The sequence below is a fragment of the Bacillus sp. YH3-2-B2 genome (assembly GCF_053663335.1).
In genome coordinates, this window is sequence record NZ_JBSJQE010000001.1 from 450,686 (window position 1) to 681,371 (window position 230,686).

Annotated in this window: 187 protein-coding genes, 2 pseudogenes and 2 riboswitches (2 of these 191 cut by a window edge); of the genes and pseudogenes, 156 read left to right on the plus strand and 33 right to left on the minus strand. The window is 45.5% G+C overall.

The genetic code is table 11. The annotated features are described in order from the left end of the window. The 4 genes from queE to ACWJJX_RS02495 all read left to right on the plus strand — a co-directional run. On the plus strand, positions 1 to 316 hold the 3' portion of the coding sequence (gene queE, locus ACWJJX_RS02480; RefSeq protein WP_003154676.1) for a 7-carboxy-7-deazaguanine synthase QueE. 416 nt of this gene lie to the left of the window's left edge; 316 of the gene's 732 nt are visible here — the last part of the coding sequence; its start codon lies off the left edge, out of view; its stop codon occupies positions 314 to 316. Positions 317 to 333: 17 nt separating this feature from the next. Continuing rightward, on the plus strand, positions 334 to 828 hold the full coding sequence (gene queF / locus ACWJJX_RS02485; protein ID WP_003154673.1) for a preQ(1) synthase: 495 nt from the start codon (positions 334 to 336) through the stop codon (positions 826 to 828). Between the two features lie 1,104 nt (positions 829 to 1,932). Continuing rightward, positions 1,933 to 2,793 (plus strand): competence protein CoiA family protein, encoded by an 861-nt coding sequence (locus tag ACWJJX_RS02490; protein ID WP_353574914.1) that lies wholly within the window; start codon positions 1,933 to 1,935, stop codon positions 2,791 to 2,793. Positions 2,794 to 3,592: 799 nt separating this feature from the next. Continuing rightward, positions 3,593 to 3,868: a DUF3219 family protein gene (locus ACWJJX_RS02495; protein WP_146276654.1), complete on the plus strand. Its 276-nt coding sequence runs from the start codon at positions 3,593 to 3,595 to the stop codon at positions 3,866 to 3,868. A 72-nt stretch (positions 3,869 to 3,940) separates the two neighbouring features. Here the strand turns inward: ACWJJX_RS02495 and ACWJJX_RS02500 are convergent, their stop codons facing one another. Next, the gene (locus tag ACWJJX_RS02500) at positions 3,941 to 4,126 is read right to left on the minus strand and encodes a YkvS family protein (RefSeq protein WP_003154669.1); all 186 of its coding nucleotides are present in this window, start codon (positions 4,124 to 4,126) and stop codon (positions 3,941 to 3,943) included. Positions 4,127 to 4,289: 163 nt separating this feature from the next. On the opposite strand from ACWJJX_RS02500, the gene ACWJJX_RS02505 reads away from it, so the two are divergent. The 6 genes from ACWJJX_RS02505 (at position 4,290) to ACWJJX_RS02530 (ending at position 10,758) form a co-directional block, all read left to right on the plus strand. Continuing rightward, the gene (locus ACWJJX_RS02505) at positions 4,290 to 4,484 is read left to right on the plus strand and encodes a hypothetical protein (RefSeq protein WP_014304905.1); all 195 of its coding nucleotides are present in this window, start codon (positions 4,290 to 4,292) and stop codon (positions 4,482 to 4,484) included. Between the two features lie 273 nt (positions 4,485 to 4,757). Beyond that, positions 4,758 to 5,381 carry a cell wall hydrolase gene (locus tag ACWJJX_RS02510; RefSeq protein WP_070081729.1) on the plus strand — a complete coding sequence of 208 codons (624 nt, stop codon included), beginning with the start codon at positions 4,758 to 4,760 and terminating at the stop codon, positions 5,379 to 5,381. Positions 5,382 to 5,496: 115 nt separating this feature from the next. Beyond that, positions 5,497 to 6,837 carry a polysaccharide biosynthesis protein gene (locus ACWJJX_RS02515; protein WP_070081730.1) on the plus strand — a complete coding sequence of 447 codons (1,341 nt, stop codon included), beginning with the start codon at positions 5,497 to 5,499 and terminating at the stop codon, positions 6,835 to 6,837. Positions 6,838 to 6,899: 62 nt separating this feature from the next. Continuing rightward, on the plus strand, positions 6,900 to 7,394 hold the full coding sequence (gene stoA, locus ACWJJX_RS02520) for an endospore biogenesis thiol-disulfide oxidoreductase StoA (protein ID WP_039251632.1): 495 nt from the start codon (positions 6,900 to 6,902) through the stop codon (positions 7,392 to 7,394). A 243-nt stretch (positions 7,395 to 7,637) separates the two neighbouring features. Further along, the gene (locus ACWJJX_RS02525) at positions 7,638 to 9,551 is read left to right on the plus strand and encodes a heavy metal translocating P-type ATPase (RefSeq protein ID WP_167860093.1); all 1,914 of its coding nucleotides are present in this window, start codon (positions 7,638 to 7,640) and stop codon (positions 9,549 to 9,551) included. A gap of 112 nt (positions 9,552 to 9,663) precedes the next feature. Further along, a complete protein-coding gene (locus ACWJJX_RS02530) occupies positions 9,664 to 10,758 on the plus strand; it encodes a M24 family metallopeptidase (RefSeq protein WP_454022708.1) in 1,095 nt (364 codons plus the stop codon). A gap of 57 nt (positions 10,759 to 10,815) precedes the next feature. Here the strand turns inward: ACWJJX_RS02530 and ACWJJX_RS02535 are convergent, their stop codons facing one another. Beyond that, positions 10,816 to 10,941: a hypothetical protein gene (locus ACWJJX_RS02535; RefSeq protein WP_003154659.1), complete on the minus strand. Its 126-nt coding sequence runs from the start codon at positions 10,939 to 10,941 to the stop codon at positions 10,816 to 10,818. 97 nt (positions 10,942 to 11,038) lie between these two features. Between ACWJJX_RS02535 and ACWJJX_RS02540 the strand changes: the two genes are divergently transcribed. The 9 genes from ACWJJX_RS02540 (at position 11,039) to ACWJJX_RS02580 (ending at position 21,810) form a co-directional block, all read left to right on the plus strand. Continuing rightward, entirely contained in the window at positions 11,039 to 12,004 is a 966-nt protein-coding gene (locus tag ACWJJX_RS02540) for a LacI family DNA-binding transcriptional regulator (protein WP_070081733.1), read from the plus strand. A gap of 50 nt (positions 12,005 to 12,054) precedes the next feature. After that, positions 12,055 to 12,921, plus strand: a complete 867-nt coding sequence (glcT, locus tag ACWJJX_RS02545; RefSeq protein WP_012117426.1) for a glucose PTS transporter transcription antiterminator GlcT — start codon at positions 12,055 to 12,057, stop codon at positions 12,919 to 12,921. 230 nt (positions 12,922 to 13,151) lie between these two features. After that, positions 13,152 to 15,248, plus strand: a complete 2,097-nt coding sequence (ptsG, locus tag ACWJJX_RS02550; RefSeq protein ID WP_070081734.1) for a glucose-specific PTS transporter subunit IIBC — start codon at positions 13,152 to 13,154, stop codon at positions 15,246 to 15,248. Positions 15,249 to 15,344: 96 nt separating this feature from the next. Further along, entirely contained in the window at positions 15,345 to 15,611 is a 267-nt protein-coding gene (locus ACWJJX_RS02555; protein ID WP_003154654.1) for a phosphocarrier protein HPr, read from the plus strand. Beyond that, on the plus strand, positions 15,611 to 17,326 hold the full coding sequence (ptsP, locus tag ACWJJX_RS02560) for a phosphoenolpyruvate--protein phosphotransferase (protein WP_007409600.1): 1,716 nt from the start codon (positions 15,611 to 15,613) through the stop codon (positions 17,324 to 17,326). Before ACWJJX_RS02555 ends, ptsP begins: the two co-directional genes overlap by 1 nt. 87 nt (positions 17,327 to 17,413) lie before the next feature. Continuing rightward, positions 17,414 to 17,653, plus strand: a complete 240-nt coding sequence (locus ACWJJX_RS02565; protein WP_003154646.1) for a transcriptional regulator SplA domain-containing protein — start codon at positions 17,414 to 17,416, stop codon at positions 17,651 to 17,653. Positions 17,654 to 17,739: 86 nt separating this feature from the next. Continuing rightward, the gene (gene splB, locus ACWJJX_RS02570; protein ID WP_094246987.1) at positions 17,740 to 18,768 is read left to right on the plus strand and encodes a spore photoproduct lyase; all 1,029 of its coding nucleotides are present in this window, start codon (positions 17,740 to 17,742) and stop codon (positions 18,766 to 18,768) included. A 127-nt stretch (positions 18,769 to 18,895) separates the two neighbouring features. Beyond that, positions 18,896 to 20,863 carry a methyl-accepting chemotaxis protein gene (locus ACWJJX_RS02575; protein WP_102421855.1) on the plus strand — a complete coding sequence of 656 codons (1,968 nt, stop codon included), beginning with the start codon at positions 18,896 to 18,898 and terminating at the stop codon, positions 20,861 to 20,863. Between the two features lie 80 nt (positions 20,864 to 20,943). Then, complete coding sequence (locus ACWJJX_RS02580; RefSeq protein ID WP_003154640.1) at positions 20,944 to 21,810, plus strand: NAD(P)-dependent oxidoreductase; 867 nt, start codon at positions 20,944 to 20,946, stop codon at positions 21,808 to 21,810. A 33-nt stretch (positions 21,811 to 21,843) separates the two neighbouring features. Here the strand turns inward: ACWJJX_RS02580 and ACWJJX_RS02585 are convergent, their stop codons facing one another. Beyond that, a complete protein-coding gene (locus ACWJJX_RS02585; RefSeq protein WP_454022709.1) occupies positions 21,844 to 22,620 on the minus strand; it encodes a CAP domain-containing protein in 777 nt (258 codons plus the stop codon). Between the two features lie 339 nt (positions 22,621 to 22,959). Here ACWJJX_RS02585 and ACWJJX_RS02590 point away from each other — a divergent pair, with 339 nt between their 5' ends. Both ACWJJX_RS02590 and ACWJJX_RS02595 read left to right on the plus strand, forming a co-directional pair. Continuing rightward, entirely contained in the window at positions 22,960 to 25,092 is a 2,133-nt protein-coding gene (locus ACWJJX_RS02590) for a peptidoglycan D,D-transpeptidase FtsI family protein (protein ID WP_424937893.1), read from the plus strand. A 177-nt stretch (positions 25,093 to 25,269) separates the two neighbouring features. Beyond that, on the plus strand, positions 25,270 to 27,090 hold the full coding sequence (locus ACWJJX_RS02595) for a PAS domain-containing protein (RefSeq protein ID WP_003154628.1): 1,821 nt from the start codon (positions 25,270 to 25,272) through the stop codon (positions 27,088 to 27,090). Here the strand turns inward: ACWJJX_RS02595 and ACWJJX_RS02600 are convergent. After that, positions 27,066 to 28,285, minus strand: a pseudogene (locus tag ACWJJX_RS02600) (aminotransferase A). The gene ACWJJX_RS02595 and the pseudogene ACWJJX_RS02600 sit on opposite strands and share 25 nt — an antisense overlap. A gap of 200 nt (positions 28,286 to 28,485) precedes the next feature. Then, positions 28,486 to 28,647 (minus strand): hypothetical protein, encoded by a 162-nt coding sequence (locus ACWJJX_RS02605; protein ID WP_003154625.1) that lies wholly within the window; start codon positions 28,645 to 28,647, stop codon positions 28,486 to 28,488. Positions 28,648 to 28,835: 188 nt separating this feature from the next. On the opposite strand from ACWJJX_RS02605, the gene cheV reads away from it, so the two are divergent. Continuing rightward, a complete protein-coding gene (cheV, locus tag ACWJJX_RS02610; RefSeq protein ID WP_003154623.1) occupies positions 28,836 to 29,747 on the plus strand; it encodes a chemotaxis protein CheV in 912 nt (303 codons plus the stop codon). A 42-nt stretch (positions 29,748 to 29,789) separates the two neighbouring features. On the opposite strand, the gene ACWJJX_RS02615 is transcribed toward cheV, so the two are convergent. The 4 genes from ACWJJX_RS02615 to ACWJJX_RS02630 all read right to left on the minus strand — a co-directional run bounded on the left by ACWJJX_RS02615 (position 29,790) and on the right by ACWJJX_RS02630 (position 33,177). Next, positions 29,790 to 30,254, minus strand: coding sequence for a YkyB family protein (locus ACWJJX_RS02615; RefSeq protein ID WP_003154622.1), 465 nt, complete (start codon positions 30,252 to 30,254; stop codon positions 29,790 to 29,792). 122 nt (positions 30,255 to 30,376) lie between these two features. Continuing rightward, positions 30,377 to 31,669: an MFS transporter gene (locus ACWJJX_RS02620; RefSeq protein ID WP_156735109.1), complete on the minus strand. Its 1,293-nt coding sequence runs from the start codon at positions 31,667 to 31,669 to the stop codon at positions 30,377 to 30,379. Positions 31,670 to 31,744: 75 nt separating this feature from the next. Continuing rightward, on the minus strand, positions 31,745 to 32,239 hold the full coding sequence (locus ACWJJX_RS02625; RefSeq protein ID WP_088037173.1) for a L,D-transpeptidase family protein: 495 nt from the start codon (positions 32,237 to 32,239) through the stop codon (positions 31,745 to 31,747). Between the two features lie 74 nt (positions 32,240 to 32,313). Then, on the minus strand, positions 32,314 to 33,177 hold the full coding sequence (locus ACWJJX_RS02630; RefSeq protein WP_146283576.1) for a metallophosphoesterase: 864 nt from the start codon (positions 33,175 to 33,177) through the stop codon (positions 32,314 to 32,316). A gap of 144 nt (positions 33,178 to 33,321) precedes the next feature. Between ACWJJX_RS02630 and fadH the strand changes: the two genes are divergently transcribed. From fadH to ACWJJX_RS02700, 14 genes and pseudogenes are all read left to right on the plus strand, one after another. Then, positions 33,322 to 34,086, plus strand: a complete 765-nt coding sequence (gene fadH / locus ACWJJX_RS02635; protein ID WP_003154618.1) for a 2,4-dienoyl-CoA reductase — start codon at positions 33,322 to 33,324, stop codon at positions 34,084 to 34,086. Positions 34,087 to 34,196: 110 nt separating this feature from the next. Next, positions 34,197 to 34,744 (plus strand): annotated as a pseudogene (locus ACWJJX_RS02640) (hypothetical protein). A gap of 143 nt (positions 34,745 to 34,887) precedes the next feature. Further along, a complete protein-coding gene (locus tag ACWJJX_RS02645; protein ID WP_003154615.1) occupies positions 34,888 to 36,108 on the plus strand; it encodes an EAL domain-containing protein in 1,221 nt (406 codons plus the stop codon). A gap of 444 nt (positions 36,109 to 36,552) precedes the next feature. Further along, positions 36,553 to 36,792, plus strand: coding sequence for a YkuJ family protein (locus ACWJJX_RS02650; protein ID WP_003154613.1), 240 nt, complete (start codon positions 36,553 to 36,555; stop codon positions 36,790 to 36,792). A gap of 122 nt (positions 36,793 to 36,914) precedes the next feature. Further along, entirely contained in the window at positions 36,915 to 37,433 is a 519-nt protein-coding gene (locus ACWJJX_RS02655) for a ribonuclease H-like YkuK family protein (RefSeq protein WP_020955744.1), read from the plus strand. A gap of 140 nt (positions 37,434 to 37,573) precedes the next feature. Further along, complete coding sequence (abbA, locus tag ACWJJX_RS02660) at positions 37,574 to 37,765, plus strand: antirepressor AbbA (RefSeq protein ID WP_007409618.1); 192 nt, start codon at positions 37,574 to 37,576, stop codon at positions 37,763 to 37,765. Positions 37,766 to 37,908: 143 nt separating this feature from the next. Further along, positions 37,909 to 38,352 carry a cyclic-di-AMP-binding protein CbpB gene (gene cbpB, locus ACWJJX_RS02665; RefSeq protein ID WP_003154608.1) on the plus strand — a complete coding sequence of 148 codons (444 nt, stop codon included), beginning with the start codon at positions 37,909 to 37,911 and terminating at the stop codon, positions 38,350 to 38,352. A 140-nt stretch (positions 38,353 to 38,492) separates the two neighbouring features. Next, positions 38,493 to 39,374, plus strand: coding sequence for a transcriptional regulator CcpC (gene ccpC, locus ACWJJX_RS02670; protein WP_007611101.1), 882 nt, complete (start codon positions 38,493 to 38,495; stop codon positions 39,372 to 39,374). A 111-nt stretch (positions 39,375 to 39,485) separates the two neighbouring features. After that, the gene (locus ACWJJX_RS02675; protein ID WP_071391905.1) at positions 39,486 to 39,959 is read left to right on the plus strand and encodes a flavodoxin; all 474 of its coding nucleotides are present in this window, start codon (positions 39,486 to 39,488) and stop codon (positions 39,957 to 39,959) included. Further along, positions 39,949 to 40,842, plus strand: a complete 894-nt coding sequence (locus ACWJJX_RS02680) for a WD40/YVTN/BNR-like repeat-containing protein (RefSeq protein WP_071391904.1) — start codon at positions 39,949 to 39,951, stop codon at positions 40,840 to 40,842. Before ACWJJX_RS02675 ends, ACWJJX_RS02680 begins: the two co-directional genes overlap by 11 nt. A 26-nt stretch (positions 40,843 to 40,868) precedes the next feature. After that, complete coding sequence (locus tag ACWJJX_RS02685) at positions 40,869 to 41,324, plus strand: flavodoxin (protein WP_077722141.1); 456 nt, start codon at positions 40,869 to 40,871, stop codon at positions 41,322 to 41,324. A gap of 81 nt (positions 41,325 to 41,405) precedes the next feature. After that, a complete protein-coding gene (gene dapD, locus ACWJJX_RS02690) occupies positions 41,406 to 42,116 on the plus strand; it encodes a 2,3,4,5-tetrahydropyridine-2,6-dicarboxylate N-acetyltransferase (protein WP_007409623.1) in 711 nt (236 codons plus the stop codon). 70 nt (positions 42,117 to 42,186) lie between these two features. Further along, the gene (locus tag ACWJJX_RS02695) at positions 42,187 to 43,311 is read left to right on the plus strand and encodes an N-acetyldiaminopimelate deacetylase (protein ID WP_070081744.1); all 1,125 of its coding nucleotides are present in this window, start codon (positions 42,187 to 42,189) and stop codon (positions 43,309 to 43,311) included. A gap of 60 nt (positions 43,312 to 43,371) precedes the next feature. Further along, positions 43,372 to 43,617: a YkuS family protein gene (locus ACWJJX_RS02700; protein WP_003154596.1), complete on the plus strand. Its 246-nt coding sequence runs from the start codon at positions 43,372 to 43,374 to the stop codon at positions 43,615 to 43,617. 33 nt (positions 43,618 to 43,650) lie between these two features. On the opposite strand, the gene ACWJJX_RS02705 is transcribed toward ACWJJX_RS02700, so the two are convergent. Continuing rightward, the gene (locus ACWJJX_RS02705; protein ID WP_060386912.1) at positions 43,651 to 44,457 is read right to left on the minus strand and encodes a mechanosensitive ion channel family protein; all 807 of its coding nucleotides are present in this window, start codon (positions 44,455 to 44,457) and stop codon (positions 43,651 to 43,653) included. A 286-nt stretch (positions 44,458 to 44,743) separates the two neighbouring features. On the opposite strand from ACWJJX_RS02705, the gene ACWJJX_RS02710 reads away from it, so the two are divergent. Further along, a complete protein-coding gene (locus ACWJJX_RS02710) occupies positions 44,744 to 45,202 on the plus strand; it encodes a redoxin domain-containing protein (protein WP_071391901.1) in 459 nt (152 codons plus the stop codon). Positions 45,203 to 45,652: 450 nt separating this feature from the next. After that, positions 45,653 to 46,249: a transcriptional regulator Rok gene (gene rok, locus ACWJJX_RS02715; protein ID WP_070081746.1), complete on the plus strand. Its 597-nt coding sequence runs from the start codon at positions 45,653 to 45,655 to the stop codon at positions 46,247 to 46,249. Between the two features lie 20 nt (positions 46,250 to 46,269). Here the strand turns inward: rok and ACWJJX_RS02720 are convergent, their stop codons facing one another. Further along, positions 46,270 to 47,262, minus strand: a complete 993-nt coding sequence (locus tag ACWJJX_RS02720) for a coiled-coil domain-containing protein (protein ID WP_069473386.1) — start codon at positions 47,260 to 47,262, stop codon at positions 46,270 to 46,272. A gap of 145 nt (positions 47,263 to 47,407) precedes the next feature. Here ACWJJX_RS02720 and ACWJJX_RS02725 point away from each other — a divergent pair, with 145 nt between their 5' ends. The 14 genes from ACWJJX_RS02725 to sipT all read left to right on the plus strand — a co-directional run bounded on the left by ACWJJX_RS02725 (position 47,408) and on the right by sipT (position 60,191). Further along, positions 47,408 to 48,010 carry a molybdenum cofactor guanylyltransferase gene (locus ACWJJX_RS02725; protein WP_070081747.1) on the plus strand — a complete coding sequence of 201 codons (603 nt, stop codon included), beginning with the start codon at positions 47,408 to 47,410 and terminating at the stop codon, positions 48,008 to 48,010. Between the two features lie 51 nt (positions 48,011 to 48,061). Next, positions 48,062 to 49,081, plus strand: coding sequence for a molybdopterin-synthase adenylyltransferase MoeB (locus tag ACWJJX_RS02730; RefSeq protein ID WP_007611113.1), 1,020 nt, complete (start codon positions 48,062 to 48,064; stop codon positions 49,079 to 49,081). 17 nt (positions 49,082 to 49,098) lie between these two features. Then, positions 49,099 to 50,391 (plus strand): molybdopterin molybdotransferase MoeA, encoded by a 1,293-nt coding sequence (locus ACWJJX_RS02735; RefSeq protein ID WP_102421866.1) that lies wholly within the window; start codon positions 49,099 to 49,101, stop codon positions 50,389 to 50,391. Further along, positions 50,352 to 50,873, plus strand: coding sequence for a molybdopterin-guanine dinucleotide biosynthesis protein B (gene mobB / locus ACWJJX_RS02740; RefSeq protein WP_041482361.1), 522 nt, complete (start codon positions 50,352 to 50,354; stop codon positions 50,871 to 50,873). Before ACWJJX_RS02735 ends, mobB begins: the two co-directional genes overlap by 40 nt. Further along, positions 50,874 to 51,344, plus strand: coding sequence for a molybdenum cofactor biosynthesis protein MoaE (locus ACWJJX_RS02745; RefSeq protein ID WP_003154579.1), 471 nt, complete (start codon positions 50,874 to 50,876; stop codon positions 51,342 to 51,344). Then, positions 51,341 to 51,574 (plus strand): molybdopterin converting factor subunit 1, encoded by a 234-nt coding sequence (gene moaD / locus ACWJJX_RS02750; RefSeq protein ID WP_007611118.1) that lies wholly within the window; start codon positions 51,341 to 51,343, stop codon positions 51,572 to 51,574. Before ACWJJX_RS02745 ends, moaD begins: the two co-directional genes overlap by 4 nt. Positions 51,575 to 51,898: 324 nt before the next feature. Beyond that, a complete protein-coding gene (locus tag ACWJJX_RS02755; protein ID WP_454022710.1) occupies positions 51,899 to 52,597 on the plus strand; it encodes a Yip1 family protein in 699 nt (232 codons plus the stop codon). A 1-nt stretch (position 52,598) separates the two neighbouring features. Next, a complete protein-coding gene (locus tag ACWJJX_RS02760) occupies positions 52,599 to 53,735 on the plus strand; it encodes an efflux RND transporter periplasmic adaptor subunit (RefSeq protein ID WP_043867055.1) in 1,137 nt (378 codons plus the stop codon). Beyond that, positions 53,736 to 54,428: an ABC transporter ATP-binding protein gene (locus tag ACWJJX_RS02765; protein WP_070081750.1), complete on the plus strand. Its 693-nt coding sequence runs from the start codon at positions 53,736 to 53,738 to the stop codon at positions 54,426 to 54,428. Next, complete coding sequence (locus tag ACWJJX_RS02770; protein WP_070081751.1) at positions 54,425 to 55,618, plus strand: ABC transporter permease; 1,194 nt, start codon at positions 54,425 to 54,427, stop codon at positions 55,616 to 55,618. The genes ACWJJX_RS02765 and ACWJJX_RS02770 overlap by 4 nt, the downstream gene beginning before the upstream one ends. Before the next feature lie 281 nt (positions 55,619 to 55,899). After that, the gene (locus ACWJJX_RS02775; protein ID WP_014417627.1) at positions 55,900 to 56,655 is read left to right on the plus strand and encodes a DeoR/GlpR family DNA-binding transcription regulator; all 756 of its coding nucleotides are present in this window, start codon (positions 55,900 to 55,902) and stop codon (positions 56,653 to 56,655) included. Beyond that, positions 56,652 to 57,563 (plus strand): 1-phosphofructokinase, encoded by a 912-nt coding sequence (gene pfkB / locus ACWJJX_RS02780; RefSeq protein WP_003154572.1) that lies wholly within the window; start codon positions 56,652 to 56,654, stop codon positions 57,561 to 57,563. Before ACWJJX_RS02775 ends, pfkB begins: the two co-directional genes overlap by 4 nt. Positions 57,564 to 57,577: 14 nt before the next feature. Further along, positions 57,578 to 59,479 (plus strand): PTS fructose transporter subunit IIABC, encoded by a 1,902-nt coding sequence (locus tag ACWJJX_RS02785; RefSeq protein WP_454022711.1) that lies wholly within the window; start codon positions 57,578 to 57,580, stop codon positions 59,477 to 59,479. Between the two features lie 94 nt (positions 59,480 to 59,573). Beyond that, complete coding sequence (sipT, locus tag ACWJJX_RS02790) at positions 59,574 to 60,191, plus strand: signal peptidase I sipT (protein WP_369719103.1); 618 nt, start codon at positions 59,574 to 59,576, stop codon at positions 60,189 to 60,191. A gap of 38 nt (positions 60,192 to 60,229) precedes the next feature. Here the strand turns inward: sipT and ACWJJX_RS02795 are convergent, their stop codons facing one another. Further along, positions 60,230 to 60,499 carry a hypothetical protein gene (locus ACWJJX_RS02795; protein WP_182068823.1) on the minus strand — a complete coding sequence of 90 codons (270 nt, stop codon included), beginning with the start codon at positions 60,497 to 60,499 and terminating at the stop codon, positions 60,230 to 60,232. A 162-nt stretch (positions 60,500 to 60,661) separates the two neighbouring features. Here ACWJJX_RS02795 and ACWJJX_RS02800 point away from each other — a divergent pair, with 162 nt between their 5' ends. Together ACWJJX_RS02800 and ACWJJX_RS02805 are read left to right on the plus strand one after the other, a co-directional pair. Further along, a complete protein-coding gene (locus ACWJJX_RS02800; protein ID WP_003154562.1) occupies positions 60,662 to 62,281 on the plus strand; it encodes an ABC-F family ATP-binding cassette domain-containing protein in 1,620 nt (539 codons plus the stop codon). 112 nt (positions 62,282 to 62,393) lie between these two features. Beyond that, entirely contained in the window at positions 62,394 to 63,302 is a 909-nt protein-coding gene (locus ACWJJX_RS02805; protein WP_454022712.1) for a ketopantoate reductase family protein, read from the plus strand. A 29-nt stretch (positions 63,303 to 63,331) separates the two neighbouring features. Here the strand turns inward: ACWJJX_RS02805 and ACWJJX_RS02810 are convergent, their stop codons facing one another. The 3 genes from ACWJJX_RS02810 to mreBH form a co-directional block, all read right to left on the minus strand. Next, entirely contained in the window at positions 63,332 to 64,564 is a 1,233-nt protein-coding gene (locus ACWJJX_RS02810; RefSeq protein ID WP_454022713.1) for an aminopeptidase, read from the minus strand. Between the two features lie 99 nt (positions 64,565 to 64,663). Continuing rightward, positions 64,664 to 64,798, minus strand: coding sequence for a protein YkpC (locus ACWJJX_RS02815; RefSeq protein WP_003154559.1), 135 nt, complete (start codon positions 64,796 to 64,798; stop codon positions 64,664 to 64,666). Between the two features lie 71 nt (positions 64,799 to 64,869). Next, on the minus strand, positions 64,870 to 65,877 hold the full coding sequence (gene mreBH, locus ACWJJX_RS02820) for a cell shape-determining protein MreBH (protein ID WP_003154558.1): 1,008 nt from the start codon (positions 65,875 to 65,877) through the stop codon (positions 64,870 to 64,872). A 269-nt stretch (positions 65,878 to 66,146) separates the two neighbouring features. Here mreBH and ACWJJX_RS02825 point away from each other — a divergent pair, with 269 nt between their 5' ends. The 5 genes from ACWJJX_RS02825 (at position 66,147) to ade (ending at position 71,325) form a co-directional block, all read left to right on the plus strand. Then, entirely contained in the window at positions 66,147 to 66,431 is a 285-nt protein-coding gene (locus ACWJJX_RS02825) for an AbrB/MazE/SpoVT family DNA-binding domain-containing protein (protein ID WP_024085249.1), read from the plus strand. A 172-nt stretch (positions 66,432 to 66,603) separates the two neighbouring features. Beyond that, positions 66,604 to 67,908, plus strand: a complete 1,305-nt coding sequence (locus ACWJJX_RS02830) for an ATP-binding protein (RefSeq protein ID WP_014304932.1) — start codon at positions 66,604 to 66,606, stop codon at positions 67,906 to 67,908. A gap of 1 nt (position 67,909) precedes the next feature. Next, entirely contained in the window at positions 67,910 to 68,737 is an 828-nt protein-coding gene (locus ACWJJX_RS02835; protein ID WP_109955182.1) for a gamma-glutamylcyclotransferase, read from the plus strand. A 40-nt stretch (positions 68,738 to 68,777) separates the two neighbouring features. After that, entirely contained in the window at positions 68,778 to 69,443 is a 666-nt protein-coding gene (gene ktrC, locus ACWJJX_RS02840) for a Ktr system potassium transporter KtrC (protein WP_003154554.1), read from the plus strand. A 148-nt stretch (positions 69,444 to 69,591) separates the two neighbouring features. Beyond that, positions 69,592 to 71,325, plus strand: a complete 1,734-nt coding sequence (gene ade, locus ACWJJX_RS02845; RefSeq protein ID WP_454022714.1) for an adenine deaminase — start codon at positions 69,592 to 69,594, stop codon at positions 71,323 to 71,325. Positions 71,326 to 71,357: 32 nt separating this feature from the next. On the opposite strand, the gene rnjA is transcribed toward ade, so the two are convergent. Together rnjA and ACWJJX_RS02855 are read right to left on the minus strand one after the other, a co-directional pair. After that, entirely contained in the window at positions 71,358 to 73,025 is a 1,668-nt protein-coding gene (rnjA, locus tag ACWJJX_RS02850; protein WP_007409649.1) for a ribonuclease J1, read from the minus strand. 5 nt (positions 73,026 to 73,030) lie between these two features. Next, positions 73,031 to 73,240 carry a DNA-dependent RNA polymerase subunit epsilon gene (locus ACWJJX_RS02855; protein ID WP_003154548.1) on the minus strand — a complete coding sequence of 70 codons (210 nt, stop codon included), beginning with the start codon at positions 73,238 to 73,240 and terminating at the stop codon, positions 73,031 to 73,033. 354 nt (positions 73,241 to 73,594) lie between these two features. Between ACWJJX_RS02855 and ACWJJX_RS02860 the strand changes: the two genes are divergently transcribed. Continuing rightward, a complete protein-coding gene (locus ACWJJX_RS02860; protein ID WP_454022715.1) occupies positions 73,595 to 74,368 on the plus strand; it encodes a Cof-type HAD-IIB family hydrolase in 774 nt (257 codons plus the stop codon). Between the two features lie 33 nt (positions 74,369 to 74,401). Here ACWJJX_RS02860 and def read toward each other — a convergent pair whose 3' ends face one another. Next, entirely contained in the window at positions 74,402 to 74,956 is a 555-nt protein-coding gene (gene def, locus ACWJJX_RS02865; protein WP_039063011.1) for a peptide deformylase, read from the minus strand. A 112-nt stretch (positions 74,957 to 75,068) separates the two neighbouring features. Beyond that, positions 75,069 to 75,245: a YjcZ family sporulation protein gene (locus ACWJJX_RS02870; protein WP_032862645.1), complete on the minus strand. Its 177-nt coding sequence runs from the start codon at positions 75,243 to 75,245 to the stop codon at positions 75,069 to 75,071. Positions 75,246 to 75,491: 246 nt separating this feature from the next. Here ACWJJX_RS02870 and ACWJJX_RS02875 point away from each other — a divergent pair, with 246 nt between their 5' ends. The 14 genes from ACWJJX_RS02875 to lpdA all read left to right on the plus strand — a co-directional run bounded on the left by ACWJJX_RS02875 (position 75,492) and on the right by lpdA (position 135,251). Then, positions 75,492 to 76,130 carry a YkyA family protein gene (locus ACWJJX_RS02875; RefSeq protein ID WP_326375068.1) on the plus strand — a complete coding sequence of 213 codons (639 nt, stop codon included), beginning with the start codon at positions 75,492 to 75,494 and terminating at the stop codon, positions 76,128 to 76,130. A 447-nt stretch (positions 76,131 to 76,577) separates the two neighbouring features. Beyond that, the gene (gene fabD, locus ACWJJX_RS02880; RefSeq protein ID WP_454022716.1) at positions 76,578 to 78,884 is read left to right on the plus strand and encodes an ACP S-malonyltransferase; all 2,307 of its coding nucleotides are present in this window, start codon (positions 76,578 to 76,580) and stop codon (positions 78,882 to 78,884) included. Between the two features lie 21 nt (positions 78,885 to 78,905). After that, on the plus strand, positions 78,906 to 91,163 hold the full coding sequence (locus ACWJJX_RS02885; protein ID WP_454022717.1) for an SDR family NAD(P)-dependent oxidoreductase: 12,258 nt from the start codon (positions 78,906 to 78,908) through the stop codon (positions 91,161 to 91,163). After that, the gene (locus ACWJJX_RS02890; RefSeq protein ID WP_454022718.1) at positions 91,163 to 95,932 is read left to right on the plus strand and encodes an SDR family NAD(P)-dependent oxidoreductase; all 4,770 of its coding nucleotides are present in this window, start codon (positions 91,163 to 91,165) and stop codon (positions 95,930 to 95,932) included. Before ACWJJX_RS02885 ends, ACWJJX_RS02890 begins: the two co-directional genes overlap by 1 nt. A 47-nt stretch (positions 95,933 to 95,979) precedes the next feature. Then, complete coding sequence (locus tag ACWJJX_RS02895; protein ID WP_454022719.1) at positions 95,980 to 104,685, plus strand: SDR family NAD(P)-dependent oxidoreductase; 8,706 nt, start codon at positions 95,980 to 95,982, stop codon at positions 104,683 to 104,685. Then, positions 104,678 to 111,676, plus strand: coding sequence for an SDR family NAD(P)-dependent oxidoreductase (locus ACWJJX_RS02900; RefSeq protein WP_454022720.1), 6,999 nt, complete (start codon positions 104,678 to 104,680; stop codon positions 111,674 to 111,676). The genes ACWJJX_RS02895 and ACWJJX_RS02900 overlap by 8 nt, the downstream gene beginning before the upstream one ends. Before the next feature lie 23 nt (positions 111,677 to 111,699). After that, positions 111,700 to 117,402, plus strand: a complete 5,703-nt coding sequence (locus ACWJJX_RS02905; RefSeq protein WP_454022721.1) for a type I polyketide synthase — start codon at positions 111,700 to 111,702, stop codon at positions 117,400 to 117,402. Beyond that, entirely contained in the window at positions 117,402 to 124,784 is a 7,383-nt protein-coding gene (locus ACWJJX_RS02910; RefSeq protein WP_454022722.1) for an SDR family NAD(P)-dependent oxidoreductase, read from the plus strand. The genes ACWJJX_RS02905 and ACWJJX_RS02910 overlap by 1 nt, the downstream gene beginning before the upstream one ends. 50 nt (positions 124,785 to 124,834) lie before the next feature. Continuing rightward, positions 124,835 to 128,689, plus strand: a complete 3,855-nt coding sequence (locus ACWJJX_RS02915) for an alpha/beta fold hydrolase (protein WP_454022723.1) — start codon at positions 124,835 to 124,837, stop codon at positions 128,687 to 128,689. Positions 128,690 to 128,721: 32 nt separating this feature from the next. Further along, positions 128,722 to 129,813, plus strand: coding sequence for a serine hydrolase domain-containing protein (locus tag ACWJJX_RS02920; RefSeq protein ID WP_454022724.1), 1,092 nt, complete (start codon positions 128,722 to 128,724; stop codon positions 129,811 to 129,813). 471 nt (positions 129,814 to 130,284) lie between these two features. Further along, entirely contained in the window at positions 130,285 to 131,400 is a 1,116-nt protein-coding gene (pdhA, locus tag ACWJJX_RS02925; RefSeq protein ID WP_003154530.1) for a pyruvate dehydrogenase (acetyl-transferring) E1 component subunit alpha, read from the plus strand. A gap of 3 nt (positions 131,401 to 131,403) precedes the next feature. Further along, complete coding sequence (gene pdhB / locus ACWJJX_RS02930) at positions 131,404 to 132,381, plus strand: pyruvate dehydrogenase complex E1 component subunit beta (protein WP_454022725.1); 978 nt, start codon at positions 131,404 to 131,406, stop codon at positions 132,379 to 132,381. 124 nt (positions 132,382 to 132,505) lie between these two features. Continuing rightward, positions 132,506 to 133,834 carry a pyruvate dehydrogenase complex dihydrolipoyllysine-residue acetyltransferase gene (pdhC, locus tag ACWJJX_RS02935; protein ID WP_317461439.1) on the plus strand — a complete coding sequence of 443 codons (1,329 nt, stop codon included), beginning with the start codon at positions 132,506 to 132,508 and terminating at the stop codon, positions 133,832 to 133,834. 4 nt (positions 133,835 to 133,838) lie between these two features. Next, on the plus strand, positions 133,839 to 135,251 hold the full coding sequence (lpdA, locus tag ACWJJX_RS02940; protein WP_014304945.1) for a dihydrolipoyl dehydrogenase: 1,413 nt from the start codon (positions 133,839 to 133,841) through the stop codon (positions 135,249 to 135,251). A gap of 47 nt (positions 135,252 to 135,298) precedes the next feature. Here the strand turns inward: lpdA and ACWJJX_RS02945 are convergent, their stop codons facing one another. Next, positions 135,299 to 135,673 carry a hypothetical protein gene (locus tag ACWJJX_RS02945; RefSeq protein WP_014304946.1) on the minus strand — a complete coding sequence of 125 codons (375 nt, stop codon included), beginning with the start codon at positions 135,671 to 135,673 and terminating at the stop codon, positions 135,299 to 135,301. 248 nt (positions 135,674 to 135,921) lie between these two features. Between ACWJJX_RS02945 and ACWJJX_RS02950 the strand changes: the two genes are divergently transcribed. Further along, positions 135,922 to 136,713 carry a polysaccharide deacetylase family protein gene (locus ACWJJX_RS02950; protein WP_454022726.1) on the plus strand — a complete coding sequence of 264 codons (792 nt, stop codon included), beginning with the start codon at positions 135,922 to 135,924 and terminating at the stop codon, positions 136,711 to 136,713. A 113-nt stretch (positions 136,714 to 136,826) separates the two neighbouring features. Next, complete coding sequence (locus ACWJJX_RS02955) at positions 136,827 to 136,946, plus strand: GapA-binding peptide SR1P (protein ID WP_003154518.1); 120 nt, start codon at positions 136,827 to 136,829, stop codon at positions 136,944 to 136,946. Positions 136,947 to 136,993: 47 nt separating this feature from the next. Here ACWJJX_RS02955 and ACWJJX_RS02960 read toward each other — a convergent pair whose 3' ends face one another. After that, entirely contained in the window at positions 136,994 to 138,466 is a 1,473-nt protein-coding gene (locus tag ACWJJX_RS02960) for an aminotransferase class I/II-fold pyridoxal phosphate-dependent enzyme (protein WP_077722165.1), read from the minus strand. 179 nt (positions 138,467 to 138,645) lie between these two features. Between ACWJJX_RS02960 and ACWJJX_RS02965 the strand changes: the two genes are divergently transcribed. Next, positions 138,646 to 138,912: a UPF0223 family protein gene (locus ACWJJX_RS02965; RefSeq protein WP_167860113.1), complete on the plus strand. Its 267-nt coding sequence runs from the start codon at positions 138,646 to 138,648 to the stop codon at positions 138,910 to 138,912. Between the two features lie 35 nt (positions 138,913 to 138,947). Here ACWJJX_RS02965 and ACWJJX_RS02970 read toward each other — a convergent pair whose 3' ends face one another. Beyond that, entirely contained in the window at positions 138,948 to 139,580 is a 633-nt protein-coding gene (locus ACWJJX_RS02970) for a DUF1054 domain-containing protein (RefSeq protein WP_167860114.1), read from the minus strand. Positions 139,581 to 139,816: 236 nt separating this feature from the next. Between ACWJJX_RS02970 and ACWJJX_RS02975 the strand changes: the two genes are divergently transcribed. The 3 genes from ACWJJX_RS02975 to ACWJJX_RS02985 all read left to right on the plus strand — a co-directional run bounded on the left by ACWJJX_RS02975 (position 139,817) and on the right by ACWJJX_RS02985 (position 141,375). Continuing rightward, the gene (locus tag ACWJJX_RS02975) at positions 139,817 to 140,005 is read left to right on the plus strand and encodes a hypothetical protein (RefSeq protein WP_003154513.1); all 189 of its coding nucleotides are present in this window, start codon (positions 139,817 to 139,819) and stop codon (positions 140,003 to 140,005) included. 133 nt (positions 140,006 to 140,138) lie between these two features. Next, entirely contained in the window at positions 140,139 to 140,936 is a 798-nt protein-coding gene (gene suhB / locus ACWJJX_RS02980; RefSeq protein WP_007409670.1) for an inositol-1-monophosphatase, read from the plus strand. Further along, positions 140,923 to 141,375 carry a GNAT family N-acetyltransferase gene (locus ACWJJX_RS02985; RefSeq protein ID WP_454022727.1) on the plus strand — a complete coding sequence of 151 codons (453 nt, stop codon included), beginning with the start codon at positions 140,923 to 140,925 and terminating at the stop codon, positions 141,373 to 141,375. The genes suhB and ACWJJX_RS02985 overlap by 14 nt, the downstream gene beginning before the upstream one ends. Before the next feature lie 51 nt (positions 141,376 to 141,426). Here ACWJJX_RS02985 and ACWJJX_RS02990 read toward each other — a convergent pair whose 3' ends face one another. Continuing rightward, on the minus strand, positions 141,427 to 142,992 hold the full coding sequence (locus ACWJJX_RS02990; protein ID WP_454022728.1) for a M4 family metallopeptidase: 1,566 nt from the start codon (positions 142,990 to 142,992) through the stop codon (positions 141,427 to 141,429). Between the two features lie 322 nt (positions 142,993 to 143,314). On the opposite strand from ACWJJX_RS02990, the gene ACWJJX_RS02995 reads away from it, so the two are divergent. The 4 genes from ACWJJX_RS02995 to ACWJJX_RS03010 are packed head-to-tail and all read left to right on the plus strand — an operon-like array spanning position 143,315 to position 146,323. Then, on the plus strand, positions 143,315 to 145,252 hold the full coding sequence (locus ACWJJX_RS02995; RefSeq protein ID WP_454022729.1) for a hypothetical protein: 1,938 nt from the start codon (positions 143,315 to 143,317) through the stop codon (positions 145,250 to 145,252). After that, positions 145,242 to 145,511: a hypothetical protein gene (locus ACWJJX_RS03000; protein WP_070081772.1), complete on the plus strand. Its 270-nt coding sequence runs from the start codon at positions 145,242 to 145,244 to the stop codon at positions 145,509 to 145,511. Before ACWJJX_RS02995 ends, ACWJJX_RS03000 begins: the two co-directional genes overlap by 11 nt. After that, entirely contained in the window at positions 145,512 to 146,033 is a 522-nt protein-coding gene (locus tag ACWJJX_RS03005; RefSeq protein WP_166706310.1) for a sigma-70 family RNA polymerase sigma factor, read from the plus strand. It abuts the gene before it with no gap. Next, positions 146,030 to 146,323, plus strand: coding sequence for a zf-HC2 domain-containing protein (locus tag ACWJJX_RS03010; protein ID WP_176283309.1), 294 nt, complete (start codon positions 146,030 to 146,032; stop codon positions 146,321 to 146,323). Before ACWJJX_RS03005 ends, ACWJJX_RS03010 begins: the two co-directional genes overlap by 4 nt. Before the next feature lie 37 nt (positions 146,324 to 146,360). On the opposite strand, the gene ACWJJX_RS03015 is transcribed toward ACWJJX_RS03010, so the two are convergent. Beyond that, the gene (locus ACWJJX_RS03015) at positions 146,361 to 146,978 is read right to left on the minus strand and encodes a hypothetical protein (protein ID WP_176283310.1); all 618 of its coding nucleotides are present in this window, start codon (positions 146,976 to 146,978) and stop codon (positions 146,361 to 146,363) included. Positions 146,979 to 147,287: 309 nt separating this feature from the next. Next, positions 147,288 to 147,476, minus strand: coding sequence for a YlaF family protein (locus ACWJJX_RS03020; protein WP_454022730.1), 189 nt, complete (start codon positions 147,474 to 147,476; stop codon positions 147,288 to 147,290). A gap of 111 nt (positions 147,477 to 147,587) precedes the next feature. Between ACWJJX_RS03020 and typA the strand changes: the two genes are divergently transcribed. Together typA and ACWJJX_RS03030 are read left to right on the plus strand one after the other, a co-directional pair. Then, positions 147,588 to 149,426, plus strand: coding sequence for a translational GTPase TypA (gene typA / locus ACWJJX_RS03025; RefSeq protein WP_003154502.1), 1,839 nt, complete (start codon positions 147,588 to 147,590; stop codon positions 149,424 to 149,426). Between the two features lie 56 nt (positions 149,427 to 149,482). Next, positions 149,483 to 149,803: a YlaH-like family protein gene (locus ACWJJX_RS03030; protein WP_014304952.1), complete on the plus strand. Its 321-nt coding sequence runs from the start codon at positions 149,483 to 149,485 to the stop codon at positions 149,801 to 149,803. A gap of 41 nt (positions 149,804 to 149,844) precedes the next feature. Here ACWJJX_RS03030 and ACWJJX_RS03035 read toward each other — a convergent pair whose 3' ends face one another. Continuing rightward, the gene (locus ACWJJX_RS03035) at positions 149,845 to 150,054 is read right to left on the minus strand and encodes a YlaI family protein (RefSeq protein ID WP_003154499.1); all 210 of its coding nucleotides are present in this window, start codon (positions 150,052 to 150,054) and stop codon (positions 149,845 to 149,847) included. A gap of 101 nt (positions 150,055 to 150,155) precedes the next feature. Then, positions 150,156 to 150,779: a YhcN/YlaJ family sporulation lipoprotein gene (locus tag ACWJJX_RS03040; protein ID WP_003154498.1), complete on the minus strand. Its 624-nt coding sequence runs from the start codon at positions 150,777 to 150,779 to the stop codon at positions 150,156 to 150,158. Positions 150,780 to 150,933: 154 nt separating this feature from the next. Here ACWJJX_RS03040 and ACWJJX_RS03045 point away from each other — a divergent pair, with 154 nt between their 5' ends. After that, the gene (locus ACWJJX_RS03045) at positions 150,934 to 152,262 is read left to right on the plus strand and encodes a PhoH family protein (protein WP_454022731.1); all 1,329 of its coding nucleotides are present in this window, start codon (positions 150,934 to 150,936) and stop codon (positions 152,260 to 152,262) included. On the opposite strand, the gene ACWJJX_RS03050 is transcribed toward ACWJJX_RS03045, so the two are convergent. Beyond that, positions 152,257 to 152,733 carry a hypothetical protein gene (locus tag ACWJJX_RS03050; protein ID WP_003154496.1) on the minus strand — a complete coding sequence of 159 codons (477 nt, stop codon included), beginning with the start codon at positions 152,731 to 152,733 and terminating at the stop codon, positions 152,257 to 152,259. The genes ACWJJX_RS03045 and ACWJJX_RS03050 overlap by 6 nt on opposite strands. A gap of 103 nt (positions 152,734 to 152,836) precedes the next feature. Here ACWJJX_RS03050 and glsA point away from each other — a divergent pair, with 103 nt between their 5' ends. The 4 genes from glsA (at position 152,837) to pyc (ending at position 159,094) form a co-directional block, all read left to right on the plus strand. Next, positions 152,837 to 153,766 (plus strand): glutaminase A, encoded by a 930-nt coding sequence (gene glsA / locus ACWJJX_RS03055; RefSeq protein ID WP_003154495.1) that lies wholly within the window; start codon positions 152,837 to 152,839, stop codon positions 153,764 to 153,766. 107 nt (positions 153,767 to 153,873) lie between these two features. Then, complete coding sequence (locus ACWJJX_RS03060; RefSeq protein ID WP_003154494.1) at positions 153,874 to 154,155, plus strand: YlaN family protein; 282 nt, start codon at positions 153,874 to 153,876, stop codon at positions 154,153 to 154,155. Between the two features lie 205 nt (positions 154,156 to 154,360). Beyond that, entirely contained in the window at positions 154,361 to 155,572 is a 1,212-nt protein-coding gene (locus ACWJJX_RS03065; protein ID WP_003154492.1) for an FtsW/RodA/SpoVE family cell cycle protein, read from the plus strand. A gap of 75 nt (positions 155,573 to 155,647) precedes the next feature. Continuing rightward, positions 155,648 to 159,094 (plus strand): pyruvate carboxylase, encoded by a 3,447-nt coding sequence (gene pyc / locus ACWJJX_RS03070; RefSeq protein WP_353574933.1) that lies wholly within the window; start codon positions 155,648 to 155,650, stop codon positions 159,092 to 159,094. Between the two features lie 96 nt (positions 159,095 to 159,190). On the opposite strand, the gene ctaA is transcribed toward pyc, so the two are convergent. Further along, positions 159,191 to 160,117 (minus strand): heme A synthase CtaA, encoded by a 927-nt coding sequence (gene ctaA / locus ACWJJX_RS03075; RefSeq protein ID WP_007611205.1) that lies wholly within the window; start codon positions 160,115 to 160,117, stop codon positions 159,191 to 159,193. A 343-nt stretch (positions 160,118 to 160,460) separates the two neighbouring features. Between ctaA and cyoE the strand changes: the two genes are divergently transcribed. From cyoE to ctaG, 6 genes are all read left to right on the plus strand, one after another. Further along, on the plus strand, positions 160,461 to 161,378 hold the full coding sequence (gene cyoE / locus ACWJJX_RS03080) for a heme o synthase (protein ID WP_003154486.1): 918 nt from the start codon (positions 160,461 to 160,463) through the stop codon (positions 161,376 to 161,378). Positions 161,379 to 161,595: 217 nt separating this feature from the next. After that, positions 161,596 to 162,666, plus strand: a complete 1,071-nt coding sequence (gene coxB, locus ACWJJX_RS03085) for a cytochrome c oxidase subunit II (protein ID WP_070081779.1) — start codon at positions 161,596 to 161,598, stop codon at positions 162,664 to 162,666. A gap of 31 nt (positions 162,667 to 162,697) precedes the next feature. Next, positions 162,698 to 164,566: a cytochrome c oxidase subunit I gene (ctaD, locus tag ACWJJX_RS03090; RefSeq protein ID WP_454022732.1), complete on the plus strand. Its 1,869-nt coding sequence runs from the start codon at positions 162,698 to 162,700 to the stop codon at positions 164,564 to 164,566. After that, positions 164,566 to 165,189 carry a cytochrome c oxidase subunit III gene (gene ctaE, locus ACWJJX_RS03095; protein ID WP_003154482.1) on the plus strand — a complete coding sequence of 208 codons (624 nt, stop codon included), beginning with the start codon at positions 164,566 to 164,568 and terminating at the stop codon, positions 165,187 to 165,189. The genes ctaD and ctaE overlap by 1 nt, the downstream gene beginning before the upstream one ends. A 2-nt stretch (positions 165,190 to 165,191) precedes the next feature. Beyond that, positions 165,192 to 165,524: a cytochrome c oxidase subunit IVB gene (ctaF, locus tag ACWJJX_RS03100; RefSeq protein ID WP_015388278.1), complete on the plus strand. Its 333-nt coding sequence runs from the start codon at positions 165,192 to 165,194 to the stop codon at positions 165,522 to 165,524. A gap of 24 nt (positions 165,525 to 165,548) precedes the next feature. Beyond that, the gene (ctaG, locus tag ACWJJX_RS03105) at positions 165,549 to 166,433 is read left to right on the plus strand and encodes a cytochrome c oxidase assembly factor CtaG (RefSeq protein WP_003154480.1); all 885 of its coding nucleotides are present in this window, start codon (positions 165,549 to 165,551) and stop codon (positions 166,431 to 166,433) included. 33 nt (positions 166,434 to 166,466) lie between these two features. Here ctaG and ACWJJX_RS03110 read toward each other — a convergent pair whose 3' ends face one another. Continuing rightward, on the minus strand, positions 166,467 to 166,826 hold the full coding sequence (locus ACWJJX_RS03110; protein WP_454022733.1) for a YugN family protein: 360 nt from the start codon (positions 166,824 to 166,826) through the stop codon (positions 166,467 to 166,469). A 140-nt stretch (positions 166,827 to 166,966) separates the two neighbouring features. Between ACWJJX_RS03110 and ACWJJX_RS03115 the strand changes: the two genes are divergently transcribed. From ACWJJX_RS03115 to coaD, 9 genes are all read left to right on the plus strand, one after another. Further along, entirely contained in the window at positions 166,967 to 167,410 is a 444-nt protein-coding gene (locus tag ACWJJX_RS03115; RefSeq protein ID WP_003154478.1) for a CBS domain-containing protein, read from the plus strand. 84 nt (positions 167,411 to 167,494) lie between these two features. Further along, complete coding sequence (locus ACWJJX_RS03120) at positions 167,495 to 168,535, plus strand: CAP domain-containing protein (RefSeq protein ID WP_003154477.1); 1,041 nt, start codon at positions 167,495 to 167,497, stop codon at positions 168,533 to 168,535. 163 nt (positions 168,536 to 168,698) lie between these two features. Continuing rightward, positions 168,699 to 169,109 (plus strand): YlbD family protein, encoded by a 411-nt coding sequence (locus tag ACWJJX_RS03125; RefSeq protein ID WP_071391875.1) that lies wholly within the window; start codon positions 168,699 to 168,701, stop codon positions 169,107 to 169,109. Between the two features lie 15 nt (positions 169,110 to 169,124). Next, positions 169,125 to 169,364 (plus strand): YlbE-like family protein, encoded by a 240-nt coding sequence (locus ACWJJX_RS03130; RefSeq protein ID WP_003154475.1) that lies wholly within the window; start codon positions 169,125 to 169,127, stop codon positions 169,362 to 169,364. 70 nt (positions 169,365 to 169,434) lie between these two features. Further along, positions 169,435 to 169,884 carry a YlbF family regulator gene (locus tag ACWJJX_RS03135; protein WP_003154472.1) on the plus strand — a complete coding sequence of 150 codons (450 nt, stop codon included), beginning with the start codon at positions 169,435 to 169,437 and terminating at the stop codon, positions 169,882 to 169,884. Positions 169,885 to 169,942: 58 nt separating this feature from the next. Beyond that, entirely contained in the window at positions 169,943 to 170,215 is a 273-nt protein-coding gene (locus ACWJJX_RS03140) for a YlbG family protein (protein WP_003154470.1), read from the plus strand. A gap of 90 nt (positions 170,216 to 170,305) precedes the next feature. Then, positions 170,306 to 170,515 (plus strand): hypothetical protein, encoded by a 210-nt coding sequence (locus tag ACWJJX_RS03145; protein WP_094246961.1) that lies wholly within the window; start codon positions 170,306 to 170,308, stop codon positions 170,513 to 170,515. Next, a complete protein-coding gene (gene rsmD / locus ACWJJX_RS03150; protein WP_173612727.1) occupies positions 170,515 to 171,069 on the plus strand; it encodes a 16S rRNA (guanine(966)-N(2))-methyltransferase RsmD in 555 nt (184 codons plus the stop codon). The genes ACWJJX_RS03145 and rsmD overlap by 1 nt, the downstream gene beginning before the upstream one ends. A gap of 4 nt (positions 171,070 to 171,073) precedes the next feature. After that, complete coding sequence (gene coaD / locus ACWJJX_RS03155; protein WP_003154467.1) at positions 171,074 to 171,556, plus strand: pantetheine-phosphate adenylyltransferase; 483 nt, start codon at positions 171,074 to 171,076, stop codon at positions 171,554 to 171,556. An 18-nt stretch (positions 171,557 to 171,574) separates the two neighbouring features. Here coaD and ylbJ read toward each other — a convergent pair whose 3' ends face one another. Further along, positions 171,575 to 172,801, minus strand: coding sequence for a sporulation integral membrane protein YlbJ (gene ylbJ, locus ACWJJX_RS03160; protein ID WP_003154466.1), 1,227 nt, complete (start codon positions 172,799 to 172,801; stop codon positions 171,575 to 171,577). Positions 172,802 to 172,980: 179 nt separating this feature from the next. On the opposite strand from ylbJ, the gene ACWJJX_RS03165 reads away from it, so the two are divergent. Together ACWJJX_RS03165 and ACWJJX_RS03170 are read left to right on the plus strand one after the other, a co-directional pair. Beyond that, complete coding sequence (locus ACWJJX_RS03165; protein WP_015388274.1) at positions 172,981 to 173,760, plus strand: patatin family protein; 780 nt, start codon at positions 172,981 to 172,983, stop codon at positions 173,758 to 173,760. A gap of 5 nt (positions 173,761 to 173,765) precedes the next feature. Next, on the plus strand, positions 173,766 to 174,788 hold the full coding sequence (locus ACWJJX_RS03170) for a SepM family pheromone-processing serine protease (RefSeq protein ID WP_071391872.1): 1,023 nt from the start codon (positions 173,766 to 173,768) through the stop codon (positions 174,786 to 174,788). Between the two features lie 18 nt (positions 174,789 to 174,806). Here ACWJJX_RS03170 and ACWJJX_RS03175 read toward each other — a convergent pair whose 3' ends face one another. Beyond that, positions 174,807 to 176,054, minus strand: a complete 1,248-nt coding sequence (locus ACWJJX_RS03175) for a nucleotidyltransferase (RefSeq protein WP_173612729.1) — start codon at positions 176,052 to 176,054, stop codon at positions 174,807 to 174,809. A 208-nt stretch (positions 176,055 to 176,262) separates the two neighbouring features. Between ACWJJX_RS03175 and ACWJJX_RS03180 the strand changes: the two genes are divergently transcribed. From ACWJJX_RS03180 to gerR, 3 genes are all read left to right on the plus strand, one after another. After that, positions 176,263 to 176,781 carry a YceD family protein gene (locus ACWJJX_RS03180; RefSeq protein WP_003154459.1) on the plus strand — a complete coding sequence of 173 codons (519 nt, stop codon included), beginning with the start codon at positions 176,263 to 176,265 and terminating at the stop codon, positions 176,779 to 176,781. Between the two features lie 21 nt (positions 176,782 to 176,802). Next, positions 176,803 to 176,982 (plus strand): 50S ribosomal protein L32, encoded by a 180-nt coding sequence (gene rpmF / locus ACWJJX_RS03185; protein WP_003154457.1) that lies wholly within the window; start codon positions 176,803 to 176,805, stop codon positions 176,980 to 176,982. A 156-nt stretch (positions 176,983 to 177,138) separates the two neighbouring features. Beyond that, positions 177,139 to 177,714 (plus strand): sporulation-specific transcriptional regulator GerR, encoded by a 576-nt coding sequence (gene gerR, locus ACWJJX_RS03190; protein WP_003154450.1) that lies wholly within the window; start codon positions 177,139 to 177,141, stop codon positions 177,712 to 177,714. 40 nt (positions 177,715 to 177,754) lie between these two features. Here gerR and ACWJJX_RS03195 read toward each other — a convergent pair whose 3' ends face one another. Then, positions 177,755 to 178,237: an N-acetyltransferase gene (locus ACWJJX_RS03195; protein WP_015388272.1), complete on the minus strand. Its 483-nt coding sequence runs from the start codon at positions 178,235 to 178,237 to the stop codon at positions 177,755 to 177,757. A 162-nt stretch (positions 178,238 to 178,399) separates the two neighbouring features. Between ACWJJX_RS03195 and ACWJJX_RS03200 the strand changes: the two genes are divergently transcribed. From ACWJJX_RS03200 to ACWJJX_RS03420, 45 genes are all read left to right on the plus strand, one after another. Beyond that, a complete protein-coding gene (locus ACWJJX_RS03200) occupies positions 178,400 to 179,281 on the plus strand; it encodes a 2-dehydropantoate 2-reductase (protein ID WP_353574937.1) in 882 nt (293 codons plus the stop codon). An 86-nt stretch (positions 179,282 to 179,367) separates the two neighbouring features. Further along, complete coding sequence (gene bshC, locus ACWJJX_RS03205) at positions 179,368 to 180,987, plus strand: bacillithiol biosynthesis cysteine-adding enzyme BshC (RefSeq protein ID WP_454022734.1); 1,620 nt, start codon at positions 179,368 to 179,370, stop codon at positions 180,985 to 180,987. A gap of 125 nt (positions 180,988 to 181,112) precedes the next feature. Next, on the plus strand, positions 181,113 to 181,544 hold the full coding sequence (gene mraZ, locus ACWJJX_RS03210; RefSeq protein WP_013352164.1) for a division/cell wall cluster transcriptional repressor MraZ: 432 nt from the start codon (positions 181,113 to 181,115) through the stop codon (positions 181,542 to 181,544). Between the two features lie 69 nt (positions 181,545 to 181,613). After that, positions 181,614 to 182,549 carry a 16S rRNA (cytosine(1402)-N(4))-methyltransferase RsmH gene (gene rsmH, locus ACWJJX_RS03215; RefSeq protein ID WP_007409704.1) on the plus strand — a complete coding sequence of 312 codons (936 nt, stop codon included), beginning with the start codon at positions 181,614 to 181,616 and terminating at the stop codon, positions 182,547 to 182,549. A gap of 39 nt (positions 182,550 to 182,588) precedes the next feature. Then, a complete protein-coding gene (gene ftsL / locus ACWJJX_RS03220) occupies positions 182,589 to 182,942 on the plus strand; it encodes a cell division protein FtsL (RefSeq protein WP_003154442.1) in 354 nt (117 codons plus the stop codon). A 6-nt stretch (positions 182,943 to 182,948) separates the two neighbouring features. Further along, entirely contained in the window at positions 182,949 to 185,093 is a 2,145-nt protein-coding gene (pbpB, locus tag ACWJJX_RS03225) for a penicillin-binding protein 2B (RefSeq protein WP_454022735.1), read from the plus strand. Between the two features lie 113 nt (positions 185,094 to 185,206). After that, the gene (locus ACWJJX_RS03230; RefSeq protein ID WP_003154438.1) at positions 185,207 to 187,126 is read left to right on the plus strand and encodes a stage V sporulation protein D; all 1,920 of its coding nucleotides are present in this window, start codon (positions 185,207 to 185,209) and stop codon (positions 187,124 to 187,126) included. Between the two features lie 195 nt (positions 187,127 to 187,321). After that, positions 187,322 to 188,794: a UDP-N-acetylmuramoyl-L-alanyl-D-glutamate--2,6-diaminopimelate ligase gene (locus tag ACWJJX_RS03235; RefSeq protein WP_454022736.1), complete on the plus strand. Its 1,473-nt coding sequence runs from the start codon at positions 187,322 to 187,324 to the stop codon at positions 188,792 to 188,794. A gap of 107 nt (positions 188,795 to 188,901) precedes the next feature. Then, positions 188,902 to 189,876: a phospho-N-acetylmuramoyl-pentapeptide-transferase gene (gene mraY / locus ACWJJX_RS03240; RefSeq protein WP_007409707.1), complete on the plus strand. Its 975-nt coding sequence runs from the start codon at positions 188,902 to 188,904 to the stop codon at positions 189,874 to 189,876. Beyond that, positions 189,877 to 191,232 carry a UDP-N-acetylmuramoyl-L-alanine--D-glutamate ligase gene (gene murD / locus ACWJJX_RS03245; protein ID WP_015388268.1) on the plus strand — a complete coding sequence of 452 codons (1,356 nt, stop codon included), beginning with the start codon at positions 189,877 to 189,879 and terminating at the stop codon, positions 191,230 to 191,232. It abuts the gene before it with no gap. A gap of 58 nt (positions 191,233 to 191,290) precedes the next feature. After that, positions 191,291 to 192,391, plus strand: coding sequence for a stage V sporulation protein E (gene spoVE / locus ACWJJX_RS03250; RefSeq protein WP_003154430.1), 1,101 nt, complete (start codon positions 191,291 to 191,293; stop codon positions 192,389 to 192,391). A 116-nt stretch (positions 192,392 to 192,507) separates the two neighbouring features. Next, on the plus strand, positions 192,508 to 193,599 hold the full coding sequence (gene murG, locus ACWJJX_RS03255) for an undecaprenyldiphospho-muramoylpentapeptide beta-N-acetylglucosaminyltransferase (RefSeq protein ID WP_003154428.1): 1,092 nt from the start codon (positions 192,508 to 192,510) through the stop codon (positions 193,597 to 193,599). Between the two features lie 25 nt (positions 193,600 to 193,624). Then, the gene (murB, locus tag ACWJJX_RS03260; protein ID WP_015388267.1) at positions 193,625 to 194,536 is read left to right on the plus strand and encodes a UDP-N-acetylmuramate dehydrogenase; all 912 of its coding nucleotides are present in this window, start codon (positions 193,625 to 193,627) and stop codon (positions 194,534 to 194,536) included. Positions 194,537 to 194,665: 129 nt separating this feature from the next. Beyond that, a complete protein-coding gene (locus tag ACWJJX_RS03265) occupies positions 194,666 to 195,454 on the plus strand; it encodes a cell division protein FtsQ/DivIB (RefSeq protein WP_024085278.1) in 789 nt (262 codons plus the stop codon). A gap of 548 nt (positions 195,455 to 196,002) precedes the next feature. Continuing rightward, the gene (gene ftsA, locus ACWJJX_RS03270) at positions 196,003 to 197,316 is read left to right on the plus strand and encodes a cell division protein FtsA (protein ID WP_077722176.1); all 1,314 of its coding nucleotides are present in this window, start codon (positions 196,003 to 196,005) and stop codon (positions 197,314 to 197,316) included. A 35-nt stretch (positions 197,317 to 197,351) separates the two neighbouring features. Then, on the plus strand, positions 197,352 to 198,500 hold the full coding sequence (ftsZ, locus tag ACWJJX_RS03275) for a cell division protein FtsZ (protein ID WP_070081790.1): 1,149 nt from the start codon (positions 197,352 to 197,354) through the stop codon (positions 198,498 to 198,500). A gap of 274 nt (positions 198,501 to 198,774) precedes the next feature. Beyond that, positions 198,775 to 203,070 carry a S8 family serine peptidase gene (locus ACWJJX_RS03280; protein WP_454022737.1) on the plus strand — a complete coding sequence of 1,432 codons (4,296 nt, stop codon included), beginning with the start codon at positions 198,775 to 198,777 and terminating at the stop codon, positions 203,068 to 203,070. 215 nt (positions 203,071 to 203,285) lie between these two features. Next, positions 203,286 to 204,215 (plus strand): sigma-E processing peptidase SpoIIGA, encoded by a 930-nt coding sequence (spoIIGA, locus tag ACWJJX_RS03285; protein ID WP_094246956.1) that lies wholly within the window; start codon positions 203,286 to 203,288, stop codon positions 204,213 to 204,215. A gap of 57 nt (positions 204,216 to 204,272) precedes the next feature. Then, the gene (gene sigE, locus ACWJJX_RS03290; RefSeq protein WP_007409714.1) at positions 204,273 to 204,992 is read left to right on the plus strand and encodes an RNA polymerase sporulation sigma factor SigE; all 720 of its coding nucleotides are present in this window, start codon (positions 204,273 to 204,275) and stop codon (positions 204,990 to 204,992) included. Between the two features lie 140 nt (positions 204,993 to 205,132). Further along, on the plus strand, positions 205,133 to 205,915 hold the full coding sequence (sigG, locus tag ACWJJX_RS03295; protein WP_003154420.1) for an RNA polymerase sporulation sigma factor SigG: 783 nt from the start codon (positions 205,133 to 205,135) through the stop codon (positions 205,913 to 205,915). A gap of 128 nt (positions 205,916 to 206,043) precedes the next feature. After that, positions 206,044 to 206,841 carry an ABC transporter ATP-binding protein gene (locus ACWJJX_RS03300; RefSeq protein WP_167860119.1) on the plus strand — a complete coding sequence of 266 codons (798 nt, stop codon included), beginning with the start codon at positions 206,044 to 206,046 and terminating at the stop codon, positions 206,839 to 206,841. A 4-nt stretch (positions 206,842 to 206,845) separates the two neighbouring features. Further along, positions 206,846 to 206,953: riboswitch (TPP riboswitch) on the plus strand. A 73-nt stretch (positions 206,954 to 207,026) separates the two neighbouring features. Next, the gene (locus tag ACWJJX_RS03305) at positions 207,027 to 208,307 is read left to right on the plus strand and encodes an acetylornithine deacetylase (RefSeq protein WP_167860120.1); all 1,281 of its coding nucleotides are present in this window, start codon (positions 207,027 to 207,029) and stop codon (positions 208,305 to 208,307) included. 60 nt (positions 208,308 to 208,367) lie between these two features. Beyond that, entirely contained in the window at positions 208,368 to 208,619 is a 252-nt protein-coding gene (locus tag ACWJJX_RS03310; protein ID WP_003154415.1) for a YlmC/YmxH family sporulation protein, read from the plus strand. A gap of 154 nt (positions 208,620 to 208,773) precedes the next feature. Next, positions 208,774 to 209,610, plus strand: coding sequence for a peptidoglycan editing factor PgeF (gene pgeF / locus ACWJJX_RS03315; protein WP_032868803.1), 837 nt, complete (start codon positions 208,774 to 208,776; stop codon positions 209,608 to 209,610). A gap of 4 nt (positions 209,611 to 209,614) precedes the next feature. Next, positions 209,615 to 210,307, plus strand: a complete 693-nt coding sequence (locus ACWJJX_RS03320; RefSeq protein ID WP_052585879.1) for a YggS family pyridoxal phosphate-dependent enzyme — start codon at positions 209,615 to 209,617, stop codon at positions 210,305 to 210,307. Continuing rightward, on the plus strand, positions 210,304 to 210,762 hold the full coding sequence (gene sepF / locus ACWJJX_RS03325; RefSeq protein WP_003154410.1) for a cell division protein SepF: 459 nt from the start codon (positions 210,304 to 210,306) through the stop codon (positions 210,760 to 210,762). Before ACWJJX_RS03320 ends, sepF begins: the two co-directional genes overlap by 4 nt. Before the next feature lie 6 nt (positions 210,763 to 210,768). Next, positions 210,769 to 211,047 carry a YggT family protein gene (locus ACWJJX_RS03330; RefSeq protein WP_003154408.1) on the plus strand — a complete coding sequence of 93 codons (279 nt, stop codon included), beginning with the start codon at positions 210,769 to 210,771 and terminating at the stop codon, positions 211,045 to 211,047. A gap of 61 nt (positions 211,048 to 211,108) precedes the next feature. Then, the gene (locus ACWJJX_RS03335; RefSeq protein WP_454022738.1) at positions 211,109 to 211,879 is read left to right on the plus strand and encodes a YlmH family RNA-binding protein; all 771 of its coding nucleotides are present in this window, start codon (positions 211,109 to 211,111) and stop codon (positions 211,877 to 211,879) included. A gap of 94 nt (positions 211,880 to 211,973) precedes the next feature. Continuing rightward, complete coding sequence (divIVA, locus tag ACWJJX_RS03340) at positions 211,974 to 212,468, plus strand: septum site-determining protein DivIVA (protein ID WP_003154406.1); 495 nt, start codon at positions 211,974 to 211,976, stop codon at positions 212,466 to 212,468. Between the two features lie 341 nt (positions 212,469 to 212,809). Next, complete coding sequence (gene ileS, locus ACWJJX_RS03345) at positions 212,810 to 215,575, plus strand: isoleucine--tRNA ligase (RefSeq protein WP_024085284.1); 2,766 nt, start codon at positions 212,810 to 212,812, stop codon at positions 215,573 to 215,575. A 149-nt stretch (positions 215,576 to 215,724) separates the two neighbouring features. After that, the gene (locus ACWJJX_RS03350; protein WP_003154399.1) at positions 215,725 to 216,096 is read left to right on the plus strand and encodes a TraR/DksA family transcriptional regulator; all 372 of its coding nucleotides are present in this window, start codon (positions 215,725 to 215,727) and stop codon (positions 216,094 to 216,096) included. A gap of 101 nt (positions 216,097 to 216,197) precedes the next feature. Next, positions 216,198 to 216,659, plus strand: coding sequence for a signal peptidase II (gene lspA, locus ACWJJX_RS03355; RefSeq protein WP_196616593.1), 462 nt, complete (start codon positions 216,198 to 216,200; stop codon positions 216,657 to 216,659). A 1-nt stretch (position 216,660) separates the two neighbouring features. Next, entirely contained in the window at positions 216,661 to 217,575 is a 915-nt protein-coding gene (locus ACWJJX_RS03360; protein WP_003154395.1) for an RluA family pseudouridine synthase, read from the plus strand. Positions 217,576 to 217,763: 188 nt separating this feature from the next. Beyond that, a complete protein-coding gene (gene pyrR / locus ACWJJX_RS03365; RefSeq protein ID WP_003154392.1) occupies positions 217,764 to 218,309 on the plus strand; it encodes a bifunctional pyrimidine operon transcriptional regulator/uracil phosphoribosyltransferase in 546 nt (181 codons plus the stop codon). A gap of 154 nt (positions 218,310 to 218,463) precedes the next feature. Continuing rightward, entirely contained in the window at positions 218,464 to 219,774 is a 1,311-nt protein-coding gene (gene pyrP / locus ACWJJX_RS03370; RefSeq protein WP_007409727.1) for a uracil permease PyrP, read from the plus strand. A gap of 141 nt (positions 219,775 to 219,915) precedes the next feature. Next, the gene (locus ACWJJX_RS03375) at positions 219,916 to 220,830 is read left to right on the plus strand and encodes an aspartate carbamoyltransferase catalytic subunit (RefSeq protein WP_070081798.1); all 915 of its coding nucleotides are present in this window, start codon (positions 219,916 to 219,918) and stop codon (positions 220,828 to 220,830) included. Then, positions 220,814 to 222,100 carry a dihydroorotase gene (locus ACWJJX_RS03380; RefSeq protein ID WP_071391857.1) on the plus strand — a complete coding sequence of 429 codons (1,287 nt, stop codon included), beginning with the start codon at positions 220,814 to 220,816 and terminating at the stop codon, positions 222,098 to 222,100. The genes ACWJJX_RS03375 and ACWJJX_RS03380 overlap by 17 nt, the downstream gene beginning before the upstream one ends. Further along, complete coding sequence (locus tag ACWJJX_RS03385) at positions 222,097 to 223,191, plus strand: carbamoyl phosphate synthase small subunit (RefSeq protein WP_007409730.1); 1,095 nt, start codon at positions 222,097 to 222,099, stop codon at positions 223,189 to 223,191. The genes ACWJJX_RS03380 and ACWJJX_RS03385 overlap by 4 nt, the downstream gene beginning before the upstream one ends. Continuing rightward, positions 223,176 to 226,391 carry a carbamoyl-phosphate synthase (glutamine-hydrolyzing) large subunit gene (gene carB / locus ACWJJX_RS03390; RefSeq protein ID WP_003154382.1) on the plus strand — a complete coding sequence of 1,072 codons (3,216 nt, stop codon included), beginning with the start codon at positions 223,176 to 223,178 and terminating at the stop codon, positions 226,389 to 226,391. Before ACWJJX_RS03385 ends, carB begins: the two co-directional genes overlap by 16 nt. Beyond that, on the plus strand, positions 226,388 to 227,158 hold the full coding sequence (locus ACWJJX_RS03395) for a dihydroorotate dehydrogenase electron transfer subunit (RefSeq protein ID WP_071391855.1): 771 nt from the start codon (positions 226,388 to 226,390) through the stop codon (positions 227,156 to 227,158). The genes carB and ACWJJX_RS03395 overlap by 4 nt, the downstream gene beginning before the upstream one ends. Continuing rightward, complete coding sequence (locus ACWJJX_RS03400) at positions 227,158 to 228,093, plus strand: dihydroorotate dehydrogenase (RefSeq protein ID WP_003154377.1); 936 nt, start codon at positions 227,158 to 227,160, stop codon at positions 228,091 to 228,093. Before ACWJJX_RS03395 ends, ACWJJX_RS03400 begins: the two co-directional genes overlap by 1 nt. After that, positions 228,062 to 228,781 carry an orotidine-5'-phosphate decarboxylase gene (gene pyrF / locus ACWJJX_RS03405; protein WP_166706300.1) on the plus strand — a complete coding sequence of 240 codons (720 nt, stop codon included), beginning with the start codon at positions 228,062 to 228,064 and terminating at the stop codon, positions 228,779 to 228,781. The genes ACWJJX_RS03400 and pyrF overlap by 32 nt, the downstream gene beginning before the upstream one ends. Then, the gene (gene pyrE / locus ACWJJX_RS03410; protein WP_007611309.1) at positions 228,778 to 229,410 is read left to right on the plus strand and encodes an orotate phosphoribosyltransferase; all 633 of its coding nucleotides are present in this window, start codon (positions 228,778 to 228,780) and stop codon (positions 229,408 to 229,410) included. The genes pyrF and pyrE overlap by 4 nt, the downstream gene beginning before the upstream one ends. Before the next feature lie 101 nt (positions 229,411 to 229,511). Then, positions 229,512 to 229,616: riboswitch (SAM riboswitch) on the plus strand. Positions 229,617 to 229,742: 126 nt separating this feature from the next. Further along, positions 229,743 to 230,444, plus strand: a complete 702-nt coding sequence (locus tag ACWJJX_RS03415) for a phosphoadenylyl-sulfate reductase (RefSeq protein WP_003154369.1) — start codon at positions 229,743 to 229,745, stop codon at positions 230,442 to 230,444. Between the two features lie 12 nt (positions 230,445 to 230,456). Continuing rightward, positions 230,457 to 230,686: the 5' end (the start) of an inorganic phosphate transporter gene (locus ACWJJX_RS03420; RefSeq protein ID WP_146283541.1), read on the plus strand. Its footprint extends 835 nt past the window's final position; only the first 230 of its 1,065 coding nucleotides appear in the window; it begins with the start codon at positions 230,457 to 230,459; the stop codon falls past the right edge of the window.

Here is a 230,686-nt window from a genome sequence, read left to right on the forward strand (position 1 = left end):
TGCAAAGCTCGATCACATTGTGTCTTCGCTTGATGCGGCAGAAAGGCTTAACGCGGTCAGCTTAAAGGTCGTCATTTTTAATGATGAAGATCTGCAATTCGCGAAAACCGTGCACAAGCGGTATCCGAATATTCCGTTTTACCTTCAGGTCGGAAACGATAACGTCCATACGACGGACGACCGGGCATTGATCGCACATCTGCTCGGAAAATACGAAACACTCGTTGATAAGGTTTCTGCCGATTCGGATCTGAATCTCGTCAGAGTCCTGCCTCAGCTGCATACATTGCTTTGGGGCAATAAACGGGGAGTTTAATAGAAAGGGAGATTTATATGACAAGAAAAGAATCAGAATTAGAAGGAGTTACGCTCCTGGGTAATCAAGGGACAAACTATTTATTTGAATATGCGCCGGAGGTTTTGGAATCATTTCCGAATAAACACGTGAACCGTGATTATTTCGTTAAATTCAACTGCCCGGAATTTACGTCGCTTTGCCCGAAAACGGGACAGCCGGATTTTGCAACCATCTACATCAGCTATATTCCGGACGAAAAAATGGTGGAAAGCAAATCGCTGAAGCTGTATCTTTTCAGCTTCCGCAACCACGGAGATTTCCACGAGGACTGCATGAACATCATCATGAATGATTTGATCGAATTAATGGACCCCCGCTACATTGAAGTATGGGGCAAATTCACGCCAAGAGGCGGAATCTCCATTGACCCGTATACAAACTACGGCAGACCGGGAACAAAATATGAAAAAATGGCCGAACATCGGATGATGAATCATGATATGTATCCGGAGACGATTGACAACCGTTAAGGGTAGAGAAAGATAGTAAGGTTACGCAAAAACTGGATAAAATATGACCAGAAAAAAAGCTTTTTTCAGAAAATGTATATTAAAGTTGAAAATAGAGCGGTGTTACCACAACGTTATACGAAAAAGAGGTACTTTCATTTGAAAGTACCTCTTTTGTTTAATGAATTAAATATAATTTAAAAGTAGCAACCTAAACTATTAACGGTGTGTTATCACGAATTGCTCTATACTCGTCAAAATGAAAGGTGAATTTTAAACGTGTTAGTTTGATTTTTGGAAGAAAAATAAGTGTTTTAGCTTGATGATTTAGCAACGAGAATGATTGAAAAAGAAGCAACAAAAAACTTTGTTACAATAGAGTTGTAGGGGGTTCGGCGCGAAGTCAACTTTGAAAAGGATGTAATAACTTATTTTGGTGGTAGTAACAGGGAGGTAATATTCTTCTTACCAAGCATGACTATAAAAGTAACATTTCATTAATGAAGGAATATTTAAATGGCACTCGTATGCTTACCTACACAATCATATGTTGAGAAAGAAGCTACTGCTTAAAGAAGAACAGTATTTCGAGCATATTGAGGACAAACGACTTTTAAAATTTACAAAACTATTCGTTTTAGATCAAATCGTATGAGTTCACAAATTATAAGGACTTGAGTTTGATTAAATAGACATAATAACAGGTAATGATTTTAAATATGATAAATCCATATCTAGCTTATATGCTGATTTATATCGAGTATAATGATAAAGTGGGCATAAGAAGGTTTGAAAAATGTGAAGAAAAACTGACTGAATTAGTTAAGTACTTATACTAGACTCTATTACCCAAAGACTTCTTTAAAGAAAGACTTGCCCTACTGACAGCCCTCATTATAGTTAAGTAACTAGATAATTGACTTTTTAAAAGCACCGAAATAGGTGCTTTTATGTTTTAAGTTTTAAAATCCACAATGAAAAATTTATGGACTTATGGGTGTATAGGACATAATATTGATGATTTTATGGGAATTATGTATAATTATAGATGTAGACGAAAAAATATCAAATAAAGTTGTTTCTTAAATAGAGTTTGTGAATTTTTAGAAAGAGGGGTGGGAAAACGTGGTCAGCATCTATGAAGCTATATACAATAACGGAAAGGAAAAAGTATTGATCAATCTAGATGATATAAATATGGAAGACTATTTGAAAAAGTACAGAGGGAAATTGTTTTGTACTACAACTAGTTGTAAGGCGAAATTATCTTATGTAAACAGACCTGGAAAAAGGAGCCATTTCAGAACATGGAGAGAAAGTCCACATTCACAATCTTGTATTCATTTCTTTGAAAAAGAAGATGGAAGGATTGGCGTTAGACAATCGGGTGTTCAAAATGGAAGTGTTTCAACTGATCAAATGAGAAAGTCAGTAAGAGAAGCTTTTGAATTGGCTATATTAAGTGAGGAAGAAAGAGTAAGAAGAAGAGAATCAGATAGACAAAAACGACAAAGCAGAAAGCAACGTCGGAAAGTTACTGCTAACGTAGAGCAGCCAGCCATCAGAATAGTAACTGATCCTGCTAAAAAGACAGAAGATTCAAACAGGGTTAATGGCAGACTGTATAAAAGGAATGCGGATGCATTAAGAGAAACAGATTTAGGTCATACGAGAACAGTAACTGGAATAGTTAAAAGTGTTGAAACAGGAAAGAAAAGTGCTCAAGTAAGGGTTTATAAGAACGGTATATTCGTAAATATTAAGTTTGAAGAAGCTTTCTTTGCTTCGGTTCCTCAATATGAAGGTTTATTTCATTATATAAGTCGGTTTGCAACAGAGAATACTAATGTAATATTTTGTGCTGTTGGTGAAGTTAGACATAGTAAACAAAACGGAGAATTTGAATTAGTAGTCTTTGAGAGCGAAGGTTTGCTAATTCACGGAAGAACATTACCTTCACTGGCTGCTTCTTACTCTATTGAGTAGATATAAATGAATAATAATGAAAAAATAAAATTCACTATAAAAGTGAATTGGAGGTTCTGCAATTGAGAATAAGTGAAATATTTAACTTAGAAAAAGATCAAAGTCAGTTAGACTTTGTAGATATAGATATTGAAGTAGACTACCTTTATTTTTAGATCCATACTTTTTATCTTTAAGAACTGATTCTTGGTCGGTTGATGCTCACAGAACTAAACAAAGTTTTTTTCATTATATTCTTGACTTGTATAGAGTAGGAAGAAAGCAAGAAGCAAGGAATCTATTTGTAAATCTAAGTGAACCAAATGAAACATGTCTTGGTGTGTCTACGTCTAGCCCATGAGGAAGAGGGGTTGGAACCGATGAAGCAGCTGAAATATTCAATAACCTTGCTTCTAGTAAAGTTATAGAACAAGGATTGCTTAGCTATTTAGAAGATATGATTATTTTTATTGAAAACGCTGGTAAAGACAAAATTTCTGACCTTACAACTAATGTAATTAGAGAGGGGGGTATTTTTCGTCTCTGCCACGCAGCCAAAAAGGTGCATGATATTCGCACAGAACTTCTATAAGGAAAAGAGAGATCATTTGGAGAAAAGAAAAAGACGAGTAAACCCGGGGGGAGTGTACTCGCCGCTTCAATACGTGACGGGTGCTGGATGGCAGCTCGTCTGTTTCATTATAAAATAGGGAACGTATGTTTGTAAAGGCCTGAGCTGTTTTTTCTTATTCGGAGCGGATCAATTGTAAAGGAATGGCCAGCATGGTAGCATGTCCTGTAAAAAGAAGGAGTGTTCGTTATGGAGCCGTTAGAGTTAAACGGTGTAAGGCTGAAAATGTATGATTGTAAAGAAAGTGCGGGTAAAAACGGCCGTATGATTTCATTCGTATTGAAGGTGACCTCTGAAACGTATCATGATATTGCCGTCCTTTTGTACGAAAAAACATTTGACATCAAGGCGCCCGAGCGTGGGCTTGAATTCCGCGGTAAAATAACCAACTGCTATACATCCGTCACAAATCTTTACAATAAAGATGAGACCGGTGATTTTTTTGTGGAAATGACTGAGATCTGAATTCATTTGAAAAAGCTGCCGGGCGGCAGCTTTTGTGCGGGATATGTAAATGGTTCGGATTGTTCGGGGGGTTTAATAGGAGTCTCTGATGATTTTATAATTCTTATGGTTGACGACAGTGAGGGAATCTAATTCAAGGTCACGATAATTATCCATGATGGTTACATCAACGATGACGGAGTTTTCATTTACTTTTTCAACAATACCGGTTAATCCGTTTTTAAATTCAATGACGTTTCCAACCTTAGCAATTTTCACGAGCTTCCTCTCCTTTATCATAAATCCTGTTTGAAAATATTTTGCAGTATTTTCTTTAAGAAGTAAAGCGATATGGGTATCAGCCCGCTCAATCATTGTCCCGGCGGGGGAAAGATGGTATATTGTTTTTCGGGAAAAAGCCGAGAAAAGGAGGCTGTATTCGTTGCTGCCTGAGGAAATTTCAGAACGTATCAACCAAATGCGCACCGGTGAAATCAAAGAATTCAGGGTGCAGAAAGAACATTTTCTTGCATTTCGAGCGGTTTTGTCGAAGCAGGAAGATTTTAAGCATTTCCGCGGTATTGCCCAGCAGGGCGGAGATGTTATCTTCCAGTATTTAGAACAGCCAAGAAGCTGACGGCTCCTCGCCCATGAGGAGTCTTTTTTTGGTTTCAGTTTCTCATTTCATCTGGCTGTAACAGATGTAAACAAAATGTAAAATCCCTCCGATGGATACTTTTACTGCTATTTGGTTAATGTTGTGAAAATGACGGCTGTTTTCCTGCCAATAACAAGGATGTTAACAAACTTCTTCCATTATAAAAGCTGATTGGGAGCACTGGAAAATCTTTAAACGTGAATTTGCGCACAGCTCTTGTTAAGGTAGTGAAGTATTTAAGGAGGAAATCGTATGACGACAAAATTTGCTGCCTTGGCTGTCTTTTTTCTATGTTTTATGCCTGCATCAAAAATTGAACATACAGAAGCTCTGTTTACTTTTGCGAAGAAGCCAAAGCAAGAACCCAGCACCCTGGTTGCTGATTTAAATAAAAAAAGCCCGGTTCCGAAGCTTTCAAAAACGGATCATAAGCATTCTATCCAACCGATAAAGCTTTCATCTCACCAAGAGATGAAAGCAAAACCGGAAGAGACGGCTTATCAGCCGCCGAAAAAAACGTATTCCCGCGCTGACAGACAACTCCTGTCACGTCTCGTTCACGCAGAAGCGAAAGGTGAATCTTATAAAGGGAAGGTTGCCGTAGCCAGCGTAGTGCTGAACCGCACTGAAAAAAACGGTTTCCCGGATACTATTCGGGGCGTGATCTATCAAAGGAATGCATTTGAACCGGTAGCAAACGGAAGCATTAATCAAAAGCCGGATAAGGATTCCATCGCCGCTGCAAATGAGGCGCTTGACCATCCGGGCAGAGAAACGAACGCGTTGTTTTTCTACAATCCGAAAACGGCATCTGATCACTGGATCCGTTCCCGAAAAATTATCGAACGGATCGGCAGACACGTATTTGCGATGTAAGCATAGCGGGATCAAAAATATCCCCGCTATGCTTTTTTCAATTTTGAGAAATCGAAAATATTTTCAGAACTTGTCTCATATGATGATGGAAGAACGAGAGACAAGGAGAGACACCATGAATCGATTTGTGAAAGGGATCATTCTTTTATCCATCGCCGCCTTTTTCGCGGAATGTCTGGAATTTGTCGTGAATATGATACTGGCGCGGGAGCTTGGCGAGCATGGGATGGGGCTTTACATGAGCATTCTGCCCACCATCTTTTTAATTATCGTGATCGCCAGTCTGGAGCTTCCGATCTCTATTTCAAAATTCATCGCGGAATCCAATCAGAAGCTGCATGAAAGCATGCTCCGGCATGCCTTCAGAATGACCGCCGTTTTTACCGCGTTTTCAACCGCGGCCGCAAGCATCGCGCTGCCGTTCATTCCTGTATTCGATACGTATCACCCCTTTATTAAAGGGATTGTCATCGGGCTGATTCCAGTCGTCGCTTTTACATCCATCGCCAGAGGTTATTTTATGGGTGTGCAGCAAATGGGAAAAATCGCGGTTGCGAATGTCTTGAAAAAAATCATTCAAGTGCTTTGTCTGTTTATCTTTTTTCAATGGTACTCTTTTGAAATTGATATGGCCGTGCTCATTTCGTTATTTGTGCTGGTCGCAAGCGATGTTGTGGTGTTCGTTTACTTGTATACGCAGTTTATTTTGGCGCGGAGGGCGCTTTCCGGCCATCAGCACATTCATCTTCGCGGGAAAGACGTGCGGAAACGCCTCCTGGCCGTATCCATCCCGACAACGGGACTTCGTATATTTCATGCGGTGACAAACGCAGTTGAACCCTTCTTGGTTAAAGGAGCGCTGCTGGCGTCCGGGGCAGCCGGGACCGCCGCGATTGATCAATACGGCATGCTTGCCGGTGTAGCGATGACAATCGGTTCGTTTCCCGCATTTATCGCCCATTCGCTGATGGTCGTCATGATTCCCAGCATTTCAGAAGCATATGCGCTGTCCCAATATGATATTGTGCTGAAACGGCTGAGACAAGCGATTTTTATTACATTCGGCTACGGCATTCCGGCGGTCTGGGTCATGTTTCAGTTCGCAGGCCCGCTGACCCATTTGTTTTTTCAGTCTCCGGAAGCGCAGTATTATTTGCAGCTTTTGTGGCCGTTTTTTCTTTTTCATCTGTTTGTGATGCCGCTTCAAGCCTGTCTGATCGGCATCGGCCACGTGAAAACGGCGTTTTATCATAACGTATGGAGCAGCATTGTAGGGCTTTCGATGATGTATGTGCTCGGTTCTATGCCGGAATTGCAAATGCTCGGCATTATACTCGGTATGAATACCGGCATGATTCTTCTGACAAGTTTACATTACGCGACGATCTGCAAAGACCTCGGTGTCTCCGTGTTTTTGACGGGCGGCGGAAGAACAGCGCCCCGGATCGAAAGCTGAAAAGGCTGATACATTTCAATAAGGAAGGGCAAGCTATCCGAAACGCGTGAAAGGAAGATCATATGCATAAAACCCGCCTAATTGTATGTGCAGTCCTTTTGATAGCTGCCGCCGTCTGGATGCCTGAAGCAAAAGCCTCATCAGAAAAACAGGCAGTTCCCGCCGTGTTTCTGATGAAGACGATTGAAGGAGACGAAATATCGATTCCGAATAAAGGGCAGAAAACGATTTTACATTTTTGGACATCGTGGTGTCCGCCGTGCAAAAAAGAACTGCCGCAATTCCAAACCTATTTTGAACAGCATCAGTCTGATGATGTAAGCCTTGTAACGGTAAATTTGATGAATGCCGAGCGAAATAAAAATACCGTTCAAAACTTTGTCACTCAGCACCATCTCACATTCCCGATTGTTCTTGACACGAAAGGCGAGCTTATGAAGGAATACGATGTCATGACGATTCCCACGTCATTTCTGCTGAATGAAAAAGGAGAAATCGAAAAAAAGATCGTCGGTCCGATGACCGCCTCACAATTAAAAGAATGGTCAGAGAATTAAAAAGGCGCGGGAGGAATTCCTCCCGCGCCTTTTTTTGCATATAATGAACAGCTGAAGAAACGCTAATGATAATTATTATCAAAAAGAAATTAAAACAATTATAATTGAAATCTTCCGCCGGCATGCTATAATAAAGAAAACACTGCGATAACACTGTGAAAATGCTGCCTGTCAGGCGGCTGTTTTACTTTTATCGGGGAATTGAAGATGATTTGCGTTCTCAATTAGAAAGGAGAATTCATAATGAATGAACAAGTGATGACACAAACCCATTCACAACAGCAGATACAAGAAGAGCGGGCCGGAAAAAAGTGGCTCCAGCATGCAGAACTCATTGCGGCGCTCGTATCCGGCGTCCTTATTCTTGCGGCCTGGTTTTTTACCGAAACAAAAGGCCTGTCCGTCACTTTGTATATCCTTGCCTTCCTGATCGGGGGATTTGCAAAAGCGAAAGAGGGAATTGAGGATACCATTGAGACGAAGGCGTTAAATGTGGAACTGCTGATGATTTTTGCGGCTGTCGGCTCCGCCCTGATCGGTTATTGGGCGGAAGGCGCTGTTCTTATCTTTATTTTTTCGTTAAGCGGCGCGCTCGAAACATATACGATGAATAAAAGCAGCCGTGATTTAACATCTTTGATGAAACTGGAACCGGAGGAAGCGACCCTGCTTGCGGACGGACGGGAAAAGCGGGTGCCGGCTGCTGAACTTAAGATCGGTGACATGATCGTCATTAAGCCGGGCGAACGCGTAGCGGCAGACGGGATCATTGAGTCTGGCGTGACGAGCCTCGATGAATCGGCGCTGACGGGTGAAGCGATGCCGGCGGAAAAAACAGCAGGAGATTCTGTGTTTACAGGAACGGTAAACGGAAACGGCTCCTTAACGGTCCGTGTGACGAAAACAAATGAACAGTCTTTATTCAGAAAAATCATCCGGCTGGTGGAATCAGCCCAAAACAGCGTGTCACCGGCTCAGGCATTTATTGAGCGATTCGAAAGTGTCTATGTCAAAGGCGTGCTGTTAGCCGTGGCTTTGCTTTTATTCGTTCCTCATTTCGCTTTAGGCTGGAGCTGGAGTGAAACCTTTTACCGGGCGATGGTGTTTATGGTGGTCGCCTCCCCGTGCGCGCTTGTCGCTTCTATTATGCCCGCTGCGCTTTCCCTTATCTCAAATGGGGCCCGCAACGGATTATTGGTTAAAGGAAGTGTGTTTTTAGAGCAGCTGGGAAGCGTACGGATGATCGCATTTGACAAAACCGGCACGGTCACAAAGGGACAGCCGGCAGTCGCGGCATTTCAAGCAGCGGAACATGTGAGTGAAGATGAGATCATGCAGGCGGTGTATGCGATAGAAAAGCAATCAAGCCACCCGCTTGCAAAAGCGATAGCTGAATTTGCCGAAAGCCGGGGCGCCGCGCCCGCAGGCCATCTATCGATTGACGAGACGTCGGGATTCGGCGTTCAGGCTGAAATAGAAGGCGTCAAATGGATGGTCGGAAAAGCGGGATTTGCAGGCGAACATGCGGCAGATGCTTTTTTGCAGACATCGGGAAAAGAATTAAAGGATAAAGGCTTTACACTGGTCTTTGTTAAAAAAGATGACCGGATTGCAGGCTGCTTCGCCTTAAAGGATCAAATCCGCCCTGAAGCCAAAGCCGTGATGGCTGAGCTTGAATCACTGGGCATTCAAACAGCCATGCTCACCGGCGATCAGTCTGAAACTGCGGCTGCCATCGCGAAAGAGGCGGGCATGACGACGGTTGTTGCCGATTGTCTGCCGGACCAAAAGGCAAAAGAAGTGAAGAAGCTGAAAGAAACGTACGGCACAATCGCCATGGTCGGAGACGGCATTAATGACGCGCCCGCTCTGAAAACCGCTGACGTCGGTATTGCGATGGGCGGGGGAACGGACGTGGCTCTTGAAACGGCTGACTTAGTCCTTATGAAAAATGATCTTCACAAGCTTGTGAAAATGTGCAGACTCTCAAGGAAAATGAACCGGATTATTAAGCAGAATATTGTTTTCTCGCTCTCGGTCATCTGCCTTTTGATCTGCGCTAACTTTCTGCAGGTGATGGAACTGCCGTTTGGCGTAATCGGGCATGAGGGGAGCACGATTCTGGTCATACTGAACGGACTGAGATTATTAAAATAAACATGACAGCCGCACACGGGCGGCTGTTTTTTTAATGTTCGTTCACAGCATAAACGCCGGAAAACTGATAGAATGAATAAAGAGTCACTTTGGTAAGGAGGAAAAGCAAAAAATGAACAGATTAGAACGTGTTTCATCTTGGCTGAAAAAAGAAGGACATGATGCGGCGTTTATACATACAAAGGAAAACGTATTTTATTTAACTGATTTTTACACGGATCCGCATGAGCGGTTAATGGGATTGTTCCTGTTTCAGGAACAGGAGCCGTTTTTCGTTTGTCCGGGAATGGAAGCCGGACAAGCCCGAAGCGCCGGATGGGAGCATGGTATTATCGGCTACGGCGATCACGAAGATCCGTGGGAGCTGATCAAAGCCGAGCTCACAAAACGAAATGTGCGGCTTGATTCCATCGCGGTTGAAAAGGATTCGATCTCTCTTTCCCGCTCAGAACAGCTCAAACAAGCTTCTGGGGGCGCTGTATTTGTTTCGGCAGAAGAAACGCTCAACCAATTCCGTCTCGTGAAAGATGAGAAGGAAATCAGCATTCTCAGGGAAGCGGCAAAACTCGCGGATTACGGAGTTGAAGTCGGTGTCGCGGCGCTTAAAGAGGGTGTGAGTGAAACCGAAGTACTCGCACAGATTGAGTTTGAGCTGAAGAAAAAAGGTGTGCAGGGCATGTCATTTTCAACGATGGTGCTGTTCGGGGAAAAATCAGGCCAGCCCCATGGGAATCCGGGTGCAGACCGGTTGAAAAAAGGCGATTTTGTTCTGTTTGATCTGGGCGTTATTCTTGACGGCTACTGTTCAGACATTACGAGAACATTCGCATACCAATCAATCAGCCCGAAACAGGAAGAGATTTACGAAACGGTGCTTAAAGCTGAACAGGCGGCGCTTCAATTAAGCAAACCCGGCGTCAGAATCGGCGATCTTGATTTAAAAGCCCGCGGCATTATTGAAAAAGCCGGATACGGAGACTATTTCCCGCACCGCCTCGGCCACGGACTCGGGATTTCGGTTCACGAATATCCATCAATGAGCAGCGCGAACGACACACTCCTCAAAGAAGGCATGGTGTACACGATAGAACCGGGGATTTACGTACCGGATGTCGGCGGCGTGCGCATAGAAGACGATGTGTTTGTCACAAAAGACGGCGCCGAAGCATTAACGCAGTATCCGAAAGAATTAACGATTCTGAAATAGAAAGCTTTGTGATAAAAAAGGACGGTTCTGGAACGCAGCGTCCTTTTTTATCACCTTTTAAATGAAAAAATCATCAAAATGCTGAAATGGTTTGATGTCATGCTTTTCATTCAGGGGCCGCAGGGCAAGGTAACTGCCGCCGAGTATGGCCAGACACAAACCGATTAAGCAAAGAATCCCCATCGCTGTTCTTCTCCTTTCAAACGAATAGGATGTATCTGTTTCTAGCTTACTGTATGAAACGCATTCCAGATCAAGGGAAAAAAAGAAAGGGGACGCCATGGCTACGATCAGAGACATTGCCGGCGCTGCCGGGGTTTCCGTTACAACGGTATCAAGAGTTTTAAATGATCATCCTTATGTAAGTAAGGACAAAAGAAAAAGAGTGAAAAAAGCGATGCAATCGCTCGGATACACGCGCAACATTCATGCTGTGCATTTATCCAAAGGTTTTTCCGATATGATCGGCGTTGTGCTTCCGTCGGTGAATCTTCCGTATTTTGCAGACCTTGTTGCAGGTATTGCCGAGGCTGCCGAAGCGTCAGGCGTGCATCTTTCTTTATACCAGACAGATTATCAGCAGCAAAAAGAACGTTTTGCTTTATCACAATTACAGGAGCGCCAAGTGGACGGCCTGATTATCTGCTCCAAAGCAATTCCTGATGAGCATCTGCTTACCGTGAAAGAACCGCTCATCCTCTGCCAGTACACTGATGCGGCGGGGCTTTCCTCCATCAGTAATCCGCATCGGGAAGCATTTCGGCACGGTCTGGATTATCTGATCGAAAAGGGACACCGGAAAATAGCGATCAGCCTGGCCAGAAAAAAGGGAAAAAACAGTCAAGTCCGCATCGCCGCATACAAAGAGGCGCTGAAGAAGATCGGGCAGCCTTACAGGGAAGAGCTGGTTGTGGAAAAGGTGCTGACGCTGCTTGACGGGAAAGCCCTTTTTCATAGATGGAAGAGCTGGGATGACAAACCGACTGCGCTGTTTGCGGCGAATGATCAAGTATCCGCAGGTCTTTACCTTGAAGCCAAGGCAAACGGGACGCGCATCCCGGAAGAGCTTGCGATTTTGAGCATCGACAATCATGATATCAGCAAGATGTTAGGTATTTCCACAATAGATATACAAACAAAAGAAATGGGAAAGCAGGCTTTTCACATGCTTGAGAACCGGATCAGCGGCGGGCCTCCGGCAAGGAAAGTTCTTGATTACCGCCTTATTGAACGATCAACCGTCTAAAAAAAGAATTGACGCGCTTTCCGTTCGTTTTGTACGATATGAGGTATTGAATGACAAAGGAGCTGAGGATCATGAAGGGGTCCTTTACAGTTGAAAAGGTATTAAATAACAATGTGCTCATCGCAACACATGATAGATACAGTGAGGTCGTCTTAATCGGAAAAGGGATCGGCTTTGGAAAAAAACAAGCGGATGTCATTGAAGATAAAGGGTATGACAAGATGTTCATCTTAAAGGATGAAAAAGAACAAAAACAATTTAAAAAGCTCCTCGGTTATGTGGACGAGACACTTGTCGACATCTCCAATGACGTCATTTATCATATCAAGAAGCGGACAAGCCAACCGTTAAATGAGCATATCCATATTGCGCTGACTGACCATATCGCCTTTGCGGTAAAGCGGCTGCAGCAGGGTTTTGACATTAAAAACCCGTTTCTCATGGAAACCGAAACGCTTTATCCGGAAGAATTCCAAATTGCCCGTGAAGTCGTCGGCATGATTAATGAAAAGACGGGAATCTGCCTTCCGGAAGGAGAGATCGGCTTTATCGCTCTGCATATCCATTCCGCCCTGACGAATCGGCCCCTTTCAGAGGTCAATCAGCATTCACAGCTGATGTCCCGCCTCGTTCAGGTGATTGAGGAATCTTTCCAGATGAAAGTGAATAAAGAAAGCGTCCACTATTTGCGGCTGATCCGGCATATCAGATTTACCATAGACAGGATTAATCGGGAAGAGCAGACAAAAGAACCAGAAAAGTTAATGTTATTATTGAAAAATGAATACCCGCTATGCTACAATACTGCTTGGAAACTGATAAAAATCTTGCAGCAAATACTGAAAAAACCAGTTCATGAGGCGGAAGCGGTTTATCTCACGCTTCATTTGTACCGATTAACCAATAAAATTTCATAATTTCAGTTGAAACCTTAAAAACGTGTCACTGATTCGATCAGGCATGAGTGATTGAGGGTAAAAAACGGGAAGAACGATCCCGTTATTTTGCACACCCTTTTTACTCATGCCTTTTTTGTTGTGTAAAAGGGCAAATGTAAACGGTTAAACTGAAGACTTGCGCCAGTGAATTCGTTGTCATGAATTTTCGCTGTAAGGTCACACTAGCTAACAGAGGAGGTACATCTTTTATGTTTAAAGCATTATTCGGCGTTCTCCAGAAAATCGGCCGTGCTCTTATGCTTCCGGTTGCGATTTTACCGGCTGCGGGGATCTTGCTTGCGTTAGGGAATGCCATGCAGAACAAAGATATGATTCAAGTCATGCATTTCTTAAGCAATGATAACGTTCAGCTTGTGGCGAACGTCATGGAAAGCGCCGGCCAAATCGTATTTGACAACCTGCCGCTTCTTTTTGCAGTAGGGGTTGCGATCGGTCTTGCCAACGGAGACGGTGTTGCCGGAATCGCGGCCATTATCGGATACCTGGTCATGAACGTATCCATGAGCGCCGTGCTTATGGCGAACGGCAGTATTCCGTCTGACAAAATTGAACGGGCAAAGTTTTTTGCGGAAAACCATCCGGCCTATATTAACATGCTGGGGATACCCACTTTGGCGACGGGCGTGTTCGGCGGTATTATCGTCGGGGTTCTGGCCGCGTTATTGTTCAACAAGTTTTATAAAATTGAACTTCCGCAGTACCTCGGATTCTTTGCGGGTAAGCGGTTCGTCCCGATTATCACATCAATTTCCGCATTAATTCTCGGACTTATTATGTTAGTGATCTGGCCTCCGATCCAGCACGGTCTGAATTCCTTCTCCACGGGTCTTGTGGAAGCGAATCCAACCTTGGCGGCCTTTATTTTCGGGATGATTGAGCGGTCATTGATTCCGTTCGGTCTTCATCACATTTTCTACTCGCCGTTCTGGTATGAATTTTTCAGCTATAAAGATGCGGCCGGAGACATCATCCGCGGAGATCAGCGGATTTTCATGGCTCAGATCAAAGACGGCGTACAGCTGACGGCGGGAACATTTATGACGGGGAAATATCCGTTTATGATGTTCGGTCTTCCGGCGGCAGCGCTTGCAATCTATCATGAAGCGAAGCCTGAAAAGAAAAAACTTGTAGCCGGAATCATGGGTTCTGCCGCTCTGACAAGTTTCTTAACGGGAATTACCGAGCCGCTTGAATTCTCATTCTTATTTGTGGCTCCTATCCTGTTTGCGATTCACTGCGTATTCGCGGGACTTTCCTTTATGGTTATGCAGCTGCTGCATGTAAAAATCGGTATGACGTTCTCAGGCGGTCTGATTGACTACTTCCTGTTCGGAATTCTGCCTAACCGGACGGCTTGGTGGCTTGTCATTCCGGTCGGCTTAGGACTAGCACTCATTTACTACTTCGGTTTCCGGTTTGCGATCAGAAAGTTCAATCTGAAAACGCCGGGCCGTGAAGAAGAGGCTGCGGATGAAGGTGCGGGCGCCTCAGGCGAAGCCGGCGACCTTCCTTATGAAATCCTGCAGGCAATGGGTGACCAGGAAAACATTAAGCACCTTGACGCTTGTATCACGAGACTCCGCGTTACGGTCAACGACCAGAAGAAAGTGGATAAGACTCGTTTGAAACAGCTTGGCGCCTCAGGCGTTCTTGAAGTCGGAAACAACATTCAGGCCATTTTCGGCCCGCGTTCTGACGGTTTAAAAACACAGATGCAGGATATTATCGCCGGACGCACGCCGCGACCTGAACCGAAAGTATCCGCGCAAGAAGAAGTCAGCCAGCAGGTTGAAGAGGTTATCGCAGATCCGCTCCGAAACGAGCAGGGTGAAGAAGTGTTCGCTTCTCCGATCACCGGCGAAATCCATCCGATTACCGATGTGCCTGACCAGGTGTTCTCAGGAAAAATGATGGGTGACGGTTTTGCGATTCTTCCTGAAGAAGGAATCGTCGTATCGCCTGTCCGCGGAAAAGTGCTGAATGTTTTCCCGACAAAACATGCGATCGGTCTTCAGTCTGACGGCGGAAGAGAGATCCTGATTCATTTCGGAATCGACACAGTCAGTCTGAAAGGCGAAGGATTCACTTCTTTTGTTTCTGAGGGTGACCGGGTTGAACCGGGGCAAAAGCTGCTTGAAGTTGATCTTGAAGCGGTTAAACCTCATGTTCCTTCATTAATGACACCGATTGTCTTTACAAATCTTGCCGAGGGTGAAGCGATTTCCCTTTCGGCCGAAGGTACCGTAAAACGGGAACAAAAAGATATTGTGAAAATCGGAAAATAAGCATATAAATACGCCGTACTTGTCAGATGACAAGTACGGCTGTATGATATAATATTGTGTAGTAAAATAGCTTTAATTTAAAGGAGAATGATAATCATGGCACAAAAAACATTTAAAGTAACAGCAGATTCCGGAATCCACGCTCGTCCTGCGACAGTTCTTGTACAAACTGCAAGCAAATACGATGCTGACGTAAACTTAGAATATAACGGCAAAACAGTAAACCTTAAGTCAATCATGGGCGTTATGTCTCTAGGTATCGCTAAAGGCGCTGAAATCACAATTTCCGCTTCAGGCGCTGACGAAAACGATGCTCTTAACGCTTTAGAAGAAACAATGAAAAGCGAAGGACTCGGCGAGTAATGCAAGAATTAAAAGGAATAGGCGCTTCAGCCGGAATTGCGATTGCGAAAGCATACCGGCTTGAAGAGCCGGACTTAACGGTTGAAAAGAAAAACATTGCTGATGCTGCGGCTGAAGTAAGCCGTTTTGATGAAGCGATTGTACGTTCTAAAGAAGAGCTTGAAAAAATTAAAGAGCATGCTTTAAAAGAACTGGGACAAGACAAAGCTGACATTTTCTCCGCGCACCTTTTAGTTCTGAGTGATCCTGAGCTGCTGAACCCGGTAAAGGAGAAAATCAGCACAGATTCAGTCAATGCTGAATTCGCTTTGAAAGAAACAGCTTCCATGTTCGTTACTATGTTTGAATCAATGGATAACGAATACATGAAAGAGCGTGCGGCGGATATCCGTGACGTAACAAAACGTGTGACGGGGCACCTGCTGGGCGTGGAAATTCCGAACCCGAGCATGATCTCAGAAGAGGTTGTTATCGTGGCTGAAGATTTGACACCGTCTGATACGGCGCAATTAAACCGCCAGTTTGTAAAAGGTTTTACAACTGATATCGGCGGACGCACTTCACACTCCGCGATCATGGCCCGTTCGCTTGAAATTCCGGCTGTTGTCGGCACAAAAGCGGCTACAGGGACAATTGAAAACGGTGTTACGGTAATCGTAGACGGCATCGATGGTGATGTGATCATCGATCCTTCCAGTGAAACGTTAAAGAAATATGAAGAAAAGCACAGTGCTTACCTGGCGCAAAAAGCTGAGTGGGCGAAGCTCGTCAATGAACCGACTGTTTCAAAAGACGGCCATCATGTAGAGCTTGCCGCAAACATCGGCACACCTGACGATGTAAAAGGCGTTCTTGAAAACGGAGGAGAAGCTGTAGGGCTTTACCGTACGGAATTCCTTTACATGGGACGCGACCAGCTTCCGACAGAAGACGAGCAGTTTGACGCTTATAAAACGGTTCTTGAGCGTATGGAAGGAAAATCAGTTGTCGTGCGGACATTGGATATCGGCGGCGACAAAGAGCTTCCTTACCTGCAGCTCCCTAAAGAAATGAACCCGTTCTTAGGCTACAGAGCCATCCGCCTTTGCCTTGAAGAGCAAGAAATCTTCAGAACTCAGCTTCGTGCGCTGCTTCGTGCAAGTACATACGGAAACTTAAAAATCATGTTCCCGATGATTGCGACAGTAAACGAGTTTAAACAGGCGAAAGCGATTCTTCTCGAAGAAAAAGAAAAACTCGTCGAAGCCGGCGTAGCGGTTTCTGACGATATTGAAGTCGGTATGATGGTAGAGATTCCGTCTACAGCCGTTATCGCAGATCAGTTTGCTACAGAAGTTGACTTCTTCAGTATCGGAACAAATGACTTGATCCAATACACGATGGCTGCTGACCGCATGAACGAGCGCGTAGCTTATCTGTATCAGCCATACAATCCGGCGATTCTCCGTCTGATCACCCTTGTTATTGAAGCCGCTCACAAAGAGGGCAAATGGGTCGGCATGTGCGGAGAAATGGCGGGAGACGAAATTGCGATTCCGATTCTTCTCGGTTTAGGCTTAGATGAGTTCTCAATGAGCGCTACATCCATCCTTCCGGCAAGAACGCAGATCAGCAAGCTTTCTAAAAAAGAAGCTGAATCATTCAAAGAAACAATCTTGTCTATGAGCACGACAGAAGAGGTTGTCGCATTCGTTAAAGAAACATTCAATAAGTAATACAACAGCCAGACGGTATAAGCCGTCTGGTTTTTTTCATATTCGGAAAAAAGGGGGGAACAATAACGTTCAACAGGAGGAATTATCATGACAAAATCATTTGCAGCGGGGGATACGGTCTATGTGATTTACCGCAATCCGCATGCCGCCAATGTTGCCCATATTAAAGAGGCGGAGATCGTCCATCACCCGTACCATGAGGGAGAACTGTCTCTGTTTTTATACGAAACCTATCATCCGCTGGCCGAAGATGACGCGGTCTTTTCGACATATGAGGAAGCGGAAGCGCTTTACAGCGAGCTTTTTGAAGAAGACCGGTACCATTGATCAAAGGAAATGTTTACAACGCATATTCACTCTCTTTTAAACGGAAAGTAACAACATGAGAAAATGTAAAAAGGGAGTGTCAGTTCATGCTGAAGCCGTTTGTGCCCCAGCTTGTTTATATAGAACCGAGAGCGCTCGAATACCCGTTAGGACAAGAGCTGAAGAATAAGTTTGAAAACATGGGGCTTGAGATCAGAGAAACAACATCGCATAATCAAGTCCGGAATATTCCGGGGAAAAATCACTTGCAGCAATACCGGAACGCGAAATCAACATTGGTAATCGGCGTCCGGAAAACACTGAAATTCGATTCTTCAAAGCCGTCCGCCGAATATGCCATTCCATTTGCGACGGGCTGTATGGGGCATTGCCACTATTGCTACCTGCAGACGACGATGGGATCAAAGCCTTACATCCGGACATATGTCAATGTGGAAGAGATTCTGGATCAGGCTGATGAGTATATGAAAGAACGGGCGCCGGAATTTACAAGATTTGAAGCCTCTTGTACGTCTGATATTGTAGGAATCGATCATCTGACACATACATTAAAAAGAGCCATTGAACATTTCGGACAAAGCGAATTGGGGCAGCTCAGATTCGTGACTAAATTTCACCACGTCGATCATTTGCTTGATGCAAAACATAACGGAAAGACTAGGTTCAGATTCAGCATCAATGCGGATTATGTCATTAAGAACTTTGAACCGGGAACTTCTCCGCTCGACAAACGGATCGAAGCCGCCGTCAAAGTCGCTAAAGCGGGCTATCCGCTCGGTTTCATCGTGGCGCCTATTTATATTCACGATGGCTGGGAGGAAGGCTATAAGGAGCTGTTTGAGAAACTGGATGCGGCGCTTGGTGAAGACGTTCGGCATGACATCACATTTGAACTGATCCAGCATCGTTTTACAAAACCGGCCAAACGGGTGATTGAGAAGAACTATCCGAAAACAAAGCTTGAGCTTGATGAAGAAAAGCGCAGGTACAAATGGGGACGCTACGGAATCGGCAAATATATATACCAAAAAGACGAAGAACATGCCTTAAGGGAAACACTCGAATCTTATATCGAAACCTATTTTCCGAAAGCGAAAATCGAATATTTTACGTAAGGCGGAGCTGTCGGCATGACGGCTCTTTTTTTTGCTGCGCCAAATGACGGAAATGTTTGATATTTATTTCAAGATTTATTCATTTTCTTGGCCGAAAGACCGATATAACTCTCAGGAGGGGATGGTTATGTTTAAAAAAATGCATATCAAAATTGCTGTGTTTGTCTCGGCAATGCTTATTGTAACGGTTGTTTTTTTAACGGTTTCTTCATATTTGACATTAAAGCCGATGATGACGGAGGAAGCAAAACGTACGACAGAGAATGTCACCAATTCACTCGGTCAGAACATTGAGCTTCAGCTGAAAAATGATGAGACCGTATTAATGAGATTAGCAGACGGTGAATTGTCCCGGTCTTTTCTATCAGATGGGAAGAAAGAAACCGCGCGGCTTTTTAACGATGAGTTAAAACAGATCGGACAGAATGACAAATATGTCGCGCTTGCGTACGTCGGAACCGCAAACAAACAAATGTTTACATATCCAAAGGCCGATTTTGCCAAAGACTATGATCCGACAAATCGAACGTGGTATAAGATGGCGGCTGAAAAACCCGATAAGGTTGTCTGGACTGACCCTTATAAAGATGCAGTGACGGGAGACATGATCGTGACGGCGTCAAAAGCCATTCAAAACAGCGGAACCGTCGTCGGAGTGGCGAGCTTAGATTTGAAGCTGTCCTCTATTCAGAGCATGGTCAACGAGCAAAAGGTTCCGTATAAAGGATTTGCCTTTTTAGCGGATGAAAACGGCTCTCTTCTGGCCCATCCGGCAAAACAGGGAAAAAATATTTCGGAAGATCAGACGTTAAAAGACATCACTACGGACAAAGAAGGCATCAAAGAGCTGCAGGGGAACATGGTCGTCTACCAAACGGTAAAAGAAACAGGGTGGAAAGTCGGAACGCAGTTTGAAAAAGATCAGCTGATGGGAGTAGCCGACAAAATGAACACGGTGAGCATTTTTATGTCACTGATCGCCCTTGTGATTACGATCGGACTCAGCTATTTCCTCGCAAAAACGATAACCGGGCCGATTCAGCAGCTGATCGCAAAAACAAATTCAGTCTCAGCGGGAGATTTAACCGTCCGCGCTCAGACGAAATCAAAAGATGAAGTAGGCGAGTTAACAAAAGACTTTAACCAAATGGTTGAAAATATGAAAGAGATGGTCGAACAGGTCAAGGCCTCCTCAGAAAATGTGTCTGATACATCTGACCAACTAACTGTCATCTCACAGGAGACAAATGAAACGAGCGGACAAATCGCAAAAGCGATAGAGGAAGTCGCCGCCGGAGCGACAGAGCAAGCGTCAGAGGTTGAGACGATCAACGAAAAATCAGAAAATCTCTCAGTCAAAATAAAAGGAATCGCAGATCGTGCAGGCAGCATAAAACAACTCTCAAAATCTTCAGAGGATGCCAGCTACAAAGGATTGGACGCGCTCGGGCAGCTGCTGATGAAGTCAAACGAAGCCAATTCAGAAACGAAAAAAGTAGAGGCAATGCTGAATGACCTGGAAGAACAAACGAAAAACATAGAAGAAGTCGTGACGGCAATATCCGCTATTTCAGACCAGACGAATCTCTTGGCGCTGAATGCGAGCATAGAAGCCGCAAGAGCGGGAGAAAGCGGACGGGGCTTTGCCGTCGTCGCGGAAGAAGTCCGCAAGCTTGCTGAACAATCAGCTCTTTCTTCCGGCCATATCAGTGAGACGGTCCGTCTGATTCAATCAGAGACAAAAGAAGCGTCACACGCGATGATTGAGGCAAGCAGAATGAATGATGAACAAAACAGCGCCATTCATGAAACGGGTGAGGTTCTCAATCTGATTACGACGGAAATGCAGTCTCTCGTTCAAGGTATAGATCATATTTACAATGACATTCAAAAAATGAGTGAAGAACAAGCCGCGATTCAAGAAGCGATTCAAAGCATCTCCGCCATTTCTCAAGAATCTGCGGCAGCGGCGGAAGAAGTGAATGCTTCTACTGATGAACAGCTCGTTACGCTTGAAAAAGTGAAGCAATCGACTGATATGTTAAAGAGCGCAAGCGAAGATCTGATCAGCGCCATTTCTAAATTCACCTTGTGACGCGGTCTCTATCAGCCTATAATATGGTAATATAGACATGAAAGAGTGATATATGAATCGCATCAGGGGAGGAAAGCGCAGTGAACAAAACGGTCGGATTTATCGGTTTGGGCGTCATGGGAAACAGTATGGCATCGCACATTTTAGAAGCGGGCTATCCTGTTTTAGTCTACACGCGGACGAAACAAAAAGCGGAAGAGATTCTGAATAAGGGAGCGGTCTGGCAGGAGACGGTCAAAGACCTTTCGGAAAAAGCTGACATCATTATTACCATGGTCGGCTATCCGAGTGATGTCGAGGAAATCTATCTCGGCGAAAACGGCATTCTCCGGCACGCAAAAGAAGGGGCGTTTGTCATTGATATGACGACATCAAAACCATCTCTGGCGAAGAAAATAGCGGAGAAAGCCAAAGAAAAGTCCATTCACGCCCTGGATGCACCCGTTTCCGGCGGAGACATCGGCGCGAGGAACGGAACGCTTGCCATTATGGCCGGAGGAGAAAAAGAAGCGTTTGAAGCATGCCTGCCGCTTTTCTCCGTTATGGGGGAAAATATTCAGTATCAAGGGCCGGCTGGCAGCGGCCAGCATACGAAAATGTGCAATCAGATCGCGATTGCAGCGGGGATGGTCGGAGTGGCTGAAGCGATGGCTTACGCGGAAAAATCCGGTCTGAACCCGGAACAAGTGCTGAAAAGCATTACAACCGGAGCGGCTGGCAGCTGGTCATTGTCAAACCTCGCTCCCCGTATGCTGAAAGGCGATTTTGCGCCCGGATTTTACGTGAAACACTTTATTAAAGACATGGGCATTGCCCTTGAAGAAGCGGAGCTCATGGGAGAAGAAATGCCCGGATTGGCGCTGGCCAAATCATTGTACGACAAGCTTTCCGCGCAAGGTGAAGAAAACAGCGGAACTCAAAGTATTTATAAGCTTTGGGTGAAATAAAAAAGATTGCCCGCCGGGGCAATCTTTTTTTATTTATTTTCCGATGAATTGCTGTGTCCAGATGTTTCCTGATTCTACATAACCGACACCGATTTGAGTGAACTCAGGATTCATGATGTTCTTTCTGTGGCCTTCACTGTTCATCCAAGCTTTAACGACAGCTTCAGGAGTCGGCTGTCCTTTGGCGATATTTTCACCGGCAGTTTTATAAGTGATTCCGAAAGACTTCATCATATCAAACGGTGAGCCGTAAGTCGGACTTTGGTGATCGAAATAGTTTTTGTCTTTCATATCTTGTGATTTTGCGTGAGCTGATTTGCTTAATTTTTCATCAATCTGCAGAGGTTTTAAGCCTTGCTTTTGTCTCTCTGCATTTGTCAATTCAACGACTTTCTTTTCGTACGCACTGACAGATGAAGGAGTTTTCTCGCTGCTGTTGTTTGTGTTATCTGTCTGCTTTGCATTGTCAGCCGTCTGGTTTTGATCGGCTTTCGGTTTTTCGGCAGCTGCCGGAGCCGTTTTTGCCGGTGTTTCTTTTTGTACATCCTTAACTGTCATGTCAGAATGCTTGGCGTGTTTTTGCAGCAGCTGAGTCAGTTCTTTCTCATTTTTAACGTTCAGCTGTTTCGCGCTCGTTTTCATATGTAGTTTTTCAACAGCCTCTTGAAGAGTCAGATGCTGTACGGTGTTTCCTTTTTTCACAGTAACGACGTGCTGGCATGACAGCTCTTTTGCAGATGCCTGCTGAATGCCTCCGAATGTAATCAAACTGACTGCCACGGCAGCAGATAAGAGAAATGCTTTTTTCATAGTTAATAGCCTCCCAGAGAAGTTGTTTTTTTCTACATGAAAAATCTTATCACAGCTTTTTTGTCATAATGCAGCCAGCCATTTCCTTTGACAACAAACGTTTGTCATAATTGTAATTGAGCACAGAAAAATGGCTTTATATCAGGAAAAACGATCTGTATTTATTTTTTAAAATCCGTTACATCTCTTCAAATTATTTGAAGTGTTAGATATATTTTAAGATAATTTGATCTTGACAGTTTTTTTTACCCGTTTTCGCTGTAACAACTTTTACAAAAATGTTACAATTAAAATCTGTTTATGTAAATATATTCAATGATTTGAGAGGTGTAACAGAAAGTGGCTGAAGTCGCGCGCGAACCAAAGAAAAAAACGAAACGTTACAGAGCGCTGAGAATGAATCTCTATTTTTTGATTGTTTTTCTTCTCTTTACGGCACTGATTTTTAAACTCGGCATCGTCCAGATTGTCGAAGGGGATAAACACCGCCAGGATGCGGAGAAGGCAAATGCAAAAACCGCCTATTATCCGACACCGCGGGGAAAAATGTATGACAAGCGGAACAGAGTGGCGGTTGATAACCAGGCCGTGCCCGAAATTGTATATGTATCCACCTCAAAAACCTCGGCAAAGGACAAATTGAAAACGGCAAAAAATCTCGCTGCACTGATTCATATTGATACTGAATTTATGAAGGATCGAAATATCATTGATTACTGGCTTGCCGCACATCCGAAGAAGGCGGAAAAGCTTATGAAGGATTCAGAAAACAGCCTGAAATCCCAAGAAGTGTACAAACGCCAGATTGAACGCGTCCCGAAGCAGGAGATTGACGCGATCAAAAAAGATAAAAAAGAGCTGCAAATTGCGGCGATTTATACGCGTTTTTCAAGCGGCAACGCCTATCAGCCGCAAGTCGTCAAATCAATGGACCCGAATAAGCTGAACGGAAACGGAAACAGCGGGTCACTGCTTGACGAACATGAAAACAACAAACAGAAACCGAAAAGCGACCTGACATATGAAGAAGTTTCTGTCGTATCTGAGCACCTGAAAGAGCTCCCCGGCATTGACGTAATTAATGACTGGACGCGGAAATATCCGTACGACAAAACGCTGTACTCTCTGTTCGGCGGTGTGACGACACCGGAACAGGGATTGTTGGGCGAACGGAAAGATTATTATGTTACAAGAGGATACTCACTGAATGACCGGGTGGGAAAAAGCTACATTGAATATCAGTATGAAGACTATTTAAACGCACATAAAGAAAAAGTAGAGTATGTGGAAAACAGCAAAGGTGAAGTCGTCAGCCAAAAGCCCGTCGATGAAGGCAGCAGAGGCTACGATCTGCAGCTCTCGCTCGATATGGAATTGCAGTCGAAAGTTGAAAAAGTCATTGAAAAAGAGCTGAGAAGAAGCCGCGCCGCAGGCAACTATATGGTTGACAGAGGATTTGCCGTCATGATGGACCCGAACAACGGGGATATCCTCTCAATGGCGGGGAAACGCATCGATCTCGAAACAAATAAAATACAGGATTTTGCGATCGGATCATTTACGACCCAATATGAGATGGGCTCTGCTGTTAAAGGAGCGACTGTTCTCGCGGGTTACCAAAGCGGCCTCCCGCATTATAAAACGTTTGTCGATGCACCGCTTGTATTTAAAGGCAAAACGAGAAAACAATCGTGGACACAAATGGGAGCCATTACTGAGCTGACCGCGCTGCAAAGAAGTTCAAACGTATATATGTTTCATGTGGCCATGCATATCGCCGGCATTAACTACAGGCCGTACGGTACACTGCCTGCCGGATTAGACGATATTAAAAAAATGCGGAACTACTATGCCCAATTCGGTTTGGGTGTGAAGACCGGGATTGATCTTCCGCAGGAATCAGCGGGCATGCAGTCAAATCCGCAAATGGTCGGGGGATTGCTGCTTGACTTTGCGATCGGACAGTTTGATACGTATACGCCGCTTCAAATGGCTCAATATATTTCAGCCATCGCAAACGGCGGGTATCGCGTCCAGCCGCGGATCGTCACAAGCATTCATGAACCGGACAGCAAAAACAAGATTGGAAAAGCGATTGAACAGCGAGATAGTAAAATTTTGAACAAAGTAAATAACAGCCCGAGCGATTTTGACCAAGTTCATAAAGGGATGAAATTGGTTACAAGCTCACCTCAGGGAACGGCTTATTCAACATTTCAAGGTTCAGGCGCTGATGTATCCGGTAAAACGGGAACCGCGGAGACGCACTATTACGGCACGAACAAAAACTGGTGGGGGAAAGACACGTATAACCTGACCTTTGTCGGCTATTATCCGTCAGAACATCCACGAGTGGCATTCAGCGTCGTCGTACCGACTGTTCAGGATGATCACGATCATGTCAGCAAAAACATTGCTAAAGGAGCAATTGACGCTTACAAAGAACTTGAAAAGAAATACAATAAAAAATAACAAATGAAAGGGCGGCCGAACATCTCGTGCGCCCTTTCTTTCATTCAGGAAAATTGACGTTCACAATAAGAATAGAAGGAGAATGCTCATTTTTTAGCGAATCAATCTAGTGGAATTTCTTTTTATATCAGTCCGTGTCCAGCCTGCAGTGCGAGTATAATGCAAAGGAGGGATTCTGTGGAACAGGATACTCAGCATGTCAAACAGTTTCAATCGAAAACCGATCTTCATGCCGTTTTGACGTCTAACGGGCGTATTATGTATATTTCTGCAAACTGCAAATCGTATTTCAGTTATTCTCAGGAAGAGATGATCGGGTCATTTCTCAAAACGTTCCTGCATGAAGAAGATCAATTTTTGGTTGAAAGTTACTTCTATAATGAGCATCATTTGATGCCTTGCACCTTTCGTCTTATTAAAAAAGATCATACCATCGTATGGCTTGAAGCGGGTGTGGAAATTGTCACACCGCAAATGGAGGGGACGGATCGGGAAATCATCCTCAAAATCAAGGTGCTTGAGGAGAAGACGCCCCGCCGGCCTTATATGTATGAACAAAAGAAGCAAAAGGCAGAACAACAGTCTGAAGATGCGGCTGGAAACGGCGAATTCGAGCGTCTTGTCGAAATGCTGCCGAATCCTTTATATGTCAGCATCAACGGCACAATCGCCTACGCCAACAACGCGATGCTTGCCATGCTGGGAGCCGAAAGCAAAGACGAGGTAATCGGCAGGCGCTCTTATGAGTTTATTGAAGAAGAGTATCACGACATTGTGAAAAACCGAATTGTGCGGATGCAAAAAGGAATGGAAGTCGGAATGATCGAACAGACGTGGAGAAGGCTCGACGGCACGCCCGTTCATTTAGAAGTGAAGGCGGCACCGACGACATATAAAAATCAGCGGGCGGAATTGCTGCTTCTGATTGATATTTCTTCACGGAAAAAATTCCAAACGATTCTGCAAAAAAGCAGAGAGCGTTATCAGCTCCTCATTCAGAATTCAATTGACACGATCGCCGTGATTCACAATGATAAGTGGGTATTCATGAATGAATCGGGCATTTCGCTGTTTGAGGCTGAAACATATGAAGATTTAATCGGGAAAAACGTCTATGATCAGCTTCATCCCTGTGATCATGACGGCGTGAAACAGCGGATCCAAAATATTATCAACCGAAAGACCGAGTCAGAAATCATTAAGCAATCGTGGTTTACCTTTAAAAACCGGCTGATCTACACGGAAATGGTCTGCATTCCGACGACGTTTTTCGGAGAAACGGCCGTGCAGGTCATTCTGCGTGACATTTCTGAGCGGAAGCAGACGGAGGAATTAATGCTGAAGTCGGAAAAGCTGTCTATCGCAGGGCAGCTGGCGGCGGGGATCGCTCACGAAATCCGCAATCCGCTGACGGCGATCAAAGGATTTTTACAGCTCATGAAGCCGACGATGGAGGAAAACGAACATTACTTTGAAATTGTGTTTTCTGAACTGAGCAGAATCGAATTAATTTTAAGTGAGCTTTTAATGCTTGCCAAACCTCAGCAAAACGCCGTGAAAGAGCGTGTAAACTTAAAGAAAATTATAAGTGAAGTGACCGCTCTTTTAGAGACGCAGGCGAATCTTAAAGGGATTTTTATCAAAACGGATTACGAACATGACAGCATGTATATTAACGGTGATCAAAATCAGCTGAAACAGGTGTTTATCAATCTGATTAAAAATGCCGTTGAGTCGATGCCGGATGGGGGAACGGTTCACATCATCATGACAGAAGATGAGTATTCCGTTAATGTGACGGTGAAAGACGAGGGTGACGGGATACCGGAAAACGTGCTGAAACGAATAGGCGAACCGTTTTTGACAACGAAAGAAAAAGGAACCGGCCTGGGGCTGATGGTCACATTCAACCTTATTAAAAACCATCAGGGAGCCATCCAAGTAGACAGCAAACCGGACAGAGGCACGGCCTTTCACATTACATTCCCGAAACAATAAAAAAACAACGGCGTTATGCCGTTGTTTAAATAGTCTGCATGGATTCTCTCGTTTTTAAAATAAATGCTTCCAGCCGGTCCAAGCCTTCTCTCAATGTATCCAGTGAATATGCGAATGACAGCCTCACATACCCTTCACCCAATTTTGAAAACGAGCTGCCGGGCACAAGAGCCACACCTGCATCCTCTAAAAGAGCCATACTAAAATCAAACGATGACATTCCGAATGACTTAATGGAAGGGAAGATATAAAATGCGCCTGACGGCTTTACGACGTCAAGCCCCATTGAGACAAGACGGTCATATACATAGTCAAGCCGCTTTTTATACTGTTCTCTCATAATAAGCGCATCATCAACACCGTTTGTCACCGCTTCAAGAGCCGCTTTCTGAGAGATTGAAGACGCGCATGTCACACTGTATTGGTGAACTTTTAAGATGTGCTTGGCAATTTCTTTCGGTGCGAAAATGAAACCGATTCTCCAGCCCGTCATGCTGTGTGATTTTGACAGGCCGTTGATGACGATCGTCTGGTCTCTCAAATAAGACGCGATCGAATAATGCGGTCTGTCATAGGTTAATTCGCTGTAAATCTCATCAGACAGGACAAAAACATTTCTGCCCTTCAGGACGGCTGCGATGTTTTGCAGCTCTTCCTCAGACAATGTCACTCCGGTCGGATTTGACGGATAAGGAAGAATGACGCATTTTGTTTTTGGTGTCAGCGATTCTTCAATGAGCCGCGCCGTCAGCTTAAATCCGTGAGTCGTCGTATCTACATGGACCGGAACGGCGCCTGACATGCGGATGATCGGTTCGTAGCCCGGATATATCGGGCCGGGGAGAATAACTTCATCGCCTGGAGATAAAATCGTCCGCAAAGACGCGTCAATCGCTTGGCTTGCCCCGGTTGTGACAATGATTTCAGTTTCAGCCTCATAATTCAAATCAGCTTTTTTCTTCATATAAAGCTGTACGGCCTGTCTCAGCTCATGGCCGCCCGCGTTCGGAGTATATGCCGTTGCGTTCTCGTCGATTGCCTTTTTGGCAGCCGCTTTGACATGGTGCGGCGTGAAGAAATCCGGCTGGCCGATCGTAAGCGAAATGACATTGTCGTGCTGAGCTACAAGATTTGAGAATTTGCGAATTCCTGAAATTTCAATTTCTTTTACATTCGGATTAAGCAAATGTTCCATAATTCATCACCTTATACTATATATTGAGTTTATCCTATTTTACCACTAGCTGAGCATTTGTCATCTTTTTATTAAACTATCCCGAGTATATGTCCGATATGTGAAAACATACCTTCTTTCAGAAAAAAATAAGACAACCAGCTGAAATGATTGTCTTCATTGTATCATGATCTATCTATTGTGATATGTGGCGAATGTCATTAATACCCGTATTCAAAGCTGACGTCTTCCCGCCATAAGATGTATGGAGCAGGCTTGTCGGGACGATCTTTCGCCTCTTTTTTCATTTGCAGGTAAGCCGTTTTGCTGATATCTTCTAACACCATCATTTGATCTTGGTCGAATATGACTACTGTACCCATTTATTACACCCTTCTTCCTGAAAAATCCTTGACTATTTTACCACTCGATGTCAAAAAGTCAATGGGATATCAGAAAAAAGCATCTTTTTATAAAGAGTTCATGGCCAGTTGGCCCGAATACATTCACTTTTTCCGTTTACAGCCGATATATACAGTACAATACTGAATGCGGATAGCGAGGGATTGAATTGTCTTTACAACAATACGATATTTTATTGGATTCAGGCACAAACGAATTAGAAATCGTCAAATTTGAAGTAGGCGTCAATACATTTGGCATAAATGTGATGAAAGTCCGGGAAATCATTCAGCCGGTAGATGTCACATCTGTGCCTCAGTCTCATAAAGACGTAGAAGGGATGATTAAGCTGAGAGGCGAAATTCTTCCCGTCATCAGTCTGTATACCTTTTTCGGCGTTGATGCCGAAGGAGCAAAAGACGATAAATATATCGTAACGGAATTCAACAAGCGGAAAATCGTCTTTCACGTCGGTTCCGTTTCACAAATCCATAGGGTGTCCTGGGAGGCGATTGAAAAGCCGACTTCCCTGAACCAGGGCATGGAGCGGCACTTAACGGGAATCATCAAACTGGAAGACACGATGATCTTTCTGCCTGATTATGAAAAGATCATTTACGATATTGAATCAGCATCCGGTGTTGAGACTTATCATGTCCATCAGGAAGGATTTGATGAAAGACGGGCGGGTAAAAAACTGATTATCGTTGAAGACTCGCCGCTTCTGATGCGTCTTTTGACGGATGAGCTGACTGAGGCGGGGTACAGTGAAATCGTTGCGTTTGAAAACGGAAAAGAAGCGTATGATTACGTCGTGGAACTGACGGATAACGGAGCAAACCTGTCAGATCATATTGACATGATTATCAGTGACATTGAGATGCCGAAAATGGACGGGCATCGTTTGACGAAGCTCCTTAAGGATAACCCACAAAGCTCTGATGTGCCGATTATGATTTTCTCGTCCCTCATTACGGACGACCTGCGCCACCGGGGCGAAGTAGTCGGAGCGGATGAACAGATCAGCAAGCCTGAAATCAGCGAGCTCATTAAAAAAGTGGATACGTACGTGATTGAATAGAAAAAAGCCGATGCATGACGCATCGGCTTTTTTGCGGCGGAATTAAAAATAACTCTCACCAAGTTTTTTAAATACGGGTTTATGATAAGCGGGCTGCTGCCTGTTGGCGGCAAGCGGTTTTTCCTTTAAGCCCACATATTTTTGCAATACGTTTTTCGCTTTTGTCAATGACATTTGTGCTTTAGGATTGCGGTACGATTGATTTAACGTACCTAAATGCGGAAGATGCTGGAAGTCTTCTTTTGTTGGAGGCATGTGAAAATAGTAGTCTCCGATAGAGATAAGTACGTCTGACTGCTGTTGGCTAAACCTGGGATTATTTGAAAAATGAAGCCCTATTTTTTTCCCTTTGCCTTCTTTCACAAGCTTTTGTAATGCCCGTTTTTTCAGCAGATAAAGGTATTTAGGGTTGGGGGCGGTTTTTGCATGGCGGTTCACAGTATAAACAGCTTTTGAAAGATTCTCGATGGTTGGCTGCAGCTCTTTCGAATAAGCGTGGTCGTCCATTATTTCTCTCCTTTGCATTGATCAAGTTCATATATAGATTATACTTTTTTAGCGTTGAAATGCAAATATTGATTATAAAAATACGCCTTTTTCTGATGAAAAGGGCGCATTTTTTTCCTTTATTAGACAGGTTTCGCATGTTTTTCGGAATCAGCCTTTAATGATTGCTGTACATCGACCTCTGCTGCCTCGGCGCTGTATTTCGGAAGAGCGATAAAATAGAACACAAATACCGCTAAAATCACGATTCCCATGCCGTAATAAAGGTAATCAATATTGGCAACGAATTTCGGAAATAACAGGGCAACCAGTCCGAGTGTAATCGATTGGGCAAACATCATAAAAGGGTCCTGCCAGCCGCTGACCCGGCCCATTATTTTCGGATGAACGATTTTCGGCATCCAGCCGCCGATGGCGATATTGACGGGGCCGATGCACATGCCGAGGATGAAAGCCGCCGCATAATAAATCCACAGCTTATCCGTATAGCCGAGGACAAAAATGAGCAGTCCGGCTGCCAAAATAGGAATCGACATCAAATGATGCGGTTTGACTTTTTTTGCGATCATCGTTCCGATCACACTTCCTGCAAGCAGGCCGAAGCCGAGTGCGACGGTGAAGATGGAAGTATGTGATTCATAATGGTCCGGCGCAAGTCCGTATTTCATCGTAAACATCGGCAGTACGGCAAAGCCGCCGTTGACAAAACCAAAGATAAAAAAGCCGAAAATAAGGGAAGCAAGCAATTTGTTTTTAACAATATATACGATCCCTTCCTTAAAATCAGCGACCGAGTCTTTCAGAAACGAATCTCCCCATTTAAAAGGGCCGTTCGGCTGACGGGCTTCTTTCGGAATGCGGCAGGCGCGGATCAGAAAGCCTGATACAATAAAGCTGACAAAATCAAGGATAATGGCTCCGTGCATACCGATCGTTTTATACATAAACGCGCCCATACCGACGCCGAATACCATAAAGATGCTGAACAGGATCTGGTTAAGTCCCGCCGCTTTCGCATAATGCTCCTTAGGCAGAATAGCTTGTACAAGGCTGGCTTCCGCCGGGAAAAAGAACTTGGTCACGGCGCTTCTGATGAACAAAATACAGAACACGAGAGGGATGCTCCCGGTGTATAATGCGGCAAATAATACGATCGTCAGTCCGGCTCTGATCCAGTCACAATTCTCTGCGACCTTTTTCCTGTCAAGCCGGTCAGCTGCGACACCGACAATCAGAAATACGAAAACTGTCGGCAGTGAATACATCAGCTCAGCCAAAGTTGTATATGCCGGCTGGTTTGAAAAATGGTCCAGCAAGTAAAAAGCGAAAGCCATATTACCTACAGTCGTTCCCATTTGAGAAGCGAGTGCTGCGAAAAAGAGACGGACAAAATTGCGATTTTTAAATATATCCATAAACACGCTCCTTACCCTAAAGGTCCCACTGTAATATATTATCATCAGCTCGTTCCATTAACAAATAAGATCTTTCTATCTTATAATGGTCACCCTTGTTCCATTAGGAACGGTAGCGGCAAGTTCAGTGACGTCCTGATTATACATCCGGATGCATCCTTTTGATACCGCTTTGCCGATGGAGGAAGGGTTATTTGTTCCGTGAATGCCGTAATGAATTTTAGAGAGGCTGAGCCAATAAGCGCCGAACGGGCCGCCGGGCTTGGGCTGGCGGTTCACAATGTAAAATTCTCCGGTCGGCGTGGTCGTCAATATTTTTCCGACTGCGATGGGGTACGTACGGATGAGCCTGCCAAGGCGGTATAACTCCAGTTTCTTCGCTCCGATATACACGACAATGGAATAGGGGATGGTGGATGGGTCGGGAAGATTCGGTATGATAATATGCTGTCCCGCGTATATGACCGATTGGATTGAGGGATTTGCCTGAAGGAGAGCAGCAGTGCTTATTCTGAAGTCTTGTGCAATGCTTGAGATGGTTTCTCCTTGTTTCACTTGATATGTCAGCAGTTTCATCACCCTCCTTTTTGCTCTTTTCCATATACATATTACGGAGGGGGTGTCTGTGCATCGGGATAAAAGTCTTATTTTTGTACGGTTTTCAATGTGAACAGCGTGATTTCCGGTCTGGCTAAAAATCGATACGGCAGTCTTGTCGTACCGAGCCCGCGATTAACGTAGACGGTTGTGTCATGCAGCGTATACATGCCGTCGGTATACGTTTTTCCGTATGGAGGCGTAATGAGAGGGCCGAAAAATGGGAGCTGGACCTGGCCGCCGTGAGTGTGTCCCGACAGCTGGAGGTTTACGGGATATCCGCCGATCTTGAGAGCGGCATCAGGCTCGTGGACGATTAAAATGGAAAACGCATCTTCGGAAAGGCGGGACAGGGTGCCTTCATAATCGGGTTTTCCGAGCATTACATCATCCAAAAACGCGAGTTCAATCCGGCTTCCGTCTGTCAGCTGCACCTGACGGCAGCCATTTCGAAGCACTTGAAAATCAGCCGCTTCCATCAGAGCCTTGTACGTGTTCGTACCGTAGCCTCCGTGGTCATGATTTCCGTAAACACAAAGTTTGCCGAAGGGAGCTTCCAGATTTTGCAGCACGGCGAGTGCTTGCTGGTGATCATTAAATAAATGCGGCTTATCAATTAAATCTCCCGTAAAGATAAGCAGATCGGGTTTCAGCTGATTGATCTTTTCCGCTGCTTTATTCAAGTCACCGGATGTAAACACATCACTGAGATGCGTATCGCTGAATTGAACGATTTTAAAATTGTCAAAGCCGCGGGGGATCAGGCGGTTGGTGATTGTATGACGGGTGATCTCAATCATGCGCGGTTCAATATACCGGGCATAGCCGTAACCTCCGCAAGCCGTTGCGAGAGTTGCACCCAAAATGCCGAATCCTCTTTTTAAAAATGTTCTTCTCGTCATTTTCTCCATATGTAAAACCCAACCTTTGTCAGAGTTGTTCTATTATATCATCAGCTTGGCTGAAAAATCCCTTCTCAGCATGTAATGACGCGGAAAGACATCTATGATAAAATTATGAATGATTATTCATTCAATAAAAGGGGTGGGTTTGTTATGGATAAGAAAGCGGTAATCATTACAGGCGGTTCAAGCGGAATGGGAAAAGCAATGGCGAAAAAACAGGCTGAATTAGGATGGCATGTCATGGTGACAGGGAGGAACCATGAAGCACTTGAGGAAACAAAAAAAGAAATTGAGACCTTTGAGGGGCAGGTCGCCTGTTTTCAAATGGATGTCCGTTCTGATTCCGCCGCTTCAGACATGATTACAGAAGCGAAAAAAGTCTTTGGCCGGCTCGATGCGCTGATTAACAATGCGGCCGGCAATTTTATTTGCCCGGCAGAGAAGCTGACGCCCAATGGATGGAAAGCTGTTATTGAGATTGTTTTAAACGGCACATTTTTCTGCAGCCAAGCCGCGGCAAGGCATTGGATCGAGCAGGAGCAGAAGGGCGTCATCTTAAATATGGCCGCTACATACGCATGGGGAGCGGGAGCGGGTGTCGTTCATTCCGCTGCAGCCAAAGCGGGGGTATTGTCACTGACAAGAACGCTGGCCGTTGAATGGGGGAGCAAATACGGCATCCGGACAAACGCGATAGCCCCCGGCCCGATTGAACGGACAGGCGGTGCGGAAAAGCTGTTTGAATCGGAAAAAGCGGTGTCCCGCACTATGAACAGTGTGCCGCTCGGCCGTCTGGGGACACCGGAGGAAATCGCCGCTTTGGCAGCGTTTTTGCTATCCGATGAAGCATCCTATATAAACGGGGATTGTATCACAATGGACGGGGGGCAATGGCTGAATCCTTACCCGTTTTAATTTACATGACATATTTTGCGAAGCAAGCGAACGTTAAAGGTGAACGTTCGCTTGTTTTATTTTTCTATTCAAAATTATGATATAATTTTTAAAGATTAAGAGGTGAATAAGTGAAGAAATTATTAAAATGGTTCATTGTACTATTTGTAAGCAATTGCGTTATAATCTTTAATATTTGGTACTTTATCATTTGCGCTTTTACTCCGGAGTATTATCAAAATACCAATCTTACATCTGATGAAATAATCAGATTTGAAAAGCTATATCACATAGATTTTCCTGATGAAACGAAATTTATTAAAGCCAGGGAGTATTTGAGTGGGCTCGGAGGCGATACATCGGCTGTATTATATCTGTCTCTGCAACCAAGCTGGCGGAAACAATTTTATCTGATTATACGTATATGCCAATAAATCATACTGATCATGCCGGTTCAATGTATGGAGTTGACGTTTCCAAGAGTGCTGGCGGGTTAACAACTCTTACATTTGGCACTTTAGATAAAAAAGGAACTTTCTTTCAGTTGAAACATGATGATGATTGGATATTTAACAGTACTGATTGGAGCCATTATTTTTGGACAGCCGCCGGTTATCATGCTCTTATATTTATCCTTTTATTTGTGATGGTGAAACAAATGAATAACGTCCTTAATTAACCGGTCTGAAGAGTGATCTTAAAAAGTTTTCCCCTTTTATTTTAAACTGCTGCCATACTGCCTCCTTTTTCCTCTAATCTAAACATTTGTGGTGCTGATATAATTGTGTATAATCAGACAAAGATAGAGAAGCAGGTGATAACATGTTGGACCCACTTGATATACTGACGAATATTGATGATGTCATTCCGTATTACCAAGCGATTTTTAACGCTGAGGAACAAAGAGTCGTAGGCTACGAAGTGCTTGGGCGGATTTTGGCAGATGCGGAGATTGAGAGCCTCGGGCCGTTTTTCTTAGATTCCGGCATTCCGGAAGAATATAAGCTTGAGGTCGATGACAGAGTCATCAGGCAGGCGCTGGAGCGGTTTAAAGAAGCTGATCGCGATCTGTTGATTTTTATCAATCAGGATGCGAATGTATTGATGCTTGACCACGGAGAAAGCTTTCTTGAGCTTTTGAAAGAATACGAAGAGCAGGGCATTGAATTGAACCGTATTGTGCTTGAGATCACCGAGCACAATTTCGAAGGCGACATTGAACAGCTGTACCATATGCTTGCCTACTATCGTACATACGGCATTAAAATCGCGGTGGACAATATAGGTAAGGAGAGCAGCAACCTGGACAGAATCGCGCTCCTTTCACCGGACCTTCTGAAAATAGATTTGCAGGCGCTGAAGGTATCTCAGCCGTCACCATCATATGAGCATGTGCTGTACAGCATTTCATTGCTGGCGAGAAAAATCGGCGCCGCGCTGCTGTATGAAGATATAGAAGCTGATTTTCAGCTCCAGTACGCATGGAGAAACGGAGGCCGATTTTTTCAAGGCTATTATCTGCAGGCGCCGAGCGGCGATTTTATAGACCGGAGCCTGTTAAAAGCACGCTTGAAAACGGAGTTTCAGCAATTTATCACGAGAGAAAAAAAGAAGCTGGAGACAGTATACGAACACTCTGAGAATTTTTATAAGCGGGTCAATCAGGCAGTTTCCGAGCTGAAGAAAACCCATCAGGCGGACGATGAGTTTATTAAAAAACTGGCGGAAAACCTGACCGACTGCTGTTTCAGAATTTATATGTGTGATGAAGAAGGCTATCAGCTGACGGGAAATGTGTTCAAGCAGTCCGGCGAATGGCTTTATCAGCCTGAATACGTGGAGAAAAACTGGAGCTGGCGTCCGTACTTTTTAGAAAACATTATGAAGATGCGGAATTCAAGAAAAGGCTTTTTCAGTGACCTGTACAGTGATATTGAGACGGGTGAGATGATCAGAACCTTTTCATACCCGATGGATGACAATATGTATTTATTTATCGATCTGCCTTACTCTTATTTATATGAACAGGACGGGTTACTTTAAAGCGGCTGCTGTATGCCGCTTTTTTTTATAAATGTGAAAAAGTTTTAAAAAACGATTGACAATGATAGTGATAATCATTATCATTTAGTTATAGAGAGAAGTTACTCTCTGTTCCCCAACCCCTCTATCAGATCAAGATCCGAAAAAGCTTGGCGCTACCCCCGCCAAGTTTTTTTATGCTGTCTCCTCATAAAAAGGCTTCTCCTCACATACATCTGACAATGGCGGCTCAAAAAGCGAAAAATTATTTTTGAAAGGTGTATGACATTCCGAAAAAAGCTTCAAACTATTCGAAAACACAGTTTTCCCGTTTATTTTCTTATTGAAAATCCAGCGGGAAAATGCCATCCCGGTCTACTTTATGGTATGATGCTCTGTAGGACTTGTATTATAATAAATACTTGTTGATTTGAAGTTGTTTTTTGAAAGGAGTCTTTTTTTAGAATGTCACAATTAATGGGTATCATCACGCGGCTGCAAAGTCTGCAAGAAACAGCGGAAGCGGCTAACGAGCCGATGCAGCGTTATTTTGAAGTTAACGGCGAAAAAATTTGCAGTGTTAAATATTTCGAAAAAAATCAAACGTTTGAACTGACGGTTTTCCAAAAAGGTGAAAAACCTAACACATATCCGTTTGATAACATTGACATGATTTCTATTGAAATTTTTGAGCTCCTTCAGTAATGTGATTTGATTTTTCAGGCTGACCAAGCTTCCGGTCTTCCGCAAGCGGAGCTTTATTAAATCATGCAAAGGAACGTGCTTGTTCGTTTGGTTGTAGACTCTGGAAAGAGGAGTGTCCGTACATGGCTGATTCTTTTCTGTTTTATAATCTTTCTGAGGCACAGATGACCTTTCAAGACGTGACGGAGCGGCTGAAACGCTTTGTCAATAAAGACCCCCGTTCAGCATACGTGCTGTCTGTAGGGACTGATTCACAAGTTTACCGCGACTTCACAAAGTTTATTACGGCTATACACTTGCACCGTACAGGCAAGGGAGCTTGGGGCTGTTTGAAAAATCACGATCTTGCAAGACCGATACATAGCCTTCGCGAAAAAATTTCGCTGGAAACCGCGTTCAGTCAGGAGATGGCTGCGCATATCCTCGACGGCCGTCTTATGGAACTGACAGATTTGCTCTTGCCTTTTGCGGATGAAGGGGCTGATCTTTCATTTGAAGTGCATCTGGATATCGGTCAAAAAGGGCTGACAAAAGAATTGATACAAGAAATGACCGGCCGCATTACCTCGATGGGCATTGAAGCGAAAATCAAGCCCGATTCCTGCACAGCATTCAGTTATGCCAATCGTTACACAAAATAATATTTCATACAGAATCCGCAAAATGTCGAATTATGCGGTTGACGATTTTTTTCTGTTTACTTATTCTAGCGGTAGAGCTGAAAGCAAATTTCACCTTGCTTTCGGAGGTATTCAGTTAAAAATAGGGGGCCTGATTACGTATGAGTCTTATCGGTGAACGATTTACGGAAGAAGAACAGAAACTTCTGCTGAATATCCTGATCAATCAAGAATATGCCATTGAGCTTTTGACCAGCGAAATCAACGATATAGAAGCAGGGTCAAAAAGCGTTGATGGAACCACTTATAAAAAACTCGTAACGCTCTATGACCGTTTTCGGAACGAAAATTAATCAGCGGCCTATAAATTGATACTCGATTGCAAAGAGTATCTTTTTTATTGACGGAAACTTTTCGACAAAAAATGATAATGTTTATATTATTGCAATATAGGGAATACATGCTTTGATGAAAAATGTAAAGGGGTCGAAGTGACATGATTAGCTTACAATCAGATCAGCTTCTTGATGCAACAGTCGGACAATTTATGATCGAGGCGGATAAAGTGGCGCACGTTCAAGTCGGAAACAACCTTGAGCATGCTCTATTAGTGCTGACGAAAACCGGCTATACCGCCATTCCCGTCCTTGACGCTTCGTACCGTCTGCACGGTTTGATCGGGACAAATATGATTATGAACAGCATTTTCGGACTTGAACGGATCGAGTTTGAGAAGCTGGATCAAATTACGGTTGAGGAAGTCATGCTGAAAGACATTCCCCGTCTCCACATCAATGATCCGATTATCAAAGGGTTCAGCATGGTCATTAACAACGGCTTTGTCTGCGTTGAAAATGATGAAGGCGTCTTTGAAGGCATTTTCACGAGAAGAGTCGTATTAAAGCAGTTGAGCAGTCATATCAGATCATTGAATAAGTAGGCTCGCACGATCAGCCTATTTGTTCTTTCGCATGCCAGAAAAAGAAAACGCATACATATGAGTGGCGCTTGCCTCGGCAGCCTTTATTTGATTAGAATGGTAGATAAGAAATATGAAAAGGCATTGAAAAGGAGGACGACATGCAGCTTCAAGAGCTTCATATGCTCGTAGTTTTAGCTGAGGAATTAAACATGAGGAAGGCTGCCGAACGGTTATTCGTGTCACAGCCGGCTCTGTCCCAGCGATTGCAGACCATTGAAAAAGCCTGGGGAACAAAGATCTTTCTTAGGTCTCAAAAAGGACTTACGGTAACGCCGGCAGGAGAAAAAATCATACAATTTGCAAATGACGTCACGGATCGGCAAGAAAGAATCAGAGAAAACATTGATGAACTTGAGGGTGAGATTCACGGCACATTAAAGCTTGCCGTCGCCTCGATTATCGGGCAGCACTGGCTTCCGAAAGTGTTAAAAACATATGTGGAACGATATCCGAATGCAAAGGTCTCTCTCATTACAGGGTGGAGCAGCGAAATGCTGAAAAGTCTGTATGAAGATCAGGTACATATCGGCATTATCCGGGGAAATCCGGAATGGAAAGGCCGGAAAGATTATTTAATGACCGATCATTTATATTTGGTCGATACGGAAATTTCCTGTATTGATGATATTGCCCATACCGATCGGCCGTTTATTCAATTCAAAAGTGACAGTACATATTTTCAGGAAATTCAGCATTGGTGGCATCAAAAATTCAAAACTTCGCCGAAACAGACCATCCTTGTCGATCAGATTGAAACGTGCAAGCAGATGGCGCTGCACGGGATCGGTTATGCCATTCTGCCGTCAGTCACCTTAGAAGAGGAAGACAAAGTAAATAAAATGCCCCTGCTTGATACAAAGGATCATCCCATCGGCCGTGACACATGGCTGCTCGGTTATGAGCCGGCATTTGAATTAAAACAGGTGCAGGCTTTTGTTTCTGTCATTAAAGATATGCTGAAACAGGAACGCCCATTTTAGAAAGACAGCAATCATGCTGTCTTTTTTTATTTTTTATTGACAATGAAAATCATTATCATTTAAAGTGTTATATATGTTAATGAAAATCATTATCAATTACGAGGTGATCATATGCAGAAAGCATTAATGATATACGCAAGCATGTCGGGGAATACAGAGGATATTGCCGGCATTATTAAAGAAACACTGAGCGGGCATCAGATAGCGGTTGACAGTCTTGACATGGACGAAGCAGATGCGGATTCACTCAAAGCATATGATTATGTTTTTGTCGGCACATACACATGGGGGGATGGTGATCTTCCTTACGAAGCGGAAGATTTTTACGAAGATATTCTGCACAGCCAGCTCAACGGACTGAAAACGGCCTGTTTCGGTTCAGGCGATCACGCCTACCCGAAGTTTTGTGAAGCGGTCACGCTGTTTTGCGATGCGTTTGAACAGGCCGGAGCCAATTTATATCCGGAAACGCTGAAAATTGAGCTGGCGCCCGAGACGGCTGAAGATCAAGAATGCTGCAAAGAATTTGTCCGCGGTTTTCTTGCATGGGCCGCTCACCACGGAGACCGGTGCCATGTTTCATAAAGGCGCGACGGCTGTCATGGCATCAGTATCTTCGGGATTTTTTGTCGCTGTGAAAGACGAAGGTATTTTTCATTTTTCGGCGGAAGAAGGCTGGAAAAGACTATTCCGAGTGAAAAGCAGGATTCATGTGCTGACTTATATAGGGCCCTACATATTCGCAGCTGGAGAAAAAGGCGCCGTCCTCAGATCGGCCGATCAAGGAAAGACTTGGACGGCCTCCCGATTTCCGACCAGCGCCTCCGTATGGGCCGTTGCCGGACGGAATGACGGATTTGTCTGTGCGCACGGCACATACTGCCTCTACTTATCTGATGATTTCGGCGTCACTTGGCATGTGGCTAAGCCCTTTTCACAATTAAAGGAGCCGCCTGTCATCCGTTCGCTTTGTTTACACGGTCAGACGATTTATATCGGCACCCGGATTCATATGAATCATGGCGGCATTTGGGCGTATGATCTGACGGAAGGCCGCATCCGGCGTATAAGCCGTGAAAGGCAGCGCATGACGGCTTCAATGATGATGTATCAGAATGACTGGCTCATTGCAGCAAAGGGCGCGGCAAAGGGAGAACGGGGGGAGGTTGCCGTTCGAAACGTGCGGACGCAAGAGGAGTTTGCCATTACAGCCGGGGACGCTGTAAGGGAAAAGTCATTTCTCGACGTTTCTGAGGATAACGGGACTATTTATGTCACATCGTCACAGGGCGAAAGCGGATTTTCGCGTATTTATCAAGCTGATCTCGCCGCCGGTGAATTAAAGTGGTTTGATACGATCCGCGGTCACGGATGGCGGGTGGCCAACCGGGAAGAAAACTTTTTTTGCGCGGGCCTTTACGAAAGTAAGTTTGTCAGACCGTATGAGGCGGTTCGGCTCGCACATTAGTTTTTATGCATAAAGGAGAGACGAAGATGGGGAATGTATTGCTTGTTTACGCTACAATGTCAGGAAACACCGAGGCGATGGCGGATTTAATTGAAAAAGGGCTGATCGAAGCACAAGCATCCGTAGACAGATATGAAGCGATGGATATTCATGCCGAACTTTTTAATGATTACGAGTATATTTTATTAGGCACATATACGTGGGGAGACGGGGATCTTCCTGATGAAATGCTCGATATTGTAGAAGATATGGAAAACCTGGAGTTTACGGGAAAAACATTTGCTTTGTTCGGTTCCGGAGATACGTCCTATGAGTTTTTTTGCGGAGCGGTTGACGAATTGGAAAAAGTAATCACGGCCCGTGGCGGACGGGTGGTGCTGCCGTCGGTCAAAATTGAAAACAACCCTGAGGGCAGTGAGGAAGAAGAGCTCCGGGAATTCGGAAGACAGTTTGCCGCGCTGTGCAGCCAGCCGGCAGAATAAAGGCTTGTTCCTTTTTTTCTTGTCTTTGTATCCTTCCTTTGTTACAGTAATGAGGTAGAAAATCAGAGGAGGACAATACATATGAAAATGATGGATGCAAATGAAATTATTTCATTTATTCAAAATAGTACAAAATCAACGCCTGTAAAAGTGTATGTAAAAGGCGATCTTGAAGGAATCAGCTTTGGCGATTCCGCTAAAACATTCCTGAACGGCCAATCCGGCGTCGTTTTTGGCGAGTGGGCTGAAATTAAAAGCGCAATCGAAGAAAACAAAGACAAAATTGAGGATTACGTCATTGAGAATGACCGCCGCAACTCTGCGATCCCGATGCTTGATTTAAAAGATGTTAAAGCGAGAATCGAGCCCGGCGCTATTATCCGCGACCAAGTCGAAATCGGCGACAATGCCGTTATCATGATGGGTGCATCTATTAATATCGGTTCAGTCATCGGCGAAGGTACGATGATTGATATGAACGTTGTTCTCGGAGGACGCGCGACTGTAGGCAAAAACTGCCACATCGGAGCGGGTTCTGTATTAGCGGGCGTTATTGAGCCGCCTAGCGCTAAGCCTGTTGTCGTAGAAGACGACGTTGTGATCGGCGCAAATGCGGTTGTGCTTGAAGGTGTAACAATCGGTAAAGGCGCGGTTGTCGCCGCCGGAGCCATCGTTGTAAATGACGTCGAGCCGTATACCGTTGTAGCGGGAACACCAGCGAAAAAAATCAAAGATATCGATGAAAAAACAAAAGGAAAAACAGAAATCAAACAGGAATTACGCCAGCTGTAAGGAATGGTTTGATAGAATGGGCGTGGATGATAAAATCCACGCCTTATTCTTATCTCAAGGAGGAATACATATGGAAAAAGAGCGGCTCATTGCCATCCGAAGAGATCTGCACCGCATTCCGGAGATCGGCTTTCAGGAATATAAAACCCAGCAGTACCTGCTGAATCTATTAAACCAATATCCGGAAGAAAGAATTGAAATCGAAACTTGGAGAACCGGCATCTTTGTCAAAGTCAACGGCACGGCTCCGGAAAAAATGCTCGCCTACAGAGCGGATATAGACGCTCTGTCGATTGAAGAGCAGACGGGGCTTCCGTTTGCATCTGAGCACCCCGGTTTTATGCACGCATGCGGCCACGATATGCACATGACCATCGCGCTCGGCATTATTGATCATTTTGTTCATCATCCCGTCAAACATGATCTGCTCTTTTTATTCCAGCCGGCTGAAGAAGGACCGGGCGGGGCGGCACCGATGCTTGAAAGCGATGTGCTGAAAAAATGGACGCCGGATTTGATCACGGCTCTCCATATAGCACCTGAGCTGCCGGTCGGCACCATTTCCACCAAAAGCGGATTGCTGTTTGCCAATACGAGCGAGCTTGTCATCGATCTTGAGGGGAAAGGCGGACATGCGGCATATCCGCATACAGCAGATGACATGGTCGTTGCCGCGAGCACGCTTGTCACGCAGCTGCAAACGGTCATATCCAGAAATACGGATCCGCTTGACAGCGCTGTGATAACTGTCGGAACGATTACCGGGGGCACGGCGCAAAATATCATCGCAGAGCATGCTCATCTGGAGGGAACCATCCGGACGCTTTCCGAGGAATCAATGCGTATGGTGAAAAAGCGGATTGAAGAGCTTGTCAAAGGAATTGAAATCGGCTTCCGATGCAAAGGAAAAGTCACGTATCCGTCCGTTTATCATCAAGTTTATAATACAAGCGGCCTGACCGAAGAATTTATGCAATTTGTCAGCGATCATCAGCTTGCTGACGTGAAAACGGCGAAAGAAGCGATGACCGGAGAAGATTTCGGATATATGCTGAAAAAATATCCCGGCTTTATGTTCTGGCTGGGGGCCGATTCATCCCACGGGCTTCATCACGCAAAGCTGAACCCGGATGAAGATGCGATGGAAACCGCGGTAAATGTCATGGTCGGATATTTTTCGAAGTATGCCAATTAAATCCGAAAAGAAGAATAATCTAACAAAAATTGAGCATTCTACATAACGGAGGTGTTCAATATGACGAAAAAAATTGGAATTGAACAATCTTTATCGGATGTAGAACAGGCGTTAAAACAAAAAGGATATGACGTAGTGATGATGAAGACTCCTGAGGATGCGAAGAATTGTGACTGCTGTGTCGTAACCGGACTTGACAGCAATGTTCAAGGAATTGCTGATACGTCAACTCAGGCTCCCGTCATTACGGCTTCCGGAATGACCGCCGACGAAATCTGCAGCGAAGTGGAAAAAAAATTTCATTAAAAAGAAAAAACCGAAGCTTACGCTTCGGTTTTTCTATTCGGCGGAAGCGGCGTTTTTAAAACGGTCGAGCGCGATTTTTATTTCTCTCCGCAGTACGCGTTCAACCCGCCATTGCTCCATATTTTCTGTTTTGGCAATGATTCTGATCACCATTTCTGACGTGCTTAAATCTTGAACCCCGATGACGTCCGGCCCTTCCTTAATCTGCGGGAGCTCAGCGGCTGCTTTGTCACACGCGGTTTGAAGGATTTGAATGGTTTCATCAAGATTTTTTTCAAGCGGCACTTTAATATCGACAAGCGCCTGCATCGTTCCGCGGGAATGGTTGCTCACATTCGTGATGCCCCGGTTGGGAAGATAGTGAAGCGTGCCGTCAAAGCTCCGGATTTGCGTCGTACGGAGACCGACCTGCTCGACAATGCCGCTGTAGCCGGCAACCGTAATATAATCACCGACGTCAATCTGTTTTTCCAAAAGGATAAAAAATCCGGTGACGATGTCACTGACAAGCCCCTGAGCCCCGAAGCCGACTGCGAGACCGACCACGCCGGCACCGGCAATGAGAGCGCTCGGATTGTAGTGAAATAAATCCAAAATCATCACGATAAAAACGAATATCAGGATGTATCCATACACATTGAGCGCGAGGCTTCGCAAAGTATAAGCGCGACCCGTGGAGAGATTGTTTTGTTGCTCAAATTTCTGGAACAGATGCTTGATCAGCTTTTTTCCTGCCGTCCGGAAAATAAAGTACGCTAAAATAATGAGAGCCAGCTTTATGATGAAAATCCCGGCAGATGTGAGAAGCCCGGCCCAATCAAAGTGTTTTAAATCAATCATAGTGATGTCTTCCTTTCAAGTCTATTGCAGAAAAAGCTAAAAGTGATATACCCGTTTTTTAAATAAGATAAACCTTTTCATAGAAACCAGTTATCACATTTATGATTTGTTCATATTGCCCGGTTTCAATATCTTCATTTTTGTGAAGATATGTACTAAAGAATCTCCACACTCATTTTAACACGGTGATTCAGCCAAATCATATCCTTTGGAGAGAAAACAGGAGGACGTTGCCCGGCGGACTGAAAGCCCCGGCAAAAAACTTTTTCATAAGGAGGGAAATGAGATGAAATTACATCAGCAAATGCCTGAATTGCCCGGCGCTAAAGCATGGATTAACAGAGAAGTCACGAAGGAACAGCTGGTCGGCGGAAAGCCGGCACTGATTCACTTCTGGTCCGCCAGCTGCCGCATGTGTAAAGAAGCGATGCCTGAGGTGAACGGGTTTCGTGATAAATATAAAGATCAGCTGAATGTGTTGGCCGTCCACACGCCCCGTTCCGAAGACGATCTTGATCTTGAGAAAATCAAGAAAACAGCGGCTGAGCACGATATCTCTCAGCCGATTTGCGTCGACAGCGATCATACGCTGACTGACGTATTTGAAAATGAATATGTGCCGGCTTATTACGTTTTTGATAAAAACGGACAGCTCCGCCATTTTCAAGCGGGAGAGAGCGGGATGAAAATGCTTGAAAAACGCATCAGCCGGGTACTTTCAGAAACGGAGCAGGCTTCTGAGTAATCGGGACAATCTCCGTCGGACTATTGTCTCGGTTCTGCAAACCCTTTGCCGTTAGGTAACAGGGTTTTTTTGTGCCTATTGGATAAAAAATTCCAATATGGCATGTTTGGCTTAAAAATAAGAGAAACAGCCGTAAACACGCTGTACCGCTTGTTTTATCCATATCATTATCTTTTACATATTATAGTCGAAAATTGTAGATATCACGCTAATTTTCATTAAACAAGTAATTTCAAGTTATATTTTGAAATGGTTGAATAAATTGGAACTTTGTCCAGAATCCCCTATATGATAAGGGATTTTTGTATATAAAGTACCATTTTCAGAAAATAAGCAATTTTTCATAGAGTAAATGAAATAGTAAAATGATAAAATAATAGTTGATAAAATTACTTTTGTAATCTAATATCTTAATAAAAGCGTTTAAATTTTTGACAGGGGGTTTTACACATGTTTAATGAAAGAGAAGCGCTGCGCTTACGTTTAGAACAATTGAACGAAGCAGAGGTAAAAGTCATTCGTGAATATCAAATAGAACGTGATAAAATATATGCAAAACTGAGAGAATTAGACAATACGGGCAGCCTGTCCGATACAAAAAAAGAGTTTCGTCCGGAGAAAAAAAATGACTCCCTCCCGGTACTTGCAGAGCTTGCAGCACAGGAAATGAGAAGCTATCAAAAGCCGCAGACACAGCCTCAATCCTCCCAGCAGCAGATGCAGTCTATTACGTCTCTTCCCGCAGGCATTCCAGACGGTTCTACAAGAAGAAGAAGAGGGACGGCGAGACCGGGATCGAAAGCGGCAAAACTGCGCGAAGCAGCGATTAAAACATTGAAACGCCACAATGCAGCGATCAAAAGTTCCGAACTGCAAAAGGAAATTGAAAAGGAAAGCGGCCTTGAAATTCCTAATATGACAACATTTATGCAAAGCTTAATTAAAATGTATCCGGAAGTGAAAAAACCATACCGCGGCCAATATATTCTTGAGGGAGAAATTTCTCAGGAAACAGCAGAAACGGCAAATGATACGGCTGCTGAATAAAACAGTAAAAACTGCTTGCGTTACTCAAGCAGTTTTTTTGCGCTTTCCCGCTTATTCTGCGGAAGTGACGCATCTTTTCCAGGCTTTTTTTCAAGCTTGACAACATATTTTTGGAAAGGCTTTTCGCCGTCAGCGCGTTCTTTCAACGCATCCAGTTTTTCATCAAACGACTGATCGCGGGACTCTGATTGTACAAATTGTTTTTGCAGGGAGATGACTTGTTCGGTAACGGCTGTAAGCAAGTCTTCTGCCTGAACAGTCTCTTTGGAAACGGAAGGGATTTCCAGAGTTTGTTCCGCCGGTTCCGCCGTGCGGCTGTCAATATCAGCAAAATGGCCGGCAATCCAAGCATCACTTTCGTCCAGCTGCCGTTTATACGAAAGAATGGTTTCTTGAAATAACTTTTCTTTCGTTTTTTCTATTTCTACAAGCCGTTCTTTTGTTTCTAGTATTCGATCTCTCATATGATTAATTTCTATTTTAATATGTTTGAGCTGGTATTCTTTTTCTATCATTTGTGTTTGGAGCCGGGTATTTTCGTCTGCAGCGGCATGATAACGCTGTTTCATATCTTCGTGAGAAGTCCGTTCGGTTTGAATGGCGGTCTCAAGTGAGCGGATGCGGGTATGTAAGTTTTTATTTTCTTCTTCAAATTTTATATTTGTAAGATGCAGACGATGCTTTTCTTCCATCTCATTTTTCCGCCGAAACGTTTCCTGCTGAAGCAGTTCTTGCAGAATGACGATTTTATCGAGCAGCCCGGCTCTGATTTCATGCAAAGAACGCTCCGTGTCACTTGTCTGTTTGTGTTTTTGAGCCATGGCTTCCAATTCGTCAGAAAGCTTGTGAAGCCGCTCTTTAATATTGGCGTTTTCCTCCTGAAGCTTATTATTTTTTTGATGGAAGTAGCTTGCTTCAAATTCTGAAATTATTTTTCTGCATCTGGAAAGTTCGGATTTCAAGTAAAGGTTCTCTTGAGAAGTGTCGTGGAAAAACGGACCTGATATTTTCATAAGAACCATCTCCCTCATGATGTTAACACTACAATATGGGAAAGGAACAACGGCTATTCCTCTTAATTAAACAGACAAGCAACGTAATATTGTATTTCGGCTGAGGCGTTTGCTATGCTTTTATATAGAATGGGAGAGAGATGACATGAAACGGGTGAATGTAATATTAGCGGGGGGAGCTTCCCGAAGATTCGGAGAACCGAAAGCTTTTGCAAAGTGGAAGGGCGGCATGTTTTATGAACAGGTGAAAAAAGCCTTCGGCGGCGGAGAAACGGTAATTATCAGCCGCCCTGAGCATATAAAAAAGTTCTTATCAAACACGGAGCGGCATGTTTTTGCCGATGAGCCGCGGTTTCGGGGAATGGGCCCGCTTGCCGGCATATATACGGCAATGGAACAAACGGAAGGCGAAACATATACGGTCATATCCTGTGACACGCCGCTCGTGACAAGAAAAACGATGGCTGCGCTTGAAATGAAGCTGACCGGAAACCTGGACGCTGTCATACCGGTTTGTGAAAACAGAGAGCAGCCCCTCTTGGCGGTTTACCATAAACGGGTGCAGGATGTGCTTTTTGATCAGCTGACACAAAACAAACTGAAAATGACAGACACGCTGAAACGGCTGTCTGTCTGTTATGTGCAGGCTGAAGACATCGGCGCCGGGCCGGAGGAGTTCGCTAATGTCAACACACGGGATGATTACACCAGACTTTTGGCGCATGTCGAGTCTTCAAATCAGGACTGATCGGGAAGAAACATGGTATGATGGAAATAAAAATGCAAGGGGACAACACAGATGGAAGAGCGCTATTCGCGGCAGACAAGATTTAAGCCGATAGGGGAAAAAGGGCAGCAGGCGCTGGCTGACAGCAGTGTCCTGATTGTCGGAGCCGGAGCCCTCGGAACAGCCGCGGCAGAGGGCCTGGCAAGAGCCGGAGCGGGCCGTATGGCGATTATTGACCGAGATTATGTGGAATGGAGCAATCTACAAAGACAGCAGCTGTATACAGAAGAAGACGCGAGACAGCGCCTGCCGAAAGCAATGGCGGCCAAGGCGCGTCTTTTAGCGGTAAACAGTGATATACATATCGATGCTTACGCGGCGGAAGGTACGGCGGAAACGCTCGAACCGCTGATCGAACAAGCGGATTGCATCGTGGATGCGACAGATAATTTTGAAACGAGAATGGTCATCAATGATCTGGCACTGAAAACGAAAACACCTTGGATTTACGGTGCCTGTGTCAGCAGTCAGGGAATGTGCATGACGATTATTCCGGGGGTTACGCCGTGTTTATCCTGCCTGTTTGAGCAAATGCCCGTGGGCGGAGCGACATGTGATACAGCAGGCATCATACCTCCGGCGGTTCATATCGTCTCCGCTTATCAGCAGGCAGAGGCGCTGAAATTGCTGACAGGAAATCATGCGGCGGTAAATCGGCGCTTTTTCACGTTTGACGTGTGGAATAACACCAATATGAGCATAAATGTGGATCAGATCAAACGGGATCATTGCCCTTCCTGCGGCGCGGAGCCCGTATATCCGTATCTGCAGCCTGAAAACAGGCCAAAAGCAAGCGTGCTGTGCGGAAGAGACACCGTTCAAATCAGATCGGAAGCCTTAAAGAGGCTGGATAAAGAAGAGCTTGTCAAACGTCTGAAGCAGATCGGTAAAGTGGAAGCAAATGAGTTTTTGCTGCACATGGCGTACGAGCGCTTCAGAATCGTTATTTTTCAGGACGGACGGGCTCTGATTCACGGTACAAACGATATAAAAGAAGCAAATTCAGTTCTGGCCAGAGTGATCGGACTGTAGGAAGGGGATGTATTGCTATGCTTGAAAAAAGAACGCCGATTCAGGTGGACGAAGCAGTCCGCCGGGTGAGCCGGTATAAAAAACAGGGGGATACCGAATGGGTGGCGCTTGAGGACAGTCTCCACCGCTATTTGGCGGAGGATGTTAAGGCGGATCATGATGTGCCGGCCTTTAACCGTTCCCCGTATGACGGGTTTGCCATCAGGGCGAGCGATTCAAAAACGGCTTCCCGTGACAATGCCGTCACCTTTGAAGTCATTGACCATATCGGAGCCGGCGCCGTGTCAGAAAAAGAACTCGGGCCTTATGAAGCGGTCCGCATTATGACGGGGGCGCAGATTCCCAAAGGCGCGGATGCCGTAGTGATGCTTGAGCTGACAAAAACGTTTTCTGAAAACGGCACGAATTACATGTCAGTGAAACGCCCTTTTGATGCGGGCGATAATATTTCATATCAAGGAGAAGATGCGAAAAAAGGCAGCTCGCTATTAAAAAAAGGGACGAAAATCACGCCGGGCGTAACCGCTCTTTTAGCAACCTTCGGCTATGCTTCCGTTCCCGTGGTCAGAAAGCCGGTTGTCGGCATTATCGCAACGGGAACCGAGCTTCTTCATGTCAGCGATCCGCTTGAGCCGGGGAAAATCCGCAACAGCAACGCTGCCATGGTGTATGCCCAGGTCATTGAAGCGGGTGCGGTACCGCTGAACTTAGGGAAAATTTCCGATGATTTTGATGACAGCTATGCTGCGGTGAAGGAAGCTATGAAAAAAGTTGATTTTCTGATCACGACCGGCGGCGTGTCAGTCGGCGATTTTGATTTTCTTCCAGACATTTATAATAAGCTCGGAGCGGAAGTTCTTTTTAACAAAGTGGCAATGCGCCCGGGGAGCGTGACAACTGTCGCCCGGGCCGATGACATGCTGCTGTTCGGCCTTTCAGGCAATCCGTCCGCATGTTATGTCGGATTCACCCTGTTTGTCAAACCGATGATTCAGACGTGGCTTCTGAATGAAAAACCTCATTCCGGATGGGCGGAAGCCGTGTTAACAAACGACTTTCCGAAGCCGAATCCGTTTACGAGATTTGTGAGGGCATTTGTTTATCATAAGGACGGAAAAATGATGGCGTCACCGGTCGGTCTCGACAAATCAAGCTCAGTCACATCTCTTGCCGAAGCAAACGCGTTTATCCTTCTGCCGGGAGGAACGAGGGGGTATGAAGCGGGCCGGACGGTTCACGCGCTCCTTATTCGTGATGAGAATGGAAGTGAATGGCCGTGGTCAATTCTTTCCCGATCGTCCAGATCGTAGGTTTTCAAAACAGCGGTAAAACAACGTTTATTGAACGTGTGCTGAAAGCGGCGCCGAAAGAGTGCGATATTGGATGTTTAAAACATCACGGACATGGCGGAGAACCGGAACCTTTTTCTGACGGAAAAGACTCGGAGCGTTTTTCAAAAGCCGGAGCCGCGGTTACGGCAGTAGAAGGGGACGGCGTCCTGCAGCTTACGGCGCGAAAAAAATGGGATCTGGCGGGTTTGATCAGTCTGTATGAATGTCTGGGAATTGACGGTCTTCTCATAGAGGGGTTTAAACATGCACCGCATCCGAAAATCATTATGATCAAAAACAGCGAAGATTGGCAAAAGCTGAAGCATTTGGAGCGCGTGATCGCGGTTGTCAGCAGAAATACGGAGCATATGCCGACAGATGCAGGCAAGCCCGTATTCCATGCGGACGATCCGGCTGCCATTATGTTTGTGCTTTCGCAGCTGAAAGGGGAATCTGCTTAAATGGAACGTTTTCAAATTACAAGGGAACCTATCATTGCGGAAAATATCGTAAAAAAAGTTGAAAAGCGTGAAGCCGGCGCCATCACAACGTTTATCGGCACGGTCAGAGAGTGGACTGCAGGACGGCGGACAGTGCGTCTAGAATATGAAGCGTATGAACCGATGGCTGTTCAAATGCTTTCTCAAATCGGCAGTGAAATCAGCGCGAAATGGGAAGGAGCCGAAGCTGCAATCACTCACCGTGTCGGCGTCCTTGATATCGGTGAAGCAGCGGTCGTAATCGCCGTGTCTTCTCCGCACAGAAAGGCGGCATATGAGGCGAATGAATATGCAATTGAACGGATAAAACAGATTGTGCCGATATGGAAAAAGGAAATCTGGGAAGACGGGGAAGAATGGATAGGCGATCAGCTGGAAACAACGCCCTATCCGAACGGAAAACCGGATTTGGATAAAGGGGAATCGCGATGATTAAAGTATTATTATTTGCCGGGCTTGCGGAGCAGGCGGGAACACCGGTCATTGAACTTGACGAAAAAGAGACGGCGGCGTCTGCTGTAAAAACGCTGTTAAAGGAACGGTACGGCCTTCAGACGATTGACAATGCCATGATCGCAATCAATGAAACATATGTAAAAGACAACAGCACCGTAACAGAAGGTGATACCATTGCCTTTATCCCTCCTGTAAGCGGAGGGTGAAAAAAGAGCCGGATGTGCATCATTGCCATCCGGCTTTTTTGTTTATAGGCGCTGAATTTCAGAGAATATTTAAATGGGATTTAAAGGGTTTTTCAATTGAGGCGGTTTTCACTGCATGAATAGGCTGATAACAGTGCCTTTACAAGGTTTTGAGCCACCCGTCATACCGGTCTGACGATGCTTTTTTTTTACATAATTATGGAACGTAAAGCTGAGAATTTGTGTTACAATTTAGCATAAATACGCAAACGGCAAAAAAATTGAAACTTCTCTCAGCCTAAAGCGTACGTATAAACAGAATAATACATAGGAGGCATCAGCCATATGGAACCAAACCTGGAAAAAAGCAATACGGCAGTCACGGAAAAGCCGTCAATTTTCGGCGTCATTACAAGTCCTGTTGTGCAGTTTAAAAGATTAAAAGAAAAGCCGGTCATCGGCATTCCTCTCCTGATTGTCATCATTCTCATCGCGGCCGGCAGTATTTTGCGCGGGCTGGGGATGAATTATGAAGAAGTGCTGAACAGCTCATCTCTTGACGGTTTGACGGAAGATCAGATTGAAATGACCAAAACCTTCGCTAAATTCGGCACGATGTTCGGAGGAATCTTCGGGGGCATTATCGCTCTGTTTATCGTTCCGCTCATTTATTGGCTGTGCGTCAAAATGTCAGGCGGCGTGACAACTTATAAAAAAATGCTCTCACTCGGCCTCTTTACTGCATTTATTACTAACATCGGCTTAGTCATTAACGGACTTGTCATTTATTTTACCGGTGCGGGCTCACTGTACCCTGTCACATCTTTGGCGAGTGTCATACCGGCCGGAGACGGCGTATCGGTCTTTTTAAGCGCGATCGATATTTTCAGCATCTGGAGCTATATTCTGCTCGCTTTGGGACTTCGCTATACAGGCGGTATTTCGAAAAAAGCGGCCTGGACTTCCGCGATTGTCCTGTTTGTTATTATGCTTTTGGTTTCGGCAGTCGGAGGACTGTTAAGTTCAGTGACAGCAGGTGTATAACATGAAAAAAATTTGGATCGGAATCGGCATCGCCGTAATTGTTGCAGTATTCATCGGTATCAATATTTATAAGTCTGCCGCTCCCGCGGGCGGCAGCGCCGGAAAAAAAATCGAAACCGGAACCATGGAAAACAGAGAAATCTCATCTACGGTTATGGTTCCGGGAACACTTAAATTCTCTAAAGAACAGTATGTTTTTTATGAAGCAGATAAAGGAACTCTTGATAAAGTGAAAGTAAAAGAAGGCGACAAAGTAAAAAAAGGGTCGTCGTTAGTCACTTATACAAATGAGCAGCTCAACCTTGATAAAGAACAAAATGAGTTGACAGAACAATCAAAACGGATGCAAATCGAACAAGTTGAAGAAAAACTCAGAGCATTAAACAGCAAGGAACAAGATCTGGCAAAACAAGTGGGAGAAGCTGAAGCCAAAAAACAAATTGAATCCGAACGGACTGATCTGCAGCTTCAGCAAAAAACGGCGGAAATCGAATTAAAGCAATCTGATTTGCAAAAGCAGTCTCTTGAAAATCAAGTGTCGAATCTCAATGTTAAGAGTGAGATGGACGGGACGGTTATCTCGGTAAATCAAGAAGCGGCTTCTAAAAAATCGGATATTCAAGAACCGGTTATACATATAGGAGACCCGGAACACCTGGTCGTTGCCGGCAATTTGTCCGAATACGACACGCTGAAAGTGAAAAAGGGCCAAAGCGTTACAATCACCTCAGACGCCATCCCCGGCAAAACGTGGAAAGGGAGAGTGGCGGCTGTCGGCCTCGTTCCGGATCAAAAGTCAAGCGCTGCTTCGGGGGAAAGCACGGAACAAGCCGTCCAGTATCCGTTTCAGGTTAAGCTGATCGGAAACCTTCCGGAAGGCAAGCCGGGATTTAAATTAATTATGAACATTGAAACCGACAAACGGAAAGCCGATACGCTGCCGTCCTCCGCAGTCAAAAAAGACGGAGATGAGCACTGGGTCTTTACGGTAAAAGACGGGAAGGCCAAACGCGTGAAAGTTAAAGTCGGCGATACCGCAAATCAGCTTACGGAGATAAAAGAGGGGCTTTCAAAGGATGATAAAGTCATTCTGAATCCGGCTGACGGTTTGACTGACGGAACGGATGTGAAAGCATAGATGATTCAGCTTTCAAAGGTGAAAAAAAGCTATCAGATCGGCAAGGAGACGTTTGATGTTCTCCGTTCAATCGACCTGACGATTGAAGAAGGAGAATATGTGTCAATTATGGGACCGTCGGGATCGGGAAAATCTACGATTATGAATATCATCGGCTGTCTGGACAGACCGACGTCCGGCAGTTACAGGCTTGCGGGCGAAGATGTTTCTTCATGCACCGAAAAAGAGCTTGCGGCGGTCCGGAACAAATCAATCGGATTTGTCTTTCAGCAGTTTCAGCTGCTGCCGCGATTGAATGCAAGAAAAAATGTCGAACTCCCCATGATTTATGCCGGTATCGGCAAAAAAGAGCGTGAGGAACGGGCTGAGCACGCGCTGGAAAAAGTCGGTTTGGCGGATCGGATGCGTCACATGCCGAATGAGCTGTCCGGCGGCCAGAAGCAGCGTGTCGCGATTGCAAGAGCCATCGTGAACGAACCGAAGCTCATTTTAGCTGATGAACCGACCGGCGCGCTGGATACGAAAACAAGCATTTCCATTATGGAGCAGTTCACAGAGCTTAATGCAGAGGGCGTGACCGTGGTGCTTGTCACTCATGAGCCTGAAGTGGCGGACTGTACAAACAGAGTGATTTTCGTCCGTGACGGAATGATCGTTTCCCGCGATTCTGAGCAGAGGAGAGTGGGGGAATGAGCCTGTCAGAAAATCTCCGGATGGCCCTCAGTTCCGTAAGAGCTCACAAGCTGAGATCGATTCTGACAATGCTCGGAATCATTATCGGCGTCGGTTCAGTAATCGTTGTTGTGGCTGTCGGCCAGGGCGGAGAGCAAATGCTGAAGCAATCCATCAGCGGGCCGGGCAATACGATTGAATTGTTTTACCTGCCGAGTGATGAAGAATTAACAGCCAATCCGAACGCCTTACAGCAAGCGAGTTTTACAGAAGAAGATATTAATGGATTAAAAGGAGTGGACGGCGTAAAGCAGGTTGTCGCTTCCGCGGTAAAATCCATGACGGCCCGTTACCATGAAGAAGACACGGATATTACGCTGAACGGCATTAACAGCGGCTACTTGGACGTAAAAAAGCTGGACGTTCAAGATGGACGGACATTTACGGACAATGATTTTCTTTCCGGGAAAAGAGCGGGAATCATCTCGAAAAAAATGGCTGAAAAGCTGTTCGGGAAAACGTCTCCGCTCGGAAAAATCGTCTGGGCCGGCGGACAGCCCGTAGAAGTAATCGGCGTACTGAAAGAAGAGAGCGGCTTTTTATCGTTAGGACTCAGTGAAATGTATGTGCCGTTCAACATGCTGAAAACGTCTTTCGGTATTAACGACTACAGCAACGTTTCCGTTCAGACGGAGTCCGCTGATCAAATCAAAACAACAGGAAAAGAAGCGGCCCGTCTCTTAAATGACAATCACGGTACAAAAGAGGCCTATCAAGTCATGAATATGGAAGAAATCGCGGCGGGAATCGGTCAGGTCACAACCGTTATGACGACGATCATCGGTTCGATCGCCGGTATTTCTCTCGTTGTCGGCGGGATCGGGGTCATGAATATTATGCTCGTATCAGTGACGGAACGGACAAGAGAAATCGGCATCCGCAAATCGCTCGGTGCCACGAGAGGACAGATTCTGACACAATTCTTAATTGAATCTGTTGTGCTTACATTAATCGGCGGCTTAATCGGAATCGGTCTCGGCTACGGGGGAGCAACACTCGTTTCCCTTATCGCAGGCTGGCCGTCGCTCGTTTCCTGGCAGGTGGTTTGTATCGGCGTGCTGTTCAGTATGCTGATCGGTGTCATTTTCGGCATGCTGCCCGCCAACAAAGCATCACGCTTAGATCCGATTGAAGCGTTACGGTATGAATAACCGGCGCCCCATGCAGTCTGCATGGGGTTTTTTGTGTTTTAATGATTGAATGAATATAATAGACTTTTTTCATTTATGATAAAAAGAAAATGTCATACAATTGTCCCCCTTTTTGTCGAATTTACAGTTTACAAACCCTATGTACATACGTTAATATGAACAAATGTGAAAGATTTTGATAGTTATTGAATGAATTTGAGTGATTTTAGTTGCTTGAAGTAAAAAAAGCGTTTACAATTATCTTGCAGCCGAAATGAATACGTTTTCAAAGGAGGCGGAATATGCTCACTCCTGAAAGGTATCAGCTGATTATGGATCAGATTGAAAAGCGAGATGTGGTGAAGATTCAAGAGCTGATAAGCATGACAAACGCTTCTGAATCAACGATCAGAAGAGATTTATCAACACTTGAAGAGCGCGGGTTTTTAAAGCGCGTTCACGGCGGGGCGTCTAAACTTTCCAACAGCAGGCAAGAACCCGATATGCTTGAAAAATCCTCCAAAAACCTTCAGGATAAACTGAAGATCGCTGAAGAAGCGGCATCTTTATTAGAAGAAGGTGACTGTATTTACCTTGATGCGGGAACAACTACATTGCACATGATTGATTTTATAGATCATACAAAGGACATTGTGGTTGTCACAAACGGGGTTATGCATATCGACGCTTTAATAAGGAAAGGGATTCCTTTTTATCTTCTCGGAGGATATGTGAAGCATAGAACAGGTGCGATGATCGGCGGCGCCTCATTAACGGCGGTCAGCCAGTACCGTTTTGACAAAAGCTTTCTCGGGGTGAACGGCGTGCACATTGAAGCCGGCTTTACAACACCCGATCCGGATGAGGCTCTTCTGAAGACAAAGGCTGTGAGACAGGCGAAAAATGCGTATGTTTTAGCCGATCCTTCTAAATTCGGCGAGATTTCTTTCGCAGCGTTCGCCGCCTTGGGCGATGCAGCTATCATTACCACTGAAGCTGAAGAACTTGCATTCGATAATTACCAAGAAAAAACTGTCGTAAAGGTAGTGAAACCATGATTTACACTGTAACCCTCAATCCGTCTGTTGACTATATCGTTCACGTTGAAGATTTTGCCGTAGGCGGTTTAAACCGTTCCAGCTATGACACGAAGTATCCCGGCGGAAAAGGCATCAACGTTTCGAGATTACTGAAAAGACACCATGTGCCGTCAAAAGCATTGGGGTTTGTCGGCGGATTTACCGGAAATTATATCACGTCATTTTTGCAGCAGGAAGGTCTGGAAACGGCTTTTTCTGAGGTGGATGAAGACACGCGTATAAATGTAAAACTGAAAACGGGCGATGAAACGGAAATTAACGGACAGGGCCCGACGATTTCAGACGAAGTGTTCAATGCCTTTTTAGAACAGTTCTCCGCTCTGGAAGAGGGAGACATCGTCGTTTTAGCGGGAAGCATCCCTTCTTCCCTGCCGCATAACACGTATGAAAAAATTGCTGAGGCATGCAGAAAGCAGAATGCCCGGGTAGTGGTGGACATCTCCGGTGAAGCGCTGATGAAAGCGACAGAAATGAAACCGTTTTTGATGAAGCCGAATCATCATGAGCTTGGGGAAATGTTCAATACGGTCATTGATTCAGCCGAAGCTGCCGTTCCTTACGGTAAAAAATTAATTGAACAAGGCGCTGAACACGCGATTGTTTCGATGGCTGGCGACGGTGCGCTTTTATTTACGAAAGAGGCGGTTTTCCTCGCCAATGTTCCTAAAGGAAAGCTTGTCAATTCGGTAGGCGCGGGTGATTCCGTCGTCGCGGGATTCCTTGCGGGAATTTCAAAACAGCTGCCTTTGGAAGATGCGTTCCGTTTAGGAGTTGCTTCCGGAAGCGCGACGGCATTTTCTGAAGAACTCGGAACTGAAGAGTTTGTACAGCAGCTTCTTCCTGAAGTTAAAGTCACACGTCTATAGAGGAGGAAAGAAAAGTGAAGATAACTGAGCTGTTAACAAGAGATACAATTCATCTCAATATAGAAAGCAAAGAGAAAGAAAACGTTATCGATGAAATGGTGACAGTGCTTGACAAAGCCGGCAGATTAAATGACAGAGAGGCTTACAAAGCAGCCATTTTAAATCGTGAAAGCCAAAGCTCGACGGGAATCGGCGAAGGCATTGCCATTCCTCATGCGAAGACGGCGAGCGTCATTAACCCGGCCATCGCATTCGGCCGTTCAAAAGATGGTGTGGATTATGAATCATTAGACGGTCAGCCGGCACACCTGGTCTTTATGATTGCGGCAACCGAAGGAGCAAATAATACGCATCTTGAAGCATTATCAAGACTTTCAACGCTTCTTATGCGTGAGGAAATCCGCAAACAGCTTCTTGAAGCTGAATCAGAAGATGCAATCATTGACATCATCAATCAGCATGACAAAGATGACGATGAGGAAGAAGAGCAGGAAGAACAGGCAGCGCCGTCAGGAAAAGGAAAAATCCTTGCCGTTACGGCATGCCCGACAGGTATCGCTCATACGTTCATGGCAGCTGACGCACTGAAAGAAAAAGCGAAAGAGCTCGGCGTTGACATTAAAGTCGAGACAAACGGTTCGAGCGGTATTAAACATAAGCTGACGGCTCAAGAAATTGAAGACGCGCCTGCGATTATCGTGGCGGCTGATAAACAGGTTGAAATGGAGCGCTTTAAAGGCAAACATGTTCTTCAAGTGCCTGTAACGGCCGGTATCAGACGTCCTCAGGAACTGATTGAAAAAGCAGTTAACCAAGATGCGCCGATTTACGAGGGCAGCGGCGGAGCATCTTCCGCTTCAAATGAAGACGGCCCGAAACAGAAATCAGGCACAAGCATCGGAAGTACTTTCTATAAACACTTAATGAGCGGTGTCAGCAACATGCTTCCATTTGTCGTCGGCGGCGGAATTCTCGTTGCGATTTCATTCTTCTGGGGAATTCATTCAGCTGATCCGAAAGATTCGACATACAACACGTTTGCTGCCGCGCTGAACTTTATCGGTGACGGTAATGCGTTAAAGCTGATTGTTGCAGTTCTTGCCGGATTCATCGCAATGAGTATTGCGGACCGTCCGGGATTTGCGCCGGGTATGGTCGGCGGATTTATGGCTACGCAGGCGAATGCCGGATTCTTGGGCGGACTGATTGCCGGATTCTTAGCCGGTTATGTCGTAGTCCTTTTGAAAAAGCTGTTTGTCTTTATTCCTCAGACTCTTGACGGATTAAAACCTGTATTGATTTATCCGCTGCTCGGTATTTTTATCACCGGTGTCCTGATGCAGTTTGTCATTAACACACCTGTAGCAGCGTTTATGAATTTCTTAACAAATTGGCTTGAAAGCCTTGGAACTGGAAACCTTGTCTTAATGGGGATTATTTTAGGCGGTATGATGGCTATCGACATGGGCGGCCCGCTCAATAAAGCGGCGTTCACTTTCGGTATCGCGATGATCGATGCCGGAAACTATGCGCCGCATGCGGCCATCATGGCGGGCGGAATGGCTCCGCCGCTTGGAATCGCGCTGGCGACAACATTCTTTAAACACAAATTCTCTAAACGTGACCGTGAAGCCGGTATTACGTGCTACTTCATGGGAGCAGCTTTCGTTACAGAAGGCGCCATCCCGTTTGCAGCGGCTGATCCGCTTCGCGTCATCCCTGCAGCAGTTGTCGGTTCTGCGGTAGCGGGCGGACTGACAGAGTTTTTCCGGGTAACGCTTCCTGCACCGCACGGAGGAATATTCGTTGCATTCATTACGAACCATCCGCTGCTTTACTTAATGAGCATCGTGATCGGAGCGATTGTAACTGCGGTTATCTTGGGAATCATCAAAAAACCGGTAGTAGAGAAATAAGCGAAAAGCGTCCTTTACGGGCGCTTTTTTCAATCATATGCGCATAGAAGCGTTATGTATTTTGTGATGAGTTGTGATAAAGTAAAGATGGTACATGAACCGAAACAGTGATCGTCTAGGAGGAACCACGTTGACTGAAGAACAAAAACCTACTTCTGAAAAATCGGTAAAAAGAAAATCCAACACATATTGGGAATGGGGAAAGGCCATCATTATAGCGGTTGCACTTGCGCTGTTAATCCGCCATTTCCTGTTTGAACCGTACTTAGTGGAAGGATCATCAATGTACCCGACATTACATGACGGTGAAAGACTGTTTGTCAACAAAAGCGTCAATTATATCGGAGAAATCGAGCGGGGGGACATCGTCATTATTAACGGCGATACGTCGAAAGTCCATTATGTAAAGCGGCTCATCGGAAAACCTGGAGAAACGGTGGAAATGAAAAATGACACGCTTTATATAAACGGCAAAAAAATCGCAGAACCGTACCTCGCGAGCAATAAAAAAGAAGCGAAAAAACTGGGAGTCAACCTGACGGGAGATTTCGGCCCCGTAAAGGTTCCGAAAGGCAAATACTTCGTCATGGGCGACAATCGGCTGAATTCAATGGACAGCCGGAATGGCCTCGGCTTAATAGCCGAAAACCGGATCGTCGGCACCTCGAAGTTTGTGTTCTTCCCGTTTCATGATATGCGTCAGACAAAATAAAAAACGCCGCGCTGCCCGATTCGGACAGCAGGCGTTTTTTATTTGGCAAACGAGGCCGCGACGGCGATGAACAATACCGTGGCCAACACTGATCCGACAATGGCCAGAACGCTGAAAAAAAGATTCACCTGCTTCTTCTCTTTGCCGCGTTTTTCAAGCATCCGTTTTGAAAAGAGATGCGAAAACGTATAAATGAGGGCGATTCCGACGTACAAGCCGAGGTCACGTGCCGTAAAGCCTGTGACGGCCAGAAAAACCCCGGTGAAGAAAATCATAAGACAGTATTCTGTGAGTGTTAAAAGCTTCAACTTGTTCCTCCGTGATGAATATGTATATATATCTATTGTATCACAGCGCTCCGGGTTTGACGCCTGCATCTTTTCAAACCCGTATATTCGCAGGGAAACATTTCTCTTCCCCTTTATTCATGGTATACTTTTAATGATGATAGACACGATGGAGGATTCTAAATGATTGCTGTAAATAATGTGAGCTTGCGTTTTGCGGATCGCAAGTTATTTGAAGATGTCAATATTAAATTTACGCCGGGCAACTGCTACGGATTAATAGGCGCAAACGGTGCCGGAAAATCAACATTTTTGAAAATTTTATCCGGTGAGCTGGAGCCGCAGACCGGCGATGTCCATATGAGTCCGGGCGAACGTCTTGCCATTCTGAAGCAGAACCACTTTGAATATGAAGACTGTGAAGTGCTGAAAGTCGTCATTATGGGACATAAACGTTTATACGAAGTCATGCAGGAAAAAGACGCGATTTATATGAAGCCTGATTTTTCAGATGAAGACGGCATCCGCGCCGCTGAGCTTGAAGGAGAGTTTGCGGAATTAAACGGATGGGAAGCTGAAAGTGAAGCCGCTATTTTGTTAAAGGGGCTGGGCATCTCTGAAGACCTGCATACGAAGAAAATGGCCGACTTAGGCGGTTCAGAAAAGGTGAAAGTGCTTTTGGCACAGGCGCTGTTCGGCAAGCCGGACGTTCTGCTGCTTGATGAACCGACCAACCACTTGGATCTGAAAGCGATTCAGTGGCTGGAAGAGTTTTTAATCAACTTTGAGAACACAGTCATCGTCGTATCCCATGACCGTCACTTTTTAAATAAAGTGTGCACGCACATCGCCGATCTTGATTTTAATAAAATTCAAGTGTACGTCGGCAACTATGATTTCTGGTATGAATCAAGCCAGCTTGCTTTAAAGCTTTCTCAGGAAGCCAACAAGAAAAAAGAAGAGCAGATTAAACAGCTTCAGGAGTTCGTGGCCAGATTCAGCGCCAACGCCTCTAAATCAAAGCAGGCGACATCAAGAAAGAAACTCCTTGATAAAATCACGCTTGATGATATCAAACCGTCATCACGCCGTTATCCTTATGTCAATTTCACGCCGGAACGCGAGATCGGAAATGACGTGCTGCGGGTTGAAGGCTTAACAAAAACGATTGACGGGGTTAAGGTGCTTGATAACGTCAGCTTTATTATGAACAGAGAAGACAAAATTGCATTTACGGGCCGCAACGAACTTGCCGTTACGACATTGTTTAAAATCATTTCCGGGGAAATGGAAGCAGACAGCGGCACATTTAAATGGGGCGTGACCACTTCTCAGGCGTACTTCCCTAAAGACAACAGCGAATATTTTGACGGCAGCGATGCGAACCTTGTCGACTGGCTCCGCCAATACTCGCCGCATGACCAAAGCGAAAGCTTTCTGCGCGGTTTCTTAGGACGCATGCTGTTCTCAGGAGAAGAAGTCAACAAAAAATCAAACGTCCTTTCCGGAGGAGAAAAAGTACGCTGCATGCTTTCAAAAGCGATGCTTTCCGGCGCGAATATCTTAATTCTGGATGAACCGACAAACCACTTAGATTTGGAATCCATTACGGCGCTTAACAACGGCTTAATCAGCTTTAAAGGCGCTATGCTGTTTTCATCTCATGACCATCAGTTTGTACAGACAATTGCCAACCGCATCATTGAATTAACGCCTAAAGGCATTGTTGACAAACAAATGTCTTATGACGAATTTCTTGAAAACGCGGATGTGCAGAAAAAGCTTGAAGAGCTATACGCGTAATAAAGAAGCAGGGGAGACTCTGCTTTTTTATTTATGAAAAAAGTTTTCAATCTTCTGACTTCCCATTACAATAAAGGAATACATAAATTGAAAAGAGACGGAGGAATGCATCATGAAGTTTTTAGTTGTCGGAGCTGGGGGAGTGGGCGGATATATCGGCGCGCGACTTGCAGAAAAGGGAAATGACGTTACGTTTCTCGTCCGTCAGAAGCGGGCGGAACAATTAAAAGAGACGGGATTGACCGTCAAAAGTGCAAATGGTGATGTTTCAATCAAGCCGAAAATAATCATGGCGGGCGAAGATGGAGAGTTTGACGCCGTTATCATCGCATCAAAAGCGTATTCTTTGCAGGACGTCATTGGGGATGTCAAACCGTTTGTCAAACCTTCGTCGGTCATTCTTCCTTTTTTAAACGGATACAGGCACTATAACCAGCTGTTTGAAGCTTTTTCAAAACGGCAGGTGCTGGGCGGCCTCTGCTTTATTGAGAGCGCCCATAACGACAAAGGGGAAATTCTTCATACGAGCGCTGCCCACCGGTTTGTTTTCGGTGAATGGAACGGGGAGCGCACAGAACGTATGAACGAGCTGGAAAACGCATTTGCAGGCGTGAAAGCGGATGTCATCATCAGCGGGGATATTGAAAAGGACATTTGGAAAAAATATATGTTTATTGCCGCGCAGGCGGGAGTGACCACTCTGTTTCAACAGCCGGTCGGACCGATTTTAGAAACAGAAGGCGGCCGCAGCACGGCAAAGCGCCTCTTTGCCGAAATCGGAGCCATTTTCAAGGCTGCCGGCATCCCGAAAGATCCTGGTCTGGAAGAAGAGAGTTATCGCACATTGACAAGCATGTCTTACCATATGAAATCGTCGATGCTGAGAGATATGGAAAAGGGCAGGGTGACGGAAGGTGATCATTTACACGGCTTTTTGCTTGAGAAAGCGAAAGGCTTGTCAATTGATACACCTGTTTTGGAAACCGTCTGCGCCAACTTGCAAATGTATGAAGCGAAATAAAAAGGAGGCCTGATCGCCTCCTTTTTTTATTAAAATGCCCAGTTTCCGTTTCTGAAGATCGGTTCTCTTTTCCCGTCCGCGGTAATACCGTCGATATTCATGTCTTTGGAACCGACCATAAAATCTACGTGTGTAATGCTTTCATTTAAGCCCTCTTTAACAAGCTCTTCCCGTGTCATTTGTTTGCCGCCCTCAATATTAAAGGCATACGCACTGCCGATCGCCAAGTGGTTAGAGGCGTTTTCATCGTACAGTGTGTTGTAAAATAAAATATTTGATTGTGAAATCGGTGAATCGTAAGGCACTAAGGCCACTTCACCGAGATAGTGTGAGCCTTCATCGGTTTCGACGATGCCTTTTAAAATCTCCTCGCCTTTTTCAGCTTTCACATCGACAATGCGGCCGTTTTCAAAGGTAAGAGTGAAGTTATCAATAATGTTGCCGCCGTAGCTCAGCGGTTTCGTGCTGGAAACCGTGCCGTTCACCCCGTCACGCTGCGGAAGGGTGAAAACCTCTTCTGTCGGCATGTTGGCCATGAATTCGTGACCGCTTTCATTCACGCTTCCCGCGCCTGCCCATACATGTTTTTTCGGCAGTTCAATGGTTAAGTCTGTTCCTTCAGCCTGATAATGCAGGGCGCTGTAATGTTTTTTGTTCAGGTGTTCCACTTTTTCATGAAGATTTTGATCGTGTTTTTTCCATGCTTCCACAGGGTTTTCTTCATTTACACGGGTCGTTTTGAAAATTTCTTCCCATAAAAGCTGAACGGCTGTTTCTTCCGGCTGATCCGGGAACACTTTTTTCGCCCAGCCTGTTGAAGCAGCTCCGATCACCGTCCAGCTGACCTTATCTGATTGAATATATTGTCTGTATGTATGCAATGCTTTTCCGGCGGCTTTTTGGAACGCTGCAATCCGTTTGCCGTCAGTGCCTTTTAACAGGTCGGGGTCGGATGAGACGACAGAAATAAACGCAGCCCCTTTTTTCGCGAGCTCTTCTTTTCCTTTTGCTTCCCATTCAGGATACTCTTCAAACGCTTCAAAAGGTGCCATCTCGTATTTTAATCTGGACAGTTCATCGTCCTGCCAATTTACGGTGACGTTTTTTGCGCCTTTTTCATAAGAATGTTTGGCAAGCAGTCTGACAAGTTCCCGGACATCAGTTGAGGCATTGATTACAACATGCTGTCCTTTTTGGACATTGACGCCGACTTCTACCGCCAGCTGAGCATATGTATTTAACTTTTCAGTAAACGAACTCATCGTTCATTCCTCCTCATCGGTTTTTCTCATCATATCAAATATCGCCTCATAAAGGAAAGAAAGGAGCACAAACGAAAAAGACACAGCTTTTGCTGCGTCTTACGGGTGATTCAGTTTTACGGCGCCGCCGGCCGGAGAATGGGGCATATTGGCCAGTGAAATGCTCATACCCCCCAAAATAATTCCGCTTAAAATGACGGCTACTGCTACGCGTCTTCCCACATCTCTAAGCATATGCTTCCTCCTTAATGTTTCTCCAGTTCTCACAATATGAGCCGGCCGGAGAAAAAAGAAGCACAATCTTATTATTTAATCGCTTTTTGCAGCTTGTCGATGACGTCTAATGAACGCCCAGTGCCGATAGCCACTGATTCAAGCGGATTTGCCGCCAAATGAACGGGAACGACGATTTCATCTGTCAGCCATTCTTTCATCCCGTTTAAAAGGGAGCCTCCGCCGGTTAACACGACGCCGCGGTCAACGATATCACCGCTGAGCTCCGGCGGACAATCTTCAAGTGTCGCTCTGATCGCTTCAAGAATATGCAGGAGCGACTCACGCATCGCGTGCTGAATTTCATTAGACTGCAGTCTGATTGTCTTCGGCAGACCGGTTACGAGGTCACGCCCGCGGATTTCCATCGTTTCCGGCACATGTTCGATCAATGCAAATCCGATTTCCATTTTCACTTGTTCTGCCGTACGTTCCCCGATCAGCAGGTTGTATTTTTTTCTGACGAACGAGGCGATATCTTCATCAAGCTGGTCGCCGCCGATTCTGATCGAATGGCAGGATACGACGCCACCGAATGAGATGATGGCGACTTCAGTCGTACCGCCGCCGATATCTACGACGACGTTTGCGACCGGCTCGTCAACAGGGAGGTCGGCCCCGATTGCAGCGGCTACGGGTTCTTCAATCAAGTGAACGTTTTTCGCTCCGCAGTTTTTGACAGCGTCACTGATGGCGCGGCGTTCAACGGCTGTTGAGCCTGAAGGCGTGCAGACGACGACATTCGGTTTGCGGAAGGTCATTCCGATTTTTTTTCCGGCTTTTTTCATAATGTGTTTTAATAAGTCAGTTGTCATATCATAATCAGCAATGACACCGTCTTTCATCGGCCGTACGGCGACGATTTTCCCCGGCGTCTTTCCGATCATGCTTTTGGCATCCGTTCCGATGGCAAGCACCGCTTTCGTTGTTGTATCTACAGCGACAACGGAAGGCTCGTTTAAAATAATACCTTTATTTTTACTGTAAACAAGTATATTAGCGGTTCCTAAGTCGATTCCGATCTCAGTTGATTGAAACATGTTTTCACCCAATCCCTATCCTGATTTAATTGATTCTACATTTAAAGTTTCTGAGAAAAACCACGATTTTTGGGGGTTTCCGCCGGGAATGAAATGTTTTTGTAAAAAAGGAGGGAAAGTCTGTATCCCGTATTTCAAAAGGCTTTTTTTCTGTAAAAAACATTCATTTCCGGATGCTGAGAAACTTTTGCTCCGTTCCTTTCGTCTACGTTTATGAAGGATTTTCCTTGGACATAAAGAAGAGACATTAAAGGAAGTAGGGGATTTCTATGAAATCAATTGGTGTAGTAAGAAAAGTAGACGAACTCGGGCGTATTGTCATGCCGATTGAATTGAGAAGAGCATTGGATATCGCTATTAAAGATAGTATTGAATTTTTCGTTGACGGAGACAAAATTGTCTTAAAAAAATACAAGCCGCACGGCATTTGCTTAATGACCGGGGAAATTACCTCCGAAAATCAGGAGTACGGCAACGGCAAAATTATTTTAAGTCCTGAAGGAGCGAAAATGCTGCTTGAGGAAATCGAAGAAGCGTTAAAAGATAGATCATAATCAGCAAAAAGGGCGGGGCATCATTCCGTCCTTTTATTATGAACTTGTGCAAAAACTCACGGGAAAAGTAAGCGAACCTGCTCAATTAATTGGGAATAGTTATCATTTTTTAGTCAATAATGCAGTCAACAATGTTACAATATATGTAGAAATGCTAGCGGCAGGTGGGACTATGGGAAAATATCAAGCGCGTATCATTTCCTTAATCTTGGCAATGATTTTTATTATGTTTTGGGATTATTTATTTTATATGATTGAACGGAATCCGATTAACTGGCCCGTTGACATCACCTTTACCGCCGTCACATTAATCAGCGTCTGGCTGCTGGCTTATTATGTGGACAATAAAAAGCAGCTGCTGGCGGAGCTGAAGGACAGCGAGCAGAAAGCAAAGGCGCTTTCAGATGAGAAAAACCGGATCATGGACAATTTGCAGGAAATCGTTTTTCAGACGGATTCACAAGGGAATATTACATATTTGAATCAGGCCTGGACGACGATTACGGGCCACTCCATCAGCGAATGTATGGGCACGATGTATAATGATTATTTTATAAAAGAAAAACATATCATTGATTATATTATCTCCCAAATCAAGCAGCAGTCCCCGTCAGGAATGTTTACGGCCAAATATATTAAAAGAGACGGCACGATTTTTTGGGGGGAAGTCCATTATAAGCTGTATTATGACCGCAGACAGAAATTTGTCGGGAGCCTGGGGACGATGTCTGATATCAGTGAACGGAAAAAAGCGGTCGACGAGCTTCTGGAAACGAACGAACGCCTTGCCATGCAATCTCAAAAGCTGGCCATTGCCGGAGAGCTTGCGGCAGGAATCGCCCATGAAGTAAGAAATCCTTTAACGTCAGTCAGCGGCTTTCTCCAGCTGATGAAAGCCCAGTATCCGGAAAGAACGGATTATTTCGATATTATTTTTTCGGAGATTAAAAGGATTGATCTCGTGCTGGGGGAGCTGCTTCTGCTCGCCAAGCCGCAGACCGTGACGTTTACCGCTCATCATCTCAACCATATTTTAAGGCAGGTGGCGACGCTTCTTGACACGAACGCGGTGCTGTCAAACACTGTGATTGAGAAGGATTTCAGGCAGACTGAGTCCTGTATGGTCAACGGTGACGAAAACCAGCTGAAACAGGTATTTATCAATATTATTAAAAATGCGATTGAAGCGATGCCTGACGGCGGGAATATTCATATTTATACAGAACGGGATGAAGAATACGCGGTGATCAGCATACAGGATGAAGGAAACGGCATGTCGAAAGAAAAGCTTGAAAACATCGGCAAACCGTTTTTCTCAACAAAAGATCAGGGAACGGGTCTCGGGCTTCCGATTTGTTTACGAATTCTGAAGGAGCATAATGGTAAACTTAACATTAAGAGCAAAAATGGAGAAGGCAGTACGTTTCAGGTGATTCTGCCGTTAGAAGCGGCTGCTGTCCAAAAGGAGGAAAAATAACTTGCTTCTTTTTGTATACGGTTTGTTACGGAAGCGTGAAGAAAACCATGAACTGCTGAAAGGCGCTCCGTGTGTGTGCGAGCAGGCCGCGATAAACGGTGTGCTGTACGAAACGGATAAAGGTCAGCCTGCGGCGTCTTTAGCAGAAACAGCTTTTGTGTACGGGGAATTGTATGAAACAGATCATCAGATGATCCGTAAGCTGGATATGTATTATGCTGATTTTGACCGGAAAGAGGTTGCCGTGACGACGGATGCCGGGAATAAAACCGCCTTCGCATATGTCGTAAAGCCCGACCAGTGTGCCTCATTCAGCCGTATCAAAAGCGGAGACTGGAAAGAATACCGTTTTATGAAACGGGAGGATGACAGTCCGGTTTATTATTTTGCTTACGGCTCCTGTATGGACAATGCCCGGTTTAAACAGGCGGGGGTCGCCCACTTCTTTGCCGAGCCGGTCGGAGGGGCGGTTGTTGAAGGGTATTCGACGAGATTCACGTTAAGGCGTCCTGACGGTTCCAGAGCCGATCTTGTTGAAGACGGGGGACGAACTGAAGGCGTGCTGTACAAGCTCCCGTTTGAAGCGGCAACCTATCTGTACAAAAGAGAAGGTGTTGATAACCACACATACCGTCCCGCGTTCATAGAAGTGTGTGCCGGCGGCCGTGTATACAGAGGCGTCCTGACGTTTCTGGTTCTTGATAAAGCTGAGGAAATTGCGCCTCCGGGTCACTATCAGGAAGAAATCGAACGCGGAGCGGACCTGTATTTATCACCCGCCTTTTCAGAAAAGCTTAAACGCTATATGAACTCATTGCCGAAAATGTGATACTATTCCTATTAGAGATATTGTTTAAAGGAGTACTGTTATGAGAAAAGAGTTTGCCGTTATCGGTCTCGGACGCTTCGGCGGAAGTATTTGCAAAGCATTAAGTGAAGAAGGCCTTGAGGTCATGGCGATGGATATTGATGAAGATAAAGTAAATGAATACGCCAAAATCGCATCACACGCGGTCATCGGCGATTCAACCGATGAATCGGTGCTGAAAAACTTAGGGCTGCGCAACTTTGACCACGTCATTGTGGCAATCGGCGAAAATATACAGGCGAGCATTTTAACGACGCTGATCTTAAAGGAACTCGGCGTGAACACGATCACGGTTAAAGCGCAGAACGATTATCATGAGAAAGTGCTTGCGAAAATCGGGGCCGATCACATCGTCCACCCTGAACGTGACATGGCAAAACGCATCGCCCACAACATCGTATCAAATAATGTGCTTGATTATTTGGAGCTGTCCGACGAACACAGCATTGTGGAGATCGTGGCCAACAGCAGGCTTGCGGGCAACACACTGCTTGATCTGGACATCCGGGCGAAGTACGGCATTAATATCGTGGCCATCAAGAGAGAAAAAGAAGTGATCGTATCTCCGCTGGCGACTGAAATGATTCAAAAAGAAGATATTCTCATCGTTATCGGCTCTCTTACGGACATTTCCCGATTTGAAAAAAGAGTGCTTCATACAAAGTGAAAAGCCGTCCGTAAAAGGACGGTCTTTTATTATGTCAGAATAGAAAGACATTTATCGTGTAAGCGGTATATTCTGCAATTTTTATTGACTATGATCAGGCGATCCGATAGCATATTGTACCATATAAAGAAAAAGAGGAGGCCTCATTTTGAACAAAGAAACACTGGCTGAACGGCTGAATGCATCAGCCGGCAGACAAAAAGCCGATACCGTCATTAAAAACGGAAAAATCATGGATGTATTTAACCAGGAATGGATTTCTGCAGATATCGCCATTACGGGCGGAGTGATCGTCGGGCTGGGCGAATATGAAGGGGAAGAAGTCATTGATGCAGAAGGTCAAATGATCGTTCCTGGCTTTATTGACGGACATGTTCATATCGAGTCCTCTATGGTTACTCCGATTGAATTTGCTAAAGCCGTCCTCCCTCACGGAGTGACTACTGTCATTACTGATCCTCACGAAATTGCGAATGTTTCCGGAGCAAAAGGCATTTCATTTATGATAGAGCAGGCGAAAAAGGCGCCGCTGAACATCCGTTTCATGCTTCCTTCCTGTGTTCCCGCCGCTAGCTTTGAACGCTCAGGAGCTGTATTAAAAGCCGAGGATTTAAAGCCTTTTTATCAGGAGAAAGAGGTGCTCGGGCTTGCGGAAGTAATGGATTATGTGTCTGTTGCGGAAGGTGAAGAGGATATGCTTCAGAAACTGCTTGATGCCAAGCGTCACGGAAAACGGATCGACGGGCATTTAGCCGGACTGTCTTCAGATATCATCAATATATACAGAACCGCAATGGTGTCAAATGATCATGAAGTGACGACAAAAGAAGAAGCGCTGGACAGAATCAGACGGGGAATGTACGTCATGCTGCGCGAAGGATCGGTGGCAAAAAATACGCTCAATGTGCTGCCGGCGGTGAATGAAAAAAACGCGCGCCGCTTTTTCTTTTGTACGGATGATAAGCATGTAGATGATCTGCTTTCAGAAGGAAGTGTGAACCACCAAGTCAAAATGGCGATAAAGGCCGGACTTGATCCATTCCTTGCGTATCAGCTCGCCAGCTTAAATGCGGCTGAGTGCTACGGCCTTGAAACAAAAGGGGCGGTAGCGCCGGGTTTTGACGCAGATCTGCTGTTTATTTCAGATGTACGGGAGGCTGCCGTCACGAAGACCATGGTCGCCGGCCGGACCGTTGCCGAGAACGGGCGAACGGTTGATGAACAGTCTGCCGGTTCCTATTCGCCGGACCAGGCGCTGTTGGATACAGTGCGGCTGAAAGCGCCGCTGACTGAATCTGATTTTTATATGCCGATTCATGAGGGCAGGAAAATGAAAGTAATCGAAATGATACCGAATCATTTGGAGACGAGAAAAAAAGAAGTGCCTGCACCGTCTGCTGACGCGTTTCGTTCTGATACAGATAATGATTTATTAAAAATCGCCGTAGCAGAGCGGCACAGCGGCGAAAAAATGATAGGACTCGGGATTGTACAAGGGTTCGGGTTAAAAGAAGGCGCCATCGCCACAACCATTTCTCACGATTCCCATAATATCATCGCCGTCGGTACAAACGATGCCGATTTGGCAAAAGCAATCAACAGGCTCCGTGACACCGGGGGCGGATTAACAGCCGTGAAAAACGGAGAATTGCTTCACTCCGTTCCGCTTCCGATCGCCGGGCTTTTGTCTGATAAGTCGGCGGAATGGGTCAATGACAGCTTGGGCGTGCTTCATGAAAAGCTTCCTCTGCTCGGATTCACCGGTGATTTCAATCCGTTTCTCACCTTATCGTTTTTAGCCCTTCCGGTGATTCCGGATATTAAAATGACGGCGGCCGGTCTGTTTGATGTCAAAGCCTTTCAGCATATTCCGCTGCAATAAAAAAAACTGCACTCGTAATGAGTGCAGTTTTTTTAGACCTCCATAATGATCGGAAGGATCATCGGGCGGCGTTTTGTTTTTTCGTATAGGAACGGAGCAAGCGTATCGGTAATTTCGTTTTTAATTTCGGACCACTGCGTTGTTTTCCGATCCATTACTTTCTCCAGATGGTTCGAAATGAGCTGCTGCGCGTCATTGATCAAATCACCGGATTCTCTCATGTATACAAAACCTCTTGAGATTAAATCAGGTCCCGCTGAAACCTTAAAGTCGTCCATATTGATGCTGACAACAACGATAACAAGGCCTTCTTCTGAAAGAATGCGGCGGTCGCGGAGCACGATATTGCCGATATCACCGATTCCGCTTCCGTCAATGTAAACGGAGCCGGACGGAATTTTGCCTGCCACAGCGGCTTCTTCGCCTTTGAGGGCCAGCACTTCGCCATTATCCATGATAAAGCAGTTTTCTTCAGGTATGCCGCAATCAGTCGCGAGTTTGACGTGCATTTTCTGCATTCTGTACTCACCGTGAATCGGCATAAAGAACTTCGGTTTGATCAGGCGGAGCATTAATTTCTGCTCTTCCTGTCCGCCGTGTCCGGATGTATGAATGTCATTCAATGAACCGTGAATGACTTCTGCGCCCGCACGGTACAGCTGGTTGATGGTGCGGCTTACGCTGATTGTGTTTCCGGGTATCGGAGAGGAAGAAAAGACGACCGTATCTCCGGGATTAATGGAAATCTGCCGGTGTGTCCCGTTAGCGATGCGTGATAACGCCGCCATCGGTTCACCTTGGCTCCCCGTACATAAAATCGTTACCTTATTGGCAGGCAAACGATTGATTTCGTTATGCTCAATAAACGTATTTTTAGGACAGGTAATGTAACCGAGATTTTGTCCGATTTCAATAGCCGATTCCATACTGCGTCCGAATACGGCAACTTTTCTGCCGTTTAAAACGGCTGCTTCAATCACCTGCTGAAGACGGTGTATATTCGAAGCGAATGTCGCAAATATAATTCTGCCGTCCACTTTTCGGAAAATATCGTGAATGCTTTCGCCTACGCGGCGTTCTGACATGGTGAAATCAGGCACCTCACTGTTTGTACTGTCAGAAAGCAGGCACAAAACGCCTTCTTTCCCGATTTCAGCCATCTTTGTCAAGTTGGCCGGTTCGCCTACCGGTGTGAAATCGAACTTAAAGTCCCCGGTATGTACGATATTGCCCGGCGGTGTTTTGACGACGATTCCGTATGAATCCGGAATGCTGTGTGTCGTTCTGAAGAAGGATACAGACGTCTTGCGGAACTTCACGATGTCGTCTTCACCGATGATGTTTAATTTGGTCTGTCTTAACAGCCCGTGCTCTTCAAGTTTATTCCGAAGTAAGCCGATCGCGAGTTTACCGCCGTAAACGGGAATATTTACTTGTCTGAGCAGGTACGGAATACCGCCGATATGGTCTTCATGACCGTGGGTGATAAACAGACCTTTAATTTTATCTTCATTTTTTACTAAATACGTGTAATCGGGGATTACGTAATCAATGCCGAGAAGTTCATCTTCCGGGAACTTGATTCCCGCATCAATCAGTACAATTTCATCCTGAAACTGCACCCCGTACGTATTTTTCCCGATCTCGCCCAATCCGCCGAGGGCGAAAACGGCAGTCTGGTCATTTTTTACAAATTTCATTCCGCTCATAACTCCAATACTTTAAAATTTTCGCTCTGCTTCTCATATTCTAAAAAAGCACCGTCCACAGGCTGAACAAATTCAATGTTGTATTTCTGATCTTTCAGTTTCGTTCTGACGTCCCGTTCTGAAACGCCCTCAATGTAAAGTGAATCTGTTTTTTCCCGAACAGGTACTTCGTCAGCCTTCTCTTGATAAAATACCTTATAAATCATCCAAATCTCTCCTTAAATGCCGTATGTTAGACTCGCTCATTCTATTATATTCGAAAACGGATTATAAGGAAAGTCTCGAGCAAAAAAGGGACTTTCAAAAACCGAAAGATCCCTTCTACGCGATGACTTTTTTCCGGAGCATTCCGCCCCACTGTCTTCTGAGTTTCTTCCGTAATCGGCGCAGCATCGTATACCTCCTTTAAAGCCCTTTATAGCAGTAGTATGCGGAAAAAATGAATTTGTTTTCGTGGGTAAAACTGGAATTTGATCAAGGCGGTTTTCCGGAAGAAAAACTTTCTGTATGATGATATTGAAAAAGACACGACTGATAAACGGGAAAAAGGAGAAATTGACATGAATCCAAAACTGATCTTTTTTGATATTGACGGCACGATCTATGACCATGATAAACATATTCCCGATAGCGCAAGAAACGCCGTGACGGCGCTTAAAGAGGCTGGGCATCACGTTTTTATCGCCAGCGGAAGGTCCCCGTTTATGGTAAAACCGATTCTGGAAGAGCTTGAGATTGAATCATTTATTTCATACAACGGCCAGTATGTCGTATTTGAAGGTGAGGTCATTTATAAAAATTCTCTTCCTGAAGATGCGGTTGCGCGTTTATTAAAGCAGGCGGCAGAAGGGGAGCATCCCGTCGTATTTATGGCGGAAGACACGATGAAAACGACCGTCCCCGGACATCCGCACGTCTCGGAAGGTATCGGCAGTCTGAAAGCGCCTTATCCCGAAGTTGATGAAACATTTTATAAAGGAAAAGAAATTTATCAGCTGCTTTTATTCTGCCGCGGTCATGAAGAAAAAGCATATGCCGCTTTTCCGGAGTTTGATTACGTCCGCTGGCATGAATTGTCAACGGATGTGCTTCCGAAAGGCGGTTCAAAAGCGGAAGGCATTAAAAGAGTGCTTGAGCGGCTTCCGTACGGCGTAAGTGACACTTATGCATTCGGCGACGGACTAAATGACCTTGAGATGATCCGTTTTGCCGGCACCGGGGTGGCGATGGGAAATGCGGTTCCGGAATTAAAAGCTGCCGCCGATTTCGTCACAAAGCCGGTGGATGAAGAGGGAATCAGCTGGGCCGTCAAAGAACTGGGCCTTTTGAAATAAAGAAAACCGGCACTTTGGGAAGTGCCGGTTTTTTTAACGGTCAATGGCAATGGCGTTTTCAGGTTCTTTGAACGGATCTTCTTTATCGATATGGTCGTAAAACATCACGCCGTTCAGATGATCGATTTCGTGCTGAAACACGATGGCCGGAAAACCTTTGAGGCGGATGTCAATCTGTTCTCCTTCAAGCGTCACCGCCTTCACGCGGATGCGGGCGTAGCGCGGCACATAGCCGGGAATGGGTTCGTCTACCGACAGGCAGCCTTCTCCGCTCGTCAAGTAGCTTTTTTCCACTGAGTGGCTGACGATTTTAGGGTTAAAAAGAGCATAGCTGTATAAAGTGCCTTTCGCATCTTCTGCATGGACGGCGATCATCCGTTTTTTTACGTCTGTTTGCGGAGCGGCAAGACCGACGCCCGGACGAAGCTTGTATTTCTCGGCTAATTCAGGATTTTGGCTGTTTTTCACAAACTCAATCATATCAGCAAGATGCTGTTTTTCTTCGTCAGAAGCGGGAAGCTGAACCTCTTCAGCGATCTCTCTGAGCGCGGGATGTCCGTCGCGTACAATATTTTCCATAGTAATCAAGAAACTTCACTCCTAAAGCTTAATATGTAAATTATAGCGAATTTCTTTATCGCGGCGCAACGAAACAATTGGCCGGCCATAGCAGGCCGGCCGATTTTCATGGTGTATAAGGTCAGCAGCCGCAGCCTAAATAAGCGGCACCGACGATGATTAATAAGATAAACAATACGACGATTAATGCGAATGTGCGGCCATATCCGCCGCCGCAGCCATAACCGTAACCGCCATAACCGTATCCGCCGCCGCAGCAACCGCCGCCAAATCCGCCGCCAAATCCATATCCGTACATAAAAAAACCTCCTCTTTTAATTACGCTGACCCTTTGTCAGCAGGGCCGGCGTCTACTATAAACTATGTAAAAGCCAAAAAGATGTATGGTCATCCGCCCTGTTTTCTCAATTTTTTACGCCAGTATTCTTTGACAGCACCGTAAGCGTCTTTTTACCCGGTCATGCCAATTACAGCTCAGCTATTGTCAAAAAGCGTTCGGGCTTCTATAGTGGAAATTGTCAAGATTGGGGGATTTTAAGTGAATATGATTCAAAAAAAGGTATTAGCAGGAATCGGAGCGCTCGGCGCCGCAAGTATGCTGCTTGCGGGCTGCGGGGGAAAAGATCCGGTTGAATCGCTTCATGACTCGATGGAAAAAGCCGTTCAAGCGGAAAAACCGTTTCAAAAAGAGCAGAAAAAATTGGAAAAATTGGAGAAAAAAGAGCACAAGCTTTACGACAGCGCGGTTAAACTGAATATGGATGATTATCAGAAAATCGTCACACTGTCTGATCAGGCTCTGAGCAATGCAAATCAGCGAAAAAAACATCTGAAAGCAGAAAAAGACAGTATTGATGATTCAAAAAAAGCATTTGAATCCGCAAAAAAAACTTCTCAAGAAATAAAGGATAAGAAAGTAAAAGAAAAAGCCGGGCATGCTGTCGCTTTAATGGAGAAAAGATATGCATCTTATGATCTTTTGTACAAAAAGTACGAAAAAGCCATTTCACTTGATAAGGACCTTTATAAACTGATTAAAGATAAAAAGCTCACATTAGCGCAGCTGGAAGAGCAGATCAGCAAAGTAAACTCAGTTTACGAAAAGGTGCATAAACAAGCAGAGGAGTTCAATCAATTTACTAAAGACTACAACAAAGAGAAAGAACTATTATTCCGCGAATAGTATAGTGAAGGCATATCGGCATGGGCTGATGAACTGATAACAACCGAGTTCAGCCGCCTGTAAAATGGCGGCTGAAGAATTGGTATATACGTGTGTTTCCCATTGACAACATGTAAATCATGGTATAGTATTTATTTAGGGAAATATTCACATAAAACCAATCGTTGTTTCGGCACGTTGGAATGTTTTTATTATATTGATATATAAAAAACGGAATGAAAATGTGGTTTTAATTATCAGAAAATTCTATCTATTTATATTTGCGGCAATATGATATTTGCACATGCTTTTTGCTTTTAAACCTTTATCCGGCATAAAGGTTTTTTTATTTTGCTTCGTATTGCTTATTAAGTAAATGACAATTTTAAAATTGAAGTGAAAAATGTTAATCAAATCACAATCGGAACGAAAAGAAACGGCAGAAATACGGAACAAGGAGGAAAACAAATGCTTGCTTACGTCTTTCCCGGACAGGGAGCGCAGTTTAAAGGAATGGGCAGAGGCTTATTCGATGAATTCAGTGAGCTCATTAAAAAGGCAGATCATATTTTAGGATACTCCATAAAGGATTTATGCCTTTCAGATGAAAAAGAGAGGCTCACTGATACGAAGTATACACAACCTGCAATTTATACAGTGAGCGCACTGCAATATTTAAAGGGTTTAAAAGAAGGTCATACACGCCCTGATGCTGTTGCAGGACATAGTCTGGGTGAATATACTGCGCTTTTTGCGGCCGGCGTTTTTAATTTTGAAACAGGTCTCCGGCTGGTTGCTAAAAGAGGCGAGTTAATGAGTGAGGCTTCCGAGGGCGGAATGGCTGCCGTGATCGGACTGGATGAGCATCACATAAAAAAAATACTTCAAAAGTATGAATTCGGCCAAATAGATATCGCCAATTACAATACATCTTCACAAATTGTGATAGCAGGGGCTGCAGAAGAGATAAAGCGGGCAGCCTCTTTTTTTGAAAAAGAAGGGGCGAAAGCTTATATCGTATTGCAAGTCGGCGGAGCTTTTCATTCTCGTTTCATGGAAAGTGCACAGCGTGAATTTGCGGAATTTATCGAGGAGTTTCATTTTTCTGAATTGAATTTCCCGGTCATCTCTAACTATACGGCAAGACCTTATAAACAAGAAGATATCAAACGGAATTTAATTGAACAAATAACAAACTCGGTCAAATGGACTGAAAGCATCAGGTACTTAATGGGACAAGGCGTCACTGTGTTTGAAGAGATCGGTCCCGGAAACATTCTGACTAAATTAATTCAAACCATACAAAGAGATGAGGAACCGCTTAATATTAGTGCGGCGGAAGACAGTCTCTTGTTTTCTGAAGGGAACAAGGACAATTCGGAAAGCGGGAAAGAGAAGGGCCTCTTGGCCGAAAATATAGAAAGCAGTGCGGCTTCACCGGTGTCCCGATTGGGTGATCAATCTTTCAAAGAAGATTACGGTTTGACATACGCGTATTTGGCAGGTGCGATGCATAGAGGGATCTCTTCCGCTGAAATGCTGATCCGCCTCGGGAAGAAAGGAATGCTGGGGTTCTTTGGCACAGCGGGTTTAACTATAAGGGAAATTGAACAGGCCCTTATTTCTATTAAGAAGACACTCAAAAATGGCCAGCCCTACGGAATGAATCTGCGATTTGAGCCGGATCATCAAGATAGAGAAAAGGAATTGATAGATTTATATATCAAGCATGACGTACGGGTAATAGAAGCGTCTTCGTATCTTTCCGTCAGCGCGCCATTAATTTATTACAAAGCGCATCAGTTGAAGATGGACAAAAGCGGCAGGGTCATACCTCATAATCGGATCATTGCCAAAGTTTCACGGCCGGAAGTTGCGGCCGCATTTCTGAGTCCGCCTCCTCAAAGTATCGTAAAGAGAATGTGTCAGCAGGGTATGCTGACGGAAGAGCAGGCGGAGTGGCTCAGCCGTGTTCCGGCAGCAGACGATATCATTATTGAAGCAGATTGCGGCAGTAATACCGAACAGGGCTCATTGACGGCGATGCTGCCGTTTTTTGTTAACCTGCGGGATGAAATGATGGAAACACACAAATACGCAAGGAAGATCAGAGTCGGGGCCGCGGGAGGAATCGGGACTCCCGAGTCTGCGGCGTCTGCTTTTTTAATGGGCGCTGATTTTATTATGACGGGATCCATTAATCAATGTACAGTTGAAGCCGAAACAAGCGGTTTTGTTAAAGAAATGCTGAGTGAGACAGGAATATGCGACACTGCTTATGCGCCTTCGGAGACTCTGTTTGAGTTCGGAACAAAGGTGCAGGTGCTGAAAAAGGGCACGCTGTTTCCGGTCAGGGCAAATAAATTATTTCAAATCTACCAACAATATGAGTCTTTGAGTGAGATAGATGAAAAGACAAAAATTCAGCTCGAAAATGTTTATTTTAACAAGACTTTTGATGAAATCTACGAAAGCATAATAGATAAACAGCCGAACCTGGCCCAAAAAGCTGAGCGCAATCAAAAATATAAGATGCTGTTACTATTTAAGTGGTATTTGCAGAGAGGATGTCTGCTTGCTTTGGAAGGGCAGGAAGAACAAAAGGTGAATTTCCAAGTTCATTGCGGCCCGTCTTTAGGCGCTTTTAATCATTGGGTAAAGGGCACGGATTTGGAATCATGGAGAAACAGACATGTCGATGACATTGGTGAAAAAATGATGAATGAGACCGAAAGTCTGCTAAGGCGCAGATTGGATACGTTATTTCTACACTAAAGAAGGGGCGGGTGGAGGCCAATGGTTCATTTGAATAAACAGAGTGCGGATATCGCGATAATCGGGGTTGCTTGCAGATTCCCCGATGCAGATCATTATCATGAATTCTGGGAAAACATAAATAGCGGCAAAGATTCCATCCGGGAAGTGCCGATTGAACGGTGGGATCCCGATCTTTATTATTCAGCTGATATCAGTATACCGAACAAAACAATCAGCAAGTGGGGAGGTTTTATTCATAAAGCTGACCATTTCGACCATAAGTTTTTTAATATCTCTCCCCGGGAAGCGAAAAACATGGATCCTGAGCAAAGAATCCTTTTAGAAGAAACTTGGCGGTGCATCGAAGATTCCGGGGTCTCTTTGCGGGATCTCCAGCGTAAAACCACTTCTGTTTTTGCGGGTATTATGAATTCTGACTACCGGCAGACAGGTCATGCTGAATCGGAAATCGACAGTTACGCCTGTTTAGGAAGTTTCGAAGCTATGCTCTCCAACCGGCTTTCATACACATTCGGTTTGACCGGAAAAAGCATGTCTGTAAATGCCGCTTGTGCATCGTCGCTTGTAGCTTTACATGAAGCGGTTAAGTCATTGCGGACAAAAGAAAGCGATTATGCGATCGCATCGGGAGTAAACTTGAATTTCCAACCCGGAAAATATATTTCTTTTTCTAAAGCCAGAATGCTGAGTCCTGACGGCAAATGTAAAACCTTTGACGCAGCGGCGAACGGTTACGTTCCCGGAGAAGGGGCAGGCGTTGTATTGCTGCAGCGCCTTGGTGATGCAGTAAAAGCCGGTCACCATATATACGGGATCATAAAAGGGACAGCTGTTAATCATGGCGGTAAATCCCGTTCCATAACCGCTCCCAGAGCAGAAGCGCAGTGCCGGGTCATCTCAGAAGCTTTACACAACGCTGCTGTTGATGCTGCGACGGTTTCTTATGTAGAAGCACATGGCACGGGTACATCTCTGGGCGATCCGATAGAAATAGAAGCATTGACAAAAGCGTATCGGCAATATACTGAGGATACTCAATATTGCAGGATCGGAAGTGTGAAAACAAATATCGGTCATACAGAAGCAGCGGCGGGAATGGCCGGATTGATAAAAGTTCTAATGATGATGAAACATCGGAGGGTGCCGAAAAGCCTGAATGTACATACGGTAAATCCAATTATACAGTTTGAAAAAACACCGTTTAGGCCGGCGCTTGATTCAAGTGATTGGAAGGCGGCAGACGGGACTCCGCTCAGGGCGGGAATCAGCTCCTTCGGTTTTGGAGGTGTTAACTCTCACGTCATCATCGAAGAATTTATACATACAAAAGACGAATCTGACAGAAAGGGAAGGGTTCCCTTCCTTTTTTCCGCTAAAAGTGAAGAAAGCATGAAACAAATGATACATCATTGGAGAACCTTTTCTGACGATTCTGAGGAATTTTGCAAAATATCAAATGAAGCGATCAGCAGCACCCTTTTAACAAGGACATCGTTTGATTACAGGGCGGGTTTATTGGCAGGCAGCAAGGAGGAATTTAAAAATCAGCTTAAAGAGGGATTAAGTTTTCGGAGGAAACAAGATTCTGAATGGGCGCTTGCCATCGGTGACTTCAAATGGGAAAGTTATAAACAATTTGCCGTTTTGAAACGCGTGTTCCCTGATTTAGAAAAGAACGTAAGGTCGGTGCTGAAGGGTATACCAACATTGCACAGTTCATTTAAAAGAAAATGGACGCCTGAGAAAATCCGCTTGTATTCTTTAGTTATTAATACGGAAATCATAAAAAGTATCCTGGCATCCGGTTTTAAGCCAAGCCTCATTACAGGCGCCGGAGACGGATATTACGTCGCTCTTGCAGCAGCGGATATCATCAAAATTGAAAAGGCCATTTCTGTCATCACAGGCGCTGAAAAACCTTCGCACTTATCCTGTGAGCCGCCGACCATTCCATTTGTCAATCCGTACACTGCAAAAACGTACCCGCCGGTTCGATTAAATGAAGAATATGTAAGGATGCTGCTGAACGGTCTGAGCTTCCCGGCTGATTTTACAGACCGCCTGTACGGGAAAACACGGCTGCTTCTTGAGCACCAATATACGTTTAAAGGGTTTTTAGAAGAGTGGGATAAAGCGGGAAAGACTCAGGAAATCGAGATTTTATCTTATATTGTGAATCGCACGGCGGATAAAAGAAACGCATTGCCGGCTGATGAGGAAGCGGCGATCATGGCTATCCTTGCCTCTATGAGAAGACTGTATAAGAGATGGGATTTAACAGATTATGATGGATTCTTTGATAATGATTATGTTCTGGAAATATTAAATTTACTGGATGAGGGAATCTTGTCTAAAGAACTTTTTCTGAGCATGTTATTGAAAAAGCAAGACGGAATTAAACAGGCTGTTGCTTGTATGAATGAGCAGCCGGCAGGTTTTTATGATAAGACTCGTTTTCCGCTGATGACAGAATACAATCAAATGGATGCCGTGTCTCAGGAGATAGCTGACCATATGCCGCTTCACACGGAAGAAAAGGGAACGGAGCCGGATGTGAATATCTCTGATTTTTCAGTTTTTCAATTCGGATCGCTCCCTCCATCAGCAAAACTAAACAAAGCGGCTGCTTTTGAAGCGGACAAACCAGCCGATGAGGCTCTTTATCATTCATTTATGCAAATGTGGCTTTCAGGAGAAGAGATTGAATGGGCGAAACTAGGTGATTATCATAAAAGAAAAGCCCCGCTTCCGCCTTATCCGTTTGAGCGCTCTCAATTTTCTTTAAACCCTCAGCCGGTAAAATCAGACGCGGCTTTTTCAGAAAAGAAGAATCAGGCACTTTATACGCCGGTATGGAAAGAAACCGAACTTGAGAATGAAGCGGGCAGCGGACAAGCCTGTACTATTTTGTTGTTCTCCGGGAATAAAGACTATTTTGAAGAGCTGAAAAAAAGAGAGAATACGTCCGCATACCTTATTATGCCCGGTGAGCGTTTAGAGCAGATAAGCGACAGTGTTTTCACCATCAACAGGCAGCGTCCCGAAGATTATCAAGGTGTCATTCGTCTGTTAAAGGAAAAAGGCGCAGCGCCTGATGCAATTTTGCATACTTGGTCTGAAAAACAGCCTGAACTGGAAGAAACACTCGAATCAGGAATTTATTCTGTGTTTTATCTGACTAAGGCTTTAATCAGCGAGAACCTTATAAACAAAGTAACGTTCATTTATACATTCAGCGCAGATCAAAAAGAAAAATTGCCGTATTTTGAAGGTGTGAACGGTTTTTTAAAATCGATAAAACAAGAGTACCCGCAGTTGCATTGTAAGACGGTTTGCTTTGAACATGATTCTGCATCCGTTTCATTTTCAGAGAAGGCTGACATTCTTTATAAAGAAATAAACACAGCGCCTGATCGGCATATTCATATCACTTACAGAGGCTGCGTAAGATATGCACGGATGTTAGAGAAGCAGAGAGAAACAAACAGAAAGACCATTCAATACCCTGAAAAAGATAAAGTATATTTAATTACAGGGGGATTCGGGGGGATTGGCAGTAAAATCGCTGAATATTGCGCGAAAACTGAAAGATCCACTATTATCCTATCGGGGCGATCTGTTTTAAACGGAGATAAGCAGAAACATTTAGAATACCTGAACAGCTTTAAAGCAAAGGTTTATTATATACAGGCGAATATATCCGATAAAGAAGCGGTAAAAAAAATGATTGACGATATTACCGATCAGCATGCAGGTCTTCATGGCGTCATTCATTGTGCAGGAGTTATCAGAGACTCGCTGCTTTTTCGAAAAACAAAGCATGAACTTTCAGAGGTGATTGCTCCGAAAGTTCATGGCGCATTGAATCTTGATCATGCAACGAAGTCGCTCGAATTGGATTTTTTCGCCGTTTTTTCTTCAGTCGTCTCTATTGCAGGGAACGAAGGACAGTGTGATTATGCATATGCAAACGGCTTTTTAGATCATTTTGCCGAATATCGGGATCAGAAACGGCAAAAGTCTCTGCGCAGCGGCCGCACCCTGACAATCAATTGGCCTTTATGGCAAGACATCGGAATGGGGGCGAACCTGTCAGGTCAAGGGCGGACGTCTCTTTTTCATGGTTCAGGGCTCGAAGAACTTCCTGCTGAAGACGGAACGCAATGGTTTTCGCGGATTGTAACTTCGGGTCAGCTGCATAATATTGCAGTCTGCGGTGATCACGAACGCTTTGAACAATTTATGCAGCAGAGATTTTTGACGGACGAAACAGAGACAGGCAGTGCCGTTCCTTTGGCTCAAGGCGATATTTTGGATCAGACAGTTTTGTTTTTAACCAAAATCATCTCCTCTGAGGTCGGTGCAGAACGGGAAGAGATCGATCAAGATGTGCATCTGGCTGAATATGGAATGGATTCGGTTATGATTCATCAATGCAACACAAAGCTGGAGCAGTCACTGGGAGCAATTTCGAAAACGCTTTTATTTGAATTTCATACAATCAGAGATTTAGCAGATCATCTTGTAAAGGAATACCCGGATCGGCTGGGACGTTTATTTTCACGGGAGGAAAAAGGAAAACAGATTCAGAGCATTACCCCCGCCAGGCCGGAACAAAACATCACTGCACCTGCGGCGGAGGAAAAAGAACATCTTGACGGGATAGCGGTAATCGGTATCAGCGGCCGTTATCCCGGGGCTGAAAATATCGAAGAATTGTGGGATCTTCTATCAAAAGAGAGAACCGCAATCACAGAAATTCCGAAAGAACGATGGAATTATGAGACCTACTATGATCCAGACCCCGCTAAAGCGCATGAGGGGAAAATTTATTGCAAATGGGGCGGATTTTTAAAGAATGCTGAATCATTTGATTCTTTGTTTTTCCAAATATCGCCGAGAGAAGCAGAAGCGATGGATCCTCAGGAACGAATATTTCTCGAAACCGTATGGAAAGCATTTGAAGATTCGGGATATACCATTGACGGGTTGAGAAAGCAGACCGAAAAACATGTCGGTGTATTTGCGGGAGTTACAACCAATTCTTACAAGCTGCTCGGCGAAAGAATACCGACGGACAAAAACGATGTACTTCCAAATTCGTTCCCATGGTCTCTCGCGAACAGAGTGTCTTACACATTTGATTTTACGGGTCCCAGTATCCCTGTAGATACGGCTTGCTCTTCATCCTTAACGGCAATTCACATGGCTTGCCAAAGTTTAAAAAAAGGTGAGTGCTCTGTTGCGGTTGCGGGAGGAGTAAATTTGTATCTTCATCCTTCTGACTATTTATACCGGTGTCAGATGGGAATGCTTTCAAAATCGGGAAAATGCAGAAGTTTTGGAGAAGGCGGCGACGGTTTCGTGCCCGGGGAAGGTGTCGGGGCCGTTATTCTTAAACCGCTTAAAGATGCCATACGTGATAATGATACTGTGTACGCCGTCATAAAAGGAACGGCAATTAATCATGGCGGAAAGACGAATGGCTATACGGTGCCTAATCCTGCCGCACAGGCGGATTTAATCCAAGGAGCTCTTAAAGCGGCCGGTTGGAGCGCCAGAAGTGTCAGCTTTATTGAAGCCCACGGCACGGGAACGCCGCTGGGTGACCCGATTGAAGTCCGAGGCCTGACCAAGGCGTTCAGAGCTTATACCGAAGATGTTTCATATTGCTCTCTCGGATCGATTAAATCTAACATCGGTCATCTCGAAGCGGCCGCGGGTATTGCCGGCCTGACAAAGATTATTTTACAAATGAAGTATAAAAAAATAGCCGCAACACTGCATGCTGAACGGGTGCATCCGGATCTTTATCTGGAAGAGACACCTTTTTGTCTCCAGCAGGAAACCGCCGACTGGATAAAACCCGTGAATGAAAAACATTCTGACAGCAAATATCCGCGCCGTGCGGGATTAAGTTCTTTCGGAGCGGGCGGGGCAAATGCTCACATCCTTGTGGAAGAGTATGAGTCTGCTGCTGACTGTCAAACGGGGCGTGAGGAAAGTGAAGAACTTATCGTACTCTCAGCCAAGCATTCACTGAGTTTACGGGAATCAGCTAAACAGCTGGAGGAATATCTTCAAAAGGCTCGTCATAAGCAGGGCGAGTGTTTACAGCCGGCGGGAACAAATAAGCCGCTTCACCTTTCTGATATTGCGTATACCCTTCTTGAAGGGCGTGAAGCCATGCCGGAAAGGCTTGCTGTCATTTCAAATAATATCGATGATCTGATGTTGAAATTAAATCACTTTTATAATGGAATTGACGATCACGAAATATTCAGAGGGAAAAAACCGAATCATAAACGCGGACAGCGGCAATCAGATCTTCCGCTCAAATCCGGCAGAACCACATTAGCCGAAATGGCTGAATTCTGGGTATCGGGAGGGAATTTAAGCTGGGAAGATTTCCGCACCGGCAGAAAACCGGCAAAAATTGCGCTGCCGACTTACCCTTTCTTAAAAAACAGACTGTGGGTATCAAATAAGGCGCAAACAACATCAGCAGCCGGTACAGCTCCTTTATTTGATTTTTCTGCAGGTGAGTGCCGATTTTATAAAACGCTTTCAGATTCTGAATATTATTTAAAAGACCATGTTGTGCATGGGAAAACGGTTCTGCCCGGAGCGGCAATCATCGAAGCGGCCAGAGAAGCGGGAGAGAGGCTGTACGGAAAATCAGTCATAAAACTGAGTCAGGTTGTATGGGCGGTTCCGATAACCGTTGAAAAAGAAAAGACGATAATGATAAATCTGCTGCCGAATCAAAAAGACGGCAGATTTGTGGTGAAAACCGATATGCAGCCTGAAGCGGCAGTTCATTGCCAAGGAAACATTATCACATGCGGAGATAAAGACGCCTCTCATACAGAGCATTTTAAATTGGACAGCTGGTTAACCGGACAGAAAAGATTAATCAGCGGCGCTGAGTGTTATAGGAACTTCCGGCAGAGCGGTTTGGACTATGGAGCCGGCTTTCAGGTAATAAAACAGCTGTTTATCCATGAAAACGCTGTTCTTGCACGAATATCACTTCCTGAGAGCATTCATAAAAAATCCGGCGCGCTGCTGGAACCGTGTTTATTGGATGGCATTTTTCAATCCACAATCGGGTTTACGTCCGCTCAGGAAGACGATCACACCGCATATTTGCCTTTTGAATTAGGTGAGCTGGAAATTCTTCAACCACCTTCGGCAAACGGCTATGCTTACATTACTGCTGCAGATGAAAGACAACATGATGATGTCAAAAGGTTTCATATACTATTTATGGATGAAAACGGATCTGTAAGTCTTAAAATAAAAAACTTAGCGTTGAAGGCATTAAGGGTTACACCGCAGACTCAAAATGAGCGGCATTCAGCTAAGTATTACACTGATATGTGGAAGCGGGCCCCTATGCTTCATCAGCCTGAAGCCAGCGGTTTAAACAGCTGCCTTGTGATTTCACTCCGTCGGGATATATCAGAACCGCTGATCCGCAAGGCATATAAAGATATCGGCCTGAACATGATCTTTGTCCGCCATGGCGGCAGTTTTCAAGAAAAAGAAGCTGATTCCTTTGAATTGAACAGCGTCAAACTTGAAGGCTATAAGAAATTGCTGGCGATTCTTAAAGAAAGACAAGTGACAATTGACCGCGTCATTTTAATCGGGATGAGCCCTGAAACGGGAATTGAGCATAACATTCATGAAAAGCTGGAAAAGGCTGTTTTGCCGGTTTTCAATGTAACGAAAGCTCTGTTAGCAACAATCCCAAGGCATAAAATCCTGATATCACATGTATTTTTCACAAGGAACAATCAAATCTTACCTTATCAAATGGCAATGAGCGGCTTTTTTAGGTCGCTTCATTTAGAGCATCCTATGTTGTCCGGTAAAAATATTGAAATACACAGCGACGATATTCAGTTACAGCTGAAGACCGGTCTGCCTGAATTAAAAAACCTTGTGAATGAAACAGTCATCAGCGATGATACTTCTTCAGAAATCAGATACAGAGATGGAATCAGGCAGGTGAAACACTCTGCAGAAATTGAAAGTGCAGAGCCCCTCAAAAAGATGGAAGTAAAAGAAGGGGGAGTTTACCTTATTACAGGAGGAACAGGCGGCCTGGGCCTGATTTTTGCCAGACATCTTGTGCGAAAAGGGAGAATAAAACTTGTGCTTATCGGCAGGTCAGAGCTTTCTGAGGAAGCCGTAAGCAATGTAAAAGAGCTCGAAAAAAACGGATCAGAGGTTTTTTATGTAAGAACCGATATTTCTGATAAGGAAAATGTCAACAACCTGATAAAGCTCGTCAAAAACAAATTAGGTCCTGTTAAAGGAGTTATTCACAGCGCCGGAGTGATAAAAGATTCATTACTCATCAATAAGCGTGAAGAGGATCTCGATTCAGTCTTGGCCAGCAAGGTTTACGGAACGATATGGCTTGACCGGTATACAGACAGAGAACCTCTGGACTTTTTTGTTATGTTTTCATCTATCAGCGCAATAATCGGGAATGCCGGACAAACTGATTATGCTTATGCAAACCGGTTTATGGATTATTTTGCGGAAATGAGAGCGGCGGAAAATAAACCTGGAAAAACAGTCTCGATTAATTGGCCTTTATGGAAAGAAGGCGGTATGCAAATTGACATTCATTCAGAGAAGTTCCTTTATGACCGTTTCGGAATGCTGCCTCTGGAAAAACGGGAAGGCCTTGCAGCATTTGATCAAGCAATGACAGGGTGTGAACATCAAATAATGGTATTTAGCGGTAATGAATTAAAGCTGGAACGAATGATAACGATTGACAGCGGAAAAAGTGACCCGGCAATCGCCGACGAAAATCACGAACCGAAAGAGCTGTCAATTACTGAATCTTTAAAAAGCACTTTGACGCGCATCATCACCGGCGTATTAAAAATTGAAGAACGGGAATTTGATTTTGAACTGCCGATAAGTGAATACGGATTTGATTCAATTATGTTTACAATGCTGGGCAACGAATTAAACGAAACATTAGGAATATCAATGATGCCGTCAGATTTTTTCGGTCTTACTGATTTTAATGAACTTCTTGAGTTTTTAAAGAGTGAGTATTCCGAAGAGCTTCATCTCTGCGGATCTTTTTCTTCAGATGAATCTGCGGCGAAAGACAGAAGAGAAAATCTGATTGAGGGCATCGCAAAGATGATGTCAAGTATTTTAAAGATTGACAGAAAGGAAATAGAAGAAGAGACTTCGTTCGGCGAGTACGGATTTGATTCTATTACGTTTACCAGACTCGGAAATGAAATCAATCAACAATATGGTACGGAATTATTGCCGTCCATTTTCTTTGAATGCAATTCACTGGCTGAACTGACTGATTATGTAATCGAGCAATACGGAGAAATCCTTTTTGCTGAGACAGAACCTTTTTCTGCAGCAGACGAAAAAACATTGTACAGCACGCCTCCGCCCGAATCCTATGAACATTCCCCTGAGCCTGAAAACAAAACCAGGCAAGAGGAAAGACATATGAATGAGCCGGTTGCAATAGTGGGAATAAGCGGCCGTTTCCCCCAAACAGATACGCTGGAAGACTTTTGGGAAGGAATTGAAAAAGGGCGGGATATGATTACAGACATTCCTGAAGACCGTTGGGACTGGAAAGAGTTTGACGGCGATCCGATCAGGGACGTTAATAGAACAAAAATAAAAAAAGGCGGATTTATCAAAGGCGCGGACAGTTTTGATCCGTTGTTTTTCGGGATTTCTCCCGCCGAAGCAGAATTAATGGATCCCCAGCAAAGAATTTTTATGGAGACTGTATGGAAAACAATAGAAGATGCGGGCTATAAGCCGTCTGATTTGGCAGGGACGAAAACTGCGGTGTTTGCAGGGGTCGCCACAACGGACTATGCGGAACGTCTCAATGAAAATGGCGTCTCTGTTCAGGCGCAGACCGCAACCGGTTTAAATCATTGTATATTGGCTAATCGTATTTCTTACCAGCTGAACCTGACGGGTCCGAGTGAACCGATTGATACTGCCTGTTCAAGTTCGTTAGTTGCACTCCATCGTGCGGCTGAGGGGATTCAAAGAGGCGATTTTGAAATGGCGATTGCAGGCGGAGTGCATATTATGACAAGCCCTACTCTGTTTATAGCTTTTGATAAAGCAGGTATGCTTTCCAAAGACGGAAAGTGCAAAACATTTGATAAAAGCGCTGACGGCTATGTAAGGAGTGAAGGGGCGGCTGCAGTATTGCTTAAGCCGCTCAGCAAAGCACAGGCAGACGGTGATCATATTTATGGTTTGATTAAAGGGTCAGCTGTAAATCACGGCGGCCGCGCCAATTCTTTGACAGCTCCGAATCCGAACGCACAGGCGGACTTATTAACCGAAGCTTGGCGGAAGGCGGGGGTCAGTCCCGCCACTGCGGGATATATAGAAGCGCATGGCACAGGGACAAGTCTTGGCGATCCGATTGAAGTAAACAGCATCATAAAGGCATTTAAAACGTTATATCAAGAATGGGACATTCCTTTTGAGAAACAGAAAAGCTGCGGAATCGGGTCTGTGAAAACAAACATCGGCCATCTCGAAACCGCTGCCGGAATAGCCGGAGTGCTGAAAGTATTACTGGCTTTTAAATATCGCAAACTTCCGGGACTCGCCCATTTTTCAGAACTCAATCCATACATCAAACTGGAAAATACGCCATTTTATATCACAGAAACCGCTCAAAAGTGGAATCCGATAAAAGATGAAGAGAACAACGATCTGCCGAGGAGAGCAGGTATCAGCTCATTCGGATTCGGCGGTGTGAACGCGCATATTGTTTTAGAGGAATATAGGAAACCTCAAAAAGAAGTGCCGGAAAACAACGGTAAAACACACATTTTTGTTTTATCTGCGAAAACCAAAGATCAATTACTTGAGTATATCCGGCTTATGGTTCAGTACTTGGATCGCGTGATTGCCGGTGACATGACCGTTAATGCCAGTGACATGGAATTTACATTGCAAAACGGCCGGGAAGCAATGAACGAGAGAATTGCCGTATGTGCAGTGAGTCTGACTGAGCTGAGAGATAAATACGTCAGCTTTCTTGATAAAAGCAAGGTGCAAAATGGCGTATTTATAAGCGAAAACACTGTAGAGCGCGCAGCTGTCTCTGAATATATGATTCAGGAGGCTCTTCAAAGCGGAAAAGAGGAGCTTCTCGCGCAATGTTGGGCCAATGGAGCCGAGTTTGAATGGAAGACAATCGGCAATAAGAAATTGAATAGAGTGCCGCTGCCGTCTTATCCGTTTGCAAAAGAGAGTTATTGGTTTACTCCGAAAAAGAACAAAAGCGAGGTTAATAGCAAAAGTCTTCACCCATTAATCAGCGAGAATGTCTCAACATTAAAGAAACAAGCATTTAAAACTGTTATTTCCGGAACTGAATTTTTCGTCACTGATCACCTTGTTTCAGGAGACTGTGTGTTGCCGGGAGCCGCTTCGCTTGAAATGGCTCTTGTTTGTGCGGAAATAAGCGGAGAAAGTAAAGTATATAAAATAAAAGACGTGATGTGGAACAGACCTATATTATATAAAGGAAAAACGCTGCACATTTATACCGGCTTGGAAATGAAACAAGATAAGTTGAACGTAACGATATGTAAAGAGGGCCCGGATGGCGTGCAGCAAATCTGCACACAATGTGAAACAGTATTCGGAGACATAAACAGCAATCCTGAGTATGTCGATATTGATAAGTTCATACGCAGCAGTAAAACGGTCATAAGCCGGAAAGAGTGTTATCACCGCTTCAGTCGTATGGGCCTGACATATCAGAGCGGTTTTCAAACGTTGAAAGCCGTATATCGCGGTGATGTGGAGTTAATGGCAGAATTGGAGCTTCCGGATCATTTAGCGAACGGGTTTTCACATTTTACACTCCATCCTTCATTAATTGACGGCGGTTTTCAAGCGGCGGCATTTTTGTTAAGAGAAAATGAGAAAGACGGCTTATTTGTTCCTTATTCACTTAGAGAGCTTCACATTAAGAGGGCGCTTACTGCCCGATGCCATGTTTCGGTGAGAGAAACCGGTTTTTATACGTATAACATTGATTTTATTAACGAGAGCGGCGAAATAGCCGTGAGCATGAAAGACTTCTCTGTCAGAAAAGTGACCGGGGGAGAATTAACCGCAGGTCATAAAAATGAAGATCAGGAAATTCTCTTCTTATTGGAACAATTGAAAAACGGTGAACTTTCTGCTGACCAAGTTTATCAGCTGCTGGAGGGAAAATAGTGCAGATCAAACAAATACTTTCCTTAATTGAAGAACAGCAAATGTCTCCTGATGCAGGACTGGAGCTAATTCGTACTTACAGAAAACAACAAATGAAAAAAAAGGCGGAGCCGGGATCACAAGCTCCGTCCCCAACCATTTTTTTTAAGACCGATTGGGTAAGGACAAATCACATTGATATGCCGAATCAGCAGGCACCGGGGAATATGCTGATTTTTGATCAGGATAACCGTCTCTTTCAGCATGCCGAGATGATGAATGGAGAACATAACCGTGTCATTCTCGTAACGCCCGATTCTGATTACAGAATTGAACGGAATAGATGCACAATCAATCCTTCTGATGAAAATCATGTCGAAATGCTGCTGTCTGATTTGGCTGAAAACGGATTTACACCTGATGTCGTGCTTTATTTATGGAACGGAGAAATCAGAGAAATCACTGAAGAATCCGTTAATGAAACTCTTCGCAGAGGGATAAACTCGCTCTTTTTATTATCAAAAGCTTTAATGCGAAGAAACGAACCTGTTACGTTATTGCATATTTATTGGACAAGGGGTCTGAATCAGCCGTTTCATGAAGCTGTCGGAGGTTTCATGAAAACGGTAAACATGGAAAGCTCCAAGCTTAAAGCGAAAACCATACAGATTCGCCATGAGCATTCTGACATAAATCCTCCGGTTTCCGAGATGTGGGATGCTGCAATCAGTGAAATGCAGCGCTTTCAAACGGATGAATGTGAGGTTTTAATAGACTCATATACCCGTTATGTGAAAGGGCTGCAGCCTATTGATATTCCGGAACACGATCACGGATCTGTAACGTATCAAAAAGGCGGCATATATATCATTACCGGAGGAGCCGGAAAACTCGGGCTGCTGTTTGCGGAACACATCGCTAATGAAAACCAAGCCGTGATTATACTTACAGGCCGTTCTTTTTTAACAGCTGATCAAAAAGAACGGATCAGTAAGCTTAATGAGAGCGGCTCTATTGTTGAATATCAGCGGACGGACATAACAGATCGAACAGAGGCAGAGCGATTCATTTTCGGCGTTAAACAGCGGTACGGCAGCATAAACGGGATCATCCATGCTGCCGGCATCCTTCGTGACTCATTTCTTGTAAATAAAAGTCTCAGTGATTTTACGGACGTACTGAAACCGAAAGTTTACGGGACAATCTGGCTGGATGAGCTGACAAAAGACGAAGATCTTGATTTTTTTGTTCTCTTTTCTTCTTTTGCCGCTTACGGAAATGCCGGCCAAAGTGACTATGCGTACGCAAATCATTTTATGGACAGTTTTGCAATGCTTCGATCCCAGCTCTCTCGAAACGGAAAAACACTATCAATCAATTGGCCGTTATTGAAAGATGGCGGAATGAGTCTCGACAGCAATGGAATCATTCAAATAAAAGAAAAATACGGAATGACTCCGATGCGAACTTCCTCTGTTCTGGAAGCGTTTCTGAAAATGCTGGGGTCTTCATTTACCAGCTTAATGCCTGCAGAAGGTGAGCGGAATAAAATGATAAAAGCGCTTTCGATTCAAAGAAATACAGCTGCAGCAGATCAAGATACACTCACGGCGGAATACGATGAAGAAGAGGAATATGCTGCGAAAGAAAAAGTCAATGACTATTTAATCAAGATCATCAGCGGTGTCTTGAAAATCCAAGCTCATAAAATAAATGCGAAAGACTCTTTTGAGAAGTTCGGAATCAACTCACTTATGATCATGTCACTTATTTCAAAGCTTGAAGATACTTTCGGGGATCTTCCGAAAACAATCTTTTTTGAATATCAGAACATTGAAGAGCTTTCAAACTTCTTCCTAACATCTTTTAAAGAAAAAGTCCTTAAGGCCGCAGGGGCAGCTCCGGTAACAAGAGTGCAGAAGAAAAGAGAAAATCCGAGTAAAAAACAGCACCGGCAGCAGAAGGATACACCTGCACCGAGCATGGTTCAGCCGGGTGAGGATATTGCCATTATCGGTGTGAGCGGAAGATATCCGAATTCCGATACTCTTGAGGAGTTCTGGGAAAACATTGCCGGAGGGAAAAACTGTATTATTGAAATCCCCGAGGAACGTTGGGATTTCAGATCAATTTACAGTCCCGACAGAATGGAGAAGGGGAAAATCAACAGTAAGTGGGGCGGTTTTATCAGCGGTGTTGATCAATTCGATCCGCTGTTTTTCCATATTTCTCATAAAGAAGCTGAGCTGATGGACCCTCAGGAGCGAATTTTTCTCGAAACCTCCTGGCATACGTTTGAAGATTCAGGATATACAAAAGAGAAGCTTAACGGTATGAAAGCCGGTGTGTTTGTCGGAGCCATGTACGGACAATATCAATTATTCGGCGCAGAAGAAACTGCGCGGGGCAATCCGATTGCGCTCAGTTCCTTCTTTTCATCTATTGCGAACAGGGTTTCATACTTTTTTAATCTCTCCGGCCCGAGCATTGCACTGGATACGATGTGTTCATCATCGCTGACGGCCATTCACTTGGCATGTGAGAGCATTAAAAGAGGGGAAAGTGAAATTGCGCTTGCGGGCGGCGTTAATGTGTCCATACACCCCAGCAAATACCTTTGGCTGAGTCAAGGTAATTTTGTTTCCACCGAAGGATTGTGCAGAAGTTTCGGAGAGGGCGGAGACGGCTATGTCCCGGGAGAAGGTTCGGGAGCCGTCCTGTTGAAACCTCTGGAAAAAGCAATTGCTGATCAGGATCATATATACGGAGTGATTAAAGGAACATCTGTAAATCATGGCGGAAAAACCAATGGGTTTACGGTTCCGAATCCGAATGCACAAGCTGAGCTGATTGCTGAAAATTTCAAGAAATCGGGCATCAGTCCGCGATCCGTCAGCTACTTGGAAGCACACGGAACGGGTACCTCGCTCGGAGATCCGATTGAGATCGCAGGATTGACAAAAGCTTTTGAGAAATTTACGGATGATAAACAATTTTGTGCCATAGGTTCAGTGAAGTCTAATATCGGACATTTGGAGTCTGCCGCAGGTATAGCAGCCCTTACAAAAGTTCTTTTGCAATTTAAGCACCAGAAATTGGCGCCATCCATTCACTCGGAACAGCTGAACCAAAATATCCGATTTGAAAAGACGCCTTTTTACGTTCAGCAGAAAGAAGAAGAGTGGCGGAAAGAATCAGGCGCCTCTAACAGGAGAGCAGCAATCAGTTCGTTCGGAGCGGGAGGAGCAAATGCCCATGTCATTGTGGAGGAATATCAAAACCATGCGGACACACAAACAATAAGCGGTCCGTTTGCCGCAGTTCTCTCTGCCAAAAATGAAGACAGACTGAAAGAATACGCCCGGCGCCTTCTGCAATTCACAGAGCGGGAGACAACAGCCTCGGCAGCTGATATCGCTTTTACATTGCAGACATGCAGGGAGCCGATGGAAGACAGACTTGCTGTTGTAGCTTCCGATTTGCCGGAACTTAAGGAGAAGCTGAGAACTTTCTGTACTGAAGGAACAATTGGAGAGGGCGTATACAAAGGCAATGTTACGAAAGACTTTGATAAAGTCTTTATCTTTCATGATCAAAAGATGAAAGATAAATTCCTCGAAGTGATGATGGAGACAAAGGACTTGAATCTTCTAGCAAAATTATGGTCTTTCGGGGCTGATATTCAATGGAGAGAGTTATATGAAGAGTATACTCCGCAAAAGGTCAAGCTTCCTTTATATCCATTTGCTGAGGAGTCTTACTGGGTGCCTCGAAATCAAAGTGCAATAGTTCAGGAAATATTGCCGCGGCAGTCTTCACTGCACCCGCTTCTGGATTCGAATGAATCTACTCTGGAACAGCAGTTTTTTAAAACGACATTAAGAGAAAAAGAGATTTGGTTAAAAGACCACATCGTAAAAAACAAGAGCATTCTCCCGGCAGCTGCTTTTCTTGAAATGGCATGCGCAGCGGGAACGCGGTCATATCGAAAGAAAGAGGTCACTCGTTTAAAAAACGTGATATTTGCAAGACCGGCCATGCTTTTGCAAGAAAGCCTGACCATTTACACTCACATTTCCGTAAAAGACGGCAAAATATTATTTAATATGTCATCTGACGAGGATGCTGCTGTAAGGAATGGATTTGTGACGGGGGAATTAGATTATGATCATCATTACGATGATGATATAGAGAATATCGACAGACAAGAGATGATAAACAGAAGTGCTTTTGTCCGTGAACAAGATGAATGTTACAAGTATTTTCGGGAAAACGGGTTCCTGTATGGGCGCGCTTTTCAGCCGATTCAACGTTTATGGGGCGGAAAAACAGAAGCGGTTGCACACTTATTGCTGCCAAAAGAAGCCGCATATGCTCTTGAAAATTATACATTGCATCCGTCTTTAATTGATGGGGCTCTGCAATCTTTGTTCGGAATTACGGACGGAAGAGAAGAGGCATCTGTTTATGTTCCTTTTTCAATAGGAGAGATTACGATTCGGAAAAAAGTTTCAGCAGAATGCTGGGCTTATGCGCGTAAAACAGGCCAAAAAGGTCAATCCGAGCTTATTTACGATATTCAGCTGCTTAATGAACAGGGAGAAAGACTTGCAGGTTTGAAGGATGTAACCATTCGTAAAAAAGAAACGTTTTCCGCGGAGGCACAGACTCGTGCAACAGCGGATTCCAATGGAAAGAACGAGAGAGTAAAAGAGCTTCTCAGACAATTAAAAGCGGGCGAACTGACTGCGGAGGAAGCTGATTATGTGCTGGAGCGCATGCAGGATTAGTTTATCATTTTGCGGAAGTGCCATTTGTAAAGGGGATGAAGATTTTTATGAAAGAAGCCCGTCATATTAGAAAAAAAGTACTTTCTGACATAGAAAGCGGCAACATTTCTTTGGAAGAAGGAGTAAAGCGGATACAGCAGCTTGGTTTTCATTCCGCAGGGGTTAACGGACAGGCGATATATTATCAGACGGTCTGGCAGCGGACAGATCTCAGCATTCATGTAAAAGGCGGCCGGCGTGAGGGCAGCCTTTTATTATTTGATAAAAATGAAGATGTGAGTAAAGAACTTGCTGCATTGCATGATACAAGGGTTATTTTGGTTAAGCCGGGGAAAGAGTTTCGAAAAACCGGGGACGGTGTATTTGAAATCGACCCCCGCTCTGAAAAAGATTACATAGATCTGTTAGGATGGCTTATAGAAGAAGAAAAGTCAGATATACGGGAAGCGGTGCATTTATGGTCAGACATGCCGTTTGAAAAAACAGAGAGAGCGATTCGTGAACAATGCGACAGCGGAGTCTATTCTTTGTTTTTATTACAACAGGCGCTCTTCAAAAATAACTGCCGCAAACCGATCAAGCTGTTATATGGATATTTTTCGCATCTTTCCGGAGAACAGCCTCTTTACGCGGCGGCAAGCGGATTTTTGCGGACATTGCAGCTGGAAAATCCGTTAATCTCAGCAAAAAGCATTGAAATGGAGCAGTCAATAGCAGCCGTTCACGCAGCTGATATCATACGCAATGAGCTGAGTGATTTCCAGCCTTCAGATGTAGAGATCCGTTATAAAGACATGCAGCGTTACGTCAAACAGCTTAAAACGTATGAACCCGAAAAAAATTCCGGAAGCGGAGATGTGCCGCTGAGAGAAAATGGAGTATATATTATCGCGGGAGGCGCGGGCGGATTAGGATTTACCTTTGCAGAATATTTGGCTTTTCAAACAAAATGCTGCCTTGTTTTAACAGGAAGATCTCCGCTTTCAGACCATATAAGAAAACAGCTGAGGCGATTGGAGGATGCCGGTTCTTCAGCTGTTTATGTTCAGGCTGATATTACCAATAAGGAAGAAGCCGAATATGTAGTCAAAAAAGCCAAAACTTCTTATGGAAAAGTAAACGGGGTCATTCAGGGCGCGGGAATCATCCGGGACTCTTTCCTTCTTAACAAGTCACGAGAGGAATTCGATCAGGTAATCAGACCGAAAGTATTGGGTACGATGTGGCTGAATGATGCTGTTGAGAAAGAAAATCCTGACTTTTTCATTTGCTTCTCCTCTACTTCCGCAGTGTTGGGAAATGTCGGGCAATCTGATTACGCGTTTGGAAACAGCTATATGGATCATTTTATGAATATGCGTTCTGCCCAGCATTCTGATACGATTTCTCTCTCTCTGAACTGGCCGCTGTGGAAAGAAGTCGGCATGCAAGTGGATGAGCGAACGGTAGAGACAATGAAAAAGGCGGGTTTTTATCCTTTAGAAAAAGAAGAAGGTAAAAAAGCGTTTGCCGTCGCATTGTCCTCCGGTTTTTCGCAATTTACTGTATTTTACGGAGATGAGCAAATTGACAATCATGTTCATCAATTATATGAACGAAAAGACAATATTCAGGCAGATGAAGGAACAGGGAGAAATATCGAATCATTTGATTCAGAGAAACTGACAGCTGAAACATCTGATTTTATCATAAAAATAATTGCTGCAGAATTCAGGATGCCTGCGGACAAAATAGATGCAGAAGAGGCATTGGAAAAATACGGACTTGATTCCGTTATGATTATCAATATGACGAATGAGCTTGAAAAATATTTCGGCGCGCTCTCAAAAACGCTGTTATTCGAATATCAGACTGCGGCAGAATTGTCACAGTATTTCGTTGAGGAGCACAGGGATACTCTTCTTCATAAACTCCGGTTAGGAGAAAACGGGAGCGGCACCCCATCTCAGAAGAAAAAAGATAATAAACAGACAGCCGATGTTAACGGGAAACAGAAAATCCAGATGAAAAATCAGGTGCAGCAGGAGAAGTATCATGACAATGATATTGCTATTATCGGTATCAGCGGACGTTACCCGATGGCAAATGATCTTGATACTCTGTGGGAAAACTTATTGAACGGTAAAGACTGTATAACTGAGATACCTGAGGATCGGTGGGATTCGAGGCTGCACTATCAGCCTGCGGCGGGCGACGAAGTAAAAAACCAAAGCAAATGGGGGGGATTTATTGACGATGTGTATCATTTTGATCCGTTGTTCTTTAATATTTCTCCTGCCGAAGCTGAATTAATTGATCCGCAGGAGAGACTGTTTTTAGAGACGGTTTGGCACACCATAGAAGATGCCGGGTACGCAAAGAAAACGCTTGAAAGAAAAAACGTCGGCGTTTTTGCAGGGGTTATGTACGGCCAATATCAGCTGTACAGCGTTGGTCACGAAGCGGCCGTTTCTTCCTCATATGCATCAATCGCAAACCGGGTATCCTACTTCTTTAATTTCAGCGGGCCAAGTATTGCTTTGGACACGATGTGTTCCTCATCATTAACGGCTGTTCATTTTGCCTGTGAAAGTTTAATCAGGAATGAATGTGAAATTGCAATTGCAGGAGGCGTCAATTTATCCATTCATCCTCATAAATACGAACTCTTGACTCAAGGAGGATTTTTATCCAGTGATGGCCGGTGCAGAAGCTTTGGTTCAGGAGGAGACGGCTATGTGCCGGGAGAAGGGACAGGTGCCGTGCTGCTGAAACCGGTAAAAAAGGCTATTGCCGACGGTGATCAGATTTATTCAGTTATTAAGGCAACAGCGATCAACCACGGTGCTAAGACGAATGGATATACCGTGCCGAATCCAAAAGCTCAAAGTGAGGTCATTGCGAGAGCCTTAAAAAAAGGATTTATTGATCCAAAAAGCATCAGCTATATAGAAGCTCACGGAACAGGCACCGCGTTAGGAGATCCGATTGAAATCACCGGTCTGACCAAAGCATTTTCAGGTGCCGAACGCGATAAGAAGACATGCGCGATCGGGTCGGTTAAATCAAATATCGGACATCTTGAGGCTGCTGCAGGCATAGCGGGCATTACGAAAGTTATTCTTCAAATGAAACATAAAACGATTGTTCCGTCACTGACTCATTCTGCTGAATTGAATGAAAATATACCGTTTCAAAAAACACCTTTTTATGTACCGGACAGAGCCGAAAAATGGGAGTCATCCGTTCCCAGGCGTGCCGGAATCAGTTCTTTCGGGGCAGGAGGAGCTAATGCCCATGTTATTTTAGAAGAATTTGCGGATGAAGCTATCTCTCCTCTCGCGGCTGAAGAACCTGAACAGCTTTTATTTGTTTTTTCTGCAAAAAATGCCGACAGGCTGGCAGAATATGCAAAACGCGCAAAAGAACAAATAGCAGCCAGAGATTATTCATTAGAAACACTTAGAAATACAGCATTTACTTTACAAACCGGGAGAGAAGAAATGCCGCACAGATTGGCTGTTATCGCCTCCACAAGAGATGAATTGCTTAAAGGACTGACAGACTACATTCTCGGAAACGCGAGGGATCATATTTTTACAAGCGGCAAAGACACAACAGAAGCTCAAAGGATGAACATAGCTGAAATTGAAGAAGCAGCCGCAAACAGGGATCTTGTGAAGATAGCTGAATACTGGGTTGGCGGTAACGGAGTAGATTGGCCGTCACTTTATAAAGATGTCACTTTGAGACGGGTATCAGCACCCGGATATCCATTTGCCAAAGAGCTATGCAGAATAGATGCGCAAAATACGGGAAGCCGCCGGATGAACATTAATAACGATCTGCATCCTTACATTTCATGCAATATATCTGATTTTAAAGCACAGAAGTTTCTTATCAATGTAAGCAATACCGATTTGTATATAAAAACAAAGTATCAAGACAAGGAAATGTTTCCGTTTCTCAGCCAGATTGAAATGGCGAGGGCTGCCGGAGCGATGGCTTCAGGAAATCCGGTTATTAAATTAACTGAGCTCTCCTTTAGAGAACCGATATTACAAAGCGAAAGCAATGAGCAGATCCAGATTGTATTAACCCCGGATAATCAGGGTGCATCGTATTCTATAGAAAAACAGAGCGACTCATCCATTTATTCCTCAGGGCGGATCGAATTAGAAGACGGGGCGTACGAGAACGGAAATATTCATCTTGAGCCGTTTCTGTCTCAGCGTGCAGACCGGATACCGTACGAAGCGTTTTATCAGCGGCTTGCCGAATTCGGATACAGCTGCAGTGACAGTCTGAAAGCGGCAGAGCACTGCGTCAGCAGGAACGGACAGGTGCTTTTAAAGATAAAAGCAAAGGCCGGGCCGAAAGGGTGCATAATCAAACCGGAAGTGATTGAGAGCGCATATCAAGCCGTCATATACCTTGCGGGGGAAAATGCCGGAGAGCTCCCGGAAAATATTAAAGAATGTACGATTTTTGATCATGAGACTGAACCCGTTTATGTATATGCAGAACAAACTGAAGAAAGCGATTCGGCTTATGATGTGTATGTACTAGACAATGCCGGCGGGATTTTGATGGAACTGAGCGGGCTGGTTTTTGGCGAAAAGCCTAATAAAAATGTACGTTTTTATGAGCATAAGTGGGATCAAAAAAACCCTCTGATTGAAATGAAAGATAGGGAGCCAAAAACAATTCTGGTTTTTGCAAAAGATGAAGCATTGGCTGGAGCTCTGAAAAATCAATCAGACAGCCGTGTCATTCTCGTCACGCCGGATCAGTGGCAGACCGATCAAAATCTGCTGACATACTGTATAAACCCGGAAGTGACGTCAGATTATATTCGTTTATTCGAAGAATTGGAGAAAAAGGGGTTTTCTCCTGATGTCATCTTGCACACGGGAGAAACATTTTACGCGGGTGACCGCCTTCTCAGCGGCCTGGAATCAATTTTTTATTTATTAAAAGCCCTGAGCGCCCGCAATGATGCCTCTCTTTATCTGCACTCTCTGCTTCTTGTTCACTCTTTTAAAGAAGGCTTGAATGATCCGTATACGGGCGCTCTTGCAGGCTGTTTAAAAACGGCAAATATGTTGGTGCCATCCGCAGAGAATGTGAAGTCAATCGGTTTTTCAGAACGTATATCAATTGAAAAAATGGCTGAATTTTGTCTTAACGAAATGGTTTCAGGCGTGGAACGGCAGGCGGAAGAAGTTAAATATATAAATGACAAGAGGTATGTTAAGACACTAAAGGAGTATGTATTCAATCATACAGAGCACTCTCATCAGCTGAAACAGAAAGGGATTTACCTCATAACGGGCGGTTTGGGCGGTCTGGGCCTGATTTTCGCAAAATATTTAGCCTCTCAGTATCAAGCAAAATTGGTATTGACGGGAAGGTCACCGTTAACAGCTGATAAACGCCATAACATTGACCGGCTGCAGGCGCTTGGAGGGGATGCGGTATATTATCAAGCTGATGCCGCAGATCAAAAGACGATGGGACGGGTCATAGAAGAAACGAAACGGACTTGGGGCTCCCTTCAAGGCGTTATTCATTCAGCTGGTCATGCCGATGATCGGTTATTTACAGAGATGAATCTGACTGATTTTACGGAAGGCATGACTGCTAAAATTGAAGGAACGGTATGCTTAGATGAATTAACGAAAGATGAGCCGCTTGATTTCTTTATCGTATTTTCTTCTATTTCTTCGGTCTTCGGAGATTTTGGACAGGTTAACTATGCGTTGGGCAATTATTTTCAAGATCAATATATAAATTGGAGATCCGAACAGAGCCGCCGGCAAGAGAGACAAGGCAAGAGCATTTCGATTAACTGGCCGTTGTGGCGTAAAGGCGGAATGCATTTAAACAAAGAAGCTGAAGACGCATATCTTTCCGCATCCGGGTTTGATTATTTGGAAACGGAAGAAGGGATAGCGGCTTTTGAGACAATTTTGGCAAGTGACTGTCCGCAAATTTCGGTTGTTACCGGGGATGCCGGAACAACACCAGCAAAAAAAGATCTGCCGCATCAAAAAGTAAATACGCTTCCGGTTCGTCAAGAGGAAAGTTCTTATACAGGACCGGATTCTGCAGACAATGTCCTTGAAGAACTGAAGCAAATGGTGTCGGAATTATTGAAAATTAACATTGAACAGCTGGATACGGCAGAGAATTTCGGCAATCTCGGCTTTGATTCTATCAGTTTGAAAACATTAGCTGTCAGACTGAATAAAAAATACAAGCTTAAGCTGACACCTGCCGTTTTCTTTACTTACAGCCATATAAAGTCTCTTTCAGAATTTCTAAGCAGTGAACTGCGTACTGTTACAAAAGGGAATACAGATGCAGAAAAAAACATTTCTGAAAAAAGGAAAGTGCACGCCGGGAAAACCGCAGGGAAAACCGTGAAGCCGCCGCGAAGTTTTCCGTTTGAAAAAAAGACAGCAAGACAGGCTGACCATCATCCGGAGAAGCAGCCGGTTGCCATTATCGGGATGAGTTGTGTTTTTCCGGGAGCAAAAAATGCAGATGAGTTTTGGATCAATTTAATCAATGAAAAAGATTCAATTCAGGAAATTCCCCCGGATCGCTGGGATTGGAAAAAATACGCCGAAGGCAAAGGAAGCAGCGAAGTACATTCGAAATGGGGCGGCTTTATCACAGATGCCGATAAATTTGATGAGGCGTTCTTCAATATTAATCCGCGGGAAGCAGAACTCATGGATCCTCAGCACAGAATTTATTTGCAGGAAACCTGGAAAGCGATAGAAGATGCGGGTTACAAAGCTTCAAAGCTGTCAGGCAAACATATCGGGGTGTTTACGGGCATTCAATTTAATGATTACCGCCAGCTGCTGATGAGGCATTCGGACGGGGCGCATGCGTTTGCGGGAACCGGAAACAGCCAGGCGCTCATCAGCAATCGTGTATCCCACTATTTTAATTTCAGAGGTCCGAGTGAGTCCATTGATACAGCCTGCTCAAGCAGTCTTGTAGCAATCCACAGAGCTGTGCGCTCGATTCAAAATGGTGAAAGTGAGCTGGCGGTAGCAGGCGGGGTTTCGCTGCTCTTAGATCCAGTCACTCATATGTATACCGATAAACTCGGTATTTTGTCTAGGGACGGCCGATGTAAGACGTTTGATAAACTTGCCGACGGTTATGTCCGCGGTGAAGGTGCAGCTGTTCTGTTATTGAAACCATTGCAAGCGGCAATGAATGACAGAGACAATATTTACGGAGTCCTGAGAGGAACCGGAGAAAATCACGGAGGAAGATCTGCTTCATTGACCGCTCCGAACCCGGAAGCTCAGGCTGAACTAATAACGTCTGTTTACAAAAATGCCGATATTCCTGTTGATACGATATCTTATATTGAAGCACACGGAACCGGAACAGAACTGGGAGATCCGATTGAGATTGAAGGCTTGAAAAAAGCGTTTGGATCTTTTGAGCCGCATCCAGGAAAGAATCATGTCCAATATTGCGGCATCGGTTCAGTAAAAACGAATATCGGTCATTTAGAGCCCGCCTCTGGAATGCCGGGGCTGATTAAAGTATTACTATCCATGAAGTATAAAACATTGCCTGCCACACTACATGTTAAGGAACTGAACCCTTACATTCAATTAAGCGGAACACCGTTTCATATTGTCAATAAAACTATGAAGTGGGCCAGATTAAAAGATCGAAAAGGAAATGAAATTCCGCGCCGTGCCGGAGTCAGTTCTTTTGGATTCGGCGGGGCAAATGCTCATGTCATCGTGGAAGAATTTGAATACGGCCAAGATAAAGCAGTAACTGCCGAGCGGGATCAAATCATTGTTCTATCGGCCAAAACAAAGGAAAGGCTGATGGTTAAAGCCAAAGAGTTAACAACGTTTTTACATGAAGAACTATCAGTTCAATTCAGTCAGCAAGAGGTGCAGGAACGTGATGTGCAAGAGGCGGTTCGGGAAGCGGCAGCGGGTATCCTGCGTTTAGATACCGCAAATATAGATGCAAAGACACCTCTTTCGGAATTCGGATTTGATCCGTTGGCTTATTCCGAATTAATCTCTTATATAAACCAAATGTACGGCACAGAAATATCACTAGACATATTTCAGGAATTAATGACCCTGAGCGAGCTGTGCCGCTATATCAGCAGCGTCCGGGATCGATCAGCTGATAAACCGTATAACGGCAATTTTAGAGAAAAGTCCGGAATCGGTCTTGAAGAAATAGCATATACGCTGCAAACCGGAAGGGAACCATTTGAATGCCGCCTTGCGATCACTTGCTCGAATATCGGAGATCTTCTTGAAAAATTAAACGGTTACATTCAGGGGAGCAGGCTGCAAGGTGTTTATGAAGGAAATGTAACGGATTTTGATAGTCTGTACGCTCCTTTATTCGGCGGCCCCGAAGGTCATGCGTATGTTCAATCACTGATTCAGCAAAACAAGCCGGCCAAACTGGCTCAGTTGTGGACGATCGGTTGTGAAATCAGCTGGGAAGACTTGTATGAGGAGGAACTCAAACCGGTTAAACTGTCTCTTCCTCTTTATCCTTTCAGCAAGAACAGACATTGGATTCATTTAAATAAAGATGAAGCGCAGAAGGCTGAGGCTTTCTCGAACACTGAGCTTCACAACTCAAATAAAGATACAGCAGATGGAGAAATCATGTCGCTTCTTGAAAAAGCACAAACAGGTGAGATGAATACGAAAGAGACGTCAGAGCTGATAGAGGAGTTGCTTTTCCATGAATGAAAAAACGATGCAAATTGAGCAAATCGTGAAAAAGGTGAAAGAAGGCAGCCTGACGCGTGAAGAAGGGCTGGAATTAATTAAGAGCTTGGGGAAAACCCATCTATATGAAATGGTATGGGATAGACATGAATTTAAAGGCAGTGAAAAATTCCCGAATACGAAAGAGCCAATTTTATTTTTTTGCAAAGACGACAGCATGTATACCGTAATGAAGAGACAGCTTGAAGGTTATGAGGCGCCTTTCATTTACGTGACTTCCGGCGAGCGTTTCGAAGATTGCCGGAACGGTCGTTTTAAAATGAACTTTGCAAAAGATGAGGATTATGATGCGTTATGCGGGGTTTTGCGTTCTCAAAATATAAGACCCCGCCATATTATTCATTTTTTAGCTGCCGGGCTCTTCAAAAATACAGAAGATGCAATGAGAAAGCAGCTCAATAAAAGTCTTTTTTCCTTGTTTCAAATGTTTCAGGCCTTCATGGCGAACAAACTTTGTCCGAAAGCAGAAATTTTGTATCTGTATGAAAATACCGAGGGCGAGGTTCAGCCCATTTATAACGCGGTTGAAAGTTTTCTTAAGACCGTACAGGCCGAAAACCCGAATTTCACATGTAAGGCTGCAGAGCTGAAATCAATGTTTGACGAGCCGTTTACAAAGCAGCATATTGCAGATGTCATCTCTTTTGAATGGAACAATCAATGCAAGACGGACCACTTTACCTGTTATGAGCCGAGGCATTATTATAAAAGGCAGCTTAAAAGAGTAAAAAAAGAAGATGGGGAGAAACATAGTTTCAGTGTAAAAAAGAACGGTGTGTATTTAATTACGGGAGGAGCCGGCGGTCTCGGGTATCTGTTTGCGGAATATTTGGCGAAACAGGCAGAAGTCAAGCTGGTATTAACCGGGCGTTCCCCGGCATCCCGTGAAACGGCGCAAAAATTGAGCGCTCTTGAAAATCTCGGCGCTGAAGCCTTATATGTCCCGGCAGATATTTCAAAGGAAAAAGAGGCGGACGCGTTAATTAAGCACATTAAGCAGACATTCGGAGAATTAAACGGAATTTTGCACAGTGCCGGACTTGTTAAGGATGCATTTATCATAAAAAAAGCGAAAGAAAGCATAGAAGAAGTTATAGCGCCTAAAGTATTCGGAACCGTTTGGCTGGATAAAGCAGCTGAAGAAGAGCCTCTTGATTTCTTCGTTATGTTTTCATCCCTTTCGGCCGTTCTGCCTAATGCGGGTCAGAGCGACTACGCCTTCGCTAACGGATGTATGGACGGATTCACCCAGTATCGAAGCATGAAAGGACGTCCCGGGAAAACACTCTCTATTAATTGGCCTTTATGGGATGCGGGGAATATGACAGTTGGTCCGGCAGAGCTGCAGGCTTTAAGACACACGGGGCTGGAACTTTTATCTGCCCAAGCAGGGCTTGCCGCTTTTCAGGACAGTATGAGCCGTTCTGCTTCTCAGCTGGCTGTTATCAGCGGAGACAAAGATAGAATAAGTGAATTACTTTCAACTGACCATAAAAAGATAGAGACTGTGCCTGAAAACAACAGTCTGCCGCAATTAAATGAAAAAGATCTGAAAAAGCAAACGGTCCGTCTATTGACAGAGATTGTCGGTGCGGAAACGGGAAGACCGGCGGACAGCATTTTACCCGAGGATACATTTGACCGTTACGGAATTGATTCTCTAACGATTTTAGGTCTTAACTCCCGTCTGGAAAAGTATTTTGGAAGAGTGTCTAAGACTCTTTTCTTTGAATACAGCAGTGTTGAAGAGCTGTCAGAGTATTTTCTTGAACACTATCAACATGAGTTGAAGAAGGCGTTTTTACCGGCAGCCGAACAGCGAATTGATCATTCGGCGCCGGCGAAACGGGAGAAGCTTTCCGTTTCCCGCATACCATCCGCACCTTCCGAGGAAGATATTGCAATTATCGGTATAGCCGGCCGCTACCCGATGGCGAAGGATGTGGAACAGTTTTGGGAAAATATTTCTTCCGGAAAAGATTGTATAACGGAAATACCGAAAGAGCGCTGGGATTTTCGGAAATATTATCACACAGGTGGCAATGCCCGTCATGACAGCAAATGGGGAGGTTTTATAAAAGACGCTGATAAATTCGATCCGCTGTTCTTCTCAATTTCGCCTCGTGATGCCGAGTTAATTGATCCTCAGGAACGGTTATTTTTAGAGACAGCATGGCACACGTTTGAAGATGCGGGTTACACAAAGAAAAAGTTGAAACGGCATAAGACAGGGGTATTTGTCGGCGTCACCTACAGCCACTATCAGTTATTTGCAGCCGGTGCTTCAGATGATGAGGGGCGTCAGGCGCTCTTGTCTTCTTATTCGTCTATCGCAAACCGGGTGTCATATTTCTTTGACCTGCACGGACCCAGCCTTGCAATTGATACAATGTGTTCTTCTTCACTTTCTGCTGTTCATTTTGCATGTGAAAGTTTAAAAAGGGGAGAATCCACCCTCGCCATAGCCGGAGGAGTGAATTTATCCTTACACCCGGATAAATATACTTTACTTTCTCAAAATCATTTTGTTTCAAGCGATGGGCGCTGCAGAAGCTTTGGAGCGGGAGGAGACGGATATGTGCCGGGAGAAGGAGTCGGGGCCGTTCTTTTGAAATCGCTTTCTGCCGCAAAGGCTGACGGGGACAGGATTTACGGTGTGATTAAGGGAACATCTGTAAATCACGGCGGGAAAACAAACGGATACACTGTGCCAAATCCGGGCGAGCAGGCAAACGTCATCAGTGAAACTCTTGATAAGGCGGGGATTGATGCAGACAGCATAAGTTATATTGAAGCGCATGGCACCGGGACATCTTTGGGAGACCCGATTGAAATTTCAGGTTTAACCAAAGCTTTGCACAGCTCGAAAAGCGATTATCGTTGTGCAATTGGTTCGGTTAAGTCAAATATCGGACACCTAGAGGCCGCGGCTGGAATTGCTTCTATCACAAAAGTGCTGATGCAAATGAAGTATAAACAGCTTGCTCCTTCCCTTCATTCCGATAACTTAAATCCTAATATTGATTTTGAGGAAACACCGTTTTACGTGCAGTCTGAACTGACTGATTGGAAGACGCCGCAAAATCAAGCAAGAAGGTCGGGCATCAGTTCGTTCGGCGCTGGAGGATCTAATGCCCACATTATCATCGAAGAGTATAAGAATGAAGAAAAGATGGAAACGGTACAGAGCAACAAGGCGCAAATTATTCTGCTTTCTGCCAAAAATGAAGAACGGCTCAGACTCTTGATTGATGCATATATAAAAGAACTGGAGCCAAAAACGTCACTAGCTGATGCCGCGTACACCTCGCAGACCGGGAGAAACGCTATGGAAGAGCGGCTCGCTGTTGAGGTTAGCAGCATTGACGATCTTCGCGATAAGCTGACGATGTATTTGCGGTCAGATCATAAGTTAAACGGTTTATATAGGGGAAACGCCCGCCGAGGCGCCGGTCAAAAGAATGCCCTGTCAGCCGCTCACTTTGAAAATGCAAGAGATATGGCCATTCACTGGGTGAACGGAGGAGACGTTGAATGGGAAGAGATGTACACTGCGGAATTACCGAAGCTTATTTCTCTTCCTGCATACCCTTTTGAACGGAACAGATATTGGGTGCCTGCCGCAAAAGCAGCACAGAAACAGAAAACAGGTGTACCGCAGAGTCTGCCCCATGCACCGACTGACTTATCATTTGATGTATTAAAAAAATCGTGGAAAAAACAAAAGGCTGCGCCTTCCGCTTTTACGAAAGGACAGGTGATGATCCTGGCTAATAGTGAAAGTGAGCGGCTTGCATTCGAATTGTTTGATTCAGATCCTCTGATTGAACCCGCTGTCATTTGCGCAGATAACTGGGATCATTCGGATGGGGAAGCCAAAAAAACGGCTCTAGCAGTCATAGAAGAAAATCCGGAAATCATCGGCATGATTGACCTGTCAGATTTGCGGAGTAATCAAAACGGGGCACGCACCGGCACAATCGGGAAGCTGACACTGCTGCAGGAAATCATAAAGACACGTAAACAGCTTTTCGTTTTACATGTGACAAGAGGGCTGCAGACATTTCTGAATGACAAGCCGTCGTTAGCCGGAGCCGAAACAGCCGGACTATATAAAATGCTGAGCGCAGAGTATCAAAAGATAAAATCAAAAACAATAGATGTAGACGGGCATGTCGGGACTGCGGCGGAACTGAGACAGGTAATCACAGATGAAGCTTGCGCTGACGGGCTGTATAGTGAAATCTGCTACCGGAACGGTGAACGTTATATTCCATACGTCGAGAAATTACATGCGGCGGAAATAAACCGGAACCTATCCGGTCTGCCGGTCTGCCGTACGGATCAAACCTTGGTTATTACAGGGGGAACAAGAGGGATCGGAGCAGAACTTGCCAGACATTATGCCGGCAAGGGAGTCAAAAAACTTGTGCTGATGGGAGTAACCGACCTTCCGGAATCTGATAAAATAGCCGGCATGTTAGAAGACACCGATGAAAAGTCACCTCTTTATTCGAAATTACAACTGCTGCATGAGTTGGATCAAAAGGGAGTTCAGGTGGAAGTGTATTCCGGGCCGCTCACGGAAAAAGAAAAATTACATCGCTTCTTTTCAGAGGTGAGAATGAAGTTCGGCAAAATCGGCGGGGTGATTCATTGCGCTGGTGCAGCCAATCATTCGAATCCGGCTTTTATTCATAAATCTGATAAAGAAATAAGAGAAGTATTTGAGCCAAAGGTGCAGGGGATGCAGGTACTTCATGACATTTTTATTGATGACGAACTTGATTTCTTCATTTTGTTTTCATCTGTTGCGAGCGCTTTTCCTTTATTAGGCGCCGGAACAAGTGACTATGCCGCGGCGAACGCTTTTATGGATTACTTTGCAGCGTATCAGCATGCAGCCGGCAGAACATATTATCAATCAATTAACTGGCCGAGCTGGAAGGACATTGGAATGGGCGAGGTGACAAGTCCATCATATCAGGCACTCGGTTTACTTTCACACTCAACAGAAACAGGTATTTCCATGCTGGATGAAATCATGACGATAAACGGATATCCATGCCTTATACCGGCAAAGACACATCAGGAGAAATTCAAGCTGCAGCAGCTGCTTCAGACAAGAATTCAAGCGGCTAAAAATAACCTGGATGCTGAGGAAAAAGTGGTCTCTGGTGATGGAGACAATGAAGCTATGATCAGGAAGTTAATGGAGATTTTTTCCGCGGAGCTGAAAATACCTTACGGGAATTTAGATCAGGATACGTCTTTTGCGGATTACGGAGTTGATTCAATCTTACTGGTTCAGCTTGTCAAAAAAGCGGAAGATGCATTTCAAATAAAAATTGAACCTTCGGCTTTTCTGGAGTATCCGAGTTTTTCACAACTGGGCGTCTATTTAAACGAATTATTTGCAAGTGAGGGGATCAGTCCTCAAATTGATTCAGAAAACATTGAGGGTCGGAAAAAAGAGCAACATATAAATCAAAATGCTCCCGAAGTACGGGACAGCGGATCTCAAATGCAACCAACCAGTCTGAATCAAATCGCTATTATCGGAATGGGCTGTGAGTTTCCGGATGCTCCGGACACAGAAACATTCTGGAGAAATTTGAAGAAAGGACAAAATAGTGTCCGTGAAGTCCCGGCGTCGCGATGGGATATTTCTTCATACTACTCTGACACCTATGAAAAAGGAAAAAGTATCAGTAAGTGGGGCGGATTTCTTCAAGATATTGAGTCTTTCGATCCCGCGTTTTTTAATATGAACAAAAGTGAGGCATCAGAGCTTGATCCGTTAATCAAAAAATGCCTTGAGGTCAGCGTCCAGACATTAAGAGACGGCGGCTATACAAAAGAAGAAGTATCAAACAAAGAAGTCGGCGTCTTCATCGGTTCGCGCACCGGGACGTTTATGTCCAAAATAGGTTCCCCTTCAAAAAATACGATCGTGGGTATAGGACAAAATTTCATAGGCGCGCATATCTCACACTTTTTTAATCTGAAAGGACCGAATCTGGTTGTAGACACGGCATGTTCTTCCTCATTGGTCAGCGTCCATCTCGCTTGTCAAAGCCTGATGTCAAAAGAGTCAGATATGGCGATTGCGGGCGGGGTTGACATTTTGCTGGATCAAAAGCCTTACGTCATGCTGAGTGAGGCTCGGGCGCTTTCACCTGAAGGAAAATGTCATACATTTGATGAGAAGGCAGATGGATTTGTACCGGGAGAAGGATGCGGCGCAGTCCTTTTGAAAAGACTTGATGACGCCCTTGCCGAAGGTGACAGAATTTACGCGGTAATTGACTCATCCGCGGTTAATAATGACGGACAGACAATGGGAATGACAACACCTAATCCGAAAGCGCAAAGCGCAGTGATAAAAAAAGCCCTGAAAAAAGGCGGAATTGATGCAGATACTCTCAGTTATGTCGAGACGCATGGCACCGGTACGATGATAGGAGATCCGATTGAATTAAAAGCGCTGACTGAAGTGTTCCGGGAGGTTACGGAAGAAACGCAATTTTGCGGAGTAGGCAGCGTAAAAACGAATTTCGGACATTTAATGAGCGCAGCGGGGATAGCGAGTATTATAAAGGTTGCCTTATCCATAAAAAATCAGATGCTCCCGCCGACATTACATTGTAAAACGCCAAATCCGCGTTTTAAATTTGATCAGTCGCCATTCTTTCCGAACACGTCTTTAAAAGAATGGCGTCCCAGAAAAGGGGTTTTGAGAGCCGGAATCAGTTCTTTTGGATTCGGGGGCACGAACGCACATATGATATTGAGCGACAGCCATCTCACGTTAGGATATGGAGAGACAAAAAGACACCCGCTTTCTCCGGTTATATTCAATAAGGAACAATGCTGGATCGACAATGGAGAAACTCCAGAAAAGGAAGAGTCAGAATTGCTGATTCCTTTACTTGATTTCAAAGAATTATAAAGAAAAGAAAAGGAATGAGACAGGTGGCCAGTAATCAAAACTATCAGTTCACATTAACAATTAAACATACGGACTATATTGTCAGGGATCACCGGGTGCATGGCACCCGGATTATACCCGGTGTCACATTTTTAGATATGATATACCGTATGGCGCTGAGCAAAGGTTTGCCTATTGAAGAACTCGAGTGTCAGAATATTTTGTATTTGGAACCTGTAGCAACATCGGATACTTTTGACAGAGAAATCCGCATCCGTTTTCAGGGATTGGAACAGGGATGGGAAATTCAGGCGAAGAGCAGAAAGGTAAAAGATGACCGCATTCTGGATGAAAGCTGGGATGAGAATATGAACTGCAGGCTCATGCAGAAATTCCCGGAAAGCATGAGTTCAATTCATATCGATGAAATCAAACATGCCTCCGTCCGTGAAGCCGATATGGAGATATGTTATGACTATTTAAAAAAGGTTGATATAGAGCATTTTGAATTTATGAAGAGTCTGGGGAAGGTTTATGCGTCTGATCATTCTGTACTTGCAGAGTTGTCGCTCAGCCAAATTGCCAAACAATATACCGGCTATTTTCAATTGCATCCCACTTTTCTTGATGCGTCTACCATCATATCGATCCTTTATCAGGCATGTCCCGAATATTTTACACAAGGATCTCCGGCAAGCCGGATGAAAACGTATATTCCCATTCATATTGAATCTTTCCGTATGACGAAGCGCCTGGAAGACAGGTGTTATGTGTACATAGAGAAGCAAGACCAACATCATGATTCAGGGGATGTCATCCAAGTCAGTTACGGTTTGTACGATGCACACGGGGAGATGATCGCTTATTTTACGCGGCTGTCTGTGAAACATATTCGCTCAAAAGATTTAATTGAAAATCTGAAGCAGACTCGTTTGGAAACTGAAGCGGCTTCTCAGCCAAAAGACGGCTTGATCAGAAAAGATTCCATCATAGATCGAAGCGAAAGCATTGAGACACACCTTAAAGAATTAATATCCGGGGTTTCAAATCTAGATCTGCGTGACATAAGGACAGACATTGGTTTTTATGAACAAGGCCTGGATTCCGCTTCTTTGCTTGCCATTGTCAAAGAACTTGAAAACAAAACAGGGGAACAGCTGTATCCTACACTCCTGTTTGAGCAGAAAACGATCCGGGAACTCGCCGCGTATATTAAAGAAAATAAAAAAATGTCCAGTTATTTCTTAACGCAAAATCAACCGGCTGAAAAGCCTGACATGAAAGAAAGTAAGAACGAAAATCTTTCCGCTCTTATAACAGAAGGAGACATTCAGCAGCTGATCGCAGACATCAAAGGGACTGCCCCTGAAACACTCTCTGTGGTAAAAGGTTTTTATGAACAAGGCCTGGATTCCGTCACACTAATGCAAGCCGTAAAAGCATTGGAGGAGAAAACAGGCAGGGAACTGTATCCTACTTTATTGTTTGAGTATCCGACGATTCAAAAACTTGCAAATTATTTTGCGGAGAGCGGCGAAAAGACTTCCGTTGACAAAGACCTCCCTCTTCATCATGGAGAGAATCATACGGCTCTGACCTATTTAACGCCGTATTGGAGACAAAAGGCTGCCGCTTGGGACCCGCATTGCGGAAATAAAAAGAAAAGAACATGTCTGCTGTTTCAATATAACAGAGAGCTTTTTCATTTTATGCGGGAAAATGGATTCGAAAATACACAGATCATTCTCGTTTTATCAGGGAATCGTTTCTCCTATCACGGAGACGGTGTTTATGAGATAGACCACAGGGAGGAAGCTCACTTTGACAGGCTTGCAGCTGATCTGAAAAAAAGGGGGCAAATGCCCGACACTGTGGTGTACGGGTGGCCGGAAGGATCATTTGCCGGCCCGGAAAAAATAAGTGAACAGCTTTCTAAAGGGGCTTACCCGCTATTCTTTTTCAGCCGGGCATTGATGCGCAGCAAGGCGGAAAAAAAGGTTGTATCGCTTTTCCTTTATCCGGCGGATCATAAAAATGATCAGCCGCTTTACGCTTCAGTCCATGGCGCAGGGCAGTCTATTTTGCTTGAGAACCCGAAACTGGCCCTTAAGACAATCGGGATATCAGTTTCAGACAAGTCATCGTTGCCGGCTCTTACAGCTGAAATCATCAGATGCGAATCAACTGAAGCGCATCCGGGAGAAACCGATCTTTATTATGAAGGAAATGTGCGCTGGGTCCGTGCCTTACGGGAAGCAGAACCGGCACAAAACTCAAGTTTCTCCTTTAAAGAAAACGGAGTATACATGATTACAGGAGGGGCCGGCGGCTTAGGCCTTATATTTGCAGAACATATCGCAGCGCAAACGAAAGCCAATATTATTTTAGCGGGCCGTTCTGAACTGACGGAAGACAAAAAGAACAAAATCAGCCGAATGAAAGCAGGCGGTTCTTCGGTTCAATATATAAGAGGAGATTTTTCAGATAGCCGCGATGCAGAGCGAATCATAAAAACCATTAAAAGGCAATTCGGAGAAATCAACGGTGTGATACACAGTGCCGGTGTGACGCACGACGCTTTATTGATTCAAAAATCAAAAGATGAAATTCAGGAAGTGATCGCTCCGAAAATAAATGGGACGGTCTTATTGGACAGCTTGCTGCAAACCGAACCTTTGGACTTCTTTGTGATGTTTTCATCAAGCAGCTCGATGTACGGGAATATCGGACAGACGGATTACGCCCTGGCCAATAGGTTCATCGATCTTTTCGCTGAGTGGCGTGAAGGAATGAGGCAGAAAAAAGAACGCTCCGGCGTCTCAGTAGCCATCGGCTGGCCCCTATGGGAAGACGGCGGCATGAAAGTGGATAAACAAACTGAAAAATGGATGAAACAAAAAATCGGTATGGTTCCTCTTAGTAAAACCAATGGGATCAAAGCTTTTCAAGATTCACTCTCTCTGAACGCATCACAGCTGATCGTGTTTGAAGGTGACAAAGAAAAATTGGAATCTGCACTTCAAGATACCTTAATGGAGGATGAAAGCCGTGAGATCCAAATAAATGAAACGGCTGATATAAGGCATCAAGACATTGCCATTATCGGATTAAGCGGAAAGTATCCGATGGCTGAAGACTTACCTGAATTTTGGGAGAATTTAAAGAGCGGAAAAGATTGTATTACAGAAATCCCGCCTGACCGCTGGAATTTGGATGATTTCTTCAGCGAAGACAGAGATATGAAAGGGAAGTCTTACAGCAAGTGGGGAGGTTTTATCAGCGGTGCCGATCAATTTGATCCGCTTTTCTTTCATATTTCCCCACGGGAAGCAGAACTTATGGATCCCCAGGAAAGGCTCTTTTTAGAAACGGCCAAAAATTGTTTTGAAGACTCAGGGTACCCGAGAAACATGCTGGAAAAGATGAAAGTCGGTGTATTTGTCGGTGCCATGTGGGGCCAATATCAACTATTTGAAGGAGAAGAAAATGGAGTGGCTTTCTCGCCGGCTTCCGTCTATTCTTCAATTGCCAATCGGGTGTCTTATTACTTTCATTTAAAAGGTCCGAGTTTGGCTCTGGATACAATGTGCTCTTCATCACTGACCTCTATTCATTACGCATGCCAAAGCATACATTGCGGAGAGAGCGATATGGCATTAGCCGGCGGAGTGAATTTGTCAATACATCCGAATAAATATAAGTTCCTCAGCATGGGACAGTTTCTATCAAGTGACGGCAGATGCCGGAGTTTTGGAAAAGACGGAAGCGGTTATGTTCCCGGTGAGGGAGTCGGAGCCGTATTGTTAAAACCATTGAAAAAAGCTATAGAAGATCAAGATCAAATATACGGTGTGATTAAGGGAAGCGCCGTTAATCACGGAGGAAAGACGAGCGGGTATTCCATACCGAATCCGGATGCACAGGCGGAGGTCATTTCAGAAGCGCTTCGTAAAGCTGACATTGATCCGAACACCGTCAATTATATTGAAGCGCATGGAACAGGGACGTCATTAGGCGATCCGATTGAAATTCAAGGACTGAAAGATTCCTATCAATTGAACCATCCTTGCGCCATCGGTTCGGTGAAATCAAATATCGGACATTTAGAATCTGCGGCAGGAATCGCTGCGGTAACGAAAGTGCTTCTCCAAATGAAGAATAAGCAGCTTGTTCCCTCTCTGCATTCCGATATTGTTAATCCGTTTATAGATTTTGATCAGGTTCCTTTTCAAGTGCAGCGGAAAGCGGCTGAATGGAATATTCCGCAAAACAGCCATGCTGTTCATCCTTTAAGAGCCGGGGTAAGCGCTTTTGGGGCAGGAGGGACAAACGCGCATCTTATATTGGAAGCGTATGAGCCGCCAAAAGCTTTTGATCATCAAAGCGGCCGAGTGATCTTTGTTTTATCGGCTCAAGACAAACAACGGCTGATAAAATATGCGAAGGTTATGGCTGATTTTCTATCAGAAAATGAATCGAAGGATAACAATCATAAACTGCGTCTTCAGGATATTGCCTATACACTTCAGACGGGACGCGATCATATGGAAGAACGGCTGGCGATAGTGGCAGATTCCGGGCAGGTCATTGCTGAAGAGCTTTCAGCTTATACCAGGGGTGAAAAAAGCAGCTTAAGCTATACCGGTAATACATTCGAATCAGAAGTTCACAATGAAATGCCTCACGTTTGTTCAGATTACGCCGAAGCAGCATCCAAATGGGTAAACGGAAGAAAGATAGATTGGGAGACTTTTGAGGTGAATCGGAATGCCCGCAGGATTTCTATTCCGGGACAACCGCTGATCAAACAGCGGTATTGGATAGCGGAAAAAGGGGAAGCACTTGTTTCAGCGGATGTGAGTAAGACGGGTCACCCTTTCTTGGGGAGTAACACGTCCGATTTTAATCAGTTCAGTTTCACGAAAAAAATCAGCCGTAATCATCCGTTCGCACTAAGTCTGTCTGAAGGAAACGTGTCCTTTTTCCCTTACGCATCCTTGGCTGAAATGGCTATCGTCAATGCAGCGGCGGCATTTGGACAACCAGTTCAAACATTGACCGATTTATTGTGGACCGAAAGCATGAACGGAATGACTGATATACGGGAACTGATGATTACGCTGACGCCTGAGCGTGACTTTGCGCGGTTTGACATATATGCAGACACAAAAAATGAGAATAAAGTACGTCTTGCCAAGGGAAATGCGCATATGGTTAAGTCTGAAAGCGGTATGCTTCCTGAAGCGCTTGATATTGCTGAAGTCAAATCAGAAATGACTGAACATCCGGCTGAATCGCCTTTTGTCATTGAATCAGCGAAAAACAGTTACGGAATGCTGTCGCTTCATTCAATGCCGGATGAGCTTTATGCAAAAAGAGAAAATTTTACGATTTCTCCTGAAGCGCTTGAGTCCGCGATTCAAGCCAGTGCATTTTTTGTCAGCGGAGAAACCTTCCCGGAATTGATCGGAATGGGAGCGGCGGATGTCTATCAGCCTCTCGCTCAAAATTTTTATGTTTATACTCAAAAAGTGAACCGGCAGAACAGCCGTGATGTAACGTGTCATATGACATTTACAGATGGAAACGGAAGCATTCTGGCGGAGTGCAGAGATGTGAGATTCAGATATGGTCATGAAAAAGACACTGTTCAGACGGACGATGAACTCATTCGTCTCCTGCGTCAATTAGAAACCAATGATATTGATCAGAAGGCTGTATTGAAACAATTAATGGGGGAAGAATGATGAACGGAAAACGTGAACAAATCAGCGATATTCTTGATCTGATTCAAACAGGACAAATGTCGGCTGACGAAGGCTATGCCCGTGTGACATCCATTCAGAATCAAAAATCACGGGCATCGAACCATCCGCTTTTATATTACAAGCCGGAATGGACAGAATCGTTCATTCCGAGTAAGAAGAGCGTGTCCTTGACGGGATTGCTCCTGATTTTTGCAGAAAATGAACGGCAAATACAAGAATTGAGCGGTTTGTTTAAGGACTGCACTCTCTTGTTTGTCATCCGCGGAAAAGAATTTGCTGTTTTACATGATGATACGATTTGTATGAACCACGTGAAAAAAGACGATTATCTAAAGCTGTTCCGATACATTCATGATCATTATCAGCCGCCCGAAAAGATTCTTCACTTGTGGTCTGATTCTCAGGCTGACATGAGTAAGGGAGGTATACAGAAACAATTGGAAAACGGATTGTTTTCTCTTCTGTATATTACACAGGCGCTGATTGAACTAAAATGGAAAAAGATACTAAAACTGACGCATGTTTTTCAAACTGAGAATAAAGAACAACTGCCGCTGCATCATGCTCTCGGCGGATTGGTGAAAACCGTTCACCAGGAACACCCCAATTTTCACTACCAGATTATCAATATCACGCAATCAGAGGGTGCGGGAGCCGCTCTTCCAGCAATAGCTGATATATATCAGAGAGAGTGTGACGAAAAACGGGATAGCCATTTTGAAGTGCGCTATGAAAACGGCAGACGTTTTACGAAAAGCTATAATAAAGCCGGCTCATTCGATTTAACCCAGCCGCTGAAACATCATGAAAATTATCTGATTACAGGAGGCCTGGGCGGTCTCGGTTATATACTGGCAAAACATCTGTCGGAAAAATGGAAAGCGAATCTCATATTGACAGGGCGCTCTGATTTAACTGAAGAGCAGAAAAAAAAGATCGAATATTTAAGAAGTTCAGGTTCAACAGTTGAATATATCCGATCTGATGTTTCAAAACAAAGTGATGCTGAACGGATGTTTGCTTTTGCAAAAGAGCAGTTCGGCACCTTACATGGAGTATTTCACAGTGCCGGCGTACTCCGTGACTCTTTTATCTTAAGAAAGACAAAAGAAGAAATCGATCAAGTCACAAGTTCGAAAGTTTATGGCGCGCTCTGGCTGGCGGAAGAAATCAAAAAAATGAAAGTTGAATTACTTGTCTTGTTTTCATCCACATCGGCAGTCTTCGGATCAGCCGGCCAATGTGACTATGCTTTCGCCAATGCCTTTTTGGATCAGTATGCAGCAGTTATGACCGCAAAAGAGTCTGCCGAAAGGGTGGTGTCAGTCAATTGGCCGCTATGGACTTCCGGCGGGATGAATATTGACGATGAAGGAATATCCTACATGAAACAGGAACTCGGCCTTGACCCGCTAGATGACGGTGACGGAATAGAGGCTCTGGAGAACAGCTTGTGTCAATCATCTGAACAGCTGATCGCCCTGAAAGGCCGAAAAGAAAAGATTGAGGATGTGCTGAAGCGTGCCGGCACAATCAGCTTACATTCAGACCAGCAGGAAGATGCCGATTTACAAAGCGATGAATTAAGACAAAATATCATCAGCTATCTAAAAAATATAATGTCAGAGGAATTGAAATTACCGGCCTCACTCATAGATGAAAAACAATACCTGGAGAAATACGGCATTGATTCAGTGATGATCATGCGTCTGACCAAAAAGCTGGAGCAAAGTATCGGCAGATTGTCGAAAACATTATTTTTTGAATATCATTCCATATCGCAGTTAGCCGAATATTTCCTGAGTCATCACAGCGAACGAATGATGAAACTGCTGAACCCGGCCGGCAAATCTGAACTTGTTTCATATCAAAAAAAGCAAAAAAGAAAACCAGTGGAAACAAAAGCGCCGGCACGCTCTGAAGGAGAAGGTTCAAAAGAGCACATTGCGGCCGATCCCCTTTCTGCTGATATAGCCATTATCGGTGTCAGCGGCAGATATCCGGGTGCGGAAAACATCAGAGAGTTCCAGAATGTGCTGATGAATGGACGGGATTGCGTAAGCGAAATTCCTGATGACCGGAAGGAAATGCTCGAGGGAAGCTGCTATAAGTGGGGAGGTTTTCTGAAAAATCCAGACCGGTTTGATCCTTTATTTTTCCGGATATCACCGAAAGAAGCTGCTTTTCTTGATCCTCAGGAACGTCTCTTTTTAGAGACAGTGTACAATACCATAGAGGATGCGGGTTATAAACCTTCAGATCTGACCCGCAAAAAGGTCGGAGTATTTGCAGGCGTCACATATGGAAGCTATCAATTTTTCGGCGTTGAAGAATCACTTAAAGGAAATGAACTGGCCGTCGGGTCTCCATTTTCTGCAATAGCAAACAGAATATCGTATTTCTTTAATTTTAAGGGGCCGAGTATGGCGGTGGATACAATGTGTTCATCCTCTCTTAACGCCATTCACTTAGCCTGTGAAAGTATACGAAGAGGAGAAAGCACACTTGCTGTTGCGGGCGGGGTCAATCTTACGCTTCATCCGAATAAATATACATTATTAAATCAAAGCCGCTTCTTTGCAAGTGATGGCCGATGCCGTACATTCGGCGAGGGCGGTGACGGTTATGTACCGGGAGAAGGAGTGGGCTCCGTACTTTTAAAGCCGGCGGCGGAAGCGGTAAGGGACGGAGATCATATTTATGCGCTGATTAAAGCGACAGCGGTCAATCACGGAGGGAGAACAAACGGTTTTACGGTTCCTAATCCAAATGGTCAGACTGAACTGATACAGGACGCGCTTCAGAAAGCTTGTATTGACCCTCGTACAATTAGTTATATTGAAGCTCACGGAACGGGAACTTCTCTGGGAGACCCGATTGAGATCACCGGATTAACAAAAGCGTTTCGGGAATTTACGGAGCATACTCAATATTGTTCAATCGGTTCTGTCAAATCAAATATCGGTCATCTTGAGGCCGCAGCGGGAATTGCCGGTTTGACAAAGGTTCTTTTGCAAATGAAACTGAAAAAACTGTTTCCTTCCATACATGCAGAGACGTTGAATCCAAATATTGATTTTAAAGCATCTCCCTTTTATGTACAGCGGTCATTGCAAGACTGGAAGAAACCGAAACTGCAGGAAAACGGAAAAACAGTAACTGTTCCGAGAAGAGCGGGAATCAGCTCATTCGGAGCGGGAGGAACGAATGTTCATATCATTATAGAAGAATATGAAGAAACAAACGTCTCAACAGAACATGTTGAGAACGAACCGCATATTGTCCTGTTATCTGCCAAAGACAATGAACGTCTTCTTGAGTATGCCGAAAACATGAAAGATTTTATTCAGCGTTCACTAAGTCCTGAAGTAAAGGATAAACAGCCTGATATGAAAGAAAAGGTGAATGAAGTACTCAAACCGTTTGTTTCGGAATTGCTTCATATTCATCCGGAAGAAATTAATATTTCTGATCACCTGAGTGAATTTGGCGTAGGTCCTTTGGAATTAAGCCGGATGGCGGATTTTATTAACGAAATGTTTCATATTGAACTCACGATGTATGAATTAACGGATTGCCCCTCCATTCAAGCGGTTACTGAATACTTACTGAAGGAATATGCCGGAGCGATAAGAGACATGTTCCCGAATGAAGTGATGGAAGGCGGCCAATCGGAAAGCGTCGTTTTACGGGATCTGGCATACACTACACAATCGGGCAGAGAAGCGATGGAGGCCAGAGCGGCGATTACCGGTACCTCTCTTAAAGAAATGAAAGATAAATTATCTGAGTTTTGCCGCGGTGACAAGCAAGTTCCAGGCGTATATGTTAATCAGCAATCAGATGCATTTGCTGAAAAAATGAAGGCGTTAACAGAAGGCAGAGCAGGTGAATTGTTTGTAAAGACCATTATTGAGAACGGTGAAGCGGAAAAGCTGGCTCAATTATGGGTTTGGGGGGCGGATATCGACTGGAAATCCGTTCATCAACATTTACAGCAGCCGGGTAAACGGATCTCAATTCCGACTTATCCGTTTGCAAAAGAACGTTATTGGGTTCCGTTCAGGACTGAGAGGGCAGAGATCCCTCAGCATTCTTTTCAACATCACTTGCAAAAAAAATGGAGGGAGAATCCGTTTGTAAATCCTTCCGAAACAAAAGAGTACGGACTGACAGTTGTATTTGTGAATCAAGACACAGAATCAATTGCCCGCACCATTTGTTCGGATATAGATCAGGAGAATCTGATTGTCATAAAACATCACTCTTCATTTATAAAACACTCTGATCAAATGTTTGAGTGTTCTTTATTAGATGAAAACCACGCATACGACGTTATCTGTGAGGTCTTTTCGGGCGGTGAGCGGCAGGTCGAAAATATATTTGATTTCTCAGATATCGGAAACCAGAGTGAAAATCAGAACGGCATCCCATATGGTAAATTCTTATTTATACAAGAAATAATTAAGCGGAGTAAAAAGGAAACACCATTATCCATTTTACAACTAACCAATGGCTTGCAGGTATTTAAAGCGGAAAAACCAAAGCTGACGGGTGCAGAATCAGCTGCTTTTCTGAAAGCCCTTTCTGCGGAATACGGCTTTGTTCATGTGAAAACAATAGATATAGACAGCATGAAAGAAACGCATGAGCTGAAACAAATCTTTGAGATTGAAAGGGCGCAATGTACAGGAGAGAATGAAGTATGCTACCGCAGCGGCGTCAGATATGTTCCGTATTTTGAAGAAGAAAGAATCCATACCGGCGGCGGTCCTGTTTCATTTCCTGCGGATAAAGCCATCGTCATTACCGGCGGAACAGGGGGCATTGGCAGAGCAATAGCTGAAGATTTGGTGAAACGGGGAGTGAAAAAACTCGTGCTGACGGGTACGCGTCCATTACCTTTGCGAAGTGAATGGGATCATTTGCTGAAAGAGGGCAGACAGGACGAAAAGACAGTCAGCAATATAAAACTGTTTCAAAGTTTTGAAGAGAAAGGTGTCGACTATCTGTATTACAGCGGTTCTCTCACAAATGAAGAGAAGCTTCGATCATTCTTTCACCAAGTAAGCCTTGAATTTAAAGATATTAGCGGTGTCATACACTGTGCCGGACTGCACAGCGGCGGAAATCCGGCCTTTATTCATAAAAGAATGAGTGAATTTAAGACGGTGTACGGGCCGAAAGTCACTGGACTTCAGAATTTGGAGCGGATTTTTAATAATAGGCCGCTGGATTTCTTTATTCTGTTTTCATCAATTGCAGCACAGTCACCCAAACTGTCGAAAGGAATGACTGATTACGCGTCTGCAAACGCATATATGGACTATTTCGCGGCTTATCATTTTCAAAAGAGGAGAACGTATTTCACGTCCATCAATTGGCCGAGCTGGAAAGAAGTCGGAATGGGGACTGTGACGAGTCCTTTATATGATGAATTGGGATTGGACTCTCTTTCCACGCGGGAAGGACTGGCGATTTTGTATCATGCACTGGAGAAAAAATCGGCCAATATCATTCCTATCGTGAAAAAAGGAACAGTGTTTCATGCAGATAGTCTCCTGAACATCAATAAAACCGGCAAGGCTTCATTTCCGGCCCGAAGACAGGAGACTCCCGGCACTTTTGATCGTTCAGAAGGGCTTGTCAGTGAACTTTCTGCCGTATTTGCCGAGGAATTGAGCATACCCCTTGAAAAGCTTAACCCAAATACGGATTTTCAGGAATACGGTGTGGATTCTATACTTCTTGTCAGCATTATACATCGTATAGAAGCAATGATTCAGAAAAAAATCGACCCTACTGTGCTTCTTGAACACAACACGATTCTTGGTCTTGCGGAATATATCGGTAAGACGGCGCCGCCGTTGAAAAAACAAATCGAACAGACTGATTCTCAAAGCAGCAATCAGCATGATATGCAGTCTGTGACGAGCCGAAATACAGAACTGCAGACGGCTTCCTCTGCAAAGATAGCTGTTATCGGAATCGGATGTAAGTTTCCGGGCGCGGCTGATAAAGAGGAATTTTGGGACAATCTGAGAAAAGGGAAGAACCATATTAAAGAAGTACCTGATTCCCGGTGGAATATAGAAGAAAATTACTCTCCGGTGCAGCAAAAGGGAAAAAGCATCAGCAAATGGGGAGGATTTATCAATGGAATCGGCAGCTTCGATCCGGAGTATTTCCGTATGGAAGAGGAGAAAGCCATCCAAACGGACCCGCTGATAAGACATTTCTTGGAAACGAGTGTACAGACTGTACGGGATGCCGGTTATGAAGAAACAGAATTATCGGGAAAAAAAGTCGGCGTATTTGTCGGTTCCAGAATGGCCGGCTACGGTCACAAACTGCCGAAAGAAAGCAGCAGCCACATCGTCGGGCTTAGTCAAAACTTTATTGCTTCACATGTGTCGCATTTCTTTAATTTTCACGGTCCAAGCATGGTTTCTGATACCGCTTGTTCTTCTTCATTAGTCAGCATTCATTTAGCCTGCCAAAGCATAAAAAACGGTGATTCAGAAATGGCGCTGGCAGGAGGGGCGGATCTGCTTTTGGATGAAATTCCTTACCTGATGTTAACAGAAGGAGGAGCTCTTTCGCCGGACGGTCAGTGTTTTACTTTTGATGAAAGGGCAAACGGCTTTGTACCCGGAGAGGGTTTTGGCGCTGTTCTGTTAAAACCGCTGGAGAAAGCAAAAGCTGACGGAGATCGGATATACGGTATCATTGAAGCATCAGCTATTAATAACGACGGTGCGACAATGGGAATTACGACTCCGAATCCTAAGCTTCAAGAGCAGGTTATTCAAGATGCATTTGAAAAAGCCGATATCACTCCCGGATCAGTCAGCTACGTCGAAACTCACGGCACAGGCACGATGATTGGAGATCCGATTGAGCTTCAGGCTCTGACAAAAGTATTCCGAAGAGACACAAACAAAACGCAATTTTGCGGAGTAGGAAGTGTAAAAACCAATATCGGACACTTATTAAGCGCTGCCGGAGCGGCAAGTTTCATTAAAGTGATTTTATCAATATGGCATAAGGAAATTCCGCCTACATTGAATTGTGAAACGCCAAATCCCCGCTTTGAATTTGAAAAGTCGCCTTTTTATCCGAATACAGAACTGAGAAGCTGGAAGGATGGAAAACGGAGGGCGGGCATCAGCGCTTTCGGTTTTGGCGGAACAAACGCCCACCTTTTGGTAAGCGGCCTGGATGATTCATATCATTCCGTCAGAACTCCGCTGCCGCCTGCCGAGTTTGTCAGAAAAGAGTACTGGCCGGATTCAAATCGGAAAAAACAAATCAAACAGAATAAAAAACGGCTTCTTGAAATTATTGATGAAACAGAGTAGCACCTGCTCTGTTTCTTTACTTTGTAAAAGAAGAAAGGTTGTCGAGTTGCATGAGGTTCAGCGTATTAGTCAAACATGACGATTATATTGTTTCAGACCATGTCCTTCATCAAGTGCGTACGATACCCGGCGTCACGTATCTGGATTTAATAACACGATTTTTAGCTGAGAAAGGGATATCACCCCGAAGTTTTGAAATCAAACATGTTTTATTCCGTGAACCTGTTGCGACGTCAGTCCATTTTGATAAAAAAGTCACCTTCCAGTTTACGGAACAAGAAAACGGCTGGCTTGTTGAAACAACAAGCAGGAAATGGGTCGCTGAAAAGGCGGAAGGTGAAGCGTCAGTCAACTTGCAGGCGGAAATCATAAGAAAAAATGCGATAAACGAAAAGACAATTTCAATCGAAGCATTAAAGAAAGGGGCCGTCCGGACTTCGGAGGCTGAAGCCGCCTATCGTAATTTGCGCAGGGGCGGCCTGATTCATAAAGATTTTATGAAATTGGAAGGTACGGTATATGAAGGTGAAAATTATATTCTGGGAGAGGTCAGTTTAAGCGGACTTTCAAAAGAATATACAGATGACTTTTACATGCATCCCGCATTTTTGGATGGGTCTCTCAGCCTGTTGGGAATCCTTACATCAGACTTGCCGGATGAAGGAACAAATGCGTTTATCCCTATATATATTGAGACATTCCGGGCACTGCATAAAACAACCGGATCTTGTTTTGTGTATATTAATAAAAACAGTATAACGCAGCCGCCTTCTAAAGACATTTTATATGCGGACATAGAAGTATACAGGCCTGATGGAGAGCTTGCTTTTTATTATGAACGATTCGGTGTGAAAAGAGTCAGAAATGAAAAATCAATACAAAGGCTGGAGCATTCCCATAAAGCAAAAGAGGTCGGCAGCGTAACGAACAATAAAGAAATGATCAGAAATAATTTGATCCAAGAGATAGCCGGCATGATTGAAAAGCCTGCTGAAACAGTGAAGAATGATATTTCCTTTTACGAGATGGGCTTGGATTCTAAACAGTTATTAGACTTATCCAAAAAATTAGAACTGATGTTAGGTTCAAAGCTGTACCCGACTTTATTATTTGATTACTCCACAATCGGTGAATTGACGGAATATCTGCAGGAGAAATACGGAGCTCGCGTTACAGACTCTATCTCTGATACAGTTCAGCACCAAGACAGTCAAAAAACATTAACAGATGAGCTGTCATCCATTATTGGAGATGTGACAAACACGCCGCCAAATAAAGCGGACAAACATCAATCTTTTTACGAACTGGGTCTTGACTCAAAACAGCTGCTGCATATATCGAAAATGCTCGAGGAAAGATTGGATACACAATTGTATCCGACATTGCTTTTTGATTATAACAATATTCATGATTTAGCGGCTTATTTAGAAGAAAAATATGCTGTGCGTAATACGCCGGCCGCAGCTTTTAAAGAAAAAACGCAAACGAAAGAGCCGTCTGAAAAGCCGGTGCTTGAATCTTTATATTTACAAAAAGAATGGATAGAATCGCCATTAAAATCCGGAGAAGTGCCTAAGGAAAATACATTGATTTTCGATTTCGACAGTTCATTGAGTGATGAAATCCGAAAGTACATCGGCAGTGAAAATGTTATTTATGCGGAAGCCGCTGCTGAATATGAAATGGTAAATGAAAAGCATTATAAATTTAATCCGGAGCAGTCTGCTCATTACACCAGACTGTTAGATGATATGAAAAAGTCCGGAGCGTTTCCGGCGTCAATCATTCATTACCTGTCAAAAAAAGCTTATACTGAGGCAGCGTTAGATTTGACTCACAGCTTTTATTCAATCCTTTATTTAAGCAAAGCGTTGATCCGTCAAAAAATAAAAGATAACATCAACCTTTTGTACGTACATGACAAGGATCAATATACAAATCCGGTTTACGCCGCGATTGGAGGCTTTTTTAAAACGCTGAATGCGGAGCAGCCGAATATAAAGTGTAAAACGGTTGAGATTTCTTCAAGACAGACCATTGAAAAAGCACCTTTGCTTCTCAATGAATTAAGTGCCGGACATCATGAGACTGTGAAATATGACGGCGATCAAAAAAGGCGGGTGACAGCATACAAAGATGCTTCGCTGCAACCAGGGCAAAAGGCCGCAAAGTTTGTAAAAAACGGAGTGTATCTCATCATCGGAGGGTTAAGCGGCATCGGCTGGATTATTTCAGCGTTTATTTATGCAAATCACGGAGCCAGCGTTATCATTGCCGGGCGATCGAAAATGACAGCAGAAATGGAAGAAAAATTAGACAGCATCCGATATGACGGGGCAAGCATTTCTTACATCCAGGCTGACATGTCAGATAAACAGCAGGTCATCAAGTTAGCGGAAAAAATTCATGCTGATTATTCCGAAATCAACGGGGTCATTTACAGTGCAGGCGTGTTGAAAGACTCTTTCATTATGAATAAAACAGACGCGGAAGCCCAGGCGGTGCTGCAATCAAAGGTCAATGGTGTGATTCATTTGGATGAAGCGCTCAGAAATATGCCTTTAGACTTTTTTGTTTTGTTTTCTTCCATCTCATCAGAAATCGGAAGTCTGGGTCAAGCCGATTACGCCTACGCCAATCGTTTTCTGGAGCATTTTGCCGAGTGGAGGGAATGTATGAAAAAGGAGGGGGGGAGATCAGGAAAAACCATCGCTGTAAATTGGCCTTTCTGGAAGGACGGAGGCATGTCAGTTGATCCCGGCATTCAAGACATTATGAAAACCGAGTACGGACTTCACCCATTAGAAAATACTGCCGGAATCAAAGCTTTTGAACACTCGCTTCTCGGCCAAGGCCACCAGCTGATCGTGTTATACGGAGAAAAAGAAAAAATACAAAATGATTTCAATCCGTTATCCGCCCGTTCAACACCGCCTCTAGTAAGAGATTCAGCGATTGCAGCCGATTTTGATGCTTCGTCAATCGTTACGGAAGAAGAAGCTGAAAGTCCATTCCGAATACTCGGCACAGCTTCCAATCGTCATCTCGACGATTATTTGCATTATTGGAGCAGACTGAAGAAAGGAGCCCTTCAGTACGATCAAAGCGATGCCGCAAAAAAACTCATCGCTTTTTACCAGACAGAAGAAACGGAAACCGTTCATTTTCTGGCAAACACAGAAAATGCCCGGCATATGGAAATATTGATGAGCGGTAAGGGTGAAACAATTTTACTGATTTGCGGTTTTGCTACCACTGCTTACATGTGGAAAGAACAAATGAAGGAGTGGGCAGACCAATTTAATGTAATTGTCATCCACACACCGGGTTACGGGCTGAGTGAGGGGAGCGCCGATTTTACATTGAGCGGGCTGGCTCAGACTTTTATCGAAGTGCTGAACGAGATAGGGGTTGCTTGGCCGATCCACATTGCGGCAGCTTCTTGGGGAGGCATGATAGGGCAGAGGATAGCCTATGAATACCCTGAAAAAGTAAAAACACTCATTCTTTCCGGAAGTTACACCGAATACGAAGAAGACCCTGAAAGCAGTGTCGAGGAAAAACTGAAAAATGATTTTATAGCTATAGGAAAATCGCATGAATATGAAAGTTTATACAGTAATCAATTCTTAAATGCTTCTATTGAACGTTTTATGAAGATACATCAACAAGAAGGCTATTCTACGATCGGCTTTTTAAAAGACATTCATACAAGAACGCTCATCCTTACGGGTGAGAAGGAAAGCGTAGTTGATCAGAAAGAAACAAAAAGGCTGCAGAAACTGCTGAGCAATGCAGAAATAAAGAAAATTAAGGGAGCGGGGCATCTTCCGAACGTCACACATCCGGAAGAATTTAATAAAGCGGTGTCAGAATTCATCAAGAAATCAGTAAGTAAGGGATGAAAACGATACATACAGTACAGGGGGAGAAAACAATGAAACAAACAATAAGCAATCCGGCATTTGATATGAAACAAATTAACGCTCTTAACAGCCATTATCAGACGATGATAGACATTGGAGATCTGCAATGTGCGAGTTATATGATGTCAAGAGGAGGCGAGGTTTTTGCAGCTGAGTCGTTAGGGGAATTTACCGGCGGACAAAAAGAAAAGCAAACATTTCAGCTTGATACAATCAGAGAAATCGGTTCTTTGACAAAAGTGTTTACCGCTGTAGCCGTCATGCAGCTCGTCGAAAAAGGTCTGCTCGATTTGAAAATGCCGGTCAAGCTCATTTTGCCTGCGTTTGATAAACCGGGTTTCGGAGAAATTAAAATTTTACACCTTTTGACTCATACGGCGGGATTAAGTTTTGAGCTGGATATTCAAAAGGCTGAAGGCATTGACTTAACGAATGAGGAAGAATGGATAAACTATCTGATCAGTACGCCTTTAGAGTACGGAGTGGATGAAGCATGGAACTATTCCAGAACCGGCTTTGTTATACTTGGCATCATTATTTCAAAAGTAACAGGCGTGTCCTACGAACAGTATGTAACAAAGCATATTATTGAAGCGCTCGGATTAGAAAGAACGTTTTTTTATGTGCCTGATGCGTTAAAAGAAGAAGTTTGTGTGATCAATGAACACGAGTGCGTACAGCTGGAAAAAAGTCATCACCCGTATTTTCCGAATAAAGCGACAAGCGGTCTGTACTCTTCGCTGGAAGATATTTGGAAGTTGGCTGAAATGTTTAGAAATAAAGGCAGATTGAAAGATAAGAAGCTGCTTGGAAGAAAAACAGTCGAGGCCATGCTGAGAAATCAAATAAAGCCCGGTCTTCCTTTTTACTTCTTCGGAGCGCCCAGAGAGGAAGGCGGCTTTGGTTTAGGCATTAATTTGTGGCCGGCCGGTGACCATTATTTCATGACAGAAGGCACCTTCTCACATCTTGGAATGGGTTGGTGCGGCATGTTTTCTGATCCAGCCGAAGATTTTACGTATGTATTTTTCACTCCGATTTCCGAGTTTCATCCTCATGCCGTGCTGACGCCGCTGAATATCGTGTGGGCGGGTATTGAATAATTAGACAAAAGCATCGTCCCGTCTGTCCGGCAGGCGGGACGATTGCTAACTGCCCGTTTTTATCCCGCGGCATCTTCTCAAAGCCCGCCCTCGAAGTTAAATAACTTAATTTACTCTTTGTAATTTTTTTTAATTATAGTACAGTAGAGCCTTTTTATAATACAGTTTAAAGTCTTTTATAGTACAGTTTGGCGCAGTGTGATCTTAAGTTTTATAAGCGGTTTCAAAATAAGGTTATAAATAATTGACGGCTTTGTTTAATTACTGTAAACTATGGTTGTTGATCATATTGTACTAATAAAAAATCTTTTTTTATTAGTACAGTTTAAACGTCATTATCTTTGCTTAAGCGCTATGTGAATTTCTGAATGATTAATTTTAGAATTGCAGAGCATGATAAGACTGTTTTTAATACGGATGGCTAAACGGTATCCTAACCCTGTTAAATCAAAAGAAGAGGTGGTTTAAAAAATGGCTGCAAAGACAAAAACTTCAATTGTTGATAGCAAAAAACAATTTGATGCTATTAATAAGCAGTTTGAAACGTTCCAAATTTTAAATGCTGAAGGAGAAGTCGTAAATAAAGACGCAATGCCTGATCTTTCAGATGATCAGTTAAAAGAATTAATGAGAAGAATGGTGTATATCCGCATTTTAGACCAGCGTTCAATTTCTCTTTCCCGTCAAGGACGTTTAGGTTTCTATGCACCGACAGCGGGCCAGGAAGCTTCTCAAATTGCATCACACTTCGCGCTTGAACAGGACGACTTTATCCTTCCGGGTTATCGTGACGTTCCTCAGCTGATTTGGCACGGGCTTCCTTTACATCAGGCATTCCTTTTCTCAAGAGGCCATTTTAAAGGTAATCAGATGCCTGAGGGAGTAAACGCTTTATCACCTCAAATTATTATTGGTGCTCAAATTATTCAAACCGCAGGTGTAGCTTTAGGTCTTAAAAAGCGCGGTAAAAAAGCGGTAGCTATTACTTACACTGGTGACGGCGGAGCTTCTCAAGGTGACTTCTATGAAGGAATGAACTTTGCCGGAGCATTTAAAGCACCAGCGATCTTCGTTGTTCAGAATAACCGCTATGCGATTTCAACTCCTGTAGAAAAGCAATCATCCGCACAGACAATTGCCCAAAAAGCAGTTGCCGTCGGTATTACAGGTGTTCAAGTAGACGGAATGGACGCACTAGCCGTTTACGCTGCAACTGCAGAAGCACGCCAGCGCGCAATTAACGGTGAAGGTCCGACTCTGATTGAAACTCTTACATTCCGTTACGGACCTCATACTATGTCCGGTGACGATCCGACTAAATACCGTACGAAAGAAATAGAAAATGAATGGGAGCAAAAAGACCCGCTCGTACGTTTCCGCAAGTTCTTGGAAAACAAAGGACTATGGTCTGAAGAAGAAGAGAACAAAGTGATTGAACAGGCCAAAGAAGAAATCAAACAAGCTATCAAAAAGGCTGACGGCGAATCAAAACCGAAAGTAACAGAGCTGATTGAGAATATGTTTGAAGAGCCGACGTTCAACTTGAAAGAACAACTTGAAATTTACAAAGCGAAGGAGTCGAAGTAAGCCATGGCGCAAATGACAATGATTCAAGCGATCACTGATGCGTTACGCACAGAACTGAAAAACAATGAAAACGTTCTGCTTTTCGGGGAAGATGTAGGCGTTGCCGGAGGCGTATTCCGTGCAACTGAAGGCCTTCAAAAAGAATTCGGTGAGGACCGCGTATTTGACACGCCGCTTGCTGAATCCGGTATCGGCGGTCTCGCTCTCGGTTTAGGCCTGCAAAATTACCGTCCTGTTATGGAAATCCAATTCTTCGGATTCGTATATGAAGTAATGGATTCAATCTCAGGACAAATGGCTCGTCTCCGCTACCGTTCCGGCGGACGCTGGACTTCTCCGGTGACAATCCGTTCTCCATTCGGCGGAGGGGTTCATACACCTGAACTTCACGCTGACAGTTTGGAAGGCCTTATCGCTCAGCAGCCGGGTATTAAAGTTGTTATCCCTTCCACTCCTTACGATGCAAAAGGACTGCTGATTGCCTCTATCAGAGACAATGATCCGGTTGTTTTCTTAGAGCATATGAAACTTTACCGTTCTTTCCGTCAGGAAGTTCCTGAGGAGGAATACACAATCGAGCTTGGCAAAGCTGATGTGAAACGCGAAGGTACTGACCTTTCTATCATCACATACGGCGCGATGGTTCATGAGTCGCTTAAGGCTGCTGAAGAGCTTGAAAAAGAAGGCGTTTCTGCTGAAGTTATCGACCTTCGCACTGTAAGCCCGCTTGATATTGATACGATTATTGCTTCTGTTGAAAAAACAGGCCGCGCAATTGTCGTGCAGGAAGCTCAAAAACAAGCCGGCATCGCTGCCAACGTTGTAGCTGAAATCAATGACCGCGCGATTCTGAGCCTGGAAGCTCCGGTTCTGCGTGTTGCGGCGCCTGATACAGTATTTCCTTTCTCGCTTGCTGAGAGCGTATGGCTTCCAAACCATAAAGACGTTCTTGAAACTGCGAAAAAAGTTCTTGAATTTTAATCAGGCATCATAAAAGACGGTAAAGAGAGTCCTTTTCTCTTATGATGAAGGAGTCTATTTACTAGGTTCAATGCTTGCGTATGCATAACTAAAATTTGCTTAATCAACTAGGAGGTCGAAAACTGTGGCATTTGAATTTAAACTTCCGGATATCGGGGAAGGTATCCACGAAGGCGAAATCGTAAAATGGTTTGTTAAGCCGAACGACGAGGTAGAAGAAGACGATGTTCTGGCTGAAGTGCAAAATGATAAAGCAGTGGTAGAAATTCCTTCACCTGTTAAAGGAAAAGTATTAGAATTAAAAGTTGAAGAGGGAACAGTTGCAACTGTTGGACAAACGATTATTACGTTTGACGCACCTGGTTACGAAGATCTTCAATTTAAAGGAAGCCATGATTCAGGAGAGGCGAAAACTGAGGCTCAAGTTCAGTCGTCTGCTGAAGCAGGGCAGGATATCTCTAAAGAAGAGACTCCTAAAGAGCCTGCAAAAGAAACCGGCGCAGGACAGCAGGACCAAGCGGAAGCTGATCCGAACAAACGCGTGATCGCGATGCCTTCCGTACGCAAATATGCCCGTGAAAAAGGCGTGGATATCCGTAAAGTAACAGGTTCAGGCAATAACGGACGTGTTGTAAAAGAAGATATCGACAGCTTTGCAAATGGAGGAGCGGCTCAAGAAGCGGCACCGCAAGAAACAGCTGCACCTCAGGAAACAGTTAAACCTGCAGCGGCTCAGGCTCCTGAAGGCGAATTCCCTGAAACACGCGAAAAAATGAGCGGTATCCGTAAAGCGATCGCGAAAGCAATGGTGAACTCTAAGCATACTGCACCGCACGTAACTCTTATGGATGAAGTTGACGTAACAAATCTTGTTGCTCACCGCAAACAGTTCAAACAAGTTGCTGCTGATCAAGGCATCAAGCTGACTTATCTGCCTTACGTCGTCAAAGCATTAACATCCGCTTTGAAAAAATTCCCTGTTTTAAACACATCGATTGATGATAAAACAGATGAAGTGATCCAAAAACATTACTTCAACATCGGAATTGCAGCGGATACCGAAAAAGGCCTGCTTGTGCCGGTAGTGAAAAATGCCGACCGTAAAGCCGTTTTCGAAATCTCTGATGAAATCAACAGCCTTGCTACAAAAGCGCGTGAAGGCAAGCTTGCACCTGCGGAAATGAAAGGCGCTTCTTGCACGATCACAAATATCGGTTCTGCCGGAGGCCAATGGTTCACACCGGTTATCAACCACCCAGAGGTTGCGATTCTCGGTATCGGCCGTATTGCTGAAAAAGCGATCGTCCGTGACGGTGAAATTGTAGCTGCTCCTGTCTTAGCTCTTTCTCTCAGCTTTGACCACCGTATGATAGACGGAGCAACTGCACAAAATGCGTTAAACCACATCAAGCGTTTACTGAACGATCCACAACTTATTTTAATGGAGGCGTAATGTTATGGTAGTAGGAGATTTCCCTATTGAAACAGATACTCTTGTGATTGGTGCGGGACCAGGCGGCTATGTAGCTGCCATCCGCGCTGCTCAGCTTGGACAAAAAGTAACAGTCGTTGAAAAAGCAACTCTTGGAGGCGTTTGTCTGAACGTCGGCTGTATTCCTTCAAAAGCGCTCATCAATGCAGGCCATCGTTACGAGAATGCAAAACATTCAGATGACATGGGAATCACTGCTGAGAACGTAACGGTTGACTTTACAAAAGTCCAAGAATGGAAAGCTTCTGTTGTAAATAAGCTTACCGGCGGTGTTGCAGGTCTTTTAAAAGGAAATAAAGTGGACGTTGTAAACGGGGAAGCTTATTTCGTAGACAGCAACTCTGTCCGCGTAATGGATGAGAACTCTGCGCAAACATACACATTTAAAAACGCAATCATTGCTACCGGTTCTCGCCCTATCGAATTGCCAAACTTCAAATATAGCGAACGCGTTCTGAACTCTACAGGCGCACTTGCGCTTAAAGAAATTCCGAAAAAGCTCGTTGTTATCGGCGGCGGATATATCGGTACTGAGCTTGGAACAGCGTATGCGAACTTCGGAACTGAATTGGTTATTTTAGAAGGCGGAGATGAAATTCTTCCTGGCTTCGAAAAACAAATGAGTTCCCTCGTTACCCGCAGACTGAAGAAAAAAGGCAACGTTGAAATCCATACAAGCGCCATGGCTAAAGGCGTTGAGGAAAGACCTGACGGCGTAACAGTTACATTCGAAGTAAAAGGCGAAGAAAAAACGGTTGATGCTGATTACGTATTAATCACTGTCGGACGCCGTCCGAACACTGATGAGCTCGGCCTTGAGCAAGTCGGTATCGAAATGACTGACCGCGGTGTCATTAAAACAGACAAGCAGTGCCGCACAAACGTACCGAACATTTACGCAATCGGTGACATCATTGACGGACCTCCATTGGCTCACAAAGCGTCTTACGAAGGTAAAATCGCCGCGGAAGCTATTTCAGGAGAGCCGGCTGAAATCGATTACCTCGGTATTCCGGCGGTTGTATTCTCTGAGCCTGAACTGGCTTCTGTCGGTTACACTGAAGCACAGGCGAAAGAAGAAGGCATTGAAGTCGTTGCAGCTAAGTTCCCGTTTGCAGCAAACGGACGTGCGCTGTCTCTTAACGAAACTGACGGCTTCATGAAGCTGATCACCCGTAAAGAAGACGGTCTTGTAATCGGTGCGCAAATTGCCGGCGCAAGCGCTTCTGACATGATTTCTGAATTGAGCCTGGCGATCGAAGGCGGAATGACTGCTGAAGATATCGCGATGACAATTCACGCTCACCCGACATTGGGCGAAATCACTATGGAAGCTGCCGAAGTAGCAATCGGAAGCCCGATCCACATCGTAAAATAATGATGTAACAAAGAAACAGCCCCCGTTTGTAAAAGCGGGGGCTGTTTTTATTGTGCAAGCACATGCTGCATAGGTTTGATGATATCCTCTTTTTTCTTTACGGATCCCTCAATCTTCATGACCACATGCCGATGATTGATCACCATCAGCGCAGGGAACGTATTGATTTCCTCTTCCCATCCCTTTCTGTTGTCATAAACCTTCATTTGATCGACATGATGGGGATATTTCTTTTCTAAATCAAGAATCGCATCGTAATAAGGAACTTCTTTATCTATATGATTTTCATCGGAAAAAAACAAGATTTGAGTGTGATGAATGCTGTCGATCCGGTTATTTTTGAATGGAATGACAGTAGAAACCGAACAGCTTGACAGAACGAACAGCATCAAAAAAAAGGGAATCACCGTACGGTAGCGCATCTATCTTACTCCTCTGTTTTATATAATATATTGGTTCATCCATTTATAAGGACTATATTAAGTGTATCACGAGAGGTGAAAAACCTAAGGCTTGTTACTGAATTGTTATATAATTGAAACCGTTTTTAATGAAGAAATAATACGTGTGACAACTTGTACAGCCGATGTGTAAAAAAGGCACATTGTTTTTCGTGAGAGCGCTGGTTTTTCGTTATACTGGGGGCAAAACCATATCAGGAGGGATTGTCATGTATAAAGCCGCTGCAGCCGTCATATGTATGTGCTTACTCGCCGGCTGCCAATCAAATGAAAAGATGCAAACAAACAAACCCCATTCTCAAGCCGCGGCCAATCATGCCAAACGGGAAAACCATCATACAAAAGAGAAAAAACAGAAGGCGGAGCCCCGTTACTATATCAATCCGAAAACCTTTTCTGTGGAAAAAATGGATGAACAGAAAGAGAAAAAACCGATCGCAGTGGTAACGATCGATGACGCGCCTGATCAGCATGCCGCTGAGATTGCGGACAAACTGCATGATCTCAATGCGTCAGCGATCTTTTTTGTAAACGGACATTTTTTGAAAAAAGATGAAAATAAGAAAGCGCTTAAGCATATTCATGAGTTAGGTTTTATGATCGGAAATCATACAATGACTCATCAAAACTTAAAAGATCTTTCCAAACAAAAACAACGGGAAGAAATCATTGGCGTCAATAAAGCGGTTGAAAAGGTAATAGGAGAGAAACCCGCATTTTTCAGGGCGCCTTTCGGAAGCAATACGGACTACAGTGACAGACTTATAAAAAAAGAAGGTATGGTGAAAATGAACTGGACCTTCGGGTATGATTGGGATCAGAAATATCAATCCAAAAAAGCGCTTACCGATATCACCCTGAGCAGTCCTTACCTGCGGGACGGCGCCAACATATTGATGCATGACCGGAAATGGACGGCTGAAGCCATGCCGGACATTGTAAAAGGATTGCGTCATAAAGGATATACCGTGATTGACCCTAGAGCTATAAAAAGACCGTAAAAAATAAATGTGTTATACAATTTATCAGTTGACATATTAAATGTGACATAATAATATAATAACAACAAGTGAAAATTAAGCGTTTTCAAATTCTGAGAAATGGGGAATGACAGATGGGTACAATTGTTTGCCAAGACTGTAACGAAGCGATTCATTACTTTGAGGATGAGAAGGTCACGACGTTATACGGAACATGTTGCGGACAATGCCAGTGTCATCTTGAAGAAGAGTAAAAAGCGTAAAAAGGCCCGAAACGATTTCGTTTCGGGCTTATTTATGTTTATTGGATGGCTTTTTGCTCTTTGATGACTCTGATCATTTCAAGCGTGGCATCTTCGGGACCCTGCACAGGAAGGCCGGCGTCCAAGTTTTTAAAAATGTAGCTGATATTTTCTTCAGTAATGATCTCACCCGGAATAAAGATCGGAATTCCCGGCGGGTACACCATGACAAACTCTGCAATGATCCGTCCCGCGGATTCTGTTAACGGAATGACTTCCGTATTTGCGTAAAAAGCGTCTCTTGGCGTCATCGCTAACAGAGGAATCTCAGGAAGCAGAACTTCCGCTTGCTGATGAGCATAGTCATTTGCAGAAGCCTGCTTTGAAATGTCTGTAAGCGCGCTTACAAGACGGTCGGCATCTCCTGCTCTGTCTCCGGGGGTGAAAATACATAAAATATTATACAAATCGGACAGCTCGACTTCGATATTAAATGATTCGCGGAGCCATTTTTCAACGTCATGACCCGTCAGGCCGAGGTTTTTGACCGAAATGATTAATTTAGTCGGATCATAACTGAAGGCAGCTTTTGACCCAGTGATTTCTTCGCCGACACAGCGGATGCCTTCAATTTGATTGAGGCGTTCCCGTGTCTGATCCGCCAGCAGAATCGTTTCTTCAAGAAGATCGCGGCCTTCTGTAGCGAGGCGTTTTCTTGCGACATCCAGTGAAGCGAGAAGCAGATAGGATGTTGACGTTGTCGTCAGCATGCTTAAAATTGACTGTACTCTTTCTTTGGAAACAAGGCCTTCTCTCACATTTAAAATGGAGCTCTGTGTCAGGGAGCCTCCCAATTTGTGCACGCTTGTGGCTGCCATATCAGCGCCCGCCTGCATGGCGGACAGAGGAAGCTTATCATGAAAATGAATATGCACGCCGTGCGCTTCATCGACAAGAACAGGCACATCGAAAGAATGCGCGAGCTTTACAATGCTGCTCAAGTCAGCTGCCACACCGAAGTACGTCGGATTGATGACAAGCAGGCCTTTTGCGTCAGGGTGCTCCGTCAAAGCCCGCTCGGCGGACTCAAGCGTAATGCCGTGAGAAATTCCGAGCTCATCGTCAATTTCCGGGTGTATAAAAATCGGCACCGCTCCGGAAAATACAATGGCCGACATAATGGATTTATGAACGTTTCTCGGGATGATGATTTTATCTCCGGGTCCGCATACGGCCATGACCATCGTCATAATGGCGCCGCTCGTCCCTTGTACGGAAAAGAAGGTGTGGTCTGCGCCGAATGCTTCCGCGGCCAGATCCTGGGCTTCTTTAATGATGCCCTTTGGCGCATGTAAATCATCCAGAGGTTCGATATTAATTAAATCTATGCTTAACGCGTTTTCTCCGATAAATTGTCTGAATTCCGGGTCCATTCCCGCGCCTTTTTTATGGCCCGGAATGTGGAATTGGACAGGCTGTCTGTCCGCGTGCTTTTTCAGTCCGCTGTACAGGGGTGTTTCATGTTGCGGCAATTGTTTTCCCACCTTTATCATAATACCTACGGATTAGTTTGTATTACATTCAGTTTTATTACCCGTTTTTTAAACGTAAAACAAATGAATTATATTATGAACTTGAAAGAAAGTAAAGAACAATTTATGATCTATGGAAGATGCTTATTTTGAGCATGATGATAAAGGAGTGAAGACATTTGGAATATCAATATCCGATGAATGAGGACTGGACGACAGAGGAGGCCGTGGACGTCATTGCTTTTTTTCAGCAGGTGGAACACGCCTATGAAAAAGGAGCTGACCGAGACAGACTTCTGAATGCGTACCGCCGCTTTAAAGAAATCGTTCCCGGGAAAGCGGAAGAAAAGAAAATCTGCAGCCAATTTGAAGCTGACAGCACCTATTCCCCGTATCGGACTGTGAAACAGGCGAAACAATCAGATCAAGCGATTATCAAAATGTAGACAAAAGCGAGCCGGCAATCGGCCCGCTTTTTATGTTATGAGACTTTCTGAGTCATTGTGTATAAAAAGGAAAGCTTCCTAAAAGCATCTTCAATGGTTTGCAGGAATTCATTGTTGTTCATGTTGATCACGTCTTCTTTTTGCAGCTGAATGCCGCATAAAAGCTCTGCTTTTTTCACTGTCTGCAGGCGTTCAAATAATGTTTTCAGCTGCTCCTGATCCATGTCGGACTGCTTGTACGCACCTGGCTTCGTATGATCCGGCGACCATACAAAATGACCGGGAATCTGTTTTGTGATTTCCTCCTGCTTCGCTTCCAGCAATCTGCCGTATTCCTCTTTTATCGGAGATTCATAAATGATGGCAAACCATACAAACATATGGGTGTCCCATAAACCGATCTGAAAGTGAGGGAGTTTCTTATAGCCGCGTTTGCTGTTGGCAAAGGCAACCCAGCTGTCAGCCGGCGGGTTGACAGATCTTCTCGCGTGCTTGGCGACATGCGGGAACATTTCATCTCCTGTCAATGCTGACAATGTCGGTGCGAAATGCTCTCCTAACAAGGTCAGCTTCGGACGGACTTGTTCTTTTAACACCTCCATGCGCGGGTCTAAACCTTCTATTGTAAATGTATCGAAGTCTTCTTTTGTAAAACGCATCTGAGTCATCTTTTTCCTCCTTATCGTAAGTATTCATATTTTACCACAGCCGCCGCCGGCCGCAAAAACATTGAGAACGTTTGAGACGAGAGGATTGGTGGTAAAAAACGAATAGGTAAACACACAATTTTAAGAATGTTGTTACAGCCGAATATAAGTTTCCATACGATATAAGAAGTATCATTAATAAATTGGAAAAATGGGATGCTTTTTTAACAAATGATCTCTGGAAGGGGCGAAAGACAATGAGGCAAGTGGTGAAGGAAGGATTCAGGGAGGAAAAAAATAACCGTGTAGCTGTCTGGAGACTAGAGGTTGATTATGAATTGGCAACCCTGTATGAGGCCATGCAAAAAGAGAATGAAGATCAAATCGATCTCAGCAAAAGAAAACTGGAACGTCTCAGAAAAGAATGGATTCGGCTTAACGGATAAAGAATAGTAAAAACGAACCGCAGGAAATGGTTCGTTTTTACGTGAGAAGGCATTTTTTTCATTTTCCTTGCTTTTTCATCGCCTTTATCAGTATGCTATAGAATAAGCTATACATAGAAAAGAGGTACACGGTATGACAAATTGGACGGAAATTGATGATATCGCAAAACAATGGGTAAAAGAAGCCGGAACGAGAATCAGACAATCCATGCAGGAAAGCTTGACGATTGAAACAAAATCAAATCCGAATGATTTAGTCACAAATATTGATAAAGAGACGGAGCGCTTTTTCATTGACCGTATACAAGGAACTTTTCCCGGACACCGGATTCTCGGAGAAGAAGGGCAGGGGGATAAACTCCGCTCCCTTGACGGAATCGTCTGGATCATTGATCCGATTGACGGGACGATGAATTTTGTCCATCAAAAGCGGCATTTCGCGATCTCCATCGGCATCTTTGAAGACGGAAAAGGCAAAATCGGCTTAATTTATGATGTGATGCAGGACGAACTGTATCACGCATTCAGCGGAAAAGGGGCTTATCTGAATGATACGCCGCTTGCTCCTTTAAAAGAAGCTTCCATTGAAGAAGCCATTATTGCAATCAATGCCACATGGGTGACGGAAAACAGAAGGATTGACCCGAGTATTTTGGCGCCGCTCGTAAAACGGGTCAGAGGAACGCGTTCCTACGGTTCGGCGGCACTTGAGCTGGCCAGTGTTGCGGCCGGCCGCATTGACGCATATATTACGATGAGGCTCGCGCCGTGGGATTACGCTGCCGGCTGCGTGCTGCTGAACGAAGTCGGGGGCATTTACACGACCACAGACGGCGAACCGTTCACGTTTTTAGACAACCACAGCGTGCTTGCGGGCAATCCGGCTATACATAAAATTATCTTTGACGACTATTTACATGCTGACAGGTAGAGATTTTGAAGAAGAAGATCTCGGGTTTCTGGAGCAGCTGGCGGCATCGCACCCGGTGTGGAAAAAGGAAGAGTTCGGAACAAAAAATGCGGCGGAGTTTATGTTTGCATACTCCATGTACAATGGAACGTGGCTCGTATGGGAGATTGACGGCGCTCCTGCCGCCGTCAGTTTTCATTTGGAATGGGCCCCTTCAAACGGAAAACCGTGGCTCGGAACCGTGGCCGTCGCTCCGGAGGCAAAAGAGAAAGGAATCGGACGCGCGGTCATTGAAGAGATTGCGGGCCGGCTGAGAGGAGAGCATAAAGCGATGTTTTCAGCCGTTCCCCTGGACAGGCAGGAATGGGTTTTGTTTTTAAGCCAATGCGGCTTTGAACAGCTTAAGCTTGAAAAAGACGATCGGGAAAAGACATATATGATCATGGTGAAGCCATTGTGAAATGTTGCAGATATAAAAAAGAGACCGGATTTCTCCGGTCTCTTTTCTTGTTTACAAGCCGACCGCATTCCAGGCCGCTTCTACGCTTGCAGCGTCTTGAGAGCCGTAAAGGTCCCGCGCTGATTGAATCAAAGCTGCTTTTGCATCTTTAAAGCTTGATGACGGAGTGAGATATACCGTCAGTGCGCGATAGTAAATCTGCTCCGCTTTTTTCACGCCGATTTTTGTAATCGTGTTGTAAGCGGCTTTGTTCGGAATTCCGCTGTTTGTATGCACGCCGCCGTAGTCGCCGGCATCAGTGTTCGGAAGGTTTTGATAATTTTTGTAATGGTCGGGCTGTCCGTATTTTGTCGGATTGGATAAGCTGCGGAGAGCCGGCTGGCTGACCGTAATATCCTCACCGATATCCCAGTCCTCAGTATCGGTGAAGTACCCGAATACATCAGAGAAGGATTCGTTTAAAGCGCCCGGCTGATTTTCATAGTTCAGGTTGGCTGTTTCCTGTGTAACGCCGTGTGTCATTTCATGAGCCGTGACGTCCATTGAACCGGAAAGAGGCGAGAAGAACGAACCGTCACCGTCTCCGTAAATCATTTGGTCGCCGATCCAGGCCGCGTTATTGTATTTGCTGCCGTAATGAACAGAAGATACGATTTTGCCGCCTCTATTGTCGTAGCTGTTGCGTTTAAACGTCTGATAGAAATAATCATACACTTTGCCGAGATTGTAATGCGCATCAACCGCAGCGCGCTGAGAAGAAGTTGTGAACTGGTTTGTAGTGCTTGATACGAGCGTGCCCGGCAGGTTATATTGTCGGTTTTGCAGATCGTACGTAATAATTTGTGTTCCGGTAGGCTTCGAAAGATCGCGCATTACATATTTGCCGTTTTCAGAAGAAATATTTAATGAGACCGTTTTTCCTTTAAGAGTCGTACCTGTTCCGGTTGCAGCGGCATGCTCCACTTTGTTTTGCTTTTTCAGGACTTTCCCTGTTTCCGCATCAACGGTTACTTCCCAGTTAGCTGGTTCCGGTTCGATGTAGCGGATGGTTACATCATAGGCGAGGCGGTATTTACCGTCTTTTGTGGCCGCTGCTTTCAGCTCGGCTTTGTTTTTGTTTGCAACGTTGCCGTTAGAGACGGCTTCAGGTGATTTGCCGATTGCTTTAAAAGCATGATCCAGCGCCTGATTTGCAGATAATTTTTTGCTGTTTACCGTTTTGGCAGAAGCATCGTTGTTTAATTCGCCGTTAATCGCATAGACATTGTTGGATTTATCGACGTGAATAATGACTTGCGAGTCTTTCACAGGCACACCGTTAACGACAGGCACATAACGGAAGTGCTTGTAGCCGAGATCATCGGTCGTGTGGTCAATCAGCTTCAGTCTCTCAGAAGGGTTGCCTTTGAAGACTTTGCCGTTTTGTTTCAAGTATTGCTTGATTGCTTTGTCACTGACTGAAGGCAATTCAGATTGCACCAAAGAATGCTTCGGCACAAAGTTCGTCAGGTTTTCTTTAAGCTGAGGATTCTCAGCGGCCTGAACACCCGGAAGACTGATGGTTAAACTCATAAAGGAAGCGGCGACAGCAACAGACAATTTCTTACCTAAACCCACAATAAATCCCCCTTTTTGAAAATAATGAAAACTTATATTGTTATAATAAACCAGCATTCTCTCATTCTGCAATATAAAACTAGACTCCGCTGATGAATTGATAGAATCGTCCCGTAAAGGCTTCCGGCGGGCAGCGTCAGGGGATAAGCCGAGAGGCACGTGTTGAATCAGACATGAGTCGAATGATGCGATTTATTCTGAAAAAAATGACAAATGAAGTCGGGAAAAATGATAGAGGAAAAATGTTCCGATCTGTAAAACTTTTTTTATAGCCGTTTGTCTAAACAGGTGAGGCCTTAATAAACGAAAAGGATTGTTTCAGATGTCAGAGATTTTCAGTCATTTTATTCAGCATTTCGACAGATATTTCATTTTAAGCAGACAAAGCGTGTTGATCATTCAGTGGTCAGCCGTCTGCCTTGCTGTTTTATACGCGCTGACTTTTCATCCGAAAATCAGCCGTGAGAGAGTTTGGTTTTATTCAGGAATTCTGCTCAGGGCCGTATTATTGGCGGGCATAACAGTTGAATTGGTTCATCAGGTGCAGAGTACTCGCTTTAGCGCGAACTATTTGATATCGGAAGAAAGAGAGCTTCTTCCGATCGTTCATCTCTTAATGTATGGGCATGTGCTGCTCACCGCGTTTCACTATATGCTCATGCCGCAGAAGCAGAGGGGAAAGGGCATATTTTATACCTTTGATCTCACTGTGGTGACACTGCCCGTCATTCAGCTGATCTTCAGTTTTTTCACTTTCTGGAATAACAGTCCCGATGCGATGGCGGGGGAGGATATAGTTTCGATGCTATGTTTTATTACGGTTGTTTTACTACTTCTGATTTCTATGAATGTTTTATTCTTTAAAATGTATTGGAAACCGAGACCCGTTTTTATCGGCGTGTTTTATGCCGGGGTCATCGGGCTGTTGGTGTGGGTGCTCGCTGCGCCCTCGGCAGGTGTAACAAAAGATTACGGCAGACTTCTCCCATTTACGGTGTATTTAACGATGGTCGGTTTTCTGATGACCCATCATTTATTTCATCGGTCAGACAGGATCAGACAGCGGACGAAAAGCTTTCTTGCGGCGGCAACGGCCGCTGGTTTTATTGTCTTTTTGAACCCGGTATACAATGCGGGCGATGCAGCTTTTGCGGTTTCAAAGCCGATAGCTGAAGATTCTGTTGATAATGTGGGTGAACATATCACTTCAGACCAAGCGGAACGGATCCTTACGTCATTTTTTCCGGCTGAGAATCCGATTTATTTAACAGAGACCAATCAGGACCTCCATTACTTTTACCGTTTTAAAACGGAAGATTATGAAGCGGAAGTGGACGAGGTTTCCCGATTGATTACAAATTATCAATATCTTAAAAAACCGGAAGGCCGCACTTTTACAGAAGAGGAATACCGGAAAAAGTCGCTGGATTTCTTGTCGGCGCACGGCCGAAAAATAAAAACACAAGGCATTCAGACAACAGTGAAAAAAGAAGACGGACAGTTTATCGTGGAGATTGCGCCGAAAAGACAAGGGACGAAACACGAAGATTCAGGCACAGTATTTTACTGGGAAAAAGACACCATTATGGGTTTTTCAGAAGATCCGTCTATTTATCAGCTTGAGTCCCTGCCGCAGGTGCATATGAAGGAAAAAGACATAGTGAAAGCAACAAAAGCCGCCTTTCGTACGCTGCAAATGCCTGATCAGACATTTGAAATTACAAATACAGCTATAAACAGCCTGATCGGCAGCAGTTTGACCGTAACTGCGACTAACGGAACGGAGCTGATATTTGATGCAGCATCCGGACGTCTTATGAAAATCAGAGTCTCACCTGACAGCACCGTTTTAACAAAAACAGAACTTCAGAAGAAGCTCTTTTCATTGCTGCTGGGCGCGGATACTTCAAAACTTAGACAAATTGACAAATCGGAAGGCACTCTCGTTTTTGAAAACTCTGAAGGCACATTCGTTACGCTCCGGAATGAAGAAGGCATGAAAGAGGTCTCATTCTACGGACAGGTAAGCGCCAAAACATTCCCGCATACATACAGAGACGGGGAAACAGCCTTCAAAAGAGTGGCGGGGGCATATAACGGCATCATTTACAAAAAGCGGGTGAAGCCTGTCATAGCGGTGAAAGCCGGCGTAACATATAACGCATGGCTCGTCATTATTCAGCCGTTCGGTTCAAACCGTCATGACGTATATGTAGTGAACGCGGATACTTACGAGGCGGTGAACCTTTATGAACAATAAAGAAAAAAAGGCTGTCTTCTTCGATTTATACGACCTTTATAAAGAAGGAGAACTTGAAGGCGGCACGCTCCAGTGGATGAAAGAACATGAGCATTTATTCGGAGCAGAGGCGGAAAACAGAAAACGGCAGAATGAACATGGCTTGAGTGCGCCGTCCGGCGATATCCGCCAGATTAAATACATGAAATGCCTGACGTATGGATTGTACGGATTCTTCATTGTGCTCTCAATCTGGATGACAGTGTGGTTTTACTTTTAAATGAAAAACAAGATGTCAATTGAACAGCTGTATCGTGAACATTATCAAGATATTATGTATTACCTTTACAGACGCACACAACATGCTGAAACCGCTAAAGACCTCGCTCAGGATACATTTATGAAAGCATTTAACGGGCTTGATTCATTTAAGGGCCACTCGTCTATCAGAACGTGGCTCTATGCAATTGCCCATCATACCTTCATCAATTGGTACAGACGTGATAGAAAATATCAATTTTCAGATATCACCCTGAATGAAGGGCTTCAGCAAACAACATATGAACTGCCAGAGCATTACGTCGCCCGGACAGACACTCAGAATGCGCTGACCGGGCAGATTCAGCGTCTGAAAAGCGATCAGCAGACCGTTTTAATTTTAAGGGAATTTCAAGAGCTGTCTTACGAAGAGATTGCTGATGTTTTGGACTGGAGTCTTTCGAAGGTGAAGAGCACCCTGTACAGGGCGAGAATGCAGCTGAAACAGCACTTGGCGGAAAAAAGGAAGGACGGACAGATATGATTTGCTGTTTAGTGAGAGATTTACTCCCTTTATATATTGAAGGCGATTGTGAAACAGAAACGGAGCGGTTTATTTCCCGCCACCTTGAATCATGCGGTAAGTGCGAAAGTTTATATCATATGATGAAGGAGCCGCTTGACCTCGGCAGCCCTGAGATGAAGGCGCCAGCCTGTTATGCAGAAGAAGAAAGGCGGTTTAAGGAACGGTATTACGGGAAGCTGCTGATAAAAGCAGCCGGTTTGTTCGGGGCTGTTTTCTTTATCATGCTGATCCTTAAACTGCTGATTTAAAAAAACGCCCGGCTGAATGACCGGGCGTTTTATCCGTTTACTCAGCCGGATGAAAGGCTGTATAAATACCTTCAAGCAATTCTTGGGGCAGTGAATTAAAGAATCCGGCACACAGCTTTGCTTCTTTTTTTCCTGCTCCTGCTTTTTCAGCAAGGTCCTGATCAAACGTATACACACCGTCTTCTTCAATCAGCGCAGATTGAAGGATATGAAGACTTTGGGAAAAAGCGGTGAACAGCTGATCAACGATAAGGGCCTCTTTTTCCGTAAATCCGAGCTCCACCGCTTTTTCTTTATTAAATGTATATTCGCCGTCCGTTTTCTCAATACATTGGGAAAGAACGGTTAAAAATTCGGTTGAACTGTCCCACAGCTTTTGAATGGTCTGTGCGGTTTCTTTATCTAATCCCAATTCAACCGCTTTTTTACTGTCAAAATAATAGATGCCGTCTTTTTTGTAAATCGATTGGCCGATGATGTCAATGAGTTTTGCCGCGTCTTCCGGTGTTTTCTCTGCGGAAGCCTGCAGGGCATGCGGTTCATTTGCCTGGATCGTTTTTGCGCCGGCAGAATCAAGCGGACTGAATGCAAGCAAGGCGGCTGAGGCGGTTGCGGCGGCAGTTACAGCGGTTTTCTTCAAAAAAGATGTTTTCATTTCATTCTCTCCTTGTCATGTGTATTTGCTTACAGTCACAAGTATAAAAAGACAATGATGGAATTGATATAGGAGGTATGGTATTTTCTGCATAACGATGCCGGACTATTTCAGACTGCATTTTCTGAGGGAATCTGCTGATATAACTAGAATGGGGGCCGTCATTTCCGGCTTCCTGACTAGGCGGCGGGGGAGATAAGCCTTACATCTGGAGCCTGTTTTGAGATATAAAAAAGCCTGAATCTTTGATTCAGGCTTCATAAGATATTGTCTTTCCATGTTTACGGAATTTTGCAAAGGGTCATGCTTTTAATCAAGCAGTCCCTGTTCGCGCATTTTTTTCTTTACGGTGAAACCGCTTCCCATCATGGCGATAACGAGAACAATGCTTCCGATGATGCCCCATGCGCTTTTCTCAGCGATTGCTACGCCGATCAGCATCATGCTGAAGACTGCTGCGAATGCAAATAATAATAAGAGCCAATTCAATTTTTTCATATTTCCATCCCCTTTAACGTCATACTTTCAGTTTACAGAAAAACGTAACGCTTTTAAAGAGGATGTGTGGTATAATATGAAAGTTATCTAATTTTTTTAGGAGATGAAAATGTGAAACTTCGAAACGATCTTCGCAACATCGCGATTATTGCCCACGTTGACCATGGGAAAACGACTTTGGTAGACCAATTGCTTCACCAAGCCGGAACATTCCGTGCCAACGAAAATATTGCCGAACGCGCAATGGATTCAAACGATCTTGAACGTGAACGCGGTATTACAATTCTTGCGAAAAATACTGCGATTAACTATAAAGATACACGCATTAATATTTTGGACACTCCGGGACACGCCGACTTCGGCGGAGAGGTAGAACGGATTATGAAAATGGTTGACGGCGTTCTGTTAGTCGTTGACGCTTATGAAGGCTGCATGCCGCAAACCCGTTTCGTACTGAAAAAAGCCCTTGAGCAGAACTTAAATCCGGTTGTCGTCGTAAACAAAATCGACCGTGATTTCGCCCGCCCGGAAGAAGTCATTGATGAAGTGCTTGATTTGTTCATCGAGCTTGACGCAAACGAAGAACAGCTTGAGTTCCCTGTCGTCTACGCTTCTGCGATTAACGGAACGGCAAGTCTGGATCCGAAAAAGCAGGACGAAAACATGGAATCACTGTATGAAACGATTCTTGAACATGTCCCTGCCCCGGTAGATAACGCCGAAGAGCCTCTTCAATTCCAAGTGGCGCTGCTTGATTACAATGATTATGTCGGCCGTATCGGTATCGGACGCGTTTTCCGCGGCACGATGAAAGTGGGTCAGCAGGTTTCATTGATGAAACTTGACGGAACGGTAAAATCATTCCGCGTAACGAAAATCTTCGGTTTCCAAGGATTGAAACGCGTGGAAATTGAAGAAGCGAGAGCGGGAGACCTTGTTGCCGTTTCGGGCATGGAAGACATCAACGTCGGTGAAACGGTTTGTCCGGCTGACCACCATGAGCCGCTGCCGGTTCTGCGCATTGATGAGCCTACGCTTCAAATGACATTTGTCGTAAACAACAGCCCGTTTGCAGGCCGTGAAGGTAAATATGTCACAGCCCGCAAAATTGAAGAGCGTCTGAACGCGCAGCTTCAAACAGACGTCAGTCTTCGTGTCGAACCGACTGCATCACCAGACGCATGGGTTGTTTCAGGACGGGGTGAGCTTCACCTGTCCATTTTAATTGAAAACATGCGCCGTGAAGGCTATGAGCTTCAAGTGTCTAAACCTGAAGTTATCATTAAGGAAATTGACGGCGTCAGCTGCGAGCCTGTTGAGCGCGTGCAGATTGACGTGCCTGAAGAGCATACCGGTTCTGTTATGGAATCAATGGGTGCGAGAAAAGGCGAAATGCTTGATATGATTAATAACGGAAACGGCCAGGTCCGCCTGATCTTTACCGTACCTTCACGCGGACTCATCGGCTATTCTACTGAGTTTCTGTCACTGACACGCGGTTTCGGTATCCTGAACCACACGTTTGACAGCTATCAGCCGATGCAAAAAGGCCAAGTCGGAGGCCGACGTCAAGGTGTGCTCGTTTCCATGGAAAACGGAAAAGCGACATCTTACGGAATTCAAGGTATTGAAGACCGCGGCGTCATCTTCGTTGAGCCCGGAACAGAAGTATATGAAGGCATGATTGTCGGCGAACATAACCGTGACAATGACCTTGTCGTCAATGTCAGCAAAATGAAACAGCAGACAAACGTCCGTTCCGCTACGAAGGATCAAACGACTACGATTAAGAAAGCGCGCATTATGTCGCTTGAAGAATCACTCGAGTACTTAAACGAGGATGAATACTGCGAAGTAACGCCGGAATCCATCCGTTTAAGAAAGAAAATCCTGAATAAAAACGAACGTGAAAAAGCGGCGAAAAAGAAAAAAACAGCAGGAATGTCTTAATCACTTGCAGAATTTGAAAAGGTAGAACCCGAACGGAAAAGGGGAGGGGGATCTTTTTGAATGAAGTAAGTGAACGGCTGTCGTTCTTTGCGGCTCTTTACCAAGTGGATGAGCATCCGCTGGCGGGAATGTGGCTGTTATACGGAACGATCGTCGTGCTTTCGGTGATTGTATTTAAACTCGGCTTTGCCAAACGGCTGCCGGTTTTGAAGGCTGCGGCAGTTTATCTCTTTCTCGTGCTCGGCTGCACCGTGCTGACTTTTTTCGGTGTGTTTCTGCCGGTCGGAGAAGGGCTTGTTGTCGCCGCCTTGATTTTGATCATTTACAAAATCCGTCTGCACCAGTCCAAAAAAAGCCAGTCAGCTAAACCGCAATAAAAAAATGACCTTGCCTTCCGGCGGGTCATTTTTTATTCGGTTTATTTTTTCAGTTTATCTTTTTTCGCTTTTTGTCCAGGATGAAAGGAAAAGTGTCCGGTATTCAGCCGCGCCTCCGTTTTGATTTTGATTCGGTCATGGCATTCCCGGCACATATATGTATGAATCGGACGATTGCGGAGGCGTTTGGCTGTCAGTGTTTCATCATCAATTTGTTCGATTTTGTCGCAAATGGAACATTTTACTCTCATTGATTTTCACCTCTTTCACTATGACAAGCATTATATCATGGATGCCCCTCCTGCCAAAGGGAAAGAAAGCAGCGCCCTTCTTTTGGAGCGGGCGCTGCTTTTTACTGGCGGTTTTTCATATGATGATCCGATTGATCGTTCTGTTCGTTCTGCAGCTTGTTCTGGTCTCTTTGGTTCAGCTGATCATCATTCGATTGAGTCGGTGATTCTTTTTCATTGTCGGTCACATCATTCGGGACTTCCGGCATGACACGACCGACGATGGCGGCAAGTTCATCCAAAATGCCTGAAACGGGGCGGCCGGCTTTAATGTCGCTGCCCATGCCTCTCAGACGGGAAACCGTATCAGGATCAGCCACGACAACGGCATTGGCGCCGTAAGGATCGTTTTTTAACGCCTGGGCGACCGTGTATTTAATGCTCTCCACTTTGCTTCTTTCTAAATTGTCATCCACATCGATTCCGACAACGGAGTATCTTCCGAGTACAACCGCGGTGGCATCTGAAATGCCGGGGATTTTTTCGGTTACCTCGACGAGATGCTTAGCGATGTCTGTCCGGCCGGGATTTTCAGCTGTCTCAGGAGCCGTATTTTTCACATGAATCGGTTTTGCATCACGCTGATCGGTTGATTCGTTCTGGATATTGCGGCCGCGGCCGTCCTGTACAGCAGTGCAGCCGGTCAGGATAAACAAGGCTTGTATGATAATGAAAAGAATTCGCACGTCAGATTCCCTCCTTGAATGCTTTCATTTATTTTATTGTTGAATTAACCTTCTATCTTTATTCACCAAATCATATATTTTAGCAGGCATCCCCGTTTTTCGCGGAAAGAGAAGCACACGATGGGCTTTGATCCTTATTTCAGGAGGCTGAGACTTGAGTAAAATTTATGTGTTAGATACGAATGTACTTTTGCAGGATCCTAACGCCATTTTTTCCTTTGAAGAAAACGAAGTTGTCATCCCCGCCGTCGTGCTGGAAGAGGTCGATTCAAAAAAGCGGTATATGGACGAGGTCGGGAGAAATGCGAGGCACGTATCTAAGCTGATAGACGAGCTCAGGGAGAAAGGAAGGCTGCACGAGAAAGTTCCGCTTGAAAGCGGAGGAACGCTCAGAATTGAACTGAACCACCGGTCATTTCATCAGCTCCAAGAAATTTTTATCGAAAAAACGAATGATAACCGCATTTTGGCGGTGGCAAAAAATTTAAGCCTTGAGGAGGAAACGAAAGAAAACGGCCGCCTCGTCATCCTGGTCAGCAAAGATGTGCTTGTCAGGGTAAAGGCGGATGCCATCGGGCTTTTGGCGGAGGATTTTTTAAACGACAGAGTCGTTGACCATGATGAAATATATAGCGGGTACAAAGATATATTTATGAATAAAGAGCGGTTTGCCTCGTTTTATAAAAACAAACAAATTTCAGTCAAGGAGCTTCAGCAGCATCAGGTTTATCCGAATCAATTTGTGCTGATGAAAGATGAATTAGGAGGATCATCGTCTGCGGTCGGCATGGCGGATAAGAAAGGCGAGACTGTAAAAAGACTCGTTTTCGATGATGAGCACGTATGGGGTATCAGGCCGAAGAACGTCCAGCAGACAATGGCGCTCGAACTTCTGCTGAGGGAAGATATCCCGCTTGTCACCCTGATCGGAAAAGCGGGAACGGGAAAAACCTTGCTTGCTCTCGCGGCAGGGCTTCTGCAGACGGAGGATCTCGGTATTTATAAAAAGCTGATCGTCGCGCGTCCCATCGTCCCGGTGGGAAAGGATATCGGATATTTGCCGGGCGAAAAAGAGGAAAAGCTCAAGCCGTGGATGCAGCCGATCTTTGATAATCTTGAATTTTTATTCAATGCGAAAAAGCCGGGTGAACTTGAAGCGATTTTGGCAGGAATCGGATCGATTCAGGTGGAGGCGCTGACATACATTCGGGGAAGAAGCATTCCGGATCAGTTTATTATTATTGATGAGGCTCAGAATCTGACGAGGCACGAGGTCAAAACGCTTTTGACAAGGGTGGGAGAGGGAAGCAAAATTGTCCTGATGGGCGATCCGGAGCAAATAGATCACCCATACTTAGACAGTTTAAACAACGGACTTGCTTATGTTGTAGAGCGGTTTAAAGGACAAACCGTCTCCGGCAGCGTGAAGCTTGTGAAAGGTGAGAGATCCGGCCTTGCACAGCTTGCCGCCGATTTGTTATAAAACTTCGATTTCTGTGACGCCCGTTATCGGTTTTTCAAAGTCTCCGTCCACGTAAAAATGGACCGGACCGCCGTCTTGAAGCGGTTTCCCCGCATCGCTGAAATGCGCGATTGCGTCCATCGCCTTTTCAAGCGGCACTTCGGTTCTTTCTGATTTTGAAATAAATGCGCACAGGACAGCGCTTTCTTTTGGCTCGGCATTTGCTAAAACAGCGCCGAGCTTCATGGCGAAGCTGCCGTTCATCAGTCTTTCTTTTTCATAACGTTTTTCACTTTTTAAAGTCGGCGGCGAAATGCGCCCTTCTCTGATCACCCGTTCAGGATCAAGCGTATGCTCCTGGGTTTCTGCAGAGCCGTCCGGATGAACAGGCTGATTGTTTTCAAACGGAAATTTGCGGTCATCGAAAATCCAGACACTCGGATCAATTGTAATCGGGTATGTAACATTGCCTTTTACTTGAATAACGCTCATGTTGAAGCCCCCCTTTACTTAAAGTATAAAAGTTTTCGCATGAATTGTCACTTTGCGTTGCAAATTAGATGTATACAACGGCAGCGAAGTGAGGATGATCGACATGGTATGCCGGCATTACCAAGAGCTGGACGCATTAGTTCAGGAAGCGAAAAAAAGAACCGAAGAAGGCAAAGTAGCAGACTATATTCCGGCTCTGGCTGAATCTGAACAAGACAGCCTTTCGGTCACGATTTATCATGCGGAAAATACATGTCTGACGGCAGGAGACGCCGACCGGACATTTACGCTGCAGAGCATTTCGAAAGTGCTTTCTCTGGCGCTCGTACTGATGGATTACGGAAAGGAAAAGGTGTTCAGCTGCGTGGGTCAGGAGCCGACCGGCGACCCGTTTAATTCCATGATTAAGCTTGAAACAGTGAATCCGGGCAAGCCTTTAAATCCGATGATTAATGCGGGAGCTCTCATCGTTACGGGTTTAATTAAAGGGCATTCGCCGAAAGACCGCCTGGATTACCTGCTCGGATTCATCAGAAGACTTGCGAACAATCAGGACATTACATATTGCAGACATGTCGCGGAATCGGAATTCAAATCTTCCATGATTAATCGGGCCATGTGTTATTACATGAAGCAGTATGACATTTTTAAAGGCGATGTTGAAGAGGTCATGGATTTGTATACAAAACAGTGCGCGATTAAGATGAGCAGTCTGGATTTAGCCAAAATCGGCTGTGTATTCGCCCTTGACGGGAAGCATCCGGAAACCGGGGAACAGGTCATTAAAAAAGATGTGGCGAGAATCTGCAAGACGTTTATGGTGACATGCGGCATGTACAATGCGAGCGGGGAATTCGCAATAAAGGTCGGCATTCCCGCTAAAAGCGGCGTTTCGGGAGGAATCATGGGCATTTCGCCGTACAACTTCGGAATCGGTATATTCGGCCCGGCGCTTGATGAAAAAGGCAACAGCATCGCGGGTGTGAAGCTTTTGGAAATCATGTCTGAGAAATACAGGCTGAGTATTTTTTGAAACATTTTTTATCATAACATCTGCTTAAATCCTCTTGCAATTTCATCTGATACCCTTTATGATAAATAGAAGAATTAGGTACTCGCCTGGGGAACGGAGGGATACTTTTGGCTTCAGAGATTATAGTTGACCATCAGCAGAAAGCATTCGAGCTGTTGAAGTTAGATGCTGAGAAGATTTTGAAGCTGATCCGAGTACAAATGGATAACTTAACGATGCCTCAATGTCCTCTGTATGAAGAGGTCTTGGATACTCAGATGTTCGGACTGTCGAGGGAAATCGATTTTGCTGTCCGCCTGGGATTAGTTGACGAAAACGACGGCAAAGAGCTGCTGGACAGACTTGAAAGAGAACTGTCTGCTTTGCATGACGCGTTTACAGGAAAATAAATGATCAAACTCAAACTATTCAACGGTTTGGGTTTTTTTATAACCGTAAACCGTTTTTTTTTCATCTTCTTTTCGTAAGACGGTCTCTTAATCTGCATTTCATCCGAAAAACTATAAAGAAACTGCGTAAATTGTTTATGAATTATAGTAAAATATAATACGCAATAGGTATTAAACGTAAGCTTTAAGCAGGAAAGAGGATGTTATGTTTAAAAGAATGTTAAAATCTTACGATTATTCATTGATATGCGCTATCATTCTGCTGTGCAGTTTCGGGTTGGTAATGGTATACAGCTCAAGCATGATTACCGCCGTTATGCGTTACGGCGTGAGCAGCGACTATTTCTTTAAACGGCAGCTGTTCGCCGTCATCGCGGGGTTTGTGCTGTTTATTATCGCCGCCGTTTTTCCGTACAAAGTGTTCGCCCATCAAAAGATTCAGAAAATCATACTGCTTGCGTCAGTGGCTGCGCTTTGCGCGCTGTTTGTTTTCGGACATGTTGCCGGAAATGCGCAAAGCTGGTTTAAAATCGGCGGAATGGCCATTCAGCCGGGGGAATTTGTCAAGCTGACCCTGATACTGTATCTTGCCGCGGTGTACGCAAAGAAACAAAGCTACATCGATCAGCTTTTGACGGGGGTTGCGCCGCCGGTGATCGTCACCGTAGTCATTTGTGCGCTTATCGCTATTCAGCCCGACTTCGGAACGGCGATGATTATCGGTCTGATCGCGTTTTGCGTCATTATGTGTTCGGGATTCAGCGGAAGGACCCTGCTCAGGCTGGTTCTCATGGCGGGAATCGTATTACTCCTTGTCAGCCCGATCATCTATCTGAAATGGGACGATATTTTGACACCCGGGCGTATGAGCCGGTTTGAAAGCCTTGAAAATCCATTTAAATACGCCAGCACATCAGGCCTGCAGATTATAAATTCGTATTATGCGATCGGCTCAGGCGGTTTTTTCGGTCTCGGTCTTGGAGAAAGCATTCAAAAATACGGTTATCTGCCTGAATCGCATACAGACTTTATTATGGCGGTTATTTCAGAGGAGCTCGGCATTTTCGGCGTCCTGTTTGTCATTGTGCTGCTGGCTTTTGTCGTGTTAAAAGGTTTTTATATTGCGAGAAAATGTGAAGATCCGTTCGGAAGCCTTTTGGCAATCGGGATATCCAGCATGATTGCGATTCAGACCTTTATCAATCTCGGCGGTGTCAGCGGTTTAATTCCGATCACAGGTGTTCCGCTGCCGTTTATCAGCTACGGAGGATCATCAATGTTTTTGTTATTAACGAGCGCCGGTATATTGGTGAATGTCAGCATGCATGTCAAGTACTCAGAAAAGAAGAAAAAGAGGGAGCCCGTTCCGTCTAAGGGGGTAAAAAGACGGCAGACGGAAAAATCTGTGTATCTCTAAAAAACAAGTGTATACACAGGGCGGATATTCCTTTATTATAAACTACATATTTATTAGGCCAAGGGGGAGAAAAGTTTGTCACAACAATCCATCCAAAAAGTGTTAGTAGCAAACAGGGGAGAAATTGCGATCCGGATTTTCCGGGCGTGCACAGAATTGAACATCAGAACGGTAGCCGTTTATTCAAAAGAAGATTCGGGCTCCTATCATCGCTATAAAGCGGATGAAGCTTATCTTGTGGGGGAAGGCAAAAAACCGATTGACGCGTATCTTGATATTGAAGGGATTATTGAGATCGCAAAAAGAAACGGCGTAGATGCCATTCATCCGGGCTACGGATTTCTCTCTGAAAATATCCAATTTGCGAGACGCTGTGAAGAAGAGGGCATCGTATTCATCGGACCGACGTCAGCGCATTTGGATATGTTCGGAGATAAGGTAAAGGCGAGGGAGCAGGCAGAAAAAGCCGGTATCCCCGTTATTCCGGGGAGTGACGGACCGGCTGAAACATTAAAAGATGTCGAACAATTCGCAAAAGTCCACGGATTTCCGTTTATTATTAAAGCATCGCTCGGAGGCGGAGGCCGCGGAATGAGAATCGTCCGAAGCGAAAGCGAATTGAAAGAATCGTTTGAGCGGGCCAAATCAGAAGCGAAAGCTGCATTCGGAAACGATGAAGTGTATGTTGAAAAACTGATCGAAAATCCTAAGCATATTGAAGTTCAGGTGATCGGAGATAAAGAAGGCAATGTCGTCCATCTGTATGAGCGGGACTGTTCCGTTCAGAGACGCCATCAAAAGGTCATTGAGGTGGCGCCGAGTGTATCTTTGCAGCCTGAATTAAGGGACGAAATCTGTGAAGCGGCTGTGGCGCTTGCGAAAAATGTCGGCTATATCAACGCGGGGACCGTGGAATTTCTCGTAGCGGGCGGTGAATTTTACTTTATTGAAGTGAACCCGCGCGTACAAGTGGAGCATACGATTACGGAAATGATAACGGGGGTTGATATCGTTCAGACGCAGATTCTCGTTGCGCAGGGCCACGGACTGCACAGCCGTGCCGTCAATATCCCAGAGCAGAAAGACATTTTTACAAACGGGTATGCGATACAATCACGTGTGACCACTGAAGATCCGCTGAATGACTTTATGCCTGACACGGGTAAAATTATGGCTTACCGCTCAGGCGGCGGCTTCGGCGTCCGCCTTGATACGGGAAACAGCTTCCAGGGCGCCGTCATCACGCCTTACTATGATTCACTGCTCGTCAAGCTGTCGACATGGGCGCTGACGTTTGAACAGGCATCAGCGAAAATGGTCCGCAACTTGCAGGAATTCAGGATCAGGGGCATTAAGACCAATATTCCGTTTCTTGAAAACGTGGCAAAGCATGAAAAATTCCTGACGGGCCAATACGACACATCGTTTATCGACACAACGCCTGAGCTGTTTGTTTTCCCAAAACAGAAGGACCGCGGAACAAAAATGCTTTCCTATATCGGCAATGTCACGGTGAACGGTTTTCCGGGAATCGGGAAAAAAGAAAAACCTGCATTTGATAAGCCTCAGACCGTTACGTTAGGTATCGGGGAAAAGCCGGCAAGCGGTACGAAACAGATCCTTGATAAAAGAGGCGCCGAGGGGCTTGCAGACTGGGTGAAAGAGCAAAAATCCGTGCTACTGACCGATACAACGTTCAGGGATGCCCATCAGTCCCTCCTCGCAACACGGATCAGATCCAATGATTTGAAAAAAATCGCGAATCCTACGGCTGCCCTGTGGCCTGAACTGTTCAGCCTTGAAATGTGGGGAGGCGCGACATTTGATGTAGCGTACCGTTTCTTAAAAGAAGACCCTTGGAAACGCCTTGAAGATCTCCGTAAGGAAGTGCCGAACACATTGTTCCAGATGCTCCTTCGTTCATCAAATGCCGTCGGTTATACAAACTATCCCGACAATGTCATCCAAAAATTTGTCCGGCAGTCAGCGGAGTCCGGTATTGACGTATTCCGGATCTTTGACAGCCTGAACTGGGTAAAAGGGATGACGCTTGCCATCGATGCCGTCCGTGAAACCGGAAAAGTGGCGGAGGCTGCGATTTGTTACACGGGAGATATTCTTGATAAGACCCGGACGAAATATGATTTGCAATATTATCTTTCTATGGCGAAAGAGCTTGAGGCGTCTGGTGCGCACATTCTCGGCATTAAAGACATGGCCGGTCTTTTGAAACCTCAAGCCGCATACGAACTTGTCTCAGCGCTGAAGGAAACGATTGATATTCCTGTTCATCTTCACACGCATGATACGAGCGGCAATGGCGTCTTTCTCTATGCCAAAGCTGTTGAAGCGGGTGTGGACATCGTGGATGTCGCCGTCAGCTCAATGGCGGGTCTGACTTCACAGCCGAGCGCAAGCGGATTTTATCATGCGCTTGAAGGAAACAGCCGCCGTCCTGAAATGGATGTCCGGCAGGTGGAAAGACTGTCACAATATTGGGAATCCGTCCGTCAGTATTACAGTGAATTTGAAAGCGGGATGAAGTCTCCGCATACTGAGATTTATAATCATGAAATGCCGGGCGGCCAGTACAGCAATCTGCAGCAGCAGGCAAAAGGAGTCGGCCTGGGCGATCGCTGGAATGAGGTGAAAGACATGTACAGCGTCGTCAACCGCATGTTCGGCGACGTTGTGAAAGTAACACCTTCTTCCAAAGTCGTCGGAGATATGGCGCTTTACATGGTGCAAAACAATTTAACAGAACAAGATGTTTATGATAAAGGCGAAACGCTTGATTTTCCGGATTCAGTCGTTGAGCTCTTTAAAGGGCAGATCGGCCAGCCGCACGGCGGATTTCCGGAAAAACTGCAAAAGCTCGTTCTGAAAGGACAGACGCCGATCACGGTAAGACCGGGTGAGCTGCTTGAACCGGTATCTTTTGAAGGCATTAAAGAAGAATGGAAAGAAACGCATCAGATGGAATTGAGCGATCAGGACGCAATCGCGTATGCTCTTTATCCGAAGGTGTTTACTGAATATGTTAAAACGGCTGAACGCTTCGGTGATATTTCCGTATTGGACACACCGACTTTCTTCTACGGCATGACACTCGGTGAAGAAATCGAAGTGGAAATCGAGCGCGGAAAAACGCTGATCGTGAAGCTTGTATCTATCGGTGAACCGCAGCCAGATGCGACACGTGTCGTTTATTTCGAATTGAACGGCCAGCCGCGCGAGGTGGTCATTAAAGATGAAAGCATTAAATCGTCCGTGCAGGAAAAATTAAAAGCAGATCGGACAAACCCAAGCCACATTGCGGCATCTATGCCGGGAACGGTCATTAAATTGTTAACGGAAACCGGGGCAAAGGTGAATAAAGGCGATCATCTGATGATTAATGAAGCGATGAAAATGGAGACGACGGTACAGGCGCCGTTCTCCGGGACGATACAGCAGATTCATGTGAAAAACGGTGAACCGATTCAGACAGGCGATTTACTGATCGAAATTGAAAAAGCGTAAAAAATGAACATAAAAAACCTGATCCGCCCCGTGTGCGATCAGGTTTTTTATATGTGAAAAGGCCGAAGCTCTGATGCTTCGGCCTTTTCGTGTGCCTCAGATGTTCCGCTGTTTTGATTCATAGCGGAAGCGGGCGATTAATAATAAGAAATAGCATAAGACGCCGAACAGACCGGCAATAAAGAGCGAATGGGCAAGTGCAAAGCCGGTGGCCATTTCTGAATAAACAACCATGATTCCGGACAGCGCCTGTAATACAACAAAGGCAAGAGCCGCTATCCAGCCCCCGAGAATCTGTTTTTGGTCTTTGTAGGAGCGCACCGCATGCGCAAAAGCGACAAGAATCCATACGAACAGAAGCAGCGCTGCCGTTCTGTGGCCCATCTGCACCCATTCCTGAAAATGGGACGGAAGCCCGTGATTCAGCCTGCTGCAAAGCGGAACGTCAGGGCAGGCAAGGCTTGATTTCGTATGGCGCACATAAGCCCCCGTATAAACGACGATATACGTGTAAATCGAAAGGCCGATCATATGAAACTGCATTTTCCTGCCGATTCTGAGCGGCTTGACGAGCTTTTTGTCTGATTTATCAGCTTCAAATATGAGCAGCGTCAAAATCAGAACAGAAGCGAAAGAAATCAGCGATATGCCGAAATGAAGCGCCATAACGAGCGCATTTGATCCGAAAACAACCGCTAATGCGCCGAGAAGCGCCTGTAAAAATAAAAAGATAATGGACATAATGGCGAGAAAGGTTGTTTCACGGAAAACAGGCGTGACTTTTCTCCATGCCCAAAAAGCCAGACTCAGCACGAGAACGATTGAGACACCGCTTGCGAGTCTGTGGCTCCATTCAATGATAGAAGCGGCGTTAAGCTCCGGGAAAAACCGGCCGTGGCAAAGCGGCCACTGCCTTCCGCATCCGAGACCCGATCCTGTTTTTGTGACAAGAGCGCCGCCGATCAGCACGACGAGCATAACGAACGTCGTCAGCACACCGAGCGCTTTCAAAGCTTTATTCATTTTACATTCACCTTCTTAACAAACTGGACAAAATGATATACGTACCAAGTGTAAGCGAATATGTGTTTTGTGGCAATTCTCAATTCTGTTTGTTCACAAAAATATAATAGAATCAGGACTTCTTAGATAATGGGGTTGATTATTCCAGATGGGTCTGATAGAAATAAAGTAACCGCTTTATTATGAAGCCGGCGGATTTGGTAAAATTCATAAAAAGTTCACAAATAAATTCCTGTTTCTCGTTTAATATTTAAGAGGATGTTTTTTTACAGGTCATTATCTTGTATGATAGAGTTGCAGGTCTTAAAAAACCTGCTTTAGGTTTGTAAGGGAGGTTTACGTTATGGCTAATTCCAGAATTTTAAACGATACAGCTATAGACGGACAGATTGAAGAGACGACGGCATGGAAGGATTTCCTTTCGCTTATCAAAATAGGAATCGTCAATTCGAATTTAATTACGACTTTTACCGGCATGTGGCTTGCGTTACATATATCCGGTCTGAGTTTTTTAGGCAATTTAAACACCGTGCTTCTTACATTAATAGGATCTTCTTTGATCATCGCCGGTTCTTGTGCGGTTAACAACTATTACGACCGTGATATTGATCATTTAATGGAACGCACGAAAGTAAGACCGACGGTAACCGGAAAGATTCAGCCGAATCAAGCGCTGTGGTCAGGAATTTTACTCATTGCTTTAGGACTTATCATGCTTTTGATGACCACCGTGATGGCAGCAGTCATCGGTTTTATCGGTGTGTTTACGTACGTTGTTCTTTATACAATGTGGACGAAACGCCGTTATACGATTAATACGGTTGTCGGAAGTGTATCAGGCGCCGTGCCGCCGTTAATCGGCTGGACAGCGGTTGAAGGGCACATCGGTGTTGTCGCGTGGGTTTTATTCATGATTTTATTCATCTGGCAGATTCCGCACTTTTTAGCGCTTGCGATTAAAAAGACGGAAGATTACAGAGCAGCGAATATTCCGATGCTTCCGGTAGTGCACGGCTTTGAAGTGACGAAAAGACAGATTATCGTCTGGGTCGCATGCCTGCTGCCGCTTCCGTTTTTCCTCGGCAGTCTCGGTCTTCCGATCGTTATTCTCGGCACTTTGCTTAATGTCGGATGGCTTGTTCTCGGACTGATGGGATTCCGCATGAAAAACATCATGAAGTGGGCAACTCTTATGTTTGTCTATTCGCTTAACTACATGACCATTTATTTTGTAGCGATGGTGGTCTTCACGCTGTTTTAATTGAATAATGAGCTTGTTTGATCGCCAAAACAAACAATGACAACTAGTAAACGCCGCCTTGACCTTTTGTTTAATCAGGCGGCTTTGCTTTTATACATAGATGGAATTTTAAGTAAAAAATCTCATATTTTAAGAAATGAGGAAATGAAGTATTTCGGCTGGAAGCAGATTTACTGCTTGTGCATCTCGTACTGATTCAAAAAAGGGGTTGGGTGAAATGTTAAAGCGTTGGCGTCTTTTATCATTATTAGCCTTAGTGCCGCTTTTATTGAGCGGCTGTGGAAAACCGTTTCTGTCCACACTCAAGCCTGCCGGCGAAGTGGCTGATAAACAATATGATCTGACGGTGCTCAGCACACTTATCATGGTTGTAGTCGTTGCGGTCGTAGCAGTTATTTTCTTTTACGTCATTGTGAGATTCAGACGGTCGCGTATAGGGGAAGACACGATACCGAAACAGGTGGAGGGGAACCGTTTTTTAGAAATCACCTGGACCGTTATTCCGATCCTGCTTTTGATTATTCTTGTCATCCCGGTTGTCATCGATACATTGGCGCTGGCGGATACGTCGCCGATGGATAAGAAAAACCGTAAAGCAGAGGATGCGCTCGTGATTAATGTAAGGGCGAATTTATACTGGTGGGAATTCGAGTATCCTGATTACGGGTTTGTGACAAGTCAGGAGCTGATCGTTCCCACAGATGAACGCGTCTATTTCAAGCTGAAGTCCTCAGATGTGAAACACTCTTTCTGGATTCCGTCAGCGGGGGGGAAAATCGATACGAATACGGATAATGACAATACTTTCTTTCTGACCTTCGATTCTAAACGCAGCAAAGAAGCGGGAGAATATTTCTTCGGGAAATGCGCAGAGCTGTGCGGGCCTTCACATGCGCTGATGGATTTCAAAGTGAAACCGCTGCCGTCAAAAGAATTTAAACAATGGACGAAAGCGATGAAAAATTATAAGCATACAACAGATTCCGGTTTAGCCGCGCAAGGAGAAGAGCTGTTTAAGGAAAAAAACTGCCTGAGCTGTCATGCGGTTGAGCCCAATGATAAACGGGCTGAAGCGGCAAGAACGGCTCCGAACCTCGCTACATTCGGTGAACGGGTCAAAGTGGCCGGCATTAAGGATGCGAATAAAGAGAATATAAAAGCCTGGCTGAAAAATCCGGACAGCATTAAACCGGGCAATAAAATGACAGGCACTTATCCGAAGCTCTCGGACACTGAAACGGATGCGCTGTATGAATATTTAAAAGGGCTGAAAGCGGAGAACAAGTGAGGACAGGGAGATATCAGGGGGGAGGTCGCAAATGATGAATACGCTTACAGGACAGCAAAGAAAAAGCTCTTTGCTTTGGGATTATTTGACGACGGTTGACCATAAGAAAATCGCGATTTTATATATGATCGCCGGGGGATTTTTCTTCGTCGTCGGCGGACTTGAGGCCATGCTTATCAGGATTCAGCTCTTGAGGCCGGGGAACGATTTTATGGGTGCTCAGCAGTTTAATGAAATTATGACGATGCACGGCACGACAATGATCTTCCTGGCGGCGATGCCGCTGTTATTCGGGCTGATGAACGCGGTTGTGCCGCTTCAGATCGGGGCGCGTGACGTATCATTCCCATTTCTGAATGCGCTCGGATTTTGGCTGTTTTTCTTCGGAGGCATCTTTTTGAATCTGAGCTGGTTTTTAGGGGGCGCTCCTGATGCAGGCTGGACGTCGTACGCGTCGCTTGCGCTGAATTCGAAAGGGCACGGCATAGACTTTTTCGTGCTCGGTCTGCAAATATCAGGCTTAGGGACGCTCATTGCGGGAATCAATTTTCTCGCCACGATTATAAATATGAGGGCGCCGGGTTTAACGTATATGAGACTGCCGCTGTTTACGTGGACGACATTTGTGGCGTCGGCACTCATTTTATTCGCATTTCCTCCGCTCACCGTCGGTTTGGCGCTGATGATGCTGGATCGTTTGTTCGGAACGAATTTCTTTAATCCTGAATTGGGCGGCAATACGATAATCTGGGAGCATCTGTTTTGGATTTTCGGGCATCCGGAAGTATACATTTTAATTCTTCCCGCCTTTGGGATTTTTTCAGAAATCATTCCCGTATTTGCGAGGAAACGTCTGTTCGGTTATTCGTCTATGGTCTTTGCGATCGTGCTGATCGGCTTTCTCGGGTTCATGGTATGGGTTCACCACATGTTTACGACGGGACTCGGACCGATCGCTAATGCGATATTTGCGGTTGCGACGATGGCGATCGCGGTGCCTACCGGCATTAAAATTTTCAACTGGCTTTTGACCATCTGGGGAGGAAACGTCAAATTCACGACGCCTATGCTGTATGCCGTCGCCTTTATTCCTTCTTTCGTACTCGGAGGAGTCACAGGTGTCATGCTGGCGGCCGCAGCGGCAGATTATCAGTTCCACGATACGTATTTTGTCGTAGCGCATTTCCACTACGTCATTATCGGCGGCGTTGTGTTCGGCATCCTGGCGGGCGTGCATTTCTGGTGGCCGAAAATGTTCGGGAAGGTGCTTCATGAAACGATGGGGAAAATTTCGTTCGTCTTATTTTTTATCGGGTTTCATCTTACCTTCTTCATTCAGCATTTTCTCGGCTTGATGGGAATGCCGCGCCGCGTTTACACATATCTGCCCGGCCAGGGGCTTGATACCGGCAACCTGATCAGTTCAATCGGCGCGTTTTTCATGGCGGGCGCGGCTGCTTTACTCGTCGTCAATATTATTTATACCTCAATAAAGGGGAAATACGTCGGGAACGACCCGTGGCTGGACGGTCGTACGCTTGAATGGGCGGTCTCTTCGCCGCCGCCGGAATATAATTTTAAACAGCTTCCGTTTGTCCGGGGACTTGACCCGCTGTGGATTGAAAAGCAGGCCGGAAATGAAGGGATGGCGCCTGCAGAGCCTGTAGAGGACATTCATATGCCGAACGGCTCCATCATGCCGTTTGTCATATCTTTCGGGCTGTTTGTGGCAGCGTTCGGGTTTTTATACCACTCCGATTATTCATGGGGGCTTCCGGTTATCTTCATAGGGCTCGGCATCACATTCTTTACCATGCTGCTTCGCTCTGTGGTCGATGATTACGGCTATCATATTCACAAAGAAGATCTGCCGAATGATGATAAAGGGGTGAAGGTGTAATGCAGCTGCAGGAAAAAATGACGGCTGAAACCTTTCCGGCTTCTCCTGAAAAAGCAACGCTGGAGGGGAAAAATAAGTTTTTGGGATTTTGGCTGTTTCTCGGCGGCGAAACGGTTCTGTTCGCCTCGCTATTTGCGACATTCCTTGCTTTACGGGAATCAAAAGCCGGAGGGCCGTCAACGGCTGAGATGTTTGAGCTGCCGATCGTGTTTATCGCGACGATGCTTCTTTTAACGAGCAGCTTAACGAGTGTGTATGCGATGTATCATATGAAAAATTTCTCCTTTAAAAAAATGCAGGTGTGGCTTCTGGTTACCGTATTATTGGGAGCGGGATTTTTAGGGGTTGAAATCTATGAATTTATGCATTACACTCACGAATTCGGCTTTACCATTACAAGCTCTGCGCTCGGCTCAGCGTTTTACACGCTCGTCGGCACACACGGAGCACACGTGGCGTTCGGGCTGTTGTGGATCAGCGCGCTCATGATCCGGAATGCGAAAAGAGGGCTCAGCCTTTATAATGCGCCGAAATATTATGTGGCCAGCTTATATTGGCATTTTATCGATGTCGTGTGGGTCTTTATCTTTACCGTTGTATATTTGATGGGGATGGTGGGATAACGATGGACGATAACAAAAACAGAGGGACTGTCAGTACGGATCTCGAATATCGGAGAAGGAAAAATGCCGAGGAGATGAAATATCAGGTCATATCCTTCGGCTTGATGATCGGCCTTACGCTTGTCGCGTTTTTGACGGTGGCTGCAGACGGCATTGCCGGATGGTTTACGATGCCGTTTCTGATCCTGCTTGCGGTCATTCAGGTCATCTTTCAGCTGTTTTACTTTATGCATATGAGCCAGAAGGGGCATGAAGCGCCGTCATTATTTCTGTATTCGGGAATATTTGTCGCGTTTATCACCGTGCTTGCATTTGTCACGATTATTTGGTGGTAATCGGGGCGGCGGGGAGTGAGAGATTTGATTAATTTGGAAATGTTCGGGTTTCGCGCAATGTGGAGCCCGTATCTGTTTTGTATAACTGCCGTGATAACAGGTGTTTACTTTTACTGGTGCAGCCGGCATAAAGGACGTGTGGCCGTTAAGGAGAAGGTGCTGTTTGTGCTTTCCGCGCTATTTTTTTACGCGGCTGCGGGAAGTCCGGTTGATTTATTGGGCCATGTGATGTTCAGCGCCCATATGGCGCAGATGGCGGTTCTGTTTTTAGTCGTACCGCCGCTGTTGATTTCCGGAATTCCCGGCTGGGCATGGAAAAAACTGATCTTCCGTCCTGTCGTAAAGCCGCTGTTTTCGTTTTTTTCAATGCCGCTTATCGCTTTAGTGCTGTTTAACGGTATTTTTTCGCTGTATCACATCCCGTTTATATTTGATTTCGTCAAAACAGATTCGCTGTATCACACGCTGATGAACGGACTCATCTTTGTAACGGCGTTTTTTATGTGGTGGCCGCTTGTGCATAAGGTGGACGGTCTGCCCCGTCTCAGCGGTTTAATGAAGCTGGGGTATATTATGGCAGACGGGATTTTGTTAACGCCGGCCTGCGCGCTCATTATGTTCAGCGGGGCGCCCATGTATGCCACGTATACAGATCCGGCGGCTTGGGCCGAAGCAATGAAGCTTTGCGTTCCTTTAGATTTGCTGGAGGAGATCCCTTTATCCGGACCGGAGATGTTTAACACGCTGCCTCCTCTGGAAGATCAGCAGCTTGGGGCAGTACTGATGAAAATCATTCAAGAGGCGGTCTACGGAATATATTTGGCTGTCATCTTTTTTCAATGGGTCAGAACGGAACGGGAAAAAGATACGCTGTCAGAGCCGCCGTATATCGAGCATACCGTCTCATAAAAAAAGTACAGCAGAATATGCTGTACTTTTTTATTACATTTGCACTGTTTTTAATGACTCTTCCAATTCAAGCAGTAAAGCTTTGCTTTCAGCGACGACACGTTCCGGAAATTCTTCAGCGCTGCCGTATTCTACGCCGTGCGGATAATAATGCTTTCCTAAAAGAGGGGCCTTCAGCTGAATCACGGCCCGGCTGCCGCCGACATCGCCCTCTTTTGCCGTTCCTTGAATCCGCAGATAAAATGTCCCCTCAGGTACTGAAAACTTTTTGTCGTAAGTCACTCTTTCATAATCCCATTGTCCAGCCAGAATGAGCCCTTTACCTTCCATCAGATCATTCAAGCGGCTGAGCTCCGCTGTTACCCCTTCAAGACCGCTGTTTTCAAACTTCAAACCTTCCCCCTCCTTTTAAAAATGCCCTTTCCTGACAATCATAGTATGAAAGCGTTACACTTTCAATGATTCATACGGTGAAAGTATGCAAAAAGAAAAATTTGACGACAATAGTAGCAGAAAAAAGGAGGAATTCCGCAATGACAAAGATCAATAAGCTCATGACGTCAGACTTGCAATATTGTACAGTATTAGATAATGTATATGAAGCTGCGGTGAAGATGAAAGACGCGGATGTCGGCGCCATTCCGATAGTGGATGAAGACGGCGCCACACTTGTCGGGATCGTGACAGACAGAGATCTCGTATTACGGGGAATTGCTTCAAAAAAGCCGAACTCTCAAAAAATAACCGACGCAATGACAGAGCGGGTTATCAGTGCAGAAGAAGACGCCTCTGTGGAGGAGGTTCTCCATTTGATGGCTGAACATCAGCTCAGAAGAATTCCCGTCACAAGGGATAAAAAACTGGTCGGCATTGTTACGCTCGGCGATCTTTCGTTGGCCGAGCAATCAAATGAGCAAGCGGGCCGGGCGCTGTCTGACATTTCTGAAGACGGAGGTCCGGAGGGGTTTATCCATTAAACATAAATCACGGACGATGCAAATAGGCTGTACTGTATAAGAGTAAACAATAACAGAACGGTTTGATGATATGGGGGTGAGAGGTTGAAAAATATCGCAAGGGCTCTCGTTATCCTTTTGCTTATTTACGGAGCGTATGTTCTGTTTATACAATATGGATCGGCTCCTCAGAAAAAGACCAATCAGGAGGAGCCTCAGGTTTCCAATGAAGAAGAGAGCGGAAAACGGCTGAAAATGCCGTCATCCGGACTGCTTTCTCTCATGGGGAAATCTGCCGCCGATGTGAAAAAGAAACTTGGGGAACCGTCTCGGAAAGATCCTTCTGCCTACGATTACGAGTGGTGGGTGTACAACCAGGGGAAAGACCAATACGTACAAGTCGGTATTTTGAATGATAAAGCCGTGACTTTATACGCTTCGGGAAGCGGCATCAACGCAAAACCGTTTAAGATCGGCGAATCGACGGGCGAAGTTTTTAAAACGACGCAGGTTTCTCCTTTTGTCAATGTGACTGACAAGGGAAACACGTATCGGTTTGAGTTTTCCGAAGAAGATATCAATACCCGTCCCACCGTCAAGATAGGCGGAATGTATGTACAGCTGTACATGGACAAATTTGACGGGAATCTGTCAAGCATCAGGGCTTTTGATGCGGAAACGCTTGTGAAACAAAGGCCGTATGAGGTCATGTACAGAGGAAAGCTGACAGAACCCGAGCCAGTTTCTGATAAAAAATGGAACGACATTGAACGAGCGAGTGAACAGCAGATTCTCGACATTACAAATGTCATCCGCGTGAAACACGGACTGGCAAGGCTGAAATGGGACGAAGGCGCCGCGAAAGTGGCATTCGGCCACAGCAAGGACATGAAGGATAACAAGTATTTCTCTCACGTCTCAAAGAAATACGGGACTCTGAAGGACCGCTTGGAAAAAGGCGATGTGAAATACCGGGAGGCCGGTGAAAATATTGCCTACAACTATGTGGACGGTCCTGCAGCCGTGGAGGGCTGGCTGAACAGCGAAGGCCACAGGAAGGCGCTGTTAAGCCCGGATTATACGCACCTCGGTGTCGGCGTGGACCGGAAGTATTATACGCAAAACTTCATTAAGCCTTGGCAGTAAAAAACCGCAGAGGGGCGCGTCCCCCGCGGTTTTTTTATGTTTTTTCACGAGCGGCGCTCCTGCTGAAAAAATATACCTGCTTTTTTTCGCAATTTAGGCGAACATTAAGGCGCATGAACCGATACATTATAGCAGGCAAAACTTTTCGGAGGGGGTGAGAATTGTGGCGAATCAGCAATCACGGCAATCAATCGATGATTTTAAACAATTCGTAAAAAAGCATCCCAAACTGATCCAAAATGTTCGCAAGGAACAAAGAAGCTGGCAGGAAGTCTATGAAAACTGGGTGCTCCTAGGCGAGGATGATCCGATGTGGGACCCTTTTAAAGACGAGGCCGTTCAGCCTTCTTCCGACGCGGAAACCAAACAGGAACCAGCTGAAAAGAATGATTTCGTTTCAAAAATGGTCACTGCCGTCAAAAAGATGGATATCAACCAAATGAATGAGCAGATCAATAAAATGAGCCAGTCCATTTCATCATTGCAAAGCCTTTTAAGCCAATTTTCGGGGAGCAGCACGAAGCAGCCCCGGCAAGGCTCCGGACAACATCCTTTTTCATTCAGAAAGGATTAAAGAAGGGGATCGTGTATGCGAAAAGAGGTTCAGGAATTCATATCCGCAGATGAGGAACGGAAACGGTTTATACGGCAGCGTCCCGTCTGGTACCGCAGACTTGCGAGAAAACCGGACGATCTCAATTCCTTTCAGCTTGACATGATGAATTTTTATGAAAAGACGATACCGCATCGGGTAAGTCAATTCTCAAACGGGATTCAAATGGCGCAGATGATGATGCAGATGGTACACGCCATGCGTTCGCAGGATTAAAAAGCGTTTAAACGCCGCATTTTCCAATTGGGTGGTTTCATGGTAAACTAGCAACTGGAGGTGCGTATTTATGTATGCAACAATTGAGTCCGTCAAGCTTCAAAGTGAAGCGGAGCAGCTTGCCGGCATGATTCTGCAGTCTGAGACGGCTGAAAATTACCGCGATTGTTACAAGCGTCTCCGTGAAGATGAAGAGGCAGGGCGGATCATTCGTTCTTTTATGAGCGTTAAAGAGCAGTATGAGGATGTGCAGCGCTTTGGCAAATACCATCCTGATTATAGAGAGATTTCCCGCAAAATGAGAGAAATGAAGCGGGAGCTCGATTTAAACGATAAGGTGGCCGAATTTAAAAAAGCGGAGACTGAGCTTCAGTCGCTGCTTGACGAGATCAGCATTGAACTCGGAACGGCCGTCTCGGAGCATGTAAAAGTGCCGACGGGGAATCCTTATTTTGACGGCCTGTCATCCTGCGGCGGCGGCTGCGGTTCCGGCGGCGGCTGCGGATGCAAAGTTTCCTGACGAGACGGCCGTCTCGTCTTTTACATAAAATGAACAGAAAGTCAGGCGGGTGATCATGATGGAAAATAAGCGCCAAGGCATAATCGTATATCTGCATTCCTTAAAACACAGCAAAATGCTGAGAAAATTCGGCAACGTTCATTATGTTTCCAAGCGGCTGAAATACGTTGTGCTGTATTGCGATATGGACCTGATCGAAAAAACAATGGAAAAGATTTCTTCTTATTCTTATGTGAAGAAGGTAGAGCCTTCTTATAAACCTTTTTTAAAGCTGGAATTTGAATCAAAGCTTGATAAAGCGAAAGAGTACGATTATAAAGTCGGCATATAAAAAAATCCCCGCAGATACCTGCGGGGTCCTTCTATTCCTTAACAAGTTAAGGAGAAGGAAAAGGGAGAGGAGAAACCGGAGGAAGAACTTATGGGGAAACGTAAGTCTTCTCCGCGGTTGGCAACAACATCATTCTTTGATGCTGTTACACGTAGTCTTGACAGGAATGTGAATATGTATACACGTTTTTCACGTTCATTGTTTGAAAGAATGCTTTATGATAAGATAGGGATTGTTTTTATACATAACGGCTCAGCCGATGAGAAACATCAAAGTTTTCAGAAAAAGTGGTGTGAATAATGAGAGTAATTTCCGGTTCAAGAAAAGGACGAGCCTTAAAGGCGGTGCCGGGCACATCAACAAGGCCGACGACGGATAAAGTAAAAGAGTCTATTTTTAATATGATCGGCCCGTATTTTGACGGAGGAACGGGGCTGGATTTGTTTGCGGGGAGCGGCGGTCTCGGGATTGAAGCGCTGTCGCGCGGATTTGACCGCTGTATCTTTGTGGACCGTGATTTCAAAGCCATCCAAACGGTAAAAGCAAATATCAAAGCGCTCGATCTGCTGTCTTCAGCGGAAGTATACCGCAATGATGCAGAGCGGGCCCTCTATGCCGCGGCGAAACGGGAAAAAGGTTTTGAAGGGATTTTCTTAGATCCTCCGTATAAGGAACAAAAGCTGAAAGCGCTTATCGAAATGATTGATGAGCAGAACATGCTGAATGAAGACGGTTTTGTCGTAGCCGAGCATGATAAAGCCGTTGTGCTTCCGGAAGCCGTCGGCGCGCTTTCTGTAACAAGAAGGGAAATTTACGGGCTTACAGGAGTGACGATATACCGAAATAGGGGGTAATGATGTGGCAAGTATAGCTGTATGTCCCGGAAGTTTTGATCCCGTCACCTACGGACATCTGGACATTATCAGACGGGGGGCAAACGTGTTTGAGCATGTGTACGTATGCGTGCTCAATAATTCTTCTAAGCAGCCGCTGTTTACAGTCGAGGAACGCTGTGAGCTGTTAAGAGAAGTGACAAAAGACATTCCGAATATTACGGTCGAGACGTCACAGGGACTGTTAATCGACTATGCGAAAAAAAAGCGGGCGAAAGCGATTATCAGAGGGCTCAGAGCCGTTTCTGACTTCGAATATGAGATGCAGGGGACTTCCGTCAACCGCGTGCTTGACGAATCAATAGAAACTTTTTTTATGATGACGAACAATCAGTACTCTTTTTTAAGTTCAAGCATCGTAAAAGAAGTCGCAAAATATAACGGGCCTGTTTCAGAGTTTGTTCCTCCGGAAGTTGAACAGGCGCTGAAGCAGAAATTTAAAGGATGAGAAGCGCTGATCGGCGTCTCATCCTTTTTTTGTCCGTGCTGACAGCCTGTAACAATAAATCAATGCGTATACGGCGAGAGCTGTCAGCGTGATGGCGGGCCCGGTTTCAACAAGTGTATTCCATCCGCTGACGGCAGCAGATCCCGCGTCCTGATCGCGGAAAGGGAGGAATACGGACTGGTAAGGTTCGTCCAATGCAAGGTAAAGCGGCTTCCACAGTAAGAGAATAAAGAGTGCGGCATAAATGCCCTGAAGGATACGCGCCGCGAAAAACGGTTTAAAGCGGATATCTGTTTCCGATAAAATGCCGGCAACCTGGGCCTGTACGGAAAGGCCGCTGAACCCGAGAATAAAACTCACAATCATGGCTTTCGGCAGCAAGGCGGCATCAGCTTCACTGACCAGCTTGCTCCCAAGTGTAATTTCAAACATTCCGCTGATAAGAGGGATGTCCAGATTTGCCGGAAGATGAAAAAGGGAAAGCAGCGCGTTTGTAAATACAGAAAGCACATCCATGACTTGTACGATTGATAATAACCGGCTGAAAACCGAAAACAATATAATAAAACCGCCCACCATCAGCAAGGTTTGTACAGAAGAGGTGACGGCGTCGCCCAAAATTTTTCCGAGCGGCCGCTTTTCCGAAAGCCGCGCCTTGTGGAGGGCCAGAAATGCTTCCTTCAGAGAAGGGAGAGCGATCGTCTTTTTACCGGTATACGCCGCTTCTTCTTTCCGTCCGTATGAACGCATCGTCAGGCCGACGGCGATGTTTCCGAGATAGTGAGCCGATGCCAGCAGAATGCCGAGAGACGCGTTATGAAAAAAGCCGACCGCCACAGCAGCGAATATAAATAACGGATTGGATGAATTGGTAAAAGAGACGAGGCGTTCAGCCTCTACTCTGGAGATTTGTTTATCCTGGCGCAGCCGTGCAGTCAGCTTCGCGCCGGCCGGATTGCCTGAAGCCATGCCCATAGCCAGTACAAATCCGCCGACCCCCGGCACTCTGAAAATGGGACGCATAAAGGGTTCGAGTAAAAGGCCGACAAATTTGACAATGCCGAATCCGATTAAAAGCTCAGATAGAATAAAAAACGGAAGCAATGAAGGAAAAACGACCTCCCACCACATGGAAAGACCGGTTTTGGAGGCTTCGAATGAGGCCTGAGGGTGTGAAATAACCGTCGCTGTCAAAAAAATGAAAAACAATGAAATCAAAAATGTATGAAACTTAGACAAATTCATTCTTACCTCCCCGATGCTAAAATTGCACACTGACATTTATATCATGATAAAATATAGAACAGACCTTAAAGGCGGCCGGGCAAGTACCTATTTGTCATCCTGTACTAATATACGAGCATAGGGGTTCAATTTAGACCATAGAATTCATGTATAGGATGTCTATTAGGGGGTTCGTCGCGTTGGCCAAACCTACAATCGGGTTAGCGTTAGGTTCGGGAGGGGCAAGAGGCATCGCTCATCTCGGAGTGTTATCCAGTTTACATAAGCATCAGATTCCAATTGATATGATTGCCGGCAGCAGCATGGGAGCATTAGTCGGAAGCTTTTATGCGGCCGGGCATGACGTGGCTACGATGAAAAAAGTCGCCAAAGCATTTAAGCGGCGGGTGTACGCGGATTATACGATGCCGAGGCTCGGATTTTTAAAAGGAGACCGCATCAGGCAGCTTGTTCATGCCTATACGTACGGCAAGCCAATAGAAGAACTGCGGATCCCGCTCGGCATCGTGGCCTGCGACCTTCAGACCGGCGAAAAACTCGTTTTTACGAAAGGTTCAGTGTCCGAAGCCGTCCGCGCGAGCATCAGCATACCGGGCGTTTTCGTCCCGCAAAAAATGAACGGACGTATGTTAGTCGACGGCGCGGTGGTTGACAGAATCCCGGTTTCCGCCGTAAAAGATATGGGTGCTGATATCGTCATCGCCTCTGACGTATCCCGAGTGAAAAAAACGGAAAAAGCGGCACATATTTTTGATGTAATCATGCAAAGTATGGATATACTGCAAAATGAATTGGTCCGTCACCAGACCATTGCCGCAGACGTCATGATCCGCCCTTCTCTTGAATCATTCAGCTCAAGTTCTTTTGCCAACATTGATCATATGATCACAGCGGGCGAAGAAGCCGCAGACCGGATGATCGGCCGGATTAAACAAGAAATAGAGAACTGGGAGGGCTAACTCATATGAAAGCAAAACATTTTCGCTGGGTGTTTATCATCCTGATCTTATTAATTGCTGTTACATTTATTAAGCTTCCGTATTACATTACACAGCCGGGAGAAGCATCAGAGCTGAGACCGCTGATTAAGGTGGACGGAGGCTATCCTGAAAAAGGAAGCCTTTCCTTGATGACTGTCAAAGTAGGCCCCGCCAATCCGTATACATATCTTTGGGCGAAAGTGCATCCTTACGATGAAATCGTCCCTGATGAAAGCATAAAAGAAGAGGGCGAATCGGACTCGGATTATATGAAGCGCCAGCTGCAAATGATGAAAAGCTCCCAAGAAAACGCGGTCATTGCCGCTTATCAAAAAGCCGGGAAACAGGTGAAATACTCATTTAACGGGATTTTCGCCAGCTCAGTCGTCTCTGACATGCCGGCAAAAGGAAAAATAGAGGTCGGTGATAAAATCATCAGCGCGGATGGGAAAACATACGAATCCGCTGAAAAGCTGATTGATTATATCAGCAGCAAAAAAGCGGGGGAGAAAGTAACGTTTCACATTGAACGGGACACGAAAGAAAAGACCGTTGACATTGTGCTGAAATCATTCCCGGAAGACCCGAAAAGAGCGGGAATCGGCGTCGCGTTATATACGGATCGGAACGTGAAAGTAAAGCCGGATCTTCATTTCAGCATTGAAAACATCGGCGGGCCTTCTGCGGGTCTCATGATGTCTTTAGAAATTTACAATCAGCTGACAAAACCTGACGAAACAAAAGGCTATAATATAGCCGGAACGGGAACAATCGACGTGGACGGCAAGGTCGGACCGATCGGCGGAATCGATCAGAAAGTCGTCGCCGCAGACAAAGCGGGAAAAGATATTTTCTTTGCGCCGAATCAAAACGGAGCTGAAAATTCTGATTACAAAAATGCGGTAAAAACGGCGAAAGCAATCAAGTCCGATATGAAGATCGTCCCTGTCGACACCATGCAGGACGCACTTGACTATTTGGATCAGCTGAAAGTAAAAAGCACCTGATACAGGCAGGTGCTTTTTTTACGCATTCAAAAAACGCTTTTCGTCTTCATCATAGCGGATCGGCGCTTGTGAAAATTCCTGTTTCTCAAACAATGTGCGTTCAGGTTCTTTTATCGGCAGGCTGTAAACTCGTCCCGCCAGTATGTCCAGATCCAGAGCGGGATGAGAGAAAGAAGAGAGCTTGCTGACGAGAGGTGCGGTAAGCTCTTTTTTCTTTGCCGACAGGTACGCCTGTCCTTTTTTCGTCATTCCGAGAAGACGGATATAAGGAGCGCTTGAAGGCTGTAAAAGCCGATGCATGTCTTCCTTTTTCGTCCGTGTCAGAATGTGCGTGTTCATCCGCTGCAGCCTCGTCCACGTGTATCGTTTTGTTTTCAATCGTTCCATCATTTCGCGATAGGATCGGGCTTGTCTGATGGTGCGCAAAATTCTGTGCTCAAGGCCTTCTTCCACTTCGTAGATTCGGCTCAATTCTTCAGCGGACAGAGTGCTGAGGCTGTATTTTACATATGAAAAATAGTCTTCCGTGTTGTGCCATATCCCGTATGAATTTCTGTAAGCCTCCAGCTCACGCGCAGACGCTTCCGGGAGAAAGCTCCTTGCGGCCGCCGTTCCTTTTTCTATCAGCGCTTTCCGGATGCTTGTTGCGCTGGCTATCCGGCTGTTATCTCCGGGAAGCTCGTCGTCATGATACTGGGAAGCGATTCTGGCTGTCGTATAAGGCTTCATAGCGGAACCGAAGGCGTGTATCGCTCTAACGTAGTGAAAACCGAGAATATTGTTCGGCTTGGACAAATCGAGCATGTCCCGCCCTTTGAATATGTGTGAAAAAGCTTTTGAGGCGGCGGCCGGATAGCTGAGACCCTTTTTCAGCTCCTCTTTCAGAATCAGGCTGCAGTCGTCTTCTTTTCGGCTGAACGCTTCAGACGCTTCAATAAAGGGTTCGATCCGCCCGTTTTCGCTGCCGAAAAACAAGCTGCTGCATCCTAAATGATGAAGAAGCGAAACGCTGCCGCGCGCGAATAATTCCGCTTTTTGTACGGCATATATATAAGGGAGCTCAATGACGATATCCACGCCGTTTTCCAGCGCCATTTTTGTCCGGGCCCACTTTGAGACGGCGGCCGGTTCTCCGCGCTGCAAAAAAGGGCCGCTCATCACCGCCGCCGCAACGCTGCTGTCCGTTTTGATTTTTGCTTGTTCCGCATGATAGCGGTGTCCGTTATGAAAGGGATTATATTCAACAACCAGGCCGACTGCTTTCATATTTGTCCCGCCTTTCTTGCTATGTTTTGCTTCGTGTGGTACATTTGCAAATGAAGTGCATATTTTAGTCCGCTTCGTTTAGTGTATGCATAGCCTATCCGGCTGTCAACGATTGCATGACGGCGGCATTATGCTGTAAAGAAAAAATATTGACAAAAACATTCTGAAAAGCTATAATCATGTTTGTTGCTTTCCTGAGGTGATACAAATGAAATGGACGATTTATCAGCTTCATCAAATGGCGAAAAAGAGCTTTGAATTTGATGAAACAGTTGAGTTAAATGAGCTGACAAAATTGAATTCTGACATCCGCCGCATTTCTCCCGTCCGGGTGAAGGGCCGCGCGGAGATTGAATCCAAGCAAGTTTCGTTTGACTTTACGATTTCAGGCGAAATGGTTTTGCCGTGCTCAAGAACTTTAGTTGATGTGCCGTATCCATTTACAATCGCGACAAAAGAACTGTTTAGATTTCATAAGTCGGATGATATAGAAGATGAGGACGTTCATATTGCTGAAGACGATATCGTTGACTTAACTCCGATCGTAAAAGAAGAGATTCTTTTAGAAATTCCTATGCAAGTCTTTTGTGAAACTGAACAAAAAGAAGGAGCCGCTCCCCAAGTGGGGAAGGATTGGCAAGTGATTTCTGAGGAAGACAAGAAAAATCAAATCGACCCCAGACTTGCGGATCTGAAAAAGCTCTTAACACAAGATGATGAATCTTAACTCTTTAAGGAGGTGGGAATAATGGCTGTACCTTTTAGAAGAACTTCTAAAATGAAAAAAAGATTGCGCCGTACACATTTCAAACTAAATGTACCTGGTATGACAGAATGCCCGTCATGCGGAGAGATGAAATTGTCTCACCGTGTATGTAAAGCATGCGGATCATACAACGGCAAAGACATAAATGTTAAAAGCAATTAATGTATGAAGAAAAGCGCGGGAATCTCGGTTCCTGCGCTTTTCTTTTTTTGCCCCTCCGGCCTGCTTCCGCCGAAAAAATTGTGAGCGCCAGTAGTCTATCTAATCTATCAGCGGCATATGTATGAGGTAAATGAGCAAATATGGAGGGAGATACGATTGACGATAACGAGACAAGACGCGTGGACGCAAGATGAAGATTTGCTGCTGGCCGAAGTGGTGCTCAGGCATATTCGGGAAGGCGGGACCCAGCTTTCCGCTTTTGAAGAAGTCGGCAGAGCGCTGACGAGAACGGCTGCCGCCTGCGGGTTCAGATGGAATTCTTATGTCAGAAAACAATATCAGTCAGGGATAGAACTGGCGAAAAAACAGCGGAAGGAATTAAGAAAGCAGATCGGGGTGCATTCCGCCAATCTGCCGGGAACCGTCAAACAGCCTCCGATCCGCAGGGCGGAAGGAGAAAAAGAGCTGTCCATTGATGATGTCATTTTGTTTCTTCAGCAATTTAAAGAGTCGCCGGCCGCAGCGGATGTTCGTCATGAAAAAGAAAAACTCACAGAACAGCTGACCGCGCTGCAAAAAGAAGTCGAGGATCTGCGTGAGGAAAATGAAAGCTTGAGAAACAAGCTGGAGATGACGGAAGAAGATTATAAAGCGTTAATTGACATTATGGACAGAGCGAGAAGGATGGTCAATTCAAAAGAAGACGACAGGAAATCGGCGCAGAGCCTGTAAAATGAACCGGCCTGAGGGCGGCGGCCCGGCCGGTTTTTTATTATGCCGTTTCTCCGGATGTCATTTCACCGTCCATATCGGGATGCCAGATGTAAGGATTTTCTCCTTTATCACGCGCCATATCATATTTAACGGGCTCAAAATTCATCTTATCCCAGAATTCTGCTGATTTCATGCGTGAATTTGTCCTGATCGGCATTCTGAAGGATTTTGCAAAATCAACAAGCGCTTTTCCGTATCCGTTGTTTTGATAGCCCGGAAGAACCTCAAGCTTCCAAAGTTCCAAAAAGTCCTGACGCTGATCAAAATACGGATTCGCGCCTCCGTTTACCTGATATAAACTCATTCTCGCCACTAGTTTATCCCCGAAGTAAATCCCGTAAAAAGGCGAGGTGCTGTCATTTTCAATGATATTATCCTGAAGATCTTCAAGCATCGACAGCTCCTGCATCCCGTATTCCTTAAACCTTTTAAATTCTTCGAGTGTCTTAAAGTTGATGAGCAGGCGCTCTATTTTCAACACAAACTCCCCCTTTGTTGTGTTCTACCATTATTGTAAACGCTTTAATTGAAAATTCCAACTATAATATGCTTGCCTGTCTTTTTGCTCAAAACGAAATTGAAGTAATTTGCGGCGGCTTCTGCTATGATAATATGGAAAAATGCAGATATAGGGTGTGACAGTGTGAAAATCGGAATTATCGGCGGCGGAGCGGTAGGCCTTTTATGTGCTTACTACTTATCGTCCCGCCATCAGGTAACGGTCATTACGCGGCGGACGGAGCAAGCTGATGCGATTAACTCAGGCGGTATACGGCTTTTGAAAGACGGAATAGAATGTACGGCGGCATGCAGAGCGCAAACAGGCATCACTTCCGGATTCGACCTCTTAATCTCAGCCGTTAAACAGCACCAGCTCAGTGCTGTGCTGCGGGATCTTGAGACGGTAAAAGGGACGAATGTGCTGTTTTTGCAAAACGGCATGGGACACATACACGACATTAGAGATTGGCATACGGATCATTCGCTTTATGCCGGCACAGTTGAGCACGGAGCAAAAAAGATATCGGATCATGCCGTTGAACATACGGGAGCGGGAGCCGTAAGATGGAGTGTATTCAGCGCATCCCGGCCGGAAACGCTCAAAAGCATCTTTTCCGGCATGCACCGGGATTTTCCCGTATATGATGAAAACGACTGGTATCGGCTTTTAACGGGAAAACTGATCATCAATGTATGCATCAACCCGTTAACTGCATTGCTGCGCGTGAAAAACGGAGAGCTGTTAAGAAATGACGCTTACAAAAAATATATGAGAAACGTGTTTGAAGAAGCGGAGACAATACTTGGCCTCGCCGATAGAGAAAAAGCGTGGAACAAGGTTTGCGAAGTTTGCAGACTGACGGAAAAAAATCATTCTTCCATGCTCGTCGATATCATGGCAGGCAGGCGGACAGAGGCCGATGCGATTATCGGCTATCTTGTAAAAGAAGCGGAAAGCCGCGGATTGCCGGCCGTTCATCTCACGTTTTTACACCGCAGCATAAAAGCGTTAGAAAGAAATTGAAACAAAGTCTTTTGAGGTTTTCCGGTAACATGCTATACTCATTTCGGAAACCTAACTATTTATTGGAGAAAGGAAGTTCCAGACAGATGCAGCTAACTGAACTTTCCATCAAAAGTCAAAATAAGTTTGTGCAGCACTATATAGATGGAGAAAACATGTCTTCATTTTTTGATTATGATATTCATTCAGAGGACGTATGGCAAAAGCGGCTTCATGACCTCTCTTCGCGGCCGTTTGCCAGAGAGGAATTAGCGGATTATTTATCCTCCTATCACGAAAAATTTCATTCCGACGCCATGCAGGCCTCCATCGAAAAACTGAGAGATCCAAAAAGCGCAGCGGTTGTAGGCGGCCAGCAGGCCGGTCTTTTAACAGGGCCTCTTTACACCATACATAAAATTATCTCCATTATCGTACTTGCCAGACAGCAGGAAGAGGCGCTGCAGATTCCTGTCGCTCCGATCTTCTGGGTGGCCGGTGAAGATCACGATCTGGAAGAAATTAATTATGTGCATACGTCAACAGAGAATAAAGGTCCGGTGAAGCGGAAACTGCCGCAGTCGTACTGGAAAAAAACATCGGCGGCTAAAACCGAGCTTGATCAGGAAAAATGCGCGGCTTGGATTGATGAAGTGTTCGCTGCTTTTGAGGAAACGGATCACACAAACACACTCCTTCAAAACGTGAAGCGATGTTTACGCTCATCAGAGACGTTCACGGACTTTTTTGAGCTGTTGATCGCCGACTTGTTTCAAGAAGAAGGCCTTATTCTGATGAATTCGGGAGATCCGGGGATTAAAAAGCTGGAAACGGGTATGTTTCAGCAGATTTTAAAACACAATCACGAGCTTGCCAAAGCCGTGTCAGACCAGCAGCGTCTTATGCGGGAAGCCGGTTATCACCCGATTATTGAATCGGACAAAGATCAGGCCAATCTGTTTTACGAACACGAGGGAGAGCGTTTCTTAATTGAAAAAGAAAACGGCGTTTTTGTCATTAAGGAGCTTGACCTGAAGTGGACGAACGACGAGCTTCATACCCATATGGAAGAAAAACCGGAATGTTTCAGCAATAACGTTGTGACAAGGCCGCTTATGCAGGAGTTTCTCATCCCGACTCTGGCGTTTATCGCGGGACCGGGGGAGATCAATTATTGGGGTGAGCTGAAGCAGGCTTTCTCATTAATGGGCTTTCGCATGACTCCGGTAGTGCCGAGACTGAACATTACGATTCTTGAGCGCCATATTGAAAAGAAGCTTTCAGAACGGAATATCCCGCTTCAGGAAGCGATCGAACACGGCACCGGACACCTGAAAGACACTTATTTTGAAGAGCAGATTCCGGAAGAGTTTTCTTCTGTAATGGAACAGGCGAAGTCGCAGATTGAAGCCGTCCATAAACGTGCAAGGAACGAAGCGCTGAAGGTCGATTCAAGCCTTGAGCCGCTCTTACAGAAGAATGCCGCCTTCATTCAGGATCAGCTCTTGTTTTTAGAACGGACGGTAACGAAAAGAATTGAAGCAAAAGAAGGTTTTGTGCTGCGTGACTATGAAAGAATCCAAAACAGCATCAGACCGCTCGGCGCTCCGCAGGAACGGATTTGGAATGTAATGTATTATTTGAACCGTTACGGTCCAAAATTCTTCACAACCTTCAAACATCTGCCATTTTCTTTTCAAAACCAACATCAGATTGTCAAACTTTGAAATAAAGTTTTAAAGAACCCTGAATAGTTCAGGGTTTTTTTTTATGTGTAAACAGTGTAAAATGAGGTTGTGGAGAGAAGTGGCGGATAGTGGTGAGTTTAGGGGAGAAAGTGGGGGTCCTTATCATGTTTATGGGTGAATACCAGCATACAATTGATGCAAAGGGCCGCATGATCGTACCCGCAAAATTCAGAGAAGGCCTCGGTGAGCAGTTTGTGCTGACAAGAGGACTTGACCAATGCCTTTTCGGCTATCCGATGAATGAATGGAAGCTGATTGAAGAAAAGCTGAAGGCTCTGCCGCTCACCAAAAAAGACGCCCGCGCATTTACCCGATTCTTTTTTTCCGGTGCGACCGAATGCGAACTGGACAAGCAGGGAAGGGTTAATATTGCGTCATCTCTTCTGAATTACGCAAAACTGGAAAAAGAATGTGTTGTCATCGGGGTTTCCAATCGAATTGAATTGTGGAGTAAGGTAATATGGGAACAATACACAGAAGAGCAAGAAGATTCATTCGCTGAAATTGCTGAAAACATGATTGGATTTGATATATAATGGATCTTCGTGCATCACAACAACAACTGACAATTCAATTCATTCCTGATAAAGGTGGGACCGACACAAATGTTTCAGCATAAGACAGTACTTCTTCGTGAAACCGTCGACGGTTTAAATATCAAACCGGACGGAACCTATGTGGACTGCACCCTTGGCGGCGCCGGGCACAGTACATATTTATTGCAGCAATTATCGGAAAAAGGACGCTTGATCGCCTTTGACCAAGATGACACGGCACTTGAAAACGCAAAGAAAACATTGTCCGAATACAAAGGACAGCTCATTCTGGTAAAAAGCAACTTTCGTTATTTAAAAGAGTGTTTACATGAACACGGCATTACGAGTGTCGACGGAATTTTATTTGATTTAGGAGTATCCTCTCCGCAGCTTGATACACCGGAACGGGGATTCAGTTATCATCATGACGCACCGCTGGACATGAGGATGGACCAGTCGGCCGCTCTTACGGCGAAAGAAGTCGTAAATGAATGGCGGTATGAGGACCTTGTGAGGATTTTCTTTAAATACGGAGAAGAAAAATTCAGCAAGCAGATCGCCCGGAAAATTGAAGAGGCAAGAGAAAAATCGCCTATTCAAACAACCGGCCAACTGGTCGATCTAATAAAGGACGCGATACCGGCTCCGGCAAGAAGAAGCGGAGGTCATCCGGCCAAACGTGTATTCCAAGCCATTCGAATCGCCGTAAACGACGAGCTTCAAGTATTTGAAGAGGCCCTCTTGCAAGCGATAGAGGTGCTGAAGCCGGGCGGAAGGGTGTCTGTGATCACTTTTCACTCGCTGGAAGACAGAATGTGCAAGACGACATTCAAGGAAAAATCATCACTTCCCGAACTGCCTCCGGGTCTTCCCGTGATACCGGAAGAATTTGAACCGGAATTAAAACTGATTACGAGAAAGCCCATTACGGCATCAAAAGAGGAGCTTGAAGAAAATAACCGCGCCCGGTCAGCGAAGCTCCGCATTGCGGAGAAACGAAAATAACGGGCAGCAAATGACAACATTAAAGGAGGTCATCAGCCTATGAGCAACTTAGCTTACCAGCAGGAAAAACAACAACGGCCAGTGATAAGTCCCGAAAAAAAGGTGATTGTCAAAAAGAGGGCTTCCATTACACTCGGGGAAAAGGTGCTGCTCGTCCTGTTTGCCATTGCCGTTCTCTCCACATCAATGTTTATCGTATCAAAGGCATACGCAGCGTACCAATCCAATATTGAGGTGCAAAAACTGGAGGAGAAAGTATCTGAGAAGAATAAGCAGATCGGTGATCTCGAAAAGACGGCGGCTGACTTAAGCCAGCCGCAGCGCCTGATGGATATCGCTAAAAAGCACGGTTTGAATCTGAAAGATAAAAAAGTGAAAAACATACAGGAATGATAACCCATGCCGAAAAAAAATAAGTTTATGAACAGAGGAGCAGCGATACTCAGTATTTGTTTCGCTCTCTTTTTCTTTGTCATTCTCGGGAGAATGGCGTACATTCAATTAACCGGTAAAGCAAACGGTGTAGAACTTGCAACAAAAGCGACCGAGCAGCACGAAAAAAAGCGGACGATAGAAGCGAGCCGCGGCTCTATTCTTGACCGGAAGGGCAAAGTGCTTGCAGAGGACACGGCGACATATAAGCTCATTGCCGTGCTTGATAAAAAAATGACGAGTGATCCGAAGCATCCTCAGCATGTCAAAGACAAAGAGAAAACGGCGGGAAAACTGGCGACCGTTATCAATCTTGATAAAAGCGAGATTCTGGACATCTTAAACAGGAATGGCGCGAAGCAGGTGGAATTCGGTTCAGCCGGCCGCGATATCTCTTATGCGAAAAAACAAAAGATCGAAAAAATGGATCTTCCGGGTATTTCTTTCTTAAGAGATACGAAGCGCTACTATCCGAACGGTATATTTTTGTCAAATGTTCTCGGCTATGCCGATGTGAATGAAAAAACAAACGAGATACAAGGCTCTTTAGGGCTTGAAAAAATACTGAATAACTATCTGACGGAACGTGACGGGTCCGTCACTTACGAAAGTGATAAATCCGGCTGGAAACTTCCGAACAGCAAGGAAAAAATCACCGCACCTAAAAACGGTGACAATGTATATTTAACCATTGATCAGAAAATTCAAACCTTTCTAGAAGACAGCATGACGAAAGTAGCGGAAAAATATAAACCGAAAAAAATTATGGCGGCTGTCGTAGAACCGAAAACAGGCAAAGTGCTTGCGATGGGGCAGCGTCCGAGTTTTGACCCGAATATCAGAAACGTCACCAATTATTACAACGACTTAGTGTCGTACGCGTATGAACCGGGTTCAACGATGAAGATCTTTACGCTTGCCGCGGCGATTCAGGAAAATGTGTTTTCCGCAAACGAGAAATATAAATCAGGAACATATAAAGTGGGAGGCAAACCTGTTAAAGATTGGAACGATGGCGCCGGATGGGGTATGACAAGCTTCCATGACGGCCTCATGAGGTCATCGAATGTTGCTTTCGCCAAACTGGCCAACGAAAAACTGGGGTTTGACCGGTTTAATGAGTACCTGCACAAATTCGGGCTCTATCAAAAAACAGGGATTGATCTGCCCGGTGAAGTATCAAGTAAAATTAACTACAAATATGATTTTGACAAAGCGTCTACGGCTTACGGCCAAGCATCGGCGATAACACCGATCCAGCAGCTTCAGGCCGTCACGGCGATTGCTAATAACGGCAAAATGATGAAACCTTACGTCATTGATCATATTGTCGACCCCGATACGAAAAAAGTCGTCAAGCAGACAAAACCAGAGCAAGTAGGCACGCCGATTTCAGCCGATACGGCGAAAAAAGTCCGGAACCTGCTCGGAGAAGTCGTGACATCAGACATCGGAACGGGGAAACCTTATAAAATTGAAGGTTTTGACGTCGCGGGTAAAACGGGAACCGCACAAATCGCCGGGACGGGCGGATATTTAAGGGGAACGAGCAACTATGTGTTTTCATTCATGGGCATGGCGCCGAAAAATGATCCTAAGCTCGTCATCTATGTAGCCGTGCAGCAGCCGCAGTTAAAAGCGGGTCAAAGCAGCTCTGATCCTGTCGCGGAAATCTTTAACCCGACGATGAAAAACAGCCTCCACTACATGAATATCGAACCGACGGAAAAAACAGATTCCGGTCAGGAAGAAACGAAAAGCCAAAAGATGCCTGACCTGACAGATAAAACGGTCACGGGCGCTGAGAAGGAAGCGAAAAATGAACACCTCACACCGATTGTCATCGGCAGCGATGTTGCCGTAAAAGAGCAGTATCCGACAGCCGGAGAAGATGTGATCACCAATCAGAAAATCTTCTTGAAAACAGACGGAAAGATGACGATGCCGGATATGTCCGGATGGTCGAGACGGGAAGTGCTTCAATTCAGCAAAGTATCAGGCATTCACATCGATGTGAGCGGTGAAGGTTACGCTTCAAGCCAAAGTGTGAAAAAAGGCAAAGAACTGAAAGAAAATACCGTGATTAAGGTGAAATTTAAAAATCCTGATTAACGGGACAGAGAAGTCCGCGGATGCCCGCGGGCTTCTTTTTTATGCGCGGCCGTTCTATGTGTCCAAGCTGAGGCATAAATTGAAACAAGCCTAAATAAGGAGTGGACGGTCCCTTGCGCGTTTCAAATGTAACGGTTCGAAAACGTTTATTACTGGTTTTGCTTTTTGGCGTAATCATTTTTTTGATCATTGACAGCAGATTAGGCTATGTCCAATTTGTGATGGGGGAAAAGCTGACTTCTTTGGCTAAGGATTCCTGGAGCCGGAATTTGCCGTTTGAGCCTGAGCGGGGAGAGATCCTTGACCGAAACGGCGTGAAGCTGGCTACGAATAAAAGCGCGCCGACCGTCTTTGTCGTACCGCGCCAGATTCAAAATCCCATAAAAACGGGCAAGCTTCTCGCGTCAGTTTTAAATATGTCGGAAGAGAAGGTCTACAAACACATTACTAAGAAAACCTCCATCGAAAAAATCTCACCCGAGGGGCGGAAAATTTCCAATAAAAAAGCGAAAGAAATCAAAGCGCTTGACTTAAAAGGGGTTTATGTGGCTGAAGACAGCATCCGCCATTATCCGTACGGAAGCTTTTTGTCCCATGTTCTCGGTTTTGCCGGTATTGATAACCAGGGCCTTCTTGGATTGGAGGCTTATTATGATGATGACTTAAAAGGTGTAAAGGGATCAGTGAAATTTTATACGGATGCCAAGGGGAAGAAAATGCCTGATGAAGCGGATGATTACACCCCTCCGAAAGACGGACTTGATATGAAATTGACGATTGACGCCAAGGTTCAGACGATTATAGAAAGAGAGCTCGACAATGCAGCGGCGAAATATAACCCAGACGGAATGATTGCGGTCGCAATGAATCCGAAAAACGGGGAAGTGCTCGGTATGTCAAGCCGTCCTGATTTTGATCCGGCTGACTATCAATCCGTAGATCCGTCCGTTTACAACCGGAACCTGCCGGTATGGAGCACATATGAACCGGGTTCGACCTTTAAGATTATTACGCTTGCGGCGGCTCTCCAAGAGCAAAAAGTAAACTTGCAAAGAGACCACTTTTATGACAAAGGATTTGCCGAGGTTGACGGCGCCCGCCTCCGATGCTGGAAAAAGGGCGGCCACGGTTCGCAATCTTATCTTGAAGTCGTTCAAAATTCCTGCAACCCTGGGTTTGTACAGCTGGGGGAACGGCTCGGAAAACAAAAGCTGTTTCAATATATTAAGGACTTCGGCTTTGGAAAGAAAACAGGCATTGATCTGCAAGGGGAAGGAACGGGGATCTTATTCCCGCTTGACAGAGTCGGCCCGGTCGAACAGGCGACAACCGCTTTCGGACAAGGGGTTTCCGTCACGCCGATTCAGCAGGTGGCAGCCGTTTCCGCAGCAATAAACGGCGGAACGCTTTATACTCCGTTTATCGCCAAAGAGTGGGTTGATCCCGTTACGAAAAAAACCGTTAAGAAACAATCGCCGATTGCGAAAAGACAAGTTATTTCCCAGGAAACGTCAAAGCAGATCAGATATGCTTTAGAAAGCGTCGTCGCTCAGGGAACGGGGCGGAATGCCTTTGTGGAAGGATATCGCGTCGGCGGAAAAACAGGTACCGCACAAAAGGTCAAAGACGGCAAATATCTCGAAAACAACCATATCGTCTCCTTTATCGGTTTTGCGCCGGCTGATGACCCGAGCCTTGTCGTGTATGTCGCGGTTGATAATCCGAAAGGCACGATTCAATTCGGGGGAACCGTCGCCGCGCCGATTGTCGGAAATATGATGAGAGACAGTCTGCCGGAGCTCGGCGTGAAACCGCGAAAAAATCAAATCGAGAAAAAATATCAATGGAACGACACAAAAACAATAGAGGTTCCGAATGTTGTAGGGATGTCTGTCTCTGATCTTGAGTCGCTGCTTGTCAATTTGAATATTGACTCCTCAGGAAAAGGAAGCAAAATTGTGAAACAATCACCTGCAGCCGGAACGAAAGTAAAAGAAGGCTCAAAGATCCGTGTTTACTTGAGTGAAGAATGAGTCTTTTTGAGGCAGCCGATTGTTTTCGGCTGCCTTTTATCATAAAGAGAAAAAAAGAAGATAACTTTTAAGATTAACTGGATGTATCCTTTTATTTACGCTAAAATATGAACTGTATGTTTAAAAGCCATTCTGACTTTTATAAACGGTTATCATGATAAAAGAATGAATAGAATTTCTGAGAGGTTTGATACAATGAAACTTACAAAGCTGCTTACATATTTAATGGCCGAACCTGTTCAAAATGACTTTCATGACCCTGACATAACTTCAATTGAGATGGACTCCAGGGAAGTGAGAAAAGGGAGTCTTTTTGTGTGTATAAAAGGGTATACGGTAGACGGACATGATTTCGCTCAAAAAGCCGCAGAAAACGGCGCAGCGGCCATCGTTGCCGAGAAAGAGCTTGACGTCGATGTCCCTGTCATTATCGTCCGCCGGTCACAGCGGGCGCTCAGCGTTCTTTCTGACGCGTTTTACGGGCAGCCGACAAAGCAGCTTCAGCTTATCGGCATCACCGGCACAAACGGCAAAACATCAACGACGCACATGGTTGATGAGATTTTCAAAAAAGCGGGAAGACAGACCGGTTTAATCGGAACGATGTACATTAAAATCGGGGATGAGACATTCCCGGTCAAAAATACAACGCCCGAAAGCGTCACACTGCAAAAAACGTTCAAGAAAATGAATGATGAGCATGTTGACACAGCTATTATGGAAGTGTCTTCTCACGCTCTGTCACTCGGCAGGGTTCACGGCTGCGATTATGATATTGCCGTATTCACGAACCTGACGCAGGACCATTTAGACTATCACAAGACGATGGAAGACTACAGACAGGCTAAAAGCCTCCTGTTTTCCCAGCTGGGCGGCTCCTTTAACCATGAAAAGCCAAAGCGGGCAGTTTTAAACGCAGATGACAAAGCCAGTGCTTACTTTGAAAAAGTGACGGCGGCGCACATCCTTACATACGGAATCGAGAACGATGCCGATGTCATGGCGAAACAAATCGAGATCTCTGCGCAAGGCACAAGTTTTGAACTCGTTACGCCAAAAGGAACAAAGCAGATCACGGTTTCACTCGTCGGCCGCTTCAACGTGTATAACGTACTGTCTGCAGCGGCGACAGCGATCGCAGCGGGTCTGCCGTTTGATACGATCACAAGCGCTCTTGAAGAGCTGCAAGGTGTCAGAGGCCGGTTTGAACTGGTGAATCATAATCAGCCGTTTCCTGTGATCGTCGATTACGCGCACACGCCTGACAGTCTGGAAAACGTTCTGAATACATGCAAAGACATGACAGAGGGCAAGCTTTTCGTCGTCGTCGGCTGCGGCGGAGACCGGGATAAAACGAAACGCCCGAAAATGGCGGAAATTGCGGTGCGGATTGCCGACGAACCGATTTTCACTTCAGATAACCCGAGAAGCGAAGACCCGCTGGCCATATTAAGAGATATGGAAAGAGGGGTAGAAGGCACCTACTATCACAGTATCGCAAACCGCGAGCAGGCTATCTTTTTTGCCATTGCCAACGCGAAAAAGGGAGATGTGGTTCTGATTGCCGGGAAAGGGCATGAAACCTATCAGCAGATCGGCAATGAAACATTCGACTTTGATGACGCCGAAGTAGCGGGAAGAGCTATTGTTGAGCTGAATAAAAAGTAAAACAGGAAAGAGTGTTAGAATGAGGGAAATGAAAAGAATTACGGGGACACAATGTGAATATGATAAATACGTATGTCGTTTGAACGAAACGGGAGGAGAAAAGAGCAATGCTTGAGCAAGTGATTTTATTTACAATAATAATGGGATTTTTAATCAGTGTTCTGATATCTCCGATTCTTATCCCGTTTTTAAGACGTTTAAAATTCGGCCAAAGTATCAGGGAAGAGGGGCCGAAATCACATATGAAAAAATCAGGGACGCCGACGATGGGCGGGGTCATGATTATCGTATCCATCGCCATTACGGCGATTGTCATGACGCAGAAATTTTCGCATCTGAGCGCGGAAATGTTTCTTCTGCTGTTTGTTACGATCGGATACGGCCTGCTGGGCTTTCTGGATGACTATATTAAAGTAGTAATGAAACGGAATCTCGGATTGACGTCGAAGCAGAAATTGATCGGCCAGATCATTATTGCCATTGTATTTTACGGAGTATATCATTATTGCCATTTTTCAACCGGCATCAGGGTGCCGGGCACACATCTGTCAATCGATCTCGGCTGGGGATACTTTATCCTCGTTCTCTTTATGCTTGTCGGAGGTTCAAATGCCGTCAACCTGACAGACGGTCTGGACGGTCTCTTGTCCGGTACCGCGGCTATCGCATTCGGCGCTTTCGCCATCCTTGCGTGGAACCAGTCACAATATGACGTTGCGATTTTCTCGGTTGCCGTTGTCGGCGCCGTTCTCGGTTTTCTTGTATTCAACGCCCATCCCGCCAAAGTATTTATGGGGGATACCGGTTCGCTTGCGCTCGGAGGAGCGATCGTGACCGTTGCCATTCTGACGAAGCTTGAAATTCTGCTCGTCATTATCGGCGGAGTTTTTGTTATTGAGACCTTATCTGTTATCTTACAAGTCATCAGCTTTAAAACGACAGGAAAACGAATCTTTAAGATGAGTCCGCTTCACCACCATTACGAATTGGTCGGATGGTCTGAATGGAGAGTTGTCGTCACATTCTGGACTGCGGGACTGCTGCTTGCCGTTTTAGGAATTTACATCGAGGTGTGGTTATAAGTGGAAAACGAACTTTTTTTGCAAAAACAAAACTTTCTGGTCCTCGGACTGGCGAAAAGCGGATATGCGGCTGCGTCGATTCTTCATGAAAAAGGCATTAACGTCGTCGTGAATGATCAAAAAGCCTTTGAAGAGAACGAACCTGCCAAAAGGCTTTCAGAAAGAGGAATCGAGGTCATCTGCGGTGAGCATCCGACGTCACTTTTTGATCAGCATCACATTACCATTCTGATCAAAAACCCCGGAATCCCGTATGAAAATATCATGGTGGAGGAAGCGCAAAGAAGAGGCATCCCGGTCTGGACGGAAATCGAGCTTGCGTATTATATCACCAATGCAAAATTCATCGGCATTACAGGTTCAAACGGGAAAACAACAACGACGACCCTGATTTATGAAATGCTGAAAGCTGACTCGATAAAGGCGCTGATCGCAGGGAATATCGGCACTGTCGCCAGTGAAGTGGCTTATCATGCTGACGGTGATGAATGGATCGTCACAGAGCTTTCTTCGTTCCAGCTTATGGGGACTCATGCGTTCAGACCTGAAATCGGCCTGATTTTAAATGTGTTCGACGCTCATTTGGATTACCATCACAGCCGTGAAAACTATGAAAAAGCCAAGCAGAACGTGTATCTTCATCAGCTTGAGAGTGATACGGCCATCGTGAATCAAAGCGATGAAACAGTCGTGCGGCTTGCCGAAAGCGGAAAAGCCGGCACCGTTCCGTTTTCAGTTCATCAGGAACTGTCAAGCGGCGCATTTATTAAAGACGGAATGCTGATGTTCGGCGATGAAGCGATTCTGCCTGTTGATGACATCGTGCTGCCGGGCGCGCACAATTTAGAAAATATATTGGCCGCTGTAGCCGCGGCAAAAACGGCGGGCGCGTCTAATAAAGCGATTCAGAAGGTGCTGACAAGCTTTACCGGTGTCAAACACCGTCTGCAGTATGTAACAGCGATCCGGAATCGTAAATTTTATAATGACAGCAAAGCGACGAATATTTTGGCCACAAGCAAAGCGCTCTCCGCGTTCAAAGCACCGGTTATTCTGCTTGCAGGCGGACTGGACCGCGGCAACGGTTTTGACGATCTGAAACCGTATATGGACAATGTCAAAGCGGTCCTGACGTTCGGACAGACAGCGCCGAAGATAGAAAAACTGGGCAATGAGCTGGGAATACAACATGTCAAACGTGTCGATAATGTTGAACAAGCAGTATCTGCGGCGTTTGCGCTCTCAAATGAAGGAGACGTCATCCTCTTGTCACCCGCGTGTGCAAGCTGGGATCAGTTCAAAACATTTGAAGAACGCGGTGACATGTTTATAGATGCCGTGCATATGCTTAAGTAAGGGCTTGTCTCTGTTCATCGGCAGCCCTAAATGACTTATGCTTGGGGTGTCGATTGCTTTGACTACTAAAAAAACAGCGCCTGATTTGTTATTAGTTATTATTACGTTATTGCTTTTAACAATAGGATTAATTATGGTCTACAGTGCAAGTGCGGTATGGGCGGATTATAAATTTGACGACTCGTTTTTCTTCGCAAAACGGCAGCTGCTGTTTGCGGGGATCGGCGTCATTGCCATGTTTTTCATTATGAATGTGGATTATTGGACATGGCGCACATGGTCGAAGCTGCTTCTGATCATTTGTTTTTTTCTGCTTGTGCTTGTGCTGATTCCGGGAGTCGGAATGGTGCGGAACGGTTCAAGAAGCTGGATCGGAGTGGGAGCGTTCAGCATTCAGCCTTCGGAGTTTATGAAACTCGCGATGATTGCGTTTCTGGCTAAATTTCTTTCTGAAAAACAGAAGAATATTACGTCATTCAGACGCGGATTCGTTCCCGCGCTCGGAATCGTGTTTTCTGCATTTATTATTATTATGTGCCAGCCGGACCTGGGAACGGGGACGGTAATGGTGGGTACGTGCATCGTGATGATTTTTGTATCCGGTGCGCGAATCGCTCATTTCGCGTTTCTCGGACTCATCGGTTTAAGCGGATTTGCGGCGCTTGTTCTGTCCGCTCCTTATCGGATTAAACGGATTACCTCTTACTTAAACCCGTGGGAGGACCCGCTTGGAAGCGGATTTCAGATCATTCAGTCGCTCTATGCCGTAGGTCCGGGGGGACTGTTCGGGATGGGGCTCGGCCAAAGCCGGCAAAAGTTTTTTTACCTGCCGGAGCCGCAAACCGATTTCATTTTTGCTATTTTATCTGAGGAACTCGGCTTTATCGGCGGTTCGCTCATATTGCTGCTGTTCAGTATTTTATTATGGCGGGGCGTCAGGATTGCCCTCGGCGCGCCGGATTTATACGGAAGCTTTGTCGCCATCGGTATTATTTCTATGATAGCTATTCAAGTCATGATTAATATCGGCGTTGTGACGGGGCTGATCCCGGTAACAGGAATTACGCTGCCGTTTTTAAGCTACGGAGGCTCATCACTGACGCTGATGCTCGCAGCGGTCGGCGTGCTTTTAAATGTCAGCCGGTACTCGAGGTATTGATCTGTATCTTGCCTCATCACTCATGATCTATTCGTTATCTATAAAAAAACAGACAACATCAATAACCCTGTCCTAAAAAACAGGGTTATCGCTATGTGATTAAGGGGGACATACGAATGCGTATTGCAGTAAGCGGAGGCGGAACCGGAGGACATATTTATCCGGCTTTGGCCTTTATTAAAGAAGTTCAGCGCCGGCATCCGGATGTGGAATTTTTGTATATCGGAACAGAGAACGGTCTTGAGAAAAAAATTGTTGAACGGGAAAATATCCCGTTCCGCGCCATTGAAATTACAGGTTTCAAACGAAAACTTTCTTTTGAAAATGTAAAAACCGTCATGCGTTTCTTAAAAGGCGTGAAGAAAAGCAAATCATATTTAAAAGAGTTTAAACCGGATGCCGTTATCGGTACAGGCGGCTATGTATGCGGTCCGGTTGTATACGCGGCCGCAAAAATGGGAATTCCGACGATCATTCATGAGCAAAACAGCCTTCCAGGCATCACAAATAAGTTTCTCTCGAAATATGTTAATAAGGTGGCAATTTGCTTTGAAGAGGCAAAATCACATTTTCCTGCTGAAAAAGTTGTGTTTACGGGAAACCCGAGAGCCTCTGAAGTCGTCTCAATTAAGACAGGCCGCTCATTAACTGAGTTCGGGCTGAAAGATAATCAAAAAACGGTGCTCATTTTCGGCGGAAGCAGAGGCGCGGCTCCCATTAATCGTGCCGTTATAGATATGCAGGAAGAATTGAAAACGAGACCTTACCAAGTGCTTTATATTACCGGGGAAGTGCATTACGAGAAGGTAACGGCTGAGCTGAAAGGCGGAAAAGCCGCTGATAATATGGTGACAAAACCGTTTTTGCACCAAATGCCGGAGTACTTACAATCAATTGATGTCATTGTGGCAAGAGCCGGAGCGACGACGATTGCGGAGATCACCGCTCTCGGCATTCCGAGCGTGCTTATTCCGAGCCCGTATGTGACAGCCAATCACCAGGAAGTCAATGCGAAGGCGCTCAGCCAGCATGACGCTGCAATCGTACTGAAGGAAACCGAGCTCAGCGGAGAAAAACTGATCGCTGCGCTGGACAAAATCGTCATGAATGAAGAAACCTTAAAAGACATGAGTGAGCGAACAAAATCACTCGGTGTTCCGGATGCGGCAGCCAGACTGTACAGTATCATGGAAGACATAAAAAAATAGAGCAAATGGAATGCGGAGGTTTATGATGGAGAACGTAATTCAGGAATTAAGAGACCGCGAAGTCGGCAAAGTGCTGGAACAAGAACCGCTCGCGAACCATACAACGATGAAAATCGGCGGTCCGGCGGACATTTTAATCATCCCCAACCGTGTGGAAGCGGTCAAAGATATTATGGATATTGTGAAGAAACATGATCTGCCATGGACGGTTATCGGCCGCGGTTCAAATCTGCTCGTGCTTGATGAAGGCATAAGAGGAGTTGTCATCAAACTGGGCGCAGGTCTGGATCATTTGGAGATTGACGGTGATCAGGTGACGGTCGGAGGCGGCTATTCGGTCGTCCGGCTTGCGACTTCCATGAGTAAAAAAGGAATGTCCGGTCTCGAATTTGCAGCGGGCATCCCCGGATCAATCGGCGGGGCCGTCTATATGAATGCCGGGGCGCACGGATCTGATATGAGTGAGATTCTTGTGAAAGCCCGTATCTTATTTGAAGACGGCACAATCGAATGGCTGACAAACGAAGAGATGGATTTCAGCTACAGAACGTCTGTTTTGCAGAAAAAACGCCCCGGCGTCTGTCTCGAGGCAGTTCTTCAGCTTGAGCAAAAGGAACGGGAAGCCATTACGGCGCAAATGCAGCAGAACAAAGATTACAGAAAAAATACGCAGCCGTATTCAAGCCCATGCGCCGGAAGCATATTCAGAAATCCGCTGCCGAATCATGCCGGAAACCTCGTTGAAAAAGCGGGATTAAAAGGACATCAGATCGGCGGAGCGAAAGTATCCGAAATGCACGGGAATTTTATCGTCAATGCCGGCGGAGCGACTGCCAAGGACGTTCTTGACCTGATTGAGTATGTGAAAAAGACAATCCGTGAGCAGTATGATGTTGACATGCATACAGAAGTTGAAATCATCGGCGGGAATCGTTAAAAGGTTCTCTGATTTACATGAGCTCATGTGATATACTTTTAACAAATGTCAAACGGCATCACAGCATGCCGTTTGTTTTTCAATCAGACGAATGTCAAGCTGTTTCATTCTTAGTGAGGTGGACAGGCAGTGAACCCAAATCATGAAAGAGAAAAAATCGTAAATATTGAAGAGCGGATTCCGAAAATCAAAGAGCAGCGGAAACAAAAAGCAAACCGCCGGCTGATTTCATTCATTGTGCTCTTTTTTATGATGGTGCTGATCATCGTGTACTTGCAGATGCCGATCAGCAAAGTGTCTTCTGTCACCGTTTCCGGAAACGAAAACGTGTCTGTAAAAGAGATCAACGCGCTTTCTGATATACATAACGGACAAACCGAGTTCTGGAGTCTGAACAAGAAAAAAACAGAAGAAAAGATTGAGCAGAATAAACTGGTGAAAAAGGCGGATCTTTCAAAAGTATTTCCTAATAAAGTCAGCATTCACATTGAAGAATACAAGACGATCGCGTATCTGCAGCGGAATGATGTGTATTATGAAGTGCTGGAGAACGGCACCGTGCTGCCGAACGAAGTCACGCCGGATGACGCGGGCCCGATTTTGGTTGACTGGACAAACGCGAAAAAGCGGGTCAAAATGGCGGAGCAGCTTGATAAGCTTTCCGGTTCGCTAAAGCAGTCGATTTCTGAAATCTATTATACACCGGTAAAAATGGATCAGGACCGGATCAAGCTGTATATGAACGACGGGTATGTAGTTACCGCTTCTATTAAAACATTTGCCGACCGGATGAAGACCTATCCTTCTATCGTTTCCCAGCTGGACGGCGGGAAAAAGGGGATTATCCACTTAGAAGTCGCTACGTATTTTGAAGAATTTAACAAAGGTAAATCCGGCAAGAAAAAAGAAAATGATTAATAGTTCTAAAGAACTAATTTAGAGGTGATTCAAAAGAATCTATTATAATCAGCGGGGCAGCCGATATAACCGATAGCGGAATAATTATGACTATGTTTGTTTTTGCCTGGGATAGGCTGCCGGACAAGCGGAAAATTCTCAATGCAATGGGCGTGTCTTCTTTAATGAGCATTGCATTTGGAATTTTCCTCCTGTTTCTTCTTTTTTCGGATGTTTCTGGCAATATCTATAGCTTTTCTGGAGGTTCATCTTAGTGTAGACTAATGGAAAGCGGGTATATTTGCATCTGGTTTGCACATTATGGCACCGTGACAGGAAATCTTACGGTAAGGTGGTCCGTCTCTAAAAAAAATAAAAAAAATGCGATATAAAAGAGGATATACATAGAATATAACGAATAGTTTCATTAAACATAAATTGTGAGAAATCAGATAGAAATTTGTTGATGCTGTTGTTTTTGTTACACACTTGTAAAGCCACATCCATTGTATTGTTGTTCCGCAAATAATAGAATAGAATTTGATCGAAATGTGAGGAGGTGCCATAGAATGAACAACAATGAACTTTACGTCAGTCTTGACATCGGTACGTCCAATACAAAAGTGATCGTCGGAGAAATGACAGATGATTCCCTTAACATTATCGGAGTGGGAAATGTACCGTCTGAAGGGTTGAAAAAAGGCTCAATCGTTGATATAGATGAAACCGTTCATTCTATAAGAAAAGCGTTTGACCAAGCTGAAAGAATGGTAGGTTTTCCGCTGAAAAAAGCCATTGTCGGCGTTAATGGAAATTATATTCATATTCAAGATACGAATGGCGTTGTCGCTGTTTCCAGTGAAAACAAAGAAATTCACGTTGAAGACGTCCGCAGGGTAATGGAAGCGGCACAGGTCGTGTCGGTTCCGCACGAGCAGCTGATCGTTGACGTCATTCCGAAACAGTTTATCGTTGACGGAAGAGACGAAATTACCGATCCGAAAAAAATGCTCGGTGTGCGCCTGGAAGTAGAAGGCACGCTGATTACCGGCTCCAAAACGATCTTACATAATTTACTTCGCTGTGTGGAGAGAGCGGGCGTTGAAATTACTGATATCTGCCTGCAGCCGCTTGCGGCCGGTTCGGCGGCTTTGTCAAAAGACGAAAAAAACCTCGGAGTCGCCATGATTGATATCGGCGGCGGCTCGACGACGGTGGCGGTATTTGAACAGGGGCACCTGAAGGAGACAGCCGTCATTCCGCTCGGAGGCGAAAACATCACGAAAGATGTATCGATCGGATTGCGCACTTCCACCGAAGAGGCTGAAAGAGTAAAAAAACAATTCGGACATGCATTCTACGATGAGGCTTCAGAAGATGAAGTATTTGAAGTCACCGTCATAGGAACGAATCAAAAGCAATCTTTTACACAGCAGGAAATTGCCAATATTATTGAAGCAAGAGTGGAAGAGATTCTTGAGATTGCCGCAGCCGAAATTGAGCATATGGGAATTACAGATCTGCCCGGCGGCTTTGTGCTGACCGGCGGACAGGCCGCAATGCCCGGAGTGCTTTCATTGGCACAGGAAGTGCTGAGGCACAATGTAAGGGTCGCAAGCCCGAATTATATCGGTGTAAGAGACCCTCAGTATATGACGGGTGTCGGCTTGATACAATTTGCCTGCCGAAATGCCAGAATTCAGGGAAGAAAAATAGGCTTTCATATGCCGGAAGAAGCCGTGCAGGAAATCGCGGTCTCTCACGAAGAAGAACATCATCAGCGGCCTGAGGCGCAGCAGCGTCCAAAAGCAAAACAAAAAACACAAGCCGAACACAACAAACCGAGCAAAATGAAAAAACTATTAAGCATGTTTTGGGAATAGATTGATAGTCATTCGGCAGATTAGGAGGATTTAGCATGTTGGATTTCGAAACAAACATAGACGGCTTAGCATCAATTAAAGTAATCGGAGTAGGAGGCGGCGGTAATAACGCGGTCAACCGAATGATTGAAAATGAAGTGCAGGGTGTAGAGTACATTGCGGTAAACACGGACGCGCAAGCTCTTAACCTGTCAAAAGCGGAAGTGAAAATGCAGATCGGGGAAAAGCTGACCCGCGGTCTCGGAGCGGGAGCGAATCCGGAAGTCGGCAAAAAAGCCGCTGAAGAAAGTAAGGAACAAATCGAAGAAGCGCTAAAAGGCGCTGACATGGTGTTCGTTACAGCCGGAATGGGAGGCGGTACCGGAACGGGAGCCGCACCGGTGATCGCGCAAATCGCAAAGGACTTAGGCGCTTTGACTGTCGGTGTCGTAACAAGACCGTTTACATTTGAAGGAAGAAAACGCCAGCTGCAGGCTGCAGGCGGTATCACGGCAATGAAAGAAGCCGTTGACACACTGATCGTTATTCCGAATGACCGCATTCTTGAAATTGTCGATAAAAACACACCGATGCTTGAAGCATTCCGTGAAGCTGATAACGTGCTTCGCCAAGGGGTGCAAGGTATCTCTGACCTCATCGCAACGCCTGGTTTAATCAACTTGGACTTTGCCGATGTCAAAACCATCATGTCCAACAAAGGTTCAGCATTGATGGGTATCGGGATCGCTACGGGCGAAAGCCGTGCTGCTGAAGCCGCCAAAAAGGCGATCTCCAGTCCGTTACTGGAAGCGGCAATCGACGGAGCGCAAGGTGTTTTGATGAACATTACGGGAGGTACAAACCTGAGCCTCTACGAAGTGCAGGAAGCAGCCGACATCGTCGCTTCTGCATCTGACCCTGATGTCAATATGATTTTCGGTTCAGTTATCAATGAAAATCTGAAAGATGAAATCGTCGTCACCGTTATTGCGACCGGTTTTATCGAACAGGAAAAAGATGACTCAAAACCGCAGCGTCCGAATTTAAACCAAGGATTGAAGTCTCAAAGCCAAAACGCTGCGAAACGTGAGCCGAAACGAGAAGAAACACAGCATCAAAACACGGTGAACCGCCATACATCACAGCCGGCGGATGATGCTCTCGACATTCCTACATTTTTAAGAAACCGCAACAAACGCGGCTGATGTAAAAAAGGACAAGACCACATGGTTTTGTCCTTTTTCTTTTTTGTGCACAGTCTTCCTTCCTATCCCTCATGATCTATACAGTGAAAAAAGAAACTTTATACCTATGACGAATTGATTGTTTTTTAGTTTCATACGGCTTTCTACAGAATGTGACAATATCTGAATGGAAGATTGTCTACATTTAACGTACAGCATCGAAATGACAAACGATTCCAATTATGAAGGAGGGATACACATTTTATAGGGCGTTACCAAATAAGGGGGGATACGATTGAAGAAAAAAACAAGAAACAGATGGACAGGCTCCGTTTTAAGCGCGATTGTCGTCAGTTCACTGTTGTTTCCGGGTGCAGCCGGAGCGAACAGCACACCGGGGGCAGTTTCTTTCACCAAAGATCTTTCTTCCTCTAAGAGCATTCAGCATAAGATTTCCGATTCAGTCAAGAAGCGTTTTGAAAAAAATGATAAAGTCACGTTTCTTATCAAATTTAAAGAGAAAGCCAATACGAAAAAAGCGGTCAAAGAAGCAGAAAAAAATGCCGAGTCTCAATCGCTTTCCGCAGCAAAAACCGAATATCAAAAGCGGTCAGCCGTCGTTTCTTCTTTAAAACTGGCGGCTCATGATGCGCAGCAGAATCTGAAAACATATTTGGAAAAACAAAAAAAGAAAGGAAAGGCTGATCACATCCATTCCTATTATATTGTCAACGGAATGGCAGTCACTGCTTCGAAAGAGGTAATGGAAAAAGCCGCCTCATTTCCTGAAGTAGAAAAAGTTCTTCCGAATGAAAAACGTCAGCTTACTCAACGGCAATCAAAAGCTCCTTTTCAAATGAAGAAAAAACAAAAAGAGATTAAAGCAAAGGAAGGCATCGAATGGAATATCAGCCAAATTGATGCGCCGCAGGCCTGGGCCTCAGGATACGACGGAACCGGCACGGTTGTCGCCTCCATTGATACGGGAGTTCAGTGGGATCATCCCGCGCTTAAGGAAAAATACCGGGGTTACGATCCTGAAAATCCCGCAGCGCCGAATCATGAAATGAACTGGTATGATGCCGTGTCCCATAAAGACGCTCCCTACGATGATCTTGAACACGGCACTCATGTAACAGGGACCATGACGGGTTCAGAACCTGACGGCTCAAATCAAATCGGTGTGGCTCCGGGGGCGAAATGGATTGCAGTAAAAGCATTTTCAGATGACGGAGGAACCGATGCCGATATTTTGGATGCCGGTGAATGGGTGCTCGCGCCTAAAGATAAAAACGGCACGCCGCATCCCGAGATGGCGCCGGATGTTGTCAATAATTCCTGGGCAGGCGGTTCGGGAATGGACGAGTGGTACCGCGATATGGTGAATGCGTGGAGAGCGGCAGGGATTTTTCCTGAATTCTCTGCTGGAAATGAAGACTTATTTACACCGGGAGGACCGGGTTCAATCGCAAATCCGGCCAATTATCCTGAAGCATTTGCGACAGGTGCGACTGACATCGACAAGAAACTCGCTGATTTCTCACTTCAAGGCCCCTCACCGTATCATGAAACAAAACCGGACATTTCGGCTCCGGGAGTGAATATCCGTTCTTCTATTCCTGGAGGAACATACGAAGGCGGCTGGGACGGAACTTCAATGGCCGGGCCGCATGTGGCGGCGACGGCGGCTTTGTTAAGGCAGGCGAACGCCTCTATTACGGTCGATGAAATGGAAGACGTTTTGACGCGCACCGCCGAAAAGCTGACAGATTCCGTTTTTCCGGAATCACCGAATAACGGTTACGGCCACGGTCTCGTTAACGCTTTTGATGCCGTTTCTGCCGTAACGGACGGAATCGGAAGCGTAGAAGGCAAGGTATCTTCTGAGGGCGAAGATCACAATCCGCCCAGCTTTCGTCATGAACCGGTCTCAGAGGCTTACAAAGGGACAAACCTTCCGTTAACGGTTACAGCAGAAGATGATGTAAGCGTAACTGAGGTGATCCTCTCCTATCAGTTTGATGAAGGAGAGTGGAAAACGACAGCCGCCGTTCAAAAAAGCGGTGATGAAAAAAAGGGAACATACCAGGCGGAGATTCCGGACATAACGGGAAGCAAGATAAGTTATAAATGGACCATAAAAGATTTCGGGGGTCATTCTGTAGAATCTGATACGTACCGGGCTGACGTGAAACCGAGCATTACGGCGGGATACAAAGAGGATTTTGAATCACAGCCGGCGGGCTGGTCAAGTTACGGGACACATGACCAATGGGAATGGGGTATCCCGGGTTCAGGGCCAGGCGCCGCATTTTCCGGAGAAAAAGTGTATGCGACGAATCTGTCCGGCCCATATGCCGATTCGGCCAACATGAATTTGGTGATGCCTCCGATACAAGTTCCGGAAACAGGACGGCTGTTTTTACAATTTAAAAGCTGGCACAAGCTCGAAGAATTTTTTGATTACGGGTATGTGTTCGTTCTGCCGGAAGGGAAATCAAATTGGGAGCAGGCGGCCGTTTACAATGGTGATTCCGCAGGATGGAATGATGAAGAGGCAGATTTATCTGCGTATAAAGGCCAAAACATAAAGCTCATGTTTAATATGCAGTCTGACGAAGTACTCAATGAAGACGGGTGGTATATCGATGATGTCCGGCTTTCAAGCAGTCCTCTCGGCAAGGCGGCTAAAAAAAGTAAACACAATAGACAAACACCTCCCGGCCACCTGAAGAAAAAGGCCGTCAGTCCGAAACAGGCCAAACCGGCAGTGAAATCGCCCGGAAAAAGAGTGAAACGTGAAACAAACCTCCTGCCGCTCAGAGCGCAAATCAGTGTCGCCGAGACGGGGAAATCCGTATATTCCGACCCTGCAAGCGGAAGCTACAGCATGTCACATAAGGCGGGAAGCTATACGCTGAAAGCCGAGGCTTACGGATTTAAGTCCGCTTCGAAACAAGTTTCTATTCAATCAGACAAAACCGCACAGGCAGACTTTACACTGGAGCAAATGCCGTCCGGCACGCTAAAAGGAACCATCACCAATCAGTCCACAGGCGAACCGGTAAAAGGGGCTGCGCTTTATGTGGCCGAGGATGCCGCAATTGAGCCGGCGGTGACAAACGATAAAGGGGAATATTCGCTTAAGGCGTACGAAGGCTCCTACACAATCAAAGTAGCGGCAAAAGGCTTTTACAATAGCGAATTTTCTGTCGACATCAAAGGAGATGCTGAAAAAAACGTCAAGCTTAAGCCGTATGTCGGTTATGAAGGGGAAATCGCCTATGATAACGGGACGGAAGAAGCCGCGCTGTCATATTTTAAAGCCGGCAGCAAATCTGCCGTTAAGATGACCCTCAAAGACGGAAAAGAACACGGTATGCTGACGGGAGGCCTTTTTAAATTTTGGGGCGCCGACTGGCCTGATCCGGGCGGTACCGAATTTCAAGCAGAAGTATATGATGCATCCGGCCCTGCTGGAGCTCCTGGCAGCAAAATTGCCGGCCCGTTCCAAGCTGAAGCGCTTCGAAACGGCGAGTGGACCAATGTGGATCTCAGCTCAAAAGGAATCGCGGTCGGAAAGGATTTTTATCTGGTGTTCCGTCAGACGAAACCCGATCCTTATACACCTGCCCTGTCATCTGATGACGGCAGTCCGTACTCGAACAGAAACTGGCAATACCTCGACGGCCGCTGGTCAAAAGCCGATAAATCAGACGGAAACTTTATGATCAGGGCTTTGGTCGACTACGAAGCTTCTGTGCCTGAGATAACGTCGCCTGAAGACCGGTCATTTACAAACAAGAAGTCAATCACGGTGAAAGGAACGGCTTCACCAAAAACCGCTGTCCGTCTTACCAATAACGGTAAAACCGCCGCAGAAACGAAAGCAGATGCAGACGGCAATTTCCAGGCCGGTGTCACACTCACTAAAGATGCCAATCGGCTGACGGCGGCATCTGTGACAGACAGCGGGTCAACCGATGAGTCACGCCCTGTCACGGTCATACTGGATGAGGATAAGCCTGATGTGACGATTGACAGTCCGGCAAACGGTGATAAAACAAATAAAGAAGCAGTTACTGTAAAAGGAAAAGCTTACGACGACCATTTAAAATGGGTAAAGGTGAACGGAAAAAAAGCTGAAGTAAATAACGGTTCTTATCAAGCGAGAACCCTTCTGGAAAACGGCAGCAATGAGATCAAGGTCACGGCCTCAGATGAAGCGGGTAACAAAACAACGAAAAAGACGGTAATCGATGTCAATTACAATGCTCCCGTCATTTCCGGATTGGTTCCCGGAGCGGATAAGGAATTAAAAGCCGGAGAATCAGTGAAAATCGCTTTTTCAAGCGGAAAGAAATTAGACGCTTCCTTCGTGATCCGTCTGCCTCTGACAAACGCCCGGGCAGGGAGCCAAAACGCAACAGAGCTTCCGCTGAGAGAAATTTCTCCGGGACGATATGAGGGTTACTGGACGGCGGCTTCTTCCATCAAAGCAAGCGGAGCAAAAATTGACGTTATTGCAAGAGATGACTACGGAAATGAAACAAGACAGACGGCTAAAGGAAAACTTTATATCAATGAGTAAAACAGAGCGCTGCCAGATCACGGCAGCGCTTTTTTAGTTGAAGGGGACAATAGAAAATCAACCCTTTCGGCCCTCGACAAATAAAACGGTTATCCCTTAAAAATTGTACTTTACCCTCAACATTAATTGACAGACTTTCCCACAGAGCTTGCTTTATACTTATGAAACAAGAGGGAGAAACAGATATGTAAGACAAAAGAGGAAAGGGGTCAGATGTGAAAATCTATCTGGATGTCATTTGGCTGTTGAACTTTTGTTTTGATTCTCTTTTGCTTTTATTGACCGCCTTTATTTTAAAACGCCAAGTGAAAAAAAGAAGAGTGGCCGCCGGCGGTTTTATCGGGTCAGCCATTGTGCTTCTGATGTTTACGCCTGTTTCTCCCTTTGTGGAGCATCCGGCGGGAAAAATGGCGTTTTCGGTAGTCATCGTGCTTACGGCTTTTGGCTTTAAACGGTTCCGATACTTTTTTCAAAATTTGTTCGCCTTTTATTTCGCGACTTTTCTCGTCGGCGGGGGAATGATCGGCGTACATTCCCTGCTGCAGACAGAATCAATTGTGCAGCAAGGCGTAATGGTCACAAGCCAGACCGGATTCGGCGACCCGATCAGCTGGATGTTTGTAGTTATCGGATTTCCGGCCATATGGTTTTTTTCGAAAAAGAGAATTGAAGACATTGAGACGAAGTCCATTCAGTACGATGAACTTGTCATGGTGCAGGCGGAATTCAGCGGACAGACAATCCGCGCGAAAGGATTGGTGGATTCCGGGAATCAGCTGTATGATCCGCTGACGAAAACGCCGGTCATGATTCTCCGCATTGACAAATTCGCTCCGATTCTCAGCGAAAAGGAAACGGACCTCATCAAATCCGCCAGTCCGCTTGAAGTGATAGAGCAGCTTGATGATTCGTTCCGCCATGCGGATAAGCTGAGGCTGATTCCATACAGGGGCGTCGGCCAGGACAATCAATTTTTACTCTGTTTAAAGCCGGATTACGTCACGATTTTAACAAAAGACGAGATGATCGCATGTGAAAAATGCCTGATCGGCATCAGCACGAAGCCATTATCCGCGGACGGTGAATTTGACGGAATCGTTCACCCGAAGATGCTGACAGGGAAGGCTGTAAAACATGTTTCCTGACGAAAAGTCTGTTATTCATCATACTCAAAACGCGTGGTATTTAGAAGGGGGAGGAAGATGAAAAAACTTAAGCTGCGTCTGACATATTTGTGGTATAAATGGCTGATGAAACTCGGACTGAAAAGCGATGAAGTGTATTACATAGGAGGAAGCGAGGCGCTGCCGCCGCCTTTGTCTAAAGAAGAGGAGCAGGTGCTCTTATTAAAGCTGCCGAGCGGGGATCAGGCGGCGCGGGCCATCCTGATTGAGAGAAACTTACGTCTTGTCGTTTACATTGCCCGCAAATTCGAAAACACCGGCATCAATATCGAGGACTTAATCAGCATCGGCACCATCGGTTTGATCAAAGCGGTAAACACGTTTAATCCGGAAAAGAAAATCAAACTCGCCACCTACGCATCGCGATGTATTGAAAACGAAATTTTAATGTACTTGCGCCGAAACAATAAAATCCGTTCAGAGGTGTCCTTTGATGAACCGCTGAACATTGATTGGGACGGAAACGAACTGCTGCTTTCGGATGTGCTTGGCACAGATGATGATATTATTACAAAAGACATTGAAGCCAATGTGGATAAAAAACTTTTGAAAAAAGCGCTTGAGCAATTAAACGAAAGAGAAAAGCAGATTATGGAACTGCGTTTCGGGCTTGTCGGAGAAGAAGAAAAAACACAAAAAGATGTAGCCGACATGATGGGGATTTCACAATCTTATATCTCCCGGCTCGAAAAGCGGATTATCAAAAGACTGAGAAAAGAGTTTAACAAAATGGTGTAAAATTTTTTCCATCTGACAGCCCTTACTGCTGCAAGGATTGCCGGCGCCGGATGTTTATTTCTGTAAAATGGCGGTGCATATTTTTCCCACCCGAGGAGATACTTAACGTTGTACAGCAGCTCCTAGTGGGAGGGAAAAACGTGTCAAGAAATAAAGTCGAAATTTGCGGGGTGGATACCTCCAAATTACCGGTGCTCAAGAATGAAGAGATGAGAAAGCTGTTTAGGCAATTGCAGGATGAGGGCGATGATTCAGCGAGGGAAAAGCTTGTAAACGGCAACCTGCGCCTTGTCTTAAGCGTCATTCAGAGGTTTAACAACAGAGGAGAGTATGTTGATGACTTATTTCAGGTCGGCTGCATCGGACTAATGAAATCCATTGATAATTTTGACCTAAGCCATAATGTTAAGTTTTCAACATACGCTGTACCGATGATCATCGGAGAAATCCGCAGATATTTGCGGGATAACAATCCGATCCGCGTCTCGAGGTCGCTTCGCGATATCGCATATAAAGCGCTTCAAGTAAGAGAGCGGTTAATCAGTGAGACAAGCAGGGAGCCGACAGCAGAGGAAATCGCCAAAGTTCTTGAAGTGCCCCATGAAGAAATTGTGTTTGCCCTTGACGCCATCCAGGATCCGGTTTCACTGTTTGAGCCGATTTATAATGACGGCGGCGATCCGATCTACGTGATGGACCAGATCAGCGATGAGCGCAACAAGGATACACAATGGATTGAGGAGCTCGCTCTGAAAGAAGGCATGAGAAGACTGAACGAACGGGAAAAAATGATTTTGCGAAAGCGCTTTTTCCAAGGGAAAACCCAAATGGAAGTCGCTGAAGAAATCGGGATATCCCAAGCTCAGGTCTCAAGGCTTGAAAAGGCAGCCATTAAACAAATGAATAAGAATATCCATCAATAACGGAAAAAGCCTTTAAACCTTGTTTAAAGGCTTTTTTCATGCGATGGTTTACGTTTGCAAAAAAGTGATGTATTCTAATGTGTAAAAGTTTTTAGAAAATTTAAATAAAGTAAACGGGGGAAACTGCAATGATTTTACAGCTGGACAGTGTGTCATTAAAAAGAAACGGGAAATGGATTTTGAAAGATATTAACTGGCGCGTCGAGAAAAACGAAAATTGGGTGCTGTACGGATTAAACGGAGCCGGAAAAACGGCTTTGCTGAATATGTTATGCTCTTATTACTTCCCCACTTCAGGAGAGATGCAGGTGCTCGGCCATCAATTCGGCAAAACAGAGCTCGGTGACAGGCTCAGGAGGAAAATCGGCCTTGTTTCGGCAGGTCTTCAGCACAAATTATATGCCGCGGACTCGGCTTTTGAAATCGCCCTCAGCGGCGCGTACGCCTCAATCGGGCTGTACGAAACTCCGAGTGAGCAGGTAAGGGAAAAAGCGATCGGTCTTCTGAAGGATTTGGGCGCCATCAGTTACGCCGACAGACGGTATGAAACATTATCACAAGGGGAAAGACAAAGAGCGCTGATTGCGCGGGCGCTTATGGCTGATCCGGAACTGCTGATTTTGGACGAACCCGTGACGGGTCTTGATTTTATGGCAAGGGAGCAGCTGCTGGACACGATTACGTCGATCGCCGAAAAAGAAAATGCGCCGTCCATCCTTTATGTCACCCATCACGCTGAAGAAATTCTGCCGGTATTTGATCAGGCGCTGCTTTTAAAACAAGGCGAGGTGTTCGCCTCCGGGAAAATCAGGGACATGCTTTCTGACGAGCGGCTTACAGCGTTTTTCGATACGCCTGTCAATGTCTTATGGAACAATGGCCGCCCGTTTTTAACACGTGCAAAAGCGGTATCATCCGTCAAATAACATCAATTCACCCTGGGGGTGCTGCTGACATGCAGCTGAGAGAGACGTTGTCTCAACCCTTAACGGACCTGATCCGGATCATGCCGGCGGAGGGAAGCGGTGAAAAAAGCGGAGGAAGATCCGTTTTTTACCCGTTTCATTTTAATGAAACGGGTTTTTTGATACAGCCAAAGGGGAGATTTCCAATGCATCAGATTGATATGCTGTTACACCAGGCGGATAAACGGCGGGGCGATTTAATACAAATAGCTGAAAGGTTGATCGCCTTTCCGACACCGGCTCCGCCTGCAAGAAATACAACAGAAGCCCAAAAGTGGGTGGCCGGCTTTTTAAAAGAAACGGGCTGCTCGGTCGATATGTGGGATGTGTATCCGGAAGATCCGAATGTAGTCGGTGTTTTAAAAGGGACAGATTCAAGCAGGCATCAAAGCCTGATTTTAAACGGACACATTGATGTGGCAGAAGCCGGGGGCGAAGACTGGAACTCTGACCCGTTTCAGCCGCTCGTAAAAGACGGCATGCTGATCGGAAGGGGCGCCGCTGATATGAAAGGGGGTTTGGCGTGTGTTCTTTTCTCTCTGAAGCTGATCCATGATGCCGGCATTAAGCTTCCGGGCGACCTCATTGTACAGTCTGTAATCGGAGAAGAAGTCGGCGAGGCGGGGACGCTGGAATGCTGCAAACGCGGCTATCACGCGGATTTTGCGGTTGTCGCGGATACGAGCAGCCTGCATATTCAAGGGCAGGGCGGTGTCATCACCGGCTGGATAGAATTGAAAAGCAAACAAACATTTCATGACGGCATGAGGCGCAATATGATTCATGCGGGCGGAGGCACATTCGGAGCGAGCGCCATCGAAAAAATGGCGAAAATCATCACTGCCTTGGGAGAGCTGGAGCGCCACTGGGCGGTAACGAAAAGCTATCCCGGCATTGCGCCCGGCACCAATACGATCAACCCCGCCGTCATTGAAGGCGGAAGACACGCAGCGTTTGTCGCCGATGAATGCCGGTTATGGATCACCGTCCACTTTTATCCGAACGAAACGCACGAACAAGCAGCCGCAGAAATCGAAGACTATATTAATCGTGTCGCTGACAGTGATCTGTGGCTCAAAGAAAACAGGCCGGTGTTCAAATGGGGCGGATCTTCGATGATTGAAGACAGAGGAGAGGTGTTCCCGGCGCTGGAAATCGATCCGCATCATCCGGCAGTTTCTGTCTTGGCTGCATCACACTCAGCCGTCAAAAAACAGGAGCCCGTCATTGATGTTTCCCAAACCGTAACAGACGGAGGGTGGCTTTATCAGGCCGGGATTCCGAGCGTCATATACGGCCCCGGCGATTTAAAAAACGCCCACTCCGTAAACGAGGAAGTGTCCGTTGATGAGCTTATGGACTATACGAAAATCATGCTGAGATTTATTCTCGACTGGTGCAGCCGCAAAAAAGATTGCCCGATGTGACAAGGTTCAGCCCGGCCGTTCATATAATAGGAAAAAGAACGGGCAAAGGGCGTGATACGGATGATCAGCATATCTGAATTTCAAATAAAAGATGTGGTAAACGTGTCGAACGGAAAAAAACTCGGAAGCATCGGGGATATTGATATTAACGTGACAACGGGAAAAATTCAGGCGATTATTTTAGGCGGCAGCGGAAAAGTTCTCGGTTTTTTCGGAAAAGAAGAGGAAATGATCATTCCTTGGCGAAATATAGTTAAAATTGGGGAAGATGTCATCTTAGTGCGTGTAAATGAACCAAAGGGGGGAGCGTAATCCTCCCTTTACTTGTAAAAAGCCGGAAATCAATATGTTTCCGGCACATTTATTTATCTCATTTTTCAATCAGCCGCTAAACGTATGCTTAAAATTGTGTTAAAATGAGTGGGAAATTACGCTTTTTTAATGTTTGTCGAAAGGTTGGATCTCCATGAATACATATCACCCGTTTAGTCTTACCACCCCCTCGGCACTCATGATAGAAGACTGGAACTGTGTGAATCAGCTTAACACAAAGGTCATCGCCGGATTCACAACGAAAAACGGCGGTGTCAGCAATCCTCCGTATGAGTCATTAAATACCGGATTGCACGTCCGGGACGAAGCTCATGATGTTGTGACAAACCGTGAAGTCATAGCGTCCTTATGCGGTACTGATCTGGATTCCTGGGTGTTTGCCGACCAGACACATGAAAACCGCGTCCGGCGCGTGACAGCCGGGGATAAAGGAAAAGGAGCGAGAGACTATTCTTCCGCATTCCGCGGGACGGACGGGCTCTACACGAAAGATGCGAATCTTTTTTTGGCCCTTTGTTTTGCGGACTGTGTGCCCTTGTATTTTTATGACCCGGTGAAATCCATTATCGGCGCTGCCCATGCCGGATGGAAGGGGACGGTCAAACAAATCGGACGCATCATGACGGAACGCTGGGTAAACGAAGAAGGCTCCCGTTTAACAGATATTCAGGCTGTCATCGGTCCGTCCATCAGCGCGGGAAGCTATACAGTCGACGACCGCGTCATCAATGAAGTGCGGGCGCTGCCCTTTACGGCTGAATCCGCCATATGCGAAACGGAAAAAGGCCAGTATCAGCTTGATTTAAAAGAGGTCAACCGTCTTCTTCTGATACATTGCGGCATTCCGGAAGAAAACATTTCAGTCAGCGGATTATGCACCGAACGAGAGCATGAACTATTCTTTTCACACCGCCGCGACAAAGGGAAAACGGGACGCATGATGTCCTTTATCGGAATGAAGGAGGCATAAGATCTTGCGTGTTGCTGATCAATTACGACATATAAACGAAAGAATAAACGAAGCATGTAACAGATCGGGCCGAAGCCCCGAAGATGTTACCGTCATCGCGGTTACAAAATACGTATCAGCTGAAAGGGCTCAAGAGGCCGTTGATGCCGGTATTACAAGTCTGGGAGAAAACCGGGATGCCGAGCTTATCCATAAGCAGGAAGTCATCAAAGGAAGCCCGGAGTGGCACTTTATCGGCAGTCTTCAGTCCAGAAAGGTGAAGGCCGTCGTTGACCGTGTATCTTATATTCATTCCTTAGACAGACTGTCATTGGCAAAAGAGATTGAAAAACGGGCGCAGCATGCGGTTCGCTGTTTTGTGCAGGTGAATACTTCGCTTGAGCCGTCTAAGCACGGTTTGAAAGCAGAGGAGGTCATCCCCTTTATCAGAGAGCTTTCTGAGTTTAGAAACATTTCTGTAGAGGGCCTGATGACGATGGCTCCCCTGACAGACGATACAGAAACGATCAGAGCCTGCTTCCGGCAATTGCGTGATCTGAGGGATCAGGTGCAAAAACTGAATCAGACAAACGCGCCGTGCCGGGAACTGTCAATGGGCATGTCAAATGATTATGAAATCGCTGTTGAAGAGGGCGCAACTTTTATCAGAATCGGCTCTTCATTAGTCGGAAATGAACCGGGGGGTGTAAACAAATGAGCATGAAAAATAAACTGAAAAACTTTTTCTCAATGGATGAGGAGGAGTACGAGTACGAATACATTGAAACGGAGCAGGATCATCAGGAAGAGCATGAACAGCAGAAAGATAAACAGCCTGCTTACGCTCAGAAGCCGCAGGGCAAGCAGAACGTAGTAAGCTTGCAAAGTGTTCAGAAATCCTCTAAAGTGGTCTTGAGTGAACCGCGTGTATATGCGGAAGCGCAGGAAATCGCCGATCATTTAAAGAACAGGCGGGCGGTTGTCGTCAATCTGCAGCGCATCCAGCATGATCAGGCGAAAAGAATCGTCGACTTTTTAAGCGGTACCGTCTACGCCATCGGCGGCGACATTCAGAGAATCGGTTCAGATATTTTTCTGTGCACGCCTGATAATGTCGACGTTTCCGGCACGATTTCGGAGCTTATAAATGAAGACGAACATCAGAGGTGGTAAAGCAGGATGATTCTTTATCAAATTTTTTCCGTTCTGAGTTATTTAATTTACATCTACTCGTTTGCCCTGATCATCTATATCTTTATGTCATGGGTGCCGAGTACGAGAGAAACGGCGGTCGGACGGTTTCTCGCAGCGATTTGCGAACCGTATTTAGAGCCGTTCAGAAGGATCATTCCGCCCATTGCCATGCTGGATATATCCCCGATTGTAGCGATTATCGTGCTTCGGTTTGCCACGACGGGACTTTGGGGCCTATACCGCATGATCGCAATGTATACTTGAATGCGACAGTTTGATACGGGCTTGGCACCAGCCAAGCCTCTTTACATAGAAAGGAAAGAACATGAGCGATATTTACCAGCACTTCAGACAAGACGAGCGGCCTTTTATTGATCAGGTGCTTGAATGGAAACAGATTGTCCTGGACCAGTATCGGATGAAGCTGACTGATTTCTTAGATCCCAGGGAACAGGTGATTGTAAAAGCCGTTATCGGCGACGCCTGCGGTCTTGCGTTTTTCGGAGGATATGACAGAGCTGAGCGCAAACGCGCGATTTTATACCCTGAATATATGGAACCTGAACAGGATAATTTTGAGCTCCGGGCTTTTGACGTTCAATACGCTGAAAAATTCGTCAGCATTGACCACCGCTCTCTTCTCGGATCATTAATGGGGATCGGCTTAAAGCGGCAGAAATACGGCGATCTGATTTTCTCAGAGGAAGCCGTGCAGCTCATCGTCTCCGCTGAAATCGCCGATTTTGTCAGCACTCAGCTGACCAAGGCGGGCAAAGCGCCGGTAAAGCTTGAGAGAATCGAGCTTTCCGCTCTTCACATTCCCGCTTCAGATGTCGAAATAAGGGATGACACGGTTTCTTCATTGCGTCTCGACGCCGTCTGCGCTTCAATGAGCAGGCAATCCCGGCAGAAAGCGCAGGCGCTTGTGAAAAACGGGCTCGTTAAGGTGAATTGGAAAGCTATTGAAGATCCGTCTTATCAGGTTGCTGAAGGGGACATGCTCTCGATTCGCGGCTTTGGACGATGCAGTTTGGCAAAGGTTGACGGAAAAACGAAAAAAGACAAATGGAAAGTTACATTTGAACGGCAAAAATGAGTCGTTTTTTCAGTTTTTTTCTCCATCTGTGCCGTATTTGTTTTATAATGTGAACTAGATAACCGTACTGAAATGTAAAAATGGAGGTGGCAATATGCCATTAACGCCGAATGATATCCATAACAAAACGTTTACAAAAGGTTTTCGCGGATATGATGAAGATGAAGTAAATGAATTTTTAATGCAGGTCAGAAAAGATTACGAAATCGCACTCCGTAAAAAAACGGAGCTTGAGGCGAAAGTGAACGAGCTGGACGAAAAAATCGGCCACTTTGCCAATATCGAAGAAACGCTGAATAAATCAATTCTCGTAGCCCAGGAAGCCGCAGAAGACGTAAAGCGCAACTCGCAGAAAGAAGCGAAGCTGATCGTCCGTGAAGCAGAAAAAAATGCCGATCGCATCATCAATGAGTCGCTTTCCAAATCAAGAAAAATCGCAATGGAAATCGAAGAGCTGAAAAAACAGTCTAAAGTCTTCAGAACACGTTTCCAAATGCTGATTGAAGCGCAGCTCGACCTGCTGAAGAACGATGATTGGGATCATCTGCTGGAATACGAAGTCGACGCGGTATTTGAGGAAAAAGAATAATTTTCAGATTTTCTTGACATTCTCCGGCCCGTTCGAATATAATACGTTCATAAATTCAGATGAAAAGACGATTGAAAGGGACCGGCATGACTCAAAACAGGCTATAAAGCGAACCGGGGAAGGTGAAAGCCCGGGATGGCCGGAATCATGCAGATCAGCCCTTTAGTTTCCTTTCTGAACCGAGAGTAGGAAAGGACGTTCCATCACGTTACGATGTTCGAGAGGAAAAGACGGATGATCCGTTTTTTCTAAAAGGGTGGTACCGCGAGATAAGCTTTCTCGTCCCTTATGGGATGAGAGGGCTTTTTTTATTTTCTGAAAAATGTTGTGGAGGAATGAAAATGGATTACAAAGATACGCTGTTAATGCCGAAAACAGATTTTCCGATGCGGGGAAATCTGCCGAATCGTGAGCCGGACATGCAAAAAGACTGGGAGGAGCAGGATATTTACCGTCTTGTTCAAGAACGGACGAAAGACCGCCCGAAATTCGTGCTGCATGACGGACCTCCTTATGCAAACGGAGACATCCACATGGGCCATGCCCTGAACAAAATCCTGAAAGACTTCATCGTCCGCTATAAATCAATGAGCGGCTACAACGCACCGTACGTGCCGGGCTGGGATACGCACGGACTGCCGATTGAAACGGCGCTGACGAAAAACAAAAAAGTAAACCGGAAAGAAATGTCCGTCGCTGATTTCCGCAAGCTTTGCGAAGATTATGCATGGCAGCAGATCGAAAGACAGCGCGAACAATTCAAGCGTCTCGGCGTCAGAGGCGATTGGGAAAACCCGTATGTTACGCTTCAGCCTGAATTTGAAGCGCAGCAGATCCGCGTTTTCGGCGAGATGGCGAAAAGAGGCTATATTTATAAAGGTCTGAAGCCGGTCAACTGGTCGCCTTCAAGTGAATCTGCCTTAGCAGAAGCGGAAATTGAATATCAGGACAAACGTTCCGCGTCTATTTATGTTGCGTTTAAGGTGAAAGACGGTAAAGGCGTTCTGGAAAACGGAGAAAGCTTCATCATCTGGACGACGACGCCGTGGACGATGCCTGCCAACCTCGGAATTTCCGTTCATCCTGATCTTGAATACAATGTCATCAAGGTTGGAGACAAGCGTTATGTAGTGGCGGCTGAACTGATCGAAAACGTAGCGGAGGCATGCGGCTTTGAAAATCCTGAAGTTGTCGCATCATATAAAGGCAGAGAATTAGAATACATCACTGCAGAACATCCGCTGTACGGCAGAGATTCACTCGTCATGCTCGGTGACCACGTCACAACCGATGCCGGAACAGGCTGTGTTCATACTGCCCCGGGCCACGGGGAAGATGACTTTATCGTCGGCCAAAAGTACGGCTTAGAAGTACTGTGCCCCGTTGATGAAAAAGGAAACATGACCGACGAAGCGCCGGGCTTTGAAGGAATGTTTTACGATAAAGCCAATAAACCGATCACGGAGAAGCTTGAAGAAAACGGCGCGCTCTTGAAACTCGAGTTTATTACACACTCCTATCCGCATGACTGGAGAACGAAAAAACCGACCATCTTCAGAGCGACAGCGCAATGGTTTGCGTCAATTAAAGATTTCAGATCCGATCTGCTTGATGCCATCAAACAAACGAAGTGGGTGCCGGAGTGGGGCGAACAGCGCCTTTACAACATGGTGCGCGACCGAGGTGACTGGTGTATCTCAAGGCAGCGCGTGTGGGGGGTTCCGATCCCGGTATTTTATGCAGAAAACGGTGAGCCGATCATCACTGACGAAACGATTGAACACGTGTCTGAGCTGTTCAAACAGCACGGCTCAAACGTCTGGTTCGAAAGAGAGGCAAAAGACCTCCTGCCGGAAGGATTTACACATCCGGGAAGCCCGAACGGAATCTTCACGAAAGAGCAAGACATTATGGATGTATGGTTTGATTCAGGTTCTTCCCATCAGGCCGTTCTTGAAGAACGAGATGATCTTGTCCGTCCGGCTGATTTATACCTTGAAGGCTCTGACCAATACCGCGGCTGGTTTAACTCATCTCTTTCCACTGCTGTTGCAGTCACCGGCAAAGCGCCGTATAAAGGCGTATTAAGCCACGGATTTACACTTGATGCAAACGGCCGTAAAATGAGTAAATCACTCGGCAATACGATTGACCCGACAAAAATCGCAAAACAGCTTGGAGCTGAAATTCTGCGTTTATGGGTATCTTCCGTAAACTATCAGGCCGATCACCCGGTTTCTGAAGATATTCTGAAGCAGGTCGCGGAAGTATACCGGAAAGTCCGCAACACGTTCCGCTTCCTTCACGGCAACCTGTTCGATTTTGATCCAAGCGTCAATGCCGTGGATGTAAAAGATCTCCGCGAAGTGGATCAATATATGCTGATCAAGCTGAATAAGCTGATCGATAAGGTGAAAAAAGCGTACGATGAATACGAATTTGCGGTTGTTTATCACAGCATTCACAATTTCTGTACGATCGAGCTCAGCTCCTTCTATCTTGATTTTGCAAAAGATGTTGTGTACATCGAGCATGCGGATCATCCGGACCGCCGCAGCATGCAGACCGTCTTTTATGAAACGCTGCTGGCGTTAGTGAAACTGACGGCGCCGATTCTCCCGCACACGGCGGATGAAATGTGGTCTCACTTATCATTTGTTGAAGAAGCGAGCGTGCAGCTGACAGATATGCCGGAAACCATTGCTGTTCCGGACAGTCAAGCGACAGAAGAAAAATTCGACCGCTTCATGGAGCTTCGAAACGACGTGCTGAAAGCTTTGGAAACAGCCCGTAACGAAAAAATTATCGGAAGATCATTGGAAGCGAGCCTGACTTTGTATCCGAACAAAGAAAACCGCGACCTCTTGTCATCCATTAAAGAAAACATCGCGCAGCTGTTTATCGTCTCAGAACTGACAGTAAAAGACGAAAGTGAAGCGCCGGAAAACGCGCAAAGCTTCACAACAGGAAAAATGACCGTAGAAAAAGCGGAAGGCCAGATGTGTGAGCGTTCCCGCGTAATTTCTAAAGATGTCGGAGCCAATCCGAAATATCCGACATTATCACTGCGCAATGCGGAAATCGTTGAAAAATATTATCAAAAATAATAAATGAGAAAGCGCCCGGTGTCAGCCGGGCGCTTTTTTACATGCCAGCAATGTCATCGATTAGAACGGCAGGAAAATTCTTATGGGCTTCAAATGGCGCTCTGAGGGCAACAATAAAGCTATAACATCAAGAGCAGGAGTTGTGATGAATGAATGATCAACTGACCGCAATCCACACGGAGCTTCTCATGATGAAAGAAGAACTTCAATCAAGATTATTCGAATATTCTTGCTTTCAAATGTCAGCATCTGTTGAACCTTCAATGAACGACCAAGAAGCAACTCTGATCTATCATATAAAAGAAGAACTTCAGGATGTTCTTCTTGCCCTGTCTAAGTTTGAAAACAATACGTACGGTTATTGTGAAAAAACAGGCGCCCCCATTCCGATTGAAAAACTTGCGGTGCTGCCGACGGCCAGAACCGCTGATGATTTTTATTATCCCGCTCAATTTGAAAAGAAAACCCTTCCATATTGGGAACCCGGAGATTATGCATATGATCAGGCGCTGTATGAGTGACAGCGTCTGTTTGCATACGCTTATGATCTGCCTTTACTCCGGCATCTTTTACTGATAAAATTCATAAAGGATAAAAGTAACTGTATACTGGAGGAACGTGTGTGCTTTATTATCTTATCGCTCTTTTTATTATTATTGCCGACCAATTGACCAAATGGCTTGTCGTCAGCCATATGGAATTGGGACAAAGCATACCTGTCATCGACCAGGTGCTTTATATCACATCTCATCGCAACACGGGAGCGGCGTGGGGGATTTTAGCCGGCCAAATGTGGTTTTTCTACGTCATTACCATCGCCGTGATTATCGGAATCGTTTTTTACATACAGCGTTATGCAAAAGGGCAGATGTTACTCGGAATTTCTCTCGGCTTAATGCTGGGAGGTGCGGCCGGAAACTTTATTGACCGGGCGGCGCGCCAGGAAGTGGTGGATTTTATTCATGTCATCATCGTGGATTATCACTATCCGATTTTTAATATCGCGGACTCCTCACTGTGCGTCGGTGTAATACTTTTATTTATTCATATGCTGTTTGACAGCGGGAAAAAGAAGGAGCAATAACATGAATCAATTTGAGATAACCGTTCAGCCTGAACAAAAGAGCGAACGGATTGATAAATTTTTGGCTTCAACGGGAGAAAACTGGTCACGCACTCAAGTGCAGCAATGGGTAAAAGAGGGACTGGTATCCGTTAACGGCAAATCCGTAAAAGCGAATTATAAAATGCAGCCCGGCGATCAGGTAAACGTCACCATTCCTGAACCGGAAGAATTGGACGTGCTTGCAGAGCCGATGGATTTGGACATTTACTATGAAGACCAGGATGTCTTGGTTGTGAACAAACCGCGGGGCATGGTCGTACACCCGGCGCCCGGCCATGTGACAGGGACGCTTGTAAACGGACTGATGGCTCACTGCAACGATCTTTCAGGCATTAACGGCGTCATGCGCCCGGGAATCGTCCACCGGATTGATAAAGATACCTCCGGCCTGTTAATGGTCGCCAAAAACGATATGGCGCATGAATCACTCGTTAATCAGCTCGTCAATAAAACCGTGACGAGAAAGTACACAGCGGTTGTCCACGGGTTGATTTCACATGATGACGGAACGATTGACGCTCCGATCGGGAGAGATAAAAAAGACCGACAAAGCATGACCGTAACAAGAGAAAGCAGCAAAAACGCCGTCACGCATTTCCACGTGCTTGAGCGTTTTCAAGACTTCACGCTCGTAGAGTGCCGTCTTGAAACCGGAAGAACGCATCAGATCCGTGTTCATATGAAATATATCGGATTTCCTTTGGCAGGCGACCCGAAGTACGGACCGAGAAAAACCATTGATTTCAACGGTCAGGCGCTTCATGCCGGAATATTAGGTTTTGACCATCCGCGGACGGGCGAATACATGGAGTTTGAAGCGCCCCTTCCTGAAGATATGAAAAAACTCATTGAACATTTGAGAAATAGCCATTGACAGCGAGTTTCTTTTCTGAAATAATAAAAACAAGCTGAATAGATTCTTTAACACAGTCCAGAGAGGCTGAGAAGGATAACGGATAGGACAGAAGAGATACACGTGTGTCTTGGTCCTGGAAAGGAACCCCTCTATGCTCTGGCAGGAGGGGTTTTTTCTTCTTATATACGAATGGAGAGGTGTCACGAGTGAATCAAAAAGCTGTTATTCTCGACGAACAGGCCATCAGAAGGGCGCTGACAAGGATAGCCCATGAAATGATCGAACGGAATAAAGGAATGAATGACTGCATTCTTGTAGGGATTAAAACAAGAGGTATTTATTTAGCGAAGCGGCTGGCCGAGCGGATCGAACAGATTGAAGGAAATCCGGTCACCGTCGGGGAAATCGATATCACCCTTTACCGTGACGATCTCACAAAAAAAACGAGCAATGAAGAGCCGCTTGTAAAAGGCGCGGACATTCCGGCCGATATCACAGACCAAAAGGTCATTGTGGTTGATGATGTGCTTTATACCGGCCGGACGGTGAGAGCTGCGATGGATGCTCTCGTTGATGTCGGGCGGCCGTCATCGATACAGCTTGCCGTGCTTGTCGACAGAGGACACCGGGAGCTGCCGATCAGAGCGGACTATATCGGGAAAAACATTCCGACCTCAAAAGCTGAAAAAGTGATGGTTCAGCTGAGCGAAGTTGATCAGACTGATATGGTCGCCATTTACGAAAATGAATAATCACCCTTTTTAAATGCATTCCAGAGAGTTTGCAAAGAGGATTTTAAAACACAAAGCCGGGCGGATCGACGCGGCCGGGCTTTGTATGCCTCTTTGCGCAAAAAGCAAAGAGGTTTTTTTATACCATTTGAAAGTCAACCGGGAGGAAAACGCCATGAGTAAGAAAAAAGTAAACCTGGGAGTCAGGGACGTCCCCAATCCATTGTCCTGGCTGTCATTCAGCCTGCAGCATTTATTCGCCATGTTCGGTTCAACCATACTCGTGCCGAAACTGGTCGGAATGAGCCCGGCAGTGGCGCTTGTCACGAGCGGAATCGGGACACTCGCCTATCTCTTGGTGACAAAAGGCCAGATTCCCGCTTATCTCGGCTCATCATTCGCCTTTATATCACCGATTATCTTGGTGAAGGCGACGGGAGGGCCGGGGGCTGCCATGGTCGGCGCTTTCCTGGCGGGGATTGTGTACGGCCTGATCGCGCTGCTCATCAGGCAGCTTGGAACGGGGTGGCTGATGAAGCTGCTGCCCCCCGTGGTCGTCGGGCCGGTCATCATCGTCATCGGCCTCGGACTGGCAAGCACAGCCGTCAATATGGCAATGTATGCTGATCCGAATGCGAAGGAACTCGTCTACAGCCTGAAACATTTCAGTGTAGCCGGCGTCACTTTGGCCATCACCATTATCTGCGCCATCTTTTTACGGGGATTTTTAAGCTTGATTCCGGTATTGATCGGCATTATAGGCGGATATCTGTTTGCGCTGACACAGGGCATCGTCAATTTTCAGCCGGTCATTGATGCAAAATGGTTCGCCGTTCCTGAATTTATCATCCCTTTCAAAGACTACACGCCGTCAGTGACATTGGGCATTGCCGCTGCGATGGTGCCGGTCGCTTTCGTGACGATGTCAGAACATATCGGCCACCAAATGGTGCTGAGTAAAGTCGTCGGACAGGATTTCATTAAAAAGCCGGGACTGCACCGCTCCATAATGGGGGACAGCGTAGCGACGATTATCGCTTCGTTAATCGGCGGCCCGCCGACGACAACATACGGCGAAAACATCGGTGTCCTGGCAATTACGAGAGTTTTCAGCGTCTTTGTCATCGGCGGCGCGGGAGTGATTGCGCTGTGTTTCGGATTTATCGGCAAAGTTTCAGCGCTGATCAGCTCTGTTCCGTCCGCGGTTATGGGAGGCGTTTCCTTCCTGCTCTTCGGAATTATCGCCTCCAGCGGCTTAAGAATGCTGATTGACAACAACATTGATTATGAAAACAAGCGGAATTTAATTATCACATCCGTCATCCTCGTGATCGGCGTCGGAGGGGCTTTTATTCAAGTATCAAAAGGCGGGTTCCAAATATCCGGCATGGCGCTTGCGGCAATCGTCGGAGTCATCCTGAACCTTATCCTGCCGCATGCAAATGAAGAAGACGCGATTGCATCAGAAAAACAAAATCATATGTAAACCTTTTAAAGAAAGTCCAGAGAGGCTTGGAAGGGTTATAACGGGAAGAAGCTGTACGGCTCTTCTCTCTTTAACCGCACCCCGAGTCTATAGACCGGGGTGTTTTTTACGGCCTTCAAGCGGAAACGGAGGAGAAAAAACATGAATCATTTAACGGCGATGTCTGAACTGAGCGCGGCTGAAATTACAGAACTGCTGCGAGAGGCAAAAGCGATAAAAGAGGGTGCAGTCCGTCCCGATCTCGCGGGAAAATTCGTTGCGAATCTGTTTTTTGAACCGAGCACGAGAACGCGGTTCAGCTTTGAAGTGGCGGAAAAGAAACTCGGGATGAACGTGCTCAGCTTAGACGGCACGAGCACAAGCGTTCAAAAAGGCGAGTCCTTATACGACACGGTCAAAACACTGGAATCAATCGGAGCGGACGCCTGCGTCATAAGGCACAGCACGGATGAATATTACAAAGATCTGACCGGCAGAGTCAATATTCCGATTTTAAACGCCGGCGACGGCTGCGGCCAGCACCCGACTCAGTCATTGCTCGATTTAATGACGATTCAAGAGGAATTTGAGACCTTTCAGGGCCTGACGGTTTCCATTCATGGCGATATCAAACACAGCAGGGTGGCAAGGTCAAATGCCGAGGTGCTGACAAGGCTCGGCGCACGTGTGCTGTTTTCTGGTCCGCCGCAGTGGCAGGATGAGAAAAACGCCTTCGGCACCTGTGTTCAGACGGATGAAGCCATACAAGCTTCAGATGTCGTCATGCTGCTCCGCATCCAAAATGAAAGGCATCAGACAGAAGCCGACCAAAAAGGCTACCTGGAAGCATACGGGCTGACCGCAAAGCGGGCGGAGAGCATGAAGCGGCATGCCATCATCATGCATCCCGCACCGGTGAACAGAGGAGTCGAAATTGACACAACATTAGTGGAATGCGGAAAATCAAGAATCTTTAAACAAATGGAAAATGGTGTGTATATCAGAATGGCGGTCTTAAAAAGAGCACTGCAAACCAATGTGAAAAGGGGAGAAGCGGCTTATGTCTTATCTCATTAAAAACGGCTGGATATTAAATGAACAGGGAGAAAAAGCGGTACAGGATATCCGGGTAACGGGTGAATTCATTTCGGAAACCGGGCTTCTGACAGCGAAAGACGGAGAAACGGTGATCGACGCTGAGGGACTGTTCGTTTCACCTGGGCTCGTAGACCTTCATGTCCACTTCAGAGAACCGGGCGGGGAGAAAAAAGAAACCATTGAGACGGGCTCTAAAGCCGCGGCGCGGGGCGGCTTTACCACAGTCGCCGCCATGCCGAATACAAGGCCCGTGCCGGATACGAAAGAGCAGATGGAATGGCTGCAAAACAGGATCAAAGAAACCTCATCTGTCAGGGTCCTTCCTTACGCATCGATTACGATCAGACAAACCGGGGAAGAAATGACAGATTTTGAGGCGCTTCATGAAGCGGGCGCATTCGCCTTCACCGATGACGGCGTCGGCGTTCAGACGGCCGGAATGATGTATGAAGCCATGAAACGGGCGGCTTCAATAAATAAAGCGATTGTCGCTCATTGTGAGGATAACTCACTGATTTACGGCGGAAGCGTGCATGAAGGATCTTTTTCAAAAGCGAACGGCCTGAACGGCATACCTTCCATTTGTGAAGCGGTACATATTGCCCGTGACGTCCTGCTGGCGGAAGCGGCGGGCTGCCATTACCACGTGTGTCATATCAGCACGAAAGAATCCGTCAGAGCCGTAAGAGACGCAAAAAAAGCGGGAATCCGCGTGACGGCGGAAGTATCGCCGCACCACCTGCTGCTTTGTGACGAAGATATCCCGGGACTTGATACCAATTTTAAGATGAATCCGCCGCTTCGCAGCAAAGAGGACAGAGAGGCGCTGATTGAAGGGCTTTTAGACGGTACGATTGATTTCATCGCCACTGACCATGCGCCGCATACAGAAGAAGAGAAAAACACGGACATGAAGCTTGCGCCTTTCGGTATCGTCGGTTTAGAAACTGCCTTTCCGCTTCTGTACACACATTTTGTGAAAAACGGGGCGTGGACGCTGAAGCAGCTGGTTGATTTCATGACGGTAAAACCTTGCGAGGCATTCGGTCTTCCGTACGGAACGCTTGCACCGGGGGCGCCGGCTGACATCACCCTGATTGATCTGGAAAAAGAAGCGGCCATTGACAAAGATACATTTTTATCTAAAGGAAAAAATACGCCATTCAACAAGATGAAGTGCTTCGGCTGGCCTGTTGCAACGATGGCTGCCGGTAAACTTGCATACGAAGAAGGGAGACTCGTCAAATGAAAAGAAGACTAGTGCTGGAAAATGGAGCGGTATTTGAGGGTGAAGCATTCGGGAGCCTGGAGCATACTGCGGGTGAAGTCGTATTCAACACGGGAATGACCGGTTATCAGGAAATTTTATCAGACCCGTCTTACTGCGGGCAGATCGTGACGCTGACGTATCCGCTGATCGGCAACTACGGAATTAACAGAGATGACTTTGAATCCATCACTCCTTTTGTAAAAGGGCTGATCGTAAAAGAACTGTGCGAGCTGCCTTCCAACTGGCGTTCGGCTTACACGCTTGACGAGTATCTGAAAATGAAAAATATCCCCGGCTTACAAGGGATCGACACGCGAAAACTCACCAGAATGATCCGCACGGCCGGCGCATTAAAAGGAACGTTTGCTTCAAGTGAGGAGAATGTCGGAGAGGTTCTTGCAAGGCTGAAAGAAACGGAACTGCCGAGAAATCAAGTCGCTCAAGTATCGGCGAAAACGGCATATCCGAGTCCGGGCCGCGGCAAACGCATCGTGCTCGTCGATTTCGGTATGAAGCACGGCATTTTAAGAGAGTTAAACAAAAGAAAATGCGATGTCATCGTTGTACCGTACAATGTAACGGCGGAAGAAGTGCTTCAGCTCAAGCCGGACGGCATCATGCTTTCTAACGGACCCGGAGATCCGAAAGATGTGCCGGAAGCCATTGAAATGATAAAAGGCATACTCGGGAAGGTGCCGTTATTCGGAATCTGCCTCGGCCACCAATTATTTGCGCTGGCATCGGGAGCGGAGACGGAAAAAATGAAATTTGGACACAGGGGTTCCAATCATCCGGTTAAAGAGCTTGCGACAGGGAAAGTCGCTTTAACAGCCCAAAACCACGGATATACAGTTTCTTCAATAGATGAAACAGAGCTTGAAGTGACGCACATTGCGATCAATGATCAAACGATCGAAGGACTCAAGCATAAAACATTGCCGGCATTTACGGTTCAGTACCACCCTGAAGCTTCACCGGGGCCGGAAGACGCCAATCACTTATTTGACAGATTCATTGACTTGATCGAAACAACTGAGAAAGAAGGGGAAGCGGTATGCCAAAACGCGTAGATATTAAAAAGATTTTAGTGATCGGATCAGGCCCGATTATTATCGGACAGGCGGCGGAATTTGATTATGCGGGCACACAGGCGTGTCTCGCTTTAAAGGAAGAAGGCTATGAAGTCATTCTCGTCAACTCGAATCCGGCAACGATTATGACGGATACGGAAATGGCTGATCGGGTATACATAGAACCGCTGACGCCGGAGTTTCTCACGCGTATTATCAGAAAAGAACGGCCGGACGCCATCCTGCCGACTCTGGGAGGACAGACCGGACTGAATCTTGCCGTCGAGCTGTCTGAACTCGGGGTTCTTGAGGAATGCGGAGTGGAAGTGCTCGGCACAAAGCTGTCTGCCATCCAGCAGGCGGAAGACCGCGACTTATTCCGTACGCTGATGAATGAGCTGAATGAACCGGTGCCGGAAAGTGAGATCATCCGCACTTTACAGGAAGCTGAGGAATTTGTCGGCCGGATCGGGTTTCCGGTTATCGTGCGCCCCGCTTACACATTAGGCGGAACGGGCGGCGGCATCTGCTCGAATGAAGCGGAACTGAAAGAGATCGTCGAAAACGGATTAAAGCTCAGCCCCGTCCATCAGTGCCTTCTGGAAAAAAGCATCGCCGGTTACAAAGAGATCGAATATGAAGTCATGAGAGACAGCAGAGATCACGCGATCGTCGTCTGCAATATGGAAAATATCGATCCGGTCGGCATCCATACGGGCGACAGCATCGTCGTTGCCCCGAGCCAGACTTTGAGCGACCGGGAATATCAGCTTTTGCGCAATGTTTCATTAAAGCTGATCCGCGCGCTCGGCATTGAAGGCGGCTGTAATGTTCAGCTCGCGCTCGATCCCGACAGCTTCCAATACTACATTATCGAAGTGAATCCGCGGGTGAGCCGCTCATCTGCCCTCGCTTCAAAAGCGACGGGTTACCCGATCGCAAAGCTTGCGGCGAAAATCGCAGTCGGGCTTTCTCTTGATGAAATGATGAATCCCGTAACGGGAAAAACATATGCGGCTTTTGAGCCCGCGCTTGACTATGTCGTTTCTAAAATCCCGCGCTGGCCGTTCGACAAATTTGAGTCGGCAAACCGCAGGCTCGGGACGCAAATGAAAGCCACCGGAGAGGTCATGGCCATCGGACGCACCCTTGAAGAATCGCTGTTAAAGGCGGTCCGCTCACTGGAAGCCGATGTCTATCACCTGGAACTGAAGGATGCGGAAGAGATTTCTGACGGGCTTTTGGAAAAACGGATCAGAAAGGCCGGAGATGAACGGCTGTTTTATCTCGCAGAAGCGTTCAGAAGAGGCTACACAGTGGAGCAGCTTCATGAGTTTTCCGCAATTGACGTATTCTTTTTGCACAAGCTCTGTAAGCTGGTCGCTTTTGAAACCGAGCTGAAAGCGGAAAAAGGCAGCCTCGCCGTCCTGCAGACAGCGAAGGAACTCGGTTTCTCCGACAAATATATCAGCCGGGAATGGAATATGCCGGAACAAGAGCTGTATCAAATGCGAAAAGAAGCAGCCATCAAGCCTGTATATAAAATGGTGGATACATGCGCGGCGGAATTCGAATCAGAAACCCCGTATTTTTACAGCACATATGAGGAAGAAAATGAGTCTGAGGTAACATCAAGAAAAAGCGTCGTCGTCCTCGGCTCCGGCCCGATCCGCATCGGACAGGGCGTCGAATTTGACTATGCGACCGTTCATTCTGTCTGGGCCATCAAGCAGGCAGGCTATGAAGCGATTATTATCAACAACAACCCTGAGACGGTGTCCACTGATTTCAGCATATCAGACAAACTGTATTTTGAACCGCTGACGGTAGAAGATGTCATGCACATCATCGATTTGGAACAGCCGGAAGGCGTTGTTGTCCAATTCGGCGGCCAGACGGCGATCAACCTTGCGGAAGAATTGAGCGCCCGCGGCGTCAAAATTCTCGGTACATCACTTGAAGATTTAGACCGTGCGGAAGACCGGGATAAGTTCGAGCAGGCGCTTGAGGCGCTGAATGTGCCGCAGCCGCTCGGAAAAACCGCCGTGTCGGTGAACGAAGCGGTCAAAATCGCTGCATCCATCGGCTATCCGGTACTTGTCCGCCCTTCGTATGTGCTCGGCGGCCGGGCGATGGAAATCGTCTATCACGAAGAAGAGCTGCTTCACTATATGAAAAATGCGGTCAAAATCAACCCGCAGCATCCGGTGTTAATCGACCGTTATCTGACGGGGAAAGAAATCGAAGTCGATGCCGTATCTGACGGCGAAACAGTCGTTATTCCGGGAATTATGGAGCATATCGAGCGGGCCGGCGTCCATTCAGGGGATTCAATCGCCGTCTATCCGCCTCAGTCTTTAAGCGGAGACATTAAGAAAAAAATCGAACAATACACTGTAGCCTTGGCAAAAGGCCTTAACATCATCGGATTGCTGAACATCCAGTTCGTACTGTCGCAAGGTGAGGTGTATGTGCTTGAGGTAAATCCGCGGTCAAGCAGAACCGTGCCGTTCTTAAGCAAAATCACTAAGATTCCGATGGCGAATCTGGCGACAAAGGTCATTCTCGGCCAAAAGCTTGCTGATTTCGGCTATCAAGAGGGGCTGCAGCCTGAACAGCAGGGGGTATTCGTGAAAGCGCCTGTCTTCTCATTCGCGAAGCTGAGAAGAGTGGATATTACGTTAGGCCCTGAAATGAAGTCGACGGGAGAGGTCATGGGCAAAGATTCAACCTTGGAAAAAGCGCTCTATAAAGCGCTGATTGCCTCTGGCATTCAAATCCCGAACTACGGCTCAGTGCTGTTGACCGTTGCTGATAAAGATAAAGAAGAAGGACTGCTGATCGCCAAGCGGTTCCACGCCATCGGCTATAAAATCTTGGCGACGGAAGGAACGGCGGCTTATTTGAAAGACGCTCAGATTCCGGCTCAAGTCGTCGGGAAAATCGGCGAAGAAGGGAAAAATCTGCTCGATGTGATCAGAAACGGCGAAGCGCAATTTGTCATCAATACGCTGACAAAGGGCAAACAGCCGGCCAGAGACGGCTTCAGAATCCGCCGCGAATCCGTTGAGAACGGAGTCGCCTGCCTGACATCTTTAGATACGGCCGAAGCCATTTTGCGGGTATTGGAAAGCATGACATTCCGGGCGGATCATATGCCTGCATCCGAAACCAATCAAAAGGCGGCAGTCACGATATGAAAAAAGCGCATTTGACTGTTCAATCCAACTTAGAAATTGCCGACCGGATTTATAAGATGGTGCTGAAAGGAGAGCTTGTCCGGCACCTTACCGAGCCGGGTCAATTTCTTCATCTGAAGGTGAGTGACGCGGTCACGCCGCTATTAAGAAGACCGCTCAGCATTGCGGACGTCAATTTCGCCGCGGATGAAGTATCCGTTATCTACAGAGCTGACGGTGAGGGAACGCGTCTTTTGTCCGGGAAAAAAGCGGGCGGCAGGATAGACGTTCTCGGCCCTCTCGGCAACGGATTTCCCGTCCGGCGGATTGAACCCGGCAAAACCGCGCTGTTAGTCGGAGGCGGAGTGGGGGTTCCGCCTTTGCAGGAACTGTCAAAGCGCCTGACGGAAAAAGGCGTAAACGTCATTCATGTGCTTGGATTTCAATCAGCAAAGGATGTTTTTTACGAACAGGAATGCCGTGCGTACGGAGACACTTATGTGGCGACGGCTGACGGAACATATGGAGAGAAAGGGTTTGTCACCGATATCATCCGTGAAAAGCAGCTCGAATTCGATGTCCTGCTAAGCTGCGGACCGACACCGATGCTGAAAGCTCTGAAGCAGCAGTACGGCCATAAAGAGGTTTACCTTTCGATGGAAGAGCGGATGGGCTGCGGCATCGGGGCCTGCTTCGCCTGCGTGTGCCGCACGGGTGAAAGCGATACATCCTATGTAAAGGTCTGCCTGGACGGGCCGGTATTTAAAGCTGAGGAGGTGGCGCTGTAATGTTAGAGGTGAATCTGCCGGGTCTCCAATTGAAAAACCCGATCATCCCCGCTTCCGGATGTTTCGGTTTCGGGAAAGAATATGCCGGATTTTACGATTTATCATGCCTCGGAGGCATTATGATTAAAGCAACGACGAACGAAGCCCGCTTCGGAAATCCGACACCGAGAGTGGCGGAGACAAGCGCGGGAATGCTGAATGCCATCGGACTGCAAAATCCCGGCCTTGAGCATGTGCTCAATCATGAGCTGCCTTGGCTCGAACAATTTGACACGCCGATTATCGCAAATGTCGCCGGTTCTCAGGTGGACGACTATAAAGAAGTGGCCGAGCACATCAGCCAAGCGCCGAATGTGCATGCGCTTGAGCTTAACATTTCATGTCCGAATGTCAAAACGGGGGGGATTGCTTTTGGTACTGATCCCGTCATGGCGGCCGAACTGACAAAAGCGGTGAAAGAAGTTTCCGCAGTGCCTGTGTATGTGAAGCTTTCGCCTAATGTCGCAAACATAACCGAAATTGCCAAAGCGATTGAAGCGGCCGGTGCTGACGGTCTGACGATGATTAATACACTCATCGGGATGAGGCTCGATCTCAAGACCGGACGGCCGATTTTAGCAAATAAAACGGGCGGACTGTCAGGCCCGGCGATCAAACCGGTCGCCATCCGGATGGTATACGAAGTCAGCCAGGCCGTTCAAATTCCGATTATCGGGATGGGCGGCGTTCAGACTGCAGAGGATGCATTAGAATTTCTTCTTGCGGGAGCGAGTGCGGTTGCCGTCGGCACGGCGAACTTCGTCAATCCGTTCGTCTGCCCGGAAATCATAGAACAGCTCCCCCGTGTGCTGCGCCAACACGGCTTTCAATCTGTAAGTGAATGCATCGGAAGGAGCTGGAAACATGAAAAACAACCTGCCCATCATCGCGCTTGATTTTGCATCAGGGGAAGAGACTTTAACGTTTTTAGACTTGTTTGAAAAGGAAAGGCTTTTTGTCAAAACGGGGATGGAACTTTTTTATCAGGAAGGCCCCGCCATCATTCACCAATTAAAAGAACGGAACTGTGATATATTTTTAGATTTAAAGCTTCATGATATCCCGACTACGGTCAATAAAGCGATGAGGCGGCTTGCCGGTCTCGGCGTTGATCTCGTCAATGTGCATGCGGCAGGGGGCGCACGCATGATGCGCGCGGCCCTAGAGGGGCTTGAAGAAGGCACGCCGGCAGGCAGAAAACGCCCGTCTTTAATCGCGGTGACTCAGCTGACCAGCACTTCAGAGCAGGTGGCGAAGGAAGAGCTTCTGCTGCAAAAGCCGCTGTTAGAAACGGTTGTGCACTACGGCAAAATGGCGGAAGAGTGCGGGCTGGACGGAGTGGTATGTTCGGTCCATGAAACAAAAGCCATTTATGAAGCGGTCCGGCCTTCATTTCTGACAGTCACGCCGGGCATCCGCACGGCCAGTGACGCAGCTGACGATCAAGTCCGGACGGCGACTCCGTCATTTGCGAAAGAAAACGGTTCGTCAGCCATCGTCGTGGGCCGCTCAATTACAAAAGCGGAAAACCCCGTTAAAGCATATGAAGCAATTAAACTGGAATGGGAGGGCGTTCGCCGATGAAACAGGCTATCGCAAAACATCTATTACACATTGAAGCTGTCTTTTTACGTCCGAATGAGCCGTTTACGTGGGCGAGCGGCATTTTATCACCGATCTATTGTGACAACCGTCTGACATTGTCGTATCCAAAAGTGAGAAATGATGTGGCGGACGGGCTCGGCAAACTGCTGAAGGAGCATTTCCCCGAGGCGGAGATGATCGCGGGCACTGCAACGGCGGGCATTCCGCATGCTGCGCTTCTCGCAGACCGTACAGGCGCGCCGATGTGCTACGTCAGAAGCAAACCGAAAGCGCACGGCAAAGGAAATCAAATAGAAGGCGCCATTAAGAAAGGACAAAAAACAGTCGTGATTGAAGACTTGATTTCTACCGGAGGCAGCGTGCTTGAAGCTGCGGCGGCCCTTCAAAGAGAGGGCGCGGAAGTCCTCGGCGTCATTTCCATTTTTACATACGGACTGCCGAAAGCAAAAGAAGCCTTTAAAAAAGCGGGTCTTCCTTATTACTCGTTAACCGATTATGACACGCTGATTGAAGTCGCGCTTGAAAACGGAACGATTCATTCAGCTGACATTGAAAAACTGAAATCATGGAAACTGAATCCCGAGTCAAAAGATTGGTTTAAAAAATAATGACAATAAAAACAGGCCTCAGGGCCTGTTTTATTATTCCTATCAAAAAACTCGGGTTGACTTCTGTTAGAATTGTGCTAAAATTTAGTACAAATCTAAAAAGCTTATCAAGAGCGGCTGAGGGACTGGACCGATGACGCCCGGCAACCTGCGTGTATTGCAAGGTGCCGCATCCAGAAAAATGCACAGCATTTTGAAGATAAGGGCTATACCGGGTCACTGTCTTTCATTCCGCTGGATTGAAAGTTTTTTATATAAAAAAAGATTGAGGGATAAGACAACCGGCAGAGAACAACAGCTGTTTGATTGTCTCCGGGAGGAGGAAAGAAAAAATGCTAACGTATGACACATGGGAAGAGCCGGCGATTACATTTCCGGAAGACGATTCCTATAAAGGCGCGCTGTCCGTTTTAAAATGGGCATACGGCCACTACGGAGACCAGCTTGTTTACGCGTGCAGCTTCGGGATTGAGGGCATCGTCCTGATCGATTTAATTTCTAAAGTAAAGAAAGACGCGGAAATCGTGTTTCTCGATACGGGTCTTCACTTTAAAGAAACATATGAAACGATCGAAAAAGTGAAAGAACGTTACCCGGGGCTGAACATTATCCTGAAAAAGCCCAGCCTTACTCTCGAGGAACAGGCCGAGGCTCACGGAGATAAACTGTGGGAAAGAGAACCGAACCAGTGCTGCTACATCAGAAAAATTCTGCCGTTAAGAGAAGCACTCGCAGGGCATCCGGCATGGCTGTCCGGCCTTCGCCGAGATCAAGGGCCGAGCCGGGCGAATACGAATTTCCTGAATAAAGACGACAAGTTTCAATCGATTAAAGTATGCCCGCTGATCCATTGGACATGGAAAGACATCTGGAGATATACTTCCAAGCATGAGCTGGATTACAATATCCTCCATGATCAGGGGTATCCGAGCATCGGCTGTGAACCGTGCACTTCACCTGCGTTTACCGCGGAAGATTTGCGGAGCGGCAGATGGAACGGCATGGCGAAAACAGAATGCGGACTGCATGAATAAAGGAGCTGCCCGATGGAATTAGCCGCTATTTTATTCTGCCTGTTTTTTGCCATGAATATCGGAGCCAGCGGAGCCGCGGCATCAATGGGAGTCGCTTACGGGTCCGGCGCCGTTAAAAAGAAAACGTATGCGCTGATCATCTGCGCGGCCGGAGTCCTGTCAGGGGCGGTTATCGGCGGCGGTGAAGTCGTTAAGACGATCAGCGGCGGAATCATTCCCGAAAAAACCATTACGCTCACCAT

Bases quoted from the DNA above. Each gene is read 5' to 3' on its own strand.
- ACWJJX_RS02895 (WP_454022719.1), top strand. From the start codon at position 95,980: ATGAAAGAAGCCCGTCATATTAGAAAAAAAGTACTTTCTGACATAGAA.
- ACWJJX_RS02655 (WP_020955744.1), top strand. From the start codon at position 36,915: ATGGCTGATTCTTTTCTGTTTTATAATCTTTCTGAGGCACAGATGACC.
- ACWJJX_RS02970 (WP_167860114.1), bottom strand. From the start codon at position 139,580: ATGACTCAGATGCGTTTTACAAAAGAAGACTTCGATACATTTACAATA.
- ACWJJX_RS02530 (WP_454022708.1), top strand. From the start codon at position 9,664: ATGAACAGATTAGAACGTGTTTCATCTTGGCTGAAAAAAGAAGGACAT.
- ACWJJX_RS02755 (WP_454022710.1), top strand. From the start codon at position 51,899: ATGGAACCAAACCTGGAAAAAAGCAATACGGCAGTCACGGAAAAGCCG.
- rsmH (WP_007409704.1), top strand. From the start codon at position 181,614: ATGTTTCAGCATAAGACAGTACTTCTTCGTGAAACCGTCGACGGTTTA.
- abbA (WP_007409618.1), top strand. From the start codon at position 37,574: ATGAGTCTTATCGGTGAACGATTTACGGAAGAAGAACAGAAACTTCTG.
- mraZ (WP_013352164.1), top strand. From the start codon at position 181,113: ATGTTTATGGGTGAATACCAGCATACAATTGATGCAAAGGGCCGCATG.
- ACWJJX_RS02620 (WP_156735109.1), bottom strand. From the start codon at position 31,669: ATGGATATATTTAAAAATCGCAATTTTGTCCGTCTCTTTTTCGCAGCA.
- suhB (WP_007409670.1), top strand. From the start codon at position 140,139: ATGACAAATTGGACGGAAATTGATGATATCGCAAAACAATGGGTAAAA.
- ACWJJX_RS02800 (WP_003154562.1), top strand. From the start codon at position 60,662: ATGATTGCTGTAAATAATGTGAGCTTGCGTTTTGCGGATCGCAAGTTA.
- ACWJJX_RS03050 (WP_003154496.1), bottom strand. From the start codon at position 152,733: ATGAGCGTTATTCAAGTAAAAGGCAATGTTACATACCCGATTACAATT.
- ACWJJX_RS02540 (WP_070081733.1), top strand. From the start codon at position 11,039: ATGGCTACGATCAGAGACATTGCCGGCGCTGCCGGGGTTTCCGTTACA.
- ftsZ (WP_070081790.1), top strand. From the start codon at position 197,352: ATGTTGGATTTCGAAACAAACATAGACGGCTTAGCATCAATTAAAGTA.
- ACWJJX_RS02975 (WP_003154513.1), top strand. From the start codon at position 139,817: ATGAGGCAAGTGGTGAAGGAAGGATTCAGGGAGGAAAAAAATAACCGT.
- ACWJJX_RS02950 (WP_454022726.1), top strand. From the start codon at position 135,922: ATGTATAAAGCCGCTGCAGCCGTCATATGTATGTGCTTACTCGCCGGC.
- ACWJJX_RS02745 (WP_003154579.1), top strand. From the start codon at position 50,874: ATGGAACGTTTTCAAATTACAAGGGAACCTATCATTGCGGAAAATATC.
- ACWJJX_RS02855 (WP_003154548.1), bottom strand. From the start codon at position 73,240: ATGATTTATAAGGTATTTTATCAAGAGAAGGCTGACGAAGTACCTGTT.
- ACWJJX_RS02615 (WP_003154622.1), bottom strand. From the start codon at position 30,254: ATGGACGACCACGCTTATTCGAAAGAGCTGCAGCCAACCATCGAGAAT.
- ACWJJX_RS02710 (WP_071391901.1), top strand. From the start codon at position 44,744: ATGAAATTACATCAGCAAATGCCTGAATTGCCCGGCGCTAAAGCATGG.
- glcT (WP_012117426.1), top strand. From the start codon at position 12,055: ATGACAAAGGAGCTGAGGATCATGAAGGGGTCCTTTACAGTTGAAAAG.
- mreBH (WP_003154558.1), bottom strand. From the start codon at position 65,877: ATGTTTCAATCAACTGAGATCGGAATCGACTTAGGAACCGCTAATATA.
- ftsA (WP_077722176.1), top strand. From the start codon at position 196,003: ATGAACAACAATGAACTTTACGTCAGTCTTGACATCGGTACGTCCAAT.
- ACWJJX_RS02860 (WP_454022715.1), top strand. From the start codon at position 73,595: ATGAATCCAAAACTGATCTTTTTTGATATTGACGGCACGATCTATGAC.
- ACWJJX_RS03360 (WP_003154395.1), top strand. From the start codon at position 216,661: ATGAATCAATTTGAGATAACCGTTCAGCCTGAACAAAAGAGCGAACGG.
- ACWJJX_RS03005 (WP_166706310.1), top strand. From the start codon at position 145,512: ATGAAAAACAAGATGTCAATTGAACAGCTGTATCGTGAACATTATCAA.
- ACWJJX_RS02695 (WP_070081744.1), top strand. From the start codon at position 42,187: ATGGAAAAAGAGCGGCTCATTGCCATCCGAAGAGATCTGCACCGCATT.
- sipT (WP_369719103.1), top strand. From the start codon at position 59,574: ATGAACCGAAACAGTGATCGTCTAGGAGGAACCACGTTGACTGAAGAA.
- ACWJJX_RS03015 (WP_176283310.1), bottom strand. From the start codon at position 146,978: ATGAAAACATCTTTTTTGAAGAAAACCGCTGTAACTGCCGCCGCAACC.
- ctaA (WP_007611205.1), bottom strand. From the start codon at position 160,117: ATGAATAAAGCTTTGAAAGCGCTCGGTGTGCTGACGACGTTCGTTATG.
- pyrE (WP_007611309.1), top strand. From the start codon at position 228,778: ATGAAACAGGCTATCGCAAAACATCTATTACACATTGAAGCTGTCTTT.
- ACWJJX_RS03000 (WP_070081772.1), top strand. From the start codon at position 145,242: ATGAACAATAAAGAAAAAAAGGCTGTCTTCTTCGATTTATACGACCTT.
- moaD (WP_007611118.1), top strand. From the start codon at position 51,341: ATGATTAAAGTATTATTATTTGCCGGGCTTGCGGAGCAGGCGGGAACA.
- ACWJJX_RS03180 (WP_003154459.1), top strand. From the start codon at position 176,263: ATGAAATGGACGATTTATCAGCTTCATCAAATGGCGAAAAAGAGCTTT.
- ACWJJX_RS02810 (WP_454022713.1), bottom strand. From the start codon at position 64,564: ATGAGTTCGTTTACTGAAAAGTTAAATACATATGCTCAGCTGGCGGTA.
- ACWJJX_RS02575 (WP_102421855.1), top strand. From the start codon at position 18,896: ATGTTTAAAAAAATGCATATCAAAATTGCTGTGTTTGTCTCGGCAATG.
- cbpB (WP_003154608.1), top strand. From the start codon at position 37,909: ATGATTAGCTTACAATCAGATCAGCTTCTTGATGCAACAGTCGGACAA.
- pdhA (WP_003154530.1), top strand. From the start codon at position 130,285: ATGGCTGCAAAGACAAAAACTTCAATTGTTGATAGCAAAAAACAATTT.
- pyrF (WP_166706300.1), top strand. From the start codon at position 228,062: ATGAAAAACAACCTGCCCATCATCGCGCTTGATTTTGCATCAGGGGAA.
- ACWJJX_RS02815 (WP_003154559.1), bottom strand. From the start codon at position 64,798: ATGCTTAGAGATGTGGGAAGACGCGTAGCAGTAGCCGTCATTTTAAGC.
- pgeF (WP_032868803.1), top strand. From the start codon at position 208,774: ATGAATACATATCACCCGTTTAGTCTTACCACCCCCTCGGCACTCATG.
- ACWJJX_RS03140 (WP_003154470.1), top strand. From the start codon at position 169,943: ATGGAAAATAAGCGCCAAGGCATAATCGTATATCTGCATTCCTTAAAA.
- ACWJJX_RS02495 (WP_146276654.1), top strand. From the start codon at position 3,593: ATGGAGCCGTTAGAGTTAAACGGTGTAAGGCTGAAAATGTATGATTGT.
- ACWJJX_RS02735 (WP_102421866.1), top strand. From the start codon at position 49,099: ATGCTTGAAAAAAGAACGCCGATTCAGGTGGACGAAGCAGTCCGCCGG.
- ACWJJX_RS02770 (WP_070081751.1), top strand. From the start codon at position 54,425: ATGAGCCTGTCAGAAAATCTCCGGATGGCCCTCAGTTCCGTAAGAGCT.
- lpdA (WP_014304945.1), top strand. From the start codon at position 133,839: ATGGTAGTAGGAGATTTCCCTATTGAAACAGATACTCTTGTGATTGGT.
- ACWJJX_RS02535 (WP_003154659.1), bottom strand. From the start codon at position 10,941: ATGGGGATTCTTTGCTTAATCGGTTTGTGTCTGGCCATACTCGGCGGC.
- ACWJJX_RS03350 (WP_003154399.1), top strand. From the start codon at position 215,725: ATGAATGATCAACTGACCGCAATCCACACGGAGCTTCTCATGATGAAA.
- ACWJJX_RS02685 (WP_077722141.1), top strand. From the start codon at position 40,869: ATGGGGAATGTATTGCTTGTTTACGCTACAATGTCAGGAAACACCGAG.
- ACWJJX_RS02720 (WP_069473386.1), bottom strand. From the start codon at position 47,262: ATGAAAATATCAGGTCCGTTTTTCCACGACACTTCTCAAGAGAACCTT.
- ACWJJX_RS02830 (WP_014304932.1), top strand. From the start codon at position 66,604: ATGGGAAAATATCAAGCGCGTATCATTTCCTTAATCTTGGCAATGATT.
- ACWJJX_RS02525 (WP_167860093.1), top strand. From the start codon at position 7,638: ATGAATGAACAAGTGATGACACAAACCCATTCACAACAGCAGATACAA.
- ACWJJX_RS03375 (WP_070081798.1), top strand. From the start codon at position 219,916: ATGAATCATTTAACGGCGATGTCTGAACTGAGCGCGGCTGAAATTACA.
- ACWJJX_RS02985 (WP_454022727.1), top strand. From the start codon at position 140,923: ATGCTGACAGGTAGAGATTTTGAAGAAGAAGATCTCGGGTTTCTGGAG.
- ACWJJX_RS02585 (WP_454022709.1), bottom strand. From the start codon at position 22,620: ATGAAAAAAGCATTTCTCTTATCTGCTGCCGTGGCAGTCAGTTTGATT.
- ACWJJX_RS02605 (WP_003154625.1), bottom strand. From the start codon at position 28,647: ATGGGTACAGTAGTCATATTCGACCAAGATCAAATGATGGTGTTAGAA.
- glsA (WP_003154495.1), top strand. From the start codon at position 152,837: ATGGTATGCCGGCATTACCAAGAGCTGGACGCATTAGTTCAGGAAGCG.
- ACWJJX_RS03235 (WP_454022736.1), top strand. From the start codon at position 187,322: ATGAAACTTACAAAGCTGCTTACATATTTAATGGCCGAACCTGTTCAA.
- ACWJJX_RS03335 (WP_454022738.1), top strand. From the start codon at position 211,109: ATGAGCGATATTTACCAGCACTTCAGACAAGACGAGCGGCCTTTTATT.
- divIVA (WP_003154406.1), top strand. From the start codon at position 211,974: ATGCCATTAACGCCGAATGATATCCATAACAAAACGTTTACAAAAGGT.
- ACWJJX_RS03170 (WP_071391872.1), top strand. From the start codon at position 173,766: ATGAAAGCAAAACATTTTCGCTGGGTGTTTATCATCCTGATCTTATTA.
- sepF (WP_003154410.1), top strand. From the start codon at position 210,304: ATGAGCATGAAAAATAAACTGAAAAACTTTTTCTCAATGGATGAGGAG.
- ACWJJX_RS03385 (WP_007409730.1), top strand. From the start codon at position 222,097: ATGAAAAGAAGACTAGTGCTGGAAAATGGAGCGGTATTTGAGGGTGAA.
- pfkB (WP_003154572.1), top strand. From the start codon at position 56,652: ATGATTTACACTGTAACCCTCAATCCGTCTGTTGACTATATCGTTCAC.
- ptsP (WP_007409600.1), top strand. From the start codon at position 15,611: ATGCAAGAATTAAAAGGAATAGGCGCTTCAGCCGGAATTGCGATTGCG.
- ACWJJX_RS03020 (WP_454022730.1), bottom strand. From the start codon at position 147,476: ATGAAAAAATTGAATTGGCTCTTATTATTATTTGCATTCGCAGCAGTC.
- ctaE (WP_003154482.1), top strand. From the start codon at position 164,566: ATGCAGCTGCAGGAAAAAATGACGGCTGAAACCTTTCCGGCTTCTCCT.
- rnjA (WP_007409649.1), bottom strand. From the start codon at position 73,025: ATGAAATTTGTAAAAAATGACCAGACTGCCGTTTTCGCCCTCGGCGGA.
- ACWJJX_RS03305 (WP_167860120.1), top strand. From the start codon at position 207,027: ATGCATCAGATTGATATGCTGTTACACCAGGCGGATAAACGGCGGGGC.
- ACWJJX_RS02870 (WP_032862645.1), bottom strand. From the start codon at position 75,245: ATGTACGGATATGGATTTGGCGGCGGATTTGGCGGCGGTTGCTGCGGC.
- ACWJJX_RS02650 (WP_003154613.1), top strand. From the start codon at position 36,553: ATGTCACAATTAATGGGTATCATCACGCGGCTGCAAAGTCTGCAAGAA.
- ACWJJX_RS02630 (WP_146283576.1), bottom strand. From the start codon at position 33,177: ATGGAGAAAATGACGAGAAGAACATTTTTAAAAAGAGGATTCGGCATT.
- mraY (WP_007409707.1), top strand. From the start codon at position 188,902: ATGCTTGAGCAAGTGATTTTATTTACAATAATAATGGGATTTTTAATC.
- fabD (WP_454022716.1), top strand. From the start codon at position 76,578: ATGCTTGCTTACGTCTTTCCCGGACAGGGAGCGCAGTTTAAAGGAATG.
- dapD (WP_007409623.1), top strand. From the start codon at position 41,406: ATGAAAATGATGGATGCAAATGAAATTATTTCATTTATTCAAAATAGT.
- ctaD (WP_454022732.1), top strand. From the start codon at position 162,698: ATGATGAATACGCTTACAGGACAGCAAAGAAAAAGCTCTTTGCTTTGG.
- ACWJJX_RS03300 (WP_167860119.1), top strand. From the start codon at position 206,044: ATGATTTTACAGCTGGACAGTGTGTCATTAAAAAGAAACGGGAAATGG.
- bshC (WP_454022734.1), top strand. From the start codon at position 179,368: ATGCAGCTAACTGAACTTTCCATCAAAAGTCAAAATAAGTTTGTGCAG.
- ACWJJX_RS02885 (WP_454022717.1), top strand. From the start codon at position 78,906: ATGGTTCATTTGAATAAACAGAGTGCGGATATCGCGATAATCGGGGTT.
- ACWJJX_RS02920 (WP_454022724.1), top strand. From the start codon at position 128,722: ATGAAACAAACAATAAGCAATCCGGCATTTGATATGAAACAAATTAAC.
- ccpC (WP_007611101.1), top strand. From the start codon at position 38,493: ATGCAGCTTCAAGAGCTTCATATGCTCGTAGTTTTAGCTGAGGAATTA.
- ACWJJX_RS03035 (WP_003154499.1), bottom strand. From the start codon at position 150,054: ATGAGAGTAAAATGTTCCATTTGCGACAAAATCGAACAAATTGATGAT.
- mobB (WP_041482361.1), top strand. From the start codon at position 50,352: ATGGCCGTGGTCAATTCTTTCCCGATCGTCCAGATCGTAGGTTTTCAA.
- ACWJJX_RS02700 (WP_003154596.1), top strand. From the start codon at position 43,372: ATGACGAAAAAAATTGGAATTGAACAATCTTTATCGGATGTAGAACAG.
- ACWJJX_RS03175 (WP_173612729.1), bottom strand. From the start codon at position 176,054: ATGAAAGCAGTCGGCCTGGTTGTTGAATATAATCCCTTTCATAACGGA.
- ACWJJX_RS02555 (WP_003154654.1), top strand. From the start codon at position 15,345: ATGGCACAAAAAACATTTAAAGTAACAGCAGATTCCGGAATCCACGCT.
- fadH (WP_003154618.1), top strand. From the start codon at position 33,322: ATGGATAAGAAAGCGGTAATCATTACAGGCGGTTCAAGCGGAATGGGA.
- ACWJJX_RS02725 (WP_070081747.1), top strand. From the start codon at position 47,408: ATGAAACGGGTGAATGTAATATTAGCGGGGGGAGCTTCCCGAAGATTC.
- ACWJJX_RS02875 (WP_326375068.1), top strand. From the start codon at position 75,492: ATGATTCAAAAAAAGGTATTAGCAGGAATCGGAGCGCTCGGCGCCGCA.
- sigE (WP_007409714.1), top strand. From the start codon at position 204,273: ATGAAAAAACTTAAGCTGCGTCTGACATATTTGTGGTATAAATGGCTG.
- ACWJJX_RS03135 (WP_003154472.1), top strand. From the start codon at position 169,435: ATGTATGCAACAATTGAGTCCGTCAAGCTTCAAAGTGAAGCGGAGCAG.
- ACWJJX_RS02910 (WP_454022722.1), top strand. From the start codon at position 117,402: ATGAACGGAAAACGTGAACAAATCAGCGATATTCTTGATCTGATTCAA.
- ACWJJX_RS02805 (WP_454022712.1), top strand. From the start codon at position 62,394: ATGAAGTTTTTAGTTGTCGGAGCTGGGGGAGTGGGCGGATATATCGGC.
- murB (WP_015388267.1), top strand. From the start codon at position 193,625: ATGGAGAACGTAATTCAGGAATTAAGAGACCGCGAAGTCGGCAAAGTG.
- ACWJJX_RS02775 (WP_014417627.1), top strand. From the start codon at position 55,900: ATGCTCACTCCTGAAAGGTATCAGCTGATTATGGATCAGATTGAAAAG.
- ACWJJX_RS03115 (WP_003154478.1), top strand. From the start codon at position 166,967: ATGACAAAGATCAATAAGCTCATGACGTCAGACTTGCAATATTGTACA.
- ACWJJX_RS02510 (WP_070081729.1), top strand. From the start codon at position 4,758: ATGACGACAAAATTTGCTGCCTTGGCTGTCTTTTTTCTATGTTTTATG.
- pdhB (WP_454022725.1), top strand. From the start codon at position 131,404: ATGGCGCAAATGACAATGATTCAAGCGATCACTGATGCGTTACGCACA.
- ACWJJX_RS02825 (WP_024085249.1), top strand. From the start codon at position 66,147: ATGAAATCAATTGGTGTAGTAAGAAAAGTAGACGAACTCGGGCGTATT.
- ACWJJX_RS03330 (WP_003154408.1), top strand. From the start codon at position 210,769: ATGATTCTTTATCAAATTTTTTCCGTTCTGAGTTATTTAATTTACATC.
- ylbJ (WP_003154466.1), bottom strand. From the start codon at position 172,801: ATGAATTTGTCTAAGTTTCATACATTTTTGATTTCATTGTTTTTCATT.
- ACWJJX_RS03065 (WP_003154492.1), top strand. From the start codon at position 154,361: ATGTTTAAAAGAATGTTAAAATCTTACGATTATTCATTGATATGCGCT.
- queF (WP_003154673.1), top strand. From the start codon at position 334: ATGACAAGAAAAGAATCAGAATTAGAAGGAGTTACGCTCCTGGGTAAT.
- ileS (WP_024085284.1), top strand. From the start codon at position 212,810: ATGGATTACAAAGATACGCTGTTAATGCCGAAAACAGATTTTCCGATG.
- splB (WP_094246987.1), top strand. From the start codon at position 17,740: ATGCTGAAGCCGTTTGTGCCCCAGCTTGTTTATATAGAACCGAGAGCG.
- ACWJJX_RS02955 (WP_003154518.1), top strand. From the start codon at position 136,827: ATGGGTACAATTGTTTGCCAAGACTGTAACGAAGCGATTCATTACTTT.
- ACWJJX_RS03400 (WP_003154377.1), top strand. From the start codon at position 227,158: ATGTTAGAGGTGAATCTGCCGGGTCTCCAATTGAAAAACCCGATCATC.
- ctaF (WP_015388278.1), top strand. From the start codon at position 165,192: ATGGACGATAACAAAAACAGAGGGACTGTCAGTACGGATCTCGAATAT.
- ACWJJX_RS02900 (WP_454022720.1), top strand. From the start codon at position 104,678: ATGAATGAAAAAACGATGCAAATTGAGCAAATCGTGAAAAAGGTGAAA.
- ACWJJX_RS02515 (WP_070081730.1), top strand. From the start codon at position 5,497: ATGAATCGATTTGTGAAAGGGATCATTCTTTTATCCATCGCCGCCTTT.
- pbpB (WP_454022735.1), top strand. From the start codon at position 182,949: ATGCCGAAAAAAAATAAGTTTATGAACAGAGGAGCAGCGATACTCAGT.
- pyrP (WP_007409727.1), top strand. From the start codon at position 218,464: ATGAGTAAGAAAAAAGTAAACCTGGGAGTCAGGGACGTCCCCAATCCA.
- carB (WP_003154382.1), top strand. From the start codon at position 223,176: ATGCCAAAACGCGTAGATATTAAAAAGATTTTAGTGATCGGATCAGGC.
- ACWJJX_RS02675 (WP_071391905.1), top strand. From the start codon at position 39,486: ATGCAGAAAGCATTAATGATATACGCAAGCATGTCGGGGAATACAGAG.
- ACWJJX_RS02915 (WP_454022723.1), top strand. From the start codon at position 124,835: ATGAGGTTCAGCGTATTAGTCAAACATGACGATTATATTGTTTCAGAC.
- coxB (WP_070081779.1), top strand. From the start codon at position 161,596: ATGTTAAAGCGTTGGCGTCTTTTATCATTATTAGCCTTAGTGCCGCTT.
- ACWJJX_RS03380 (WP_071391857.1), top strand. From the start codon at position 220,814: ATGTCTTATCTCATTAAAAACGGCTGGATATTAAATGAACAGGGAGAA.
- ACWJJX_RS03145 (WP_094246961.1), top strand. From the start codon at position 170,306: ATGGGGAAACGTAAGTCTTCTCCGCGGTTGGCAACAACATCATTCTTT.
- ACWJJX_RS03395 (WP_071391855.1), top strand. From the start codon at position 226,388: ATGAAAAAAGCGCATTTGACTGTTCAATCCAACTTAGAAATTGCCGAC.
- ftsL (WP_003154442.1), top strand. From the start codon at position 182,589: ATGAGCAACTTAGCTTACCAGCAGGAAAAACAACAACGGCCAGTGATA.
- ptsG (WP_070081734.1), top strand. From the start codon at position 13,152: ATGTTTAAAGCATTATTCGGCGTTCTCCAGAAAATCGGCCGTGCTCTT.
- ACWJJX_RS02680 (WP_071391904.1), top strand. From the start codon at position 39,949: ATGTTTCATAAAGGCGCGACGGCTGTCATGGCATCAGTATCTTCGGGA.
- rok (WP_070081746.1), top strand. From the start codon at position 45,653: ATGTTTAATGAAAGAGAAGCGCTGCGCTTACGTTTAGAACAATTGAAC.
- ACWJJX_RS02760 (WP_043867055.1), top strand. From the start codon at position 52,599: ATGAAAAAAATTTGGATCGGAATCGGCATCGCCGTAATTGTTGCAGTA.
- ACWJJX_RS03010 (WP_176283309.1), top strand. From the start codon at position 146,030: ATGATTTGCTGTTTAGTGAGAGATTTACTCCCTTTATATATTGAAGGC.
- rpmF (WP_003154457.1), top strand. From the start codon at position 176,803: ATGGCTGTACCTTTTAGAAGAACTTCTAAAATGAAAAAAAGATTGCGC.
- ACWJJX_RS02765 (WP_070081750.1), top strand. From the start codon at position 53,736: ATGATTCAGCTTTCAAAGGTGAAAAAAAGCTATCAGATCGGCAAGGAG.
- ACWJJX_RS02705 (WP_060386912.1), bottom strand. From the start codon at position 44,457: ATGATTGATTTAAAACACTTTGATTGGGCCGGGCTTCTCACATCTGCC.
- ACWJJX_RS03415 (WP_003154369.1), top strand. From the start codon at position 229,743: ATGCTAACGTATGACACATGGGAAGAGCCGGCGATTACATTTCCGGAA.
- ACWJJX_RS02645 (WP_003154615.1), top strand. From the start codon at position 34,888: ATGTTGGACCCACTTGATATACTGACGAATATTGATGATGTCATTCCG.
- ACWJJX_RS03130 (WP_003154475.1), top strand. From the start codon at position 169,125: ATGCGAAAAGAGGTTCAGGAATTCATATCCGCAGATGAGGAACGGAAA.
- murG (WP_003154428.1), top strand. From the start codon at position 192,508: ATGCGTATTGCAGTAAGCGGAGGCGGAACCGGAGGACATATTTATCCG.
- stoA (WP_039251632.1), top strand. From the start codon at position 6,900: ATGCATAAAACCCGCCTAATTGTATGTGCAGTCCTTTTGATAGCTGCC.
- ACWJJX_RS02565 (WP_003154646.1), top strand. From the start codon at position 17,414: ATGACAAAATCATTTGCAGCGGGGGATACGGTCTATGTGATTTACCGC.
- ACWJJX_RS02730 (WP_007611113.1), top strand. From the start codon at position 48,062: ATGGAAGAGCGCTATTCGCGGCAGACAAGATTTAAGCCGATAGGGGAA.
- ACWJJX_RS03310 (WP_003154415.1), top strand. From the start codon at position 208,368: ATGATCAGCATATCTGAATTTCAAATAAAAGATGTGGTAAACGTGTCG.
- ktrC (WP_003154554.1), top strand. From the start codon at position 68,778: ATGAGAAAAGAGTTTGCCGTTATCGGTCTCGGACGCTTCGGCGGAAGT.
- ACWJJX_RS02995 (WP_454022729.1), top strand. From the start codon at position 143,315: ATGTCAGAGATTTTCAGTCATTTTATTCAGCATTTCGACAGATATTTC.
- ACWJJX_RS02945 (WP_014304946.1), bottom strand. From the start codon at position 135,673: ATGCGCTACCGTACGGTGATTCCCTTTTTTTTGATGCTGTTCGTTCTG.
- cyoE (WP_003154486.1), top strand. From the start codon at position 160,461: ATGGCTAATTCCAGAATTTTAAACGATACAGCTATAGACGGACAGATT.
- rsmD (WP_173612727.1), top strand. From the start codon at position 170,515: ATGAGAGTAATTTCCGGTTCAAGAAAAGGACGAGCCTTAAAGGCGGTG.